Annotated in this window: 218 protein-coding genes and 3 pseudogenes (2 of these 221 cut by a window edge); 107 read left to right on the forward strand and 114 right to left on the reverse strand. The window is 69.4% G+C overall.

Translation table 11 applies throughout. The features are described from left to right. Positions 1-1094, reverse strand: partial view of an extracellular solute-binding protein gene (locus tag C6C15_RS00530; protein WP_234024189.1) — the 5' portion only. The gene continues 157 nt to the left of window position 1, outside the view; only the first 1094 of its 1251 coding nucleotides appear in the window; its start codon is at positions 1092-1094; its stop codon lies off the left edge, out of view. A gap of 276 nt (positions 1095-1370) precedes the next feature. Between C6C15_RS00530 and C6C15_RS00535 the strand changes: the two genes are divergently transcribed. From C6C15_RS00535 to C6C15_RS00555, 5 genes are read left to right on the forward strand one after another with little or no spacing between them, the layout of a single operon-like run. After that, positions 1371-2270, forward strand: coding sequence for an SIS domain-containing protein (locus C6C15_RS00535; RefSeq protein WP_105949000.1), 900 nt, complete (start codon positions 1371-1373; stop codon positions 2268-2270). A gap of 25 nt (positions 2271-2295) precedes the next feature. Continuing rightward, a complete protein-coding gene (locus C6C15_RS00540; protein WP_083370966.1) occupies positions 2296-3288 on the forward strand; it encodes an ROK family protein in 993 nt (330 codons plus the stop codon). Continuing rightward, positions 3285-4229 (forward strand): 1-phosphofructokinase family hexose kinase, encoded by a 945-nt coding sequence (locus C6C15_RS00545; RefSeq protein WP_105949001.1) that lies wholly within the window; start codon positions 3285-3287, stop codon positions 4227-4229. The genes C6C15_RS00540 and C6C15_RS00545 overlap by 4 nt, the downstream gene beginning before the upstream one ends. After that, a complete protein-coding gene (locus C6C15_RS00550) occupies positions 4226-5158 on the forward strand; it encodes a class II fructose-bisphosphate aldolase (protein WP_105949002.1) in 933 nt (310 codons plus the stop codon). The genes C6C15_RS00545 and C6C15_RS00550 overlap by 4 nt, the downstream gene beginning before the upstream one ends. After that, complete coding sequence (locus C6C15_RS00555; protein ID WP_060923604.1) at positions 5155-5931, forward strand: DeoR/GlpR family DNA-binding transcription regulator; 777 nt, start codon at positions 5155-5157, stop codon at positions 5929-5931. Before C6C15_RS00550 ends, C6C15_RS00555 begins: the two co-directional genes overlap by 4 nt. 257 nt (positions 5932-6188) lie before the next feature. Here the strand turns inward: C6C15_RS00555 and C6C15_RS00560 are convergent, their stop codons facing one another. From C6C15_RS00560 to C6C15_RS00575, 4 genes are read right to left on the reverse strand one after another with little or no spacing between them, the layout of a single operon-like run. Continuing rightward, positions 6189-8633, reverse strand: coding sequence for a CHAT domain-containing protein (locus C6C15_RS00560; RefSeq protein WP_105949003.1), 2445 nt, complete (start codon positions 8631-8633; stop codon positions 6189-6191). Between the two features lie 48 nt (positions 8634-8681). After that, positions 8682-10253 carry a S8 family peptidase gene (locus C6C15_RS00565; RefSeq protein ID WP_105949004.1) on the reverse strand — a complete coding sequence of 524 codons (1572 nt, stop codon included), beginning with the start codon at positions 10251-10253 and terminating at the stop codon, positions 8682-8684. A gap of 50 nt (positions 10254-10303) precedes the next feature. Next, positions 10304-10759 (reverse strand): hypothetical protein, encoded by a 456-nt coding sequence (locus tag C6C15_RS00570; protein ID WP_105949005.1) that lies wholly within the window; start codon positions 10757-10759, stop codon positions 10304-10306. Then, on the reverse strand, positions 10756-11379 hold the full coding sequence (locus tag C6C15_RS00575) for an RNA polymerase sigma factor (protein ID WP_234024190.1): 624 nt from the start codon (positions 11377-11379) through the stop codon (positions 10756-10758). Before C6C15_RS00575 ends, C6C15_RS00570 begins: the two co-directional genes overlap by 4 nt. Positions 11380-11498: 119 nt before the next feature. Here C6C15_RS00575 and C6C15_RS00580 point away from each other — a divergent pair, with 119 nt between their 5' ends. Beyond that, positions 11499-11717 carry an SCO4848 family membrane protein gene (locus C6C15_RS00580; RefSeq protein WP_105949007.1) on the forward strand — a complete coding sequence of 73 codons (219 nt, stop codon included), beginning with the start codon at positions 11499-11501 and terminating at the stop codon, positions 11715-11717. Positions 11718-11732: 15 nt separating this feature from the next. Here the strand turns inward: C6C15_RS00580 and C6C15_RS00585 are convergent, their stop codons facing one another. Then, positions 11733-13031, reverse strand: coding sequence for an MFS transporter (locus tag C6C15_RS00585; RefSeq protein WP_105949008.1), 1299 nt, complete (start codon positions 13029-13031; stop codon positions 11733-11735). 70 nt (positions 13032-13101) lie between these two features. Between C6C15_RS00585 and C6C15_RS00590 the strand changes: the two genes are divergently transcribed. Next, a complete protein-coding gene (locus C6C15_RS00590; RefSeq protein ID WP_060923262.1) occupies positions 13102-13692 on the forward strand; it encodes an ArsR/SmtB family transcription factor in 591 nt (196 codons plus the stop codon). Position 13693: 1 nt separating this feature from the next. On the opposite strand, the gene C6C15_RS00595 is transcribed toward C6C15_RS00590, so the two are convergent. From C6C15_RS00595 to C6C15_RS00610, 4 genes are all read right to left on the reverse strand, one after another. Next, the gene (locus tag C6C15_RS00595) at positions 13694-14812 is read right to left on the reverse strand and encodes an FUSC family protein (RefSeq protein WP_105949009.1); all 1119 of its coding nucleotides are present in this window, start codon (positions 14810-14812) and stop codon (positions 13694-13696) included. A 175-nt stretch (positions 14813-14987) separates the two neighbouring features. Next, positions 14988-15674, reverse strand: a complete 687-nt coding sequence (locus C6C15_RS00600) for a hypothetical protein (RefSeq protein WP_105949010.1) — start codon at positions 15672-15674, stop codon at positions 14988-14990. Next, positions 15674-16591: an ABC transporter ATP-binding protein gene (locus C6C15_RS00605; protein ID WP_062637529.1), complete on the reverse strand. Its 918-nt coding sequence runs from the start codon at positions 16589-16591 to the stop codon at positions 15674-15676. The genes C6C15_RS00600 and C6C15_RS00605 overlap by 1 nt, the downstream gene beginning before the upstream one ends. Beyond that, positions 16588-16977 (reverse strand): GntR family transcriptional regulator, encoded by a 390-nt coding sequence (locus C6C15_RS00610; RefSeq protein ID WP_060923259.1) that lies wholly within the window; start codon positions 16975-16977, stop codon positions 16588-16590. The genes C6C15_RS00605 and C6C15_RS00610 overlap by 4 nt, the downstream gene beginning before the upstream one ends. Positions 16978-17181: 204 nt before the next feature. On the opposite strand from C6C15_RS00610, the gene C6C15_RS00615 reads away from it, so the two are divergent. The 6 genes from C6C15_RS00615 to C6C15_RS00640 all read left to right on the forward strand — a co-directional run bounded on the left by C6C15_RS00615 (position 17182) and on the right by C6C15_RS00640 (position 24798). Continuing rightward, positions 17182-18375 carry a class I SAM-dependent methyltransferase gene (locus tag C6C15_RS00615; protein WP_105949011.1) on the forward strand — a complete coding sequence of 398 codons (1194 nt, stop codon included), beginning with the start codon at positions 17182-17184 and terminating at the stop codon, positions 18373-18375. Between the two features lie 331 nt (positions 18376-18706). Next, positions 18707-20098, forward strand: a complete 1392-nt coding sequence (locus C6C15_RS00620; protein WP_234024191.1) for a quaternary amine ABC transporter ATP-binding protein — start codon at positions 18707-18709, stop codon at positions 20096-20098. Continuing rightward, positions 20098-21057 carry an ABC transporter permease gene (locus C6C15_RS00625; RefSeq protein ID WP_060923286.1) on the forward strand — a complete coding sequence of 320 codons (960 nt, stop codon included), beginning with the start codon at positions 20098-20100 and terminating at the stop codon, positions 21055-21057. The genes C6C15_RS00620 and C6C15_RS00625 overlap by 1 nt, the downstream gene beginning before the upstream one ends. A 152-nt stretch (positions 21058-21209) precedes the next feature. Further along, positions 21210-22118: a glycine betaine ABC transporter substrate-binding protein gene (locus C6C15_RS00630; RefSeq protein WP_060923285.1), complete on the forward strand. Its 909-nt coding sequence runs from the start codon at positions 21210-21212 to the stop codon at positions 22116-22118. Positions 22119-22264: 146 nt separating this feature from the next. After that, positions 22265-23242, forward strand: a complete 978-nt coding sequence (gene bsh / locus C6C15_RS00635; RefSeq protein WP_105949012.1) for a choloylglycine hydrolase — start codon at positions 22265-22267, stop codon at positions 23240-23242. 56 nt (positions 23243-23298) lie between these two features. Then, positions 23299-24798, forward strand: coding sequence for a lipase maturation factor family protein (locus C6C15_RS00640; RefSeq protein WP_105950722.1), 1500 nt, complete (start codon positions 23299-23301; stop codon positions 24796-24798). A 135-nt stretch (positions 24799-24933) separates the two neighbouring features. On the opposite strand, the pseudogene C6C15_RS00645 reads toward C6C15_RS00640, so the two are convergent. The 6 genes and pseudogenes from C6C15_RS00645 to C6C15_RS00670 form a co-directional block, all read right to left on the reverse strand. Further along, positions 24934-25701 (reverse strand): annotated as a pseudogene (locus tag C6C15_RS00645) (ABC transporter permease). Then, positions 25698-26516, reverse strand: a complete 819-nt coding sequence (locus C6C15_RS00650; RefSeq protein WP_105949013.1) for an ABC transporter ATP-binding protein — start codon at positions 26514-26516, stop codon at positions 25698-25700. The pseudogene C6C15_RS00645 and the gene C6C15_RS00650 overlap by 4 nt, the downstream one beginning before the upstream one ends. Next, the gene (locus C6C15_RS00655) at positions 26513-26884 is read right to left on the reverse strand and encodes a DUF1048 domain-containing protein (protein WP_060923281.1); all 372 of its coding nucleotides are present in this window, start codon (positions 26882-26884) and stop codon (positions 26513-26515) included. Before C6C15_RS00655 ends, C6C15_RS00650 begins: the two co-directional genes overlap by 4 nt. A gap of 1 nt (position 26885) precedes the next feature. Continuing rightward, complete coding sequence (locus C6C15_RS00660; protein ID WP_060923280.1) at positions 26886-27227, reverse strand: PadR family transcriptional regulator; 342 nt, start codon at positions 27225-27227, stop codon at positions 26886-26888. A gap of 218 nt (positions 27228-27445) precedes the next feature. Further along, complete coding sequence (locus C6C15_RS00665; protein ID WP_105949014.1) at positions 27446-28084, reverse strand: response regulator transcription factor; 639 nt, start codon at positions 28082-28084, stop codon at positions 27446-27448. Then, positions 28072-29316, reverse strand: coding sequence for a sensor histidine kinase (locus tag C6C15_RS00670; RefSeq protein WP_234024192.1), 1245 nt, complete (start codon positions 29314-29316; stop codon positions 28072-28074). Before C6C15_RS00670 ends, C6C15_RS00665 begins: the two co-directional genes overlap by 13 nt. A 108-nt stretch (positions 29317-29424) precedes the next feature. Here C6C15_RS00670 and C6C15_RS00675 point away from each other — a divergent pair, with 108 nt between their 5' ends. The 3 genes from C6C15_RS00675 to C6C15_RS00685 all read left to right on the forward strand — a co-directional run bounded on the left by C6C15_RS00675 (position 29425) and on the right by C6C15_RS00685 (position 38134). After that, positions 29425-30192, forward strand: a complete 768-nt coding sequence (locus tag C6C15_RS00675) for an ABC transporter ATP-binding protein (protein ID WP_105949016.1) — start codon at positions 29425-29427, stop codon at positions 30190-30192. Beyond that, entirely contained in the window at positions 30192-32696 is a 2505-nt protein-coding gene (locus C6C15_RS00680; protein ID WP_158698489.1) for an ABC transporter permease, read from the forward strand. Before C6C15_RS00675 ends, C6C15_RS00680 begins: the two co-directional genes overlap by 1 nt. Before the next feature lie 239 nt (positions 32697-32935). Continuing rightward, positions 32936-38134 (forward strand): DUF7927 domain-containing protein, encoded by a 5199-nt coding sequence (locus C6C15_RS00685; protein WP_105949018.1) that lies wholly within the window; start codon positions 32936-32938, stop codon positions 38132-38134. A 52-nt stretch (positions 38135-38186) separates the two neighbouring features. Here the strand turns inward: C6C15_RS00685 and C6C15_RS00690 are convergent, their stop codons facing one another. Continuing rightward, a complete protein-coding gene (locus C6C15_RS00690) occupies positions 38187-40748 on the reverse strand; it encodes a LuxR C-terminal-related transcriptional regulator (RefSeq protein WP_234024193.1) in 2562 nt (853 codons plus the stop codon). A gap of 48 nt (positions 40749-40796) precedes the next feature. Here C6C15_RS00690 and C6C15_RS00695 point away from each other — a divergent pair, with 48 nt between their 5' ends. From C6C15_RS00695 to C6C15_RS00715, 5 genes are all read left to right on the forward strand, one after another. Continuing rightward, positions 40797-41351 carry an ECF transporter S component gene (locus C6C15_RS00695; protein WP_158698490.1) on the forward strand — a complete coding sequence of 185 codons (555 nt, stop codon included), beginning with the start codon at positions 40797-40799 and terminating at the stop codon, positions 41349-41351. A 44-nt stretch (positions 41352-41395) separates the two neighbouring features. Next, a complete protein-coding gene (locus C6C15_RS00700) occupies positions 41396-41785 on the forward strand; it encodes a DUF6153 family protein (protein WP_105949020.1) in 390 nt (129 codons plus the stop codon). A 66-nt stretch (positions 41786-41851) separates the two neighbouring features. Next, positions 41852-42445, forward strand: coding sequence for a DUF305 domain-containing protein (locus tag C6C15_RS00705; RefSeq protein WP_105949021.1), 594 nt, complete (start codon positions 41852-41854; stop codon positions 42443-42445). Between the two features lie 101 nt (positions 42446-42546). Next, complete coding sequence (locus tag C6C15_RS00710) at positions 42547-42810, forward strand: type II toxin-antitoxin system Phd/YefM family antitoxin (RefSeq protein ID WP_060923245.1); 264 nt, start codon at positions 42547-42549, stop codon at positions 42808-42810. Continuing rightward, positions 42807-43061: a type II toxin-antitoxin system RelE family toxin gene (locus tag C6C15_RS00715; protein WP_060923246.1), complete on the forward strand. Its 255-nt coding sequence runs from the start codon at positions 42807-42809 to the stop codon at positions 43059-43061. Before C6C15_RS00710 ends, C6C15_RS00715 begins: the two co-directional genes overlap by 4 nt. Here C6C15_RS00715 and C6C15_RS00720 read toward each other — a convergent pair. The 4 genes from C6C15_RS00720 to C6C15_RS00735 all read right to left on the reverse strand — a co-directional run bounded on the left by C6C15_RS00720 (position 43058) and on the right by C6C15_RS00735 (position 47321). Beyond that, positions 43058-44392 (reverse strand): threonine/serine ThrE exporter family protein, encoded by a 1335-nt coding sequence (locus tag C6C15_RS00720; RefSeq protein WP_105949022.1) that lies wholly within the window; start codon positions 44390-44392, stop codon positions 43058-43060. The genes C6C15_RS00715 and C6C15_RS00720 overlap by 4 nt on opposite strands. Before the next feature lies 1 nt (position 44393). After that, positions 44394-45749 carry an anaerobic C4-dicarboxylate transporter family protein gene (locus C6C15_RS00725; RefSeq protein ID WP_105949023.1) on the reverse strand — a complete coding sequence of 452 codons (1356 nt, stop codon included), beginning with the start codon at positions 45747-45749 and terminating at the stop codon, positions 44394-44396. Further along, on the reverse strand, positions 45746-46486 hold the full coding sequence (locus C6C15_RS00730; protein WP_105949024.1) for a peptidase E: 741 nt from the start codon (positions 46484-46486) through the stop codon (positions 45746-45748). The genes C6C15_RS00725 and C6C15_RS00730 overlap by 4 nt, the downstream gene beginning before the upstream one ends. Positions 46487-46583: 97 nt before the next feature. Further along, positions 46584-47321: an SGNH/GDSL hydrolase family protein gene (locus C6C15_RS00735; protein ID WP_231919555.1), complete on the reverse strand. Its 738-nt coding sequence runs from the start codon at positions 47319-47321 to the stop codon at positions 46584-46586. A 527-nt stretch (positions 47322-47848) separates the two neighbouring features. On the opposite strand from C6C15_RS00735, the gene C6C15_RS00740 reads away from it, so the two are divergent. The 9 genes from C6C15_RS00740 to C6C15_RS00780 all read left to right on the forward strand — a co-directional run bounded on the left by C6C15_RS00740 (position 47849) and on the right by C6C15_RS00780 (position 59107). Then, positions 47849-49447 carry a DUF5979 domain-containing protein gene (locus C6C15_RS00740; RefSeq protein ID WP_158698491.1) on the forward strand — a complete coding sequence of 533 codons (1599 nt, stop codon included), beginning with the start codon at positions 47849-47851 and terminating at the stop codon, positions 49445-49447. A 117-nt stretch (positions 49448-49564) separates the two neighbouring features. Further along, complete coding sequence (locus C6C15_RS00745; RefSeq protein ID WP_105949026.1) at positions 49565-50998, forward strand: sigma-70 family RNA polymerase sigma factor; 1434 nt, start codon at positions 49565-49567, stop codon at positions 50996-50998. Between the two features lie 103 nt (positions 50999-51101). Beyond that, positions 51102-53198 carry a DUF11 domain-containing protein gene (locus tag C6C15_RS00750; RefSeq protein WP_105949027.1) on the forward strand — a complete coding sequence of 699 codons (2097 nt, stop codon included), beginning with the start codon at positions 51102-51104 and terminating at the stop codon, positions 53196-53198. Between the two features lie 110 nt (positions 53199-53308). Then, entirely contained in the window at positions 53309-54406 is a 1098-nt protein-coding gene (wecB, locus tag C6C15_RS00755; protein ID WP_234024194.1) for a non-hydrolyzing UDP-N-acetylglucosamine 2-epimerase, read from the forward strand. Then, the gene (locus C6C15_RS00760; protein ID WP_060922758.1) at positions 54406-54630 is read left to right on the forward strand and encodes an LPXTG cell wall anchor domain-containing protein; all 225 of its coding nucleotides are present in this window, start codon (positions 54406-54408) and stop codon (positions 54628-54630) included. The genes wecB and C6C15_RS00760 overlap by 1 nt, the downstream gene beginning before the upstream one ends. After that, positions 54630-55988, forward strand: a complete 1359-nt coding sequence (locus C6C15_RS00765) for a glycosyltransferase family 2 protein (RefSeq protein ID WP_060922757.1) — start codon at positions 54630-54632, stop codon at positions 55986-55988. Before C6C15_RS00760 ends, C6C15_RS00765 begins: the two co-directional genes overlap by 1 nt. Next, entirely contained in the window at positions 55988-56581 is a 594-nt protein-coding gene (locus C6C15_RS00770; RefSeq protein ID WP_158698492.1) for an exosortase/archaeosortase family protein, read from the forward strand. The genes C6C15_RS00765 and C6C15_RS00770 overlap by 1 nt, the downstream gene beginning before the upstream one ends. Before the next feature lie 77 nt (positions 56582-56658). Continuing rightward, positions 56659-57330, forward strand: coding sequence for a hypothetical protein (locus C6C15_RS00775; RefSeq protein WP_105949030.1), 672 nt, complete (start codon positions 56659-56661; stop codon positions 57328-57330). A gap of 34 nt (positions 57331-57364) precedes the next feature. After that, the gene (locus tag C6C15_RS00780) at positions 57365-59107 is read left to right on the forward strand and encodes a DUF7927 domain-containing protein (RefSeq protein WP_105949031.1); all 1743 of its coding nucleotides are present in this window, start codon (positions 57365-57367) and stop codon (positions 59105-59107) included. 88 nt (positions 59108-59195) lie between these two features. Here the strand turns inward: C6C15_RS00780 and C6C15_RS00785 are convergent, their stop codons facing one another. Next, positions 59196-59723 (reverse strand): hypothetical protein, encoded by a 528-nt coding sequence (locus C6C15_RS00785; protein WP_060922753.1) that lies wholly within the window; start codon positions 59721-59723, stop codon positions 59196-59198. Between the two features lie 152 nt (positions 59724-59875). Here C6C15_RS00785 and C6C15_RS00790 point away from each other — a divergent pair, with 152 nt between their 5' ends. Beyond that, positions 59876-62059, forward strand: a complete 2184-nt coding sequence (locus C6C15_RS00790) for a S8 family peptidase (RefSeq protein ID WP_105949032.1) — start codon at positions 59876-59878, stop codon at positions 62057-62059. 69 nt (positions 62060-62128) lie between these two features. Here C6C15_RS00790 and corA read toward each other — a convergent pair whose 3' ends face one another. From corA to C6C15_RS00815, 5 genes are all read right to left on the reverse strand, one after another. Further along, positions 62129-63130 (reverse strand): magnesium/cobalt transporter CorA, encoded by a 1002-nt coding sequence (corA, locus tag C6C15_RS00795; protein ID WP_105949033.1) that lies wholly within the window; start codon positions 63128-63130, stop codon positions 62129-62131. Between the two features lie 292 nt (positions 63131-63422). Continuing rightward, positions 63423-64217: an SDR family NAD(P)-dependent oxidoreductase gene (locus C6C15_RS00800; protein ID WP_105949034.1), complete on the reverse strand. Its 795-nt coding sequence runs from the start codon at positions 64215-64217 to the stop codon at positions 63423-63425. 263 nt (positions 64218-64480) lie between these two features. After that, entirely contained in the window at positions 64481-65503 is a 1023-nt protein-coding gene (locus tag C6C15_RS00805) for a Gfo/Idh/MocA family protein (protein WP_105949035.1), read from the reverse strand. Continuing rightward, on the reverse strand, positions 65500-66519 hold the full coding sequence (locus C6C15_RS00810; RefSeq protein WP_060922749.1) for a Gfo/Idh/MocA family protein: 1020 nt from the start codon (positions 66517-66519) through the stop codon (positions 65500-65502). The genes C6C15_RS00805 and C6C15_RS00810 overlap by 4 nt, the downstream gene beginning before the upstream one ends. Continuing rightward, positions 66516-67685: an ROK family transcriptional regulator gene (locus tag C6C15_RS00815; protein ID WP_083370975.1), complete on the reverse strand. Its 1170-nt coding sequence runs from the start codon at positions 67683-67685 to the stop codon at positions 66516-66518. Before C6C15_RS00815 ends, C6C15_RS00810 begins: the two co-directional genes overlap by 4 nt. Before the next feature lie 186 nt (positions 67686-67871). Between C6C15_RS00815 and C6C15_RS00820 the strand changes: the two genes are divergently transcribed. From C6C15_RS00820 to C6C15_RS00855, 8 genes are all read left to right on the forward strand, one after another. Further along, a complete protein-coding gene (locus C6C15_RS00820; protein ID WP_060923534.1) occupies positions 67872-69113 on the forward strand; it encodes an ABC transporter substrate-binding protein in 1242 nt (413 codons plus the stop codon). Positions 69114-69180: 67 nt separating this feature from the next. Beyond that, entirely contained in the window at positions 69181-70086 is a 906-nt protein-coding gene (locus C6C15_RS00825; protein WP_060923533.1) for a carbohydrate ABC transporter permease, read from the forward strand. Then, positions 70083-70988, forward strand: a complete 906-nt coding sequence (locus tag C6C15_RS00830; protein ID WP_060923532.1) for a carbohydrate ABC transporter permease — start codon at positions 70083-70085, stop codon at positions 70986-70988. Before C6C15_RS00825 ends, C6C15_RS00830 begins: the two co-directional genes overlap by 4 nt. 21 nt (positions 70989-71009) lie before the next feature. Continuing rightward, on the forward strand, positions 71010-72044 hold the full coding sequence (locus tag C6C15_RS00835) for an NAD-dependent epimerase/dehydratase family protein (protein WP_060923531.1): 1035 nt from the start codon (positions 71010-71012) through the stop codon (positions 72042-72044). Then, positions 72044-73129 carry a dihydrodipicolinate synthase family protein gene (locus C6C15_RS00840; RefSeq protein ID WP_083370976.1) on the forward strand — a complete coding sequence of 362 codons (1086 nt, stop codon included), beginning with the start codon at positions 72044-72046 and terminating at the stop codon, positions 73127-73129. Before C6C15_RS00835 ends, C6C15_RS00840 begins: the two co-directional genes overlap by 1 nt. After that, positions 73126-74139 (forward strand): hydroxyacid dehydrogenase, encoded by a 1014-nt coding sequence (locus C6C15_RS00845; protein WP_083370977.1) that lies wholly within the window; start codon positions 73126-73128, stop codon positions 74137-74139. The genes C6C15_RS00840 and C6C15_RS00845 overlap by 4 nt, the downstream gene beginning before the upstream one ends. After that, entirely contained in the window at positions 74136-75062 is a 927-nt protein-coding gene (locus C6C15_RS00850) for a GNAT family N-acetyltransferase (RefSeq protein WP_105949036.1), read from the forward strand. Before C6C15_RS00845 ends, C6C15_RS00850 begins: the two co-directional genes overlap by 4 nt. Positions 75063-75166: 104 nt before the next feature. Then, the gene (locus tag C6C15_RS00855) at positions 75167-77320 is read left to right on the forward strand and encodes a peptidase C14 (protein ID WP_105949037.1); all 2154 of its coding nucleotides are present in this window, start codon (positions 75167-75169) and stop codon (positions 77318-77320) included. A gap of 56 nt (positions 77321-77376) precedes the next feature. Here the strand turns inward: C6C15_RS00855 and C6C15_RS00860 are convergent, their stop codons facing one another. From C6C15_RS00860 to C6C15_RS00870, 3 genes are read right to left on the reverse strand one after another with little or no spacing between them, the layout of a single operon-like run. Then, the gene (locus C6C15_RS00860) at positions 77377-78852 is read right to left on the reverse strand and encodes an APC family permease (protein ID WP_105949038.1); all 1476 of its coding nucleotides are present in this window, start codon (positions 78850-78852) and stop codon (positions 77377-77379) included. Positions 78853-78884: 32 nt separating this feature from the next. After that, positions 78885-79151, reverse strand: coding sequence for a hypothetical protein (locus C6C15_RS00865; RefSeq protein ID WP_025104144.1), 267 nt, complete (start codon positions 79149-79151; stop codon positions 78885-78887). A 25-nt stretch (positions 79152-79176) separates the two neighbouring features. After that, positions 79177-80091, reverse strand: a complete 915-nt coding sequence (locus C6C15_RS00870) for an NAD(P)/FAD-dependent oxidoreductase (protein WP_105949039.1) — start codon at positions 80089-80091, stop codon at positions 79177-79179. 77 nt (positions 80092-80168) lie between these two features. On the opposite strand from C6C15_RS00870, the gene C6C15_RS00875 reads away from it, so the two are divergent. Beyond that, entirely contained in the window at positions 80169-80756 is a 588-nt protein-coding gene (locus tag C6C15_RS00875; protein ID WP_234024195.1) for a helix-turn-helix domain-containing protein, read from the forward strand. 28 nt (positions 80757-80784) lie between these two features. Here C6C15_RS00875 and C6C15_RS00880 read toward each other — a convergent pair whose 3' ends face one another. Together C6C15_RS00880 and C6C15_RS00885 are read right to left on the reverse strand one after the other, a co-directional pair. Further along, positions 80785-81615, reverse strand: a complete 831-nt coding sequence (locus tag C6C15_RS00880) for an SDR family NAD(P)-dependent oxidoreductase (protein ID WP_105950724.1) — start codon at positions 81613-81615, stop codon at positions 80785-80787. A gap of 8 nt (positions 81616-81623) precedes the next feature. Further along, positions 81624-82274, reverse strand: a complete 651-nt coding sequence (locus tag C6C15_RS00885) for a GntR family transcriptional regulator (RefSeq protein WP_060922906.1) — start codon at positions 82272-82274, stop codon at positions 81624-81626. A 152-nt stretch (positions 82275-82426) separates the two neighbouring features. Here C6C15_RS00885 and C6C15_RS00890 point away from each other — a divergent pair, with 152 nt between their 5' ends. The 11 genes from C6C15_RS00890 to dinB all read left to right on the forward strand — a co-directional run bounded on the left by C6C15_RS00890 (position 82427) and on the right by dinB (position 96661). Continuing rightward, positions 82427-83809, forward strand: coding sequence for an MFS transporter (locus C6C15_RS00890; RefSeq protein ID WP_234024196.1), 1383 nt, complete (start codon positions 82427-82429; stop codon positions 83807-83809). A 109-nt stretch (positions 83810-83918) separates the two neighbouring features. Then, positions 83919-85454, forward strand: a complete 1536-nt coding sequence (locus C6C15_RS00895) for an ABC transporter substrate-binding protein (RefSeq protein WP_105949040.1) — start codon at positions 83919-83921, stop codon at positions 85452-85454. Position 85455: 1 nt separating this feature from the next. Next, a complete protein-coding gene (locus C6C15_RS00900; RefSeq protein WP_025104137.1) occupies positions 85456-86418 on the forward strand; it encodes an ABC transporter permease in 963 nt (320 codons plus the stop codon). After that, complete coding sequence (locus C6C15_RS00905; protein WP_199787677.1) at positions 86411-87259, forward strand: ABC transporter permease; 849 nt, start codon at positions 86411-86413, stop codon at positions 87257-87259. Before C6C15_RS00900 ends, C6C15_RS00905 begins: the two co-directional genes overlap by 8 nt. Further along, entirely contained in the window at positions 87256-89019 is a 1764-nt protein-coding gene (locus tag C6C15_RS00910) for a dipeptide ABC transporter ATP-binding protein (RefSeq protein ID WP_105949042.1), read from the forward strand. Before C6C15_RS00905 ends, C6C15_RS00910 begins: the two co-directional genes overlap by 4 nt. Then, positions 89016-91232 carry a peptidase C14 gene (locus C6C15_RS00915; RefSeq protein ID WP_234024197.1) on the forward strand — a complete coding sequence of 739 codons (2217 nt, stop codon included), beginning with the start codon at positions 89016-89018 and terminating at the stop codon, positions 91230-91232. The genes C6C15_RS00910 and C6C15_RS00915 overlap by 4 nt, the downstream gene beginning before the upstream one ends. Before the next feature lie 34 nt (positions 91233-91266). Continuing rightward, positions 91267-92655 carry a hypothetical protein gene (locus tag C6C15_RS00920; RefSeq protein WP_105949043.1) on the forward strand — a complete coding sequence of 463 codons (1389 nt, stop codon included), beginning with the start codon at positions 91267-91269 and terminating at the stop codon, positions 92653-92655. A 110-nt stretch (positions 92656-92765) separates the two neighbouring features. Continuing rightward, positions 92766-93524, forward strand: coding sequence for an SDR family NAD(P)-dependent oxidoreductase (locus C6C15_RS00925; RefSeq protein ID WP_105949044.1), 759 nt, complete (start codon positions 92766-92768; stop codon positions 93522-93524). Then, complete coding sequence (locus C6C15_RS00930; RefSeq protein ID WP_060921273.1) at positions 93521-94597, forward strand: enolase C-terminal domain-like protein; 1077 nt, start codon at positions 93521-93523, stop codon at positions 94595-94597. The genes C6C15_RS00925 and C6C15_RS00930 overlap by 4 nt, the downstream gene beginning before the upstream one ends. A 1-nt stretch (position 94598) precedes the next feature. Continuing rightward, positions 94599-95402, forward strand: a complete 804-nt coding sequence (locus tag C6C15_RS00935; RefSeq protein WP_060921274.1) for an SDR family NAD(P)-dependent oxidoreductase — start codon at positions 94599-94601, stop codon at positions 95400-95402. Between the two features lie 62 nt (positions 95403-95464). Continuing rightward, complete coding sequence (gene dinB, locus C6C15_RS00940) at positions 95465-96661, forward strand: DNA polymerase IV (RefSeq protein ID WP_105949045.1); 1197 nt, start codon at positions 95465-95467, stop codon at positions 96659-96661. 69 nt (positions 96662-96730) lie between these two features. Here the strand turns inward: dinB and C6C15_RS00945 are convergent, their stop codons facing one another. Beyond that, positions 96731-97081: a nuclear transport factor 2 family protein gene (locus C6C15_RS00945; RefSeq protein WP_062633303.1), complete on the reverse strand. Its 351-nt coding sequence runs from the start codon at positions 97079-97081 to the stop codon at positions 96731-96733. Next, complete coding sequence (locus C6C15_RS00950) at positions 97074-97823, reverse strand: SDR family NAD(P)-dependent oxidoreductase (RefSeq protein WP_105949046.1); 750 nt, start codon at positions 97821-97823, stop codon at positions 97074-97076. The genes C6C15_RS00945 and C6C15_RS00950 overlap by 8 nt, the downstream gene beginning before the upstream one ends. A 77-nt stretch (positions 97824-97900) precedes the next feature. Here C6C15_RS00950 and C6C15_RS00955 point away from each other — a divergent pair, with 77 nt between their 5' ends. Next, the gene (locus tag C6C15_RS00955) at positions 97901-98875 is read left to right on the forward strand and encodes a C-terminal binding protein (RefSeq protein ID WP_105949047.1); all 975 of its coding nucleotides are present in this window, start codon (positions 97901-97903) and stop codon (positions 98873-98875) included. A gap of 10 nt (positions 98876-98885) precedes the next feature. After that, positions 98886-99743 (forward strand): fumarylacetoacetate hydrolase family protein, encoded by an 858-nt coding sequence (locus C6C15_RS00960; protein ID WP_105949048.1) that lies wholly within the window; start codon positions 98886-98888, stop codon positions 99741-99743. Positions 99744-100009: 266 nt separating this feature from the next. Here C6C15_RS00960 and C6C15_RS00965 read toward each other — a convergent pair whose 3' ends face one another. Continuing rightward, positions 100010-100858, reverse strand: a complete 849-nt coding sequence (locus tag C6C15_RS00965; RefSeq protein WP_105949049.1) for an SMP-30/gluconolactonase/LRE family protein — start codon at positions 100856-100858, stop codon at positions 100010-100012. Then, positions 100855-101676: a hypothetical protein gene (locus C6C15_RS00970; RefSeq protein ID WP_105949050.1), complete on the reverse strand. Its 822-nt coding sequence runs from the start codon at positions 101674-101676 to the stop codon at positions 100855-100857. Before C6C15_RS00970 ends, C6C15_RS00965 begins: the two co-directional genes overlap by 4 nt. 65 nt (positions 101677-101741) lie before the next feature. Between C6C15_RS00970 and C6C15_RS00975 the strand changes: the two genes are divergently transcribed. Next, a complete protein-coding gene (locus C6C15_RS00975) occupies positions 101742-102590 on the forward strand; it encodes a Gfo/Idh/MocA family protein (protein WP_105949051.1) in 849 nt (282 codons plus the stop codon). Positions 102591-102691: 101 nt separating this feature from the next. On the opposite strand, the gene C6C15_RS00980 is transcribed toward C6C15_RS00975, so the two are convergent. The 3 genes from C6C15_RS00980 to C6C15_RS00990 form a co-directional block, all read right to left on the reverse strand. Continuing rightward, positions 102692-103129 carry a VOC family protein gene (locus C6C15_RS00980; RefSeq protein ID WP_105949052.1) on the reverse strand — a complete coding sequence of 146 codons (438 nt, stop codon included), beginning with the start codon at positions 103127-103129 and terminating at the stop codon, positions 102692-102694. 21 nt (positions 103130-103150) lie between these two features. Next, positions 103151-103495 (reverse strand): TraR/DksA family transcriptional regulator, encoded by a 345-nt coding sequence (locus C6C15_RS00985; RefSeq protein ID WP_105949053.1) that lies wholly within the window; start codon positions 103493-103495, stop codon positions 103151-103153. A gap of 245 nt (positions 103496-103740) precedes the next feature. After that, positions 103741-106278, reverse strand: a complete 2538-nt coding sequence (locus tag C6C15_RS00990) for an MMPL family transporter (RefSeq protein WP_105949054.1) — start codon at positions 106276-106278, stop codon at positions 103741-103743. Positions 106279-106346: 68 nt separating this feature from the next. On the opposite strand from C6C15_RS00990, the gene C6C15_RS00995 reads away from it, so the two are divergent. Next, entirely contained in the window at positions 106347-106919 is a 573-nt protein-coding gene (locus C6C15_RS00995; protein WP_105949055.1) for a TetR/AcrR family transcriptional regulator, read from the forward strand. 78 nt (positions 106920-106997) lie between these two features. On the opposite strand, the gene C6C15_RS17180 is transcribed toward C6C15_RS00995, so the two are convergent. The 5 genes from C6C15_RS17180 to C6C15_RS01015 form a co-directional block, all read right to left on the reverse strand. Beyond that, on the reverse strand, positions 106998-107141 hold the full coding sequence (locus C6C15_RS17180; RefSeq protein WP_017202962.1) for a hypothetical protein: 144 nt from the start codon (positions 107139-107141) through the stop codon (positions 106998-107000). Next, positions 107141-109468 (reverse strand): phosphoribosylformylglycinamidine synthase subunit PurL, encoded by a 2328-nt coding sequence (gene purL, locus C6C15_RS01000; RefSeq protein ID WP_025104105.1) that lies wholly within the window; start codon positions 109466-109468, stop codon positions 107141-107143. Before purL ends, C6C15_RS17180 begins: the two co-directional genes overlap by 1 nt. A gap of 109 nt (positions 109469-109577) precedes the next feature. Further along, positions 109578-109958 carry a PIN domain-containing protein gene (locus tag C6C15_RS01005; protein ID WP_105949056.1) on the reverse strand — a complete coding sequence of 127 codons (381 nt, stop codon included), beginning with the start codon at positions 109956-109958 and terminating at the stop codon, positions 109578-109580. Then, the gene (locus C6C15_RS01010) at positions 109955-110218 is read right to left on the reverse strand and encodes a type II toxin-antitoxin system Phd/YefM family antitoxin (protein ID WP_060921288.1); all 264 of its coding nucleotides are present in this window, start codon (positions 110216-110218) and stop codon (positions 109955-109957) included. Before C6C15_RS01010 ends, C6C15_RS01005 begins: the two co-directional genes overlap by 4 nt. A gap of 138 nt (positions 110219-110356) precedes the next feature. Then, the gene (locus C6C15_RS01015) at positions 110357-111307 is read right to left on the reverse strand and encodes a helix-turn-helix transcriptional regulator (protein WP_105949057.1); all 951 of its coding nucleotides are present in this window, start codon (positions 111305-111307) and stop codon (positions 110357-110359) included. 99 nt (positions 111308-111406) lie between these two features. Between C6C15_RS01015 and C6C15_RS01020 the strand changes: the two genes are divergently transcribed. From C6C15_RS01020 to C6C15_RS16945, 4 genes are all read left to right on the forward strand, one after another. After that, positions 111407-111847, forward strand: a complete 441-nt coding sequence (locus C6C15_RS01020) for a VOC family protein (protein ID WP_105949058.1) — start codon at positions 111407-111409, stop codon at positions 111845-111847. A gap of 174 nt (positions 111848-112021) precedes the next feature. Beyond that, positions 112022-112246: a DUF2188 domain-containing protein gene (locus tag C6C15_RS01025; protein WP_105949059.1), complete on the forward strand. Its 225-nt coding sequence runs from the start codon at positions 112022-112024 to the stop codon at positions 112244-112246. A 7-nt stretch (positions 112247-112253) separates the two neighbouring features. Beyond that, a complete protein-coding gene (locus C6C15_RS01030; RefSeq protein ID WP_105949060.1) occupies positions 112254-112976 on the forward strand; it encodes a 3-keto-5-aminohexanoate cleavage protein in 723 nt (240 codons plus the stop codon). A gap of 382 nt (positions 112977-113358) precedes the next feature. Next, a complete protein-coding gene (locus C6C15_RS16945) occupies positions 113359-113523 on the forward strand; it encodes a hypothetical protein (protein ID WP_158698493.1) in 165 nt (54 codons plus the stop codon). 385 nt (positions 113524-113908) lie between these two features. On the opposite strand, the gene C6C15_RS01035 is transcribed toward C6C15_RS16945, so the two are convergent. Both C6C15_RS01035 and C6C15_RS01040 read right to left on the reverse strand, forming a co-directional pair. Then, the gene (locus tag C6C15_RS01035) at positions 113909-114286 is read right to left on the reverse strand and encodes a VOC family protein (protein ID WP_105949061.1); all 378 of its coding nucleotides are present in this window, start codon (positions 114284-114286) and stop codon (positions 113909-113911) included. 58 nt (positions 114287-114344) lie between these two features. Continuing rightward, a complete protein-coding gene (locus C6C15_RS01040; protein ID WP_234024198.1) occupies positions 114345-115049 on the reverse strand; it encodes a helix-turn-helix transcriptional regulator in 705 nt (234 codons plus the stop codon). Positions 115050-115131: 82 nt separating this feature from the next. Here C6C15_RS01040 and C6C15_RS01045 point away from each other — a divergent pair, with 82 nt between their 5' ends. Together C6C15_RS01045 and C6C15_RS01050 are read left to right on the forward strand one after the other, a co-directional pair. Further along, positions 115132-116001, forward strand: a complete 870-nt coding sequence (locus C6C15_RS01045; protein WP_105949063.1) for an NAD(P)H-binding protein — start codon at positions 115132-115134, stop codon at positions 115999-116001. A gap of 43 nt (positions 116002-116044) precedes the next feature. After that, a complete protein-coding gene (locus tag C6C15_RS01050; protein ID WP_105949064.1) occupies positions 116045-116377 on the forward strand; it encodes a hypothetical protein in 333 nt (110 codons plus the stop codon). 61 nt (positions 116378-116438) lie between these two features. Here C6C15_RS01050 and C6C15_RS01055 read toward each other — a convergent pair whose 3' ends face one another. Further along, positions 116439-117440 (reverse strand): SDR family NAD(P)-dependent oxidoreductase, encoded by a 1002-nt coding sequence (locus tag C6C15_RS01055; RefSeq protein WP_105949065.1) that lies wholly within the window; start codon positions 117438-117440, stop codon positions 116439-116441. 75 nt (positions 117441-117515) lie between these two features. Between C6C15_RS01055 and C6C15_RS01060 the strand changes: the two genes are divergently transcribed. Together C6C15_RS01060 and C6C15_RS01065 are read left to right on the forward strand one after the other, a co-directional pair. Beyond that, positions 117516-118088: a TetR/AcrR family transcriptional regulator gene (locus C6C15_RS01060; RefSeq protein WP_234024199.1), complete on the forward strand. Its 573-nt coding sequence runs from the start codon at positions 117516-117518 to the stop codon at positions 118086-118088. A 196-nt stretch (positions 118089-118284) separates the two neighbouring features. Further along, positions 118285-118551, forward strand: a complete 267-nt coding sequence (locus C6C15_RS01065) for a hypothetical protein (RefSeq protein ID WP_105949067.1) — start codon at positions 118285-118287, stop codon at positions 118549-118551. Between the two features lie 20 nt (positions 118552-118571). Here C6C15_RS01065 and C6C15_RS01070 read toward each other — a convergent pair whose 3' ends face one another. From C6C15_RS01070 to C6C15_RS01100, 7 genes are all read right to left on the reverse strand, one after another. Continuing rightward, positions 118572-118757 carry a hypothetical protein gene (locus tag C6C15_RS01070; protein ID WP_105949068.1) on the reverse strand — a complete coding sequence of 62 codons (186 nt, stop codon included), beginning with the start codon at positions 118755-118757 and terminating at the stop codon, positions 118572-118574. 32 nt (positions 118758-118789) lie between these two features. Continuing rightward, positions 118790-118945: a DUF2599 domain-containing protein gene (locus C6C15_RS17460; protein WP_105949069.1), complete on the reverse strand. Its 156-nt coding sequence runs from the start codon at positions 118943-118945 to the stop codon at positions 118790-118792. Further along, positions 118942-120243 (reverse strand): RNA polymerase sigma factor, encoded by a 1302-nt coding sequence (locus C6C15_RS01080; RefSeq protein WP_199787678.1) that lies wholly within the window; start codon positions 120241-120243, stop codon positions 118942-118944. The genes C6C15_RS17460 and C6C15_RS01080 overlap by 4 nt, the downstream gene beginning before the upstream one ends. Next, positions 120240-120581 carry a YciI family protein gene (locus C6C15_RS01085; protein ID WP_105949070.1) on the reverse strand — a complete coding sequence of 114 codons (342 nt, stop codon included), beginning with the start codon at positions 120579-120581 and terminating at the stop codon, positions 120240-120242. Before C6C15_RS01085 ends, C6C15_RS01080 begins: the two co-directional genes overlap by 4 nt. Before the next feature lie 156 nt (positions 120582-120737). Next, a complete protein-coding gene (locus C6C15_RS01090; protein WP_105949071.1) occupies positions 120738-121571 on the reverse strand; it encodes a hypothetical protein in 834 nt (277 codons plus the stop codon). Between the two features lie 299 nt (positions 121572-121870). After that, positions 121871-122101 carry a hypothetical protein gene (locus C6C15_RS01095; RefSeq protein ID WP_060921304.1) on the reverse strand — a complete coding sequence of 77 codons (231 nt, stop codon included), beginning with the start codon at positions 122099-122101 and terminating at the stop codon, positions 121871-121873. Between the two features lie 10 nt (positions 122102-122111). Then, positions 122112-123161 carry a hypothetical protein gene (locus tag C6C15_RS01100; protein ID WP_158698494.1) on the reverse strand — a complete coding sequence of 350 codons (1050 nt, stop codon included), beginning with the start codon at positions 123159-123161 and terminating at the stop codon, positions 122112-122114. Between the two features lie 65 nt (positions 123162-123226). Here C6C15_RS01100 and C6C15_RS16950 point away from each other — a divergent pair, with 65 nt between their 5' ends. Beyond that, positions 123227-123400 (forward strand): hypothetical protein, encoded by a 174-nt coding sequence (locus C6C15_RS16950; protein ID WP_158698495.1) that lies wholly within the window; start codon positions 123227-123229, stop codon positions 123398-123400. Positions 123401-123412: 12 nt separating this feature from the next. Here the strand turns inward: C6C15_RS16950 and C6C15_RS01105 are convergent, their stop codons facing one another. Then, positions 123413-123931 (reverse strand): DUF4188 domain-containing protein, encoded by a 519-nt coding sequence (locus C6C15_RS01105; protein ID WP_105949073.1) that lies wholly within the window; start codon positions 123929-123931, stop codon positions 123413-123415. A gap of 70 nt (positions 123932-124001) precedes the next feature. Here C6C15_RS01105 and C6C15_RS01110 point away from each other — a divergent pair, with 70 nt between their 5' ends. Further along, positions 124002-124622, forward strand: a complete 621-nt coding sequence (locus C6C15_RS01110; protein ID WP_105949074.1) for a MerR family transcriptional regulator — start codon at positions 124002-124004, stop codon at positions 124620-124622. On the opposite strand, the gene C6C15_RS01115 is transcribed toward C6C15_RS01110, so the two are convergent. Together C6C15_RS01115 and C6C15_RS01120 are read right to left on the reverse strand one after the other, a co-directional pair. Next, a complete protein-coding gene (locus C6C15_RS01115) occupies positions 124612-126351 on the reverse strand; it encodes a DUF2075 domain-containing protein (RefSeq protein WP_105949075.1) in 1740 nt (579 codons plus the stop codon). The two genes, C6C15_RS01110 and C6C15_RS01115, sit on opposite strands and share 11 nt — an antisense overlap. Beyond that, positions 126348-126683 carry a nucleotide pyrophosphohydrolase gene (locus tag C6C15_RS01120; RefSeq protein ID WP_105949076.1) on the reverse strand — a complete coding sequence of 112 codons (336 nt, stop codon included), beginning with the start codon at positions 126681-126683 and terminating at the stop codon, positions 126348-126350. Before C6C15_RS01120 ends, C6C15_RS01115 begins: the two co-directional genes overlap by 4 nt. A gap of 294 nt (positions 126684-126977) precedes the next feature. Here C6C15_RS01120 and C6C15_RS01125 point away from each other — a divergent pair, with 294 nt between their 5' ends. Continuing rightward, positions 126978-128228, forward strand: coding sequence for a hypothetical protein (locus tag C6C15_RS01125; RefSeq protein WP_105949077.1), 1251 nt, complete (start codon positions 126978-126980; stop codon positions 128226-128228). A gap of 365 nt (positions 128229-128593) precedes the next feature. Beyond that, positions 128594-129613: a DUF4041 domain-containing protein gene (locus C6C15_RS01130; RefSeq protein ID WP_234024200.1), complete on the forward strand. Its 1020-nt coding sequence runs from the start codon at positions 128594-128596 to the stop codon at positions 129611-129613. A gap of 101 nt (positions 129614-129714) precedes the next feature. Here C6C15_RS01130 and C6C15_RS16955 read toward each other — a convergent pair whose 3' ends face one another. Together C6C15_RS16955 and C6C15_RS01135 are read right to left on the reverse strand one after the other, a co-directional pair. Next, positions 129715-130221, reverse strand: coding sequence for a hypothetical protein (locus C6C15_RS16955; RefSeq protein ID WP_158698496.1), 507 nt, complete (start codon positions 130219-130221; stop codon positions 129715-129717). Positions 130222-130302: 81 nt separating this feature from the next. Next, complete coding sequence (locus tag C6C15_RS01135; RefSeq protein WP_105949079.1) at positions 130303-131805, reverse strand: SulP family inorganic anion transporter; 1503 nt, start codon at positions 131803-131805, stop codon at positions 130303-130305. Between the two features lie 243 nt (positions 131806-132048). Here C6C15_RS01135 and C6C15_RS01140 point away from each other — a divergent pair, with 243 nt between their 5' ends. Beyond that, the gene (locus C6C15_RS01140) at positions 132049-132594 is read left to right on the forward strand and encodes a hypothetical protein (RefSeq protein WP_158698497.1); all 546 of its coding nucleotides are present in this window, start codon (positions 132049-132051) and stop codon (positions 132592-132594) included. A 78-nt stretch (positions 132595-132672) separates the two neighbouring features. Next, positions 132673-133185 (forward strand): hypothetical protein, encoded by a 513-nt coding sequence (locus C6C15_RS01145; protein ID WP_105949081.1) that lies wholly within the window; start codon positions 132673-132675, stop codon positions 133183-133185. Positions 133186-133189: 4 nt separating this feature from the next. On the opposite strand, the gene C6C15_RS01150 is transcribed toward C6C15_RS01145, so the two are convergent. Genes C6C15_RS01150 through C6C15_RS01170 form a run of 5 tightly spaced genes read right to left on the reverse strand, consistent with a single transcriptional unit; the run spans position 133190 to position 139125 of the window. Continuing rightward, positions 133190-134068 carry a metallophosphoesterase gene (locus C6C15_RS01150; protein WP_105949082.1) on the reverse strand — a complete coding sequence of 293 codons (879 nt, stop codon included), beginning with the start codon at positions 134066-134068 and terminating at the stop codon, positions 133190-133192. A 42-nt stretch (positions 134069-134110) separates the two neighbouring features. Further along, positions 134111-135133 carry a LacI family DNA-binding transcriptional regulator gene (locus C6C15_RS01155; protein WP_105949083.1) on the reverse strand — a complete coding sequence of 341 codons (1023 nt, stop codon included), beginning with the start codon at positions 135131-135133 and terminating at the stop codon, positions 134111-134113. Then, on the reverse strand, positions 135130-136989 hold the full coding sequence (locus C6C15_RS01160) for an ABC transporter permease (RefSeq protein ID WP_324970198.1): 1860 nt from the start codon (positions 136987-136989) through the stop codon (positions 135130-135132). Before C6C15_RS01160 ends, C6C15_RS01155 begins: the two co-directional genes overlap by 4 nt. 1 nt (position 136990) lies before the next feature. Next, positions 136991-138010 (reverse strand): ABC transporter ATP-binding protein, encoded by a 1020-nt coding sequence (locus tag C6C15_RS01165; protein WP_105949084.1) that lies wholly within the window; start codon positions 138008-138010, stop codon positions 136991-136993. Positions 138011-138045: 35 nt separating this feature from the next. Further along, positions 138046-139125 carry an extracellular solute-binding protein gene (locus C6C15_RS01170; protein ID WP_105949085.1) on the reverse strand — a complete coding sequence of 360 codons (1080 nt, stop codon included), beginning with the start codon at positions 139123-139125 and terminating at the stop codon, positions 138046-138048. Between the two features lie 266 nt (positions 139126-139391). Between C6C15_RS01170 and C6C15_RS01175 the strand changes: the two genes are divergently transcribed. Beyond that, on the forward strand, positions 139392-140735 hold the full coding sequence (locus C6C15_RS01175; RefSeq protein ID WP_234024201.1) for an HNH endonuclease signature motif containing protein: 1344 nt from the start codon (positions 139392-139394) through the stop codon (positions 140733-140735). Between the two features lie 85 nt (positions 140736-140820). On the opposite strand, the gene C6C15_RS01180 is transcribed toward C6C15_RS01175, so the two are convergent. The 3 genes from C6C15_RS01180 to C6C15_RS01190 all read right to left on the reverse strand — a co-directional run bounded on the left by C6C15_RS01180 (position 140821) and on the right by C6C15_RS01190 (position 144809). Then, complete coding sequence (locus tag C6C15_RS01180; RefSeq protein ID WP_158698498.1) at positions 140821-142422, reverse strand: glycosyltransferase family 2 protein; 1602 nt, start codon at positions 142420-142422, stop codon at positions 140821-140823. Positions 142423-142549: 127 nt separating this feature from the next. Then, the gene (locus tag C6C15_RS01185) at positions 142550-144052 is read right to left on the reverse strand and encodes a DUF4127 family protein (protein WP_158698499.1); all 1503 of its coding nucleotides are present in this window, start codon (positions 144050-144052) and stop codon (positions 142550-142552) included. Between the two features lie 40 nt (positions 144053-144092). Then, positions 144093-144809 carry a GntR family transcriptional regulator gene (locus C6C15_RS01190; protein ID WP_060921953.1) on the reverse strand — a complete coding sequence of 239 codons (717 nt, stop codon included), beginning with the start codon at positions 144807-144809 and terminating at the stop codon, positions 144093-144095. 127 nt (positions 144810-144936) lie between these two features. Between C6C15_RS01190 and C6C15_RS01195 the strand changes: the two genes are divergently transcribed. The 8 genes and pseudogenes from C6C15_RS01195 (at position 144937) to C6C15_RS01230 (ending at position 154206) form a co-directional block, all read left to right on the forward strand. Then, entirely contained in the window at positions 144937-146226 is a 1290-nt protein-coding gene (locus tag C6C15_RS01195) for an ABC transporter substrate-binding protein (protein ID WP_105949089.1), read from the forward strand. A gap of 10 nt (positions 146227-146236) precedes the next feature. Beyond that, positions 146237-147205 (forward strand): carbohydrate ABC transporter permease, encoded by a 969-nt coding sequence (locus tag C6C15_RS01200; RefSeq protein WP_199787679.1) that lies wholly within the window; start codon positions 146237-146239, stop codon positions 147203-147205. Further along, positions 147192-148058: a carbohydrate ABC transporter permease gene (locus C6C15_RS01205; protein WP_025104068.1), complete on the forward strand. Its 867-nt coding sequence runs from the start codon at positions 147192-147194 to the stop codon at positions 148056-148058. The genes C6C15_RS01200 and C6C15_RS01205 overlap by 14 nt, the downstream gene beginning before the upstream one ends. Continuing rightward, positions 148055-148738: an N-acetylmannosamine-6-phosphate 2-epimerase gene (locus tag C6C15_RS01210; protein WP_105949090.1), complete on the forward strand. Its 684-nt coding sequence runs from the start codon at positions 148055-148057 to the stop codon at positions 148736-148738. Before C6C15_RS01205 ends, C6C15_RS01210 begins: the two co-directional genes overlap by 4 nt. Continuing rightward, positions 148735-149646, forward strand: a complete 912-nt coding sequence (locus C6C15_RS01215; protein WP_082750029.1) for an ROK family protein — start codon at positions 148735-148737, stop codon at positions 149644-149646. The genes C6C15_RS01210 and C6C15_RS01215 overlap by 4 nt, the downstream gene beginning before the upstream one ends. Before the next feature lie 71 nt (positions 149647-149717). Beyond that, complete coding sequence (locus tag C6C15_RS01220) at positions 149718-150335, forward strand: PadR family transcriptional regulator (protein ID WP_082750032.1); 618 nt, start codon at positions 149718-149720, stop codon at positions 150333-150335. Positions 150336-150380: 45 nt separating this feature from the next. Next, a pseudogene (locus tag C6C15_RS01225) lies at positions 150381-152113 on the forward strand (ABC1 kinase family protein). 137 nt (positions 152114-152250) lie between these two features. After that, a complete protein-coding gene (locus tag C6C15_RS01230; protein WP_105949091.1) occupies positions 152251-154206 on the forward strand; it encodes a BCCT family transporter in 1956 nt (651 codons plus the stop codon). An 18-nt stretch (positions 154207-154224) separates the two neighbouring features. Here C6C15_RS01230 and C6C15_RS01235 read toward each other — a convergent pair whose 3' ends face one another. Next, entirely contained in the window at positions 154225-155808 is a 1584-nt protein-coding gene (locus C6C15_RS01235) for an SDR family oxidoreductase (RefSeq protein ID WP_105949092.1), read from the reverse strand. A 119-nt stretch (positions 155809-155927) separates the two neighbouring features. On the opposite strand from C6C15_RS01235, the gene C6C15_RS01240 reads away from it, so the two are divergent. Continuing rightward, positions 155928-157151 (forward strand): MFS transporter, encoded by a 1224-nt coding sequence (locus C6C15_RS01240; protein WP_234024252.1) that lies wholly within the window; start codon positions 155928-155930, stop codon positions 157149-157151. Here the strand turns inward: C6C15_RS01240 and C6C15_RS01245 are convergent. After that, positions 157148-157693 carry a MarR family winged helix-turn-helix transcriptional regulator gene (locus tag C6C15_RS01245; protein ID WP_060921947.1) on the reverse strand — a complete coding sequence of 182 codons (546 nt, stop codon included), beginning with the start codon at positions 157691-157693 and terminating at the stop codon, positions 157148-157150. The two genes, C6C15_RS01240 and C6C15_RS01245, sit on opposite strands and share 4 nt — an antisense overlap. Then, entirely contained in the window at positions 157690-157926 is a 237-nt protein-coding gene (locus tag C6C15_RS01250; protein ID WP_060921946.1) for a hypothetical protein, read from the reverse strand. Before C6C15_RS01250 ends, C6C15_RS01245 begins: the two co-directional genes overlap by 4 nt. Before the next feature lie 129 nt (positions 157927-158055). Between C6C15_RS01250 and C6C15_RS01255 the strand changes: the two genes are divergently transcribed. Together C6C15_RS01255 and C6C15_RS01260 are read left to right on the forward strand one after the other, a co-directional pair. Then, a complete protein-coding gene (locus C6C15_RS01255) occupies positions 158056-158502 on the forward strand; it encodes a MarR family winged helix-turn-helix transcriptional regulator (protein ID WP_105949093.1) in 447 nt (148 codons plus the stop codon). 69 nt (positions 158503-158571) lie between these two features. Next, complete coding sequence (locus C6C15_RS01260; protein ID WP_060921944.1) at positions 158572-158898, forward strand: DUF7882 family protein; 327 nt, start codon at positions 158572-158574, stop codon at positions 158896-158898. Between the two features lie 167 nt (positions 158899-159065). On the opposite strand, the gene C6C15_RS01265 is transcribed toward C6C15_RS01260, so the two are convergent. From C6C15_RS01265 to C6C15_RS01280, 4 genes are all read right to left on the reverse strand, one after another. Next, on the reverse strand, positions 159066-159818 hold the full coding sequence (locus C6C15_RS01265; RefSeq protein ID WP_062633228.1) for an SDR family NAD(P)-dependent oxidoreductase: 753 nt from the start codon (positions 159816-159818) through the stop codon (positions 159066-159068). 334 nt (positions 159819-160152) lie between these two features. Then, positions 160153-160956, reverse strand: coding sequence for a hypothetical protein (locus tag C6C15_RS01270; RefSeq protein WP_061016784.1), 804 nt, complete (start codon positions 160954-160956; stop codon positions 160153-160155). A gap of 72 nt (positions 160957-161028) precedes the next feature. Continuing rightward, the gene (locus C6C15_RS17395; RefSeq protein ID WP_079112065.1) at positions 161029-161748 is read right to left on the reverse strand and encodes an RES domain-containing protein; all 720 of its coding nucleotides are present in this window, start codon (positions 161746-161748) and stop codon (positions 161029-161031) included. Continuing rightward, a complete protein-coding gene (locus C6C15_RS01280; protein ID WP_061016786.1) occupies positions 161664-162437 on the reverse strand; it encodes a hypothetical protein in 774 nt (257 codons plus the stop codon). The genes C6C15_RS17395 and C6C15_RS01280 overlap by 85 nt, the downstream gene beginning before the upstream one ends. 312 nt (positions 162438-162749) lie before the next feature. On the opposite strand from C6C15_RS01280, the gene C6C15_RS01285 reads away from it, so the two are divergent. Further along, positions 162750-166451, forward strand: a complete 3702-nt coding sequence (locus tag C6C15_RS01285; protein ID WP_061016788.1) for a hypothetical protein — start codon at positions 162750-162752, stop codon at positions 166449-166451. A 46-nt stretch (positions 166452-166497) separates the two neighbouring features. Here the strand turns inward: C6C15_RS01285 and C6C15_RS01290 are convergent, their stop codons facing one another. Continuing rightward, positions 166498-167148 (reverse strand): hypothetical protein, encoded by a 651-nt coding sequence (locus tag C6C15_RS01290; protein ID WP_061016790.1) that lies wholly within the window; start codon positions 167146-167148, stop codon positions 166498-166500. Between the two features lie 264 nt (positions 167149-167412). Here C6C15_RS01290 and C6C15_RS01295 point away from each other — a divergent pair, with 264 nt between their 5' ends. The 3 genes from C6C15_RS01295 to C6C15_RS01305 all read left to right on the forward strand — a co-directional run bounded on the left by C6C15_RS01295 (position 167413) and on the right by C6C15_RS01305 (position 171513). Beyond that, entirely contained in the window at positions 167413-170163 is a 2751-nt protein-coding gene (locus tag C6C15_RS01295; protein ID WP_158698501.1) for an NACHT domain-containing protein, read from the forward strand. 76 nt (positions 170164-170239) lie between these two features. Continuing rightward, a complete protein-coding gene (locus tag C6C15_RS01300) occupies positions 170240-170557 on the forward strand; it encodes an ArsR/SmtB family transcription factor (protein ID WP_061016796.1) in 318 nt (105 codons plus the stop codon). Then, positions 170554-171513: an arsenate reductase/protein-tyrosine-phosphatase family protein gene (locus C6C15_RS01305; protein WP_231728787.1), complete on the forward strand. Its 960-nt coding sequence runs from the start codon at positions 170554-170556 to the stop codon at positions 171511-171513. The genes C6C15_RS01300 and C6C15_RS01305 overlap by 4 nt, the downstream gene beginning before the upstream one ends. Here C6C15_RS01305 and C6C15_RS01310 read toward each other — a convergent pair. The 5 genes from C6C15_RS01310 to C6C15_RS01330 form a co-directional block, all read right to left on the reverse strand. Next, positions 171495-172184, reverse strand: a complete 690-nt coding sequence (locus C6C15_RS01310; protein WP_061016798.1) for a winged helix-turn-helix domain-containing protein — start codon at positions 172182-172184, stop codon at positions 171495-171497. The genes C6C15_RS01305 and C6C15_RS01310 overlap by 19 nt on opposite strands. Beyond that, positions 172181-172954 (reverse strand): phosphate ABC transporter ATP-binding protein PstB, encoded by a 774-nt coding sequence (pstB, locus tag C6C15_RS01315; RefSeq protein WP_082738487.1) that lies wholly within the window; start codon positions 172952-172954, stop codon positions 172181-172183. Before pstB ends, C6C15_RS01310 begins: the two co-directional genes overlap by 4 nt. A 92-nt stretch (positions 172955-173046) precedes the next feature. Further along, complete coding sequence (pstA, locus tag C6C15_RS01320; RefSeq protein WP_061016800.1) at positions 173047-173961, reverse strand: phosphate ABC transporter permease PstA; 915 nt, start codon at positions 173959-173961, stop codon at positions 173047-173049. Next, positions 173961-174917: a phosphate ABC transporter permease subunit PstC gene (pstC, locus tag C6C15_RS01325; protein ID WP_017201968.1), complete on the reverse strand. Its 957-nt coding sequence runs from the start codon at positions 174915-174917 to the stop codon at positions 173961-173963. The genes pstA and pstC overlap by 1 nt, the downstream gene beginning before the upstream one ends. 14 nt (positions 174918-174931) lie before the next feature. Next, positions 174932-175912 (reverse strand): PstS family phosphate ABC transporter substrate-binding protein, encoded by a 981-nt coding sequence (locus tag C6C15_RS01330; protein WP_067122890.1) that lies wholly within the window; start codon positions 175910-175912, stop codon positions 174932-174934. Positions 175913-176063: 151 nt separating this feature from the next. Here C6C15_RS01330 and C6C15_RS01335 point away from each other — a divergent pair, with 151 nt between their 5' ends. Continuing rightward, positions 176064-177755: an FAD-dependent oxidoreductase gene (locus tag C6C15_RS01335; protein WP_442789449.1), complete on the forward strand. Its 1692-nt coding sequence runs from the start codon at positions 176064-176066 to the stop codon at positions 177753-177755. 62 nt (positions 177756-177817) lie between these two features. Here the strand turns inward: C6C15_RS01335 and C6C15_RS17280 are convergent. Together C6C15_RS17280 and C6C15_RS01345 are read right to left on the reverse strand one after the other, a co-directional pair. Next, a pseudogene (locus C6C15_RS17280) lies at positions 177818-178825 on the reverse strand (MFS transporter); the annotation flags it as partial. Then, entirely contained in the window at positions 178759-179103 is a 345-nt protein-coding gene (locus C6C15_RS01345) for an ArsR/SmtB family transcription factor (RefSeq protein ID WP_017201964.1), read from the reverse strand. The pseudogene C6C15_RS17280 and the gene C6C15_RS01345, both read right to left, overlap by 67 nt. A gap of 83 nt (positions 179104-179186) precedes the next feature. On the opposite strand from C6C15_RS01345, the gene C6C15_RS01350 reads away from it, so the two are divergent. Next, positions 179187-180485 carry an FAD-dependent oxidoreductase gene (locus tag C6C15_RS01350; protein ID WP_096713912.1) on the forward strand — a complete coding sequence of 433 codons (1299 nt, stop codon included), beginning with the start codon at positions 179187-179189 and terminating at the stop codon, positions 180483-180485. 61 nt (positions 180486-180546) lie between these two features. Next, on the forward strand, positions 180547-180705 hold the full coding sequence (locus C6C15_RS16960) for a hypothetical protein (protein ID WP_157560284.1): 159 nt from the start codon (positions 180547-180549) through the stop codon (positions 180703-180705). A 93-nt stretch (positions 180706-180798) separates the two neighbouring features. Here C6C15_RS16960 and C6C15_RS01355 read toward each other — a convergent pair whose 3' ends face one another. Beyond that, entirely contained in the window at positions 180799-181206 is a 408-nt protein-coding gene (locus tag C6C15_RS01355; RefSeq protein WP_067122899.1) for an arsenate-mycothiol transferase ArsC, read from the reverse strand. A 95-nt stretch (positions 181207-181301) separates the two neighbouring features. Here C6C15_RS01355 and trxB point away from each other — a divergent pair, with 95 nt between their 5' ends. From trxB to C6C15_RS01380, 5 genes are read left to right on the forward strand one after another with little or no spacing between them, the layout of a single operon-like run. Next, positions 181302-182276: a thioredoxin-disulfide reductase gene (trxB, locus tag C6C15_RS01360; protein WP_067122903.1), complete on the forward strand. Its 975-nt coding sequence runs from the start codon at positions 181302-181304 to the stop codon at positions 182274-182276. Next, positions 182273-182599, forward strand: a complete 327-nt coding sequence (gene trxA / locus C6C15_RS01365; RefSeq protein WP_067122905.1) for a thioredoxin — start codon at positions 182273-182275, stop codon at positions 182597-182599. The genes trxB and trxA overlap by 4 nt, the downstream gene beginning before the upstream one ends. Continuing rightward, positions 182596-183687 (forward strand): ACR3 family arsenite efflux transporter, encoded by a 1092-nt coding sequence (gene arsB, locus C6C15_RS01370; protein WP_105949095.1) that lies wholly within the window; start codon positions 182596-182598, stop codon positions 183685-183687. Before trxA ends, arsB begins: the two co-directional genes overlap by 4 nt. Before the next feature lie 2 nt (positions 183688-183689). Continuing rightward, positions 183690-184685: a metalloregulator ArsR/SmtB family transcription factor gene (locus C6C15_RS01375; RefSeq protein ID WP_067122911.1), complete on the forward strand. Its 996-nt coding sequence runs from the start codon at positions 183690-183692 to the stop codon at positions 184683-184685. 28 nt (positions 184686-184713) lie between these two features. Next, on the forward strand, positions 184714-185121 hold the full coding sequence (locus tag C6C15_RS01380; protein WP_017201945.1) for an arsenate reductase ArsC: 408 nt from the start codon (positions 184714-184716) through the stop codon (positions 185119-185121). A 192-nt stretch (positions 185122-185313) separates the two neighbouring features. On the opposite strand, the gene C6C15_RS16965 is transcribed toward C6C15_RS01380, so the two are convergent. From C6C15_RS16965 to C6C15_RS01465, 14 genes are all read right to left on the reverse strand, one after another. Next, positions 185314-187641, reverse strand: coding sequence for a zinc-ribbon domain-containing protein (locus C6C15_RS16965; RefSeq protein ID WP_158698502.1), 2328 nt, complete (start codon positions 187639-187641; stop codon positions 185314-185316). Next, complete coding sequence (locus tag C6C15_RS01405) at positions 187638-188681, reverse strand: TniB family NTP-binding protein (RefSeq protein ID WP_067121516.1); 1044 nt, start codon at positions 188679-188681, stop codon at positions 187638-187640. The genes C6C15_RS16965 and C6C15_RS01405 overlap by 4 nt, the downstream gene beginning before the upstream one ends. Then, the gene (locus tag C6C15_RS01410; RefSeq protein WP_096713911.1) at positions 188678-190714 is read right to left on the reverse strand and encodes a Mu transposase C-terminal domain-containing protein; all 2037 of its coding nucleotides are present in this window, start codon (positions 190712-190714) and stop codon (positions 188678-188680) included. The genes C6C15_RS01405 and C6C15_RS01410 overlap by 4 nt, the downstream gene beginning before the upstream one ends. After that, the gene (locus C6C15_RS01415; RefSeq protein WP_061016260.1) at positions 190707-191531 is read right to left on the reverse strand and encodes a TnsA-like heteromeric transposase endonuclease subunit; all 825 of its coding nucleotides are present in this window, start codon (positions 191529-191531) and stop codon (positions 190707-190709) included. Before C6C15_RS01415 ends, C6C15_RS01410 begins: the two co-directional genes overlap by 8 nt. Before the next feature lie 575 nt (positions 191532-192106). Continuing rightward, the gene (locus C6C15_RS01420) at positions 192107-192313 is read right to left on the reverse strand and encodes a hypothetical protein (protein ID WP_017201940.1); all 207 of its coding nucleotides are present in this window, start codon (positions 192311-192313) and stop codon (positions 192107-192109) included. Between the two features lie 189 nt (positions 192314-192502). Next, a complete protein-coding gene (locus C6C15_RS16970; protein WP_157547053.1) occupies positions 192503-192667 on the reverse strand; it encodes a hypothetical protein in 165 nt (54 codons plus the stop codon). Next, positions 192664-193473, reverse strand: coding sequence for an RNA polymerase sigma factor (locus C6C15_RS01425; protein WP_061016258.1), 810 nt, complete (start codon positions 193471-193473; stop codon positions 192664-192666). The genes C6C15_RS16970 and C6C15_RS01425 overlap by 4 nt, the downstream gene beginning before the upstream one ends. Positions 193474-193797: 324 nt before the next feature. After that, on the reverse strand, positions 193798-194052 hold the full coding sequence (locus tag C6C15_RS01430; protein WP_081859903.1) for a hypothetical protein: 255 nt from the start codon (positions 194050-194052) through the stop codon (positions 193798-193800). A 420-nt stretch (positions 194053-194472) separates the two neighbouring features. Next, on the reverse strand, positions 194473-195210 hold the full coding sequence (locus C6C15_RS01435; protein ID WP_363541620.1) for a F510_1955 family glycosylhydrolase: 738 nt from the start codon (positions 195208-195210) through the stop codon (positions 194473-194475). 252 nt (positions 195211-195462) lie between these two features. Next, on the reverse strand, positions 195463-196059 hold the full coding sequence (locus tag C6C15_RS01440) for a DUF305 domain-containing protein (protein ID WP_067120987.1): 597 nt from the start codon (positions 196057-196059) through the stop codon (positions 195463-195465). A gap of 85 nt (positions 196060-196144) precedes the next feature. Further along, entirely contained in the window at positions 196145-196579 is a 435-nt protein-coding gene (locus C6C15_RS01445) for a DUF6153 family protein (RefSeq protein ID WP_067121011.1), read from the reverse strand. 54 nt (positions 196580-196633) lie between these two features. Beyond that, positions 196634-198772 (reverse strand): heavy metal translocating P-type ATPase, encoded by a 2139-nt coding sequence (locus C6C15_RS01450; protein ID WP_426622463.1) that lies wholly within the window; start codon positions 198770-198772, stop codon positions 196634-196636. A 55-nt stretch (positions 198773-198827) separates the two neighbouring features. After that, positions 198828-199151: a heavy-metal-associated domain-containing protein gene (locus tag C6C15_RS01460; RefSeq protein ID WP_067120989.1), complete on the reverse strand. Its 324-nt coding sequence runs from the start codon at positions 199149-199151 to the stop codon at positions 198828-198830. A 30-nt stretch (positions 199152-199181) separates the two neighbouring features. Next, complete coding sequence (locus tag C6C15_RS01465) at positions 199182-199463, reverse strand: metal-sensitive transcriptional regulator (protein ID WP_053095982.1); 282 nt, start codon at positions 199461-199463, stop codon at positions 199182-199184. A gap of 215 nt (positions 199464-199678) precedes the next feature. Here C6C15_RS01465 and C6C15_RS01470 point away from each other — a divergent pair, with 215 nt between their 5' ends. The 6 genes from C6C15_RS01470 to C6C15_RS01495 all read left to right on the forward strand — a co-directional run bounded on the left by C6C15_RS01470 (position 199679) and on the right by C6C15_RS01495 (position 204336). After that, a complete protein-coding gene (locus C6C15_RS01470; protein ID WP_058631433.1) occupies positions 199679-200080 on the forward strand; it encodes a hypothetical protein in 402 nt (133 codons plus the stop codon). Continuing rightward, a complete protein-coding gene (locus C6C15_RS01475; protein ID WP_200838872.1) occupies positions 200077-200595 on the forward strand; it encodes a DUF305 domain-containing protein in 519 nt (172 codons plus the stop codon). Before C6C15_RS01470 ends, C6C15_RS01475 begins: the two co-directional genes overlap by 4 nt. Before the next feature lie 321 nt (positions 200596-200916). Continuing rightward, the gene (cmtR, locus tag C6C15_RS01480) at positions 200917-201276 is read left to right on the forward strand and encodes a Cd(II)/Pb(II)-sensing metalloregulatory transcriptional regulator CmtR (RefSeq protein ID WP_036275916.1); all 360 of its coding nucleotides are present in this window, start codon (positions 200917-200919) and stop codon (positions 201274-201276) included. Beyond that, complete coding sequence (locus tag C6C15_RS01485) at positions 201273-203198, forward strand: heavy metal translocating P-type ATPase (RefSeq protein ID WP_197491836.1); 1926 nt, start codon at positions 201273-201275, stop codon at positions 203196-203198. Before cmtR ends, C6C15_RS01485 begins: the two co-directional genes overlap by 4 nt. After that, the gene (locus C6C15_RS01490) at positions 203198-203806 is read left to right on the forward strand and encodes a cadmium resistance transporter (RefSeq protein ID WP_036275918.1); all 609 of its coding nucleotides are present in this window, start codon (positions 203198-203200) and stop codon (positions 203804-203806) included. The genes C6C15_RS01485 and C6C15_RS01490 overlap by 1 nt, the downstream gene beginning before the upstream one ends. Continuing rightward, positions 203803-204336, forward strand: a complete 534-nt coding sequence (locus C6C15_RS01495) for a signal peptidase II (RefSeq protein ID WP_029264099.1) — start codon at positions 203803-203805, stop codon at positions 204334-204336. Before C6C15_RS01490 ends, C6C15_RS01495 begins: the two co-directional genes overlap by 4 nt. A gap of 228 nt (positions 204337-204564) precedes the next feature. On the opposite strand, the gene C6C15_RS01500 is transcribed toward C6C15_RS01495, so the two are convergent. Continuing rightward, a complete protein-coding gene (locus C6C15_RS01500; RefSeq protein WP_029153956.1) occupies positions 204565-204876 on the reverse strand; it encodes a hypothetical protein in 312 nt (103 codons plus the stop codon). Between the two features lie 459 nt (positions 204877-205335). On the opposite strand from C6C15_RS01500, the gene C6C15_RS01505 reads away from it, so the two are divergent. The 3 genes from C6C15_RS01505 to C6C15_RS01515 all read left to right on the forward strand — a co-directional run bounded on the left by C6C15_RS01505 (position 205336) and on the right by C6C15_RS01515 (position 208170). Continuing rightward, positions 205336-205743: an ArsR/SmtB family transcription factor gene (locus C6C15_RS01505; protein ID WP_062633225.1), complete on the forward strand. Its 408-nt coding sequence runs from the start codon at positions 205336-205338 to the stop codon at positions 205741-205743. A gap of 1 nt (position 205744) precedes the next feature. After that, positions 205745-206722: an SRPBCC family protein gene (locus C6C15_RS01510; protein ID WP_105949096.1), complete on the forward strand. Its 978-nt coding sequence runs from the start codon at positions 205745-205747 to the stop codon at positions 206720-206722. A gap of 95 nt (positions 206723-206817) precedes the next feature. After that, positions 206818-208170: a flavin monoamine oxidase family protein gene (locus C6C15_RS01515; protein ID WP_083370980.1), complete on the forward strand. Its 1353-nt coding sequence runs from the start codon at positions 206818-206820 to the stop codon at positions 208168-208170. Here C6C15_RS01515 and C6C15_RS01520 read toward each other — a convergent pair. The 7 genes from C6C15_RS01520 to C6C15_RS01550 form a co-directional block, all read right to left on the reverse strand. After that, on the reverse strand, positions 208161-208859 hold the full coding sequence (locus tag C6C15_RS01520) for a Pr6Pr family membrane protein (protein ID WP_231919563.1): 699 nt from the start codon (positions 208857-208859) through the stop codon (positions 208161-208163). The genes C6C15_RS01515 and C6C15_RS01520 overlap by 10 nt on opposite strands. Positions 208860-208997: 138 nt before the next feature. After that, on the reverse strand, positions 208998-209384 hold the full coding sequence (locus C6C15_RS01525; protein WP_060923027.1) for a DoxX family protein: 387 nt from the start codon (positions 209382-209384) through the stop codon (positions 208998-209000). 28 nt (positions 209385-209412) lie between these two features. Continuing rightward, positions 209413-210171 carry a ribonuclease H family protein gene (locus C6C15_RS01530; protein WP_060923028.1) on the reverse strand — a complete coding sequence of 253 codons (759 nt, stop codon included), beginning with the start codon at positions 210169-210171 and terminating at the stop codon, positions 209413-209415. A gap of 103 nt (positions 210172-210274) precedes the next feature. Beyond that, positions 210275-210466: a hypothetical protein gene (locus tag C6C15_RS01535; protein ID WP_105949097.1), complete on the reverse strand. Its 192-nt coding sequence runs from the start codon at positions 210464-210466 to the stop codon at positions 210275-210277. Between the two features lie 103 nt (positions 210467-210569). Beyond that, positions 210570-210881: a protealysin inhibitor emfourin gene (locus C6C15_RS01540; protein ID WP_060923030.1), complete on the reverse strand. Its 312-nt coding sequence runs from the start codon at positions 210879-210881 to the stop codon at positions 210570-210572. Next, positions 210856-211926 (reverse strand): M4 family metallopeptidase, encoded by a 1071-nt coding sequence (locus tag C6C15_RS01545; RefSeq protein WP_105949098.1) that lies wholly within the window; start codon positions 211924-211926, stop codon positions 210856-210858. The genes C6C15_RS01540 and C6C15_RS01545 overlap by 26 nt, the downstream gene beginning before the upstream one ends. Before the next feature lie 94 nt (positions 211927-212020). After that, positions 212021-212221 carry a hypothetical protein gene (locus tag C6C15_RS01550; protein WP_060923032.1) on the reverse strand — a complete coding sequence of 67 codons (201 nt, stop codon included), beginning with the start codon at positions 212219-212221 and terminating at the stop codon, positions 212021-212023. A 107-nt stretch (positions 212222-212328) separates the two neighbouring features. Between C6C15_RS01550 and C6C15_RS01555 the strand changes: the two genes are divergently transcribed. Next, the gene (locus tag C6C15_RS01555; RefSeq protein WP_025104046.1) at positions 212329-213846 is read left to right on the forward strand and encodes an SDR family oxidoreductase; all 1518 of its coding nucleotides are present in this window, start codon (positions 212329-212331) and stop codon (positions 213844-213846) included. A gap of 70 nt (positions 213847-213916) precedes the next feature. Here C6C15_RS01555 and C6C15_RS01560 read toward each other — a convergent pair whose 3' ends face one another. Next, entirely contained in the window at positions 213917-215008 is a 1092-nt protein-coding gene (locus C6C15_RS01560; protein WP_199787680.1) for a sensor histidine kinase, read from the reverse strand. After that, on the reverse strand, positions 215001-215672 hold the full coding sequence (locus C6C15_RS01565) for a response regulator transcription factor (RefSeq protein ID WP_060923034.1): 672 nt from the start codon (positions 215670-215672) through the stop codon (positions 215001-215003). Before C6C15_RS01565 ends, C6C15_RS01560 begins: the two co-directional genes overlap by 8 nt. A gap of 87 nt (positions 215673-215759) precedes the next feature. Here C6C15_RS01565 and C6C15_RS01570 point away from each other — a divergent pair, with 87 nt between their 5' ends. The 4 genes from C6C15_RS01570 to C6C15_RS01585 are packed head-to-tail and all read left to right on the forward strand — an operon-like array spanning position 215760 to position 218922. After that, positions 215760-216425 carry a M15 family metallopeptidase gene (locus C6C15_RS01570; protein ID WP_105949099.1) on the forward strand — a complete coding sequence of 222 codons (666 nt, stop codon included), beginning with the start codon at positions 215760-215762 and terminating at the stop codon, positions 216423-216425. Then, the gene (gene alr, locus C6C15_RS01575; protein ID WP_105949100.1) at positions 216422-217543 is read left to right on the forward strand and encodes an alanine racemase; all 1122 of its coding nucleotides are present in this window, start codon (positions 216422-216424) and stop codon (positions 217541-217543) included. The genes C6C15_RS01570 and alr overlap by 4 nt, the downstream gene beginning before the upstream one ends. Continuing rightward, complete coding sequence (locus tag C6C15_RS01580; RefSeq protein ID WP_105949101.1) at positions 217540-218490, forward strand: D-alanine--D-alanine ligase family protein; 951 nt, start codon at positions 217540-217542, stop codon at positions 218488-218490. Before alr ends, C6C15_RS01580 begins: the two co-directional genes overlap by 4 nt. A gap of 42 nt (positions 218491-218532) precedes the next feature. Beyond that, positions 218533-218922, forward strand: coding sequence for a VOC family protein (locus C6C15_RS01585; RefSeq protein WP_025104040.1), 390 nt, complete (start codon positions 218533-218535; stop codon positions 218920-218922). A gap of 15 nt (positions 218923-218937) precedes the next feature. On the opposite strand, the gene C6C15_RS01590 is transcribed toward C6C15_RS01585, so the two are convergent. The 7 genes from C6C15_RS01590 to C6C15_RS01620 form a co-directional block, all read right to left on the reverse strand. Further along, positions 218938-221625 carry a DUF3516 domain-containing protein gene (locus C6C15_RS01590; RefSeq protein WP_105949102.1) on the reverse strand — a complete coding sequence of 896 codons (2688 nt, stop codon included), beginning with the start codon at positions 221623-221625 and terminating at the stop codon, positions 218938-218940. Positions 221626-221649: 24 nt separating this feature from the next. Beyond that, positions 221650-222150: a hypothetical protein gene (locus tag C6C15_RS16975; RefSeq protein WP_060923396.1), complete on the reverse strand. Its 501-nt coding sequence runs from the start codon at positions 222148-222150 to the stop codon at positions 221650-221652. Next, positions 222147-222710, reverse strand: coding sequence for a hypothetical protein (locus C6C15_RS01600; RefSeq protein ID WP_105949103.1), 564 nt, complete (start codon positions 222708-222710; stop codon positions 222147-222149). The genes C6C15_RS16975 and C6C15_RS01600 overlap by 4 nt, the downstream gene beginning before the upstream one ends. 68 nt (positions 222711-222778) lie before the next feature. Continuing rightward, on the reverse strand, positions 222779-223150 hold the full coding sequence (locus tag C6C15_RS01605) for a hypothetical protein (protein WP_105949104.1): 372 nt from the start codon (positions 223148-223150) through the stop codon (positions 222779-222781). A gap of 110 nt (positions 223151-223260) precedes the next feature. Next, entirely contained in the window at positions 223261-223974 is a 714-nt protein-coding gene (deoD, locus tag C6C15_RS01610; protein WP_105949105.1) for a purine-nucleoside phosphorylase, read from the reverse strand. Between the two features lie 13 nt (positions 223975-223987). Continuing rightward, on the reverse strand, positions 223988-224647 hold the full coding sequence (locus C6C15_RS01615; RefSeq protein WP_105949106.1) for a DNA alkylation repair protein: 660 nt from the start codon (positions 224645-224647) through the stop codon (positions 223988-223990). 106 nt (positions 224648-224753) lie between these two features. Further along, a protein-coding gene (locus C6C15_RS01620) for an FUSC family protein (RefSeq protein WP_060923400.1) crosses the window boundary here: on the reverse strand, positions 224754-225788 show its 3' portion. Its footprint extends 3 nt past the window's final position; 1035 of the gene's 1038 nt are visible here — the last part of the coding sequence; the start codon falls outside the window, past its right edge; the stop codon is at positions 224754-224756.

Below are 225788 nucleotides of genomic sequence, written 5' to 3' on the forward strand. Positions count from 1 at the left end.
GGCTTGAGGGCCTCCTCGCCGGACAGCTCCTCGGCGCCGGACTTCGTGACGGGGAGGAAGCCCTCCGCCTGCACCCACGGCACGTAGACCTCGGGCGAGTAGAAGTAGTCGAGGAACTTCGTGATCGCCTCCTGCTTGTCGCCGTCGTTCTCGAACGCCATGAGCTGGTCCATGACGCCGAGGGTGAACGGCGAGCCGTCCTTGGTCGGGATCGGCACGATCGAGTAGTCGAGGTCCGGGTTGTTGTCGGCGATCTGGCCGACCGTCGGCGGCAGGCCGACCTGCATGCCGATCTTGCCCTGGATGAAGATGTCCATCAGCGGGGAGCGCTGCGTGGAGCCGGGGTCGGCCTGGGTCGCCCCGGCGTCGATCATCTTCTTGATCTGCTCGGCGCCGACGAGGTTCTCCGGGGTGTCGATGGTGATCTCCGACGCGTCGCCGAAGGATCCACCGCCGCCCCAGAGCCACACGGCGGCCTCGGCCTGCGCCTCCTCCGAGCCGAGCGGCATGCCGTAGCCCGCGACACCGCCGCCGAGCCCGGACACCTTGGTCGCCGCGTCGAGCAGGGAGTCCCAGTCGGTCGGCGCCTCGACGCCTGCCTGGGACAGGAGGTCGTTGTTGACGAACAGGGCACGCGCGGAGGCGATCATCGGCAGGGCGTAGGCCGTGCCGTCGACCTCGGCGTTGGCGAGGAAGGAGTCCTGGAAGTCGGAGTAGACGTCGTCGGACACGACCTCCTCGACCGGGTAGAGCAGCTCGTCCTCGACGAAGCCCGCGAAGGGGCCGCCGTTGTAGATGTCGGGCGCCTCGCCCGCCTGGACCTTCGTGGAGATGACCTTCTCGAGGTTGTCCCACGACTGCACCTCGAGGTTGACCTTGATGTCGGGGTTGTCCTTCGTGAAACCGTCGATGACGTCTTCCCAGAGGCCCTTCGTGGCGTCGGAGTAGCTGGGGACGAGCAGGTCGAGCGTGCTGGCGTCGTCGCCGCCGCCGCTGTCTCCTCCCGATCCACCGAAACCGCAGGATGCGAGCGACAGCGTGGCGACGGCCGCGACCGCTGCGGCCCCGTATCGCCGTGACTTGTTCATGGGCATTGCATTCCTCACTGTGGGTGCTGCTCCAGCGGGCGGGATCCGCTCTCCGGAGAGGGGGGTGGTGCACAGTCGCAGAACACTCCACGCGACGGTGCGTGATGATCACGCCGCCGAGGTGGTCGCGATCGTCCGAGCGGGGGCTCGGGGGAACTCGTCCCGATTATTTGTCAGGCAAACAAACAAATCAAGATGTTGCTCTCTTGGGACGAAATACTATGATCGGATTAAGCCTGAAACAATCACAAGTACGCAACAACTCGTCCGAAAGGCCTCATCATGACCGATTCGCTGCCCGGCGCGCACATGCGCGAAGAGCTCCGCTCCCAGCCGCAGATGTGGGCCACCGCCGCCGAGCTCACCGCCGAGCAGGCGCTGCTGCCGGCTCGCGGGGCACGGGTCGCGGTCGTCGGCTGCGGCACCTCGTGGTTCATGGCCCAGTCGTACGCCGCGCTGCGCGAGTCGTCCGGTCACGGCGAGACCGATGCGTTCGCAGCGTCCGAGGCCTTCATCGACCGCGGGTACGACGCGGTCGTCGCCCTCACCCGTTCCGGCACCACGACCGAGGTGCTGGAGCTCGTCGACCGCATCAAGGGGCGCACCCGCACGATCGGCGTGATCGGCGACCCCGACTCCCCGCTCGTCGCGCTCGTCGACGACGCCGTGCTGCTGCCGTTCGCCGACGAGCAGTCGGTGGTGCAGACGCGCTTCGCCACGACCGCGCTCGCTCTCTTCCGGGCGTCGCTGGGCGAGGACCTCTCCGGGGCCATCGCCGACGCCACGGCCGTGCTCGCCGAGGAGGGCGACGACACCGAGCTGCGCGACGCCGAGCAGTACACGTTCCTCGGGCGGGGCTGGACGATCGGCCTGGCCCACGAGGCCGCCCTGAAGCTGCGCGAGTCGTCGCAGTCGTGGACCGAGGCGTACCCGTCGATGGACTACCGCCACGGTCCGATCGCCATCGCCGCGCCGGGCCGGGTGACGTGGCAGTTCGGAGAGGCACCGGAAGGACTGGCCGCGGAGGTGCGCGCCACGGGCGCCCGTTTCGAGCACCGCGCGATCGACCCGCTCGCCGACCTCGTGCGCTTGCACCGCACAGCCCTCGACCGTGCCGTGACCCGTGGGCTCGACCCCGACCAGCCGCGCAACCTCACGCGATCCGTCATCCTGGATGCATGACGCCAGCGATCCCCGGAGCCGAGCGATGACCCCGAACGACGCCGCGGACGCCATCCCCGACGTCGCGAGGGACGAGGCCGGCGAGAAGCTCGCCGCGGTGCGCACGCTCGGCGCCGGGTCGCCGGTCCTGGCCTTCGACGTCGGCGGGACGGACATCAAGTCGGCACTGTTCGACGCGGAAGGACGGGCGCTCGGCCTCCGCCGCACGCCGACTCCCACGGCCGACGGCGACCGCACCCCCGCGCTGCTCGACCGGCTGCAGGTGCTCGCCGCGCAGCTCCGCGACGAGCATCCCGACGTGGTGCCCCGCGCCGCCGGGCTCGTGGTGCCGGGGATCGTCGACGCCGCGGCAGGGATCGGCGTGTTCGCGAGCAACATGGGCTGGCGGGACGCGCCGCTGCGCGCGCTCGCCGCGGAGCGTCTCGGCCTCCCCGTCGCGTTCGACCACGACGTGCGTGCCGCGAGCTGGGCCGAGCACGAGCTGGGCGGCGCGCGGGCCTACGACGACGCGGTGATCCTCGTGATCGGCACCGGGATCGCCGGGGCCCTGCTCGTCGGCGGCCGCCCCTACACGGCCGGGGGCTATGCCGGCGAGATCGGGCACTCCCCGATCGCCGACGGACCGGTGTGCCCGTGCGGTGCCCGTGGCTGTCTGGAGGCCGTCGCCTCGGCGGGAGCCATCGCGCGCCGCTACCGGGAGGCGACGGGCACGGCGCCGGACGGCGCCAAGGACGTCATCGCCCGAGCGGCCGCCGGGGACCGGGTCGCCGCCGACATCTGGGACTCGGCGCTGGACGCGCTCACCCTGTCGCTCGCGCAGCTGACCGCTGTGGTCGCCCCCGAGGCCGTGGTGATCGGCGGCGGACTGTCGCGGGCGGGCGGCGCGCTCTTCGACGAGCTGCGGTCCCGCCTCGCCGCCCGCCTCAGCTTCCACCGCCTCCCCGCACTCGTCCCGGCCGAGCTGTCCGGCAATGCGGGACTGATCGGCGCCGCCCTTCGCGCCAGGGAGCTCGCATGATCCTCACCGTCACCCCGAACCCCGCGCTCGACCTCACGTGGCAGGTCGACCGTCTCGTCGCCGGCGGGACGCACCGCGCCGAGACCGGAGCGTCCCGCGCCGGCGGCAAGGGCCTCAACGTCGCCAGGGTCGCACACGCCGAGGGGGCGTCCGTCCTCGCGCTGACCACGGCCGGCGGTCCGGTCGGCGCGGAGTTCGCTGCGGAGCTCACGGCCAGCGGCGTGCCCCATGTGCTCGTGCCCGTCGCGGCCGACACGCGTCGCAGCATCGCCCTCGTCGACGAGGCCGCGGGCGACACCACGATCGTCAACGAGCGAGGGGTGAACCCCACCGATGCCGAGTGGGGCGGGCTTCTCGCGGAGATCGTCGACCGGCTTCCCGGCGCCGGGGTCCTCGTCGTCTCCGGGAGCCTCCCGCCGGGAGCGCCGGATTCGCTCGTGCCGATGCTCGTCGCGGTGGGTGCGGACGCCCGCGTCCCCGTGATCGTGGACACCTCCGGCCCGGCCCTCCTGCGCGCCGCCGACGCCGGCGCCGCCGTGCTCAAGCCCAACGCCGCCGAGCTCGCCGAGGCCACCGGGATCGACGACCCCGTCGAGGGCGCGCGGTCGCTGCTGGCCCGGGGCGCCGAGCTCGTGCTCCTGTCGCTCGGGGCCGACGGCATGCTCGCGGTCACCCCGACCGATCTCCTGCACGCCCGACTCGACGAGCCGCTCTCCGGCAACCCGACCGGCGCCGGAGACGCCGCGGTCGCGGCCTGCGCCGTGCTCACCGCGGAGGGCGAGCGCGACCCCGAGGTCATCCTCCGTCGCGCGACAGCGTGGTCGGCAGCCGCCGTCCTCATGCCGCTCGCCGGCGACATCTCCCCCCGCTGGCGCGCGCTCGAGGAACGGCTCCGTGTCTCCCGCCCCGGCCCCGCCTCCTTCCGGAAGGACCCTTCGTGACCCTCGTCTCCGCCCGGGAGCTCGTCTCCGCGGCTGCCACCGCCGGCACCGGCATCGGCGCGTTCAACGTCATCCATCTGGAGACCGCAGAGGGCCTCGTCCGAGCCTCCGCGCTCGCACAGCTCCCCGTGATCCTGCAGATCTCGCAGAACTGCGCCGACTACCACGGCGGTCTGGAGCCGATCGCCCTCGCGACGCTCGCCGCGGCACGACGCGCGGAGACCCCGGTGGCGGTGCACCTCGACCATGCGGAGCGACCGGAGCTCGTGGACGAAGCCGTGTCCCTCGGGTTCGGCTCGGTGATGTTCGACGGCGGCGCGCTGCCCTACGACGAGAACGTGGCGCTGACAGCCGAGGTCGCCGCCCGGGCCCGCGCGGCGGGGGTGTACGTGGAGGGCGAGCTCGGCGAGGTGGGCGGGAAGGACGGCGCCCACGCCCCCGGTGTCCGCACCGATCCGGGCGAGGCGCGGGCGTTCGTGGCCGCCACCGGTGTGGACGCCCTCGCCGTGGCCGTGGGGTCTTCGCACGCCATGACCGACCGCACCGCCTCCCTCGACCTCGACCTCATCGCCCGCCTGCGTGCGGCCCTGCGTGGTGCCGCCGCCGACGGGACGGATGTGCCCCTCGTGCTGCACGGCTCGTCCGGGGTGGCCGACGCCGTGATCGCCGATGCCGTGCGCGCCGGGATGACGAAGGTCAACGTCTCCACCCATCTCAACGGCTTCTTCACGCGGGCGGTCCGCGAGGTGCTCGCCGCCGACGAGCGTCTCGTCGACTCCCGCAAGTACCTCGCTCCCGCCCGCGCCGCCCTCGCGGACGAAGCCGCCCGGATGCTGCGACTGTTCGCCCTGCTGCCGTCGGAGAATCCCGCTCCGGTCGCAGAGGTTCCGGGCACGGCTGCGACCTCGACGCGAAACGACGACCGGTGAAGCGCGCGGCCCGACTGCACGCGATCCTCGACCTCCTCGCGGCGGACGGAGAGGTCACGGTGGAGGAGCTGGTGGAGCGGTTCGGGGCCTCCCCGGCCACCACCCGCCGCGACCTCGACTCCCTCGCCGAGCAGCGGCTGCTCACCCGCACGCACGGCGGTGCCGTGGCCCAGACCGTCGCCTACGAACTGCCCCTCCGCTACAAGAGCCATCTCCGCACGCACGAGAAGGAGAGCATCGCGCAGACCGCGGCGGGGCTCGTCACCCCCGGCATGGTGGTCGGGCTTTCCGGAGGCACGACGACCACGGCCATCGCGGCCGCGCTCGCCGCCCGCGAGGATCTGGCGGCGGAGGGCGGGATCACGGTGGTCACCAATGCCGTGAACATCGCCGCCCAGCTCGCGACCCGGCCGGAGATCAAGGTGGTCGTCACGGGCGGGGTCATCCACTCGCGCACCTACGAGCTCGTCGGCCCGTTCGTCGAGCAGCTGCTCCGCGGGGTGCGGCTGGACCTCGCGTTCATCGGCGTGAACGGGATGGACGCGGCAGCCGGGGCGACCACGCAGGACGAGCGCGAGGCGGCGGTGAACCGGATGATGGCGGAGCGCGCGCGGCGGGCCGTCGTCGTGACCGACGGCAGCAAGCTCGGGGCCGAGGCCTTCTCCACCGTCGGCGGGCCGGAGCTCTTCGCCACGGTCATCACCGATCGAGGAGCCGACCAGGCCGCTGTCGACGCGCTGCGTGCCGCGGGGTACTCCGTCCTCCTCGCCTGAGGCCCTCCGGCCGCACGCGGACGCCCCGAGGGCCTCGGCGTCCCCAGATCGCCGAGGCCCTGCGGGAGCATCGCGGCTGCATACCGCGACGCTCCCGGAGCAGATGGTGTCCGTCTCGTCTTCCCGCTCCCCAGTGGCGTTTCCCCAGAACCGACGGCGCCTCCCTCGTGCCTCTCCCTTCGAGGCCTTTCGCTCGACACCTTCCGAAGAACAGGAGAAGGCGGGTGCGATTCTGATACCTCGATCCGGGAAAAAAGTCAGAATCCGTTGCCGTGACACTGGAACGGGGCGGAAACCCCCGTCATGAGCGCGGCGCTCGCCAGGGCGTCGGCGGGGGACGCGCCGCCGGCGAGACCCTCGTGGACCGCGGTCAGGAGCTCGCACGCGTCGTCGTCCGGCACCGTGACGGGGGCCGCGATCACCGCCTCCGCGCCCGCGTGCAACCACACCCGCGTCATGCCCAGGGCCTCCTCGCCCCAGCGCACGGAGGAGCGACCCAGCTCGCACGCCGAGAGGATCACGGTCCGCGGCACCCGGGCGATGAGGTCGACGTCGTAGCCGAAGAGCACCCCGTCGGCGAGTTCGAACCCGGAGAACAGCGGATTGTCGACCGCGTGGCGTCCGTGCGCAGCGATATGGAGCACGTCGACGGAGGCCGCCAGCTCCGTGACGGCGGTCACGGTCGCGGTGGGGCCCTGCAGCGTCCGGGTCGTCCCTCGTCCCGCCCAGGATTCCGCTGCGCGCTGGACCTCTTCCGCGGCCCGCGCCACCCGTGGTCCCGCCGCGAACCCGACGCGCGGGGTCGAGGCGGCCGAAGCCTCCCCGTCGAGCCAGCGCGAGACCGAGGTCGCGAGGGTGAACGGCACTCCGTGCATGCCGGGGAGCATGGCCCACGGCACCCCGCCGAGGATGCCGGGAACGGTGATCGCGAACCGCGCGGCGCCCGCGGCGGCCCGGCGCATCGGCGCGAGCAGCTCCTCGTCGAGGACAGCGAGACGCGCCGTCAGAGCGCGCGCGGTCACCGGCCCCATCGCGCCGTCCCGGGTGAGAGCGGCCATGTCGAGGTCAGCGCGCAGGCCGTCGAGAGCGGCCCGCACTCGCGGCCAGGACAGGGCGACGAGGGTCGCGCCGTCCGGCTGCACCACCACCCCGTGCAGGTCGGCGCCGGTATAGACGTAGGCCAGGACTGCCGTGTCGGCCGGCAGGAGCGCGGAGGCCTCGGTCAGCGTCCGACGTTCCCGCATCGCCCCGGAGCCGGTGGCCGACCACTGCCGCTCCCGCACCCGGTCGCGGAGCGCGCGGACGGTGGGGTCGGTCGTCCAGTCCGCCCCCGCGAGGTCGGCGCGCAGCATCCGCAGCTCGGCGAGGTCGGCGGCGAGGGCGTCGTCGTGCGGCGGGCGGACCGGGGCGACCTGCTGACTGAGATGCCGGGCGCGCTCGGACCACTCGAAGAGCGTCGCCGGGTCGCGGCGGCGGACGGCGGCGGCGAGTCCCGTGAACACGAGGTCGCTGGCGTGCATGGCGACGGAGGCCTGCAGGTCGAGGGCGCCGAACGACCGCTGCCACGCCGACAGCAGGTCGAGCCCGGTGGCCGCGGCGCGCAGCGCCTCCCCGTCGCGACCGCGTCCGGCGGCGCGGGCCGCGCGCACCTCCTGCGCGCGGAGCCGCAGCGGCGTCGGGGCCGAGGCGGGGATGCGGGGGAGACGGCCGGTGCCGTCGCGGCGGGCGCTCAACCGTAGGGCCGTGGCCTCGGTGCGGAAGCCGCTCCGGTCGAGCTCCTGCGCCACCTGCTCCCACGCGGCGGCGTCGAGGGGGCGATCGGGCCGGATCCGCTGTCGCGCTTCCAGTTCCACCGCCGCGGCGCGGGCCGCCCAGCCGCTGCTGCCGAGGGAGGTGAAGCGGCGGGCTGCCGTCCTCGCGGCGCGCGCGGCGGCCCGGGGATCGTGCCGGACGAGGGAGCGGGCGAGGTGGAACTCCGCCTCGCCGCGGGCCTGGCGCATCCGCTGGGCGCCGAACTGCACGGCCACCTGGGCGAGCAGGGCCTCCGCCTCGGTCGTCAGCCCGGCGTCGCGGAGCACCTCGGCGCGGTCGAGGTCGCTGATGGCGGTGGCGAGGGCACTGGTGGCGGCGAACGTCGGCCGGGATTCGGCCATCAGGCGCAGCGCCGACACGAGGTCGCCGCCGAGGAGCGCGGCGTAACCGAGGTTGTGCGTGGCCTCGGCGAGGGAGTCCGGTTGGTCGTGCGCCTCGTAGATCCCGATCGCACGGCGGAGGTCGGCCATGCAGGTGTCCAGGTGATGGCGCTGCATCCGCACGACCGCCCGGTTCATCAGGCAGTTGGCGAGCGCGGGGGTATCGCTGCCGGTCGCGGCCAGGGCGTCGATCGCGGCGGTCAGGCTCGCCTCGGCCTCCTCCATCCGGCCCCCGTGCATGAGGAGGGCGCCGAGCTGCCCGCCGAGGAGGGCGATGGTCTCGGCCTGCAGCCCGTCCCTGGCCAGCGCCCCCCGGCACAGCGCCTCCGCCGCCGCGGGCTCGCCGGTCTGCGCGAGCACGTAGGCGGCCGTCCCGTCGATGCGGGCGCGGAGGTCGGCGTCGTCGGTGCGGGCGGCGGCCTTCTCCAGGTCCCGCCGGGCGCGGGTGAACTGCCGGGCGTTGGCCGCCTCGACGCCGCGTCGGTGGAGCGCGCTCGCGGACAGGGGCATCCGTCCAGGATGCCGTGCCGGAGCGGTCGTGCGGAAGGGTGCGAGGTGTCAGGACCTCTCGTGCGGCGTCGGCAGGGACTTCAGCACGGCGGCGACGGCCTTCCCGGCGACGGCGGGCTTCACCCCCGTGGCCGGGACGGCGCCGAGCTGGGCCGCGACCCGACCGGCGATGTACGGAGCGGCGAAGGAGGTGCCGCTCCACACCGCGAAGCCGCCGCGGTAGTCGTCCGGGTCGAGCGTCTCGCGCGGCAGCCCGTCTATGTCCGCGCGGGTCGCGGCCTGCGCGCCGCCGACGAAGGCGGGCGAGGTGCTGACCACGGCCGCGCCCGGGGCGTACACCTGCACCCAGGGGCCGACGTTCGAGAACAGGGCGACGGAGTGCGCCGACGGGTTCAGGGCGCCGACCGACACGTGCGGAGCGCCGTCGTCGGACGGCAGCCCGTTGTCGGCGCCGGGCCACGGCCACAGCGAGGCGGGGAACGAGGGCCGGTCGATCGCGTCGTTGCCGGCCGAGCAGACGACCACGCAGCCGAGCTCCCTGGCCTTCGCGAGCAGCTCGTACAGGGTCCTGCTGAAGAGCCCGTCGGTCGGGGTCTCGTGGTAGTAGCTGAGGGAGAGGTTGAGCACGTCGATCGGGAAGCCGGTCGTCGGGTCCTCGCGGTGCCGCCGCAGCAGTTCCACGACCTGCGCCACGGTCTCCAGGAGCGTGCTCTCGTCGACCACCCCGAGCGCGCCGGCGACGCGGATCGAGAGGATGTCGGCGTCCGGGGCGGCCTGACGCACGAGGCCCGCGATGAAGGTGCCGTGCCCGGCCACGGCGTCGATCTCGCCGTCGAGCTGCCCGTACAGGTCGGGGTAGCGTTCGGGGTCGGCGTCGTCCGTGAAGCCCACGGGGACGCCGTCGAGTTCGACGTGCCGGGTGACGATGTCGGACGGCAGCCAGGCGTGCTCGCCGCAGCCGGTGTCGAGGATCGCCACGACCGGTCGTCGTCCGCGCTTCGGAGCGGCTGCTCGAGCCGGAGCGGGACCGAGCCAGGTGACCGGCTGCCGCGCCCCGCGTCCGGGCTCCAGGTAGTCGTCGCTGCCGCCTCCGCCGGGAGCGGCACCGCGGACGGGGTTCGTCCGCGTGAACGGGTTCGTCCGGGTGAACGGGTTCGTCCGGGTGAACGGGTTGAGTCCGACCGGGTCGATCGAGAGCACGTGCTCCAGGCTGGTCCGCGGCATGGTCGAGCGCGACAGCCGGCGCGCGCGCTGCAAGACCCGCCAGGCGTCGGGTGCCACGGGGGACTCGCCCCTGGTCGGCTCATCCGGCGTGGTCAGGCGTGCCCGCAGGAACCCCGCGACACCCGGCACGAGCTCGCCGTTCCCGATCTCGCGCTCCGGCGACTCCACCTCCAGCCGCCAGCCGAAGGAGTCCGCGGCATCCCTCAGGGCGCGCAGCTCGCGGTCGTACGCCTCCTGCTCGTCCAGGGCGCGCGTGATGAGCAGCCTCTCGGGCAGGTACGCGGTGGGGAACGCCCGGATCCCGTCCACCGGTTCCGTGCTGGGGTCGAGGGCGGTGCCGCGGCGGATCGATCCCTCCGCGCGGTCCTGCCAGGTCCATCCCTGGGGCTGCTCCATCGGTCATCCTCTCCGTGGGCATCGCCGGCGACGGCGCCGGCGACGCGGGGTCACAACTCGAACTGCGGGGTCTCCAGGGTGCGGGTCTCGTCGCCGACCGTCGCGGTCAGGCGCACGCGGCTGAGCCCGGACGGCACCTCGTCGAACACGAATCGGCCGGTCTCCGCCGGGGTCGTGCGGCGCTCGCGCTCGCCCTGCAGCAACAGGATCTCCGCGGCGGCGGTGTCCACCCAGCCGTCGATCCGCCGTCGCCCGGACCCGGTCGTCGTGACGTGGAGGAGGATGCTCGTGCTGCCGTCGCTGAACTGCAGGGTGAGGGCGTCGGTCTCGCCGCGGACAGCGCCGAGCTGGCCTTCCACGAGCGTGAGCAGAGCGTACTCGCGGTTGAGCCCGTCCGCGGCGACCGCGGCGACCATCCGGTCGATGAGGCCGGCCGGGACGGGATCGACCTCTCTCCAGAGGCTGCGCAGACGGGCGAACAGCCGGGCGTCGTCCTCATCGCTCATGATCGTCCCTCCGTCCGGGTGGCCGGGGCGTCGAGGAGGTCGCGGAGCTTCGCGAGGCAGCGGCTGCGGGTCGGGCCGATGCTGCCGACCGGCATGGAGAGGTCGCGGGCGAGGCGCGCGTAGTCAGGACGGTCCTCGAAGGCGATCACCCGGAGCAGGCGCTGACAGCGCTCGGCGAGGCGGCGGACGGCGGCCCAGAGTCGGCGGTTCTCGTCGTCGAGCGCGGCGTGCTCCTCCGCGGACGCCTGCTCCGGAAGGAGGGCGTCCAGGTCGTCGGACTCCGCGGTGTCGACGCGACCGTTCGCCTTGCCGACCTTCCAGGCCTCGCGGCGGGCGGTCGTCGTCAGCCAGGCGGAGACGGCACGTGAGTCGACGATCGCGCCGTGGCCGCGCACGAGCTGGAGCCAGGTCGTCTGCACGACGTCTTCTGCGATAGTGCGTTCGAGGCCGTAGGCGCGCACGACGTGCCAGAGCACGGGCGTCATCAGCCGCACCAGGTCGTCCATCGAGCGGCCGTCGCCATCGCGCCACGCATCGAACAGGTCCGCGGCGCGTTCCCAGCGTGCGCGCCCGTCGTCGGATGCCGGATCGAAGGCGGCGCCGGGGGCACCGTCGATCATGAAGCCCATTGTGATCACACCTACCAGGAGCACGGCAAGGGCTCGGTGATACATGTCGCCGTCCAAGAATTCCGACGGCCGGATCCGTGGTGCGACGCCGCCCTCGCTAGCGTGGAGGGGTGATCGCTCTCGTCGTCGTGCTGTTCCTCAACGCCGGTTTCAACGTGCTGGTCTGGCCGCGGTTCTACAGCCGCGTCGCGAAGGACCCGCGTGCCAGGGACGAGAACGGCAAAGCCACCCCGTTCCTCCGCGTGCACGTCATCCTCATCGTGATCGCGCTGGTGCTGGCCGTGGCCTCCGCGGCGGCGGGGATCACCGTGCTCGCGGTCGCGCCCTAGCGCAGTGTCTCCACCTCAGTCCCCCTCGTACCGGGCGGCGTGCGCGGCCCAGCGAGACTCGACCGGGAGGCTGCGGAGGGCGCGGTTCCCGATCGCGAGGGCGGCGGCCACCACGCACAGGGCCGCGCAGATGAGGATGGTGCCCTGTCGTCCGAGCCCGGCCAGGCCGAAGCCGGCGATGAGCGGGGCGAGCGGCATCGCGCCCATCGCGAGGACCCCCATGGCGCTGTTCGCGCGTCCCAGCAGACGTGACGGCGTGGCCACCATGAAGTAGCCCATCATCCCGGCGTTCAGGGCGGGGACGAGGAGAACGGTGGCACCGAGGACGGCGGCGACGGTCCACGGTGCCGACGCGAACGACAGCACGACGGCGCCGAGGGCGACCACTGCGAGCCCGCCGATCGTAAGCATGCCCGCCGGGATCCTGGGCACGAGGAGGGGGGCGACGATCGCGCCGACGAGCATCACGGCACCGATGGCCGCGCTGACGGTTCCGATGAGGAGTTCGGAATGGCCCGCCTGCTGCAGCGCATAGACGGCCGTGGTGATCGCGGCGTTGAAGCCGAGGTTCACGATGGTCATGATGAGCATGACGCCGCCGAGGTCGGGACGGGACAGCAGCCAGCCGAAGCCCTCGCGGAACTCCCGCCAGGCGTTCGGGCGCGCGGGGGGCGCGCCGCCGTCGTCCTCGTCCAGAGCGCCGACGTCGGCGATGCCCGCGCGCCGGACCTGTCGCCCGAGGAGCCCGGCGGTCACGGCGGCGACGAGGTGGCACAGGGTCATGACCGCGCCGACGAGCCAGCCGCCTACGCCGAGCAGCAGCCCGCCCAGCGGGCCGCCGGCGAGCTGAAGGGCCGCATCGCGCCCCTGGTTCGCGGCCTGCGCGCGCCCCATCGCGTCGTCCGGGACGATCTCCTTCAGCGCGCTCTCGCCGGCGACGTCGAAGAGGCCGCTCCGCGCGGCCAGCAGCACGTCGATCACGAGGAGGGTCGCGAAGGTGAGGGCGCCGCCGAGGGCGAGCAGGGTGAAGGCCCCGGCCAGCACGATCCCCAGAATCGAGCCGACGAGCATGAGCACGATGCGCCGGTGCCGGTCCGCGATGATCCCGCCCACGAGGGTGAGCAGCACCCGCGCCACCATGCCCGCCCCCGCGATGATGCCGGCCTGTGCGGGGTCGTTCGTGATGACGAGCGCGAGGAGCGGGACCGCGAACCCGAAGAGCGCCGAGGCGAGCCCCTTGCTCGTGTCGCTCACGAGCCAGGTGAGGTAGCGCGTGTTCTGCCACAGGCGGTGCGGAGTGCTCGTCGTGCTCATGGCTCGACGATAGTTCCGCAAGAATAATTGCGCAACTGTTCGTGCGCATTTGCGTGACTAGGATCGGGGAATGGCTGACGACGCGGAGAAGACCTCTCGGGAGGACGCCGCCTTCATGACGTCGGCCATGCTCAAGGCCTACTCACACCCGCTACGCCGCCAGATCCTCCGCCTCATCGCGCGCCGCGGTTTCCTGCGCGCCGCGGACATCGCCGGCGCGCTCGACGTGCCGGCCAACAGCGCCAGCTTCCACCTGCGGGTGCTCGCCGAGGCGGGGCTCATCGAGGAGGCTCCGGAGCAGGCCAGAGACCGTCGCGACCGCGTGTGGACGGGACGCAAGGGCGCCCTCACCGTCGGCGGTCCGGAGAATCCGGTCGCGGACGAGGCGCTCGGCGATGCGGTGGTGGCCGCGCTCGCAGAGGACCACGTCGACCTGCTCCGCCGTGTGGTGGCCTGGACGCCCGAGTATGTGTCCGGTCGCACCGCCGACGTGCACGCGTCGTTCGTGCAGCGCACCATCCGACTGACCGAGGCCGAGTTCGACGACGTGATGCACAAGATCGATGACGTGCTCTCCGCCGCCGACGACGCGCACGACGACACCGACCCCGCGGGCCGTCACTGGCAGCTGGACATCGTCGTCGCCGACGACACCATCTGACTCACTCGTCTTCGTCGTCGAGGCGCTCGCCGCTGAGGATGAGGATGCGGCGGAGGTGCATCGCCGTCAGCACGCCCGGTCCCATCGAGCTGCGCACGTCGAACGTGCGGTCGTCGACCTTCTCCAGCAGCAGCCGGATCGCGCGCGCCGCCTCCGCGCGGCGGCGATGCGCCGCGCTCGAGGCGGGGTCGTCCTCCGCGATGACGTCGGCGACGGCGTGGCAGGCCGCCGACAACGGCTCGGGCAGGGCAGGATCCAGGGGCATGGCCGCCGGACGCTCCCAGATCGTGTCGGCCGTCGCGTCGGCGATGTCCCGGATGAGGTGCGCGATGCGGTCGAGGGTGGAGAGCTGCTCGTGGATGTGGGCGGTTCCCGCATGCCGGCGGCGCGCGCGCGGGTTGTAGCGGACGCTCTCGTCGGCTTCGGCCAGGGCGGCACGGAGGTCGGCGGTGGTCTCGGCGAGCGCTGCGGCATCGTCGGCCCACTGTGCGGTCTCCGGCGGCCAGGACTCCGAGACCGCGGAGCCGATGTCGTGGAGGTGCCCGGCGAGCTGTCGTCGGAACTCCTCCACCCGCGCCTCGGCCGATCCGATGAGCGGGGCGGGGGCGAAGAGGAGGTTCACCACCAGACCGATGACGATCCCGACCCCCATCTGGGCCAGGTAGCCGAGGGAGTAGTCGTCCGCGTTCTGACCGCCGATGATGAGCACGAACAGCGCCGCCATCGGGACGTACTCCTTGCCGACGCCGAACCAGCCGGTGCCGGAGACGAGGACGCCGAGTCCCACAACGAGCGGGATCGTCCACCACGTCGGCCCGACCGTGAGCACGATCACCGCGGCCAGACCGATGCCGGTGGCCAGACCGAACAGCGTCTGCAGGCTCGACCGCATGGACCCCATGAGCGTGGGGTACATGCTCACGAGCGCGCCCAGGGGTGCGTAATACGGGTACTCGTCGGTGACCCCCGGCATGTGCGGCGCGATCGTCCACGCGAGTCCGACGGCGAGCGCCGTCTTGACCACGAGGAGCAGACGGGCGGGGCGGACCGCCTCACGGACGGTGCGGGCGAGGTACGAGCGGCGCTCGCGGACGCGCAGGCGCGAAAGGTCGGGCGTCACGTCATCCTCTCCTCGCGGCGGTCGGGTGGTCCATCTCTGGCGAGGATAGGGCGGTAGGCGGCGCGCGGCCACCGGGTTGCCCCGCCTCGGGTCGCCGGGTAGAGGGCGGCCGAACGCGGATGCCGCGACCGCGCGGGGTGCGCGGCCGCGGCATCGGCGGATTCCGGTCGTCGCGTCAGGGCGTGGCCCGGCGGAACGCGAGGAAGGAGACGCCGCTGAGGACGGCGACGACCACGAGCCCCCAGAGGGCGAGGCCCACGGCGCCGAGGTCGAGGATGCCGAGCCACACGTCGCCCCACAGCTCGAGCCGCGTCACGAGGAACACGACCCCCACGAGGAGGAGCGCCAGGGCGACGCCCACGATGGTGAGCACCATCGGGCCCCAGCTCTTGTAGATGGTCGCGCCGGTGAACCCGACCACGAAGAAGAACAGGGCGAGGGTGAAGTAGACGATGAAGGCTCCGAGCGGTCCGGCCTCCCACAGCCACGGCAGGTGGAACACCCAGCCGTTCACGCCGTACCCGTTCGTGGCCAGCTCGATCGCGCCGCCGAGGAGGAACAGCAGACCGAGCAGCGCGCTGCCGAGGATCGCGGTCAGCAGGGTTCCGATGAAGAACTCGCGCCGGGTGACGCTCATGGCCTGGGAGAACGGGAAGGTCAGCGTCATGGCCGACAGCCCGATCGCGAAGAAGTACCACAGCGGTGCCTGGCCGCCTCCGCCGTACTTGGGGGCGTCGCCGGGGATCATCGCGTAGATGAGGACCGAGATCACCACTGCCGAGGCGAGGATGATCAGCGGCACCCAGACGAAGGTCTGCCGGTTGATGAGCTGCAGGCGGATGACGTTGAGTGTGCGTCGCATCAGCGGACTCCTTCCGTGGTGGCGTCGGCTCTGGTGCCGGTGCGGGTCTCCGCCTTCTGGGTGAGGCGGACGATGAGCTGCTGCAGCGAGACGGGGGCGAGGTCGAGGCCGGCGGCCCGCACCTCCGCGCGGTCGTCGGCGGTGAGCGCACCGAGCACGGTGACCGAGGCCACGCGACCGAGCTCGTCGCGGTGCAGCACCTCGCGATCGCCGACCCAGGCGTCGACCTTGGCGGCGTCGCCGACGACGGTCACGGCGCGGTCGCGGACGGCATCCGTGTCCTCGTTGAGGAGGATCTGGCCGTTGTCGATCACGATGACCTTCTCGATGAGGTTCGCGACCTCGTCGATCAGGTGCGAGGAGAGGATGATCGTGCGCGGGTGCTCCGCGTAGTCCTCCACGAGACGGTCGTAGAAGATCTGCCGGGCGACCGCGTCGAGTCCCAGATAGGGCTCGTCGAAGAACGTGATCTCGGCGCGGGAGGCCAGGCCGATGATCACGCCGACCGCGGAGAGCTGCCCGCGGGACAGCTTCTTGATGGTCTGCTTCATCGGCAGCTGGAACTCCGCGATGAGCTCGTCCGCGAGGCCCTGGTCCCAGTGCGGGAAGAACAGGCGGGCGGCGGCGAACGCGTGCCGCGGGGTCGCATCGTCCGGGTACTTCTGGCTCTCCCGGACGAAGCAGATCCGGCCGAGCACATGCGCGTTCTCGTACGGGTGCTCGCCGAACACCTTAACGGTGCCGGAGGATTCGAAGTTCTGGGCCGTGAGGATCGACATGAGTGTCGTCTTCCCGGCGCCGTTGCGGCCGAGCAGCCCGTAGATCGAGCCTCCCTCGAGGGCGAGCGACACGTTGTCGAGCGCCCGCTTCTCCTTGTAGCGCTTGGTGAGGTTCTGCACCTCGATGACGGCGGTCATGCGGGGTTCTTCCCTTCTGGGGTGGGGGCGGATGCGGCGCGCTGACGGAGCAGGTCCGCGAGGTCTTCCGCGCCGAGGCCCAGCGTGCGGGCCTCCGCGAGGAGCGGGTCGATGTAGCGGTCGGCGAAGGCCGCGCGGCGCTCGCCGAGGAGCAGGTCCCTGGCGCCTTCCGAGACGAACATGCCGATGCCTCGGCGCTTGTGTAGCACTCCCTTGTCGGTGAGCATGGCGACTCCCTTCGCGGCAGTGGCGGGGTTGATGCGGTAGAACGCGGCGAGCTCGTTCGTCGAAGGGGCCTGCGCCTCCTCGGCCAGCGAGCCGTCGAGGATGGAGTCCTCGATCTGCTCGGCGATCTGGAGGAAGAGCGGCTTGCCTTCTTCGATCACGAGTCCTCCGTGGTTGCTGGGTTACTTACTTGACTAAGTAACCACGGAACCAGCCACGGTGTCAACCCCTCTGGATGTGGACGGGCACAGCTTCGGAGATCTCCGTCGACATGCCGCCCGACGGTCGGTTCTGGCGGCGTGTCGGCCGTCAGCTCCGAACTTGTGCACGGGGAGGGGGTGAGGCCGGCCGCGTACAGTGGGCTGGTGCCGGAGTTCCCCTACAGTCGTCTGCGTCGCTGGCCCGACGTCGAGGCGGACAACCTCCAGGCCCACGATGCGACCGATCTGCTGCTGGTGGAACGGGCGCTCGCTCTCGACGTGCCGGGGTCCGAGACGGTCGTGATCGGCGACGAGTACGGCGCGATCACGCTGGCTCTCACGGCGGCTGGGCGGCGCGGGATCCGGGTGCACCAGGACCTCGCGACCGGACGCCGCGCGCTCGCCCGCAACGCCGAGGAGCTCGGGATCGGTGGGTTCACCCCGCACGAACTCGACGAGGGCCTGCTCGCCGGTGCACAACTGGTGCTGCTGCAGCTCCCGAAGGCCCTCGCCGAACTGGAGGAGATCGCGGATGCGGTCGCCCGGTGGGCTGCGCCTGACGTGGCGCTCGTCGCCGGCGGTCGAGTGAAGCACATGACTCTGGCGCAGAACGATGTCCTGGCGCGGAGCTTCGCCCACGTCCAGGCCCAGCGTGCGGAGCGGAAGTCGCGGCTGCTCGTCGCCACCGAACCCCTCCCGGTACCGGAGTCGCCGCCGTTCCCGGTCTCCGCGCGGCACGGCGACCTCGTCCTCGTGGCCCACGGCGGCGCCTTCGCCGGGTCCCGCCTCGATATCGGCACCCGGGTCCTGCTCGAGGTGCTCGGCCTGGGCGGTCCACAACTCAGGAGAACAGAGGTGACACGCGCCGAGAACGAGCGGAACGGCGGCGACAGCAGCCGTTCTTCCGGAGTTGTGAACGCCGGGCGCCGCGTCCTCGACCTCGGCTGCGGGACCGGCGCGCTCGCCGTGTCCTGGGCACTCGCCTCCCCGCGGGACCGGGTCGTCGCCACGGACCGCTCGGCCGCCGCCGTCGCCTCCGCCCGTGCCACCGCGTCGGCGAACGGGGTGGCCGATCGGGTCGAGGTCACCCACGACGACGCGGGCTCGGCGCTCGCCGCGGGGAGCTTCGACACGGTGCTCCTGAATCCGCCGTTCCACCTCGGTGCCAGCGTGCACACCGGCGCCGCGACCCGCCTGTTCGAAGCCGCCGCGCGTCTGCTCCGCCCCGGCGGCGAGCTGTTCACCGTGTACAACTCGAGCCTCGGCTATCGGGCCGAGCTGACCCGGCTCCTCGGCCCCACCGAGCAGCTCCGGCGCACCCCGAAGTTCACCGTGACGCGCACCGTCCGACGCCCGTGAACGCGGTGCGCCGAGATTGCTAGACGCTCGTACTATCCCCCGGTCAGCGCCGGAAACCCGGGCGGCTCCGTGGCGCAGGATTTGCCGCTGACCGGCCATTTCGTTACGTTGGTCTGCGGGCCTGACGGCCCATAGACCAGTCCGCGGTCACGTCCTTCCTTCGATGAGCTGTGCGGCGAAGAGGCGTGGGCGTACGGTCGATCCCCTCTGCGGCGGATCCGAAATCCGCCGCCTGTGCCGCCACAGCGAAGACGTCGAACGGCCTCGTGAGGATCACCCGGGCGTGACCGAAGCAGGCTCAGCCACCCGAAGGCCGAGCCGCAGGGGAAACGTGTCCGAAACAGCACTCGAAGCGCGCCATCTGTACAAGGTGTTCGGGAGGAATCCGAGCGCCGCCGTCCGCCGGCTGAAGGCCGGGGAGAGCCGTGCCGCCGTCGCCGACGCGGGGACCGCCGCCGTCATCGACGCCAGCTTCACCGTCAACCGCGGTGAGATCTTCGTCATCATGGGCCTGTCCGGATCGGGCAAGTCCACCATCATCCGCATGCTCAACGGGCTGCACGACATCACCGCCGGCACCGTCACCGTGGGGGGCGACCCCATCACCGGGATCCCGGCCGCCCGCCTGCGGGAGATCCGCCGCGACCGCATCTCGATGGTGTTCCAGCACTTCGCGCTGCTGCCGCACCGCACGGTCGCCGCGAACGTCGCCTACCCGCTCGAGCTCAAGGGCGTCGGCAAGGCCGAGCGCCAGGCCAAGGCCGAGGAGATCCTCGCTCTCGTCGGGCTCGAGGGCCAGGGCGACAAGCTGCCGTCCGAGCTGTCCGGCGGCATGCAGCAGCGCGTGGGCATCGCCCGCGCCCTCGCGGCCGACAGCGACATCCTGCTCATGGACGAGGCCTTCAGCGCGCTCGACCCGCTGATCCGCCGCGAGATGCAGGAGCAGCTCCTGGAGCTGCAGCAGAAGCTCCAGAAGACCATCGTCTTCATCACGCACGACCTCAACGAGGCCATGTTCCTCGGTGACCGCATCGCCGTCATGCGCGACGGCCGCATCGTGCAGATCGGCACGCCGGAGGACATCCTCATGGACCCGGCGAACGACTACGTCGAGCAGTTCGTGCAGGACGTCGACCGTGCCCGGGTGCTCACCGCCGCGAACGTCATGGAGCGTCCGCGCCCCGTCGTCGCCGAGTCGGCCGGTCCTCGCACCGCGCTCCGCCAGATGCGCGACGCCTACATGTCGGCGACCTACGTGGTCGGCAAGGACCGCCAGCTCGTCGGCGTCGTCACCGACCGCGACGCCGTGAAGCTCGTGCGACAGGGCGCCACGCGCCTCGACTCGATCATCAAGCCGGTGCTGCAGAGCGTGCGCGAGGACGACGTCCTCATGAACCTGTTCGTCCCGGCCGTCGAGTCGCCGCTGCCTCTCGCGGTGACGGATGCCGACGGCCGCCTCGCGGGCGTGATCCCGCGCGTCACGCTGCTCGCGGCGCTCGGTCCCGGGCCCGGAGCGACCGAGGAGATCCTGCTGCCGATGACCCCCATGCCCCAGGCCGAGATCGACGCCGTGCTCGACGACGGGTGGACGGCCGAGCCCGGCCCTTCGACGAGCTCAGGGACCCAGGGCGGGTTCGCCTCAGGGGTCCAGGGCGGGTTCGCCTCAGGGGCCCAGGGCGGGTTCGCCTCAGGGGCCCAGGTCGACACGGAGGAGGTGCGCTGATGGACGGTTTCCGCATCCCCGTGGGCGACTGGGTCGCCGCCGGCGTCGACTGGATCACCGCCAACCTCGACGGCCTGCTCGACGCGGTCTCGTTCGTGGTGAGCTTCCTCGTCGACGGCCTCACCCGCCTGCTCCTCACGCCGCACTTCGCGGTCATCATCGTGATCGCGGCGCTGATCGCCTGGCTCGTGCGCTCGTGGCAGCTCGCCATCGGCACGATCCTGTCGTTCGGGCTCATCGTCGCCATGGACCTCTGGGTCCCGGCGATGCAGACGCTCGCTCTGGTGCTCGTCGCCGCGGTCGTGGCCGTGCTGATCGCGGTGCCGCTCGGCATCTGGTCGGCGCGCAATGCGACCGTGCGCGCGACGCTCAAGCCGGTGCTCGACTTCATGCAGACCATGCCGGCCTTCGTGTACCTGATCCCGGCGATCGTGTTCTTCGGCATCGGTGTGGTGCCCGGACTCGTCGCCACCGTGATCTTCGCGCTGCCTCCCGGCGTGCGCCTGACCGAGCTGGGCATCCGCGGCGTCGACGCGGAGACCGTCGAGGCCGGCCACGCCTTCGGAGCGACGCCGGGGCAGATCCTCCGCGGCATTCAGCTCCCGCTCGCGATGCCGACCATCATGGCCGGCGTCAACCAGGTCATCATGCTCGCCCTGTCGATGGCGGTCATCGCCGGCATGGCCGGTGCCGACGGGCTCGGGAAGATGGTCGTCGAGGCGATCTCGACCATCAACATCCCCAAGGGTGTCGAGGCCGGACTGGGCGTCGTGCTCATCGCCGTGTTCCTCGACCGGGTGACCGCCGCTCTGGGTGCCCCCGGCGAGAATCGCTCCTCGCTCCTCGGCATGCTGAAGCGTCGCGGTTCGTCCCGGCCCTCCGCCCCCGTGGCGTCGGAGCCCGCAGCCTCCGCGCCCGCCGAGGAGGCTTCGACCGAATCCGAGCTCGCCCGCGCCTGAGCCCCCGCGTCCCCCACCCCCTTTCGTCCGGTGCGGGACGGAAAAGGGGCGCGGGGGCGCGGATCCCGGCACGGTTTCGATCCCGGCACAGCTGTCCCGCGGCCTCGTCCGCACCTCCTGAATCACATACGGAACGCAAGAGAGAGAGTCACATGAAGAAGAAGATCCTGACCATCACCGCCCTCGGGGCTGCCGCAGCGCTCACCCTCGCCGGATGCAGCGGCGACGGCGCCGGCGGCACGAGCGGTGGCGGCGACGGCGCCGACGACAAGGGCACCATCACCCTCGGGTTCCTGCCCTCCTGGACCGACGGCCTCAGCACCGCCTACCTCCTGCAGGACCAGCTCGAGAAGATCGGCTACACGGTCGAGATGAAGACGCTCACCGAGGCCGGCCCGCTCTACACCGGGCTCGCGCAGGGCGATGTCGACATCTACCCGTCGGCGTGGCCGGAACTCACCCACGCCTCGTACATGGACAAGTACGGCGACGACATCGAAGACCTCGGCAAGTACTACGAGAACGCCAAGCTGACCCTCGCGGTGCCGGAGTACTCCGAGCTCACCTCGATCGAGGACCTCGCGGGCAAGGGCGCCGACTTCGACGGCAAGATCTACGGCATCGAGCCGGGTGCGGGCCTGACCGCCCAGACCCAGAAGATGATGCCCGAGTACGGCCTCGACGGCGAGTACGAGCTCGTCACCTCGTCGACCGCGGCGATGCTCACCGAGCTGAAGACCGCGACCGACAAGAAGGAGGACATCGTCGTCACGCTGTGGCGTCCGTTCTGGGCCAACGACGCCTTCCCCGTGAAGGACCTCGAAGACCCGAAGGGCGCCATGGGCGAGGCCGAGGCCCTGCACTTCCTGGGTACCGCGGGCTTCGCGGACGAGTTCCCCGAGGCTGCCGAGCTGATCGAGAAGATCAAGCTCGACGACGAGCAGTACGGCGCGCTCGAAGACCTCGTGGTCAACGAGTACGGCGAGGGCAAGGAAGCCGACGCGGTCGACGCGTGGCTCGAGGAGTACGGCGACCAGTTCGACTGGACCGTCACCAGCTGACACCCGTCGCACGTCTCGAAGGAGGGTCTCCCGCGCCGGGAGGCCCTCCTTCGTCGCGGGTGACCCCACTTACATTCCGGTACGGGAGGTGGAAGCATGGCGCGAAACCGGCGGGTCGACCGGCCCGCGGATGGGGGGACACGACCATGTGCACAGGACTGAGTTTCACGACCGCCGACCACTACTTCGGGAGGAATCTCGATCTGGAGTTCTCGTACAACGAGACCGTGACCGTCACACCGCGGAACTTCCCGTTCCCGTTCCACCGGCTGCCGTCGTTGCCGACGCACCACGCGATCATCGGGATCGCCACGATCGCCGACGGCTACCCGCTCTACTACGACGCGGTCAACGAGAAGGGGCTCGGCATGGCGGGGCTCAACTTCCCGGACAACGCGCACTATCCGGCGGCGGGGTCGGGGGACACCGAGGTCACGCCGTTCGAGTTCATCCCCTGGGTCCTCGGACAGTTCGAGACGGTGGCCGAGGTGAAAGAGGCGCTGCGGTCGGTGAGTCTCGTCGACATCGACTTCAGCCCGGAGTTCCCGCTGTCGCCGCTGCACTGGATCATCGCCGACAAGAGCGCATCGATCACGGTCGAGAGCGTGCGCGGCGGCCTCAAGGTCTACGACAACCCGTGGGGCGTGCTCACGAACAACCCCACTTTCGACATCCAGAGCTTCCGGCTCAACGACTATCAGCACCTCTCGAAGCGGCAGCCGGAGAACACGTTCGCCTCGGACGTGCCGATGGACCTCTACAGTCGCGGCATGGGAGGGATCGGGCTGCCGGGCGACTTGTCGTCATCGTCGCGGTTCGTGAAGGCGGTGTTCACGCGCATGAACTCGGTGTGCGGGACGACGGAGTCGGAGTCCATCAGCCAGTTCTTCCAGATCCTCGGCTCTGTCGCCCAGCAGCGCGGGTGCGTGCAGGTCGGCGATGAGGAGAAGTACGAGATCACCATCTACTCGTCGTGCACCAACACCGCCACGGGCGTGTACTACTACACGACCTACGAGAACAGTCAGATCACCGGTGTGGACATGCACAAGGAGGATCTCGACGGTACGGACCTCGTCGCCTATCCGCTCGTGAAGGGGCAGCAGATCGCGATGCAGAACTGATCTCCGCTCCGCGCAACCCCCTCATCGGGAGGGCGGCCGCGGCGTAGCCTGTGGCCGTGGACGGGTTCGCGGCGGTCGACTTCGGGTTCGCCCGCGAGGCCCTGCAGCGGGGCATCGCGGCGCTGTACCTCGTGGCGTTCGTCTCGACGCTCAACCAGTTCCGTCCGCTCCTCGGTGAGCACGGGCTCCTGCCCGCGCCCGTGCTGCTGGACTGGGTGGCGCAGAAGCGCGAGCGCCGGAAGCTGCTGCACCCCACGCTCTTCACCCGCGTCCGCTACACCGACCGGCGCCTGGTCGCGCTGTGCGGGGCGGGGATCGTCATCGCCGCCCTGCTCATCGCCGGGGTGCCGCAGCTCGGACCGCCGTGGGTGCCGATGCTCGCCTTCCTCGCCCTGTGGTTCGGCTATATGTCGGTCGTGAGCATCGGGCAGACGTTCTATTCCTTCGGGTGGGAGATGCTGCTGCTGGAGGCGGGGTTCCTCGCGGCCTTCCTCGGCTCGAACGACCAGCCGCCGCCGACCGTGGTGATCGTGCTGTTCTGGTGGCTGCTGTTCCGGCTGGAGTTCGGTGCGGGGATGATCAAGATCCGCGGCGGACGCGAGTGGCGCGACCTCACCGCGATGACCTTCCACCACGAGACCCAGCCGATGCCCGGGCCGCTGAGCCGCCAGGCGCATCTGCTGCCGCGGTGGTTCCACAAGCTCGAGGTCGTCGGTAACCACGTCGCGCAGCTGGTCGTGCCGTTCTTCCTCTTCGCCCCGCTGCTGTCGCTGTGGCTCCCCGACCGCGCGTGGGTCCCTGAGCTTGTCGAAGGGGTCGCGTGGGTCGGCGCCGTCGCCGGCGGCATCGTGATCGCGACGCAGCTGTGGCTCGTGCTCACCGGGAACTTCGCGTGGCTGAACGGGGCGACGATCGTGCTCGGGTTCTCCGCGATCGGCCTCCCCGGCATCGGGACTCCGGAGCGGGCGCCGGAGACCTCGCTGCCGTGGACGGTGTCGGGTATGCCGCTGTGGTGGGTCGTGGTGACCTCGGCGGTCGGGGTGCTGTTCGTCGTGCTGAGCGTGCCCGCCGTGCGCAACCTCTTCGCGCGACGGCAGCTCATGAACGCGAGTTTTCACCGCTGGCAGCTCGCCAACGCCTACGGAGCCTTCGGCACGGTCACGCGGGAGCGGATCGAGATCGTCGTGGAGGGGTCGGACGACGAGGAGGGCCGGCACTGGCGCGAGTACGAGTTCCGCGGGAAGCCGGGGGACGTGCGGCGGATCCCGCGGCAGTTCGCCCCGTATCACCTGCGGCTCGACTGGCTGATGTGGTTCCTGCCGCTCGGCCACTCGCTGGACGACTGGTTCTCCGTGTTCCTCGTGCGGCTCCTGGAGGCGGATGCCCCGACGCTGCGGATGCTGCGCGTGGACCCCTTCGATGGCGAGCGGCCGCGGTGGGTGCGTGCCGTGTCGTACCGCTACCGCTTCACGACCCGCGCCGAGCACCGTGTCGACGGCGCCGTCTGGGTCCGGACCGGTCGGCGCGTGGTGCTCGGTCCGGTCGGTCTCCGCTGACTTCGAGTCGCCCACTGTGCGGCAAATCCCGGCGGAATGGAGCCATTCGGGCGATTCGGACGGCCGCCGAGCGCGGCGAAACGCCCCGGCCGGGGAGAGTCCCCGGTCGGAGCGTTCCGTCTCGCTTGACGTCGATCAGCTGACCTTCTTCCGGTACGAGATGATCGCGAACACGTAGGCGACCACGAGGATCCCGACGCACCAGGCGAGAGCGACCCAGATGTCGGACCCGACCGGCTCCCCCGCGAACAACGCCTGGATGGTGTCGACGATCGAGGTCACCGGCTGGTTCTCCGCGAACCACTGCACCGGTGCGGGCATGGTGTCGGTCGGCACGAACGCCGAGCTGATGAACGGCAGGAAGATCAGCGGATACGAGAAGGCGCTCGCGCCGTCGACCGTCTTCGCGTTCAGGCCCGCGATGATCGCCAACCAGGTGAGTGCCAGCGTGAACAGCATCAGGATGCCGATCACTCCGAGCCAGGCCCAGACGTTCGCCCCGGTGCGGAAGCCCATGAGGAAGCCGACCCCGAAGATGACCGCGAGGGTGATGGCGTTCGCGGTGAGCGACGTCAGCACGTGGGCCCACAGCACGCTCGACCGGGCGATCGGCATGGAGTGGAACCGCTCGAAGATGCCGCTCTGCATATCGGTGAACAGCCGGAACGCCGTGTAGGCGATGCCCGACGCGATCGCGATGAGCAGGATGCCCGGCAGCAGCTAGTTCACGTAGTTCTCGGCGCCGGTGCTCTGCTGGAGAGCGCCGCCGAAGACGTACACGAACAGGAGCATCAGGGCGATCGGGGTGACCGCGGTGGTGATGATCGTGTCGGGGCTGCGGAAGATGTGCCGCATGGAGCGGCCGGTGAGCGTCGCCGTGTCGGCGGCGAAGTGCGTGGTCATGCTGCATCTCCTCTCTGGACCTGGGTCCCTGAGCCAGCTTGGGTCCCTGAGCCTGTCGAAGGGCCCGAGGGGCCGATGAGGGTGAGGAAGATCTCCTCGAGGGTGGGCTGCTTCTCGACGTACTCGACCTTCGCGGGCGGAAGGAGCCGCTTCAGTCCGGCGAGCGTGTCGTTCGCGATGATGCGGCCCTCGTGCAGGATCGCGATGCGGTCGGCCAGCTGCTCCGCCTCATCGAGATACTGCGTGGTGAGCAGCACGGTCGTGCCGCCGCCCGCGAGCTCCTTCACGACGTCCCACACCTCGATGCGCGACTCGGGGTCGAGGCCCGTGGTCGGCTCGTCGAGGTAGATGACCTCGGGGTCGCCGACCAGGCTCATCGCGATGTCGAGCCGGCGCCGCATCCCTCCGGAGTACGTGCCGACCTTGCGGCCCCCGGCCTCGGCGAGCCGGAAGCGCGCGAGAAGCCGATCGGCCACGGCGCCGGCGTCGGGGAGATGCCGCAGCTTCGCGACCAGCACCAGGTTCTCGCGTCCGGTGAGGATCTCGTCGACCGCAGCGAACTGTCCGGTGAGGCTGATGCTCTCGCGCACTCCGACCGGGTTCGCCGCGACGTCGATGCCCTGCACCGTCGCCGTGCCCGCGTCGGCCGTGAGCAGCGTGGAGAGGATGCGCACCATGGTGGTCTTTCCCGCGCCGTTCGACCCGAGGAGGGCGAAGATCGATCCCCGCTCCACCTCGAAGTCGACGCCGCGCAGCACGTGCAGATCCTTGTACGACTTCTCGATGCCGTGCACCGAGAGGGCCGGCGTCGTCATGACTCGTCCTCCTTCTTCCTCGCCTCCGCGACCGCGTTGTTCAGCCGCGCGCGCTCCTTGTCGACCCACTGCGTGCCGCCGTAGGCCTCGGCGTAGTTCTCGGCGAACTCCACGGGGTCGTCGCCGATGATGTCGTCGATCGGGGTGCCGTCGATCGCGGCGCGCTCCCACAGGTCGGCGAGGTCGAGGAAGATCTGCACGAGGGTGTCCCCGTCGGTGATCCCCCCGTAATACATCGTGTAGCGGTGCTGGGCGTTGGCGACCGTGCGGTACGGCTCCGGCAGAGCCTCGATCCGCGCCTTCGCCTGCTTGTACTGCTTCTTCTGCTCGAGCGATCCGGTGAGCGCTTCGATCCATTTGGCGGCCATGTCAGTTCCCCTTGTCCGTGGTGTTCGTGTTGAGTCGTTCGATGTGCGTGCGGAGGAAGTCCCAGGTCGTCCAGAACTCCTCCAGCTCCTGTCGGCCCTGCGCATTGAGGGTGTACACCTTGCGGGGCGGGCCCTTCTCGCTCGGCACCTTCTCGACGTCCACGAGCTTCTTCTGCTCGATCCTGACCAGCAGGGCGTAGACGGTGCCTTCCGCGGTGTCGGTGAATCCGTGCTCCCGCAGGCGCGCGGTGATCTCGTACCCGTAGGCCGGCTGCTCGGCGAGGAGGGCCAGCACGATGCCCTCCAGGGTTCCCTTGAGCATCTCGGTCATCTGCTTGCCCATCGTCCCCTCCTCTCGTTCCTGTTTCTTCCGTTCGGTACTCAGTATTGCTGGGTACCGGTACAAAGTAACACTGAGTACCGGTACTTAGCAACACCGAATACTGAATCTTTTCGCCGGGACCCCGGGTACGCGGCGAGACCCCGGGCTGCAGACGCGAAAACCCCGGGGTGTCGACGACAACCCGGGGTCTCAGCGAAAGAGGGGAGGGAGCGGAAGCGTCAGCCGCGGAGATAGGCGAGGACGGCGAGGACCCGACGGTGGCCGCTGTCGCTGGCGGCCAGCCCGAGCTTGGCGAAGATGTTGCCGATGTGCTTGCTCACCGCGGTCTCCGTCACGAACAAGCGTGCGGCGATGGTGGTGTTGTCCAGGCCCTCGGCCATGAGCCCGAGCACCTCACGCTCCCGCGGAGTGAGGGTCTGCACGGGGTCGTCGGCGCGACGTCGGCTCATGAGCTGCGAGATGACCTCGGGGTCCATCACGGTCCCCCCGGCGGCCACCCGGCGCAGGGCGTCGACGAACGCGGCGACCTTGCCCACGCGCTCCTTCAACAGGTAGCCGAGGCCGTCCGCCCCCGCCGCGAGGAGCTCCCCCGCGTAACGGTCCTCCACATACGCCGAGAGCACGAGCACCGGGAAGCCGGGGCGGCGGGCTCTCGCCTCGGCCGCGGCCTTGAGCCCCTCGCTGGTGAAGGTCGGCGGCATCCGCACATCGACCACCGCCGCATCGGCCTCGTCGAGGAGGGCGAGGAACCCGTCCGCGTCCGGCACGGCGCCGATCACGTCGAAGCCCTCGCTGCGCAACAGGAGCGCGAGGCCCTCCCGCAGCAGGGTGTCGTCCTCCGCGATCACGATCCGCATGGCAGCTCCGTCCGCAGGATGGTGGGTCCCCCGGCGGGACTCGACAGGTCCATCGTGCCCTCGAACGCCTCCACCCGGCACCGGATCCCGGCGAGACCTCCGCCCGGACGCTCGATCGCGCCGCCGGCCCCGTCGTCCTCCACCGTGATGAGGAGCAGCTCGCCCTCCCGCTCCACGCGCACGGCGGCTCGCGTGGCGGCGCTGTACTTGTTCACGTTGGTCAGCGCCTCCGCGACCACGAAATACGACGCCGACTCGACCGCTGCCGGCACTCGGCCGATGTGCGCGGCGTCGAGCGTGCACGGCACGACGCTGCGCCCGGCGAGCGACGCGAGCGCCCCCTCGAGACCCAGTTCATCGAGGATCGGCGGATAGATGTCGTGCACCGTGCGCCGGAGGCCGGCGAGGGCATCGGCCGCGGCATCCTGCGCACGGTGCAACGGCTCGATCACATCGCCGCCGGTCTCCTGGGCGCGCTCCGCGATCCCCAGCATCATCACGACGTTCACCAGGCGGTTCTGGGCGCCGTCGTGCAGATCGCGCTCGATGCGACGGAGCTCGGCGGCGTGGGCGTCGAGCGCGGCCGCGCGGCTGCGCGTCAGCGCGTCGACGCGGGCGGCGAGGCGCGACTTCTGCGGCGTCGCGAGGAGCCTCGCCGAGACGAAGGCCACCAGTCGGGCGACCGCCGGCACGAGGAACAGCGCGCCCACCGCATAGGCGAGGGCGACGAGCGGCATGGTCCACGCGAGCTCCCACGACGTGACCGGGTACGGTGAGCCCACCGGGTCGTCGGCCGGGGCGAACTGCCAGTACCAGGTGACCGCGAGGCTGTTGACGGCGGACAGGGGCAGCGCGAGCGTCAGCAGCGACAGCCACATCACCGGGAAGGCGTGCACGGTGAGCCACAGCGCATCGCGAGCGGTGGAGCGGGAGAAGGCGAAGCGCAGACGCTCGTCGATCGTCGCACCGCGCGGCAGTGTGCGCCCGAGTGGCGGCAGATCCTCCCCGCGTCGTCGTCCGACCCGTCGCCGCGCGCGGTCGCTCCAGGCGTGCAGCACCTGCACGACCTGCGGAAGCAACAGCACTCCGCCCGTGATGAGCATGAGCGGCAGCAGCACGAGGATGACGCAGAACAGCGCGAGGGACACGACGGAGGCGCCGAGTTCGACGGCGAGGAACCGCGCATCGGGCAGCCATCCGCGCAGCCACCGGCGCATCCATCCGTCCTTCACCCTGCAAGTCTGCCCGAGCGTCCCGCCGCCCGCGGTAGAGCCAGCTCCACCATCGATGCGGGACCGTGCGGGATGGGGGCGGTCGCCCGGCCTTCCTACCGTCGAAGCATGACCTTCCTCTCCTCTCCGCCGCTCGTCGAAGCGGCTCCGGCCGAGGCCCTGCGCCTCAGCGGCCTCGTCAAGACCTACGGTTCCGGCAGCGCCCGGGTGACCGCCCTCCGCGGCATCGATCTCGCCATCGCGCGGGGTTCGTTCACCGCGATCATGGGGCCGTCCGGCTCGGGCAAGAGCACCCTGCTGCACAGTGCCGCAGGGCTCGACCGCCCGACCAGCGGCACGGTGCACCTCGGCGGCACCGAGATCTCCGCGCTCAAGCCCCGGCAGCTCACGGCCTTCCGCCGCGACCACGTGGGGTTCGTCTTCCAGGCCTACAACCTGCTTCCGGCGCTCAGCGTGGAGGACAACATCACCCTCCCGCTGCGCCTCGGACGGCAGGGCCTGGATCATCGCTGGCTGGAGACCCTGCTCGACGCGGTGGGCCTCACCGACCGCCGCCACCGCCGCCCCGCCGAGCTCTCCGGCGGACAGCAGCAGCGCGTCGCGATCGCCAGGGCGCTCATCACGCGACCGCACGTCGTGTTCGGCGACGAGCCCACCGGCCCCCTGGATTCCCGCACCGGGAAGCAGGTCCTCGATCTCCTCGCCCATACCGCGAAGGAACTGCACCAGACCGTCGTGGTCGTCACGCACGACCCGGTGGTGGCTTCGCACGCCGACCGGGTGATCTTCCTCGCCGACGGGGCGTTCGCCGGACATCTCGACGGCGGCAGCCCGCAGCAGATCACGGATCGCATGAGCACGCTGGGGGAGTGGTGATGTCCGCCTCGACCCTCGGGCTCGGGCGCATCGTCCGCGCCGACCTCCGTCACCATCGGCGCAGTCTGGCCGGGGTGTTCGTCGCCATCTTCGTCGCGAGCGCGCTCGTCACGGGGCTCGGCGTGCTCGTCGAGTCGGGCATCCGCGGCGGCCTCGCCCCGCAGCGCTACACGGCGGCCGAGGTCGTCGTCGGGGCCGTGCAGCAGGTCGACGTGCCGGAAGACCTGCCGGTACCGCTGCGCGAGCGCGCTCCCGTTCCCGCCGACGCCGCGCGGGAGATCGCCGCGCTGCCCGGAGTCGAGGCCGTGGTCGCCGACGTGACCGTCCCCCTGGCGCTCCGGGGCGGGACGACGGATGCCGTGTTCGAGGCGCACCCCTGGTCCGCGACGGCGCTCACCGGCTTCACGCTCGCAGAGGGCCGGGAACCCGCTGCCGGTGACGAGGCCGTGGTGCTCGCCGGTACCGGCCACGCCGTGGGCGACACCCTTAAGCTGGCCCACGGCGGCACCCCGGCGACCTTCATGGTCGTCGGCCTGGTGACGGCAGAGGCGCTGCCGGAGCGTGCGGTGCCGGTGTTCCTGACGGACGAGCGCATCCGCGACCTCGACCCGCACGGCGGCGCCCCGCAGGCGCTGGGCGTGTTCGTCGACGGGGACCCCGAACCGGTGGCGACCGCGATCCGCGAGGCGTTCCCGCAGCTGGTCGCCCGGACCGGAGACGCCCGCGGCGACGTGGAGTTCCTCGACTCGGCGGCGGCACGCACCCTGCTCGTCGCGATCGGCAGCGCCTTCGTGGGCACCTGCATCCTCGTCGCCCTCTTCATCGTCGCGGGGACGCTGTCGCTGTCGGTGCAGGCGCGTCGGCGCGAGTACGCGCTGCTCCGTGCCGTCGGGGCCACCTCGTCGCAGGTGCATTCCCTCATCGCCAGGGAGGTGCTCACGATCGCGGTCGTTGCCGCGCTGCTCGGGATCGCTCCGGGGTACCTGCTGTCCTCCGCGCTGCAGTCGGCGTTCGTCGCGGGCGGCGTGATCCCCGGCGACTTCGCCCTCGCGCTGAGCCCGTTCCCGGCACTGGCCGCCCTGGTGCTGGTGCTCGGTTCGGCCTGGGGTGCGGCGCGCATCGCCGCGCGGCGTCCTGCCCGCCTCGATCCCATCGAGGCGCTGCGCGAGTCGTCGACGGGTCCTGGTCCGATCGGCCTGCCCCGCGTCATCACCGGGATCGTCTTCGCCGCCGCCGGGGTCTCGATCTCCACCGTCCCTCTGACCGTCCGCGGAGACGCCGCCGTCGGTGCGTCGGCCGGTGCGGCGATCCTGCTCATCGTCGCTCTCGCGCTGCTGGGGCCGTGGCTCGTCGCCCTGTGCGTGCGCCTCGTCGGCCCCGTGCTGCGCCGCTCCTCGGCGGCTGGATTCCTCGCCGCCGCCCACACCACCGCGGGCAGCCGGCGCATGGCGGCCGCCGTCCTCCCGATCGCCCTCGGTATCGGGTTGGGTCTCGTGCAGATCGGCGGGCCGGCGATCGTCGCGGACGAGGCGGCGACCCAGGCGAGGGCCGGGGTCATCGCCGACCTGCGGGTGGCGGCCCCGGCCGGGCTCTCCCCCGACGTCGTCGGCGGGCTGCGCGGCAAGCCGGGGGTGACTGCCGCGACCGGCGTGGTCGTCAGCACCGCGGTGATCGACTCGCTCGACATCGAAGGCAAGGTCGAACGCACGGAGTACGTGCTGCAGGGTGTCGACCCGGCGACGGTGGACGGCCTGCTCGACCTGCGGGTGCGGGAAGGGCCTCTCGCCGCCCTCGACGGCGGTGCGACCGTCGCCGTCAGCGCCGATATGGCCCACACGCTCGGCCTCGACATCGGCGACCCGGTGACGGGCGCGCTCGGCGACGGCTCACCCCTGGAGGCGACCGTGGTCGGCATCTACCAACGAGGTCTCGGCTTCGGGGATCTCACCATGGCCGCCGACCACATCCGCGCGCACACCTCCGCAGGACTCGACTCGTTCGCGCTCGTGTCGGTGGACGGTTCGGGCGCGGCCGACGCCCTCGCCGCCGACGGTCTGCAGGTGGCCCCGGGGTCGGGGCAGAAGGCGAGCACGACCGGTGCCGTCTCGCAGCAGGGGTGGGTGAGCCTCATCGGCCTGCTGGTCATCCTCGGGTATATCGCGATCGCCGTCGTGAACACCCTCGTGATGGCGACGGGGGAGCGGTCCCGGGAGTTCGCCCTCCTGCAGCTCATCGGCGCCTCCCGGGGCCAGGTGCGCGCCACGATGCGCACCGAGGCGATCCTGATCGCGGGTCTCTCGATGGTCTTCGGCGTGCTGGTGGCGATCCCGCCGCTGATGGGCATGAGCTACGGCATCTCCGGGCAGCCGCTCCCGGCGATGCCGGTGCTCGGCTCCCTCGCGATCATCGGCGGCATGGGGGCGCTGGCCCTCGTCGCGCTGCGCGTCGCGACGGAGGCCGCGCTGCATCGTCGTCCGATCGAGGAGATCGGCTCCCGCGAGTAGCTCCGCGACCACCGGAGGGCGCATCGGGATCCCGGTGCGCCCTCCGGCGTGCGCCGGGGGTGAAAACGAGGGGTGAATTCCTCCGCTTCGGCCGGAGGGCTCCGCGGCGGACCGGCAGGCTGGCGGAGGCCCGGACCGAGTCCACCCTGCCCGAAAGGGTGCTCGGCGGTCGCCTGAGGGGGCGGGGGCTTCCGTGTGCGCGGATGCGTGCCGGAACGCGATGAATGGGGAGAGCAGTCATGGGATTCCGTGTTGCCCGCAAGGACCGCACGTCCGATGGCCTTCCGCCGGAGCGGCACAGCCGCTGGCGGGGCCGGACGAAGAGGCTGATCGGCGGTGCCGTGAGCACGGCGCTCGTCGCGTCGTCGATGATCGTCGTCGGCGGGGCGCTGACCGCCGCACCGGCCGCCGCGGCGGAGCCGTTCCTGTGCACGCCCGGAGCGGTGTACGTGCAGAGCGCCACCGAGGTGCGCGAGTTCGCCGTGAACGAGCAGGGCGGTGCCCCCGGCGACGGCGGCACGCTCGGCTCCATCAACCTCGGCGCGAACCACTCCAACAACGCCCTCGGGCTCTCCTCGACCGGGCGGTACGCCTACACGGTCACCAATGCCGCGGGAACCAAGACGCTGGCCAAGCACGACCGCGTCACCGACACGACCGCGCAGACGACGTTCACGCTGAACTCCTCGGTGCTGCGCGGTGCCGTGCACCCCGTGACCGGCGTCTACTACTTCGCCAGCGGCACGGTGAACGGCGCCATCAACCTCTACGCGTGGAACGAGAAGGTCACGCCGCAGGACTACGTGCAGGTCGGAACCCTCCGTCCGACCAGGGGCAGCAGCGCGTTCGGCGCCAACGGCGACATGGCCTTCAGCGCCTCCGGTCAGCTCGTGCTCGTCGCCGACAACTTCATCTACTCCTCCGACCTCCCGGCCACGCTCGAACCCAGCACCGCGACGATCGACGCCAAGCAGGTGCACGACATGGGCGCCGGCGTGCAGGGCAACGGCATCGCGTTCGGCAACCTCGGCCACATCTTCGTCTCGGTCTCCGGCGGCGGCAACCGCATCATCGAGGTCGACCTGCCCCGCGGGCAGACGGTCAACACGACCCAGCTCGGCACGTTCTCGCCGACCGACATGGCGAGCTGCACGTTCCCGAACACGCTGACGCTGAAGAAGGACCTCCCCGAGGGCCGCCACGCCGCGACCGATCAGTTCGGCCTCCGGGTGCAGTCGCCGGCCGGCTACCAGGTCGCGCAGACCGACGCCGTCACCCGCGGCGACCGCTCCGGTCTGCAGCCGGACTACGCCGGCCCCGTCTTCACGAACCAGGGGGACACCTTCCGGCTGTCCGAATCGGCGGCGGGCTCGACCGACCTCACGAGGTATGACGCCTCCCTCGTCTGCCGGCAGGTGAACGCGGACGGCTCGACCACCCCGGTGGCCGTCACTGCCGACGGACAGGTCACCCAGCCGGCCGGTCCGCTGGGCACCGACGTCACGTGCACGTACACGAACGTCCGCCTCGCGCCGGACCTCGCTCTCCGCAAGACCTCCGACCCCGCCGACGGCACAGCGGTGCAGGCCGGCCAGCGACTGACCTACACGGTGCAGGCCGAGAACACCGGCAACACCCGCCTCGACCCGGTCACCGTGACCGACGACCTGTCGGGTGTGCTCGCCAACGCCGAGTACCAGGGCGACGTGGCGACGGCGATCGACGGCGACCCGGTGTCGTCCGGCGCCGCCACCGTCACGGGCGACGACCTGGCCTGGACCGGCGCCCTCGAGCCCGGGCAGGTGCTCACGATCACCTACTCCGTCGTCGTCGACGGGGGCGTGGAGGGCGAGCGCATCGCCAACCGCGTCACCGCATCCGGCACCCCACCCGGGGGCCTGCCCCCGACGACCCCTCCGGCCGTCACCACCGAGCACCCGGTCGCCGGCTTCGAGGTCGCGAAGACCTCCGATCCCGCCGCAGGCACCGTGGTGGAGCCGGGCCAGACCATCGAGTACACCGTCACCGGCACGAACACCGGCGCGACCGTCCTCGACCCGGTGACCGTCACCGACGACCTCTCCGGCGTGCTCGCGAACGCCGCGTTCAACGACGACATCACGACCACGGTCGGCGGCACGACCGTGACCACGGGCGGTGCGACCCTGACCGGGAACGACCTCGCCTGGACCGGAACGCTCCAGCCCGGACAGACCGTGACTATCACGTACTCGGTGACCGTGGGCGACGACACCTCCGGCGAGATCCTGCGCAACAGCGTGACCGGATCGGGCACCCCGACCACCCCGAACCCGGGCGACCCGACCGGGCCGCAGGTTCCCGGTGAGCCGATCGTCCCGCCGACGGTCAGCACCGAGCACCCCGTGATCGGCTCCGGCTTCACGATCTCGAAGTCGGCCGACCCCGCCTCCGGCACGGCCGTGTCGGCGGGCGACACGATCACCTACACGATCACCGGCACCAACACGGGCGACACCGACCTCGATCCCGCGGAGATCGTCGACGACCTGTCGGGCGTGCTCGGCTCCGCCGGCTACAACGACGACGTCACGGCCGACCGCGGCTCCGTGCGGGTCGCCGACGCCACCCTCACCTGGACCGGGGCCATCCCGCGCGGGGAATCGGTCACGATCCGCTACACGGTGACGGTGGATGCGGGTGTCGAGAAGGCCCTGCTGCACAACGTCGTCACCGGATCGGCCACGCCGCAGATCCCGACCGACCCCGCCGACCCCTCCGGAGCGAAGACCCCGGGGACCCCGATCGTCCCGCCCGCGGCGGAGACGGAGCACCCCGTCGTCGACACCGGCTTCGAGGTCTCGAAGTCGGCCGACCCGGCCTCCGGCACCGCCGTCCGCGCGGGCGACACCCTCACCTACACGGTCTCGGGCGTCAACACCGGCAACACGGTCCTCGACCCCGCGACCATCGTCGACGACCTCTCGGCCGTCCTCGCGAACGCGGAGTACGGCGGCGACGCGAAGGCCTCGTCCGGATCCGTCGCGCTCTCCGGCACCACGCTCACCTGGACCGGAACGCTCGCTCCCGGCGACCGCGTCGACATCACCTACACGGTGACGGTGGACGAGGATGCGACCGGCGTGCTGCTCCGTAACACGGTGTCCGGTGAGGGCACCCCGCTGATCCCGACCGACCCGACCGACCCGGAGAGCCCGACCACGCCGGGCACCCCGGTCGAGACCCCGCCGGCGACGACGGAGCACCCCGTCGCGACGCCCGGGTTCACCGTCACCAAGACGGCCGACCCGGCGACGGGCACGCGCGTCGACCCCGGCAGCGTGATCACGTACACCGTGACCGGCCGCAACACGGGCGACACCGTCCTCGACCCGGTCGAGATCGGCGACGACCTGCGCGCGGCGCTGGCCCACGCGTCGTACAACGACGACGTGTCCGCCACCCGCGGCGACGTCCGCGTGGCCGACGGCGCCCTCTCGTGGAACGGCGTGCTGCGTCCCGGCCAGGACGTCGTGATCACCTACTCGGTGACCGTCGACGCCACCGCCGGCGGCGAGACCATCGCGAACACGGCCACCGGAGAGGCGACCCCGCTGATCCCCGCCGACCCGAGCGACCCCGAGAGTCCCACGACTCCCGGCACGCCGATCACGCCGCCGCCGTCGAGCACGGAGCACCCGGTGAACGAGCCCGGCTTCACGTTCGCCAAGACCGTCGACCCCGCCGCCGGTACCGCTGTCGACCCGGGTGACGTGCTCACCTACACGCTGACCGCGGTCAACACGGGCCAGACGGTGCTCGACCCGGTGACGATCACCGACGACCTGTCCGGTGTGCTGCCGTACGCGACGTTCAATGCGGACGCCGTGGCGAGCATCGCAGGTGCTGCTGCGGCTCCCGCGACCCTGGACGGCACCGAGCTGTCGTGGACGGGGGCGCTCGCGGTCGGCCAGACCGTGACCGTCACCTACTCCGTGACCGTGAGCGCCGACGGCGTCGGCACCGTGATCGAGAACGCGGCGTCCGCGACGGCGACCCCGCCGGGGGGATCGACGATCACCCCGCCGCCCGGTGTCACGACCAACCCGGTCAACGAGCCCGGATTCTCGGTCTCGAAGAGCGTCGACCCGGCTGCGGGCACGGCGGTCGACCCGGGCAGCGTCCTCACCTACACGGTGACCGGTGTGAACACGGGCGAGACGGCTCTCGACCCCGTCACCATCGCCGACGACCTCTCCGGTGTCCTGGCGCACGCGGAGTACAACGACGACGCGACCGCGACGATCGGCGGCACGGCGACGACCGCGCCGACGGTGGCCGAGGACCGCCTGTCCTGGACGGGTGCGCTGCAGGTCGGCGAGAGCGTCACGATCACGTACTCGGTGACCGTGCGCGCGGATGCCGGCGGCGCCGTCCTCGAGAACTCGGCCTCCGGCTCGGCGACCCCGCCGGGTGGGGTGCCGCCGATCGAGACGCCGCCGGCGACGACCGAGAACCCCGTCAACGAGCCCGGCTTCGAGCTGCGCAAGTTCGCCGATCCCGCCTCCGGCACCCGGGTCGACCCAGGCAGCGTCGTCACCTACACGGTGACCGGCGTGAACACGGGGGAGACGGCGCTGGCTCCGGTCCGCATCGTCGACGACCTGTCGGCCGTGCTCGCCCACGCCGCCTACAACGGCGACGCGACGGCGACCCTGAGCGACGGCACCACGTCTGCTCCCGTCGTCGCGGGCGACGAGCTCACCTGGGTCGGCGACCTCGCGGTCGGCCAGCGCGTCACGATCACCTACTCGGTGACCGTGCACGGCGACGCCGGCGGTGCGATCATCGCGAACACCGTCGAGGGCACGGCCACGCCTCCCGGCGGCGCCGAGCTGACCCCGCCGCCGGTGACGACGGAGAACCCCGTCGGCACCCCGGGCTTCACGTTCGTCAAGTCGTCCGACCCCGCATCCGGCTCCGCCGTCGCGACGGGCAGCGTCGTGACGTACACGCTCACCGGCACCAACACCGGCGAGACGGGTCTGGACGAGGTCGTCGTCACGGACGACCTGACCGGAGTGCTGCGGCATGCCGACCTCCGCGGCACGGCGACCGCCACGGTGGGTGACCGTGTGGTGGCCGCGCCGAAGATCGACGGCACGACGCTGCGCTGGACCGGCAGCCTCGCCGAGGGAGAGCGCGTCGTGATCACCTACACGGTGACCGTGCACGCCGACGCGGCGGGGGCGACGCTGCGGAACGTGGCCACCGCCTCGGCCACGCCTCCCGGCGGGGAGACGATCACCCCGCCGACGAGCACGACCGAGAACCGGGTGCTGACGCCGCTCGCCCTCACCGGCGGACAGCTGGCGCCGTGGATCCTCGGCCTCGCGATCGCCCTGCTGATCGGCGGCGCGGTGCTGCTGGTGGTGCGACGTCGCCGCATGCGGAGCTGACGGTTCCGAAGAAGGAGGCCCCGCCCGTCGTGTCCGACGGGCGGGGCTTTCGTCATCCCGGGAGGAGTCCGTGCCGGGCGGCCTGTTCGAGCGCCTCCGTGCGGTTGGCCGCGTCGAGCTTGCGGTAGATACTGCGGAGCTGCGTCTTCAGGGTGTTCGGCGAGACCCGCAGCTCCGCGGCGATCTCGGGCAGCGGTGCCCCGGTCGTGAGCGCGTGCAGCACCACCTGCTCTCGCGAGGAGAGCTTCGGGCGCGCCGCGAACGACGGCAACGCCGAGCGGGTGGGCAGCGGCGGGTCGCCGACCGGAGCCAGGTCGGCCCGGACGGCGGCGAAGTCCTCGGCGCCGAGCAGGGCCAGCGGAGTGCGCAGGTCCCGATCGGCGAGCTGGGCGTGCAGCGCCTCGGTCACAGCCTGCGCAGCGGCGGGGCTGACGCGGTGGAGCGCCGCACTGTGCACCGCGGCGGCCTCGGCGCGCTCGCGGGAGGTCGTCGGTTCGAGGCGCGTCGTGGCGAGCAGTCGCACCGCGTCCGGAGCGCGACCGTCGATCAGGGCGATCCTGGCCCGTTCCAGGAGGGTGCCGAACCGGTCCGTCCCGGCGTCGCGCTGCTTGACGCTGCGCGCGGCGCGGACGTCGCCGAGGGCGAGGTGCAGCAGGATCCGGGGGCGACTCAATGCCTGGCGTGCCGACGCCGCTCCGGCCTCGCGCCCGCGCATCCTCCCGAACGACTCCAGACGCTCCAGTCCGGCGGCGGCGTCGCCGTCGTGCAGTGCGATCCAGGCTTCCACGGTCGCCATCGTCGTCCAGTGCTCGCTCGTCGCCCGGTGCGGCTCGAAGGCGCGCACGTGCTGCTTGGCCGTGGCGAGGTCGCCCTCTTCCACGGCGAGCATCGCTTCCGCGACGCGGTAGAACGTGCCGCGGTACCCGTCCAGCAGGGCGGGGTCCCACGAGCCGTCCCGGATGATCTCGACGTAGTGCCGCGCCTCCGGGAGGTCGCCGTTGAGGGCGTGGATCCCGCTGAGCAGGCTCACGGCGTGGAAGGCGTTGCCTGTGCCCTGGGATGCGGCGAGGGCGGCGGCCTCGTCGAAGAGGGGGAGGGCCCGATCGCGGCGACCGCCGTAGTACAGCGAGATCCCGAGGTGCGTACACAGCAGCGGCATCTCGATCGCGTACTGCTGCCACTGCGACTCCGAGGTCTCCGTGTACAGCGCGAGCGCGCGGGCCGCGACCTGCCCGGCCCGCTCGGGCATCCCGACCACCCGCAGCGCCGCGCTCTCCGCGGTCCAGATGAACAGGCGCTCCGTCGGCGAGAGGGCGCTCCGCCGGGCGTTCGCGGCGGAGATCGCCATCCGCAGCAGCTGCAGGCCGCGCACCCGGCGGAGTCGGTTGGCGTTGAGGCAGATGCCCAGCAGCATCGCCACCAGCGGCTCCTGCTTGAGCCGCGCGAGGGGCAGGTCGCCCAGCAGCGCCACGACCCGGCGGCCGTCGTGATCCAGAAGGTGGCTCCAGCCCGACATGATGACGTGGGCGGCGAGGTGGAGGTCGTCCTCCTCCATCGCCAGGCGGAGCCCCTCGAAGGGGGCGTCGCGCCGCAGCGCACCCTCGATCGCGAGGCGCCGGAGCAGGCGGATCTCGGCCGGGAAGCGCTCCAGGAGGTCGCGGCGCAGAAGTGCGCGAGCCGGCGCGGCGATCGTGAAGGTCCGGCGCCCGGATTCCGTCGACCACCGCCCGAAGCCGAACGCCTCGGCCTCATCGAGGGCGGCGCCGATGTCGGGATCACTGCTGAGGGCCTGGGCCAACGGGAGATCGACGGTGTCCGTGATGCTGATCCGGATCAGGCCTTCGAGGACGCCGGCGCCGAACGTGCCCTCCTCCATGCGGCTGCGGAGGTAGTCGTCGACCGCCGCGGTCGCGACCTCCACGATCGTCGCGCCGTCGGGGACACGGCCGCGGAGGGCGACGGCGCGGATGACCGCCGCGAACCCCTCGGTCGCCTCCCGCACGGCGACGGCGGTGTCCCCGTCGACGCCGAGAGCGCGGCGGATCTCGTCCGTGTCGAACGCGAGGTCCTCCGGAGAGATCAGCGCGGTGTCGATCACCAGGCCGATGCCTTCGCTGTCGAACGGGCTGGGGCGGTTCGTGGCGACGATCAGGCGGACGTGCGGCGGGACGGCGACCGTGCGGCACAGGTCGAAGACCGCATCCCGGTCGAGCGCGGCGGCGTCGTCGAGCACGAGGATGAGAGGCTCCTGGTGATCGCACAGGTACTGGGCGACGGCCGGCCACCCCTCCCCGGTGTCCGAGGCACGATGGCCGCCGCCGACGACCTCCCCCGCGCCGCGCAGCACCCGCAGCAGGGCGGCGGCGAGGGCCGCGCTCGTCGCCAGCGCGGGCGTGGCCGTGAGCCATACGACGCGGTCGGGGGAGGTGAAGGCCCAGCCCACCAGGGCGGTGGTCTTCCCGGAGCCCGCGGCTCCGCGCAGCAGTGTGAGCGGAGCTCCGTCGTCCAGCGCGGCGTTCACCCGCGGACGTCCGATGACGTGCGCGGAAACCCGCGGCAACCTCTTGTCCCCTTGCGCGCCGAAAGCCGGCATCGTCCCTCCCCAGGTACGCATCCCCACCCCTACGATATCCAACCCGCCCACGGTTCTAGGCTCGGAGGGGTGAGTGGTCCGACAGCCCCCGTGTCCTCCCGCCGCGTGCCGACCAGCGCCCTCCTCGTGAGCGCCGCGCTCGGCGCGGTCCAGGCCCTCGTCTTCCTGGCCGTCGTGCCGATCACGAGCGTGCTCGCCGCCGCCTCCCCTCCCGCGTATGCCCTGGTCGCGGCCGTGCACACCGCACTGCCCTTCCTCGCGCGCGTCGTCACCCGCGTGCCGGGGATGGCGACGCTGGCCGCCTTCGTGACCGGTGTGCTGACGGTCGCGGTGTCGCCCATCGGGCTGCTCGGCGTAGTTCCGCTCGTCCTCGGCGGCGTGGTCCTCGACCTGGCGCTGCCGTTCCGGCGCGACGCCCCCGTCCGCCCGGCCCGTGTCCTGCTCGCCGGCGCCGTGACCGGTGCGGTGCTCTTCGTCGTCGCCCTCCCCGTCTTCTCCCCGGAGCACCTCGTTCCGCCGGTGCTCATCGGCACGCTGCTGGGGCGGGTGGTCGGCGAGCTCGCGGTGGCCGGTGTCGTCCTCGCCGTCCGCCGGCTGCTGCGGCGCGCCGGCGTCGCCCGCTGAGCCGGCATGCCGGTCGACATACCCCCACCGGGTACCATGGACACATGGTCGGTCGTCGCGCGTTCCAGGGAGCGATGCTCGCCGTCCTCCTCGTTGGCGGCGTCCTCCTCGGCCTTTTCGGCATGCACGCCCTCGACACCCACGGCACCCCGGGGGCGCACGCCGTCGCGGGGCACGCGGCCCCCGCGCACCCCGCAGCGTCGGCAGCGCACGAGGCGGGCGGAGCGGACGAGGCCGTCGTCCCGGGTGATCCTGTGCACGATGGCGGGGCGGCCTGCGTCCTCGCCCTGCTCGGCGGGCTCCTCCTGCTGCTGCGCCCCTCTCGCGCTCTCCTGACCGGACCCCTGCTCCGCGCTTTCCGCTCGCCCGTGGAGCCGGCCGCCGCCCCGCTTCGTCCTCCCTCACTCCACATCCTCTGCATCAGTCGGACCTGATCGGCGCCGATGCGCCCGGGCGCCGCGACCGCGGACGCCCTTCCGACAGACAGAGATGAGAGAGAAATGACCAATCGAACCACTGCCGCCGCCGTCCTCGTGCTGGCCGGGACCCTCGCCCTCGCCGGGTGCGCCTCGACCGCACCTGCCGGGCCGGCCGACCACTCCGGTATGGATCACACCACCTCGGACGCCCCGCTGACCGGAGCGAACGAGGCCGACGCGATGTTCGCGTCGATGATGGTCGTCCACCACGAGCAGGCCGTCGAGATGTCCGACATCGTGCTCGCGAAGGATGACGTCGATCCGCGGGTCGCCGACCTCGCCGAGCGGATCAAGGCCGCTCAGGGGCCCGAGATCGAGCAGTTGCAGGGCTGGCTCGACGACTGGGGTGCCGAGGCGGGCGACCCCGCCGACATGGATCACGGCGACGGCATGATGAGCGACGACGACCTCGCCGCGCTCGAGGCCGCCGCGGGCCCGGAGGCGTCCCGACTGTTCCTGGAGCAGATGATCGCGCATCACGAGGGCGCGGTCGAGATGGCCGAGGCGGAGGTCGCGGACGGCGAGAACGCCGACGCGGTCGCCCTCGCGCAGGACATCGTCGACGCGCAGACCGCCGAGATCGCGGAGATGAAGGAGATCCTCGCCACGCTCTGATCGGCGCCGGCCCCGCGTCGCGCAGGCGACGCGGGGCCCGTCGCCCGTGCGCGATCTGTCCATTCCGCGCTGTTCTGTACATTTCGCACTATCATGTACCCATGAGCGAGATCGCGATCACGGAGGCCAGGGCGCGGCTGGCGTCCATCATCGACGAGGCGCGTGAAGAGCCCGTCTACCTCACCCGACGAAACGTCCCGGTGGCCGCTGTCGTCGATGCCAGCCTGCTGGAGCGACTCCTCGAAGATGCGGAGGAACTGGCCGACATCCGCGCGGTCGATGCCGCCTGGGACGAGACCGCGCGGCTCCACGAGACGCCGATCCCCTGGGAAGAGGTGAAGCGGGACCTCGGGCTCGTGCCGTGACCTACGACGTCCAGGTCCTGCCGGTCGCCGTGCGGGCGATCCGCAAGCTCCCTCCCGAGGGGAGGCGACGTATCGAGGCCGTCATCGAGCTCCTCTCCGAAGACCCGCGGCCCCCCGCGGCCCGCAAGCTCACCGGCCGACCGGAGTGGCGGGTGCGGACGGGCGACTACCGGGTGCTCTACCGGATCGAGGACGGGATCCTGACGATCGTCGTCGTGCATGCCGGCCACCGTCGCGAGGTGTACCGCTAGCCGTCGCGGCGGCGCAGGCGGCGCAGCGGAGCAGAGAGGCGGTGCCAGAGGGTCGGCGCGGGCTCCTCGTCCTCGGTGGGAGGCGGGGCGACGGCGAACTGGACGAACTCCTCCGCGCCATGGTGCACGACGCGATAGAGCGCCGTGCCGATGAGCACGCCGAGCGCGATCGACATGACCGACACCAGGGCCGCGGTGAAGTCGGCGAGGCCGTTGTCGGTCGCCACCGCCTCGGTGAGCCCCACGAGCCCGGCGGCGCCGGGCACCAGCAGCCAGAACGCCGGGAGGAACGTGAGCTGCGAGGGGGCTCCGTGACGCAGCCCGGCGATCCAGAACACCACCGGGGTGACGGCGACCGCACCGACGAACCCGCCCACTGCCGGGTCGATGAACTCCGTTCCCGCCCACTGGCCGAGGTACGCGACGACCAGGGCGAGCAGCACCCACCCGAACGTGGACGGCGGGGAGGAGAAGTGCAGGTAGTTGCCGAGTGCGAACACGAGGATGCCGAGCAGCGGCACCCACCAGGGCAGATACGACGAGGAGGCGTCGAGGGCCTCGTACGAATCGCTCGAGACGCCCACCACGGCACCGGCGGCGAGGATGCCGAAGGCGAGGAGCGCGAGCTGCACGAAGCCGTAGATGAGGCGGGATGCACCGGAGATCATCTGCCCGGCCGCGAGCTCGACCGTCGCCGTGGTCAGCACACCACCGGGGAGGAAGGTGACCAGCGGGGCGATCAACAGCCGGATCGGGTCGCCGATCTCGATGACCTCCGCGAGGAGGAACACCGCAGCCGCGCACACGAAGGCCGCGGCGATGGGCATGACGAGCTGCAGAGTGGGGGAGCGCACGAGTTTGAGCAGGCCGATCCCGAATCCGAGCACGAAGGCGACGAGGGCGCCCTGCCAGGTCGGTGCGAGCAGGAGCGCCAGGCCGGTCGTGAGGATGGCGTGGCCGAGCGTCCGGGTGAACCAGCCGAGGCGCGGACGCATCGCCCCGATCTCGTTGAGCCGCCGGATGCCGTCCAGCGGGTCCACGTCGCCGGTCTTCGCCTGCGCGATGAGGTCGTACAGCGCGGCGATCTGATCGAAGCGGAACGAGGCGTTCGTGGCCGAGCGGAACGCGACCCGCTGCTCCTCCGCGTCCCCCGTCTCCACGATGATGATGGTGGGCAGGACGACGAAGTCGGCGCCGTCTCCGCCCGACGCCGTGGCGACCTCGGCGGTCGTGTCCCGGATGCGGTCGACGGACTCCGCCGACGCGTTCATCCCCTGCGCCAACCCCAGCAGGAACTGCCGCAGCGCCGAACGGTCGACGACGTCGGTCATGTCACCAGAACAGGAACGACAGCGCCACCCCGACGATGATGGCCGTGCCGACGTAGACGAGGTTCGGCAGCTGGAACGAGTGGTCGAGGACGAACTTGCCCATCTTCGTCGTCCCGGTCTGGTCGAACGCGACCGTGGCCACCTGGCTGCCGTTGGCGGGCAGCGTGTAGATGCCCATCGCCGCCGGCCACAGCCCCACCAGCAGAGAGGCGGGCAGCCCGATCGTGATGCCGATCGGGACGATCGCGTTCGTGGCGCTCGATTGGCTGGTCGTGAGCATGGCGACCGCGAACAGCGCCAGCGCGAACAGCAGGGCACCGAGGAAGGCGGACGAGCCGGAGACGACCGAGCCCAGCCCGTCGACGATGAGGGTCTGGTTCGCGGCGACGAACGTGTTCGCGAGCCAGGCGATGCCGAACAGGGCGATGGCGCCGACGATGCCCGCGGGGAAGGTGGACTGCTTCGGCACGTCGGCGGCCTTCACCTTGCAGAACACGAAGATCAGTGCGGCGATGATGCCCATGACGACCTCGATGATCACGGTGACGCTCAGGCGCAGCGGATCGCCGTCGTCGTCGGTGCCGATGACCGGACGGAGGTTCTCGAACAGGCCGAAGAACACGATCACCGCGACACCGGCGAGGAACAGCGAGGCCGACAGTACGGCGGTCGCCGGGAGCTTGTTCTCGTGCGCGTCGACCACGGGCGGCTTGATCTGTCCCTCCGCCAGGCGCCTCTGGTACTCCGGGTCGTCCTCGAGGTCCTTGCCGTGGCGCATCATGACCAGCGCGGCCACGAGCAGGCCCGCGATGGAGGCCGGCCACATGATGAGGAGCAGGCCGCCGAGGTCGACGCCCTGCGGCGCGAGCAGCACGACCATCGATGCGGTGGCGGCGGAGACCGGAGAGCAGAGGATGCCGACCTGCGAGGCGACGGCCGAGACCGACAGCGCCCGCTCCGGTCGGATCTTCTGCTGGTAGGAGACGTCGTAGATCACCGGCAGCAGCGGGTAGAAGATGTTGCCGGTGCCCGCGCCGACCGTGAAGAGGAACGACATCGCCGGTGCGAGGAAGACGACGGACTTCGGCCGTTTGCGGATGACCTTGGCGGCCACCGACACCATCCAGTCGATGCCGCCAGCGGCCTGCATGGTCGAGGCCGCGGTGATGACCGTGATGACGATGAACACGGCATCGACCGGGGCGTTGCCGGGGGCCTCCCCGAACACGAACACGAGCACCGCGACGCCGACGAGGCCCCACACGCCCAGGCCGATCCCGCTCGTGCGGGTGCCCATGAAGATCGCCAGGACGACGACGATGAGCTCCGCGACGAGGATCCAGACGCTGTCGTTCACGACGAGGGCCCCTTCACGATCGGCGCGGATCCGGCGAGGACCTGCACGGGCAGCTCGGTCTCGACGATCTTCCCGTCGACCGCCTGGACCTTCAGCGCCAGAGGGTTCTCGACCGGGCTGACCGCGGTGATGAACTCGCCGTTCTCGAAGTGGAGCGACTGCAGATTGCCCACCGCGTACCCGGTCGACAGCTCGCCGCTGAGGAGCGAGGCGTGGAAGAGGGGCCGGCGCTGGTCCTCGGCGTCGTAATGCGGACAGAAGCTGCCGTGCAGGAACCCGAGGCCCTCGGGGAGCACCTGCAGCGTGGGGCCGTAGCTGTCGGTCGTGCCGCCCTCGAACCAGCAGATGCCGCCTGCGCTGCCTCCGGTGAACACGACGTTCGAAGAGGGGTCCTCCCACATCTCGCGCATGACCACGTCGAGCCCCTGACGCTTCCAGACGTCGAGCATGTTGGCGGTGTTCCCCCCGCCGACGTGGATGACGTCGAAGCCCTTCACGAAGCCGGCGAGGTCGTCGACCGCGCGGTGGAACAGCGGCAGATGATGGGGCGCGCATCTGTCGGAGTCGTACGTGGAGTAGAAGCTCACGATGTAGGCGGTGTCGTCGCCGGTCGCGGTCCCGACGAAGAGGACCCGGGGACGCTCCTTGCCGGTGAGCTTCAGGATGTACTCGTGCGTCGGATCGTTCCGACGTTCCATCATGGCCTTGCCGGCCCCGGTTGCGACGACGTGCGACATGCCCCCACCTCACTGTCGGATGTGAATGCGCTCAACCTAGCGTCGCGCCGTCACCGCCGTCCAGAGCGGTCACCCTGGCCGGGTGAATCCGGGCCACTCAGCCGAAGACGCGGGCCGTGCCCACCATGCCTTCGAGGAGGGCGGTCGTGCGGGCGCGGGGGCCCTCCGGCGCGATGCCGAGCACGCGGGCGAGCTCGAGGGCGAGGGCGGCGTGGCCGACCGCGCTGGGGTGGAACGGATCGTTCATGAGGCCCCACGGCACGCCGCCGTTCCCCAGCTCCGCGAAGTGCGCGTGCTGGTCGACGAGGATCACGTCCTCCGCGGAAGCGACCCGGCGGACGGCCTCGGCGAAGTCGGCGATCCGCGCCCGCTCCGGAGCATTGCGGACGTCGATGGCGGGCGGCGTCTGGAGCACCGGGATGGCGCCGAGCCCGCGTACCCGGCGCACGAAGTCGTGCAGAGACGCGGCGTAGTCCTCCGGCGAGATGACCGGTCGTGGTCCGCCGTCGGAGGCGTCGTTGGTGCCGACCATGAGGGTCACGACATCCGGCTGCCAGCCCGCGACCCGACGCTCCCAGTCGTCGAGGATGTCGACGATCCGGTTGCCGCTGATCGCGGTGTTGAGGACGATGTCGCGGACGCGCTCGAGCTCGCCCCTGACCAGCTCGTGGAGGTGCTCCGGGTAGCTGCGCCCACCCTGGGTGTGAACCAGGCCGTGGGTGATCGAGTCGCCGGTGATGATCCAGTTCAACGGTGCGGGGTCGCGGAGGGCGGCGGCGAGGCGGCCCAGGTCGGCGGAGGCGGTGGCGGGGGAGGCGGAGGGGGCGATCGGCACGCCTCAGAGCTTATCCGTCGCCCGCGACCTGCTTCCTGACGGGGTGGCGTAATGCCCCGGCATCGTTCCCGTCCTGTTTCCCGAGGGGCGAGGCTGGGCATGTGAGCGCGGACGGGATCCGCGGCCCAGGACATCGTCGAATCCCCAACCCGACGATGTGGAGAAATCGAGTCCCTCGTGCGGCGGGCTGCTCCCCCGGCCCGCCGCACATCCCCGGTCTCGGGGGCGTTCCGTCGACCCATTCCGGAACGCCGATATACGCGCGGCTGCGAACACCTGTGATCCGCCGCATGAGGGGTACCGTCGTTCGCGGCCTGTTCGAGGGAGGGGAACCTTGCGGGCCGGGGGAGAGCTCGCGGCATCGCCGCGAGCAAGGGTGCGCCGCTCGCGTGCGGCGTGGAGACGCGCGCGGCGAGCGTCGTCGGGTTCCGCAATCCTGCGGAGCGCGCGTAGTACGCCGGGCTTCGACGTGTCTCATCTTCGACCGTGCCCACGTCGCGTGCGCGCGGCTGTCACCGGAGGAACACATGCTGACCCATTCGCCACCCGTCCGACCCCGCTCGGGGCGGAGGAGCCGCGTCGCCCGCCGCGTCGCCGCCCTCGCCGTGATCGTCGGAGGAATCGTCGGAGCCCTGCTCGCCCCCGTCGTCGCGACGGCGGCGCCGCCGTACACGACCAGCGCGACGGTGTCGTCGCTCGCCTTCACGGAGAAGGCCGTCGCGAGCGGTACGAAGGCCGAGCTCACCGGGAGCTGGTCTCTGCCGGACGACCCCGTGGCACCAGCCGGGTTCGTCGTCGATCTCCCCGAGGGTCTCCGCGAGCTGCCGGACGCGTTCCCGCTGCTCGACGACGATGGCCAGGAGGCCGGGAGCTGCGTCACGACCGCCGCCCAGCTCGTCTGCGACATCGACGGCACCTACCTGCAGGAGCACCCCGTCGGTCTCTCCGGCGGCTTCTCCTTCTGGGCGACCGTGACCACCGAGGTGACGGAGACCACCACGGTCACCTACGACTTCGGCGACGTCACGGCCGCCGTGGACGTGAAGCCGGACCCCTTCGCCTGCTCGACGGACTGCGACTTCCGCGGGCGGACCGACTTCAAGAGCGGGGAGTATCAGAACTCCTCCGACACCATCGCCTGGGACGTCGCCGTCGGTGCGGGAGCGAAGGGCATGGTCGCGGGTCAAGAGGTCGTCGTCACCGACATCATCGGTCCGGATCAGGAACTCCTGCGCGAATCCGCCGCCGGCGAGCGCTACCCGTCGCTCTGGGTGGCCACCGGCCTGGAGACGCTCCCCAGCGGTCTTGTCGTGCCGGGGCCGATCACCGAGGCCCCGGCCTCCGATTACACCGTCTCCGCGGACGGCACCACCGTGACCTTCACCGCCCGCGAGGGGGCCTTCTACAACGTGCACTATCTCTCGCGCGTGACCGACGACGGCGCGGCCGGCAGCTACCGCAACGCGGCCGAGATCCGGGTCGGCACCGAGACCTCGTCGACGGTCACGTCGGAGGTCACCCGCCACGGGGGCTCGGGGACGGGGAACGGCACGCGGGTCGGGCGGTTCACGGCGCTGAAGACCCTCGACGGTGAGGCGGCCGCGACCGAGCGGATCCCTGCCGAGACCCGGTATGTGCTGGAGTACGCGTATCCGGCGGGCCGGGGCTTCCCGGCGGGCTCCGGGGTGCTCACGCTCGAGGCGGGATCGCCGGTAACGAGCCCGGCGCTGCCGGTCGGTGCGGAGGTCACGGTCCGCGAGCGCACGCCCGAGTCGGTGGCCGGCATCGCCTGGGGCACTCCGACGATCAGTCCGGAGCGGTTCACCGTAGGGGACGAGACGGTCGCCGTGAGTGTGCAGAACCCGGTGTCCGTCGTGCCGCCGCCGCCGACGCCGACCACGCCGCCGACGCCGGGCACTCCGACCACGCCGCCGACGCCGGGCACTCCGACCACGCCCGGCACGCCGACCACGCCGACCACGCCGACCACGCCGGGAACTCCGGGCAAATCGCTGGCCTCGACCGGTGGGGAGATCGCGGTCACGGGTCTGGTCGCCGGGGTGCTGCTGCTGGGGATGGGGGGTGCACTGGCGGCCGCGCGACGCGCACGCCGCGGGAACCGCTGATCGCACGTGCCGTGCGGGGTGCGGCCGACGTCTGTCGGCCGCACCCCGCGTCGGCGCGAGAACGCACGGGCGAGGTCCGTCACCTCGCCGACTGATGCCCTGGGGGAAGGGAACACCATGAGCGACGAACGCAGAGACGAAGACAGAGAACGCGATGCCGACCTGCTGGGCCGCGTCCGCGGGGGGGACGAGCAGGCCTATGCGGAACTGTGGGAGCGGTACGCGCCCGCGGCCGCGGCTGTGGCGCGCAGCTACTGGTGGTCGGCCGATGCCGACGACCTCGTCGCGGAGTCGTTCACCCGCATCTACCAGGCGATCCAGGCAGGGAAGGGGCCGACGGCCGCGTTCAAGCCCTACCTGTTCGCCACCATGCGCAACCTCGCCATCAGCTGGGGCCGTGCCCGCCGCGAAGTGCCGATCGAGTACATCGAGGCGGTGGAGGATCCGAACAGCACCGACGCCGCCGCGGACGCCGACTTCGACGCCTCTCTCGTCTCCCAGGCCATCCTGGCCCTGCCGGAGCGCTGGCAGGACGTGCTGTGGTTCGGCGAGGTCGAGCACCTGTCGATGCACGAGATCGGCAAGCGCCTCGACATCAGCGAGCGCGCCGCCGCGGTCCTCGCCTTCCGGGCCAGAGAGGGGCTCCGGCAGGCCTGGATCACCGCGCACGTCGCCGCTCGTCCGCCGGCATCGCGAGAGTGCCAGTGGACGATGGGGAAGCTGGGCGCGCACGCCCGCCAGCGACTCACGCCTCGAGACACCGCCCGCGTGCACGCCCACCTCGACGAGTGCGCCGACTGCCGCGCGAAGGCCGACGAAGCCCGTCACGCCAGTTCGCGCATGTTGTCGGTCCTGTTCCCCGCCGGCATCGCCGTGGGGGCGGGCGCGCAGATCTGGCAGTCGTTGACCTCGGCGGGACTCTCCGCCAGCGCCGCACCGCTACCGCCGGCGATCGCTGCTCCGGTCGCGGGCATCGCCGCGGCGAAGGCCACCGTCGCCATCGTGACCGCGGTCGCCGCGACGACTCTGGCGGCGACCGTCGTCGCCACGGTCGTGGGCGGCACCGCGGTGGTCGCGACCCCCGCCGCCAGTCAGGTCGTGACGTGGAGCGTGCCCACCCCGACGGCATCGCCCTCGGCGGCCCCCGCCCCGGTGGCGACGCCTGCCGAGACGACGGAGCCTCCGGGGGAATCCGAGCCGCCGGCCCCGGCGGAGCCTCCGGCGGATCCGGATCCGGAGCCGTCGCCGGACCCGGTTCCCGAGGCGACCGTGCCGAGCCCGCCGGTCCTCATCTCCGTCCCGGGCCAGGTCTCACGCACCAAGCTCCTGTCTGTCACCGTGGCCTGCGAGGCCGGCGCCGACCTGACGGTGTCCGCGTACGGCGCCACGCTCGCGGCGGGTACCTGCGCGGCGAACGAACGGTGGCAGGCGAGCTTCGAGGTCGACGCCTACCCGGTCCCGGCCGGGACCGCGGTGACCTTGAGCTTCGCGCAGTCCAACATCGCCGGAGTCTCCGGGGCCGCGACGGCCGAGGTGGTCATCGTGGATTGATTTCGGAACCGCGCGTAATCACCCCTGCGCCTCGCTGTCCTGTAGGAGTCCGCCATCTCCGGATACCAGCGGATGAAGAGATCGAGATTGGAATCACATCGCCATGAGGAAACGATCGGGCGCCTTCGTGCTCGGACTGCTGCTCGCCCTCGGTGCCGTCGTCGCCGCGGCCCCCGCGACCGCCGCGTCGGGAGCGGCGACCATCGTCGACGCGAACACCGGCAGGTTCACGCTGCCGGACGGCACAGTCGCCACGGCGACACTGTCGGGCGGCTCGCGCATCTTCGGGGGCGAGGGCAAGACGCTGAGCTCCTGGAGTGGCACGGACGCGATGTACGCCGCCGGTGTCTCGGCGAAGGACCTCGCGACGCTCGACGTGCACTCGAAGGCGAACTGCGGCACGGCGTCGCGGTGCGGTGAGGGACAGCTCACGATCACGTTCGACCGCCCCGTCGACGATCCCGCCATCCACATCGCCGAGTTCGGCGCCGGGACCGGAGGTACCGGGCTCGGCGGGATCGCCATCGCGGATGGCATGCGCTTCGCCTCCGCGGACGGCGGCGCCACCCGCGCGGTCGTCTCCGACGGCGCGACCTTTGTGGACGGAGGCGACGGGTACGTCCGTGGCGACCTCCGCATCTCCTGCACCGCAGCCTCCCGCCCCGGAGGCTGCGGAAGCTTCACCGTCCCCGGCACCAAGATCACGCGCATCGTCTTCGACGTCGCCCGCTTCGCCCTCGGCGGCATGCAGACGACGGCGACCGACGGCTACGCGCTCGGGATCACGGCCACCGCCACACCGGACCCGAAGCTCGCCGGTCTCTCGATCGCGAAGGTCGTGGACAAGGCGGCCGCCGCGCCCGGCGAGACCCTCGACTACACCATCACCGTCCGGAACTCCGGCGAGGCGGACGCCCGGCAGGTGCCCGTGACCGACACCCTTCCCGCCGGGCTGCGTGATGTGACGGCCGATCAGGGCGGCGTCGTCGCGGACGGCACGGTCACGTGGACGATCGACGCCCTTCCTGCCGGCGGCACGAGCACCCTGCATGTTTTCGGGACGGTCGATCGCGCGGGTGCGGGCAGCACGCTCGTCAATCGCGCCGTGGTGAAGAATCCCGCCGATGCCCCGGCCGAGACGCCCGCACCCACGTCGGCGACGCCGTGTGCGGACGACGCGGGTGCCGCCTGCGCCGCCACGACGGTCGCCGCCCTGCCGGCGTTGTCGCTCGCGAAGACGGTCGACAAGCAGGTCGCCGGACACGATGAGGTGCTGACATACACCCTCGTCGTCGCCAACGCCGGCACGGGTCCGGCGGCCGACGTCCCGGTGACCGACCTCCTGCCGCCGGCCCTGACGGCGGTCTCGGCCGATCAGGGCGGCGTGGTCGCCGACGGCACCGTCCGCTGGACGCTGCCCGAGGTCCCCGCCGGGGGCGAGGTCGCGCTGCACGTGACCGGAACCACCCCGGGGGGCCTGGACGAGGCGCAGCTCCTCAACCGCGCCACCGTGCAGAACCCTGCGGATGCGCCCGCCGGAACCCCGGCGCCGACGGTGACCACCCCGTGCCCTGACGACCCGCAGCAGGCGTGCGCCCTGACCGCGGTGGCCGCGCTCGCCTCGCTCGAGATCGACAAGACGGTCGCGCAATCCGCGGCGGTCGCCGGATCCATCCTCGACTACACGATCACCGTGTCGAACGTCGGCCCCGGTACCGCGACCCAGATCCCCGTCGTCGACGATCTCCCGGACGGCGCACGGTTCATCGCCGCCTCGACCGGGGGTGTCGCCGTGCAGGACCGCGTGGGCTGGGTGGTGCCCGAGCTCGGGCCGGGGGAGTCCGCCACGATGACCCTGCGTGCCCAGCTGCCGCGCGACGCGGAGGGCACCATCGTCAACCGCGCCACCGTGGCCTACGACGAGTCGATGATCGCCGGTCTGCGGGCGGCAGCGGTCCAGGCCGGGATCGCCGTCCCGGATGACCTGTCCGGCCTTCCGGCGCTGCCGCCGCTGTCGGCGGCGCACGCCTGCGCGGACGACGCGCAGTGGTCGTGCGCAGCGACCGTCGTCCGTGCCCCTGCGGCCGCAGGGCTTGCCCAGACCGGCGGCACGCCGCTCTCCGTCCTCCCCGCGATCGCGCTGCTGGCAGGTGGGGCTCTGCTCCTCATCGTCTCCGCGCGTCGCGCGACCCACCGATAACCACTGATCGCGTCAGCCACGGGGGACCTCCCTCCGGGGGCTGATCGAGGTACCCAGAAATGCACTTCTCACAGTCCACTTCGTCCGTTCCGCTGCCGAAAGGCTCCGTCATGATCGTCTTCGGGACCCGTCCCGAGATCATCAAACTCGCCCCCCTCGTCCGGGAACTGGGAGACGCCGCCTTCGTCGTCCATACCGGTCAGCACTATGACCCGGGGATGTCCCGGGTGTTCCTCCGGGCCTGCGGGATCGAGCGGGTCGACCTCCAGCTGCACGTCGGAGGTCTCCCGCGGGCCGCTCAGATCGGGCGCGCCGCCGAGCAGATCGCCGAGGCCGTCACGCGCTTCGAGCCGCGGTACGTCGTGGTCCAGGGGGACACGAACGCGACGTTCGCCGCCGCTCTGGCCGCGAACGCCGCCGGAGTCCGCCTCGGGCACGTGGAGGCAGGACTCCGGGCGAACGATCGCCGGATGCCCGAGGAGCACAACAGGGTGATGGTCGACCACATCGCCGACGACCTGTTCGCGGCGACCGAGGCGAACCGCGCCAACCTCCTCGCCGAGGGCATCGACGATGCACGCATCCTGGTCACCGGCAACCCGGTGGTGGAGGCGGTGCGTGCGCAGCGCGCCGGGGCGGACGGCGATGCCGAGGTGCTCGCCGAGCTCGGACTGACTCGCGCCGGCTACGTCCTCGCGACCCTGCACCGCCAGGAGAACGTGGACACGCCGGAGAACCTCCTGGCCACGCTCCGTGCGTTCAATGCCATCGCGGCATCGGGGTGGCCCGTCGTGTTCCCGGTGCACCCACGCACCAGGGCGATGCTCACCACGCTGGACGTCACGCATCTCCTGGACGCGCTGATCGCCGAGGAGCCGCTTCCCTACGAGCGGTTCCTCGCGCTCGCCGCGCATGCCGCCCTGCTGGTCTCCGACTCCGGAGGTATCCAGGAGGAGGCGACGGTGATCGGGCGCCCCGTCCTCGTCGTCCGGGACTCGACCGAGCGCCCCGAGGCGCTGGGCTCCTTCACGCGGCTGGTCTCACCGCAGGAGCTCGCCGCTGCGGCCGCCACCCTGCTGGATGCGGTGGAGCCGACCCTCGCCCGACTCGCCACCGTGCCGTCGCCCTTCGGTGACGGCCAGGCCACTGCGCGCATCGCGGCGCATATCCGCTCCACCGTCGCCCCGCCCCGCACCGAGGAGTCCTGATGTACAGCAACGCCCTGACCACCCCGCTCGCCACGGTCGGCGCCCTTGCCGCCACCGGGCCGGAATCCATGACCACCGTGGTCATGGCGGCGGGGATCGCGGTGACCGTGGGGGCGGGACTGCTCCTGCGCACCCGCCTGCTGCGGCGATCGTCGCCGGCTCCTCGCCCGATCCGCCGATCCGTCGCGCCGGAAGAGGATCCCGTGCGGGGGAGGACTCCCTGATGTTCCCGGTGCTCAACGCGTTCACGGTCCTGCTCGGCGTCGCGTTCGTCACGTATGTCCTGTTCATCCTCATCCCCTATCTGCGCTATCCGAAGACCGTTCCCGGGGACCCCGCGCACTTCGAATGGCACTTCTTCATCCCGTGTCGGGACGAGGAAGCGGTCATCGACACCACCGTGTCGCGGGCGCGGCGGGACTTCCCCGGGGCCCACGTCTGGGTGATCGACGACGACAGCGAGGATGCCACGGCGGCGATCGTCACCCGCTGGGCCGACGCCGACGAGCACGTGCATCTCGTCCAGCGGCGGCGACCCCAGGCGCGGACCGGCAAGGGCGATGCCCTCAACGCCGCCTACCATCAGCTCCTCGGCTGGCTCCCCGCCGACGCCGACCATGATCGGATCGTCGTCGTCGTCATCGACGCGGACGGCGAGATGGAGCCCAACGCCCTCGAGATCTGCGCGGCCGACGACATCTTCGGCGACGAGAGCGTGGGGGCGGCGCAGATCGCGGTGTGGATGAAGAATCGCGACGACCCGAAGCCGTACCCGCACAGTGGTCGGTTCGCGAACATGTTCGCGCGGTTCCTGCTGCGGATGCAGGATCTCGAGTTCCGCACCACGATCGCCGCGATGCAGTCGCTGCGGGCCAAGACGGGGACGGTCGGGCTGGGAGGCAACGGGCAGTTCACCCGGCTCTCCGTGCTCGACGCAATCGGCGACACGTTCGGCGAACCGTGGCACGGCGCCCTGCTCGAGGACTACGAGCTGGGCGTGCACGTCGTGCTGGCGGGCTACCAGGTGCGCCACGTCTACGACACGCACGTGAACCAGGAGGCGCTTCCGTCGATCCGTCGCCTGCTCACGCAGCGCACCCGGTGGGCGCAGGGGAACATCCAGTGCGTCAAGTACATCCGCGAGGTGGTGAAGTCGCCGTACGTCGACAACGCCGGGGTCATCGAGACGGTGTACTACCTCGTGCTGCCGTTCCTCCAGATGCTCGGCGGACTCTCGTTCCTCATCCTCTTCGGGGCCCAGGTCGGGTACTGGGTGCAGCAGCCGGAGCTCTTCCAGGTCGCGCTCGGCGACACCCTCGGCGTCCTCGGACTGCTGTTCGCCTTCTCCGTCGCCCCGTTCGCCGTCTGGGGGTTCGTCTACAAGATCCGCTGCGAACCCCAGGCGAGCTGGCTGACGGCGCTGGGGTGGGGGCTCGGAGTGTGGCTCTACGTCTACTACATGTACATCTGCATCGCGCGGGCGTTCCTGCGCATCGTCCGGGGCAAGAACGGATGGGCCAAGACACGCCGCAATGCGGAGGCCCACGTCGTCGTCAACGGATCCGTCGCCGTGGAGGCCTGATGACCGCCGTCACCGAAACCCTGCCCGCCCTCCGCGCTCGCCGATTGGATCGGGTGTCGCCGCCGAACCGTGCCGCGCGCGTGGTCGTGGCGCTGCTGATGCTCGCCGCGGGGGGAGCGCTCCTGGCGGTCAACACCTCCTTCCGCGCCATCGAGGCGGTCGCCGCGACGTGGTTGCTCTCGCCGTTCGTCGAGGGACAGCGTGCAGCGATCGGCGAGCACTACCTCGTCTGGACCCCGACCGGAGACCTGATCGCCCTGCAGATCACGGTCGAGTGCACGGCGCTCCTGATCGGCCTCCCCCTCACCGTGGTCGCCGCGGTCATCCTCGCCTTCACCCGCGTGCGGTGGAGCCGGCTCTTCGGCGGGCTCGCGGCGATGTGGGGCATCGTCTTCGCGGTCAACATGCTGCGGCTCGTGCTGATCGGTTGGGCCACCCAGACCTGGGGTCTCGATCCCGGGTACAAGGTGAGCCATGTCTTCGTGGGGTCGCTCGTCGGCGTGCTCGGCTACGTCGTCGGACTCGTCGTCATGCTCCTGATCATCGGAGTCCGTGCCCCTCAGCGCCGGAATACTCGTCGTCCCCGGACGTAATCGACCGTCGCCCCCTCCGTCTCATTCGCGGCGAAGCACTCTGCTCGTCGTGTCCACATCAAGAAAGAGGCTTCATCATGAAGAGCATCCTCAAGACCGCGTGCAGCGCCGGTGTCGGCCTGCTGATCGTCGGGGGCTCGCTCCTCGGCGCGCAGGGGGCCATGGCCGCCGACGAGCCGGACTCCCCGAGCACCACGTCGAGCGGCGGGGTCTCCTCGGTCCGCAGCACGGAAGACGTCGACGGCCAGGCCTCGACCCGCGGCTACCTGGGTCGAGCCACCCAGACGGCTGCGACGGGCGTGACGCCGGGATCGGAGATCAAGGAGGGCGCCATCGTGCAGCTCGTCAACGACGAGCAGATCGACGGCGTCTACAAGGTGATCCTGCCCGTGCCGGCGCACACGACCTTCGCATCGGCGACCAGCGGCGGTCAGCTCGTCGGAGGCAACGTCGTCTGGACCTTCAACGTCACGCACGACGGAGGCACCAGCATCGTGACCCCGATGGCGACGTTCACCGTCGACGCCGACTACTGGGGTCCGCAGATCACCAACAGCGCCAAGGTGCTCTACACCGGCGGCGTCTTCACCGACGACCACCGCTTCACCTACAACTACGGCCACACCTTCGCCGAGCGTCCCCCGGTACCGGTGGCCGATCCGGCCGTCGGGCTGGCCGGAGCCGGTGTGATCGCCGTCGGAGCCGCGGGCGCGTTCGCGCTGCGCCGTCGTCCCTCGGCGAACCGGTGACGGGCGCCGGACAGAAACGGAGGACGAGAGACCTGTGAAGAAGACATCCTTTCTTCGGGGTGCGCTGACCGTGGGGGTGCTCACCGCTCTGGCGGCGGGCGCCCTCGCGGGTGCCCCCGCCGCCTCGGCGGCCGACGTCAACGGCTGGAGCGGATCGGGAGACACCCGTACCGCGTCGGCCGCCGGCGCGACCGCCCGCATCACGACCACCGACAAGGTGCAGATCAAGGGCTCCGGCGACGTCGTCAACCTCGCCACGGTCCGCGACGGCGGAGAGCTCGGCCTCAACGTCATCGGTCTCAACGAGGGGTTCCCCTGCAAGAACGGCATCGAGTGCGTCCGCGGGAACGTCGTGATCGACTTCGGCCAGCAGGTCACGAACCCGAAGATCACCCTCGCGAACCTCGGCGGCGACGTCTACTCCATCGGCGGCGTGGTGCAGTCGTCGGCGAAGTACACGCTGAAGACCTCCGGCGTGAGCCTGAGCGCCGTGAGCGGGAACCTCGATGTGACGTCGAACACGATCACCTCGACCTCCTTCGCCGCCAAGACCGGCACGGTCCAGGTCAACGGCACGGTCTCGAAGGTCGAGTTCCAGCTCAGCATGCGCTCGAAGGGCGCGTTCCTCGGGCTCGTGCCGACGTGGACGAAGGTGCCGAGCGACCTGCACAGCATCGACATCGACGTGGACAAGCCCACGGCGCCCGCGCTGACGGTGGACAAGGACGACCACCGCGACACGGCCGTGATCGGCGACCAGCTCTCGTACGACATCGTGGTGCGCAACACCGGCACCGGTGCGGCGAGCAACGTCGTCGTCAGCGATGACCTGCCGGCCGGGCTCACCGGGATCACCGCCGCGTACACCGCCGGCACGACCGGGACGGTCTCGGTCAGCGGGCAGCGCGTCCAGGGGACCATCCCGTCGCTCGCTCCCGGGGCGTCCTCGACGATCACCGTGAAGGCCACCGTCGGCGATGCGACGCCGATCGGGAACCTGCGCAACAACGCGTGCGCCGTGGCGACCTCCACGAACCAGGCGTGCGACTGGGACGACACCACCATCACCAAGAAGACGACGCCGGTGCTGACCATCAGCAAGGACGACGGCCAGGGTGATGTGACGCTCGGCCAGGACCTCACGTACGACATCGTCGTGCGGAACACCGGAGACGGCGCAGCCACGAACGTCGTGGTCAGCGACCCGCTCCCGGCCGGTCTCGACTTCGTCTCGGGCAGCGGCCCGTCGGGAGTGACGGTGAGCGCCTCCGGGCGCAACGTGACCGCCAACCTCGGCACGCTGGCGCCCGGGCAGTCGGTCACGCTGAAGGTGAACGCCAAGGTCAACCAGTCGGCTCCTCCCGGGGCGCTGACCAACCAGGCCTGCGCGGTCGCCGGGAACGCGGCGAACGTCTGCGCGACCGACACCGACACCGTCAAGCGCGAGTTCTTCCAGTACACGTTCAACTCGAACCCGACCGACCCGACGCCGGGTCAGGCCGTGACGTATCGGATGGAGTTCGGCAACAACGGCAATGTCGACTCGGCGAACGCGGAGATCGCGTACACGCTGGCCGGCATCCTCGACGATTCCAGCTGGAACCCGTCGAGCGTGACGGCCAACCGCGGCACCGTCACCGTGAGCGGCGACAGCATCGACTGGAAGGGACCCCTCGCCTCCGGTGAGACGGTCGTGATCACCTTCACCGGTGTCTGGAACGGGAACGGCGACGGCTTCGCCTTCCCGAACGTCACCTACTACGGCAGCGCGCGCTAGCCGGCACTCAGGCGGACGCGCGGGTGCAGGCCCCTCTTCTGGGGGTGGCCTGTGCTCGCGCGTTCGCCTGTTTCCGCGTGTGAGTGAGTCAGTCGCGGTCGGCGCGACTGATGAGGTCCATCAGCTCGTCGAGCGTGTCGACGTCGATGACCTCGGTGCCGTCGGGCTCGCGCACCTCGATGCCGTCGACCTCGAGCTCCTCATCGAGCTGCACCAGGATGCGCGACTCCGGGAACTGCTTGGGGGCGACGAACGCCAGCAGCACGGCGTCCGCGAACACGACCACCGACGTGGCCTCGAGGTCGTCCCGCAGGTCGATCTGTTCGACGACGGGCTCGTCCTGCACCGCGTCCTCGATGTCGAGCGCGACCTCCTCGACGATCGCCCGCCAGCGCTTCTCGCTCATCGAGAGCACGCGCGCGATGGCCGCGACGAGCTCGTCCGGATCCAGGTCCTCCGCGGTCTCGTCGCCCTCCAGCTCGGGGTCGACGTTCACGTTCACGACGGTGCCGGCGGCATCCAGGCTCGCCCGGCCGTAGACGAGACCGTTCTCGGACACGGGGTCTTCGAGCAGACCGCTCTCGACGATGCGGGACAGGAGGAGATCGAGCGCCATGCTTCCAGTCTCGCGCATCTCGCCCGCCGTGGGCCCTGGTTCTTCCGCGACCGGAATCTCGGACGCGCGTAATCGATCCGCCCCCTCCGCCTCTTGTTCACCGGACCATCCCGACTCGACGGCCCCCGGCCGCATTCGAAAGGCAGGCTGCTGTGACCCGTCCCCTCTCCCGTTGCATCGGCGTCGCGCTCGCCGTCGGCGCCGTTCTCGCCTTGGCGATCCCGTCATCCGCGCTTCCGGCGGCGGCGGCGGAGGTCGCCCCCGACGCCCCCGCCCTGAACTGGGTCGTGAACACCGCCCCCGGTGCGGCGAGCGACGAGACGCTGCGCGCGGCCATCGCCGACGCGGGAGGGACGCTGCTGATCTCATACCCGGAGATCGGGGTCACCGTCGTCCGGGCGCCCGAGGGGGAGTTCGCGGCGCAGCTCCGCGCTCAGCCGTGGGTGCAGTCCGTCGGCCCCACCCGCACGTCGACCACGCCGGATCGCCTTCCCGAGCCGGCGGTATCGGCAGCCGGGGTCACCGAGGAGCCGGAGGCCATGCCCGCCGAGGGCACCGCGTGGGACACCGTCGCCGTCGGCGCGACGACCCCGGGCGGCGCAGGCGTGGTCGTGGGGGTCGCGGACAACGGCATCGACGCCGGGCATCCCGACCTCGCCGACCGCATCGACCCCGCGCTCTCCGTCGGGTGCGGGGTCAACGGCGTCCCGGACACCCGGCCTGCCGCGTGGCAGCCGGGCGCGGGGCTCGTCGGTGCCCACGGGACCCATGTGGCAGGGAGCATCGCCGGCGCCGCGAACGGCTTCGGCGTCCGCGGCATCGCCCCGGATGCGCGAGTCGCCGCCATCAAGGTCGACAACCAGACCGGGCACATCTACCCCGAAGCCAGCATCTGCGCGACGATGTGGGCGGTCCGACACGACATCCCCGTCGTGAACCACAGCTACTACGTCGACCCCTGGTACGTCTGGTGCGCCGGCGAGGAAACGCAGTCCGCCGCGCTGGAAGCCCTCCGCCGCACGTACGCCTATGCGCACGAGCAGGGCGTCGTCAACGTCGCCGCCGTGGGGAACGAGAGCCAGGACCTCGCCACCATGACCACCGACGTCCTCAGCCCGGACGACGGGGCCCCGGAGCCGCGTGCCGTCGACTCCTCCTGCCTGAAGGCCCCGGCCGGACTGCCGGACGTGATCTCCGTCGCCGCCGCCGATCAGGACGAGACCAGCGGCGCCGTCGTCATGGCCGGATTCTCCAACTACGGCGCAGGCAAGGTGACCGTCACCGCCCCGGGAGTCGTCTGGTCCGCGGTGACCCGCCAGGACGACGGCTCGATCTACGCCCTGTTCCCCGGTACGTCCATGGCCTCGCCGCACGTCGCGGGGCTCGCCGCTCGCATGCTCGCCGCCGACCCGACGCTCACTCCCGACGACGTCACGCGTCGCATCAGGGCCACGGCCGACGGCGTCGCCGACGAGGGACCGGATCGGGTGGGCGCCGGACTCATGGATGCCGACATCGGTACCTCCGTCCCCGCTGTCGGGGTCTACTCCCGCGTGGCGCTCACCGGGCAGCCCTTCCGGGTGACCGGGAGCGGGCATCCGCCGCGGAGCACCGTGGAGCTCCGCGTGGGCACCGCCACCATGCCGGTGCAGACCGATGCGCAGGGACGGTTCGCGACCGTGTTCCCCGTCCCCGCGGATGCTCCGGCCGGGCCGAGCACCCTGATCGCCGGCGAGGCCAGGGCTCCCATCGTCATCCGCACCTCCCCGGCCACGCCGACCATCCTCACCCCGAAGGCCGGGGCCACGATCACCGCGACCACGACGACCATCTCGGGTACCGGCGTCCCGGGCTCCCGGGTCCGCGTGGACGTGCGCGACGGAGAACTGACGCCGTTCCTGCGGTTCGTGACCGTGCGCGACGACGGCACCTGGACCGTGGACGCACCGCTGACGCAGGGGACGTATGAGGTCGTTGCCAGGACGATCGTCGGCGGCGACACCTCGGCCCTCACGGCGCCCGTGCGGTTCTCGGTGCACACGAAGTCGGCGATCGGCTACTCGGTCGAGCTCTCCCCGCAGCCCGGGGCCACGCACGACACGCTCATCCTCCTCGACCTCGCCAACGCCGGGGCGGCGGGCGGACGGGCGGTCGTCGACATCGATCTGACGGCTTTCGGGGACGTCGAGGTCCCGGTGCCGACGGTGGGCGAGGTCGAGCGGACGGCCCGCGGGCTGCGATGGACCCTCACGCTGGAATCCGCGGAGAAGGCCCAGCTGCAGATCCCCGCGACCTCCGGCGACGAGCCGGCCTTCCCCGTGATCGCTGTTCGATGAGACAGGCGGGCACGCCGGTTCAGGCGCTTTCCGGAAGCGATGGCCTGAACCGGCGTGACGGCCTGCGTGTCAGAGCCACCTCTTGTACTTGAACACCCCATAGAGCCCGACCGCGAACGCGGCCATCGCCCCGATCGCCATCGGATACCCGAACGCCCAGTGCAGCTCGGGCATCACGTCGAAGTTCATGCCGTAGACCGTGCCGACGAGCGTGGGCGCGAAGATGATGGCCGCCCACGAGGAGATCTTCTTGATCTCGTCGTTCTGGGCGAGCCCCGCCTCCGAGTGCCGCCGGGCGACCAGCGCCGACTGCACCGTCAGGGCGTTCTCCAGGATCGCGCGGAACGAGTCGACCCGCTCGTTCACGCGGATCGTGTGGTCGAGCACGTCGCGGAGGGAGCGCTGCAGCTCCTCGTCGATCCGGTACTTCTCCGATCCGCGGCGCAGCCACTCCAGCATGCTGCTCAGCGGGTGCACCGCGCGCTGGAAGTTGATGACCTCGCGGGAGAGCTCGTAGATGCGGCGGGAGAGGGCGTCGTCGTCGCTGTCGCCGAAGAGCTGGTCCTCGATCTCGTCGATGTCGTTCTCCAGGCCCGCCACGACGGGCTCGTACTCGTCCACGACCTCGTCGAGGATCGCGTAGAAGACCGCCTCCGGTCCCATCGCGAGCAGCTCCGGGTTGGCCTCCATCCGGCGGCGGACCGCGGCGAGGTTCGGCGACTCCGCGTGGCGGATCGTCACCACGAAGTCGGGGCCGATGAACAGGTGCAGCTCACCGAACTCGATCGACTCCTCCTTGTCGCGGTAGCGGGCGGGGCGCAGCACGGCGAAGAGCGTGTCGCCGTAGCGCTCCACCTTGGAGCGCTGATGCCCCGAGAGCGCATCCTCGACGGCGAGCGGATGCAGATCGAACTCGCGGGCGACGGACGCGACCTCTTCCGGACTCGGTCGGTACAGGCCGATCCACGCGATCCCGCCGGCGGCGTCCAGCATCCGGTAGGTCTCGTCCAGGTTCTTCGGGGTCTCCACGCGACGTCCGTGGACGTACACGCCGTTGTCGATGAGCGTCATGATGCGGCTCCGTTCTCGCGGGCGCACGGAGACGCTTGTCTCGCGTGCGGATTCGTCAGGGGGCGGGAGACGCCGCCGATGACTGCGAGGCGAGAGGCACGGACGCGGAGCAGGAGCTCAACGCGTGGGTGCCGGGAAGCGCGACGCAGCGAGGGCGGCGTCGTTACTATCGTCGGACATCGCCATCACCGCCTTTCCGTGCTTCTCCGGGGCCAGCTTACTCCTCCGTTTCGAATCGCCCGAATGGCCCCATTCCGGCCGCAGATGCCGCCAAGTGCGCGATTCGAAGGGGTCAGGGGACGATCGCGTCGATGTAGCCGCCATCGACCCGGACGGCGGCACCCGTCGTCGCCGAGGCGAGCGGGGACGCGAGGTACGCGACCATGTTCGCGATCTCCTCCGGTTCGATGAGCCGCTGCAGCAGGGACTGGGGGCGGTGCACGCGCATGAACTCGCGCTGGGCCTCCTCCCACGGCAGCTGCGGATCCACGAGCGAGTAGACGAAGTCCTCCACGCCGCCGGTGTGGGTCGGGCCCGCGAGCACCGAGTTCACCGTCACACCCGTGCCGGCTGCCTCCTTCGCGAACCCCCGGGAGACGGCGAGCAGCGCGGTCTTCGACATCCCGTAGTGGATCATCTCCGCCGGGATCACGACCGCGGAGTCGCTGGCGATGTCGAGCACCCGACCCCAGCCGCGCTCCGTCATGCCGGGCAGGGTCGCGCGGATGAGCCGGACGGCGGCGAGCACGTTCACCTCGAAGTACCGGCGCCACTCGTCGTCGGAGATGTCGAGCGCGGGGGTGGCCCCGAAGATGCCGAGGTTGTTGACGAGGATGTCGACGTCTCCGGTGGCGGCGAGCACGCGGGCGGCGCCGTCCTCCGTGGTGACGTCGCCCGGCGCGGCGACGAGGTTCCGGTCCGGGTTCTCCTCCTGCAGCGCGGCGATGACCGACGACACGGTCTCGGGGTTCCGGCCGTTGACGGCGACCCGAGCTCCCGCATCGGCCAGAGTCGTGGCGATGGCGAGTCCGATGCCCTGGGTGGAACCCGTGACGAGGGCGGTCTTCCCGGCGAGGTCGATGCGCATGATGTCTCCTCCGTGTCGCTGCGGCGTGGGGTACAACGCCCGCCGCGCCGGTTTCATGCCCGCCCGCTCTCCGCCACGGGAAGGGCGGGAGTGGGACATGCCGTCTCCGTGCGGGACGGGAAACGGGCCGGGGACGGGAGTGGAAGGCGCGGTTTTGATCCCGCACGGCGGGACGAGGCACGTGCGGGACGGGAAACGGGCCTGGGGGGACGGGAGTGGGAGCGATTTTGATCCCGCGAGGTGGGCGGGGTGCGGGCGGGGGGCTAGAGGGGGATGGGGGTGCCGGCGCGGGAAGCGGACTCCTGCGCGGCCTTCACGATCTCGACGGTGCGGATGCCGACTCCGGCGTCGGGCTGGGGCTGACGGCCCGCACGCACGGCCTGCACGAACTCCTGGAGCAGCAGGGCGTCGAGGTCGGCCCCGACCGGGGTCCAGGTCTCGCCGTGGGCATCGTGTCCGGCCACGCCCTTCGCGAAGGGGCTCACGGTCACGGTCCCGCGCTCGGCCACGACCTCGAGGGTGAGGCCGCCCCAGGTCGGCGAGCTCAGCGGCCAGCTCCACGAGCAGTCGATCGTGGCGATCACCCCGCTCGGGTACTGGATCGTCACGAGGCCCCCGGTCTCGACCGCGAGGTCCCGCTCCCCGTGCAGGATGCTGTTCGACACCGCGCGGACGGTCTGCGCCCGTTCGCCCAGGAGATCGTCGAGGAGGTCGGCGCAATGCACCACGTGGTCGACCAGGGCACCGCCGCCGGCGAGCGCGGGATCGGTGAACCAGGCCCGGTCCTGCGGGAGCTTGCCGTTGTTGATGCCGGTGACGCCGAGGATCTTCCCGAGGCGTCCGCTGCGCAGCTCGGCGACGGCGTCGCGCACCGCGGGGGAGAAGCGCACCGGGTACGCCACCATGAGCAGCACGCCCGCCCGGTCGCACGCGTCGCGCATCGCGATCGCGTCCTCGACCGTCGTCGCCAGCGGCTTCTCGCACAGCACGTGCACGCCGGCCGCGGCGGCCTGCTCGACGAGGGCGCGGTGACGGGAGTTCTCGGCGGCCACCACGACTGCGTCCGGGCCCCAGGCGAAGGCCTCGTCGTAGGTCTCGACGTACGCGACCCCGAGCTCCGCGGCCAGGGCGGCACCGCGCGGAGCGTCGTCCGGGGCGGAGGCGCCGTCGGGGTCGGCGGCGATCAGCTCGATACCGGGCAGCTGCTGCAGCGCGTGCACGTAGCTGAGGGCGTGCGTGTGCGCGAAGGACAGCACGGCGATCCGCAGCGGGCGGGGAGCGGTCATCGGGTGGCCTCCTCGGCGACGGCGACGGCGGGGGACGAAGCGGGGAGGGCGACCGGGGCTCCGGAGGCGATCGAGGCGTAGGCGGCCTCGGCGACCGCGACCGCCTGGATGCCGTCCTCCGGGGTGACGGCGGCATCGCGTCCCTCCGCGATGGCGGCCACGAAGTCGGCGATCTCCGCGTAGTACGGACTCTCCTCGGGTGACATCGGCGGGAGGTAGTCGGTCGCGCCCTCGACGAGCACGGCGTCGGTGCGCAGCGTGTGGTCCTCGGCGCTGTCGTAGCGCAGGCGCCCCTCGGATCCGGCGACCTCGACGCTGGTGCGGAACGGCATGCCGGGCTGCACCCAGCTCGCGTGCACGTGGCTGATGACCCCGTTGCGGTGGGTGAGCACGACATGCGCCGTGACCGGGGCCGGAACGCGGTCGTCGACCGTCGGCGGGTTCTGCACCGCGTAGACGCTGTCGACCGGCCCGGCGAACCACAGCGCCTGATCGATGTCGTGGATCATGAGGTCGCGGATGACGCCGCCGCCCGCCCGCTCCGAGAAGAACCAGGGGGCCTGGGGTGCGGCGCCGAGGCGACGGAAGCGCTGCACGGCAGGGGTGCCGATCTGCCCGGCGTCGATGCCGGCCTTGATCCGGGCGTACTCCCCCATGTAGCGCACGACGTGGGCGGGGAACAGCCGTACTCCCGCGGCGGCTGCGGCGGCGGTCACCTCGGCGGCGGCCTCCGCGGTCGCGGCGAGCGGCTTCTCGCAGATCACGTCGATCCCCCGGGCGATGGCCCGAAGGGCGAAGTCGGCGTGGGTGCTGCTCGGCGTGACGATGTCGACGACGTCGACCTGCTCCAGGAGCGCGTCGACGTCCGCCACGACCTCGAACCCGTATTCCGCGGCGATCTCCTCCGCGCCCTCCTTCGAGGTGACGAAGCCCTGCACGCCGAGCGCCCGCCAGGCGTCGGCGTGCACGCGGGAGATCCCGCCCGCGCCGATGAGTCCGACCTTCAACGTGCTCACTGCTTCTCCTCGGGGTCGACGCCGGCCGCGGGGTCGTGCGGCAGGGGGGTGATCGGTGGGGCGGGCATGTCCTCGATGCCGTAGATGTCGCCCGGATGCCGCTGGAACGCGTGCACGACGGCGCCGTGGGCGGCTGCTTCCGCACCCAGCCGTGCCTCCGCGACGGGCACCTGGAACGGCAGTCCGAGGTGGCCGGGCAGGGCGGCGCGCAGGGGGTCGAGCAGCTGCTCGTGCGCGGCCGAGAGTCCACCGCCGATCACCACCATGGCGGGGTCGACCGTCATGATCAGCGTCGCGATCCCGTGGGCGAGTTCGTCGATGAAGCCGTCGAGCTCTTGCCGGGCGGCCTGCTCCCCGCTGCGCGCCAGGGCGAACACCTCGGCGGCGGTCGGGGCGGTGCGCCACGAGATTTGCCCGGTCTCGGTGTTCAGGCCCCGGAACGCGAGGCGGCCGATGTCTCCCGCCGCGTTGTGGATGCCGCGCCGCGGACGGCCGCCGAGGATGAGGCCCATGGCGATGCGGTTGCCGACCGACAGGTAGATGACATCGTCGACGAGCTGCGCGACGCCGAGGTGATGTTCCGCAACGGCCGCGAGCCGCACACCGTTGTCGACCGCCACGGGGCAGCCGAACGCCTGGCGCAACTGCGAGCCGATGTCGATACCGGACCACTCCGGGATGACGACCGAGGTGGTGACCCGTCCGTCGTCGTCGACGATGCCGGGCAGGGAGACGCCGATCGCCCGCAGACCGGTCCGCGGCAGCGAGAGCGGGGCGAGAGTGCCCCGGACGTCGTCGATCACGGCGGCGAGCTTGGCCGGGCCGTCGGGCTGCTCCGCGACGCCGGGGAACGCCCGCTGGGCGATGACCACCCCCGCGAGGTCCGCGACGACGACCCGCACGCTCGCGACGCCGATGTCCACGCCCACCACCACACCGGCGGCGGCGTGGAAGGAGTAGCGGCGGGCCGGGCGCCCCGCGCCGCCGCCGTTCTGCGCCGGGGCGTCGACGAGGAGTCCGGAGTCGGAGAGCACCGCCACGGCGTTCTCGACGGAGGTGCGGGAGACCTCGAGCGACCGGGAGAGGTCGCTGACGGTCGCCGGTCCGGCATCGCGCAGCCGGAGTGCGGACCGCGCCACGATCGAGAGCGGACTGGTCGCGCCCATCGGGTCCCTCCTTCGTCTCCGCCGTTGGTGCGATCAAATTAGCACACCCGATTCTCAGATCGGGGATTGTTGTTCACGGCCGAGAAACACGGCGGAAACAAGGCTCTGAGAACTTATGCTTGACGAATTATCCAAAGCCAATGTCATAATGAACCGTACTCAGCACGGTTTACGCAAAGGAGCACCATGCGCGTCAGCAAGATCACCGGCGTCGTCGCGGGAGTCGCGGCCGCCACCCTGTTGGCCGGATGTTCGGCCGGCGGAGGCAACACCGCAGAGGGCGAGCAGGACATCACGGTCTGGCTCTACCCCGTCATCGCCGACGAGGCGGTGCACAAGGACTTCTGGGACTCGACCATCGAGGCGTTCGAGAAGGAGAACGAGAACGTCAACGTGAAGTACGAAATCTTCCCGTGGGCGAACCGTGACGAGGCCCTGCAGACGGCGATCGCCGCCGGCAAGGGACCGGACGTCGTCTACCTCATCCCCGACCAGCTCGCGGCGTACCAGAAGTCGATCGCCCCGCTGAACGACCTGCTCAGCGAGGAGCGCCAGGGCGACCTGCTCCCCAACGTCAAGGAGTCGGTCACGCTCGGCGGCGACATCCTCGGTGCCCCGATCCTCACCAGCGCGCAGCCGCTGATCTGCAACGCGGCCGCGTTCGAGGGCGCCGGGGTGACCGAGTACCCGGAGACGTGGGACGACATCGCCGAGATGGCTCCGGCGTTCATCGACAAGGGCATGTACGCCCTCAACTACCCGGCGTCGGCCGAGAACACCCTCAACCTCACCTACTACCCGCTGCTCTGGCAGGCCGGCGGCGAGGTCTACACCGAGGACGGCGAGGTCGGCTTCGACAGCAAGGCCGGCGAAGAGGCGCTCACCTTCCTGACCGACCTGGCCGAGGAGGGCGCGCTCGACCCGGAGGCCCTCACCACCAACGTCCCGCTGGAGCAGACCGCCATCGCCCAGGGCAAGGTCGCCTGCACCTGGAACAACGCCGTGACCGAGGTCGCGCCGTTCTGGGGCGAGGAGAACGTCAAGGTCCTCGCGCCGCTGACCGATGAGGAGTCCGTGGCCTACGGCACCGTCGGCTCGCTGTCCGTGCTCAAGGGCTCGAAGGCCCCCGAGGCCGCAGCCGCGTTCGCCGAGTTCGCGACCGGCGCCGACGTCGTCGAGCCGTACCTCAAGGCCGCCGGCTACTTCTCCGCGCTCAGCACCACCGAGCCGCTGTACGCCGACGACCCGCTCCTCGGCGAGGTCGAGAAGTACGTCCCCGACACCACGGTGGGCGAGCTCGACGCCAGCTCCCGTGCGCTCATGGGCGTGCTCTCGCCGGAGATCCAGGCCGCCCTGCTGGGCCAGAAGTCCCCGGCCGACGCCCTGAAGGACGCCGCGGCCGCCGCAGCCCCGCTGCTGCAGAAGTGACACCCGGGGGCGTGCGGGTACCCGCCGCACGCCCCCTCTCTCCCGCCCCCCACGTGAGGAATCGACAATGACGACGGCCACCACGGCGCCGAAGCCCGCAGGACGGGTCGCCCGGGTGCTCGCCCGACGGGAAGCGCGCGTCGCGTTCCTGTTCGTGCTCCCCGCCTTCCTGCTGTTCATCGCCTTCCGCTTCGGCCCGAGCATCGCGGGTGTGGCGCTGAGCTTCTTCGACTACGACATCTCCGGCGAGATCGCCTGGCGCGGCCTCGACCACTTCCAGCGCCTCGTCGCTGACCCGCTGTTCTGGCGGGCGCTGGGGACCACTCTCATCTACACGGTCTTCGCGGTGCCGATCGCGCTCGTGCTGTCGACGATCATGGCCCTCGGCGTGCGCCGCGCCTTCCGCGGCGCCCGGTTCTTCCGCTCGATCTTCTTCCTCCCCGTCATCACCTCGCTCGTGCTGGCCGGCTCGATCTTCGTCTGGATCTTCTCCGCCAACGGCCCGTGGTCCGCGCTGATGGCCCCGCTCGGTCTCGGCGGCTCCTGGCTCGGCAGCACCGTGCTCGTGATCCCCGCGATCGTCGTCGTGGGCGTCTGGTCCCGGTTCGGCTACGGGATGATGATCCTCATCGCCGCCCTGCAGGACGTGCCGCGCGAGCTGGAGGAGGCGGCGCTGGTCGACGGCGCGAACGCCTGGCAGCGCTTCCGGTGGATCATCCTCCCGCACCTGCGCCCGACCTTCTTCTTCCTCGCGGTGATCGAGACGACGGCCGCCTTCCAGGTCTTCGACGTCATCTACGTGATGACCCAGGGCGGGCCGGCGAACGCGAGCTACTCGCTCGTCTACATGCTCTACGACCAGGGCTTCCGCTACTTCGACTACGGCTACGCGGCCGCGGTGGGCGTCGCCCTGTTCGTCATGACCCTCGTGGTCGCCCTCATCCAGCGCCTCGTGATCGGAAAGCAGAAATGACCGCCCTCCTGCAGCCGCCGACGCAGACGACGCCGCCCGCGACGCGTCCCGCCGCGCGGAAACGCCGCTCGTTCCGCGCGCTCGAGCCGACCGGCTGGGGCATCGCGGTCCGCTGGATCTGGCTGAGCCTCGCCGGCATCCTCAGCTTCTTCCCCTTCTACGCCATGGTCGTGCTGAGCCTGAAGCCGGGCATGCTCGTCGAGCTCCCCGGCTCGCTGCTCCCCTGGAACGACATCTCGTTCGAGGCGTACGAGCAGGTGCTCGCCGGGCAGAACATCCTCGTCTGGCTGTTCAACACGCTCGTCTACTCGCTCGTGTCGGTCGTGGCGGTGCTGTTCCTCTCCGCGCTCGCCGGGTACGCCTTCGCCAAGAAGCGCTTCCGCGGCAAGGAGGTCATGTTCTGGTCGTTCCTGGCGATGGTCATGGTGCCGTTCCACGTGACGCTGATCCCGACGTTCATCCTCATGGCGAACCTCGGCGGCATCGACACCTACTGGGGCCTCATCCTGCCGACGCTCGCGAACGCGCAGGCGGTCTTCCTCATGCGCCAGTTCATCCAGGGCCTTCCCGACGAGCTGTTCGAGGCGGCCCGCATCGACGGCGCCGGCGAGTTCCGCATCTTCCTGCGGATCGTGCTGCCGCTGTGCAAGCCGATCCTCGCGACGCTCGGGATCTTCGTCTTCCTCTGGCACTGGAACGACTTCCTCTGGCCGCTCATCATCGCCAAGTCCAACTCGATGTTCACCCTCACCGTGGGCATCTCGTCGCTGCAGCAGCAGGATGTGCCGCTCAGCACCATGCTCGCCGGCTCCGTCGTGGCGCTGCTGCCGATCTTCCTCGCGTACCTCATCGCTCAGCGGTACGTGCAGGAGGGCGTCACCGGCACCGGGATCAAGGGCTGAGAAGAAGGGAACCGCACGACAATGACGCAGTACGCATTCGCCTCCGAGGCCGAGCTCGAGGAGGCGCTGGCCACCCCGAGCGACGGGCTCGTGGCCGACCTCGCCCAGGGTTCCGGAGACCTCGTGATCCTCGGCGCCGGCGGCAAGATGGGACCGACCCTGGCGATGCTCGCCCGGCGCGGCCTGGACGCCGCCGGACGCACCGACGACGCGGTGTACGCGGTCTCCCGCTTCGGCGACGCCGCCATCCGCGAGCGCCTGGAGGCCGCGGGGGTCCGCGTCGTGCCGTTCGACCTCATCGAGAACGACGACCTCGCCGGTCTTCCCGACGCCCCGAACGTGGTGTTCATGGTGGGCGCGAAGTTCGGTGCCGCGACCAACGCCTCCTGGGCGTGGGAGGTCAACGCGGCCCTTCCCGACCGCATCGCCCGCCGGTACCGCGACAGCGCGATCTCGGTGCTCTCCACCGGGAACGTGTACCCGTTCGTCCCTGCCGCCTCGGGCGGTGCCGCCGAGGAGACCACGCCCGCGCCGATCGGCGAGTACGCGCAGTCCTGCCTCGGACGGGAGCGCGTCTTCGAGTTCGGGGCGCAGGAGCGCGGCACCAAGGTCGCGATCATCCGCCTGAACTACGCCGTCGACCTCCGCTACGGGGTGCTCGCCGACATCGGCAGCGCCGTGCACGCGGGCGAGCCGGTCTCGGTCGCCACCGCCAACGTCAACGTGATCTGGCAGGGCTACGCGAACGAGGTCGTGCTGCGCAGCCTGGTGTATGCCTCCACCGACCCCTTCGTGATCAACCTCACCGGTCCGGAGCTGCTCAGCGTCTCCTCGATCGCCCACCGCTTCGGCGAACTGTTCGAGCGGGAGGTCGAGATCGTGGACGAGCCGCAGCCGACCGCGCTGCTCAGCGATGCGCGCCGCTGCATGGCACTGTTCGGCTACCCGTCCGTCTCCGCCGAGGAGCTCATCCGCATGCAGGCCGGCTGGATCCGCGACGGACTGCCGATGATCGCCAAGCCCACCAAGTGGGCCGTACGGGACGGGAAGTTCTGATGACCGACCCCGCTGCGCGGACGGCGACCGTGCCGTCGCTGCGCCCTGAGGCCGCCGCGACCCTCGCCCGCGGGGCCGTGATCCCGGCCCATCCGCTCGCCCTCACCGCCGCGCGCACGCTCGACGAGCGGCGGCAGCGGGCGCTCTCCCGTTACTACCTCGACGCCGGGGCCGGCGGCCTCGCCGTCGGCGTGCACACGACGCAGTTCGAGATCCGCGACCCGGAGCACGCGCTCTTCGAGCCGGTGCTCGCGCTGGCCGCGGAGGAGATGGACGCCCGCGACGATGCGACCCTCGTGCGCATCGCCGGCGTGGCGGGCGACACGGCCCAGGCGGTCGCCGAAGCGGAGCTCGCCCGCTCCCTCGGCTACGACGCCGTGCTGGTGAGTCCCCGCGTCGCGGGTGCGGACGAGCGTGCCCTGCTCGACCGCGCCCGCGCCGTCGGCGAGGTGCTGCCGCTGGTCGGCTTCTACCTGCAGACCGCGATCGGCGGACCCGTGCTCGACCGCGAGTTCTGGCGGGAGTTCGCCGCGATCCCCTCCGTCGTCGCGGTGAAGGCCGCTCCCTTCGACCGCTATCGCACGCTGGAGCTCGTACGGGGCGTGGCCGCCTCGGGCCGCGCCGACGAGATCGCGCTGTACACGGGCAACGACGACGCGATCGTCGCCGACCTGCTCTCCGAGTTCCACGTGGACTCCCCGTCCGGGCGGCGCACCCTCCGGTTCGTCGGCGGGCTGCTCGGCCAGTGGGCGGTCGGCACGCACGCGGCGGTCGCGCTGCTGGAGCGGGTGCATCGCGCCCTGGCGGGAGACGCGGAGGCCTACCGTGAGGTGGGACGCCGTGCCTCGGACATGGTGGACGTGAACCAGGCCGTGTTCGACCCGGGCAACGACTTCCACGGCGTCATCGCCGGGGTGCACGAGATGCTCCGCCAGCAGGGGCTTCTCGAAGGCATCTGGTGCCTCGACCCGGCCGAGGGCCTCTCGCCGGGACAGGCGGAGGAGATCGCCCGCGTCCGGCAGGCGTATCCGGAGCTCAACGACGACGCGTTCATCGCCGAGAACCTCGAGGCCTGGCTGCGATGACCGCCGGCACGGGCGCTCCGAGCGTGGTCGCGGTCGTCTCCGCCGAGCTGTTCGCGGAGTTCTTCTCGCCCGAGGACGCGGCGCGCTTGGAGGCCGTCGCGGCGCGGCTCGGCGGGACGTTCGTGCGGGTGGACCGGCTCGCGGACGCGGTGCTCGACGAGGCGCGCGTCGTGGTGACGAGCTGGGGCGTGGGTCCTTTCGACCACGCGGTGCTCGCCACCCTTCCGAAGCTGGAGCTCGTCGCGCACACCGGGGCCACGATCAAGCCCTTCGCGACCGACGAGCTGTTCGACCGCGGCGTGCGGGTGACGCAGGCCGGGGCGGGGATGGCCCGGTCGGTGGCGGAGGTGTCGCTGACCTTCACGCTCGCGCTGCTGCACCGGGTGCCCGAGATGCACGACGCGCTGCGCGCCGGGAGCGGCTGGTGGGACGCGGAGGCCGTCGGGGTGCAGCACGAGATCCTCGGCGCGCCCATCGCGGTCATCGGCGCCTCCCGGACCGGGCGGGCGTACCTCGAGCTCCTCCGGGCGCTCGGCGCACAGCCGCTGCTCGTCGACCCGACCCTGGAGGCCGCGGAGGCGGCGTCCCTCGGGGCGGAGCTCGTGACGCTCGACGAGGCGCTCCGTCGCGCGCAGATCGTCGCGGTGCATGCCCCGACCCTGCCCGAGACGCATCACCTGATCGGTGCACGCGAACTCGCCCTGATGCCGGACGGCGCGGGCCTGGTGAACACGGCGCGCTCCTGGCTCGTCGACGAGGCCGCCCTGCTCGCCGAGCTCCGGCGCGGCCGGTTGAGCGCCGCGATCGACGTGTTCGACGAGGAGCCCCTCCCCGCGGAGAGTCCCTTCCGCTCGGCACCGCGCGTGCTGCTCACTCCGCACCGCGCGGCCGGGACCAGGGAGGGCCGACTGCGGCAGGGGCGGATCGTCGCCGACGAGCTCGACGCCTTCGCTGCGGGGCGGCCGCTCGCACACGCCGTCGACCGCGCCCAGCTCTCCTCGATGGCATGAGCGCCGTAGTCGTGCGGTCGGCGCGGGCGGAGGACCAGCCCGCCCTCGCGGCACTGTGGGCGGCCGCCTTCACACCGCCCCTCGCGCCGGACCAGTGGCTCGTGGACGACGAGCGGCTGAGCCACACGCTCGTCGCGGAAGACGACGAGGGCGTGTGCGGGTCGATCTTCGGACTGCCGAAGCGCCTGCGGGAATCGGACGGCGGTGTGGCGCGGGTGCACGCGATCGGCAGTGTGGCGGTCGCCGAGCGGGCTCGCGGTCGGGGCCTGGCCCGCCGGCTCGTGGCCGCCACCCTGGACGCGGCGGGTGACGCCGACTGGGCCCTGCTGTTCACCGGAACCCCCGACGTGTACCGGTCGAGCGGCTTCACGACCTTCTCGATGCCCCGTGCTTTCGCCGGGCCGTGGGCGGCGTCGGGGACGGCCCCGGAGTCCGCCTCGGTCGCGCGCGAGTGCGTAGGACTCGGTGTCCTCGGCCCGCTGCGCGAGGTCTACGAGCGCTCCCGCACCGGTGTGGTCGTGCTCGCTCCGGTGCGCGGCGACCGCGACTGGACGATGGCGGAGGTGCGGCTGCGTGGCACCACGCTGTATCGGCTCGCCGAGGCGGAGGCGACGGTCGGCTACGCGGTGGCGGAGGTGCGCGACGGCATCGGGCTGCTGCACGAGAGCGCGACCGATCCCACCGTGGCCGATCCGGCCGCGGTGCGGCACACCCTGCTGGAGGCCGTGGCCGCGGACTGGGCCGCGGCGGGCGTCCGCACCTGCGAGCTGGCCGTCCCCGCGCTCGCCGCGGAGGAGGCCGCCGTCCGGGCGTTCGCTCCCGCGGCCGTGCGGCAGGACGACCGCACCGGGATGATCCGCCCGCTTCGCCGCCAGGCCCGGGTGGACGGCATCCGCCACTTCACGGCGGGCGACTACTTCTGAGCATCCGCTCGGAGAGCGCTGGGGATCGGGGACTGATCGGTGACCGCGATCCGGCCGAGGGCCGGACGCCTGACCGCGGCGAGGACGCCGCAAGGAGGATGAGCATGACCCAGCTGGACACCACCACCGAGACCGCGGCGATGCGCAGTCGACGGATGCTGCTCGCCGGTTTCGGCGCCGCCGCCCTGGGCGGGGTCGCCGCGATCGGCGCGCCCGCCGCGGCCCAGGCCGCGGGACCCGCCGTGCCGCAGGAGTCGTCGGGCTCGAAGAACGTCGCGCACGGAGGCGTCGCCACCGCCCTCGCGACGCGCAAAGGCAAGGAGGGCGACCTCGTGCGCACGAGCGGCTACGCGACCCCCGGCGACGGCGGCGACGGGCTCTACCGCTTCGTGAAGAAGGACGCCCCCGCGGCCAACGGCGGGACGGTGCTCGCGGGTCCCAAGGGCGGCGCCTGGGTGCTCGTGCACGACGGCACGGTCGACTTCCGGAAGTTCGGCATCATGGACGCCTCCGCGCCCGCGGACGACGCGCTCGATGCGATGGTGGGCGACGCCCGGGTGCGACGCGTGGAGGCGCACACCGACCTCAACTTCGTCCGCCGCCACAAGTTCTCCCGGTCGAACATCGCCTTCGACTTCGGGAACCACCTGATGACGACCGAGGGTATCGAGAACGCCGGGAAGGACGACCCCTTCGCGGCCGTCATGTTCTTCCGCGGCGAGGTGACCGACGCGGTGCAGGAGGCGAAGCTCGGCGAGGACGTGCCCGACCTCGCCGACATCTTCCCCGTCGCCGACTCGTCGTTCTTCACGGTCGGAGAGTGGTACGCCGCCGAGGTCAACGCGCTGTCGGGCCGCTGGGAGCGCGAGCTGCAGCGGCTGGTGCAGGTGACCCAGATCGTCGACGGTCGGCACATCCGCGTGAACTACAAGAACGGCTGGCCGCTCGGCAAGGACCGCACGATGACCTGGCGGCACGTGAAGCCGGTGCAGGACGTGACGGTGTCGAACCTGAAGTTCCTCGGCAAGGGGACGGACGAGTACACGGGGTCGCACCCGCTGGCCTTCGAGTACGCGGTGCGCTGCGACGTCGACCACATCGACGGCACGGCGACCTTCTGGCCGCTGATCCAGCGCCGGTGGAACACGTACTTCACCACGGAGAGCTGCACGCTGAAGAACCCGACCTCCGTCACCTGGGGCGGCGCCGGCTACCTGACGCAGCAGATCTACTGCCTGTACGGCTACGTCGCCAACTGCCACACCGCGAACGCCCGGCACCTCAACGACTTCACCGCGAGCGCTTACTGCCTCGTGGAGAACTGCCACGGCGACGGCGACGACCAGGGTCCGTTCGTCACCCACGGCCAGTACGAGCACGACCTCACCTACACGGGCAACTCCGGCCTCATGACGTTCGCCAACTCGGGCGCCGCGTGGGGCTCGGCCGCCAAGCGCATCACCGTCCGCAAGCACGTCTGCTCATGGTTCGTCGCGCGGGTGCGTATCACCGACCTGACGCTGGAGGACGTGCAGGTGATCGGCAAGCCCTCGCTGTCCGGTTCAGGAATGCTGTGGATCAACGCGGACGGCGCGCAACTGCGGGGCTGCACCGCGTCGGACACGCTCATCATCACCCAGGCGTCCGATAACTCCGCCCGCCCGACGGTGATCGCCGACTCGCACTTCACGTTCGTCGCTCCGGGCGAGCTCACCAACGCGACGGTGAAGACGCCGGTGACCTTCGTCGACACGGTGCTCGACCGCGTGGGCGGCATGAAGATCAACGGACCGGGTGCGGTCACCTTCCGTGGCTCGACCCTCACCGCGGCGGACGACGCCGCCCCCATCGCCTCCGCGACGGGCAAGCTGCGGATCGAAGGCTCGACGCTCCGCAACGCCCGCATCGCGGCGGCATCGAAGGACCGTCAGGTCGTCGAGATCGCGGGCTCCGAGGTGTCGGCGAAGGGTGGGACGACGGTGTCGCGGTCGGGCGCGGGCGAGCTGCACCTGACGCTCGCCGACAGCACCTTCCGGGCGGAGGGGGCGACCACGCACGTCGCCGTGACGAGCGGCGCGACCCACTACCGCGCGGTCGGCAACCGCTTCGAGGGCGGCGCCCTGGAGCTCCGCGACGACGCCTTCGGCGCCGGGTCGACGCTGCTGCACACCGGCAACGTGGAGGCCGGGGTCACCCGCACGGCGTTCCCCGGCGAGGGCGACCGCGTCGTCGACACCGCCAACCTCGTCGTCGGCTGATCCTCCCGGGCACGACTTCGGAGCTGCGGCGCGACCCGCCGCCTCCCCGGCCCCGCCTACGGCGTGTCGCCGGGGGTCTCCGAAGTCGTGCCCGGGCGGTGCCGGGGGCTGTCCGGGTTCAGGAGCGAGTGCCGGCGGCTGTAGGCGAAGTACACGACGAGTCCGATCACGAGCCAGACCCCGAACCGGAGCCACGTCTCGGGGTGGAGCTGCGAGATGAGGAAGAGCGAGAAGCCCACGCCGACGATCGGGACCACGGGCATGAGCGGCAGCCGGAACGTCCGCGGCGCCTCCGGCTTGGTGTAACGGAACACGATCACGGCGATGCAGACGACGACGAAGGCGGCGAGGATGCCGATGTTCGTGAGGTCGGCGACGGCGCGGATGGGGAACACCCCCGCGAAGAACGCCGCGCCCAGCCCCGCGATCCAGGTGACCCGCTGCGGGACGCCGCGGCGGTCGACCCGCGCGAACCAGCCGGGGAGCAGTCCGTCGCGGCTCATGCTGAACCACACCCGGGTGGCGCCGAGCAGGAACGTGAGCATGACGGTGAGGATCGACACGACGGCGAACACCGAGATGACGGAGGCGACGACCGGGAGCCCCGCACCCGTGAACGCCGAGGCGAAGCCCGCCTTCGGATCGATGTCCTGGTAGTTCTGCATGCCCGTGAGCACGAGCGTCGCGGCGACGTAGAGCACCATGGCGATCACGAGGGACAGGATGATCGCCTTCGGCATGTGCCGACGCCCGTCCTTCGCCTCCTCGGCGGCCGTGCTCATCGCGTCGTAGCCGAACACCGCGAAGAACACCGTCGCGGCACCGGTGAAGACGGGGCCGAAGCCGTTCGGCAGGAAGGGGTCGTAGTTGGCGGGGTCGATGAAGAAGACGCCGAGGACGACGATGAACACCACGAGGAGGATCTTGATGGCCACGGCGACGAGTTCGAAGCGGCCGAACGTGCGGGTGCCGCGGCTCAGCAGGAACGTCACGAACAGGCAGATGAGGATGGCCGGGATGTTGACCACACCCCCTGGCTGGTCGGCGGTCTCCGTGATCGCGGTCGGCAGCTCCAGCCCGAATCCGGAGAGGAATGCGTCCAGATAGCCGGAGATGCCGATCGCGACGACGGCGACGATGGCGACGTACTCCAGGAGCAGGTCCCAGCCGATGAACCAGCCGACGAGTTCGCCGAGCGCGACGTAGCCGTAGCTGTAGGCGGAACCGGCCCGCGGGATCATGCCGGCGAACTCCGCGTACGACAGCGCGGCCGCTGCCGACGCAAGCCCGGCGATGAGGAAGGAGAGGACGACGGCGGGGCCCACGGCGGGAGTCGTCGCATCGCCGTGGGCGACGAGTCCGGCGAGCGAGAAGATCCCGACGCCGACGATGCCGCCCACGCCGATCGCGGTGAGCTGCCAGAGCCCGAGCGTCCGGAACAGACCGCTCCCGCCCGACTCCTCCGTCATGTCGCTGACGGGCTTGCGGCGCCACACGGACGTCGTGGAACGGGGTCGATCTGTCCGGGGCATCGTCGCCTTCTCTCGTCAGGAACGGTAGAACGTTACCTTCGCCGGCGCGCCGTCACAAGACCGTGGATCCGGCGGCGGACGCGGTGCAGCAGCGGCATCTCCAGGTAGATCACGAGGGGGACGGCGATGGTGACGAGCACCAGCGTGCGCACGACGATCGGGAGTCCGGAAAGGGGGGCGGCGAGGACGAGGTTCAAGACCGTGAGGGTCGGGAAGACGGCGATCCAGATCATCAGCGCGAGCTGGTGCTGCGTGGGCGGGGGAACGGGGGTCGCCGTCGGGGCGGGTGCTGTGGACATGGCTGTGTTCCTTCTCTCTCGGGGGTCAGGCGCCGCGGTGGGTCGCGAGCTGGGCGGCGAGGTCGTCGTCGGTGAGGTCGGCGTTGAGGGCGATCGCGGCGGCGGAGCCCTGTCCGGCCGCGGTGATGAGCTGCGCACGCGGATCGGCGACGTTCCCGGCGACGGAGACCCCTGGCACGCTCGTGCGCCCGCCGGCATCGTGCCGGACCCACCCGTTCTCGTCGGTCTCGCAGCCGAGAGCGTGGAGGAGGGCGTCGTGAGCGCGCATCTCGGGGCGGACGAACACCGCGGCGCGCTCGACGTGCGTGCCGTCGCTCAGCTCCACGCTCTCGAGGCGGTCGGCCTCGACGATGAGGCGGGAGACCTCCCCCGGATGCACCCGGACGCCGCGCGCGTCGAGACGTTCCTGCTCGTCGTCCGTGAGTGGCCGGGTGTGGGGGAAGTAGACGACGTCGGCGGACCACTGGGCGATGAGGAGCGCGTGGGCGACCGACGCAGCCGTGCCGCCGATCACCCCGAGAGCGCGATCCCGCACCTCGTAGCCGTGGCAGTACGGGCAGTGCAGTACGTCTCGCCCCCAGCGCTCCCGCAGATGCGGGATGTCGGGGATCTCGTCGCGCAGGCCCGTGGTGACCAGCACCCGCCGGGCCTCCAGCCGTCGCCCGTCGTCGAGGGTGGCCGTGAAGCCCGGGGACAGCTCGGCGACGCGTCCGTCGATGATCGTGCCTCCGTAGCCCGCGACCTCGTCGCGTCCGCTCGCGAGCAGCGCAGCGGGCGCGGCGCCGTCCCGGGAGAGGAAGCCGCGCAGATGCGCCGCGGGGGCGTTGCGGGGCTCCCCCGCATCGACGATCGCGACCGTGCGTCGAGCGCGGAGCAGGACCAGGGCGGCGCTGAGGCCGGCGGCACCGCCGCCGACGATGAGCACATCGAATCTCTTCATGCCACGAGAGTCGCCCCGGAGGTGCCGGGGCGGCAAACTTCTTTGCTGCTCCTGGGAAATGCGGCCAGACTGAGGACGTGCAGGGGGACGAGATCGACGCGACGCTCGACGGCGTGGGCCCGCGGTTGCGGTGGCTCCGGAAGCAGCGGGGGATGACGCTGACCGACCTGGCCGACGCCACGGGGATCTCCACGAGCACGCTCTCGCGGTTGGAGACCGGGCAACGCCGACCGAGCCTCGAGCTTCTCCTCCCGCTCGCCCGCGCCCACCGGGTGCCGTTGGACGACCTCGTCGGGGCGCCCGACGTCGGCGATCCGCGCGTGCGATTGAAGCCGCGCCGCGTGCACGGCCGGATCGTCGTGCCGCTGACCCCGCACGCCGGCCCGGTCCAGGCCTGGAAGATCCTCATCCCGGGGAGCCAGGTGACTCCGCGTCCCCGGGCGCACGAGGGGCGCGAATGGCTCTACGTGCTCAGCGGCACCATGCGGTTGATCCTCGGCGCGCGCGATCTGCGCATGGCAGCCGGAGAGGTCGCCGAATTCGACACGCACGTGCCGCACTGGTTCGGGAGCGCGGACGGGGAGCCCGCCGAGGTGCTCAGCCTGTTCGGCCGACAGGGCGAACGCGTCCACGCGGGCGAGTCGGGCGCGCAGCCCGAGGGATGACGGCGGACGTCCCGAGCCTCCGCGGGGATCAGCCGACGAGCGCGGCGCTGCGCCGCCAGAGGGCCTCGGCGAGAGCGGGGTCGTGCACCTGCGGGTTCACGCGGGTGCTGAGGACGCGCTCGTCGTAGTAGGCCCCGGAGATCCAGGTCTCGCCCGGCGTGCCTTCGAGGAACCACCGCAGCGTCGCGCCGCCGCGGTCGCTGCCGATGAGGACGAGGCGGCGCAGCGGGGTGCGGTAGACGAGGCGCATGATGCTCGACGACTCGGCGGCGAAGTTCGTCGCCACGGTGCCGGGGTGGAAGGCCACCGCGCTGAGCCCCTGCGCATGGAACTTCTCGTGCAGGCTCTTCGCCATCAGGACGTTGGCGAGCTTGGCATCGCCGTAGGCCTTGTTCGGGGAGTACCGGCGGGTGTTGTCGAGATCGTCGACGTCGAGATGCCCGAAGAGGCGATGGGCGACGCTGGAGGTGTTCACGACCGCGCCGCGGGCGGCGAGCAGCTGCGGGAGCAGGAGGTTCGTCAGCAGGAACGGGGCGAGGTGGTTCACCTGCATGGTCTTCTCGTGCCCGTCGACCGTGGGGGTGCGGTCGCCGAAGATGCCGCCGGCGTTGTTGGCCAGCACGTCGATGCCCTCTGCGCCCACGGCGTCCGCGAGCTGCGCGGCGAGCGCGCGCACGTCGTCGAGGCGCGCGAAGTCGGCGGTGAACCACTCCGCGCCGGTCTCCTCCGCCACGGCCCGCATCTTGTCGGGCGAGCGGCCCACGAGGAGCAGCCGGTGCGGGGACCCGGCGAGCTGGCGGGCGGCGGCGGCGCCGATCCCGTCCGAGGCTCCGGTCAGCACGATGGTGCGTGCGGCCACGGCGGCGCTCACTCGGCCGACGGCGTGATGCGGCGGACGGCCCTGGTCACGTGCTCGGCGATCACCGCGCGCGCCTGCTCCGGATCGCCGGTCGCGATGGCGTCGACGATCTGCTGGTGGCTGCGCACGTGCTCCTCCTGCTCGGCGGGGTCGAGGGCGGAGTTGGCCGCCTGGATGAACCCGGCGATCCGGCCACGGAGCTGGGCGCTGAGCTCGTCGAGGAACCGGTGCTCGGCGAGGTCGGCGAGGGTCTCGTGGAAGAGGCGGTCCTGGCGCAGGACCTCGGCCACATCGCCCGGCGCCGCGGCCGCCATGGCCTGGATGATGGCCTCCAGCCGTGCCGCCGACTCGTCGTTCCACCGCTCCTGGACCCGGATCGCCATGAACTGCTCCAGCACGATCCGCAGGCTCGAGATCTCCTCCAGGTCCTGCGCGCTGAGCTGGGCGACGCGGGCGCCGCGGCGGGGCTCGCGGGTGATGAGGCGCTCCTCGGCGAGCCGGGTCAGGGCCTCGCGCACGGGGATGTGGCTGACGCCGAGACGGTCGGCGAGCTTGCGCTCCACGAGGCGCTCGCCGGGGGCGAGCTCTCCGGAGTGGATCGCCGCCCGCAGCTCGTCCGTGACCTGCTCGGCGATGTTCTGATCCGACACGCTGCGCATCCGGGGCCCTTCTCGATCTCGCGCGGCCCGGTGCTCGTCGAGCGGGGGCTCCTTCGCTCGGTCGATGCTATGGCATGAGGCCGGGACTGGACAGGAACCGCGCGGTGCTAGATGCTATAGCAAAACCCGAAACCGATGACGAAGGAGTTGTCATGTCCGGCAGAGAGACCCTCGCGCAGGCGCGCGGCGCGGAGGATGCGGTGGGAGCCGCCGCCATGAAGAAGGCGATCTGGAGGCTGGGGCCGTTCCTCGGACTGCTCTACCTCGTCGCCTACATCGACCGGAACAACGCGGGCTTCGCGAAGCTGGAGATGACCGCCGCCCTCCAGATCACCGAGGCCGCCTTCGGCTTCGCGGCGGGCATCTTCTTCATCGGCTACCTGCTGTTCGAGGTGCCGAGCAACCTGCTCCTGGAGAAGTTCGGCGCCCGCAAGTGGATCGCCCGCATCATGATCTCGTGGGGCATCGTCGCCGCGCTGACCGCCTTCGTGCAGGACGCGACGCAGTTCGCGATCGCGCGCTTCATCCTCGGTATCGCGGAGGCTGGGTTCTTCCCCGGCGTGCTGCTCTACCTCACGTTGTGGTTCCCGCGGCAGTACCGCACGCAGGTGCTCGCCGTCTTCGTGCTCTCGAACCCGATCGCCAACGCGGTCGCCGCGCCGCTGTCCGGCTGGATGCTGGAGCTGCACGGGCTGTGGGGCCTGGACGGCTGGCAGCTCGTCTTCCTGCTGCAGGGCATCCCGGCCGTGCTGCTCGCGTTCGTCGTGTTCTTCTGGCTCCCCGACCGCCCGCAGGACGCGCGCTGGCTGACCCCCGCCGAGCAGCGCTGGATCACCGACACGCTCGCCGCCGAGACCCAGGCGACCGAGCAGCGGCACGGACGCCTGCGTCTGGGGGAGGTCTTCCGCAACGGCCGCCTGTGGACGCTCATCGTGCTCTTCTTCGGCGTCGTGTTCGGTGCCTACGGGCTGGGCATGTGGCTGCCGACGATCGTGAAGAGCATGGGCGACTTCTCGAACGCGACCACAGGGTGGCTCGTGGCGCTGCCGAACCTGTGCGCCGCCCTCGTGATGCTGCCGTGGGAGCGCGCCGCCCGGAAGCAGGGCAACATCCCGCTGCAGATCGGCATCACGCTCAGCATCACCGCCCTGTCGCTCATCGGCGGTCGCGGCCCAGGGCACGCCGGTGCTCGCGCTCGCAGCGCTGTGCGTCGGGATGTCGGCGCTCTTCTCGACCACCCCGCTGTTCTGGAGCCTGCCGCCCATGGTGCTCACCGGCACGGCGGCCGCGGCCGGCCTCGCGTTCATCAACTCGGTCGGCAACCTCGCCGGCTTCGCGGGACCCTACGCGATCGGCTGGATCAGCGAGACCACGGGCTCGGCGGTGTGGGGCCTGCTCCTCATCTCGGGGCTCACGCTGCTCGGGGCGACGATCGCCTTCGTGCTCAGCCGCCGCGCGGACTTCACGACGGCGCCCGCGCTCGCCGTCGAGGCGTCCAGCGCCCGACGGTGACCGGTCCGGGCCGGCGGTCGTGACGAGAACGTGACCCCGCCGGCCCGGTTCGCTCTAGACGACCCTGCGCTTTTGCTACATGCTATAGCGCAACACCCTTACCCGAAGCACCACCCGACCTTGGAGGCACCCATGTCGCGTCGTCGTGTTCGGCTCGGCGGAGCAGCGATGCTGCTGACCGCCGCGCTCATCACCGCTGGTTGCAGCACCTCATCCACCCCCGACGGCCAGGCGCAGGAGGGCGGTACCCTCACCGTCGCCGCCGCGCAGGGCATCCCGCAGCTCAATCCCGCCATCCGCACGTTCGCGTGGGAGGAGGTGCTGTTCCCGCTGCTGTGGAACGGCCTCACCAAGACCGACGAGTCCGGCGAGATCGTCGGCGACCTCGCCGAGAGCTGGGAGGCATCCGCCGACCAGAAGACCTGGACGTTCACCCTCCGCGACGGCGTGACGTTCTCGAACGGCGAGGACTTCACCGCCGACGACGCGGTGGCCGCGTTCGACTACTACCTGGACCCGGAGACTGCGACGCAGGAGAAGAACAAGATCTCGATGGTCACCGACGTCACCGCGCCGGACGAGAAGACCGTCGTGGTGACGCTGTCCGAGCCCATCGCGACCTTCCCCGCGGGCATCGTCTGGGTGAAGATGATCGACGTCGACGCGCTCGACACCATCGACAAGGAGCCCATCGGCACCGGTCCGTACGTCGTGGACGCCTTCACTCCGGACGACAGCCTCACGCTCGTCCCCAACCCCGAGTACTTCGGCGAGGCCCCGGCGCTCGACGAGATCACGATCGTGAAGGCCGCCGAGTCCACCGCCGCCGTCACCGGTCTGCGTTCCGGCGACATCGACGTGCTGTGGTCCGTGCCACAGGGCGACGTGGCGGGTCTGGAGGGCGGCGACATCGCCCTGGTGAAGCCCGAGAACCCGAGCCAGTGGCCGTCGTGGGAGATCGACACGACGTCGCCGCCCTTCGACGACGTGCGCGCCCGGCAGGCCCTCGCGTACGCGACCGACCGCGAGGCCATCCTCGACGCCGCCTACTACGGCCAGGGCACGGTCTCGCCGACGAACAACGCGCTCGGCGAGGTGAACCCGTGGTTCGGCGGCCAGCTGACCGACTACTCCTACGACCTGGACAAGGCGAAGGAGCTGTTCGCCGAGGCCGGGGTGACCGAGGGCAGCACGCTCACCTGGTGGGGCGTGGCCGGACAGTACCCCGAGTGGAACACGAGCGGCGAGATCCTGCAGGCGAGCCTGAAGGAGATCGGCATCACGTTGAAGATCGACAACAACGACATCGGCACCTGGGTCGACGCGTTCTACCCCGCGGGCAAGAGCTACCCCGGGTACATCGTGCCGAACTTCCAGTCCACCCCGCCCGAGCCGGCCTACTCGCTGAACTTCTACCTGGAGGGGCGGTGCGAGTGCAACTGGGTCGACCCCGACTTCCAGACGGCGTTCGCCGACGCCGTGGCCGAGCCGGACGAGACCGCGCGGGCCGACAAGTGGGGCACCGTGCAGACCATCATCAACGAGCAGGTGCCGCTCATCGTGCCCCTGCAGTCGACGGTCGTCACCGCCACCAGCACGGCGGTCGACGGCGTGTGGGTCGAGGGCGGCGGACAGCTGCACCTCGAGGGCGCGCAGCTGAAGGGCTGACATGGTCCTCTCCGTCCTCCGGCGGGTGGCGATCAGCATCGCGATGCTGATCGCCACCTCGCTCCTCGTCTTCGTCGTGCTCCGGCTGCTGCCGGGCGACCCCGTCATCACCCGCCTCGGCTCGACGCCGGGCGTGGATGCCGAGACCATCGCCCGGCTCCGGGAGGAGGCCGGCCTCGACGCCCCCGTCATCGAGCAGTACCTGCGCTGGATCGGCGGCGTCTTCACGGGCGACTTCGGTCAGTCCTACTTCAACCAGTACTCGGTGACGGAGCTCATCGCCCAGCGTCTTCCCGCGACGCTGGAGCTCACCCTCATCGGCGTGCTCCTGGCCGTGCTCATCGCCACCCCGGCCGCCGTGTTCGCCTCGCTGCGTCCGCTCGGCGTGGTCGACCGGGTGCTCACCGCGATCTCGACCGCGGGCATGGCCCTTCCGCAGTTCCTCATCGGCATCGTGCTCATCGTCGTGTTCGCCGTGCAGCTCAAGGTGCTGCCGGCCCGCGGCTACACGCCGTTCGCGGAAGACCCCGCCGAGAACCTCGTGCGCATGATCCTCCCCGGCCTCACCCTCGCCTTCGCGGCGGCGCCGCTGCTTATGCGGTTCCTCCGGGCCTCGATGGTCGAGGTGCTGGACGCCCCCTACATCCGCACCGCGAAGGGCAAGGGACAATCGGCGAGCGGCGTCGTCCTCGGCCACGCGCTCCGCAACGCCCTGATCCCCGGGCTCACCATGCTCGGCCTGATCGTCGGCTACACCCTGGGCGGCGTGGTGATCGTGGAGTACGTGTTCGGCGTCCCCGGGCTCGGCTCGCTCGCGATCGACGCGGTCTTCAAGCGGGACTACGCGGTGCTGCAGTCGGTCGTGCTGCTGATCTCCGCGATGTTCATCCTCACCACGCTCATCGTCGACCTCCTCTACGGGGTGCTCGATCCGCGTCTTCGTGCAAGGAGCAGCCGTGGCTGACACCCTCACCCTCGCGCTGCGCTCCGCGCGCCCCCGCCGACGGGTCGCCGTCGCCTCCTGGATCCCGCTGGGGCTGCTGGCGATCATCGTCCTCGCCTGCGTGCTCGCCCCGCTCCTGGCCCCGTACGACCCCGCGGCACAGTCGTCCGACCGGTTCGCCGGACCCTCGGCGGCGCACCTCTTCGGGACCGACGAGCTGGGCCGCGACCTCTTCAGCCGCGTGCTCTACGGCGGCCAGCTCACCGTGTTCATCGCCGGGGGCGCGACGCTCGTGGCCATGGTCCTCGGCATCGCCTGGGGAATGGCGGCGGCGTTCGCGCGCGGCTGGGTCGATGAGATCCTCATGCGTCTCGCCGACACGGTCATGGCGATCCCGCAGATCCTCTTCGCGCTCGTCTTCATCTCCGCGTTCGGCGCCGACCCCGTCAAGCTCGCCGTCATCATCGGGGTGCTCCTCACGCCGACCACCGCGCGGCTCGTGCGGTCGTCGGTGCTCAGCGAACTGCAGGAGGACTACTTCACGGCCGCGGTGGCGTTCGGCTCGACCCGGCGCCGGCTGCTCTTCGCCGAGGTGCTCCCGAACGCCAAGGGGCCGATCATCGTGCAGGCGGCCATCAACGCCGCCAACGCGATCCTCCTGGAGGCGTCGATGAGCTTCGTCGGGCTCGGCATCGCGCCGCCCGAGGCCACCTGGGGCACGCTCGTGCAGCAGGGCTACCAGAAGATGTACCAGTCCATCGGGTACGTGCTGTTCCCCGCCCTGTTCATCTTCGTCACCATCTGGCTGCTCAACGTGCTCGCCGACCAGTTCGGCGGCGATCGGAAGGGGAAGGGCCGATGACCGACCTCACGCCTGTCCTGCAGGTGCAGGACCTCACCGTCTCCTACGGCGACGTCATGCCCGTCCAGGGCATCACGTTCGCGGTGCGCCCCGGTGAGCGCATCGGCCTCGTCGGCGAATCCGGCTCCGGCAAGTCGCTCACGGCGCTGTCGATCATGCGGCTGAACGACGGGGCGACCCTGGGCGGCAGCATCCGGTTGCGCGATCGCGAACTGCTCACGCTCAGCCCGCGGGAGATGACCCGCGTGCGCGGCGGCGAGATCGCGATGGTCTACCAGGACCCGATGTCGTCGCTGAACCCGGTCCGCACGATCGGGCACCAGCTCGTCGAGGCGATCCGGCTGCACGACCGGGTCTCGGCGGCGGCCGCCCGCGCGCGGGCCGTCGAGCTGCTGACCGAGGTCGGGGTGCCGCTCCCTGAGGAGCGTCTCGGCCAGTACCCACACGAGTTCTCCGGCGGGATGCGGCAGCGCGTCATGATCGCGATGGCCATGTCGTCTCGACCCGCCGTGCTCATCGCGGACGAGCCGACCACGGCCCTCGACGTCACGACGCAGTCCCGGATCATCGACCTCCTCGACCGGCTCGCGGAGGACCACGGGACCGCGGTCGTGCTCATCACGCACGACCTCGGCGTCGCCGCCGGGTTCTGCGAGCGCATCCACGTGATGCGGCACGGGCGCGTGGTCGAGGAGGGCCCGGTCGACCGCATCTACGCCGCCCCCGAGCACCCGTACACGCAGGCGCTGCTCGGCGCGGTCGTCGACCTCACGGTGGACGTGCAGCAGCCCATCCGCACCGCCGCGGAGGTGCTCGAACGCGGGACGGAGCCGCTCGCCGAAGCCGGGTCGATCAGCGCGGTGGATCGGGCGCGGGAGTCCGGTGACGTCCTGGTGGACGTGCAGGGCGTGTCGAAGGTGTTCACGCTCGGCTCCGGACGCCGGGTGACCGCGGTCGACGACGTGTCGTTCCAGATCCGGCGCGGCGAGACGGTCGGGCTCGTCGGCGAGTCGGGCTCCGGCAAGTCGACCGTGTCGAAGGCCGTGCTCGCGCTCGGAGGCATCGACGGAGGGTCGGTCGTCTTCGACGGGCAGCGCCCGCACGACCTCCGCGGCGAGGAGCTGCGGCGCCTGCGCAAGCGCATGCAGATGGTGTTCCAGGACCCGTTCTCGGCGCTGAACCGGCGGCAGACCGTCGCGCAGATCATCGAGGCGCCGCTACGCGCCCACGGCATCGGCACCCGGGTATCCCGCGCCGAGAAGGTGCGCGGGACCATGCACCGCGTGCGCCTGGACGAGGAGTTCGCGCACCGGCTGCCGCGCTCGATGTCCGGCGGGCAGTGCCAGCGCGTGTCCATCGCCCGGTCGCTCGTGCTCGAGCCGGAGTTCCTCGTGCTCGACGAATCGGTGTCGGCGCTCGACGTGTCGATCCAGGCGCAGGTGCTCAATCTGCTCCGGGAGCTGCAGGCCGAGCTCGGCCTCACCTACCTCTTCATCAGCCACGACCTGGCGGTGATCCGGTACATGTCCTCGACGGTCGCCGTGATGCAGCAGGGCCGCATCGTCGAGATCGGCGCGCGCGACGCGCTCTTCGCGAATCCGCAGCACGAGTACACGCGCGGGCTCATGGCGGCGATCCCCGTCGCCGACCCGGTCCTCGAGCGCCGACGGCGTGCGGAGGCCGCGGCGCTCTGGCAGGCCCAGGGTGGGCAGACGGGTGCGGTCCCCGCGACGACCGCAGGACGAGGAGGACGACGATGACCATCACGGATCAGGGGACGGGGGCCGCGGCGGACACCGCGGGTGCCGGCGCGGCGGTGCGGTCCACCGGCCGTCGCGCGCTCATGGCCGGGCTCGGCGCGGTCGCGCTCGGCACGGCGGGCGCGCTCGCGAGCACGGCGCCGGCGCAGGCCGCCCCGGTCGCCGCCGGCGCCAAGGACGTCACGCGAGCGGAGTCCGTCGCCGACCTCGGCCGCCTCCGGGCCCGCGACGGCGAGGTGGCGATCGTCGCCGGGTACCGGAAGCCGGGCGACGCCGGGCTGCTCGTGTACGTGGGCAGCGAGAGCGCGAAGACCGCGCCCAACGGCGGCACCGTGATCGCGGGGAAGCACGACACCCGCTGGGTCCTGCAGCACAACGGCACCGTCGACTTCCGGGTCTTCGGCATCACGGGACCGGAGAAGCCGGCGGATGATGCGCTCGCGGCGATGGTGAACGATCCCCGCATCCGCCGGATCGAGGCGAGCACGGATCTCCTGTTCCGGCGACGACACCGCTTCACCCGGTCGCACGTCGAGATCGACTTCGGCGGACACCTCATCGCGACCGACGGCATCGAGAAGAACACGCACGACAACCCGTTCGGCGCCGTGATGTTCTTCACCGGGGTGTCGAAGGACGTCACGGTCGAGCACGCGCTGGCCGAGGCCTGGCCGGAGCTGACCGACGCCGTCGCCGTGCCGGATGCCTCCCGGTTCCCCGTCGACTCCTGGTGGGCGGTGCAGTGCGATCCCGTCGCCGGAGGAGGTGCGGACGAGCGCGAGCTGCAGCGGTTCGTGCAGGTGACGCAGCAGATCGACGGCACCCACATCCGCATCGACTACCTCAACGGCTGGCCGCTGGACAAGGGGCGGAAGCTCATCTGGCGGCAGATGGAACCGGTCGCGGGCGTCCGGATCGCGAACATGCGGTTCCTGGGGGCCGGTCCCTTCGACGGTCCCACCGACGGCTCCTTCCCCGACTCCCGCGAGCTCACCGGCTCCCACCCGATCGCCTTCGAGTACGCGATCCACTGCGACGTCGCCGATGTGCACGCGAGCCGCACCTGGTGGCCCGTGATCATGCGGCGGTGGAACACGCACTTCACGACGGAGCGCTGCTCGGTGGAGAACCCGCCGACCGTGTTCTACGGCGGCGCCGGCTACCTCACGCAGCAGATCTACAGCCTCTACGGACGGGTCAGCGACTGCACGTCGTCGAACGCCCGGCACCTGAACGACCTCACCGCCAGCGCCTACTGCATCGTCGAGAACTGCCACGGCGACGGCGACGATCAGGGCGGCAACCCCTTCACCACGCACGGCCAGTACGAGCACGACCTCACCTTCATCGGCAACTCCGGGCTCATGGACATCGCCAACTCCGGGGCGCAGTGGGGCACCGCCGCGAAGCGCATCACGGTGCGCGACCACGTCTGCTCCTGGTTCGTCGCCGGGACCAAGATCAGCGATCTGACGCTGGAGAACGTGCGGGTCATCGGCCGCTCGACCTTCGATCCGCAGGCGACGATGACCATCAACGCCGACGGTGCCCAGGTGCGCGGGTGCACCGCCGGACTCCTGGCGATCGGACAGCGGTCGCAGCGCTCGTCGCGGCCGACCGTGATCGCGGACTCCACCTTCGCGCTGCCGAAGGACCAGGTGCTCGTGCAGACCCCGGTCACGGCTCCCGTGCGCTTCGTGGACTGCACGATCACCGGGATCGACGGGGTCAAGGCGCGAGGGTCTGGGCCGGTCGAGTTCGTGGACTGCCGCCTCAGCGGCCCGGCGGCGGGTGCGCCCTTCGAGCTCGGTGCCTCCCGCGTCACCATCCGCGGCGGGTCCGTGCGCGACGTGCGCCTGACCGCGACCGCGGTGCGGGATCAGCTCGTCGCTCTGGACGGCGTCGAGCTGTCCACGGAGCGGACGGACGGCGCGCTGCTGAGCAGGGCCGCCGGTGCCGGCCTCGTCACCTGGCGGGTGAGCGGCGTGACCTCGACCGTGCCGAAGGGCGCGGCGCACCTCGACATCGGCACGGGCGTCAATCACGCCCGCGTCACCGGCAGCCAGTTCGCCGGGGGACGAGTGCGGCTGGCGGACGGATTCGCCGAGCCGTCGACGCTGCTGTACAGCGACACCGTCGAGCGCGGCGTCGAGACCGCGCTCCCGGAGGCCGGACCGCGCGTCGTCATCGCGGACGTGCTGACGAGCGCGTGACGGACGGCATCATGGACATCAGGGAGGACCACGCGTGAATCACACGGCAGCCGCGACGCACCTCGGAGACCGCATCCGCATCCCCCGCACGCGGGCGCGCATCGGCGTCGCCCGGCGCGACATCACCCCGCCCGTCGGCATCCGCGCCAAGAACTGGGGCCCGGCCGACTGGGAGCGGTCCGAGGGGGCGCACCGGCCGTTCGCGCTGACCGCGCTCGCCGTGGTGGCCGCGGACGAGCGGCCCCGGGTGCTGCTCGCCGTGGACGGCACGTGGTGGCGCCGGGTCGCGGACGAGCAGGGCGTGCGCGGGGCCATCCTCGACGGTCTGCGCCTCGCGCCCGATCAACTCATGCTCTCGCTCTCGCACACCCACGCGGGGGCCGTGCTCTGTGCCGCGGATGCGCATCTCCCGGGCGGGGAGCTCATCCCCGGGTACCTGGAGGCGCTTGCTGCCGCGGGCATCGCCGCCGGGCGTGAGGCGCTGGAGGCCGCGCGACCGGGGCTCATCGAGTGGACCACGGGCACCTGCACCCTCGCGGCGGAGCGTGAGCTCGACCTCGACGGCCGCGCGCTCGTCGGCTACAACCCGCAGGGCACCGCCGACGACACGGTGACGATCGGCCGGATCAGCATCGACGGGGAGGTGCGGGCGACGCTGGTGAACTACGCCTGCCATCCGACGACCCTGGCCTGGCAGCACCGGGAGGTGTCCCCGGACTACGTCGGCGCGATGCGCGAGATCGTGGAGGCCGCGACCGGCGCACCGTGCCTGTTCGTGCAGGGGGCCTCGGGCGAGCTGGCCCCGCGGGAGCAGTACACCGGCGACGTCGCGGTGGCCGACCGGCACGGACGCTCACTCGGGCACGCGGTGCTCGCGGCGCTGGACGGGCTTCCGGTGCCGGGCGAGGAGCTGACGCTGGATGGTGTCGTGGAGTCGGGGGCTCCGCTCGCGATCTGGACCGGGACTCCCGCGGACGGCGGCGACGGGACGGCGGGAGTCCTCTCGGCGGTCGAGCTGCCGCTGCGCGACCTGCCCACCCTGGACGAGCTCGCGGAGGAGTGGAAGGACATCGACCCCCGGTCCCGGGAGGAGCGCCTCGGACGGGCGCGGAACCTCCGTGACGGCTACATCGAGGGGCCGACCGTGTCGCACCCCGTGTGGGCGTGGCGGCTCGGAGACGCCGTGATCGTGGGGCATCCGGGCGAGGCGTACTCGCGGCTGCAGACGACTCTGCGGGAGCGGTTCCCGGAGACGCCGATCGTGGTGATGAACCTCACGAACGGCCCGGGGTTCGTGTATCTCCCGACCCGCGCAGCCTACGACCGCGGCGCCTATCAGTCCTGGCAGACCCCCTTGGCTCCCGGCGCCCTGGAGCTCCTGGAGTCCCACGCTGTGTCGGTCGTGGCCGGGTTGCTGGGGTAACTCCGCCTTCGAATCGCCCACTTTGCTCCATTTCCGGCCGAAATCGAACCAGTTGCGCGATTCGAACGGGATAGAGTTGCTATAGCAAATCCCCGAGGTAGAGGAGAGACATGACCGCGCGCCCCGTCGCCATCGTCACCGGAGGCTCGGCCGGCATCGGCTGGGAGATCGGACAGCGGCTCTCCGCAGATGGGTACCTCGTCGTCGCGACGGATCGCGTCCCCGGGCTCACCGCGGGCGAGAACCCCGCCGGGATCCGGTGGCTGGAGCTCGATGTCACCGACCATGCCGCCGTCGACCGGGTCTTCGGCGAGATCGAGGCGGAGCTCGGGCCCATCGAGGTGCTCGTGAACAACGCCGGGATCCAGCGTCATCGTGGGATCGAAGACCTCACGTGGGACGAGTGGTCCGCGGTCGTGGACGTGAACCTGCACGGGGTGTTCTCGGCGCTCCAAGCTGCCGGGAAGCGCATGCTCGACCGGGGTGAGGGCCGTATCGTCAACATCTCCTCCATCTCCTCGCGAGGCTCCGCGGGGCGGGCGCCGTATGCCACGACCAAGGCCGCCGTCATCGGACTCACTTCGACGGCCGGAGCCGAGTGGGCGGCGCGCGGTGTCCGTGTCAACGCTGTCGCCCCGGGCTACGTCGACACCGGGGTGTTCCGGCAGGGCGTCGAGCAGGGGACACTGAGCCTCGACACGATCCTGTCCCGCATCCCCGCGAAGCGCCTGGCCGACGCGAGTGAGATCGCCGCGGCCGTGAGCTTCCTCGTGTCCGACCAGTCGCGCTACATGAACGGGCAGACGCTGTACGTCGACGGCGGCTTCATGGTGGACTACGGCGTGCCCCTCGCGAAGAAGCCCGAATGACCGCCGTCGCCCGGATCGACACGGCCACCGCGGTCCTGCCCCTTCCGGCACCGCTGCAGCTCGGTGCGATGACGGTCACGCGGCGGGAGTACTCCGCGGTGCAGGTGACGGCGGACGACGGCACCACCGGGGTCGCCTACTGCCTGTCGCGCGAGGCCCCGATGGCGGAGATCGTCGACCGCCTGGTGGCCCCGCACGCGGTGGGGCTCGACGCCGACGACCCGGCGGCCGCGTGGGACCGGATGCTCCGCGGCAGCGCGATCGTCGGACGGGTGGGGCTCGTGCGGCGGGCGATCGGCCTCGTCGACATCGCCCTGTGGGACATCGCGGCCCGTCGAGCCGGCGTGCCGCTGTGGGCCCTGCTCGGCACGGGCGACGCCCCGCGGGAGGGGATGCTCGTCGCCGCGTATCCGTCTCCGCAGCGCACGCCGCGGGAGGTCGCCGATGAGGTGCTCGCGCAGGCGGACGGCTGGGCGCAGGTGAAGATCTCGCGCATTCCCGATCCGGCATACATGCGCGAACTGCTCGCGATCCTCGGCGCCGAGCTGCCGACGTCGACCGGACTCGTCGTGGACGTGGGCTTCGGCTGGCCCGACGCGGAGGCCGCCGTGGCGGAGGTGGCGCAGTGGGGCGAGCCGCGCCTGGCCTGGCTGGAGGATCCGCTGCTCCCCGAGGACGCGGCCGGTGTCGCCCGCATCCGGCGGGAGACCGGACTGCCGGTGGCGGTGGGCGACGAGGTGACCGACCCCGCCGTGCTGCGGGCCCTGGTAGAAGTGGGAGAGGTCGACGCGCTGCGCGTCGACGTCGTCGCGATCGGCGGCATCACTCCCGCGCGCGAGCTCATCGCCTGGGCGACGGAGCGCGGTGTCCCCGTGTCCGGACACGTCTATCCCGAGGTCACGGCGCACCTCGGCATCCAGGTGGAGACCTTCGCCCGCGGGGTGAATCCCTACGACCCCGCACCCTCGTTCGTCACGGGCGGGCCGCGGTTCGCCGGCACCGTCACGCCCCCCACGGCTCCGGGGCTCGGCTTCGGCCTCGATCCCGCCGTCTTCCGATTCGAGAGGGACTGACATGACACCTTCCCCGCGCAGCGTCGTGGTCACCGGCAGCGGCAAGGGCATCGGCCGCGCGGTGGCCGAGCGGCTCACCGCCGACGGCTGGATCGTGGTCGGGCTCGAACGCTCGCCCGGCTCCGGGACTGTGGAGGAGGGCATCGTCGCCGAGGTCGTGCTCGGCGACGCCGCCGATCGGAGCGCCCACGAGCGTGCCGCCGCCGCGGCGCGCGCCAGGGCTCCGCTGGCGGGCTGGGTCAACAACGCGGGCATCACGAAGCGCACGCCGCTGCACGAGCTCGACGAGACGGTCGTGCGGGAGATCGTCGACATCAACGGCTTCGGCTACCTCTGGGGGTGCTCGGCGGCGGTCACAGCGTTCCTCGATCAGGGCGTGGCCGGGGCGATCGTGAACATCGGCTCGATCCACGGGCGGTCGAGCTTCGTCGATCACGCCGCGTACGAGTTCACGAAGGGCGGCATCGACGCCCTGAGTCGCAGTGTCGCGGTGACATATGGCGGAGTGGGCATACGGGCGAACACCGTCGCGCCGGGCGGCGTGCGCACCCCGCATCTGGAGGCGCAGATCGCCCGGGCGGCCGACCCTGCGGCGGAGGAGCGCCTGCTCGCGGAGGGTCCGCCGATGGGACGCATCGCCCGTGCGGAGGAGGTCGCCGCGGTGACGGCGTTCCTGCTCTCCGACGAGGCCCCCTACCTCTCCGGGCAGTCCATCGCGGTCGACGGAGCCTGGACGGCGTCGTTCGGCGACATCACGCTCGACCCCGCGCTGCGGAAGCGTTTCGAGGCGCCCCCGGCCTCCTGAACACCGGCCACGCCGATGTCCCTGGTCCGTGCGACGATCCGCTTCGTCGACGGGAGAACGGGATGCGCGGGGAAGCGACGGTTCTGCACGCCGATCTCGATGCGTTCTACGCCTCGGTCGAGCAGCGTGATGCGCCGGAGCTCCGCGGGCGTCCGGTGATCGTCGGCGGCGGGGTCGTGCTGGCCGCGAGCTACGAGGCGAAGGCGCGAGGCATCCGCACGGCGATGGGCGGCCGGCAGGCGCGGGAGCTGTGCCCCGACGCCGTCGTCGTGCCGCCGCGGATGGAGGCCTACTCCGCGGCCAGCAAAGACGTCTTCCGCATCTTCCGCGACACCACCCCGCTCGTGGAAGGGCTCTCCATCGACGAGGCGTTCCTCGAGGTCGGCGGGCTGCGACGCATCGCCGGCACTCCCGAGGCCATCGCCGTCCGGCTGCGGGAGCGGGTGCGCGCCGAGGCGGGCCTGGCGATCTCGGTCGGCGTCGCCCGCACGAAGTTCCTCGCGAAGGTCGCGAGTGCGGTGAGCAAGCCCGACGGACTCCTCGTCGTCGAGCCCGATCGGGAGGAGGAGTTCCTGCTGCCGCTCCCTGTCGAGCGGCTGTGGGGCGTCGGCGCGGTGACGGCGGAGAAGCTGCACCGTTACGGCATCCGCACGGTCGGACAGCTCGCGGAGCTCGAGGCGGCGACCGCGGAGCGCATGCTCGGAAAGGCCACCGGAGCGCACGTCCATGCTCTCGCCCGCCTGCGGGACCCCCGACCCGTGGACACGACCAGGCGCCGGGGATCGATCGGGTCGCAGCGGGCGCTCGGCGTCCGTCCGCGGTCGCCGGAGGAGCTCGACGTCATCCTCACCCAGATCGTCGACCGGCTCGCGCGGCGGCTCCGCGACGGCGAGCGCGTGTGCCGAACGGTGGTGCTGCGGCTGCGCTTCGGCGACTTCGCGAAGGCCACCCGTTCCCGGTCGCTGCGAGCGCCGACCGACCGCACCGCGCTGCTGCTCGCCGTCGCCCGCACGCTCCTCGCTGCGGCGCACCCCGAGATCAGCGGTCGGGGCATCACGCTGCTCGGTCTCTCGCTCACCCAGCTCGACGCGGCGGACAGCGTCCCGCCCGAGCTGCCGATCGACTGGGGCGACGAGTCTCGCCTCGACACCGTGCTCGACGCGCTCCGCGACCGCTACGGCTCCGCCTCGGTCTCGCGCGCCGCCCACCTCGGCCGCGACCCCGGTTGGTCGTCTCCGGTCCTCCCGGAGCACCACTGACCCCTTTCGAATCGCCTGAATGGTCCCATTTCGGCCGGAAATACAGCCAATCGGGCGATTCGAAGCGGGTCAGGCCTTGAGCATCGACGCCCGCGAGATCACGCCGTCGACCACGTCGAAGGTCGCGATGGTCTCCGTCGCGACGCCGGCGTTGATCACCCGCTCCTGCGCGACGACCCAGCGGGAGCCGAACAGGACGCTCGTGTCGATCACGCAGGAGAGCTCCGGGTTCTGCAGCCGCGGCTCGTAGAAGGCACGGATCGCAGCCGACCCGACGAGGGGTTCAGGTGCAACCCCGGTGACCACGGCGTCGTCGGCATAGGTCGCGACGAAGGCGTCGAGGTCGTGGGCGTTGAAGGCGTCGAGCTGCGCCTGCACGGTGTCGAGGGCAGAACGGTCCTGGGCGGTGCGGTCAGTCAATGCGAACTCCTCCGTTGACGTCGTAGGTGGCTCCGGTGATGAAGCGGGCCCGCTCCGAGGCGAGCGACGCGATGATCCAGGCGACGTCCTCCGGCTGACCGAACGCGCCGAGGGGGATGCCCGACTCGAGCTTGGCGCGGCCCTCGCCCTGAAGCTGATCCGTGATCGCGCTGGCGACCGGGCCGGGCGTGACGGCGTTGACGCGGATGCCCTCGGCGGCGAGGTGCCGGGCGAAGCTGCGGGTGATCGCGAGGATCGCCCCCTTGCTGGCCGCGTAGTGGATGCCCGTCTGCAGCGCGCCGACCTGCCCGGCGATCGAGGCGATGTTGATGACGGAGCGGTCGCCGTCGGCGGCCCGGAGCAGGGGGAGCGCCGCGCGGGTGAGCAGGAAAGTGCCGCGGGCGTTCGTCTCGAGGACGAAGTCCCACTCCTCGATGTCGATCTCGGGGTAGGGGGTGTAGGGGCAGACGCCGCCGTTGTTGACGAGGACGTGCAGGTCGTCCCACGCTGCCGTGATCTCGGCGATGAGCGCGGCGATGGAGTCGGGGTCGCGGAGGTCGAGGCGCGACACGTGGACGTCCGGGGAGCCCGCCGCGCGGCACTCCTCCGCCACGCGGACGGCTTCGGCCTCCCGTCCGGCGTAGGTGATCCAGAGGGCGACGCCCTCGCGGGCGAGTTCGAGGGCGGCGGCGGTTCCGATGCCGGAACTGGCGCCCGTGACGAGTGCGCGGCGAACAGTCATGACTAAACGCTATAGCAAGAATGGGCTCCCAGGACAGCGCTGTACGAGAAGTTGCTAGATGCTATAGCATCGCATGCATGACCGCGCCGCTCATCCTCGTCACCGACTGCGACCTCCCGGGAACCGTCCTCGAAGACACCCTCCGCGCCGCCGGCCTCCGTGCCGAGCGGGCCGCCTCCGGGAGCCCGGACGACATCGCCACCGCCGGCGCCGACGCCGAGGCGCTGGTCGTGCAGTGGGCGCGCATCGACGGCGCCCTCATGGACCGGCTGCCGAACCTCCGTTTCATCAGCCGAGTCGGCATCGGCTACGACATGATCGACGTCGAGGCCGCGACGGCCCGCGGCATCGCCGTCGCGAACACGCCGAGCTACTGCATCGAAGAGGTCGCCGCGCACACCGTCGCGATGATCATGACCCAGGCCCGCGGCCTCTCCGCCTACGACCGCGCCGTGCGGGAGGGCGTCTGGAAGGCGGTCGACGCCCGCCCGCTCGCCGTGCGGCCGTCCTCCACCACCGTGTCGGTGCTCGGCTTCGGGCGCATCGGATCGATCGTCGCCCGCGGGTGCCGGGCGCTCGGCTTCCGCGTGCTGGTGGCCGACCCGTATGCCTCCGACGACGCCGTGCGCGACGCGGGCTGTGAGCCCGTGGACATCCCGTCGGCGATCGCCCGCGCCGACATCCTCACCCTGCACGTGCCGCTGACGGACGAGACCCGCCATCTGATCGACGCCGCGGCCCTGGCGACGATGAAGCGGGACGCCGTGATCGTGAACACCTGCCGGGGGCCGCTCATCGACGAGGACGCCCTGGCCGCGGCGCTCCGCGACGGCCGGCTCGCCGGTGCCGCTCTCGACGTCTTCGCGGAGGAGCCGCTCCCCGCGGCGTCCCCGCTGCGCGCGCTCGACACCGTGCTGCTCTCGCCGCACGCCGCCTGGTACTCCCCGGAGGCCCTGGCGGATCTTCCCGTGCACGCCGCCGAGAACGTGATCCGCTCGCTCGCGGGCGAGGCCGTGCCCATCGTCAACCCGGCCTTCGCCGCCGCGCGCTGAGAGGACTCCCATGGAACTGCTGCGACTCGGCGCGATCGGCCAGGAGCGTCCATACGTCCGCGATGACGAGGGCGTTGTGCGCGATCTCAGCTCCCTGACCCGCGACATCGACGGCGCCTTCCTCGCCGCGGACGGCATCGCCCGCGTGCGGGCGGCGCTCGCGGACGGCTCCCTGCCGCAGGTGGAGACCACGGGACTGCGCGTCGGCGCCCCCGTGGCGCGGCCGACCGCGGTGATCTGCATCGGCCAGAACTACGCGGCGCACGCGGCGGAGTCCGGCGCCGAGCCGCCCGCACACCCGGTGGTGTTCTTCAAGCACCCGAACACGGTCGTGGGTCCGGACGATGTCGTGCTCCTGCCGCCGGGCGCGGAGAAGGTCGACTGGGAGGTCGAGCTCGCGGTCGTCATCGGCCGCACAGCGCGGTACCTGCCCTCCGTCGAGGCCGCGCGCGACGTGATCGCCGGCTACACCATCTCGAACGACGTGTCCGAGCGCGCGTATCAACTCGAGGTCTCCGGCGGACAGTGGTCGAAGGGGAAGTGCTCCGAGACGTTCAACCCCCTCGGCCCGGCACTGGTCCCCGCGGACGAGGTCGATCCTCAGGCGCTGCGCCTCCGATCCTTCGTGAACGGCGAGCCGCGGCAGGACTCCTCCACCGCCGACATGATCTTCCCCGTGCTGCAGCTGGTGCACGAGCTCAGCCATTACCTCGTGCTCGAACCCGGCGATGTCATCAACACCGGCACCCCGCAGGGTGTCGCGCTGTCCGGACGCTTCCCCTACCTGCAGGACGGCGACGAGATGACCATCGAGATCGAACGGCTCGGCCGCCAGCACCAGCGCACGGAGCGGGTCCGTCTCGGGTGAGGCCTGTGCCCGGGGCACGGTTCCTTTCGCTGAGTGCAACCGTGTCCCGGGTAGAGCCCTCACCCACCGCTGGCGCCTGCGCGGGCTCAGGCATCCGCGCGGGCTCAGGCGGCTGGAGGGAGAGGTGCCTGCTTTCGCGCGACAGCCTGTTGCCGCAAGCCCCCGGCGGCTCAGGCATCCACGTGAACTCAGGCATCCGCGCGGGCTCAGGCGGCTGGACGGGAAAGGTGCCTGATGCCGCGCGAGCGCCTGAACCCGCGCCGGGGTCAGCCGGCGAAGGGGAGGACCGGGAGGCCGTGCACCCCGGGGCGCACCGCGAACACCGAGCCCGCGGCGGTGCCGTGATCGGACGGCAGGCCCTGTGCGGAGGTCGTGATGAAGAGCGTGCCGAGGTCGTCGCCCCCGAACGTGCAGGCACTGACCTGCGGCACCGGCAGCACGATGTCCTCGCGCACGGCCCCGGACGGCTCGAACCCGCGCACGCGGCCCCCGCCCCACAGCGCGACCCAGACGCTGCCGTCCGCGGCGACCGTGAGGCCGTCGGGCACGCCGTCGTCTTCGGGGATGTGGGCGAACACCCGGCGTCCGCGGAGGTCGCCCTCGGTCACGTCGAACACGTCGATCCGGCCGGTGTCGGTGTCCACGTAGTAGACGCGGCGGCCGTCCGGGGAGTAGCTGACACCGTTGGACGAGGTCACGCGGGGGAGCACCGTGGTCACGTCGAGGGCGGCGTCGATGCGGAGCACGGTCCCGGCACCCGCGGTGGAGTCCGTGGACATCGATCCGGCCAGGAGTCGTCCTCGCGGGTCGCAGCAGCCGTCGTTCATGCGTACCGCGTCGTCGTCGAGCAGCGTCGCGACGGGACGGGCCTCCGCATCGGGACCGTCGGCGAGGTACAGGGTGCGTGCCCCGACCGCCACGAAGCCCCCGGCCGTCCGCGGCCGGAAGAACGCGAGGTACTCGTCGTCGATGTGCTGGCGGACGATCTCGTCGCCGCGGAGGGTGAGCAGATCGCCCGCGTCTCCGTCGACCCAGCGCAGGCCGCCCCACCCGGGCCACCAGACCGGGGCCTCGGCGTGGACGGCGACCGGTCCGGTCACGTTCTCGGGGGTCATGCGCCCTCCGCCGTCCGCCGCGGGTCGGTCACGGGGAGCGGCTCCGGAACGGGGTCGGCATGATCCGCCGCTGCGGCCGGCGCGGACGGAAGCTCCTTCGCGACCTGCTTCTCGAGCACGGTCACGGCCTCGTCGGAGAGCAGGATGAGGCCGTCGAGCTCCTCGCGCACCCGCTTGTAGGCGATGTTCCGCTCGGACTGCGTCGCCGACTCGTCCACGGCGACCTTGAGGAGCTGCTGCGCGCGGTCGAGGCGCTTGCGCTCGGCCTCGGTGAACGTCGAGTCGCGCAGGCGCCGGGCGTCCTTCTCCGCGATCTCGAACGCGACCGCGTAGTCGCCGACGGCCTGCAGGTACTCCGCGATCTGCTGCTCCGTGAGCTTCGCGTCGGCGGAGGCCGGACGCAGCGCGTCCGCGGTCTTCTTCGCGCGGAGGAAGGCGGCCGTCAGCGGCTGGCGGCCGTCGCTCATGGCGGGGAACGCGATGAGCTTGGCGACGTCGAGCTCGTAGTCCAGCCAGCGCGCGGTGATCTCGTCGTGCTCGGCGAAGAGGCGGGCGAGCAGGTCGTCGGGCGCCACCGACGCCGTCGTGTCGACGACAGTGGGACCGCCGTGCTTCGCCTGCCGGGCGGCCGCGCGCGCCTCGATCTCGGCGGTCTTGACCTGCGCCTTCATGCGCAGGGCCTCCAGCCGGCGCTCGTGCCGACGCTTGGAGCCGCGCTCCCAGGCCTTGGCGACTCCGCCGGCCATGCCCATGATCGGGAAGACGAGCCACCAGTAGTCACCCGCGAAGTTCCAGAAGCCCCGGATGAACTCGTCCATGATGGGTTCAGCCTACTGCGCGACGGCGGGTCGCCGGGGGCCCGCACGAGAGGGAGGGCGGCCGCATGAAGAGCGTCGGCATCGTCGGGATCGAGAACAGCCACGCCACGGAGATCGTCCGCTTCCTGAACGTCGAGGCCATGGACGTGCCCGTGCGGATCACGGCCCTCGTGGCAGGGGAGCCGGAACGCACGCGGGAGCTGGCGGCGCTCGGCGGCATCGAACGTGTCGTCGACGAGGCGGGCGAGCTCCTCGGCACAGTGGACGCGCTCATCGTGACCGCCCGCAACGGTGCCGATCACCGCGCGCTCGCCGTCCCCTTCCTGGAAGCCGGGGTGCCGGTCTGGGTCGACAAGCCGCTCGCGGCGACCGTCGCCGATGCTGACGCGATCCTCGCCGCCGCGCAGCGTGGCCGGGTGCCCGTCACCTCGTCGTCCACGCTCCGCTGGCTCGCGGACACCGCGGAACTCGTGGCGGAGGCGGCCCGCATCGGGGAGGTCCAGGCGGTCACCGTCACGGGGCCGGCCGATCCGGACAGCCCGTACAGCGGCATTTTCTTCTACGGCATCCACCTCGCCGATCTCGCCCAGGTTCTGCGGCCCGGCATCGCGGAGGATGTCGAGGTGCGGTCCCTGCCCGCGGGTGTCGTCGCCCGCTACCGGGTCGGCGGGGTGCCCGTCACGCTGGAGTTCGTGCGACCGGAGGGCGACCGTCAGGTGCCGTTCCGGGCGACCGTCGTCGGCCGCCGGGGCATCGCGAGCCGGGAGATCCCGATCGGCCCCGGCTACGTGCAGCCCGGCGTCCGTGCCTTCGCTCGGATGCTGGAGACCGGCGAGCCGCCGGTTCCCGCGCCCGAGATGCGCGCCCCGATCGCCGTGCTCGAGATGGTCGCCGAGGCTCTCGCCTCCCGCTGACCCGGGCACAGGTTCGGAGATCGGATCCGGCACGCCGTCCACAGGTCCCGTGCGGCGGCGTGTCGCCTGCGGTCTCCGAAGTCGTGCCCCGGGGGTCGGAATCAGGCCTTCGTGAGGTCCTGCGCGAGCATGAGGATGATCCCGCTGGGGCCGCGGAGGTAGGTGAGCCGGTAGATGTCCCGGTAGTTCGCGACGCCGCGCAGGGGATGGAATCCGTGCCGGGCGGCGATGGCGAGGGAGGCATCGATGTCGTCGACGGAGAAGGCGATCCGGTGCATGCCGATCTCGTTCGGCCGCGTCGGCTCCGTCTCGATCGCCTCGGGGTGGATGTACTCGAACAGCTCGATCTGCCCGTGCCCGTCCGGGGTCTGCAGCACGGCGATCCGCGCATGGTTCCCGTCGAGCCCGACCGCGGTGGACGCCCACTCGCCGCTGACCTCGTCCCGTCCGACCACGGAGAGCCCCAGGTCGGTGAAGAAGGCGATGGTGGCGTCGAGGTCGCGCACGGCGATCCCGATGTTCTCGAAGGCGATGGCCATGCCCGCGATGCTACTCCGGCGTCAGCGACCCAGCTTCCCGGCGCAGGCCACGCAGTACTCCGCGAACGGCCGTACCTCCAGGCGCTCCGGCGGGATGGGCCGCCCGCAGTGCGCGCACATGCCGTAGGTCCCTGCGTCCATCCGCATCAGCGCCTCGTCCACCTGGCGGAGCTCCGCCTGCGCCGCCTCGGCGAGCCCCGACAGCCGGGACCACTCCGACGAGAGCGTCACCCCCTCCGGGTCGTGTTCGTCATCGTCGTTCGAGCCCTCGCGGTCGTGCATGAGCTCAGCGAGCGTCGCCGCCGTCGCCGTGACGCGGGTTTCGGCCTCGGCGCGGCGCTCTTCCAACAGCGCACGCAGATCCATCCGCCCACTCTAGGCCCGCCCTGCGACACTCGCGTCGTCGCCGGACCAGGCATCCCCGCGAGATCAGGCGACATCGGCAGCAGGTGCCTGAACTCCCGCGCCCGCCTGTCCTCTCCGGACAGCCTGCCCCCGCGATCGCTCGCGCAGGATCAGGCGCCCGCGCGGCATCAGGCGACACCGGTGACAGGTGCCTGAACCGGCGTGACTGCCTGTCCTCCCGGACTGCCTGAACCCGCGAACGCGGTTCAGCCGCGACGGGTGCGCGGCGCCTCCACGGTGGGCACGGAGTCGGTGTGCACGCTGGGGTGATCCCGCTCCAGCGCCGCGCCCTCCATGTCGACGTTCGGGATGATGCGGTCGAGCCACTTCGGCAGCCACCAGGCCGAGCGTCCGAGCAGGTGCATGAGCGCGGGCATCAGCAGCATCCGCACCACGAATGCATCGAGCAGCACGCCGAACGCGAGACCGAACCCGATGGACCGGATGATGGTCGACTCCGAGAACACGAACCCGCCGAACACCGACACCATGATGAGCGCGGCCGCGATGACCACCGAGCGCCCGGCCCGGAAGCCCTGGGCCACGGCATCGCGCGCGGAGGCACCGTGCACGTAGGCCTCCCGCATCCCCGACGCGAGGAAGAGCTGGTAGTCCATCGCGAGTCCGAACAGGATGCCGACGAGGATCACCGGCAGGAAGCTCAGGATCGGACCGGTGCTGTGCAATCCGATGAGGTCGGCGCCCCACCCCCACTGGAACACCGCGACGATGAGCCCGTACGTCGCGAACAGCGACAGCACGAACCCTCCCGTGGCGATGAGCGGCACGAGCAGCGAGCGGAACACGACGATCATGATGAGCAGCGACAGGCCCACGACGACCACGAGGTACAGCGGGAGCACGCTCGCCAGCGCCTCGGAGATGTCGATGTTGGTGGCAGCCTGACCGGCGACGCCGAGGGTGATCCCGCCGTCGATCTCGGGGAGACCCCGCAGATCCTGCACGAGCTTCTCGGTGGAGACGCTGTTCGGGCCTTCGGCGGGCAGCACCTGGAAGGCGAGGAGCGTGTTGTCGTCCGACGTGGCGATGGGGGCCACCGCGACCACGTCGTCCTGCTCGGCGATCTTCTCCGCGACGGTCACCTGCGTGGCCAGCAGGTCGTCGTCGCTCACGGCGTCGTCGAGGGTGGCGGTGACCAGGAGCGGCCCGTTCGCGCCCTCGCCGAACTGCTCGTCGACGGTCTGGAACGCGCGGTAGCTGGTGGAGTCGGCGGGTTCGCTCGACCCGTCGGGGAGGCCGAGGCGCATCGACATGGCGGGGATCGCGATCACGAGCAGCGCGACGACGCTGACGAGCGCGGTGACGACCGCGCGCAGCGTCGACATCCGGCGCACGGGCTTCCCGGCCGCGTGCTCCTGGCCGATCGTCGCCCGCGCCTTACGGCCGAGCAGGCGGGTGCCGACGAGGCCGAGGATCGCCGGGGCGAGGGTCACGGCCACGAGCACGGCGACGGCGACGCAGACGGCGCCCACCGTGCCCATGAGGCCGAGGAACGGCACGCCCGTCACGTTGAGGGCGAGGAGCGCGACGATGACGGTGGTCCCCGCGAACACCACCGCGGTCCCGGAGGTGCCGGTGGCCAGACCGATGGACTCGCGCACGGGCGACCCGGCCAGCAGCTGCTTGCGGTGCCGGTTCACGATGAAGAGGGAGTAGTCGATGCCGACCGCGAGCCCCAGCATCACGCCGAGGACGGGAGTGACCGAGGCCATGTCGACGACGCCGGAGAACGCCAGGGACGCCGTGACGCCCACCCCGACGCCGACCACGGCGGTGACGATGGGCAGGGCCGCACCGATCAGCGAACCCAGCATCACGATGAGCACGACGGCGGCGAACGCGAGACCGATGGCCTCGCCGACGCCGAAGATCTCCGGCACGCCCTGGGCGATGTCGGTGCCGAAGTCGACGGTCACACCGTCGATCTCCTCGTCCTGGAAGTGGGCGATGGTGCTCTGCTTGGTCTCCTCGGCGAGTTCCAGGCGCGGGTCGACGAAGGAGACGTTGACGATGGCCGTGGAGCCGTCCTCCGAGACGACGCCGATGCCGTCCGCGAGGTCGAGGAGGGTTGTACCGAGCTCCAGCTGCTCCGCGTTGTCGGCGAGCTCGTCGCGGTTCGCGTCGATGGTGGCCTGCTGGGCCTCGAGCTGCGCGAGCTGGGCGTTCAGCTCTGCGAGCTGCGCGTCGAGCGCGGCGGTCTGCTCGGGCGGCGCGCCGGCGGCCTCGGCCTGAGCCCGCGCGCCTTCGAGCTGGGTGATCCCGGCGTCGAGCTGTGCCCGGCCATCGTCGAGCTGGGCCTGGCCGGCGTCGAGCTGGGCCTGCCCGTTCTCGAGCTGGGTCCGGCCGTCGGTCAGCTCCTTCGCCTGCTCATCCTGCTGCCGCTGGGCGTCGAACGGGTCGACGACGGAGGCGACGCCGTCGAGGTCTTCCGCGCTCGCGGCGAGGTCGGAGATCGCCTGCTTCTGCTCGTCGGTGAAGGGCTCGCCGTCGTCCGTCCGATAGACGACCGTCCCGGTGCCGCCGGCGGTGTCCGGCAGCTTGTCGGCGAGCTGATCGGTGACCTCGCCGGAGGCGGTGCCCGGGATGTCGAAGCTGTTGCTCAGCGTGCCGCCGAAGGTGAGGAAGGCGCCGACGCCGAGCCCGAGGATGACCACCCAGGAGACGATCACCGTCCACGCCCTGCGCGCAGCGAAAGAACCCAGACGGAACAGCAGTGAAGCCACGTGATCTCCTTCAGACGAAAAGAGCATACGGCACGTCTCGTCTAGAGATCTGTGGCTATCCTGAACGCATGGTGAACGAGCATCGCAGCGGCCCTGTGCGCAGCACGGCGGCCCGCGAGGCGATCCTCGACGCGACGGCCCGGCTCTTCCACAATCAGGGGTACGACCGGCTCACGATCGAGGGCATCGCCAAGGAGGCCAAGGTCGGCAAGCAGACCATCTACCGCTGGTGGCCGTCGCGGGGTGCGCTCATCGGGGAGTGCCTGGCCGAGGGACGCCTCATCCCCGTGGACTTCGTCGTGCCCGACACCGGAGACCTCTCCGCCGACGTGGAGACCTGGCTGCGCAGCGTGCTCTCCATTCTCGAGAAGCCGCAGGGCGGCGTGCTGCTGCGGTCGCTCGTGGCCGCGGCCACGGAGGATGCGTCGGTCGGCGCTCACCTCGGCGAGAGCCTCGGGGTGGAGAAGTACCTGTCGGAGCGTCTCCGCGGCGGCATCCGCGACGGTCAGCTGCCGGCGGACGCCCCGGTCGAGCAGCTCGGTCGCGCCATCCTCGGGGCCATCATCGTGGAGTCCCTCGGCCGCGAGGCCCACGATCCGGGTTCCGTCGTCGCCCTGACCCGCTACCTCTTCGCGCGCTGAGGTCGCGGGTCCGCACGAGGTCGCACGGATTCCTGGAATCCCTGCGACCCGGGTGCGAATCTGCGACGCGGGCCCGGATCAGCCGAGGAGCAGGGTGAGGACGGTCGCGCCGCCGCCACCGAGGATCAGCGCCACGATGACCGTCCACGCGATGATGCGGATGCGCCGGTTGCGCTTCTCGCCGAGGTCGCCGTAGTCCTCGCTGAGGCCGTCGCCGCTCATCAGGCCACCGGCTCCGTGACGGTCGGACCGAAGTACGACGGCAGCGTGGCCTGCGAGCGCTCGCGGAGCTCGGCGGCCGAGACGGTGAAGACGTCCTGCACCTCGAGCTGCGGCTCGCTGTCCGTGACGCCGATGCGGGCGACCGGGTAGCCGCGGCCCTCGCAGAGTCCGCGGAACTTCACGTCGTCCTCGCGGGGGACGGTCACGATCACGCGGCCGGTCGACTCGGAGAACAGGGCCGTCGCGGCGTCCACGCCGTCGCGCTCGATGATCTCGTTGAGCCAGACCCGGGCGCCGACGCCGAAGCGCATGACGCCCTCGGCCAGGGCCTGCGCGAGACCACCTTCGGAGAGGTCGTGCGCCGAGGAGATGAGCCACTCGTCCCGGGCGGCGGCGAGCAGTCCGGCGAGGCGCTTCTCGCCCGCGAGGTCGACCTTCGGCGGGCGGCCGCCGAGGTGCTGGTGCACGACCTCGGCCCACGCGGAGCCGGAGAGCTCGGTCGACGTGGTGCCGAGCAGGTAGATGTTCTGCCCCTCGTCCTGCCATCCGGACGGGATGCGGCGGGAGACGTCGTCGATGATGCCGAGCACGCCGACGAGCGGGGTCGGGTGGATCGGCACATCGCCGGTCTGGTTGTAGAACGAGACGTTGCCGCCGGTGACCGGAGTGCCCAGTTCGTAGCAGCCGTCTGCGAGGCCGTCGACGGTCTGCCCGAACTGCCACATGACCTCGGGGTTCTCGGGAGAACCGAAGTTGAGGCAGTCGGTGATCGCGGTCGGCACGGCACCGGTCACGGCGACGTTGCGGTACGCCTCGGCGAGGGCGAGCTGCGCGCCGGCGTACGGGTCGAGCTGGCAGTAGCGGCCGTTGGCGTCCGTCGCGACGGAGAAGCCGAGGCCGGACTCCTCGTCCACGCGGATCATGCCGGCGTCGTCGGGGAAGCTCAGGGCCGTGTTGCCGAGCACGTAGTAGTCGTACTGGTTCGTGATCCAGCTCGTGTCGGCGAGGTTCGGGGAGGCGACGAGGGCGAGGAACTGCTCGCGCAGCGTCTCGGCATCGTTCGCGCGAGGCAGGTTCTCGGCGGCGTCCGCCTGTAGGGCGTCGATCCACGTCGGGTAGGCGACCGGACGGTCGTAGACGGGACCGTCGACCGCGACGGTCGAGGGGTCGACGTCGACGATGCGCTCGCCCTGCCAGTCGATGATGAGGCGTCCGTCGCCGGTGACCTCGCCGAGCACGGAGGTCTCGACCTCCCACTTGTTCACGACGGCCAGGAAGGCGTCGAGCTTCTCAGGGGCGACGATCGCCATCATGCGCTCCTGCGACTCCGACATGAGGATCTCTTCGGCCGTCAGCGTGGGGTCGCGCAGCAGCACGTTGTCGAGCGAGACGTGCATGCCGCTGTTGCCGTTGGCCGCGAGCTCGCTGGTCGCGCAGGAGATGCCGGCGGCACCGAGGTCCTGGATGGCCTCGACGAGCTCGCCGCGGTAGAGCTCCAGACAGCACTCGATGAGCACCTTCTCGGCGAACGGGTCGCCCACCTGCACCGCGGGGCGCTTGGTGGGGCCGCCGTCGGCGAACGTGTCGGAGGCCAGGATGCTCGCGCCGCCGATGCCGTCGCCGCCGGTGCGGGCACCGAACAGGACGACCTTGTTGCCGACGCCGGTGGCGTTCGCGAGCTTGAGGTCTTCGTGGCGCAGCACGCCCACCGCGAGCGCGTTCACGAGCGGGTTGGCCTGGTAGACGCTGTCGAAGACCGTCTCGCCGCCGATGTTCGGAAGACCGAGGCAGTTGCCGTAGAAGCTGATGCCGCTGGTCACGCCGTGCACGACGCGGGCGGTGTCCGGGTGGTCGATCGCACCGAAGCGCAGCGCATCCATGACGGCGACGGGGCGGGCGCCCATCGAGATGATGTCGCGGACGATGCCGCCGACGCCGGTGGCCGCACCCTGGAACGGCTCGATGAACGACGGGTGGTTGTGCGACTCGGCCTTGAAGGTGACGGCCCAGCCCTCGCCGACGTCGACGACGCCCGCGTTCTGGCCCATGCCGACCATCAGGCGTTCCTTCATCTCGTCGGAGACCTTCTGGCCGAAGCGGCGCAGGTAGTTCTTGCTCGACTTGTAGGAGCAGTGCTCCGACCACATCACCGAGTACATCGCCAGCTCGCCCGAGGTGGGGCGGCGGCCGAGGATCTCCTTGATGCGCGCGTACTCGTCGTCCTTGAGCCCGAGGGCGCCGTACGGCTGCTCCTTCTCGGGCGTTGCGATCGCGTTCTCGACGGAGTCGGGGACGTGCTGGGGGGAAGGTGCAGGGGCGGTGGTCACGCGCACTCCAAAGGAAGGGGCCGGCGGGGCGTGTTCAGTCTACCGGCGCGGTCGGGGCCGTTCTCTCGTGCGTGCTGTCGCACGGCGTCGGGGTGGGAAGGCGGCGGCCTCATGGCAGCTCGGCGAGGCTCAGGCCCTGTGCGCGTGCGGCGGCCGCCAGCTCACGGTCGAAGGTGAGGAGCGCCGTGACCACGTCGCCGAGTTCGAGCGCGGCGGCGAGGTGGAGAGCATCCAGAGTGCGGAGCCCTGAGCCTGCCCGGATGGCCGAGGTCAGCGTCTCGTCGTCGAGGGAGACGAGCGCGACGCGGTCGAGGAGGTCGACGACGGCCTCGCGGTCGAGGGAGCGGCGGTCGGCGAGCGCGTGCAGCTCCACGGCGAGGAGGCGCGAGGAGACGAACTCGCTGCCGTTCGCGAAAGCGCGGACGACCGCTTCCGACCCCTCTTCCTCGATGAGTGCCTTGGCAGCCGCTGAGGTGTCGAGGTAGATCACGACCGGTCGGCCCGAAGCTCGTCGAGGATCTCCGTCACGGACAGCGAGTCCGGCACGGGGGCGCGGCGGAGCGGACCGCTCGCGCGGGGCAGCGTCACCCGCCCGTTGGCGATCATGCGCGTCCATGCCGTCTCGGCGGGCGGCGACAGCTCGGCGATCGGGCGCCCGCGGTCTGTCACGGTCAGGTGTTCGCCGGCGGTGACGCGCGCCAGCACCCGCGCGGTCTGCTGATTCAGTTCGGTCTTCGACACGGTGCCCATCTCCTCAGGGTAGATCCAAAGTAGTAGAACTACTAGTTCTCCGATTCGTGGGTCCAGTGAACCATCGCTCGGCGACATTGCGAGGCCGCACGGACGGATCTCCCCGGAGGCTCTGGATAACTTTCCTGAAGGGCGGCGTCAGGAGGAGGGGTGCGCTGCCGCGAACCGCTGCGCCAGCATCCCCGCCGCTTCGCGCAGCGCCTCGGGCCCGACCACCGTGAACGGCGCATCGAACCGGGCCACCGCGGCGAGCACACCCGTCCACGACCAGGAGCCGACCGTGACTCGGCACGACTCGTCCGACAGCGGCACCACGGCGCCGTCTCCGATCCACGGCGCCACGTCCCGCGTAGGCAGGGCGATGTCCACCACGCCCGTGCACGGCCAGCGGTCTTCGGTCGTCGAGCCCTTGGCGCGGGCGGCGAGGAAGATCTGCGCATCCGCAGCGGGCAGAGGTCGCGGCGTGAAGGAGGGGCCGGTCGGCGTCCGGGGCCGCAGTCGATCGAGGCGATACGTGCGCCAGTCGGCCGCGTCCAGGTCCCAGGCCAGCAGGTACCAGCGGCCCTCGCGCGCCACGACGGCATGGGGCTCGGTGCGCCGCGGCGGGCGGTCCCGCTCGGAGCCATAGTCGAAGCGGAGCACCTTCCGCTCACGCACCGCCGCGCTCGCCGCCTCCAGCACGGCCGGGTCGGCGCGGACCTCTGCCGGCGCTCCGTCGAAGCGGATCCCGTCGATGTGGTGGCGCAGGCGCGAGGGCATGACCTGACGGACGGTCGCGAGAGCGCGCTGAGCGGCCTCGGTGACCTCGACCCCGGTCGCGCTCGCACTCTGGAGGGCGACGGCGATGGCCACGGCCTGCTCGTCGTCGAACAGGAGCGGCGGCATATCCGACCCCGCTTCGAGGCGATAGCCGCCGTACGGGCCCTTGCTCGATTCGATGCGGTAGCCGAGCGTGCGCAGCCGATCGACGTCGCGGCGCACCGTGCGCGGTGTGACGCCGAGGCGGTCGGCGAGCTCCCCGCCCGGCCAGTCCCGTGTCGCCTGCAGCAGGGACAGCAGCGCGAGCATCCGCGACGAGCTTCCGGTCATGGCTCCATTCTGCGGCGGAAAGAGGACAGAAACAGACCTCTACTGCTGTGACCGTGGAATCACACGGTCCGATCGGCGGACCGGGACACGGAGGACACCATGACTCTCACGACCACCACCCACCTCAATTTCCGCGGTACGGCTCGACAGGCACTCGACTTCTACCGCTCGGTCTTCGGCGGCGAGGTGACCGCAGCGACCTACGGACAGTTCGGGATGCCGGACGGGGTCCCCGGGTTCGACAAGCTCGTGTTCGGGCAGCTCGACGGGCCCGTGCGGCTGATGGCGTACGACGTCCCGGGCGCGGACGACGCCGCGGCGACTGCCGGGAGCACCCGCCGCGAGAACGGGATGACGATCACGGACCGCTCCTTCTTCCAGTCGCTGCGAGCGGACTCCCTGGAGGAGCTGCAGCCCGTGTGGGACGCCCTCGCCGAGGGGGCGACCGTGATCGAGCCTCTCGCCGCCTCCGCGTGGTCCGCCGGTTTCGGCATGCTCACCGACCGCTTCGGCGTGACCTGGGTCCTCGACGTCGCCTGACCGCGTCGGACGCCCGACCCGGCCCCGTGCGGCCGACCCGGCCCCTTGCGCCCGTCCGCAACGGGCCGGGATGCACGGAACGGGGTGGGTCACCGCCCGTGGGCGACATGACATGTCAAGGGCCTCTTCGTCGTCGGTCGCCTGACGTAGAAAGGAGGAGACGAAAGGCAGGGCATGGCCGCAGGAGACATCGAGACGTTCTCGCGCAACGGCATCTGGTTCAACCGGATCCAGGGCGAGTCGCACACGCTGGGCAGCTTCGAGTCGATGGAGGAGGCGGTGAAGGTCGGCCGTGGCGCGGCGACAGCGCGTCAGGTGCAGCATTTCGTGCGCACCGAGGAGGGGCCGTCCGACGACGTGGCCCCGAATGAGGCCCACCCGCGCGACCTCATGTGGTGAGTCGCGGATGATCCTGCAGGCCTGCGTGAACGGTGCCAGGGACGTTGCGGAGCATCCGTGGCTGAGCGCCGACGAGACGGTGGTGGCCCAGGACGCCGCGGCGGCCGTGGATGCTGGTGCCGCAGAGATCCACGTGCATGCGAAGGACGCCGCCGGCCGCGACTCCCTGGCGCCCGAGGATGTGCGGCGGTGGCTCGGAGCCGTCCGTGCCGCGGCGCCGGGAGTGCTCGTGGGAGTGACGACCGGCGCCTGGGCCGAACCGGACGTGTCGAGGCGCCTCGAGGCGATCGAGGGCTGGACGGAACTCCCCGACTACGCCTCCGTGAACTGGCACGAGGCCGGGGCGGACGAGGTGGCGGCGGCGCTGCATCGACGGGGGATCGGCGTGGAAGCGGGTATCTGGGACGCGGCAGGGCTCGAGGCCTGGCGGGTCTCCCCGGTCCGTGGGGTCTGCCTGCGCGTCCTGGTCGAGCTTCCCGCGGAGGCCGCCGACGTCGTCCGTCCGCACGCCGAAGGACTCATCGCCCACGTGGCGCGCGAGGAGCCCGACCTGCCGATCCTGCTGCACGGTGAGGAGCTGTCGGCCTGGCCCGCCCTCGACCTCGCCGGGGAGCTCGACCTCGACACGCGGATCGGCCTGGAGGACACGCTCCTCCTGCCGGACGGCACCGACGCCCCGAGCAACGCCGCCCTCGTCCGCGCCGCCCGCGCCCGCCTCCCCCGCGCCTAGCTCCGCCGCACCGTGGCACCCGTGCGGGTGCAGAAACGTCCCTCTCTCCGCGGATTCAGGTCCCTTTTCGCACTCCACATCTCAGGCCCGCTCGTGCGAGTGCAGAACCGGGCCTCACCGCGCAGACTCCCGCCCGTTTTCGCATTCCCCAGCGCCGGCCGCACACGCCCTGCCGCGGATGCGAAACCGCTCCTCCCGTGGCGCGCTTCGGTCCGCTCTCGCACTCCGCGCCGCGGGGGCTGATCCCGGCCCTTGAACGCGAGTGCAGAACCGCACCTCCCGTCGCCGGTTCCGGGGCGTTCTCGCACTCGACTTCGGAAGGGGGCGGTCCGAACCGTGTCAGGGTTTTCCCGAGGAGTACGAGCGCCCCTACGCTGGAGCGATGTTCGCCGGTGCCTCCGTCTACTTCCTGCTCGTCTACGTGGTCGTCCCGCTCCTCGCGCTGCTGCTCCTGTGGCTGATCATTTACTCGGCGGTCCGGGCGGCACTGACTGCGCACCGCCGCGCCCTCGCCGCGGAGCGCACCACCGCGCCGGACACCCCCTGATCCTGCGCTTCCAGCGCTCTCGTGCCCGCATGACTCGCCCCTGACGTCGGGTGCAGGTGCAGAACCGCTCCTCCCGCCACCCGGCTCCGGCACGTTTCTGCGCTTCCCTGCACGGGTGCCCGTCCGGGACACCGGTGCGGGTGCCGAAACGTCCCTGGTCTTGCCACTAGCGGAACGTTTCCGCACTCCCCAGCGGGTGCGCCACTCCGCCTCAGTGCGAGTGCAGAAACGTCCCTGGCCTCGCCCGCTCCGGAACGTCTTCGCACTCGCAACGTCATGCGCGCCGCGCAGGACCCGGTGCGGGTGCAGAAACGTCCATAGTTCCGCCTGTCACGGAACGTTTTCGCACTCCGCACCCGCAGGAGGCCGCACGAACGCCCCGGACTCACCCCGCACTCCACCCGCCCCAGTCGGGACGGTCGACGATGCAGAAGCGGTTCCCCTCGGGGTCTTGCATGATGATGTAGTCGGCGTCGTCCGGGCGGCCGTCCCAGTGCACCTCCCGTGCTCCGAGCCCGGCGAGGCGCTGCACCTCGGCAGCCTGGTCCTCCGCGTAGATGTCGAGGTGGATGCGCGGCGGCAGCACACGCTCCGAGTGGTGCGCGTCGAGCGCGATGCAGGGCGCGTCGGCGTCGCGGGGTTTGAGTATGACCCAGTCGTCCTCCGCGGGGTCCCGTTCGACGTAGTCGAGGGCGGCCTTCCAGAAGGCGGTCTGGGCCGGGAGGTCGTCCACGCGGATCACGATCGACACGATCTTCAACATGCGGCGAGGGTACGGCGAGGGAGGGTGTCCGCGGAGGGGCTTGCGCCGCCGCGGGGGATCAGCTTCCGGACCGGCCGAAGTCGCTCGTGAGCCACTCCTCGACCGACGCGAACGGGAACTCCCGCGCCGCGAACACCCCCGGCAGCGCCCGCACCTCGCGTATCCGGTCGAGCCGGAACAGCCGCCAGTCGTCGCGATCGATGTCGAAGCCGACCACGTACCACCGCCCTCCGCGGAGGACGTGGCGATGCGGCGCGATCACCCGCTCCGAAGCGCGGTCATGCTGGTCGGTGTAGCTGAATGCGATGCGCGCCCCCTGGGCGACTGCGTCCGCGAGTGTCCCGACCGCAGCCCACGCCGCGGGCGCCGGCTCTGCGCGGAGGATCTGCGTGGACAGCGCCGTCGCCGCGGCCCGTCGTCGGAGGCCCGGCGGGAGGACCTGCTCGATCTTCCCGCGGGCGACGGCGGCGGCCGGGTCTTCCGGGCTCCACGCTTCGAGGACGAGCAGCCCGGTGATGATCGCGGTGACGTCGTCGGCGTCCAGGAGCAGCGGCGGGATGCGCGTCCCCGGTCGCAGGCGATAGACGGCGCCGGGACCGGGGCGGGAGTGGACGTCGTAGCCGAGGTCGCGCAGGCGCTGCACATCGCGGCGGACCGTCCGCGGGCTCACCGTGAGACGGGCGGCGAGGTCGGGCACGCTCCACTCGCCGCCGGTCTGCAGCAGAGACAGCAGATGGAGGGTGCGGTGCGAGGGGGCGTCCACGGCTCCATCATCGCTTGAGATGCGGCCGGAATCAGGCCGTATCCGTCCGTAGCGTGGAGCGACACCGACCGAGAGGACCCTCATGCGCATCGCTGTCGCCACTCCCAACGGCCACGTCGGGCACCACCTCACGCGGATGCTGATCCGCGCCGGCGTCCGCCCCCTGCTGCTCGCCCGGAACCCGGAGGGCATCGCCGCCGACCTGCGCCCCTACGTCGACGTCGCGCGGGCCGACTCGCACGATCCCGAGGAGGTCGTCGCCGCGACGCGGAACGTCGATGCTCTGTACTGGGTGGATCCGTCGGTGTTCTCCGACGACCCGCTCGCCGACTACGCCCGTGCGACCGAGGCCCTGGTCCGGGCTGTGCGGGCGAACGGCGTCCGGCGGGTGGTGTTCCAGAGCAGCGTCGGCGCGGAGAAGCGGCACGGCGTCGGCGAGATCGACGGCCTGGCCGCCACGGAGGTCGCGCTCGACGCCCTCGACATCGACGTGACGCATCTGCGCTGCGGCTACTTCTTCACCAACCTGTTGCTCGACGTCGAGTCGCTGCGGGCAGGGACGCTCGCCACCGTGCTGCCGCTGGACTTCCGGATGCCCTGGGTGGCGCCGCGCGACATCGCGGAGGTCGCCGCCCTCACGCTGCTGAACGGGGAGTGGAGGGGGCGGCGGGTGCAGGCCGTGCATGGACCCGCGGACCTGGGCTGGAGCGAGGTCGCCGCGATCCTGACGCGCGAGCTCGCGCGAGAGGTGACCGTGCAGCGCATCGACGACGAGGAGATGCGCCAGGGGCTCCGCGCCGCCGGGATGCCGGAGGCGATGGCCGAGGCCGTGCTCGGGATGTCGACCGGGCTCCGCGACGGCTTCGTGGCCGAGCAGGCGCGGTCCGTCCTCTCGACGACGCCGACGACTCTCGAAGCGTGGGTGCGCGAGGAGCTCCTCGGGGTGGTGTGACCGGCATCCTGCCGGAACCGGTCCCGTCCGATATGGTGCGGCCATGGAGACCACATCCGAGGTGATGCACGAGACCGATGACGACGCACGGTCAGGGACCGCGCCAGAGGCGGAGCAGGCCGAGCGCGCGGAGCGGCGCCGGCTGGCCGCGAACCGGTTCGGATGGATCGTCGCGTGGGGTGTGTCCGTCGTCGCCCTGATCGTCGGCATCAGCCTCACGGGAGTCGGGACGGTCAAGCACATCGTCGAGTACAGCGACAGCTACGACGTCTTCACGCGCGAGGTCTGGCCCGCGGGTCTTGTGCTCCTGGGCGTGGGTGCACTCGGCGTCATCGCCACCGCCCTCGCCACCACGGTCCTCACGCAGAGGCGCTGACCCAGACGGAGAACGCCCCCGCCGTTCGGGTCGGCGGGGGCGTCGGTTCCGGGGAGTCGCGTTACTGCACGGACCAGCCTCCGTCGGAGGCGAGGATCGCGCCGTTGATGTTCACGGCGTCATCCGAGAGCAGGAAGGTGATCGACGCGGCCAGGTGCTCGGCGGTCGCGACGGTCGGGATGGCCTGCTGGAACGGGGCGAGGCGGCCGGAGCCGTACTCGGACATGTTCGGGGGCATCGGGATGCCGGTGGCGACGCCGCCGGGGGCGACGGAGTTCACGCGGATGCCCTTCGGCCCGTACATGAAGGCGGCGGACTTGGTGACCCCGATGATGCCGTGCTTGCTGGCCGTGTAGGCGTTGCCCGAGGCGTTGCCGCGCAGGCCCGCTTCGCTCGAGACGTTGAGGATCGCGCCGCGACCGGCGGCTTCCATCACGGGGATGACCGCACGCATGAGCTTGAACGGCGCGGTGAGGTTGATCGCGATGACGCGGTCCCACACCGCGTCCGGGGTCTCACCCGCGGGGGAGAAGTCGTCGTTGATGCCGGCGACGTTCGCGAGCCCGTCGATGCGGTCGCCCGCCGCGGCGAGGACGGCGTCGATCGCGTCCTGCTTGGTGAGGTCGCCCGCGACCGTGACGATGTCGGCATCCGCGAGTTCGGCCTTGAGGGCGTCGAGCTTCTCGGCGGCGATGTCGCTGGCGATCACGCGTCCGCCTTCCCGGGCGATGCGGGAAGCGGTGGCCTTGCCGATGCCGGAGGCGGCGCCCGTGACGATGACGGTCTTGCCCGCGAAGCGGCCCGCCGTGACCTTCTCGGTCCAGCCCTCGGAGGCGTTGTCCTCGGGGATCTCGCCGTTGTTCGCGGCGCGGACGAGGTCGTCGACGACCGACTGCGGGAGCTGGCCCTGACTCATGGCGACGAGCTGCTGCAGGGGGAGTCCGAGCACGGGGGTGAGGAGTTCGGGGTCGGCACCCGTCTGCTCGAAGAGGCCCCGGATGAGCGGGCCGCCGGTGGGGTCGTTCATCCAGTCGCCGATGGTGGAGTGTGCGGTGAGGGCCATGCTCTTTCTCCTTGCTCGGGTTTCGCAACGGTGCGTCTACTTATGTCCCAGTGTACGCCTCTGTACGCTCGAAAGGTGCCCCGTCCTCGCAGTGAAAAGGCCCGCCAGTCCGTGCTGGAGGCGATGCGTCGTGCGCTCGCCGCAGACGGGTACGAGGCCGTGACGATCGAGGGTCTCGCGGCTGAGGCGGAGGTGTCGAAGCAGACGATCTACCGGTGGTGGCCGTCGAAGGCCGCGATCCTCGGCGAGGCGCTGCTCGAAGGGGCGGTCCCTGGTTCGGATGTTGTCGTACCGATGACGGATGACCTCGGCGCGGACCTGCGTGCGTGGTTCACGGCGGTGTCCGCGGGACTGGCCCGGCCTGAGGGCGTCTCGCTGGCGCGGGCGCTCATCGAGGTGACGGCGGCCGACCCGGAGCTGGGGCTGGTGTTGAACGAGCGGCTGGCGGCGCCGATCCGGGAGTGGGTGGCTGAGCGGGTGGCGCGCGGACGGGCGGACGGAGACGTGCGGGCCGACGTGGATGCCTCCGCGGTCGCCGACGAGTTCATCGCGATCGCCTCGTACTCCGCGCTGATCGGGCAGCCGTTGAGTGCGGAGCGGGTGGAGGAGACGGTGGTGCGCTTGCTGCGGGGGATCGCGGCGCGCTGAGTGTTGCGCTGGATTGCTGTGCGGCGCGACGGTCGCGGTTCTGCATGCTGCACTCGTCGGATACCCCGAGTCGAGAATATCGCTTGTGACCTCATATGTATGGTTTCATGTGTCGCATGACACAGCGAACGCGATCCCGCGGCATCGTGTCGGGGCCGGCGGGCGTGTGGTGGCCGTGGGTGAGGAACTGCTAGAGGTGGACATCATGCTTTTTGTCGCGGTGGGCGCGGCTCTTCTCCTCTGGGGGGCGTTGGTGGGGCGGGTCGGCAGGAAGCTCGGCACTCTTCTCGCCATCGTTCCCGTTCTGGTGTGGTTCGGGGTCCTTGCGTGGTTCGGCTCGTCGGGCAACCTCGACAGCTCGGCCGGAGATGCGCTACCGGTGTACCTCGTGATCGGGCTCCTTGCCTTTACGATCGGCGTCAACCTCACCGATCGCTCCATGTCCGGTAGCGGGGCCGAGTGAGCAGAGCTGTAGACCCTTGGTCACTCTTTTCGGAGGAGGATGCTTCCGAAGCCGCGGAGCATGAGGCATGCGCCGAGCAGGCCGGTCAGAGCAGCAGGTGCGACGTTCCCAGTCGTGTGCTCCGCGTCTGAGATGTAGCCGTCAGCAATCGCCATGACGATGGCGAGGATGATGACGCCGGCACCGACGAATCCCATGCTGACCATTGCTCGTCTCGTTTGTTGCTTCACAATCGCTCCTACGGGTTGCATCCTGCGGCCAAGACGTCGCTGTAACTTGCGTCAGGTCGCCACGCGTCGAGGTTCCATGGCGCCTTGAACGAGGCGATGTCGGCGTGGCACCGAAGCTGGCTATAGAACTCGTTGCCCTCGTACGAGGGAGGGGCGCAGGTCACGTCGACGCCGAGGCGATGTCGTCCGCGTGCTGGGAGTAAGACCGTCGCTCGCGTTCCGTCGGAGCGGCACGCGCGGCAGCGCGAAACGCGGAGCTCGCTTCTTCGACGCGCTTGAGGCGCTGCAGGAGATCTCCCCGAACCGCTGAGTAGAGGTGGTGTCCTCCCAGCGAGCTTTCGAGCGCCTCCGTCAGTGCGAGGGCTTCGGCCGGTCGTCCCGCGTTCGCGACGGCGACCGCACGGTTCAGGCGGACGAACGGCGACGCATCCACCTGTTCCAGCACCCCGTAGATGTCGGCGATGCGGGCGTGGTCGATCTCGGTCCCCGGGGCGGGGCGGACGTATTCGGCCGCGACGGTGGCGCGGATGAGGTGTCGTCCGCCGTGGATGCCCGCCCGTGCCGCCTCCTCTACGGCGTTGTCGAGAAGCCGTAGCCCTTCGTCGATCTCGGAGACATCCCACAGTTCGCGATCCTGTTCATCGAACGGCACGGACAGGCCGTCGGGCGTCGTGCGTGCCGCGCGGCGGGAGTGCTGAAGGAGCAGGAGGGCGAGAAGGCCCGTGAACTCGAGTCGAGCCGGGGAGTCCGCGGGGAGCAGCTGCCGGCACAGCCGAGCAAGTCGAATGGCCTCGGCGCCGGGGTCGGGCTGGAGCGTCGGATCGGAGTAGCCGATGGTGAACAGGGCGGACAGGACCTCGCAGACGCTCGCGCTTCGACTGTCGAGCTGCGCGGCATCCGGAACGCGGTACGGGATGTTCGCGTGCGCGATCTTGGCTCGAGCCCGCACGAGTCTCTTCTCCATCGTTGCGGGTGCGACCGCGAAGATGCCGGCGAGCTGTTCGATCGACACGTTCAGGACGGTGCGGAGCGTCAGCGCCGCGCGGGCCTCCAAGGTCAGTGCGGGGTGGCAGGCGGTGAAGATCAGCTTCAGCCTCTCGTCCCCGTGCGGGAACGCGTCGTCGTGGCCGTCTGCTTCCGGGGCGATGTCGGCGCCACCGTGCGGCTCGTGCTCCAGTCGAGCCACCGCCCGACGCTCGGCGTCAGCGTGACGGACGAGGTCGATCGCGCGGCGGCGTGCGACGGTCGTGACCCAGGCGGCGGGGTTCGCCGGAACCCCGCCGCCTGGCCACCGTTCGACTGCTCGAGCCAGAGCGTCCTGCACGGCGTCTTCGGCGAGAGTCCAGTCGTGGACTGTGCCGATCACGCTCGCGACCACACGGCCGTACTCGATCGATGCCACGTGCCGCACGGCGGCCATGGCATCCGGAAGCGTGCCCGGCGGCTCCTCCGGTGTGGTCACATCGTCGACCCGAGCGGCCAGACGGGACGCACTTCCACCAGGCCGAACCGGGCCATCGGGTGTGCGGCGGCGATCTCGATCGCGGCGTCGAGGTCGTCGGCGTCGATCACGTCGAACCCGGCGATCCATTCGCGGCTCTCGGTGAACGGTCCGTCGGCCACGATCCGATCGCCGGCTCGGACGCGCACGGTCGTGGCGTCTTCGACAGGCCGCAGACGGTCACCCAAGACGTACGAGCCGCTGTCCTGCAGCGACGCCACCCAATCCCCGGCGTTGTCCTCGGCCTCGACATAGGGCTCAGCGGTCGGGTCGGTGCAGATGAAAAGTACGTAGCGCATGTGTTCTCCTCAAGGTCTTTCTACATCCAATTACTCAGACGACGGATGACCACCAGCCCGCAGGACACCGGTCCGGAAAATGGCGGATCGCGCCCAAGGCACTGAAATCCGGCTCCGGGGCGGGGCTGAACACCCTGGTTCCCTCCTCGTGATGCGTCAACGACTCCGAATGCGCTGCAGGTCCGCATCGGTGACATCCTGAAAGCCGATCGACACGGGCGCGAGGCGAGTGGTGCGTGCCTTGCCGCTGTCGTCCGTGTAGTCGATGGACGGGCTCATGATGCGGAAGTCGAAGTCTCCTTCGCACGCGAGTTCCGCTGTGACGCTGTGCGACCGGGCGTCCAATGAGACCTCGTCTGGGCGGACATCTGGTGAGCCCGGGTCGAAGCGCTGGACCGACGCCACCGCCTCAGGAACGGGGAAGTCGGCCGTTGTGCACCTCGGCATCCCGACCACATCCGCACCGGCGTCTGCGGAGGCGAAATCGTCGGCCGGCGCGCCCCTCAGTGACCAGCTGCCGACAGGCACCTGGGTGATCGTCGGAGAGCCCGCGAAGACGAGGCCGACCGTGCGGAACGACAGCCCGGCGGCGGCAACGTCGACAGTGAAGGTGACGTTCCCGAGTATGACCCCGTTGGTGCCGTCTCCACGGATGACGGTGAAGTCGCCCGGCGGGATCGACAACTCGTCCGAAAGCACGATGCCGGTGAGGTCGGTCCAGATCGCGTCGTCGGGCGCGGCCACGAAGATCAGGTTGATCGGATAGGTCGCGTTGGTCGGCTGGACGATAGTCGCGGATGTCCGTGCGAAGGAGGCGGTCGACGGTGTCGTTTCCTCGGGAGAGCAGGATGTCAGGATCGCGACGAGGCTCAGTGTGAAGATGCTCCACAGGCTGAGCGTGGCCACGAGGTTCTGACGGCGTTGCGAGACCACCGAGAACCTCAAGCGGTCGACTCCGAGCGGCTCATCAACGAAGATCCGGGCGCCCACGTCGCTCCTGCTCGACATCGTGACGAGAGTTGTGCCGAAGTTGGCGGTAGGCCGCTCTTCCTATGAAGTACATGGCGTACCCCACGCCGCCGACGACGACGAACCAGAGAAGGATGACGGTGACCGCGAAGACGTTTCCGAACATTGGGGTTCCTTCGTGCCGCAGCGCTGGCGGCGCTCGATAGGTGGAGACGGATGTGCCACTTACGCGGATCCCGGTAGATCCCTTTGTGGCTGCCCAGGCCAAGTTGGCGGTGCGGCGGCAGCGTCGCGCTCTCGTACAGCAGCCCGGCCGTGGCTCACGGCGCGGGGCCGGGCGGCGTGCCATCCTGGCGCGCGTCGTGGTATCGCTTCATCATCGCGCCGAACCACACCGCGGCGCCCGTCGCCGCAGTCGCTTCGAGCGCGGGAGCGAGCTGGGGCACGGAGTTCGCTCCCACGAGCACCGCAAGAAACCAGCCCCATACGCACAGGGTCGCGATGAGATGGCTTCGAGGGCGTGTGATCGTTGAGAACCACGTGGGCTTCATCGTCTGTTCCTCACCGGCAAGGTCCGCCGCGGTAGGTATCGACCCACCAGACGAGACCGGGGACGACATAGGGCTGGGTCGCCGTCACCTGCACACACTTCTTCGGTCGGGACTTCTCAGCGATGCCGGCGTTCCACACCAGTGATCCCGCGGCGAGGAGGCAGACGGGTGCCATGGTCCCGCACGCGAGCCCTCCGAGTGCGCCAAGGCCTTTGTCATAGAGGATGGCCGTCTCCGCTCGGTTGAATCGCATGCGGTATTGGAAGAAGTTGGGGCGGTCGAACGTCGGGTCCGCGACGATCGGATACGTATAGTTGCCGCTGCGGTGCTCGACGACCTGAACCAGCGTCGATCCGGAGGCCTTGTACCGTGTCGGCACGTCGATACCAGCCGCATCCCGTGCCCAGGGCGTCGCGACGTCGGCGACGATCCTCTCAATCGGGGTGGTCACGCCCGTGTCCGGGTCGGTGACCTCTTCCGTCGTATACGCGATCGCACTCCCGTCCTGCTGGATCTCGACCGTCACCCCTCCGCCGAAGTCGTACTCGAAGCGTTCGGTCTGCGAGGCGTCGCTGATGATCGTGCTCGCGCGAATCTTCTCCTTGCCGGCGATGACGTTGATCGATGGCGTGTTCGCGTCGCCGAGGTAGGTCACTGACCCGTCCTCTCCGCCGGTCGCGTCATCAAGGTGGCCAGCGCCGGGAAGCGACACGGACATCGTTTCCTCACCGTCGGGCAAGAGGACGGAAATCCCGTCGTCCGGTGCCGCGGCAATCGTGGCCTTTCCGCCGCCGTCGAGGGTGGCCACGATCTGCTCGGAACTCTCGGTCGTTTGGGCAGCGATGATGGGCACGGGCGCGACCTCCGTGACCAGCGCGACGATCTCCTCGGTCGCGAGGTCAGTTCCGTCCGCACCGGTATCCGCGGAGGCGGCCGGGACGGCTGCGAGGGATGATGAGCCGACGATCGCAGCGGTGAGCAGGCTGGCGAGTCTGAGGTGTTTGCGCACGTTCTCTCCGATCAGATCAATTGCCCGCCTGTGACTAATTGAAGACCTCATACGACGACGTATGCAATATATTCGAGGGACCTGCCCAGGAGCATGCGGAGCGCTAGGATCCAGGCATGGATGCGTCGCTCTTCAGCTGGACCGGGTTCGCCATCACCGCAGCGGTCGCGGTCGTGATCCTCGTGCTCGCGTTCCTGCTCGTGCGCGCGGTATCGCGAGTGATCGCGCGGCGCCGGAGCCGTGCCCGGGGGCGCGTGCCATCCGCACCTCGACGCCCGTCCGGAAGCTGAGAGCGATCCCCCTCACGCTGTCGGCCCATGTGCGGGTGCTGTCGTCGGGGCCACTGTCCGTCCGTCCGTGAACCGCGCCTGCGCACGGTCGTGGCGACGCGGTACGGGCACGAGTTCCGTCGCGGCTGCGAGGCCCATGCGCTTCGTCGAGACGTACACGCTCTCGGCGGTGTCGACGAGGAACGTCTCGTGCCACACGCCGACCGCTCCCGGAGCCTTGCGGGCGGCGCGGTTGAAGGCGGTCCAGGCCGGACGGTGCTGCTGGTCCGGGTTCGACGCATAGGCGTACAGCTTGTCGACGGACGACCAGAACTGCACGACGTAGGGCCCGCCCGACCCGAGGAGGAGCTGGTAGCCGAGCAGCCCGGAGTCGGGCTCGGTGCTGAGCTCGCGGAGCATGCGCGGCATGGCGACGAACGCGGGCAGCCACAGGTCGGGGCGCCACCACCGGTTGATCTGCATCCCGATGTGGAACACGACGAGCTCGCCCTCGTGGCGGTGGGTCATGCGGCCCGTGATGACTTTCGACATGGCGACTCCTCGATTAGATAGCAATGCTATCCATAATGGATAGCGCTACTATCGAAGTCAAGAGGTGGCCATGAGGATTTCCGAACTGTCAGCGCAGACCGGCGTGACCGTGCCGACGATCAAGTACTACCTACGCGAGGGGCTGCTGCCCGAGGGCGAGCGCACGTCCGCGACGCAGGCCGTCTACGGCGAGAAGCACGTGGAGCGGCTGCGCGTCATCCGGGCGCTGCTCGATGCAGGGGTGAGCGTCGCCGAGACGCGGCGGGTGGTCGCGGCGCTGGATGACCCGCCCGCGAACCCGCACGAGCTGCTGGGGACCGCGCACGCCGCGATCACCCCGCCAGCCGATGACTCGTTGGACCTCGCCGGCGCCGAGGCGCTCGCCGCCCGGCTCGGGTGGAAGCCGGGGATGTGCGACCCCGCGGTGCTGAACGCGGTCGCTCGAGCGTTGCAGGGGCTGGAGCGCGTCGGGTTCACAGTGCCGGAGGCGGTGATGGCGGAGTACCTAGCGAGCGCGCGGCGGATCGCGGATGCGGAGATCGCGGGGATGCCGGAGGAGTCTGCGGAGGCGGCGGTGCGGTACGTGGTGCTGGGGTCAGTGCTGGTGGAGCCGCTGTTGTTGGCGTTGCGGCGGGTGGCGCAGCAGGTGAGCTCGCGAGAGCGGTTCAGCCGGCCCGAACTCAACGGGTAAGCGCGGCGGCGAGACGCTCCCGAAGCGCCGGATCACACACGTAGACGTAGGTTCCACGCATCCCTCGAGTCAACAGCACCCCGTAGATGTTTCGAATGAACGTCAGCAGGTCATCGTCCCCAAACGTATCCTTCAGATGACCGGTGTTCTCCTTGCCCTTCTTGTCGCGATAGCTCTCCCGATCGGCGACGATCCGACCCGTCGCGGGGTCCAGGCGAAGGTCTGGCCCAATGATGACGCCGGCGTAGTTGAGGTCATACCCCTGCACGGTGTGGATCGAGCCGACCTCTTCGAGTGAGTCCTTTGAGTTGATCCAGTCTTTATCCGTGCCGTTCCACCGCAGTCGCTCGCCATCGAGTTCAATGTCGAAGGCCTCCGGGTGATTCCGCGACACCCAATCCCATGCATAGCCGGCCACAAGTCGGGAAAGTCCCACCTCAGCATCTTTCTGGCGGATGGCTTCGCGCATCTCTCCAAGGTCGTCGAAGAGGCGGAGTTCGTAGTCGCCGAGATCTGGAAGCGACGGCTGTTCGCTCCGAAGAACGGCGCGAACAAACTCCACATAATCGGCGCCAGCCTGTACCCGCATCTGGGTGGTCAGACGGAAGAACCGATGCTCGTCCTTCGCTTGAGACACCTCTGCGCTAAGCGTTGTCGGGGAAAGGTCATGGGGCCGCACGCTCTGCTCGCCGTCGACGAGCAGGAGCTGATGCTTGCTCCGGGCCTTGATCCAGTCGAGCTGGGTGTATCGAGGATCGTCGCTCCCGAACAGCGCCTCGTTGATTTCGCGGAACTTCTTGTTTTGCACGCCCGATGCTTGGTTGGCCCGCTGCCCGAGACGATGGGTCTCATCGACAAGCACGAGGTCGTATGGCTGATCCGATTCACCCAGCTGGAACGGCGACATCACCATCGAAGCGTCGAGCTTGGGCGTCCTCTTGAAGACCTTCTTCACCGACATCCGCAGAGACTGTTGAGGGATCACGAGGGCCATTCGAAGTGTCCTCAGCAGATCGCGATTCTCCGGGACGAAGAACTCCGAGAACATCGAGTCCGGCTCGATGCCGTCCTGGTCTCGGTAGTCACGGATATCGGCGAGCAGCTTCATGAGAAAGATCGCGATGATCGTCTTTCCCGTTCCGGGGTTGCCCTGCACAACGAGGGTCGATCGAGCGCCCGGGTCCTGGAGATCTTCGAGAAGCCCCTCCAGGATGTCCATGATCGCGATGCCCTGGTCCTCGGTGAGAGCTTTGAACGGCGACAGCTTGAAGAGGTCCGAGTTCTCGATCTGTGGGATGCTCCGAGAGAAAAGTCCCTCTGCTCGCAATGCCTCAAACACGTCACGGAAGGACTCGCGGTAGATATCGCGGTCGTAGTACTGCGCGTCAGTCAGGCCGTCGTTGCCATTGAGGAGGCGATAACGTCCGTCGCCCGAGAACCACCGAATGAGATGCGATTCAAGGTCGAGGCACACTGACTTGTTGAACCTGTGGTTTACGACGACGCGAATCGACTTGAGGGACTCGTTCCGTTTTGACCCAGAGAGATGTTGACGCATCCGCGTGGCCGCACTCACGGTCTCACCGACGTAGAGTCCGGGCGAACTGCGGCGGGCGTCCCCCTCGATCACGTACACCACCGGCCAGTTTGTGTGCCGGGCGTCGTCACGCGCCCACGTATCAACAGCGTCACGACGGAACGGGAGGCGCTGGATGCTGAACTCCGTCACTCCGCCGCCTCGGAGAGCTTGGTGTACTTCGTCATGCGGCCCTTGGCGAGCTCGACGGGGTACTTCGCCTTCGTAGACTCCAGCTTCTTCAGGACGATCTCATCGAGGTCGACGCCGATCTTGTTCGCGAGATGGATGCAGTACGTGATGACATCCGCGAGCTCTTCTTCGACGTGTTCTTGGTCGAAGTCAGGAGACCATTGGAAGCACTCGAGGAGCTCACCGGCCTCGATCGCGATGCTCTTGGCGAGGTTCTCTGGCGAGTGGAACTGGTCCCAGTCTCGTTCCGCGACGAAAGCACGAAGGGCGGCGAGAGTCTGCGGCGACGGCATGATGCGACGCTAGCAGGGTCGGGGTAGGAGCCCCGAGGACACCGCCTGTTTAGCTTGCTTTCGGAAGCGTAACGAGGGGGAGCAGCTTTATTGAGGTCGGATTTCTGCGTGCCGCCGGGTAGGTACACGGCGCTGGGATGGTAGCGGAAGTGCGCCGCCGAGTTGTCGCGGGTGGAGTCAAGTAAGCCCCGTCATGTTCGAAGCGCGAAGGTGCTGCGTGCGCCCGTGCCGCAGAACAGCCGAGCGTCGGCGGTCGCCACATCGCTAGAATGCGGGAGGATTCGAGGGGGAAACATGGCACGTCGTAGAGGGTTCTTCGCTGAGGTGCAGCACCAGGCAAAACTGTCAGAGCAGCGTCAGCGGGCGGCGCAACGCCAGCATGATCAAGCCGTGCGGCAGGCGACCGCTGCGCAACGCGCGGCCGAGCGGGCGCAGCTCGCTGCAGAGCGCGCTTCAGAACAAGACAGGAAGCGTCTTGAGCGAGAGGCTGCGCAGGCCTACGCAGCTGCCCGCCTGGCCGAGGCGGAAGATATGACGGCCGACCTCCACGCACGGCTGGCGGAGCTGGATGGATTGCTCGCCGCCACTCTCGCGGTCGATGACTTCGTTAACCTCGAGTCGCTGCGTGTCGTCGCGCAGCATCCGCCGTTCCATCGCCCGGAGCTCCAGTATCCTCTCCCGCCGCCGGCTCCGATTCCTGATCCTCCGCTCCCCGTAAAGCGGGAGCCCGAGGTCACCAAGGGGTTGTTTGGCCGCAAGCAAAAGCAAGAGCAGGCCGCGGCAGCCGCTGAGGCTCAGTACGCCGCCGACTACTGGGCATGGAAGGCAATCTCCGATGCGCTCCCGGCGCAGCGTGCGGCCGCACAGTCGCAGTACGAAGAGGCGGAACGAAAGCGCCAGGCGGAACTGTCGGCGGCTGTCGAGCAGTACAAGCAGGAGTCTGCCGAGCGGGAGCGCGAAGCTGCGGAGCAGAACGAAGAGCTTGATCAATTGATTGCGGGGTTGGCGTACGGAACCGTTGACGCGGTCCAGGAGTACATCTCAATCGTGCTCGCGAACTCGGTGTATCCCGAGTGGCTCACCGTCTCCCACAGCGCGAGTTTCGAGCCGAGCGACGCTGAACTCAGAATACGGGTGATCGTCCCGGGACCCGAGATCGTGCCCGGCGCGAAGCACTACAAGTACGTCAAGGCTTCGGACGAGATTGCGCCGGTCGCGGCGTCCCAAAAGGAGATGAAGGACCGATACGCGTTGTTGGTGAACAACATCGCGTTGAGATCCATCCACGAGGTTTTCGAAGCAGACCGTCGTTCGCTGATTCAATCGATCAGTCTCGAACTCGGCACGGACACGATTAGTCCGGCAACAGGGCAGCCCGTTTACGTGCCGTTCGTCGCAGTTGCGGCGAGCCGAGAAGAGTTCGAGAAGCTCGACCTGTCTGCGGTTGTTCCGCTCGCAACGCTCGAGCACCTCGGAGCCGCGGTATCGAAGAACCCGTATGGCTTGACGCCGATAACGGCCGGCGGCGTGCGGCGCGCGCGATGACTGAGCGGGGCCGAGTGTTTAATCCACCGCCGGGGTGGCCGAAGCCGCCTGCTGGATGGACTCCTCCCGCGGGGTGGACTCCTGATCCGTCTTGGCCAGAACCACCCGCGGACTGGCAGCTCTGGTTGTCGGACACTCTCGTGCCTCAGGCACCGACCGCAGCTGCGGTCCGCGCGCCCGATGTCGCTGAAGTAGAGCCCGCTCGGACTCGTGCTGAAGCGGGAGCAAGCGCCCATCGATCCATGCCAAATAGCTCCAGTCTCCCAGCGGCTCCGGCAGATACGGAGGCGGGTCGGCTTGCGTACCTTGAAGCGGAGAATGCTTCGCTTCGCGCTCAGATCAATGAATCAACAGCTCGTGAGTACGTGGAACTTGACGATGCTCGCGTTCTCCAGGACGTCGGTATCTACCGCTACCATCACCCGCTCGAGTCGGCTGCCGCCTACCAAGACGAACTTCGTGATCTCGAGCGCGTTGTGGCCGAGGTCATCAGTTCGGGGCGCGCGATTGTGCGCTCCGAACTCTTTACCTTGAATAACTCGCTCTCGCAGGGGCGCCGCATGACTGATGACCTCGCGAAGCTCATGCTTAGGGCGTATAACGCTGAGGCCGACAATGCCATCCGCACCCTACGCGCTGGCAACGTCGTGACGGCAATGAAGCGGCTGGATGCCTCTAGACGAGCTATCGCGAAACTTGGGCGACTGATGGAGATGCACATCAGTGAGGAGTTTCATGACTTACGAGTGCGAGAGATCGAGCTGACCGCCGATTGGCTGATCAAGAAGCAGCAGGAACGTGAAGCTGAGCGCGAGGAGCGCGCGCGGCTTCGCGAAGAGAAACAGGTCGAGCGCGAACTTGCTGAGGAACGGGCGCGCCTTGACAAGGAACGACTACACCTCGTCAATACGCTCGCAGCGCTGCAACAGGCCGGAGGCACTGACGAGGCCCTTGTTGAGCGCCTGGCGGCGATTGATGAAGCGATTGTTCAAAATGACTTCCGTGCGGCGAATATCCGTGCCGGCTATGTCTATGTCATTTCTAATCAAGGTGCGTTCGGCAAGAATGTCGTGAAGATCGGGCTGACTCGACGGCTCGAACCGCGCGAGCGAATCTTCGAGCTGGGCGGGGCGTCCGTCCCTTTTCGGTTCGACACGCATGCGCTGTTCTTCTCCGAAGATGCTGTCACGCTCGAGGCGGACTTGCACCGGCACTTCGCTGACCGAGCGGTTAACCGAGCGAATGCGCGCAAGGAGTTCTTTTTTGCCTCGCCATCGGAGGTGCGCGAGGTCCTGTTGAGTAAAGTCGGAAACATCCTTGAGTTTAATGAGGACGCCGAGGCCACCGAGTACCGGCAATCGGTGGGGTTATGGCCAGCAATCTGAGTTCGCCGCCTATGTAGTTTTTACACCAATGGTTCGGATCTTGACCGGGAGCGTTAGCCGCTAGACCGGGTTTTGGACCTCGGATGCCGTTGCTGAGTTTTTTAGCGCCCGCGAGAAGGCCGTCCGTCAAGAGTGCGGGCAGAGTCGTGCGTTTGATCTTCGCCATCGAATCTCCAAACGATGGTAATTGTTCGTATAGCGAGCGAATGCCGCGCCCGTGCGTAGAACTCCAGCAGCTCTCCTGCGCGGAACTTTTGGGGGAGGGCCTCGTGCACCTGCAACAGTGGCTGTGCTGCTTCCGGCTTGGCGTCTATGCGGTCGACAACGATTGTCCTTTCAGATGTGTTCCGGATGGCCCAGAGATCCCCCAACCCGAGCCTGGGTACGCCCCACGCCTTCGGTCGGTGTGCCTGGGCGACGATCTCTTGGGCGCTAGCGATGCGCTGCCATGCGGCGTTTGACTGCTCGGCGAGCGAAGCCGCGTCGACGCTGGAGCGCTTGGCTTCATCCCGCGCCCGCCTGGCGTCAATGGCCTGCCAAATAGCTACGACAGCACCCGCTATGGCAGCCACGCCCCCGATAAGGCCGATTACATCATTGATTTTCATGCCGCGAGCCTAAGCGCAATCGATCATGCCCCGATTCCGAGTGCCGCAGCATCGGGTCGTACTTCGTGTGTCCGCTTACGCCTATCCGAACGCACCGGTCGAGCGCCCGCGCATCCGCGAACTACTCTCATTCATCCCGACGATCTCCACCGTCTTCCCCAGGCCCGCGTACTTCGTCTCGATCGCATCCAACGCCGCAACGGTCGACGCATCCCACACGTGCGACCCGAACAGATCCACCACAACCCGATCCGGATCCTCGGTATACGAGAACAACGTCGTCAGGTCATTGCTCGACGCGAAGAACAACTCCCCCTCCACGACATACGTCACCACATCGTCCCCCGGCCCCGGAACTCGACGAACCGAAACGAAGTGCGCCACCCGCCGCACGAACAGCACCGACGCGACCAGCACCCCGCCGACAACCCCGACAGCCAGGTTGTGCGTCACCAGGACCAACGAAACGGTCGCCACCATCACGAACGTCTCACTCTTCGGCATCCGCTTCAGCGTCGACGGCCGCACGCTGTGCCAGTCGAACGCCCCGATCGCGACCATGATCATCACCGCCACGAGCGCCGCCATCGGAATCGTCCCGACGAAGTCTCCGAACACCACGACCAGCAGGAACAGAAAGATCCCGGCGCAGAACGTGGAGATACGGGTCCTCGCGCCTGACGCCTTCACGTTGATCATCGTCTGACCGATCACCGCGCACCCACCCATGCCGCCGAACATCCCGGACAGCACGTTGGCGACGCCCTGCCCCCACGACTCGCGCGTCTTGTTCGAGTGGGTGTCGGTGATCTCGTCGACGAGCTTCGCGGTGAGCAGCGACTCCATCAGCCCGACGAGCGCGACCCCGAGCGCGAACGGCGCGATGATCGTGAACGTCTCCCACGTCAGCGGGACGTTCGGGATGAACAGCGACGGCAGACTCCGCGGCAGCTCACCCTGATCGCCCACGGTCGGCACCGTGATCCCGAAGGCGAGCACCACACCCGTCACGATGATCACCGACACGAGCGGCGCCGGCACGATCTTGGTGATCTTCGGCATCACGAGCATCACGACGATGCCGAGCGCCACCAGCGGATACACCAGCCACGGCACGTCGATGAGCTGCGGGAACTGCGAGCTGAACACGAAGATCGCGAGCGCGTTCACGAACCCGACCATCACGCTGCGGGGGATGAATCGCATGAGCTTCGCCACGCCGAGCACTCCGAGGACCACCTGGAAGATCCCGGCGAGGATGACCGTCGCGATGAAGTAGTCGAGCCCGTACGTCGGCGCGACGGGAGCGATCACGAGCGCCACGGCTCCCGTCGCCGCGGTCACCATCGTCGGTCGCCCGCCGAGGAACGCGATCGACACCGCCATGATGAACGACGAGAACAGCCCGACCTTCGGGTCCACCCCCGCGATCACCGAGAACGCGATCGCTTCCGGGACGAGCGCGAGTCCGACGACGAGCCCGGCCAGCACCTCCCGAGTCAGCAGTCGCGGGTTCTTCAGCGCATCGAGCACCGAGGGGTGGGCGCGATAGCGGGCGCGGTCGTCGACCGTCGTTGCAGTCATGGAGCTCCAGGGGAAGGCGCCTCAGAGAGGAGGCAGACGTTCCAGCCTACGTCTGACGTGCCGCGTCTTGAGTAGTCGAGCCGATCGACTCGCGGATTGTCGGGCGTCTCGTCTCGTCTGGGGGTGTGGCGTCTCTACTCATGTGCGCGTCGACGACCCTGAGATATCGCTCCGATGCAAGCCCTCCGCGCCACCGTCGCTAGCCTCGAAACGGGCGGCTACGTAATCGGAGGAGCGTTCAGCATGCAGTGGGGTTGGAATCCGGACTCGTTCGCGGCGATGATGACGGTGCTCGCGGCAGTGGCCGCGTTCTTCGCGGGCTGGGCCGCTTGGCGCGCGTACAGGCTCGAGCGTGCCCGCGAGGATCGCGCGTCAGCGGCGATGAGACGTCAGCAGGCCGAAATGGTCTCCGCGTGGACCGTGATCCAGCAGGGGGAGGACGGCGAGAGCTACGTCGAGCTCCGGGTCCAGAATCTCGGTTCCGCGCCGGTGTACGAGGTGACGCTCGGCATACAGCTCGGCAGCGTCTGCTCCTACGCAGCGAAGACGCGAGTGGTTCCGCCGAGCGGGCGGAACCCGATGGAGGTCCGGCTCACCGAGCGGGGGCTCGAGCGCTGGCTCACCTGGGCCAAGGGCCCCGCGCGGAAGCTCGCGCCGTATGTGGAGCTCACGTTCTGCGACTCGGCGGGAGCGTGGTGGTTCCGCGATACGCGAGGTGCCCTGGTCGAGATCGATTCCGAGCGCAAGTACCTCTACGACGAGTCCAAGACGAGAGTGCTCACGGCGTAGGAGCCGCTACCCGCTCCCCTTCCACCCACCCTCCACATCCGCCAGGATGAACACGACCGCCCCGAGAGGAGCCCCCGCATGTCGTCGCTCGCCCCCTCCACCTCCCCGGACACGGCATCCGCCGCGCTCCCCGGCGCCGTGGTCATCGCCGCGATCCGCCGCGTCCTCCTCTGGTCGCTGATCACCGCATTCCTCTACCCCGTGTTCATGGCCGCCAGCAAAGGCATCTGCCCCGGCGGCGTCGACGCGAACGGCGGGTTCATCGATTCGGCGGGCCAGCCGGTCGACGAGGCTCCGCAGTGCATCCAGCTCACGCTCGCGCCGAGCCCCCTCGTCTACATCGCCATCGCCGTCATCCTGCTGCTCGCGCTCGGTCGCGTGATGAAGGCGACCGACGAGCGCGCGGCGCTGCGGACCCTGGAGTGGGCGCAGTACGGCGTCGGGCTGCTCGTGGTGGTCGCGATCATCGTCTCGCACGTGTGGTTCGCGCTGATCCCGATCGAGCAGTTCACCGGCGACTCCTGGACCGTGTTCAGCCCGTTCCCGTTCGGCTCGATCGACGTCGAGGTGACGCCGATGACCACCTCGTGACGGCTTAGTCCCGCCAGTCGATCCCGACGCCGGCGATCCGTCGCCCGGCCTCGTCGGCAGCGACCGGCTCCCCGACGTCCGCCCCGCGTTCGAGCGAGACGGCGGAGTGCACGATGGTGTCGGCGTAAACGTGCACGAGGTTGTAGCCCTGCGCGGCGTCCTGTCCGCGGGTGGCACCCACGGGCTGTGCGAGGTCCTGCCCGTACGCGCTCGACGAGGCGACGGCGACGGGGATCCCGGCGAAGGTGCCGAACGACGGATGGTGCACGTGCCCGGACAGGATGCCCCGCACGTCAGACCCCCGCAGCACCGCGGCCAACGCGTCCTGATCCCGCAGCTCGACCGTCACGGCGAGGTCGAGCACCGTCGGCAGGGGCGGATGGTGGATGAGCAGCAGCGTGCCCTGCGGTGCCGCCGTCGACAGCTCTCCCTCCAGCCGATCCAGCTGCGACGACGGCACCTCCCCCCAATGCGCGCCGGGCACCGTCGAATCGACGACGATGACGCGCATCCCCCCGAACCACCGCACCTCGACGATCGGCTCGTCACCCGCCCCCGCGAGTCCGAGCTCCGATCGCATGGCGCGGCGGTCGTCATGGTTGCCGGCCGCCCACACGACCTCGCAGCCGAGCGCATCGGCGGCGGGCGTCACGAGCTCGAGCAGTCGCCGGTAGGCGGCGGCATCGCCCCGGTCCGTCAGGTCTCCCGTGAATAGCAGCGCGTCGGGATGGAGACCCGAGGCGACGAGGCGGTCGAGCATCTCCGCCAGGTTCGCGTCGGCGTCGGCCCCGCTGCCGTACAGCGGCGACCGTTCACCCGGCAGGTGCGTGTCGGAGATGTGCACGAAGGTGTGCGACGGGCGAGGGTGTTCGGTGAGGATCATGTCTCTTCCTGGTCGGCGGACGGAGGCAGGTCGGGGCAGATGTCAGACGGCGGCGGCCGTGGAGCCGGGGACGAGTGCTCCCGTGAACGAGCGGCGCACGAGCGTCTCCGGCTCGTCCGCGGTGAGCAGCTGCTGCATGGTCTCGACGGCGGCCGCCGCCACCGCCTCCACGGGGATCCGCAGCGTGGTGAGCCCGAGCAGATCGGCGCCGGGCAGGATGCCGTCGCACCCGGTCACGCTCACGTCCTCCGGCACGCGGAGCTCGGCCGCGCGGGCGGCGCGCATGACGGCGAGCTGCCGGTAGTCCGAGGCGCACATGACGGCGGTCGCCCCTGCGCGCACGGCGGCGAGGGCCTCGTCGACGCCGTCATCGGGACGCGCGCCGGCCGAGATCATCGTCACGGCGACGCCGGCCCCCGTCAGCACTTCCTGCATCGCGAGCGCGCGCAGGTGCTCCGGGTACGACGCGTCGGGGCTTCCGGCGAGCACGACGACGGTCCGATGCCCGAGCGCGACGATGTGCTCCGCGAGCAGGCGCCCGTGCCCCTCGTCGTCGTAGTGGGCGGTGTGGATGCGGCCCGCCGACTCCACGCGCCCGGCGCGCAGGATCGGCACCTGGTCGGCGAACGGCTCGAGCTGCGCCGCGGAGATGCCGCCGGTCGCGACGATGAGTCCTGCGACGCGCATGCCGAGCAGCCGGTGCAGCGCATTCACCTGCTTGGCGCCCTGCTCGTCGGCACCGATCGTGACGGTCACGAGGTCGAGGCCGCGCTGATGCGCCTCCTCCTGCAACCGGGAGAAGAGCAGACCGTACGCGGGGTTGCTTGCATCGCGCAGCATGAGGCCGACGGTGCCGGTGCGTCCGGCGGCGAGCTCGGCGGCCATCGTGTTGCGCACGTACCCGAGCCGCTCGGCCGCCTCCAGGATGCGCTCCTGCGTCTCCGGCGCGAACCGCCCCTCGCCCTTCAGTGCCCTGGTCGCCGTCGCGCGGGACACCCCGGCCGCCGCGGCGACGTCGCTGATCGTGACCCGCAGGGCGGGCGTCCCGGCATCCGCCCCGCTCATGCGCGCTGCTTCCGTCGGCGGGGCGCTCCGGCGCGCGAACCTCGTCCATACACGAGATACATGGTGACACCCATGATGATCATGAGCAGCACGGTGTAGACGAACGTGATGGGCATCGCGTCGAGGTTGTTCTCCCCGCGCGTGCTCTCCTGGATCGCGACCCCGAGCGGCTTGTACAGCGGGTGGTAGAGGAAGATCGCGGCGTCGTAGTCGTCGAGCAGGCTGTTGAAGTTCAGCGCCGTGATCGCGGCCGCGGTCGGCAGCACGAGGGGGATGAGCACGCGCCGGAAGGTGGTCAGCGAGCGGGCGCCGAGGATGCGCGAGGCGTCTTCCAGGGAGTCCGGCACGGACGCGAACCCGGCCTTGAGCAGCCGCAGCGTGAACGGGATCTTCACGCAGATGTACGCGACGAGCAGCAGCACCGGCGTTCCCGTGAGCACCATGTTGCCGACGAGGGGCTGCGGGGCGTCGAACGCCATCACGAAGGCCAGCGCGATCAGCACGATCGGCAGGATCCACGGGATGTGCAGCACGTACTCGATGGCCGTGGTGAGCAGATTGCGGTGCTTCTGCATCATCCGCGCGACGAACAGCAGCCCGCCCACCACGATGACCGCGGCGAGGGCGCTGTAGACGACGCTCACGATGAACGGGCGGAGGGCCGCCGCGCTGGAGAACACGGTGATGTAGTTGTCGAGCGTGAAGCTGTCGAGCGTGATGGATCCGGCGAGGATGCTCCGCGCGTCCACGAACGAGAAGATCACGATGAGCACGACCGGGATGAGGTAGATCACCCAGAGCAAGTAGGCGACCACGTGCACGACCGCGTTCGCGAACGGGTTGCGGATGCGCTGCTTCTGGATCGGCGTCGCCACCTTCGCCACCGAGAAGTACACACCGGACTTCTCGGCGCGGTTCATGATCGCGAGCAGGATGATCGTCGCGACGCCGAGCACGATCGCCAGCAGCGCCGCGATGTCGCGGGTGATCGGGCTCCGCGACAGGTCGATGATAAGGGGTGCGACGGTCTGGAAGTCCGGCCCGCCGAGCACGAGCGGCGCGGTCAGGGCCCCGAGACCGATGAGGAACGTCAGCACCGTGACCGCGAAGAGCATCGGCTTCATGACCGGCAGCACGATGCGCCGCAGGATCGTCCAGGTTGAGGCACCCATGAGCTTCGCGGCCTCGATCGACGCGTAGTCCACCTTGCCGAGCGACGAGGACAGGAACAGCATGTGGTTCGTCGTCGTCGCGAACGTCATCACGAACACGACCGCGAAGTAGCCGGAGAACCAGTCCCGGTTCATGTCCGGCCAGATGTTCACCATCAGGTTCGTGACGAAGCCGAATTTCCCGTAGATGAAGTTGTAGCCGGCGGCGAGCACGATGCCGCCGTAGATCAGGGTGGTGGCGTAGCCGAGCCAGAGGAGTTTCGCGCCGCGCACCTGGAAGTACTGCGTCACCAGCACGATGAACACCCCGACGACGTTGACCGTGACGGACAGCGTGATCGCGAGGAGGAAGCTGTTGCCGAGCGTCTTCAGCGCGCGCTCGCTGCCGAGGAGCTTCTCGACGGCGCGGATGCTGAACTGGCCGTCCGGGAAGAAGGTCGCGGCGAGCAGCTCGGCGTTCGGCAGCACGAGGAAGGCGGCGGCGAACCAGATCACGACGATGCCGGTCACCCAGGCGAGCGGCGAGCGGAGCATCGCGCGCACGCTGCCGGGCCGTCCGTGGCGGAGACGGGGCTTCGTCGCGGTGCCCGCCTCGGCGGCCTCGGTGGTCAGGGCGCCGGGGGCGTCGGTCATGGCCGCGGACGGCGGCGGCACCGGGCGGGAGTCGTTCTGCGGAGCGCTCATGTCACGCCGCCGGGTACTGCAGGATCCACCGCGGGTCGACGTCGATGCGCACGGCGTCGCCGACGTCCCAGCGGTGCGCGCTCGCCGCGGCCGGCACGCTCACCCGGAGCGTCCCGTCAGCCGCCGACACCGTGTAGACGCTGTGGCTGCCGTGGTACGTGCGCTCCGCGACGGTACCGTCGAGCGACGCCGTGCCGCCGGCGGTGGCCGCGGACGGCGATGCCAGGTGCAGCTTCTCCGGCCGCACGTAGCTCTCCGCCGTGGCGTCGAGGTCCGCGCCGATCGCGACGAGCTGCGCGGGGGTGAGCCGGTTGTTCTCGCCGATGAACCGGCAGACGAACGGCGTGGCGCTGCGGTCGTAGATCTCCTCCGGGGTGCCCACCTGCTGCAGCGTCCCGGCGTCGAGCACGGCGATGCGGTCGCTGAGGGTGAGCGCCTCCTCCTGATCGTGCGTGACGTACACGGTGGTCACGCCGACCTCGTGCTGCAGCTCCTTGAGCTGCTCGCGCAGCTGCACGCGGAGCTTGGCGTCGAGGTTCGACAACGGCTCGTCGAGCAGCAGGATGCTGGGGGTGAGGGCGAGCGCCCGGGCGATGGCGACGCGCTGCTGCTGGCCGCCGGACAGCTCCGCCACGTTCTTGTCGAGCTGCGACGCGGCGAGCCCGGTGCGATCGGCGACCTCGTCCACGCGTCGCCGCTGCTCGGCCTTCGACACCTTCTGCACCGAGAGGCCGAACGCGATGTTCTCCCGCACATTCATGCTCGGGAACAGCGCGTAGTTCTGGAACACCATCCCCACGCCGCGCTTCTCGCTGGGCACGCGGGTCACGTCACGACCGGCGATGTGGATGCGCCCGCCGGTCGGCTGGATGAACCCCGCGAGCGTGCGCAGGGCGGTGGTCTTGCCGCATCCGGACGGACCCAGGAGGGTGAAGAACTCACCCTCCTGGATCTCCAGATCGAGGTGCGAGACCGCACGGTGGTCGCCGAACACGACCTCGACGTCGTCGAAACGGATCATCGTCTTCTCTCTCTGCCGGTGCGGGACTGCGCGGGTCAGCCGATGTACTCGAGCGTGACCTTCTCGACCCAGGCGCCGAGGTTCTCGCTCACGAAGCCGAAGTCGATGTCCTGACGGTCGAGCGTGCCCATGAGCTCGACGACCTCGGGGTTGGCCTTCTCGACCGCGCCCTCGTTCACCGGCATGGCGTTGAACTCCGCGGCGAACTCGCCCTGCACCTCGGCGCTGCCGAACCAGTCGATGAACTCCTGCGCCTTGTCCTCGTTGTCCGTGCCGTTGATCTGCGCGATCTGCTCGGTCACGTAGGGGACGCCGTACTCGGGGACGATCATGCCGGTGCTGGTGCCGTACTCCTCGTCGCGGGCGGAGATGCCGCTCGACGGCAGCACGCCGTAGTCCACCTCGTCGCGGGTGATGCGGGCGTAGAGGTCGGTGCCCTCCACGGCGGGGGAGCCGTTGGCGTAGTACGACTTCACCAGGTCCCAGCCCTCGTCGCTCACGCCGAGGTCGCCGTCCTCGTCGAGGTGACGGGTGAGCATGCTGGCGAGCACGAGCTGCGGGGTGGCCTGGCCGAGCGCGGGGTTGACCTCGTAGCGGCCGGCGTACTCCTCGTCGGTGTACAGGTCGTCGGGGTCGGTGGGCGCGTCGCTGATGCGGTTCTCGTCGTAGACCGTGACGATCGCCTGCTCCACGAGCGGCCAGAACGCGCCGTCCTTCGGGTCGCCGGCGTCCGCGGGCACCTCGCCGCTCCAGCTCGGCTCGTAGGCCGTGATGGCCTCTTCCGTCTTGAGCTGCTCGAAGAACATGTTGTTCAGGCCGAAGACCACGTCGCCGACGGGGTTGTTCTTCTCCGCGATGATGCGGTTCGTCAGGTCGGCGCCGCCAAGGCCCACGATCTCGATGTCGATGCCCGCGTCGGCCGCCTTCTCGGTGATCCACTCACTGCGGCCGTCGCTGTTCGAGTTCGTGTAGACGATGAGGGTGTCCCCGGAGCCGCTGTCGCTGCCGCCGCCGTCCGCGTCTCCGTCGCCGCCCGCCGTGCATCCGGTGAGCGCGATCGCCGCTGCGGCCGTCAATCCGATGAGCGCCCAGCGCCTCTGCTGCCTGTCGGCCATGTTCGTCCCTTTCTCGCCTTCGAGGTGTGTCGATGCGACACTACCGGTTCTTGTGGTGAAGGCACAAAGATTGTCTGGTTTCGTGAGCGCGGTCGCGCGTCCGCACTCAAGATAGGCGCGCGGCGTGAACGCGAGGATGCGATGAGGTGAACGGGTGGGGGCCCTGCGTCGGACCTGGGGCGAGGTGCCCTGTCGGCCGGGGCGAAATACCGGCATCTATTAGAACAAAGCTTCGAAAGTCGGGCGCTTCGGAGATAAAATGAAGCATGTCGAAAATGTCCGGGTTGCGCGAGGCGATGGAGCGTCTCGACCAGGCGTGGGACTCTGCGGGTGATGCGCCTGAGCTCTCCCGCGCGCAGCTCGTCGACGTCGCCGACGCGATCGGGCTTCTGCGGCGCCGGCTCGACGCGATGCACGTCGACGTGGCCGCCGGCATCGCTCGGGAGTCGCGCGCGGAGCTCGGAGCCGACAGCCTGGCGAAGCAACGCGGGTACCGCACGGCGGCGAAGCTCATCGCCGCGATGACAGGCATCTCGACGGGGGAGGCACAGCGTCTGGTGAAGGTCGGAGAGGCGACCGCCCCGCGAAGCGATCTGCTCGGCGCGCCGCTGCCCGCCCGGTACCCGCTCCTCCGGGAAGCGCTCGCGTCGGGTGCCCTCGGAGCGCCGGCGGCGACACTCCTCGTCGCTTTGCTGGACCGCTGCCGCGTGGCTGCGGGAGCGGAACGCATCGCCGAGGCGGAGCGCGTGCTGGTCGCCACAGCCGAGGGGCTCGAGCTCGATGCGGTGCGCAAACTCGTCCTCCGCGCCGAAGCGTGGCTCGACCCCGACGGCGTGGCGCCGCGGGCGGAGGAGCAGCGCGCTCGGCGCGGACTGCGCATCTTCGAACGGGACGGCATGGTGCACCTGCACGCGCAGCTCGATGCCGAGACCGCGGCGCCGGTCGTCACCGCGATCCGCGGGCACGTGTCCGCCGTGTTCGCCGCCCGCCTCGACGCCCCTGATGCGGGGTCGCCGGACGCCGACCGGCGCTCGGTCGCGATGATCCAGGCCGATGCGCTGGCCCTCTTCTGCGGGCATGTGCTCGGGTGTGACGGTGATCGGGTGCCGCTCGCGGGGGCGACGGTGATCGTCCGGGTATCGCTGGACGATCTGCAGGCGGGAGCCGGGTCGGCGACGATCGACGGGCTCGACCAGGTGATCGACATCGGCGCCGCGCGGCGGATGGCGGCCAGCGGCGGCGTCATCCCCTGCGTGCTCGGCGGGGCGAGCGAGGTTCTGGACTGGGGTCGCGAGAAGCGCCTCTTCACACGAGCCCAACGCCTGGCGCTCGCCGAGCGGGATGGCGGGTGCGCCATGTGCGGGCTCCCGCCGGGGATGACGAAGGCTCATCACCTCCGCTGGTGGCAGCGCGACCGAGGTCCGACCGATCTCTCGAACGGGATCCTGCTCTGCGAGACCTGTCACCACCGCATCCACGACAACGGGTGGGAGATCGTCATCGAGGGCTCCGGTGTGACCGGCCGGCCGTGGTTTCTTCCGCCGCGGTGGGTCGACCCGGAGCGCACGCCGCGGCTGGGCGGACGGGCGCGCTTCGATGTCGCGGCCTGAGTGGATAGCGGCTGTTCGCGCACGGTGTCGCGATGGCGCGCACCGGCTCCTGGTGGCCGGCGCGCCTGAATGCCGGATCGCGCTGTCAGCGGCGAAGTCGGGAGCGGACGCGGCGGGCGGCACGCGCGAGGGCGTCGCGCCAGGCGCCGCCCGGCCACTCGCGGCGCAGCCGCAGGCTGCCGTCCTCGTTACGCACGAGTTCGACCCGACGGCCCGCGAGAAGCGGCGACCTTCCGAGGTGTGCCGTCACGTCGGGAGCCGCTGTCAGCGGAGCGGTGAACATCCAGCCGGCGTAGCGCACGGCGACGGTGAGGTCGGCTTCGCGAGCGCCGTCCTCACGGAACACCTTCATCGGGTCCAGGGCGATCGGCACCGTGTCGAGACGCTTCGGGCGCCGGCCGCCGATCTTGCGCTCCGAGCCGGCCGTCGACTCCGCGGGTCGGCCGGGCGTCGGCGTATCGCGCGCGACCAGGTCGACCCGGTCCGCGCGACGTTCCTTGCGGGCGTTGAGAAGCCCGGAGGGGAGATCCTCGGTCGTCGACAGCGGCAGGGACACCAGTCGGTCGGCGGAACCGACGGTCTCGAACACGAACGCTTCCTCGCCGTCCCGGAGCAGACGGACGCGCACGGTGAGCTGCAGGCCGCCGCGCGACCAGCGCGCCGCCGTCACGGTGGCGGTGCAGGTCGTGTCCGCCTCGAAGGCAGCGAAGGCGAGCAGGTCGTCGCGGCGATCGGCGCGCAGCAGAGCGGCCCGGATGCGCTGCGGGAACGACAGCCCCGCGTCCACGCCGGGTCCGAAGCGGCGCTGCGCGAGCGGCACCACCACGTCTAGCAGACGGTCGCGATACTCCGCCGGGTACTTCACCATCCGTCGCCCGGCGACCCGGTTGAGGATCTTGCCGCGGAACCAGTGCCGCAGCAGTCGATCCCGCACCTTCCCCGGTTCGGTGTTCGCCTCGACCACGTCGAGCACGGTCTCCAGATGCGGGAAGTACGACTCCGGTTCGATCCGGGACGAGCTCGCGCTCCCCGGCTCCTTCACCCACGCGTAGCAGGGCTCGCTCGCGAGCACCGAGATCGTGTCGGCGGCGAAGTACGCCTGCATCACGAAGAGATGGTCCTCGAGTCGCACCTTCCCGTCAGGGAAGCGGATGCCGTTCTCCCGCAGGAACGCCGTCCGGAACATCTTGTGCGGCGTCAGCATCTCCAGGATCGGGTCTTCCCCGAGCACGGCGTTCGGGATGTCGCGCTGGAAGATCTTGGCGGGCAGCTTGCGTCCGATGCCCACCTCCTTGCCGACCACGACATCGGAGCCGTTCTCGTCCGCGTAATCGCACAGCCGCTCCAGTGCGCGCGGGTAGAGCCAGTCGTCCTGATCGACGAACTGCACGTACGTGCCCCTGGCCTCTTCGACGCCGCGGTTGCGCGGAGTGCCCGGCCACCCGGAGTGCGGCAGCGAAAGCACGCGCACGTGGGGGCGATCCTTCGCGATGCTCTCGAGCCGCGCGGCCGTCTCCTCCCCGGAGCCGTCGTCGCAGAGCAGGACCTCGAACGCCTCCCGATCCAGCGTCTGGGCGTCGAGAGACGCGATGAGGTCGTCGAACGACGCCTTCGGCCGGAACACCGGCACCACCACGCTCACCCGCACGCGGCCGCCGGCCGCCTCGTCCCCGGTCGCACTGCTCATGGACGTCATCCCCCTGTGATCGTGGCCGGCCCGAATCTCCCCCGCCGGAGGTTCCAGCCAACCATCCCTTCCTGTGGAGTGCGGCAGGCTCGCGGCGGTCTCGGGTGTATGCCGACGCCGCGGAGGATCAGTGCAGGGTGAGACCGATCTCGAACGAGCGCCGCCAGGGGAGGGTCAGCTCCACGATTCGCACGTCATCGGCGGGCAGCATCGACTCCAGGAGGGCCGTCAGCTCCGCACGGATGACGCGCTCGGCCGTCGCGACCTGCGAATCCTCGGTCATCGGGTAGATGTCGGGGAAGAGCGACGGGCCCGCATCGGTGCGCACCACGGCCTGGTAGGCGAAATCGTCGAGCAGCCGCGTGAGCAGGGCGATCCGCGCGGCGCGCTCGTCGAAGGAGCCGGCGGCCCTGCCCACCACTGCGGCGGCGGCCACTGCGACGACACTGCCGAGCGTGTTCCCGGCGGTGTTCCACCCGCCGAAGGCCTCCAGGCGCCCGAGCAGTCCGGCCTCGGCCAGCGCGCGTACGAGCGCCTCGTCCGCGCCGTTCGGGTAGCGCACGTCGGCCAGGGCCACGTGCTCCCCGGCGTCCAGACGCTCCCGCACGAGTGCGACCGTCCCCGCGACGGCCTCGGCGTCGACGACCTCCGGCCGCCCGCGGAACATGTCGTGCCGGTCGGGGTCCGGGGCGTGCAGCACGAGGGTGACATCGCCTCCTGCGGCGACCTCCTCGGCGCCGGCTGCGCGGATCTGCCGGCTCGCCGACGCCGCGAGCGACATGTTCTCGTAGGGCGGGATGCGCTCCATGCCGGCGGCGTCCGCGCAGACCACCGAGAACGAGGCGGTCACCCCGGCGTTCGCCGCGAGGGCCCGGGCGACGAGCGCGGCCCCGACCTCGTCGGCCCCCGGGTACATCAGCACGCGCCGGCCCGACGGCAGCATCCGCATCCAGTGCCGGAGCCAGACCTGCTCCGCGCTGCCCGCCGCGAACGGAGCGGTGTCGTCGGCGGTGATCGCCAGGAAGTCGAGGGTCTCGTCCTCCACGAGGCCGAGCGTGGAGAGGTTCATGATGTGGTTGCGCAGCCGCCGAGACGAGTAGTCGGAGACCACATCGGCCGGCACCGGGGTCAGTTCGTCGAGCGGCAGCACCTCGGTCTCGCCGAGCAGCCGGTGCGCGTCGCCGCCGAGCGCGTGGATCTCCTTGCCGTGCTCCGTCCAGTAGGTCGGCTCCTCGGCCGCGGAGTAGGAGTTGCTCGCCCGGGTCACCAGCGACACCGCCGAGATCGGCAGGTCGGGCCGCATCCGCCGCACCTCGCGCAGCACGTCCAGGCGCGCCAGCACGTCGCGGGTGGTGTCGTGACTCGTGCGGCTCGCGATGAGTCCCCCGTAGAGCAGCATGTCCACCGACACCACCAGGTGCACGGTCGCCGGATCCGCGGCACGCTCGCGCAGCCAGGCACCCAGCCCGTCGGCATCGCCCGCGGTCCGGTAGGAGGGGAGGATCCCGGCGGGCGGAACGTCGAGGGTCACGCCCGCGACGGCCGCGACGTCTCCCGGGAGCTTGACGTTCACCGGGCGGTCGTCGAGGGGCAGCAGCGCGATGCGCGGGCGGAGGATCGGGTCGGACACGAGGAGCCTTTCGTCGGTGAAGGGGGTCGCAGATCGGGGATCAGGGGCGGGCGATGGAGACGAGGTACGAGTAGCGGTCGCCGCGATACACCGACTCGGCGTACTCGATCGGGCGGCTGCGGGCGTCATAGGTCGTGCGCTTCACGAGGAAGGCGGGGGAGAACGGCGGCGTCTGCAGGGCGGCCGCCTGCTCCTCGTCGAGGACGACCGCGTGGATCTCCTGGTCGGCGCGCACGGCGGTGATGCCGAACCGGGTGCGCAGGTCGTCGTAGAGCGAGTCGCCCACGATGCCGTCCTCCAGACCCGGCACGGTGTCGGCCGCGATCGAGCACACCTCCAGGCAGATCGGGATGTCGTCGGCGGTCCGGACGCGGCGGATCCGCACGACGGGGGACTGCGGGCTGAGGTTCAGGGCGTATCCGGCGGTCTGCCCGGCCGCCGCGGTGCCGACGTCGACGGAGAGGGAGCCCGGTCGCATGTTCCGGGCGAGCATGTCCTCCGAGAACGAGGTCAGCTCGAAGGCCTTGCTGATCCGCGAGGCGCTCACGAAGGTGCCCGCCCCCTGCAGCCGGTACACCAGGCCGTCCCGTTCGAGCTCGTCGAGGGCGCGACGCACCGTCTGCCGGTTCACCTCGAGCGACTCCGCGAGCTCGCGCTCCGTGGGCAGCTTCTCGTGGGGTGCGAGCCCCTGGTCGATGACCTTCTCCAGATGCCGGCGCACGCGTTCGTGCTTCGTGACGCCCTCGATCGCCGCCATGGTTCCCCCTCGTTTGGACTAACCCAATCTTGACGATCACCCGGGATTGTGTCAATGTCTCCTCTCAGCGGTTCTTAATTGGTCTATTCCAATCCTTTGCACGGTCAACGATGAGCGGAGAATCCCCATGCACGTGAAGCACAACATGCGCCGACGCGTCCTGGTCGCCGGGGCGGTAGGCACGGCGACGATCGTCGCCCTGAGCGGCTGCGCCGGCGGCAGCGGTGATGCGGACGGCCCCACCGAGATCACGTTCTCGTACCTGTGGGGAGGGGAGGAGGCGAAGGCGCTGGAGGCGATCATCGCCGACTTCAACGCCAGTCAGGACGACATCGTCGTCACGGGCGTCTCCAGCCCCGACACCCAGAAGCAGCTCACGTCGATGTCGTCGTCGAACGGCTCCTTCGACATCTCCGACAACTTCGGCAACACCGTCGGCGCCTGGGCTTCGAAGGGCATCCTCGCACCGCTCGACGAGGCGATCGCCGCCGAGGACATCGATGTCGACGACTTCGTCCCCAGCGCCATGGAGCAGATGACCTACGACGGCAAGATCTACTCGCTGCCGATCGCCATCCACAGCTTCCAGCTCCTCTACAACCCGCAGCTTCTGGAGGAGGCCGGGGTCACCCCGCCGACCACGATGGACGAGCTCGCCGCCGCCATCCCGAAGCTCACCAAGAAGGACGCGTCGGGCAAGATCACGCAGCTCGGACTCGGCTCGGCGAACGACAGCACCACCCTCACGACCCTCGGCTACGCGTTCGGCGGGAGCTGGGACGGCGAAGACGGCCCGACCCCCGCGGAAGACGGGAACATCGAGGCCCTGCAGTGGTATCAGGACAACGTGATCGAGCCGGTCGGTGCCGACGCCATGGCCACGTTCGTGTCCGGACAGGGCGAGTACCTCTCCGCGCAGGACCCGTTCTTCAGCGGCCAGGTCGCCATGATCATCGACGGCGAGTGGCGGTCGGCCAGCGCCGCCAAGATCGCCCCCGAGTTCGAGTGGGGCGTGACCGCGATCCCCGCCGCCTCGCCCGACCTGGAGAACAGCACGCAGGTCACCGCGAGCACCCTCTTCATCCCCGCGAACTCGAAGCACAAGGAGGAGGCGGCCACCTTCCTCGCCTACCTCGTGAGCGACGAGCCCATGGAGAAGTTCGCCGTCGCCCTCGGCAACCTCCCCGGCCGCTCCTCCCTCGCGGGCAGCGCCGCGTTCGACGAGCTGCAGGACTTCGGCGTCTGGGCGGAGGCCGCGTCCTCCCCGAACGCGAAGTCCCTGGCGAGCCGTCCGTACAGCGCCGAGTATGCGACCGACCTCGCGACCGCGTTCGACGAGGTCGTGCGACTGACCGCCACCCCGGAGGAGGCGATCGCGACCGTCGAGGAGCGCATGGCCTCCTACGCCTCGAAGTGAGTCGGTTCTCGTGACCACGGCAACAGCACCCCGGGTCCGGCAGGAGAACGCTCCTGCCGGACCCGGCGCTCCCGTCCGGCGGCGCCGCAGCCGCCGGACCACGCTGATCGGCCTGGCTTTCGCGTCGCCGTTCATCGTCGGCTTCCTGTTCCTTTTCGCCTATCCGATCGCAGCGTCGGCGTACTACAGCTTCACCGACTTCAACCTGTTCCAGGCGCCGGAGTGGGTGGGGCTGGACAACTACACCCAGATGTTCGCCGACGGGGTCTTCTGGAAGTCGCTCGCCAACACAGCCGTGCTCACCGTCTTCGGCGTGCCGCTCGCGATCGGCATCGCGCTCGCCGGCGCGCACCTGCTGAACACGCCCGTGCGGGGCCAGCCGCTCTATCGCGCGCTCGTGTATCTCCCGTCGATCGTGCCGGTCGTCGTCGGCGGCTACCTGTGGCGCTGGCTGCTGAACGCCCAGTACGGCTTCATCAACTACTTCCTGTCGTGGTTCGGCATCGAGGGGCCGGCCTGGCTGCAGCAGCCGGAGTGGACAAAGCCCGCCATCATCCTCATGTCGTTGTGGACCGTCAGCGGCACCATGATCATCTACCTCGCCGCCCTGCAGGAGGTGCCGAAGGAGCTGTACGAGGCGGCCGAGCTCGACGGCGCGGGGGCGTGGCGCCGCTTCACGAACGTCACCTGGCCCACGGTCTCCCCGGTCACCCTGTTCCAGGTGATCGTGAGCATCATCGGGTTCCTGCAGATCTTCACGCAGCCCTACATCCTGTCGCAGGAGCGCCTCAACCAGGCGGGCTCGGGGCCGGGGCAGTCGATGCTCTCCTACGCGATGTACCTGTACCAGAACGCCTTCGTGTTCCTGAAGATGGGCTACGCCTCCGCCATGGCGTGGACTCTGTTCATCATCACGCTCGCCGTGAGCCTCATCGTGCTCGCGACCTCGAGGAAGTGGGTCCACGATGGTGCACGCTGACATCTCCGCACCGGTGCGCCGGCCCCGCCGCACCCGGCGCACGCTCCGCCGCGTCCGGCAGCAGATCGCGGTGACGCTGCTCGCGCTGCTGTTCCTGTTCCCGCTGCTGGTGATGCTGTCGACCGCGTTCAAGACACCAGGCGACGTCTTCTCCTCCCCGCCCACCCTGCTGCCCGCCGAGTGGACGACGGCCAACTTCGCCGAGGCGTTCGCGCAGATCCCGGTGTGGCGCTACCTCGCCAACACGCTCTTCGTCTCGGGCATGAGCATCCTCGGCACGGTCATCTCCTGCCCCCTCGTCGCCTACGCGCTGGCGAAGGTGAAGTGGCGCGGCGCCCGACCGCTCCTGATCCTCGTGCTCGCCACGATGATGCTGCCGCCGCAGGTCACGCTGATCCCGCTGTTCCTCGTGTGGAACGGGCTGGAGGCGACGAACACCTACCTCCCGCTCATCGTCCCCGCGTTCCTGGGCACGCCGTTCTTCATCTTCATGATCCGGCAGTTCCTCCTCGCGGTGCCGGACGAGCTCATCGAGGCCGCCCGCCTGGACGGTGCCTCCGAGTTCCGCACTTACGCGACGATCGTGCTCCCGCTGGCGCGCCCGGCCATCGTGACCGCCGCGATCTTCCAGTTCGTCTGGGCGTGGACCGACTTCCTCAATCCCCTCATCTACCTCAACGACCAGTCGACGTACACGCTGTCCATCGGTCTGTACGCCTTCTTCGGGGAGAACGACGTGGCCTGGGGGCCGCTCATGGCCGCGTGCGTGATGTTCACCCTCCCGGCCGTGGCGATCTTCCTCCTCGGCCAGAAGTTCTTCATCGGCGGTGCCAGTGCAGGAGCCCTCAAGTGACCCATGAATCCCTCGCCCTCCTCCGCGGCCGGCTCGTCGCCTCGGTCCAGGCCTCCGCGGGAGCCCCCGCGAGAGACACCCCCGTCATCGGCGCGCTCGCCGAGTCGGCGCTGCTCGGCGGTGCGAGCGGCTTGCGGCTCAACGGGCCGGAGGACATCCGTCGGGTGCGACCGGTGACCGATGCGCCGATCATCGGGCTCCACAAGGTCTGGAACGGCGTCCGCAACGTCATCACCCCGGAACGCGCGCTCGCCGCGGGGCTGGCGGAGGCCGGGGCCGACATCATCGCGGTGGACGCCACGACGGAGCAGTTCGGCACGGACTTCCGGCTCATCGGGGAGATCGCCGCGGCGACGGGGCGACCGGTGATGGCCGACGTGTCGACGGTCGCGGAGGGCGAGCGGGCCTGGGCGGCGGGGGCGGCGGTCGTCGGCACGACGCTGTCCGGCTACACCCCGCACTCGCCGCGTCAGGACGACCCTGACCTCGACCTTGTGGCCGCGCTCGTCGCCGCGGGGATCCCGACCATCGCCGAGGGTCGCTACCAGACCCCTGCGCAGGTGCGCGCGGCCTTTGACGCCGGGGCCTTTGCAGTCGTCGTCGGCGGAGCGATCACCGATCCGATCGCCCTCACGCGTCGGTTCGTCGCCGCGACGCCGGCCGCCCGGGAGCGCGTGTGATCGTCGGGGTCGACATCGGCGGGACGAAGATCGCCGTCGCCGGGTTCCGTGCGGAGCCGGGCGGGGCGCGCCGTCGCGCCACCGCCGTGCACACCCTGCCGACGCCGGCTCGGGAGGGTGGCGAGGCCATCGTGCGGGCGGTCGTCGATGCGATCGATGTGATCCGCGGCGGGAAGCAGCTCGCGGCGGTCGGCGTGGGCACTGCGGGCGTGGTGGATCAGGACGGCGGCATCACCTCCGCCACCGATGCGATCAGCGGCTGGGCGGGCTTCCCGCTGCGTGCGACGCTCATCCGAGCCCTCGATGCCCCGGTGGTCGTCGTCAACGACGTGCACGCGGCGGCGGTCGCGGAGGCCACGGCAGGGGCGGGTCGGGGAGCGCGTGGTCTGCTGATGGTCACGGTCGGCACCGGCATCGGGGGAGCCGTCGTCCTCCCGGACGGTCTCCGCGCGGGTGTGACCGGCACGGCGGGATCGGTCGGGCACACCGAGCTCGCCCTCCCGCCAGGACTGGCCGGTCGTCGATGCGGCTGCGGAGGGGTCGGGCACGTCGAGGCCGTGGCCTCCGGTCCGGCGTTGGAGCAGACGTACCTCGAGCGCACCGGCACGGCGCGCACGCTGCGGGACGTGGATGCGGCCGCTCGTGCCGGGGAGCCGGTCGCCGAAGAGGTGATCGCGGAGGGGGCGGCGTTCCTCGGGCGCGCGCTGGCCGGGGCGCAGGCGCTTTTGGACGTGGAGGTCGTCGCCGTCGGCGGCGGCGTGGCGGCCATCGGGGAGCGGTATCTCGCCGGGGTCGCCCGCGCCTACCGCGAGGCGGCGATGCCGGGCCCGTCGACGGCCCGGGTGCGATCCGCGGAGCTCGGGGTCGATGCGACCGTCACCGGGGCTGCGGTGCTGGCACGGGTCTGAGTCCGGATTCCCACCCCACATTCAGCGTTAACGATATATCGTTGAGTATCGTTCACGACTGGGAGGTCATCATGAACAACGCATTCCCCTCCACCCCGTTCGGCGGCAACGGCAGCAACGGCGGCGACTTCGCCGGCGGCCTCGGCAACCTCTTCGGTGGCTCGCAGGGTCCGGCCGGAGCACTGTTCGAAGCGATGGACCAGCTCCGCAAGTCGTTCGAGTCGCGTCCCTCCGGCGGGTCCCGCATGGCCCGCGGCGACGTGCGCGCCGCCGTGCTCTCGCTCCTCACCGAGCGACCGATGCACGGCTACCAGATCATCAACGAGATCGCCGAGCGCAGCGGCGGTACCTGGAAGCCCAGTGCCGGCTCCGTCTACCCGACGCTTCAGCTCCTCGCCGACGAGGGCCTGATCGAGGCCGAGGAGCAGAACGGCCGCAAGACCTACGCCCTCACCGAGGCCGGCCGGGCCGTCGCCGCGGAGAGCACCGAGACCCCGCCGTGGGTGCCGTCCTCCGACAAGGACCGCAGTCGTGACGCCCGGTACAGCGCTCTGCCGAAGGCGGGAGTCGATCTCGCCGCCGCGGCCGCGCAGGTCGGGCGCAGCGGCTCCCCGGAGCAGGTGCAGCAGGCCATCGAGGTGCTCGACGAGGCCCGCCGTAGGCTGTACACGATCCTCGCCCAGGACTGACCGCGTCGTGCGGCGTCCGGCGCGGAACGGCGGAAGGATGACGCGATGACGGCAGCGGCGGCACAGGGTCCTCACCGAGCCCGGTACCGCCGCATCCTGTCGTTCGCGAGCCGTGAGTTCCTGAAGATCTGGTGGTTCGAGCTCGTGCTTCCGCGGTTCGGGCTGTCGTCCGTCGCGGAGCGCACGCGCGCCCGCCGCATGCAGCGGTTCGCGCGGCGGTTCCACACGCTCGCGGTCGAACTCGGTGGGCTCATGATCAAGGTCGGGCAGTTCATGTCCTCGCGCCTCGATGTGCTCCCGCCCGAGATCACGGCCGAGCTGGAGGGGCTGCAGGACGAGGTTCCTGCCGTGCCCACCCCGCAGATCCGGGCGCTCGCGGAGGCCGAGCTGGGCATGCCGCTCGAGCGGGTGTACACCTGGTTCGACGACACCCCGGTCGCGGCCGCGTCCCTCGGCCAGGTGCACCGGGCGCGGCTGTCGGCGCTCGATGCGGAGGACACCGGGCTCGACGAGGCCGTGGTCAAGGTGCAGCGCCCGGGCATCGACGAGATCGTCGCCGTCGACCTCGCTGCCCTCCGCCGGGTCGCGCGGTGGCTGACCCGGGTCCGGATCGTCGCCGACCGCGTGGACGCCCCCGCCCTCGTGGAGGAGTTCGCCGTCACGAGCCTCGAGGAGATCGACTACCTCCACGAAGCCCGCAGCGCCGAGCGGTTCCGTGAGAACTTCGCCGACGACCCCGCGTTGCCGCCCCCGAGATCGTCTGGGAGCGCACGACCCGCCGGGTCCTGACGCTGTCCGACGTGACCGCGATCAAGATCAACGACACCGCGGCGCTCCGGGCGGCCGGCATCGACCCCTCCGCGGTCGCCGATGCCTTCGCTGAGGTGATGTTCGACCAGGTCTTCACGCACCGGTTCGTGCACGCCGACCCGCACCCCGGCAACATCTTCGTCACGCCCGTCCCTTCGATGGGCTCAGGGACCCAAGAGGGCTCAGGGACCCAAGGAGGCTCAGGGGCCCAGGGCGGCTTCCGGCTCACGTTCATCGACTTCGGCATGATGGCCGAGGTCTCCGACAACCTCCGCCAGGGGCTGCGGACCCTCCTCATCGCGGTGACAGCGCGGGACAGTCGCGGCCTCGTCCGTGCCGCGAAGGAGATCGGCGTACTCCTCCCCACGGCCGACACGGGCGAGCTGGAGCGGGCGCTGACCGCCCTCTTCGCGCGCTTCGGCGGCATGGGGTTCGCGGAGCTGAGCCGGGTGGACCCGCGGGAGTTCACCGACTTCGCCGAGGAGTTCGGCGACATGGTGCGGCGGCTTCCGCTGCAGCTCCCCGAGGACATGCTGCTCCTCATCCGGGCCGTGTCCCTCACGTCCGGCATGTGTAGCGGCCTGAACCCGGCATTCAACGTGTGGGACGCGGCCGAGCCGTACGCCGCGCGGCTCCTCCGCGACGAGTCCGGAAACCTCATGCAGGACATGGCGGAGCAGGCCATGGCGAACGCGGCCACGACCTGGCGGCTCCCGAAGCGCATCGACGACATCATCACCCGCGTCGACGACGGAAACGTCTCCTTCGACACCTCGCGTCTGGAGCGCCGCCTCGACCGGCTGGAGGGCATCGCACGGCGGATCGCCTCCGGCGTGCTGTTCGCCGCGATGCTCGTCGGCGGGGCGCTGCTCGTCGGTCCGCTCCCGCCATTGGGTATCACCCTGCTGTGGGTCTCGGTGCTGCCGCTCCTCGGCGCCCTCTTCCTGGGCCGCCGCCGCCCCCGCTGACTCCCGCCGAACCCCGCCTGAACCCCGCCCGACGGCCCCGCCAGAACAGGCGAACGCGCGGAATCAGGCGCTCCCAACCAGGAGCGCCTGATCTCCCGCGTCCGCCTGAGGCCCCGCAGGTGGAAAGATGGTCTCTCATGGACACGCCTGAGAAGCCCACCGAACGCTCCGCAGGATCGACCCGTCCGCGCACTGACGCCGTCGTGACCGGGACGCACCGCCAAGCCGCGAAGGCCTCCGAGACCGCGCGCAAGATCGTCCGCGACATCACGACGGTCCCGCCGCGCAGCGTGCACCCGGCGCTCGTGCCCGGTGTCTCGGTCGAGGAGACGGGGCGCACCTACCGCACCGACCCGCTCGTCTTCGGCGTCGCCGCCGCGTTCGCCCTCGCCTTCATCGCGTGGGGCGTGTTCGCGGGGGACAACCTCGCCGGCACCACGAGCACGGTCCTCGCCTGGGTCGTGGAGTACTTCGGCTTCTTCTTCACGACCATCGCCACGATCATCCTCGTGTTCATGCTGTTCGTCGGCTTCAGCAAGTACGGGCGCATCCCGCTCGGCCGCGACGACGAGGAGCCCGAGTTCTCGATGTTCTCGTGGATCTCCATGCTCTTCGCGGCGGGCATGGGCATCGGCCTGGTGTTCTGGGGCGCCGCCGAGCCGCTGACGTTCTTCGAGAACCCGCCGCCAGGCACCGTCGAGGCGAACACCCTCGAGGCCATGCACACCGCGCAGACCCAGGTGCTGTACCACTGGGGTCCGCAGGCCTGGGCGTTCTACGCGCTCGTCGGCGGAGCCATCGCGTACGGCGCCTACCGCCGCGGCCGCACGCCGCTGATCTCCTCGATCTTCGCCCCACTGCTGGGCGAGAACCGCACCACGGGCCCGGTCGGCCGCACGATCGACATCTTCTCCATCATCGTGACGCTGTTCGGCACGGCCGCCTCCCTCGGTCTCGGGGCGCTGCAGATCGGGCACGGCGTCGAGATCGTGAGCGGAGCCGGACCCCTCGGCAACGGCATCCTCATCGCGGTCATCGCGGTGCTCACGGCCTGCTTCATCGCGTCCGCCGTCTCCGGTGTCTCCAAGGGCATCCGCGCGCTGTCGAACATCAACGCCGTGGTCGCCATCCTGCTGGCGTTCTTCGTGTTCTTCGTCGGCCCGACGCTGCTGATCCTCAACGTCATCCCGTCGGTCGCGGTCCAGTTCCTCGGCGACCTGCCCACCATGATCGGCCGCTCCGCCTCGCAGGGTGAAGCCGCGCAGGCCTTCCTGTCGAGCTGGACGATCTTCTACTGGGCGTGGTGGATCTCGTGGTCGCCCTTCGTCGGGATGTTCATCGCGAAGATCTCTCGCGGCCGCACGCTCCGTCAGTTCGTGTCGGTCGTCATCGTGGTGCCGTCCGCGATCTCGCTCGTGTGGTTCGCGATCTTCGGCACCACGGCCATCCAGCAGCAGATGGACGGCGCGGGTCTCGTCGTCGACCCGCCGGAGGAGGTGCTGTTCGGGGTGCTGGAGAACCTGCCGTTCCCGCTCGTCACCAGCATCATCCTGATCATCCTCATCGCGATCTTCTTCATCACGGGCGCCGACTCCGCCTCGCTCGTCATGGGCACGCTGTCCCAGCAGGGCCGCCCGGAGCCATCGCGCTGGGTCGCCGTCGTCTGGGGTGTGCTCGTCGGGGTGATCGCGGCGGTGCTGCTCGTCAGCGGCGCCGAGGGGAGCGGCCTGCAGTCGCTGCAGAACGCGACGATCATCGCGGCGCTGCCGTTCGCGATCATCATGACGTTCATGATGATCGCGTTCATGAAGGATCTGCGGCGGGATCCCCTGATCCTCCGCGACCGGTATGCCCGCGCCGCCGTCCGCCACAGCGTCATGGCCGGGCTCGAGGAGTACGGCGACGACTTCGCGCTCGTGCCCGTCGAGTACGACCACTCCGAGGACGACCTCGCCTGGATCGATGAGGACACCGTCGACGACACCCTCGCCGAGGTGTACGAGGCCGCGACCGAGGCGATCGACATCATCCCGCCGGCCGAGGTGGACGCCGCCGTCGATGCGGCGATGGACGCCCCTGCCGACAAGGACTGAACGCGGGAGCTCAGGCGCTCACGCCGGGTCAGGCACGTCCTCACGCAGGACGCCTGAACCGGCGTGGTCGCCTGTCTCGGCAGCCGCGGTGATCCGCGCGGCCATGCCGGAGAAGATGAGCCCGTGGAAGGGCAGCACCGCGAGCCAGTACAGCCGGCCGAGGAGCCCGCGGGGGAAGAACACGGCGCGCTGCTCGTAGCGGGCGCCGTCGCCGTCGGGCACCGCGCGCAGTTCGAGCCACGCCTCGCCCGGCACCTTCATCTCGGCGCGGAGGCGCAGCAGATGCCCCTCCTCGGTCTGCTCGACCGCCTCGACGCGCCAGAAGTCGATCGCATCCCCGACTCGGGCGGCGGTGCGGCTGCGGCGTCCGCGGCGGAGCCCCACACCGCCCACCACGCGGTCCATGAGTCCCCGGACCGCCCAGAGCAGCGGCGACGAGTACCACCCGTTCTCTCCGCCGATCCCGAGGATGACGCGCCACAGCTCCGCGACGGACGCGCGGGTCGCGACGGAGCGCTTGTCCGTGAAGACGGTGCGTCCGGCCCAGTCCGGGTCGCTCGGCAGCGGGTCGCTCGGGGCTCCGGTCACCTCGGCGTCCTGCCAGCTCGTCTCCACGGCGTCCGCGTCCACCCGGCCGAGGGCCAGCGCCACGGACCGGCGATACGGCGTGAGCCCGCCCTCGGGGCGCGGGATGAGTGCGTCGACGGCGTGGTCCTTCATGATGCACTCGTTCTGCAGCGACGCGACGAGCGGCCGGGCGATGGAGCGCGGCACCGGCGTGACGAGGTTCACCCAGTGCGAGGCGAGTTCCGGGGTCAGCACCGGAAGGGCCGCGATGGCGCGCTGCCGCAGCCCGGCCTCCACCGCGTACCCGTTCATCATCTGGCCGTAGCGCAGCACATCCGGTCCGCCGATGTCGACCGCGCGGTTCACCTGATCGTCGACCCGTGCCGCCCCGAGCAGGTAGTGCAGCACGTCGCGGACGGCGATGGGCTGGATGCGGTAGCGCACCCACTTCGGCGCCGGCATGTACGGCAGCACGTCGGTGAGGTGCCGGATCATCTCGAAGGACGCCGAACCGGAGCCGATCACCACGCCCGCCTGCAGGACGAGCGTGGGCACCCCGGACTCCAGGAAGATCTCGCCGACGTGGACCCGGGAGCGGAGGTGCGGGGAGAGCTTCACGTCGTCCGGGTGCAGGCCGCCGAGGTAGACGATCCGCCGCACCCCGGCCCGGGCGGCGGCCGTGGCGACGGTGGTCGCGGCGCGCTCGTCGCTCTCCTCGAAGCCCTTCCCGGCCGACATGGAGTGGATGAGGTAGTACACGACGTCGACGTCGTCCATCGCGGAGGCGACGGCGTGCTCGTCGTCGGCGGACCCCTCGAAGATCTCGCACTCCTCGCCCCAGCCGAAGGAGGCGGCGCGGGCGGCGTCCCGCGCGAGGACCCGGACCCGGTAGCCGGCGTTCAGCAGGCGCGGGGTCAGGCGGCCGCCGATGTAGCCGGTGGCACCGAGCACGAGGGCGCGGGGTGCGGAGCCGTCGTCGCGGGGGACCGCCCGCAGGGCGTCCTCGCGACCGGTGGGCTGGGTGAGCTCGCTCATGCTCCGAGGGTAGATCCCGGGGCCGACATGCGGTACGGGCTTGCGCCCGCAGCATCGGCGCCTCCGGGTGACGTCGCGAGCACCCCCGGCGACAGGGTACGGTCGTATCCGTGACCTCAATCGAATCGATTCGACGAGCGCCCGCGGACCGCGCCACCCGTCGTGCGCGTCTCGCCGTCTCGGCGCTGTTCCTCACGAACGGCGCCCTGTTCGCGAACATCCTCCCGCGGTACCCGGAGATCAAAGCCGCCCTCGGCCTCGACAACCTCGGCTACGGTCTCGCGCTCGCCGCCTTCCCTGCCGGGGCGATCGCGGCCGGACTCCTGGCAGCCACGCTGATCCGTCGCTTCGGGTCGGCGCGCGTCGCCGTCATCGGCACCGTCCTCACGAGCCTCGGCCTGCTGTCGGCGGCGCTCTCCCCGACCGGCGTCCTCTTCGCGATCGCCCTCTTCGTCGGCGGCGCCTCCGATGCCATCACCGATGTCGCGCAGAACGCCCACGGCCTGCGCGTGCAGCGGCGGTACGGGCGCTCGATCATCAACTCCTTCCACGCCATCTGGTCCATCGGCGCGGTGCTCGGCGGAGTGATGGCCGCGGGCGCGATCGCCCTGCAGCTCCCGCTCGCCGTCCACCTGGGGATCTCGACCGCGGTGTTCGCGACGGTCGCCCTCGTCGCCCTCCGCTTCTGCCTGCCCGGCCGCGACGACGAGGCCGACGAGGAGGCGGTGGCGGAACCCGAGGAGATCGCCTCCGCGGTCCGTCGCGGCGTTCCGGCGCGGACGGTGCTGGCCGTGATCGCCCTGACCCTCATCGCGATGGCCGGAGCCATCGCCGAAGACGCGGGCAACTCGTGGGCCACCCTCTACCTCGGTGACTCCCTGGGAGCGGCGGCCGCGGTCGCACCGCTCGGGTTCATCGCCCTCGTCGGCGCGCAGTTCGTCGGGCGTCTGCTCGGCGATCCGATGACCGATCGCTTCGGGCAGCGCTGGGTGGCGCGGGTCGGCGGCCTCATCGCCGCCGTCGGGATGACGCTCGCGCTGCTCTTCCCGACCGTGCCCGGCACGATTCTCGGGTTCGCGGCCGTCGGCTTCGGGATCGCCACCCTCATCCCCGCCGCGATGCACGCCGCCGACGAGCTCCCGGGGCTGCGGCCCGGGGTCGGGCTCACCGTGGTGTCCTGGCTGCTGCGGCTCGGCTTCCTGCTGTCGCCGCCGTTCGTCGGGTGGCTGGCGGAGACGCAGAGTCTCCGCGCGGGGCTCGTGGTCGCGCCTGTCGCGGCGCTCGTGGCGGTGCTGCTCGCGGGCTTCCTGGACGCCCGGCGCCCGCGGAACGGGTCGGACTAGGCCGGCTCCTCCACGAGATCGGCGCCGCCGTGCGCGGCGTCGGCGTCCGCGGCCTCCTGGATCGCGGCGGTCATCCCCACGAGGAACCGCATGACGACGACGCGCTCCTCGTCGGAGAGGTCGTCCACGAGGGACAGCATGCGCCGGTGCATCGCACCCAGCGTCGCGCGCACCTCGTCGTCGCTGCTCACGGTGGGCACGACGATGCCGGCGCGGCGGTCGGTCGGGTGCGGTTCGCGGCGGGCGTGCCCGCCCTTCTCCAGCCGGTCGATGAGCGTCGTCGTCGACGCGGTGGAGATGTCGAGCATGCGCGCCAGATCGATGGGCCGCACGATGCGCCCGGCCTTCTGCTCGCGCAGCAGGAACCGGAGGGCGACGAGGTCTGTCTCGTTCATCCCCATGGACGCGCGCGTGCGGGCGCGCATCGCCGTCTCGGCGCTGCGGTACCGCCGCAGCATGTTGAGCACGTCGACCGTGGTGGCGCGCTCGCTGTCGGGGTACCAGTACCCGGAGGCGTGGAACTCGCCGGTGCTGTCGGTCACGCGACCTCTCCTTCGTCGCTGGAACCGGCCTCCCGCTCGAGCATCTCCATCGCGCCGGTCTCGACCTCGGCCGGGACGATGCGCAGGAGCCCGCCGGTGATCGCGTCGGTCTCGGCGCCGATGATCTGCTCGATCCGGCGTCGCGAGACGGAGGGGAAGAGTTCCTCCAGGCGTGCGAGCAGATCGGCGTAGCGGATGTACGACGCCTCCTCGAGGCTCAGTGGCTCGGGCATGGCATCCTTTCGGGGGCAGGGTTCCATCATCGCACCTCCGGAAGTCCCTGGTCTCCCGCGAATATCGCTAGTCAGCCTTACTTTCAGACTGTCGAGGTACCATGGAGAGCGGGGAAGGAGGATCTCTGCATGGGAAACGTGAGCACCGACGTCTCGACCTCAGCGCTCGCGCGCGATGTCGACGACTTCCGTCGCGCCGACGCGCAGTTGAACCGCCGTCTCGCGGCTCGGCGCGAACCCAACGATACCGACCGCGCCGCGATGCACTTCATCAGCACCGCGCCCGTCGAGAAGCCCGTCACTCCCCGCGACCTGGCCACCTACCTCGGTATCAGCACGGCCGCCGTCACGAGCGTCGTCCGGCGGATGTCGGAGCGGGGACAGATCGTCGTCGCCCCGCACCCCCTGGATGCCCGGTCCAAAGTCCTCCGCCCGTCCCTGCGAGATCTGCACGGCCAGGGTGACGAGCTGGCGCAGCGCGTGGCCGCCGTCGAGGGCGAGTTCACGGCGGAGGAGGCGGCTGTGATCTCCCGCTTCCTGCGCCGCCTGACCGATGAGCTCGGCGATCTTCCCTGATCGATTTGATTTAACTAGTTAAACTAGTAAACTATCCTCGTCCAGGTTTTCTGCCACGAGGAGAAGAACATGGGAACCCTCACCTACGCGAACCTCGCCGAGCCGATCGAGATCGACGACGAGCTGCTCGCCCACCTTCGCGCCGCCACCGTCACCAAGCTGCGGCGCAACGAGCCGTTCGCGCTCACGGTGCAGACCGGCGCCGACCGCACCGAGACGCTGTGGATCCACGCGTCCATCCCGATCCGCTTCGTCGTCGAGACGTCGGTCACCCTGCAGCGACCGTTGCTGGCCCGTCTCATGCAGGCCGCGGGCTCGACCGGCGGACTCGACCTCACAGACCCCGAGCTCGCGCTCGATGCGGTATCGCGCGAACTGCACGCGATGTCCGCCTGATAACGGAGGGGTGCAGACCTGCCTCACCGCCTCGGGATCCTCTTCAAGGGCTCTCGGATCCCGGGCGGTGATGGCTACGGCGAGAACGGAGCGGGGGCTCTCGATCGCCGACCGCGGCATCCGGCCGCCGGGATTCGGGTTCCCGGCAGCCGGATGCCGTTTCTTCGTCAGAGGGCGGTGTAGCCGCCGTCGACGAGGTGGTAGCTGCCGGTGATGAAGCTCGCGGCGTCGCTCGCGAGGAACACCACGAGGTTCGCGACCTCCTCGGCCTGGCCGAGGCGCCCGATCGGGTGCTTGGACACGAGGAAGTCCTTCGCCTCGTCGCCCATGTTCGCCAGGAGCGGGGTGTCGATGAACCCGGGGCCGACCGAGTTCACGCGGACGCCCTGCGCCGAGTACTCGAGAGCGGCGGTCTTCGTCATGCCGACGACGCCGTGCTTGGCGGTGACGTAGGCGGGGGAGCCCGCGAAGCCGACGCTGCCGAGGATCGAGGCGATGTTCACGACCGAGCCGCCGCCGTTGGCGAGGATCGACGGGATCTGCGCCTTCATGTTGCGGAATACGGCGTTGAGGTTGATGGCGATCACCTTGTCCCACGCGTCTTCCTCGTAGTCCGCGGTGGGCGCCGTCGCGCCGCCGATGCCGGCGTTGTTGACGCCGATGCGGAGCGGGGCGAGCGAGTTGGCGAGCTCGACCGACGAGGCGATCCAGGCCGGGTCGGTCGCGTCGCCGACCGACGCCTCCGCGGTGCCGCCGGCGGCGCGGATCTCCTCGACGACCGCGTTCGCGTGCTCCGCGTTCAGGTCGTTGACCACCACCGCCGCGCCGTTCTGCGCCAGCAGCAGGGCGACCGCGCGGCCGATGCCGCTGCCCGCTCCTGTCACGATCGCCGAGCGGTTCGAGACGTCGTACTGAGCCACTTTCGGGCTCCTTCCCGGGCGGGCGCGGTGCCGGGAGATCTTCTCGGACGGTCCGTCCTTCCCTCCAGCCTACGCCCGTAATACCGGTGTGGATTCATGTGAATGGAAATGCTCGGCCGCCTGGCTACGCTGTGGGAACCGTCTGTCCCGGGGAAAATGTCAGAATCGCGATGAAATCGGACTAAGTCCGATGTAAAGCGCTAAGTTCACTGCCTCACGAAGGGGCTGATCCGATCATACGGATCGGGTCGGACATCTCGCCTCACGGAGTTCTGAATCCCCATGGCGCGCATCTCGGCGACCCAGCGTTCCCCGTCGGCCAAGCAGGACAGCTCTAGCGTCGAAGCTCGTAACCCTGTTCGTTTAGTAGGTTGATTGCGATCTCGAGCAGCGTCCCAATGAACTCGATGAGGTCTGCAATCAGCTCCTCGTCTGGTTCGTACAGAGCCCCGCCCATCTGAGGCGTAGATGGGGGCGTCTCGATCGCGTGGCGCAGAGTGGTGATGAACTGCCCGTGCGCGTGGGCCGAGGTTATCGCCCAATAGTTGAAGGTCTGCAATGTGGGGCCCGGAACGCGACTCGCTATCTTCCTTGTGATCGAGGAGGGATCGATCAATGGTGCGCTGAGAACGTCTTCCGGATCGGATCCGAGGTTGCTCGCCGTGGTCCTGAGAAAACGTCCGAGTGCTGCTATTCCCTGTTCGGTCTTGTCATCCGGCGTTCGCGCTTTGCGCAGAGCGTTGGTCAGCTTCAGCCCGTGCCTGTGCTCGATACGAGCAATCTCAAGTGCCCTGCGGACTCTAGAAGGGGAATCGGTACCATCCAGAATCCAGATCACCTCCACGAGCCCCTCCAACACAGGACGGAACAAGGTGTAGTCAGCCTGCATATGAAGGAGCAACACGTCCTCTTCGGGGCTGGCGGCAAGCTCCGCCCAGGCGGATACGTGGTCTGCAACGGTGAGGACGAGCCCGGAGACTATGGCATGAGGGATGACGATGTTTCCTGCGAGGGCTTGATCTTCCTCCGCCATCGACCCCTTTCGAACCGTGGGCACTCCACTCTTGATCGCCGCCGCGAAGTCCCGGAATCCTTCGACAGCACCGCTGAGAGTCTGCAAGGTGGAACGCTGTGTCATAGCACTGAGCGTACGGGGGGATCGAGCGTCATCTGATAATCCGAGATCGCAGATTGCCGTCCTGGGGTGGTTCTACTTCTTGACGCGGTAGCCGAGTCTCTTCACGGCTTTCGCGAGGTACACGTTCGCACTGGAGGAGTCCAGTCGGGTGTGCACCAACGGCAACTGCGGGAACGAGTCCTCGGCAGGCGAGAACAGCGTCACCATCGGGCCGAAGTCGATCGATGACACGTGGTAGAGCCCGTCGATGCTCGACCCAAGTTGGTCATGGATCGCATTCGCCCAGTTCCGTGTGTATCGCTTAGGCCCCATCTGGATCGAAGAGGTCGTCCCGTTGATTACAGGCCAGTTGCTGGTGAGATCCAGTAACCGAAGCTCACGCGTCGGACGCCAAGCCGCGAGGGTGTTTCCACGAACGCGCCGATTGATTAGTCGGCCCTTCTGAAAAACCTCGCCGAGAGCTGTCGTAGATCCAGCAGCTGCGTACATCACGCCATAATCAGCATGATGCTGCTGTGGCTCGGGATGCGGGTCAAAGCGCATGGTTCTGATCGGCCCGAAGTGCCGCAGCTCATCCCACGCCTGCGGGTGAGGACCTCTTGTAGCGAAGACCCGCCAGAGGATCCCATCGAATGATCTCAGGTGCTCACGAGCGTCGAGTGTGAGCGGCGCCGGGGGTGTTGCGGGGACTTTCGCGTTCGACGGGCTCACGTGATGTCGGCGTCTTCGAGGATGTCCACTACGGGTGCAGGATCCTTCGCGGCAGCCAGCCACTCGATCGGCGTCATCCATTCCTGGGGGTCGACAGACTCATCGCTCGACCGCAAGTCGTCTTGAGGTGTAGTCATGAAGCCTTCGACGTCGGCCGGATCCCAGTCGGACGGGATCGCTCGGACGAGCAGGGGAAGGTGGGGGATCGTCGAGACCTTTTCGCCGGGAATGAACTGCCATCGAGGGTAGAGGCGGATCCTTCCCGCCCGGAAGCCGTACAGGGTGTTCTTGCTCTGGCGGTGACGCACACTGGAGGCATCGATGCCGAGGAGCGCTGCGACTTCGGATGCGGTGTAGGTGTTGGTTAGGGCGCGCACGTGAGTCTCGCGTTCGAGTTTGGCGAGCCCACCGCTGGTGACGAATGCGGCTGCCTCGGCGAACTCCTCCGGAGTGAAATCGCCGGACTCGATCAGGAAGTCGGCTTGCTGCTCTGTGAGGCCCAGCTCGGTCGATTGACGGTCGGTCATGGCATCGGCGAGCTCGTCGATGAGTGCGTTGAACACGGATACGTCGACGTTTGACGTCTTCGCCACCTGTGCAAGGCGCTCAACACCGGCTTGTACGTCGGTCTTTTCTGGGGCCTTGGTCGCCACGACGAGCTTCGGTTTCCCGTCGAGGAATCGACCTGTCGCGGTGCCGCGGTTCACAGTCGTCTCGCGGGCGGCGACGCGAGCTGAGGAGGCACGGGTGCGACTCTTCTTCACAGCCATCTTGCCTCCTCGTGGCGGCATCTAGTTAGTGCGTACACGCATTATCTTACGCGCGCTTTTGCGTGTATGCATCCCCGTGTGGTGCCGAAGGTGAGAGCGGTCAAGCGCTCCTGGACCGGGAGCAGCGGCGTTGTAGGGGGCATGTCGTGCGCCTTCAAGGCGGCTCCCCAACTCTTGCCACCTTCCTGCCCGGCGCAACGCTTTCAACGCGTAGCAATCAACGAGGATGTCGTTGGCCTACGCTTGAATGCTTGCGTGGGGAAGAGCAAAAACACTCGTAGAAACAAGCGGCCTCGATCTCAACGGTCGGCGGTGAGCACCGTGCAACGGGAGCCAGACGCACTCGAACTGGCCTTGTCAGCGTACGATCCGGACGAGCTCTGGACGTTGATTTTCGCCGCCGCCACGTCCCCGGGCAACAGGCATCGGTCGGTGACATTGGGAAGCAGCTTCGCGGCTGCGCTACGAGCCTCCGCCGCTCCGGCGCCGGACGAGTACCAACCGCTGCCGTCGATCCAAGCACTGTCCGATCTAGCGGCTACCACCTATGGGATCGGACTGGAGCGTGAAGATTTTATCGCCACCGACCCCACCCGAACTGTCTTCCTCGCCGTCGGCGCTGAGCCGCTGCGCGCGGTGCCTGGCCTCACCGAACGGCCGGTCGCCGACCTCACGCGTGCGCTCAGAATGGCGGAAGCGGTAGACGGTCGCCTCCACCGGCGATTTCGATTCGGTATCGCGAACGTGGTGAACGTGGCGATGAGGTACGGCGATTTCTGCGTGCGCCACCTTGCGGACGCATGGGTACCAGCCCCGGACCTGGAGCTCAACGATGAGGTCTCATTGCCGGACGTTGAGTATGAAGCGACGCGGGCCTTCCTCAACCTGGATCCCCTCGACCACATCGAACTCGGTGAGGCTGACAAAAGGGCGTTGGAATGGATGACGAACTCCGCAAGTAGGGCCGCGTTCGACGTGGAGAGTCTCTCCAGTCCGTTCGAAAGGTTCCTTCGCTTTGCTGACACGGCGGGTGGACACCGATGGGTGCCGCCACTCTTCATCCCGGAGATCATGGCTCATGCCGCCCGAGAGCTGGTGTCTGCGCTCGACCGAGACAGCCAAGCACGAAAGGCCCTCCGGAGCTCTTGCCTGAACCAGATCCGTCAAGCCCTGTGGCGTTTCTCCCACCAGTTGATCGAACCCCCGCCCTCCAGCGAAGGCGCCGCCATCCCGCTTCGAGGGATTGACGTTCAGTGGTTGGTACCAGTGAATCCGTCCACTTTCATCGCCGTCTCGGTCATCTACGTCCCCGACCTGGGGGCCTCGCCGCCGCCATACATCGGCTCAGTGGAGCTGGCGAAACAGGTGAGGGCGCAATCCGGCCCTGTGCCGGTGCGGATGGCGGGCGGGCGACGCGGAACCATCAAGTCGGGCGCGGAGGTCATCCCGTTGACGGTGTTCGCGGCGCCCGGTCACATCGCTGTGCCGCAGGCGGTCGGCGAGGCAAAACTCGCGCTTGAAGACCTGACATGGATTGCGGAAACTGCCACGTCCGACGATGATCTTTACGCATTCGCGCGGGATCTGAGCGCTCCCGATTTCCCTGAGAGCTTCGGGTGGGAGGCGATCAACTACTGGGAGCCGTGGAAAGCTAATGGCAAGTCTTTTTTCAAGGGTGGTGTGGTACCCAATGCCGTCTACTTTGAAGCGCACGCGGGCGAGGCCGAGTGGGATCGAGCGGTAGAGCTATCGGATCTCGAAGTGGCGCTCATCGGGGTTGGGCTTCCACCGATTCGAGACCTCCGAGCGGCAGAAGTCGCCCCGGGGCCCGTCGCAAACGTCGCGATAATCGCAGGCGACCCCACGTATGACGCCACCCGAGGTGTCAACACCGCGCCGAGTGTTGACGGGTGGTCGCTCGCTCTCACCGAACCCCCCGTTGCCGTGGCACGGGGGGTTCTAGAGGCAGCATCTACCGACCACCGACGGTTCGTCTTCGACTTATGCGGCGGGCTAATCTACGGCTTCGCTGCGCTTGGTGATCGATGGCGTTCCGCGCACCAGGCGATCGATGTGCCCGGATACGTCCTCTACCTCCACGTATCGGAAGCAGTCCCGGGTGAATCGTCCGGCGTGGTCACGCCGTATCTCGACCCGCATGTGCGTGCCATCGACGAACCGGTCAACGTTTTGTGGCGCATCGATGTCGAGGGCTTCGCCGACTCAGCGAATGGAGATCCGCAGGCGGCGAATCTCCTAACAGCGGACGCAGTGTTCGATCTGCTCCGCGCGGGAGGCATGGATGTCGACACCGCAGCGGCGCTCCGCGACCAGTGGCGCACAGCGAAACCCTTTCTCATCTTGGAGATGAAGCAGGCACGGACCACTCTCAATCACCTGCCTGATCCGTGGCGTCTACGACCCTCTGACGAAAGCCGTATGGTTGCGGCGTTGGGGCGACGACTCCACGATGCCGGCGTTCAACCTGGCGAGTACCGAGCGGATGATGCGAATCGACTTATCCGCGAACATCTTGCGCCCCTTGCTCTCGAAACCCTGACTGAAGGAATCAAGAGCCACGATGGGAGCGAGGTGGTGCTGACGGGTATGGAGCAACTGGCGAGGGTGATGGACAGCGCCATTCATCAGCAAGACGATCTATCCCGAGTCGCAGCGAATCTCTCGACCGAATGGGATCCGCTCACCCGCACGGCCGAACTCTCGGCGGAGACACTTCAGCTTCGTCAATGTAACGAGATCGTGGTGGAAGCCGCCCTGCGCATCCTGGACAAGCCGGCGGCGACGAAGCCGATCACTCCTCAGGCATGGAGCGGTCTCCTTGCCGCCGCAGATGCGTACCTCACCGCGACCACATTGAGCGAGCGGATGTATCACCAAGTCGCGCCCGCAGTCATCACCCTCAGCCCGATGTACGAGCTGACCGTGGACGACGATCCGCATCCCGACGCATCGGCGTGGGGCCTACGAAACGACGAACTGACCCGTGCAGCTGCGGGCATTCGGCTGCACGGCACGCAAGACGACGACTCGCTGCAACAGGCGAACGAAGAAGACCACGTCGAAGATGCGTTCCAGCAGGCATGGGGAGCGACGTCGCAGGACATGTTCTCCACCCTCGCCGCGCTCGCAAAGTGGGAGACGTTTGAGCCAGGCAGGACGACTGCCCACGTCACCGTGGCCGAGGCCACAGTGTGGGTCTGTGATGCGCTGGGCTCGGGCGCGGATGAGTCGCAAAGATCGCGTGTCGAAGCTGCCATCGAGATGCTCACGAGCACGGCCGTCCAGATGCAAGCCGTGGAGTGGAAGCCCTGGCAAACGCGCACTCGGCGCCATCGGCTCCTCGTGCAACCGCTGGTGCAAGATTCGGATGGACGACTCATTGTCAGCCCCCAGTACCTGCTGACCTCCTTTCAGGTCTACTACCGCCACCTCCTCCAAGGGGTTCTTCCCTGGGCGGGAGACGTTCCTCAGCCTGTCAGCAACGCGCTTGCGGACCGCCGTGCGCGCCGCAATATTCGGTTCGAGAGATTCCTTCAGAACCGGCTAGAGGAACTCGGCTACACCACGGTCGCCCGCGTGAAACCCAACGACCACGCGCGGCTCGGCGTGCCGACTCTCACCACCGAGGTCGACCTCGTGTGCGGACGCCCTGGCGATAGCACCATCTGGTTGATCGAGGCGAAGGACCCTGCGTCGGTGCATGGATTCGCTGAGACGGCGCGACAACTGCGCACCTTCTTCCGCGACCAGGTAGGAGACCGCGGGACCAAGCCCAGCTACACAACTCAGCTCGCCCGCAAGGAGAGCGAACTAGCGCCCCACGTCGCGAGCATTGCGACGCGTCTCGGGATCGGCGACCCCCCTGACGGCGAGGAGTTTCACCTAAGCACCCTCTTCGTAACCCGAAACCTCACTCCGGCAAGCTACGTCGACGAGCAGTTTCAGGTTGAGACGGCGACGGAGTTTCTCGCAGCTCGAGGCCACACACATTAGACGACGTGTGAGCGGTGCGCGCTACGCCGTTGCGTTGCCACGAGCTCTATCGCCACTTCTGACCTTCGATAATCCGGGCCAGAGCTGCTACGTCGCCGCCACGCCTGAACCATTCCACAGGGCTGTGCTGACCGTCGGTGACCATGGTCGACTGCGGCGTCGCCATCAGAGCAGATACCGACATCCATCCCTTGTCTTTTACGATGTCGATGATCTCGGTTAGGTGCGGTAGGAGTTTCCCCGGCGAGGAGAGGCTGAACTGCCACGACGGAAAACGCCGGGACTGTGCAACATCGACCATGTACAACTCGCCGCGGTCGGCGGCAGCAAAGAGCGACTCTTCGTCCATATGCAAGAAGCCAGCGGCTGCGGAAGCAGATACGGTCTGGAGCACGCTCGTCAGAAGAGTGCTCGCTACACTCGCGAGAAGACCCCCGCGAGCAACTTCGATCGATGTCGCCTCGAGCGACTCTGGCGTGAACGCCTTGGACTGGATGAGATAGCTGACCTCCTGCGGAGTCAGCTCTTCCTGATCCGCGATCGGTCGCTCTGCGCGGAGCTGGTCAGTCAGCGCTCGAACGATGAAGTCCCCGTCCGCGTTCAACCGGCCGACGGCGTCGACGAACGCCGCGATCGCATCGGTGGATGGCTGTGCCTGCCAAGGGCGGGTTCGTGGCTGGCCTTTGGTTTCATCCATGTGCGACAGCGTAGATGAGCCTCCGCTGGAAGGGGAGGTCTCCCGGGGAATCGACGGCGCGCATCCCATAGAGCCGATGACAGTCGGCGAGATCGCAGACGTCGTCTGCTGGGCCCGGGCGCGCCTGCGGGTCTGGTTGGGGCGCGTTCGCTCGCTACCCAAGAGAACCCCGACGCTATCGAACGCCTCTGCTTGCTTGGTTCAACCGGATGGGAGAACAGCACTGGTGCAGAATGTCACTGGAGCGCCTGTTCGGCGTCGACGTTGACCCGGAAGGACTTCGTGGGCCACTACAACCTCAACCGAATGGGCTGGCAGCAATTCGAGCACATGCTCCAGGCGCTCGCGAAGGCTGAGTTGGGCAATGGTGTCAGGCCGTTTGGTTCAGGTAGGGACGCGCAGCGCGACGCTACGTTCGACGGCCGCGTCGACTTCCCGGTCGGGGCGGGCGCGAAATGGGATGGCTACGGCGTCATTCAAATGAAGTACAACGAGAAACCGGTCTCAACGACGGCTGACTGGCGGTGGTTCCTTGACGAGGTCCGCTCCGAGCTGCGTGGCTGGCTCGTAAAGAAGAGGGTCGGCGAGAAGACGCCGGAGTACCTGCTTTTCTCCACCAACGTCGTGCTGACCGGGACGAAAGACACTGGCGGTCGTGACCAGTTCGACCAGCTTCTTGCCGCCAACGCAGAAGACTTGGGGCTGCGTGGATGGTACGTGTGGGACTACGACGAGATTCGCGTCATGCTCGACACCCACACGTCTATTCGACAGCGATACCTAGAGCAGATCGTCACCGGCGACTCTCTTGCGCAAGTCGCCGAATTGCTCCCCGAGAAGACGGCTCTCGAGGCGGATCGGCTCGCTGGGCACGCCGTCGCCGAGCTGATCAACCGGCAATGGGTTCGAACGGGCGATGCGGGGTACAACGATGCGTCGAAAGTGACACTCGCGGACATTGCAATCGATCTGCCCTTCACGGCGGGCGTGACCGCGGACGCGGAAGGCCAGTCGCGGAGGATGACCGCCGCCGAGACGGTGCGCATCGGCGACCTCCACCTGTCAACCACCGCCGGCCGTGGGCCCCATGGGGTGGTCATCGTCGGAGGCCCGGGTCAGGGCAAGAGCACGATCGCCCAAGTGATCGCCCACACGTATCGTGTCGCCTTCCTCGCTGACACGAACGTCAAGGAGTACGGCGAGAGGGCTAAGCGCGCCTTCGATGGCCTCGACACACGGCTCAGGAAGGCGGGTATCCCGAACCCGCAGAAACGTCGATGGCCGTTCGTGATCGAACTGGCGAAGGCGGGGGCCGTGATCGCATCCTCCCCGTCGACGTTTTCGTTGCTCACCTACATCGCCGATTCCATACTGATTCGGGGGAAGAAGTCGGACCCGAGTGCGTTGCTGGACTGGTTGCGCACCTGGCCGTCATGCCTCGTGCTCGACGGCCTTGATGAGGTGCCTGACGCGAAGATCCGCAGCCGGCTCATCGAGGCGGTCACAGCGCTGGTGAGCGAGCTGAGCTCGGAGAAGGCGGACGTGCTCTTCGTCGCCACAACACGCCCACAGGGGTATCGACGGGAGTTCGACGACGCGTTTCCCTGCACGCAGATCACCCTGTCTGAACTCACCGAGACGGAAGCGATCAGCTACTCGGAAGCTCTCACCGCGTTGCGGGCAGCCAATGATCCAGACCTCGCTGAGCAGGTTGCACAAAGGCTCATCACGGCGGTCCACGAACGAGTCACGCAACGACTGATGACCACACCGTTGCAGGTGACGATCATGACGGCTCTCGCTGAAGAGGCAGTCGACCTTCCGACGGATCGATTCGAGCTGTTCGACCGGTACTATCGCGTCGTCTACGACCGTGAACTGGCGAAAAGCGAAGCCTTCACGGAACTGAAGTCGCTGCGCCCCCACATCGACCATCTTCACGAGCAGGCCGGGCTCAAGTTGCAGGCACGAACTGAGCGACCAGGGAACTCGGACGCTGTCCTCACGAAATCCGAGATCTCGCGTATTCTTCGCCACCGGCTCAGCTCGGCCGGATTCGAAGAGAGTGAATCGGAGTCGATCGCGACGACCCTCCTCAAACTTTCGACGGAACGACTGGTCATGCTCGTCTCTCCGAAGACATCGAAGTACGAGTTCGAAGTGCGATCGTTGCAGGAATATATGGCGGCTCGCGCGATCACCGATGGTGACGAACAGGTCGTCTTGCAGAACCTGCGCGAACTCGTTCCATCGAGTCACTGGCGCAACACGTGGCTGCTCGCGGCGGGACGCCTGCTGAAGCGTCGAGAGCACCTCATCGATGACGTCATCGACATCGTCGTTCGATACGACATTCAATCTGCCGAGTCGCCGATCACAGCCCTCGGCGCGAGCCTCGCTGGCGACCTCTACCTAGACAACTTCGGGATCGAGTTCCCGGCGACACGACGCAAACTCCTCAGCGCCGCTGTGAACCAGTTCGCAGATCTCGCTGATGGCATGCCGGCCGGCGTTGCGAACCTTCTGGCGACTGCGTTGGAACAAAGCGAGCGAGAGCACGCCATCGTGCTTGATGCCCTGCACGAGCTCAGCCGCGAGAACCCGTCCAACCTTGCCACCCGCGCATTGAGCGACAATCGCACCGGTATGTCAGATCTCGCCAAGCAGGCACGAACGACGTTGACCGAGGGTCGGAAGTACATTAGACCCGAACCCGGACCGATCCACGCTGATGCGGCGATCCTCGCACGTGCTCTCGCCCGGGCATCCAACCCAGGCGCGGAGGTCCTACTCCTTGTCGAGCAACTGCAGACGCCTGGTGCTGTCTGGCGGGGACGTTCGCTCGGAGTCTCGGTCGACATGCTGATTGCCCTTGAGAGAGACGCCGCTCGCCCCGCCCTTGCAGCTGCCGCGAAGAGCTTGTCTCAGAGCAGCCCGGCAAGCGCCGCCCTCAGTATCGAGCTCCTCCGGTTGCACGCCGCGTCGAAGCTTCGAGGCGACACGTTCGCAAAGTAGTCACACCGCCGTCGCGCACGACTCAAGCACAAGCACAGCTGAGAAGCACGCAACGTTCGGCAACTAGAATCATGCCGTGACCGCTCAGCCTGCACCGAAGCCTCGGCTCGGAGGTGCGCTCGAGCGCGGTGCGGCCGAGGAACTTGCCCGCACGCTGCGAGCTGTCGCCGACCCGACTCGCCTGCAGATCTTGAGCATCATTCTGGGATCCGCGGACGAACGTGCGACTGTCGGGCAGCTGGCGGACATGCTCGGTTTGCGGCAACCAACGGTGACGCACCACGTCCGGATACTCCTTGATGACGGGTTCGTCACGAGGGTGCAGGATGGCAAGCTCGGATGGATCTCCGTCCATCCCGAGCGTCGTGCCGCGGTCGAAGATTTTCTCCGATGAGCGAGAAGCACACGCACCGTGTCGGGCGACCACTCGACGAGCAGGCGGCTCGGGATCGCGCGGTGCAGGTCGCAGTACTCGGTAACCCCGAGACCCTGCGCACCCTGAGCGCCTTGGCATCCGGTATGCACGAATCTGACCTTGCCGGCGAACTCGGTATCGATTCCACCGGTGTCGATCAAGCGCTCAGGTCATTGCAGATGGCCGGTCTCATCCGGCGCGAGAAGAGCGATGCATGGATGCCAACGATCGACGCGTGGGTGCGTTTCGGACGTCTGCTCAGCAGCGATTCTCTGACAGCGGGATCCCCAGAGAATCCCGTGATGGCGCTTCCTCGTGCGGTTGGCACCGTGGTTGAAGACCTCGCGTATCGCTTCAGTTCTACGTTCAGTCGAGAAACGGTCGCAGGATACGTCGCTCAAAGCTATCGGCTGCTGAGCCAACGGACGCGGGTCCGTGAGCACCTGTTGACGATGACGGCGCGGTACGCCGCGGACCGCCTAGACGCTCTCGCCACGGCCCAAGGCCTGGTACTACGGGACACCCCGGAGGTGCTATTCGTCTGCGTGCAGAACGCTGGGAGGTCGCAGATGGCGGGGGCGTTCTTGCGGCATTTCGCGGGCGGACGTGTTCACGTGCGCACCGCCGGGTCTGCTCCATCGGACACAGCGCATCCTCGCGTGGCTGCGGCGCTGAGCGAAGTCGGGGTTGAGCTGTGGGGCGAGTTCCCCAAACCGCTCACGGATGAAGTCGTGCGTGCGGCGGACTACGTCATCACGATGGGGTGCGGCGACTCGTGCCCGATTTTCCCCGGGCGACGCTACATGGAATGGGATCTCGCCGATCCGCTCGAGCTCGATGATGTCGGTCTTCGCGCCGTGCGTGATGAGGTCCGCTCACGGGTTCTTGACCTTCTTCAGGAACTGGGCATCGAGGCTCAGGAGGCGAGCCGGTAGCCGGCGACGCGGACAGTTTCGATCAGCGCCTGTGCTGGTGCGAAGGCGGCCAGTCGCGAGCGGAGTTTTGTCATTGCTACCCGCACTGAGGCGTGGGGATCTTCGAGGTCGGATCCGAAGGAAAGTGCTAGAGCGTCGATGCTCACACTGTCTGGGTAGGCGCGGATGATCTGATGCAGCAGCTCGAATTCTCGTGCGGGTAGCAGCAGCGCGTGATCTTGCCAGCGCAGGCTTCTGTGCGAGACGTCGAGCGTCAATTCCCCGATACGCAGTGTGCGATCTGGAGGGGCGGATCGTGGATGCAGCCGTGACACTTCGCGCAGTCGGTCCGGGGTGACGGGGAGTCGGACGGTACCGCGCACTCCGGCACTCATCGCCGCTGCGATTGTCGCGGTTTCCGTCGCATCGGAGATACCCAGGAATAGGGCACCGTCGCACACGGGACCCGCGATCTGGATGATCGCGGCGAGCTTCTCGAATGGTTCTCCGCTGCCGAGGACGAGGGATGCGTGATGGTCGTGCGCGAGGTCAGCGAGCGCTTCGACGACTTCTGCGTGGACGGTAACGGGGACTCCCGCATGGCGGAACTCGGCAAAGCTCCCGCGCAGTACGTCGGGTCCGCGTCCGTGGAGCACGAACCGCGGGTTCCCATCCCTGCCGGTGTCGGTCATCCGAATCGTCCGCTGATGTAGTCCTCGGTCCGCTGGTCTTGTGGCTGTTCGAAGATGTTGCGGGTGAGGTCGTATTCGACGAGCACGCCGGTGCGGTCACCGGTGCTCTCGTCGGCGAGGGCGGTGAAGAATGCGGTGCGATCGGCCACGCGCGCTGCCTGCTGCATGTTGTGGGTGACGATGATGATCGTGTAGTCCTTGCGAAGCTCGTGCATGAGGTCTTCGATCCGAGACGTGGCGATCGGGTCAAGGGCGGAGCAGGGCTCGTCCATCAGGATCACGTCGGGTTGTACAGCGATCGTCCGCGCGATGCACAGGCGCTGCTGTTGACCGCCGGAGAGGCCGAACGCGGATTGCTTGAGCTTGTCCTTCACTTCGCCCCAGAGGGCGGAGCGGGTCAGTGCCTCTTCGACGAGGTCGTCCATGTTGTCGACTTTCATCCCGGTGACCCTAGGGCCGTAGGCGATGTTGTCGTAGATCGATTTCGGGAACGGGTTGGGCTTTTGGAACACCATGCCGATCCGCCGACGGACCTCGATCGGATCCACGGCTTTGGCGTAGATGTCCTCGTCTTGGAAGAGGACGGTGCCTTCCACGCGGGCACCGTCGACGAGGTCGTTCATGCGGTTCAGGGAGCGCAGCAGCGTTGATTTTCCGCATCCGGAGGGGCCGATGAGCGCGGTGATCTCGTTACGCCCGAACTCGAGGTTGACGCCGGTCACGGCCCGGAACTCGCCGTAGTACACGTTGACGTCTTCGCAGCGGATCAGGCCACTGGGGGTGGCGGCGAGCCGTCGTGTTTCGGCGGCATGGAAGTTCGTGTGCGTCGCTGTCGCGGCGCTGCCTGTGGGAGTGCTCATGGTTACCACCGTTTCTGGAACTTGTTGCGGATGAAGATCGCGAGCGCGTTCATCAGGATGAGGACGGCGAGCAGCAGGATGCTGGTGGCGCCGGCGAGTTCGTGGAAGCCTTCTTGCGGGCGGCCGGTCCAGTTGAAGATCTGGATCGGCAGCGTGGTGTAGCCGCTGAGGAGCCCGTTCGGGTCGAAGGTGATGTACACCAGCGCGCCGAGCACGAGCAGCGGGGCGGCCTCCCCGAGTGCGCGGGAGAGCGCGAGGATGGAGCCGGTTGCGATCCCGGGAACGGATGCGGGGAGCACTTGTCTCCACGTGGTCTGCCATTGTGTGGCGCCGAGTGCGAGAGATCCGTCGCGAATCTCTCGCGGGACCGCGCGCAGTGCTTCTCTGGTCGCGATGATGATCACCGGCAGGATGAGCAGTGTCAGGGCGAACGCCCCGCCGATGACGATGTTCTTGTTGGTGACGCCGAGCATCGAGAGGAACGCGAGCGCGAGGAGCCCGTACACGATCGAGGGCACTGCGGCGAGGTTCTGCACGTTGAGTTCGATGAACCGGTTGAACCACCGCTTCCGGTCGGCGAACTCTTCCAGGTGCACGGCGGCGGCGATCCCGAGCGGGAGTGTCATCACGGCGGTCGCACCGATCGCCCACACGGATCCGAGGATGGCGGGCCGGGCTCCGGCCTCGTCGGGGTCGGCGGAGGGGAAGTTGAACAGCAGCGCCGTGGAGAGCTTGTTCTGCCCGGTGAGGAAGATCGTGATCAGAAGGGTGATGAGCACCGCGAACGCGACGAACAGGGAGAGCCACAACAGCAGCAGGAACGCCAGTGCGCTCGGGCGCATCTCACCGTTGCGGCCGGTCGCGATGGGGGCCGAAGCGCGCAACGGCTGCGTCGCGGTCGTCGAGGTGGGGGACATCAGTAGGCCTCCCGGAAGCGGCGGACGAAACGGATGCTGATGAAGTTGATCAGCAAGGTGATGAGGAACAGCAGCAGCCCGACCGCGAACAGGGTGTTGTATTCGAGGCTCCCGACCCGGGAGTCGCCGAGCGCGGCGTTGGCGATGAATCCCGTCATCGTCTGCCCCTGATCGAGCGGGTTGGTGACGAGTTGCGCTTGGTTGCCGGCGGCGATGGCGACGATCATGGTTTCGCCGACCGCTCGGGAGATGCCCAGTACGACGGCCGCGACGATCCCGGACAGGGCGGCGGGGAACACGACGCGGAGGGTGGTCTGCATCCGGTTCGCCCCGAGCGCGGCGCTGCCCTGGCGGAGCGCCTGCGGGACAGCGGACATGGCGTCTTCTGCGATCGACGCGATCGTCGGGATGATCATCACACCCATGACGAGGCCCGCCGCGAGAACACTGAACGCCCCGGTTGGAAGGTGAAGCCAGTCCCGCAGGACGGTGCCTTGCACGAACTGCAGGGCGAAGAACCCATACACGACCGTGGGGATGCCCGCGAGGATCTCGAGCAACGGTTTGAGAACCTTGCGGACGCGGGGGCGGGCGTACTCGGCGAGCAGCGTTGCAGCCCCGAGCCCGAACGGCACCGCCACGAGCAGCGCGATGAGCGTGGTCCACAAGGTCGCGGTGACCAGAGGCAGCACGCCGAACGACGCGTCCGCGAAGCGTGGCGCCCACCGGGTGCCGAACAGGAACTCCAGGACCGGGACCTCGGCGAAGAAGCTCAGCGACGGGATAAGCAGCGCGATGAGGATCCCCACCGTCGTCACGACGGTGACGGCTGCAGCCAGGCGCAGGGCGAGCTTGATGAGGAACTCGCCGGGGCGGCGGCGGCCGGCGAAACTGCTGGCGGGGGCAGGGGCCCGGCCAGAAGCCGGACCCCCACGCCGTTCAATGATGGCGGTCATGGAGCGTGCGGTGCTCAGCCGAGCGAGGCGAGCTCGTCGGTGGCGGTGGTGACCTGGTCCTCGGTCAACGGCACGAACAGTGCACGCTCAGCGATCTCCGCGGAGTTGGCGACGTAGAAGTCGATGAACGACTTCACCTGCTCCTTGTCGACGTACGAGGCGTTGTTCACGTAGATGAACAGGGGGCGACCCAGCGGGGTGTAGGTGCCGTCCTGCACGGTCTCGGTGCTCGGCATCACGCCGTCGACGGCGACTGCCTTCACGACACCTTCGTTCTCTTCGACGTAGCTGAGGCCGAGGAACCCGATCGCGCTGACGTCTCCCGCAACGCCCTGGATGGTGATGTTGTCATCTTCGGAGGGGCTGTAGTCGGTGCGGATCGCACCGTCTTCGCCGTTGATCTCCTCGGTGAAGTAGTCGAACGTGCCCGAGTCGGTGCCGGCGCCGAAGAGCGTGATGGCCTGGTCGGGGAAGCTGGGATCGACCTGGTTCCAGTTCGTGATCTTGCCCTCCGCCTCCGGCCCCCAGATCAGGTTGAGCTGCTCAACGGTCAAGTCCTCCGCCCAGTCATTCTCCGGGTTCACGATGACTGACAGGCCGTCGTTGGCGGCGACGATCTCGGTGTACTTGATGCCGGCGGCCTCGCAGTCCGCAGCTTCCTCGTCCTTGATCGGACGCGACGCGTTGGACACATCCGTCTCGCCGGCGCAGAACGTCTTGAAGCCACCACCGGTACCCGACGTCGCGACCGAGACGTTCACGCCGCTCTCCTCATCGCGGAACAGGTCAGCGGCGGCCTCAGTCAGCGGGGCGACGGTCGACGAACCGTCGGTGTTCACCGAACCGGTCAGTCCGCCCCCGCTCGCGCCGGATCCAGAGGTGTCACCACCGGAGGGCTGCCCGCCGCACCCGCTCAGGGCTAGTGCCCCGACCAGGACCAATGCGGTGGACGCGAAGATCTTTGCTGTGGACTTTCGCACGTGTGCTTCCTTCATCTCAGGTATTCGAGGGATGAAGCAGCCGAGTCGCCGCTTCACATAGATGCTTGTCTATCCGACGTAGTTATAGAAGGCTATCTATATGAACGTGAGGTGAACGGCGACGAAAGGGTTCGTTGATCTTCCCGCCCGGGTGTCGGATCGTGCCGTGATCGACGCGATGATCAGGTGCGCGGATGTCGCGCGTCGTCAAGGCTTCGCGGGCGGCGAGATCTCGACAGAAAGGACTCACATGCACCTGGTCGTGATCGGAGGAAGCGACGCGGGAATCTCCGCGGCGCTCCGTGCCCGAGAGGTGGACGAATCCGCTGATGTGACGGTCGTCGTTGCCGATGCGTACCCGAACTTCTCCATCTGCGGCATCCCTTATTACTTCTCGCGGGAGGTGCAACCGTGGCAGTCCCTCGCACATCGCACGCTCGCCGATCTGGAAGCGGCCGGCCTCCAGGTGCGCACCAACACGCTCGCGACAGGCATCAGCGTCGACGCCCGCACCCTCGCGGTGCGGACCAGCGATGGAGCGGGGTCCGCCATTCCTTACGATGCGCTCGTCGTCGGGACGGGTGCATCCGCGTCGACGGCGGGTATCCACGGGACCGACCGGCTCGGGCCTGCGGACGGTGTGCATACGCTCCACACGATGGGTGACACCTTCGCTCTTGAGAGCTACATCGATGAGCATCAACCGTCGACGGCGATCATCATCGGCGCGGGGTACGTCGGCCTCGAGATGGCCGAAGCGCTCACCATCCGCGGACTCCAGGTCACGCAGCTGCAACGCGGACCCCAGGTGCTCTCCACCCTCGACACGGAGCTCGGAGCGCTCGTGCGCGACGAGCTCCACCGCAATGGCGTCACGGTGGAAACGGGCATGCAGGTGCACGATATCGGTCGCGACAGTGGGCTCCTTGCGGTCCAGGGCACCCGCGACGGTGCCCCGTTCGTGCGTCGCGCCGAGCTGGTCCTCGTCGTGGTGGGTGTGCGCCCCAATGTGGAGCTCCTCACCGGAATCGGGGCACGAACCGGAGCCGGCGGCGCCGTCATCGTGGACGAACGGATGCAGACAGGGATTCCGCAGATCTGGGCGGGCGGGGACGGTGTGATCACCCGTCATCGCCTTCTCGGCGACACGTATCTTCCGCTCGGCACGACCGCGCACAAACAAGGGCGCGTCGCGGGCGCGAACGCGGTCGGCGCCGATGCGCGATTCCACGGCAGCCTGGGAACCCAGGTCGTGAAGGTGTTCGACCTGGTAGCTGCACGCACGGGCCTTCGCGATCACGAAGCCGAGACCGCGGGGCATCGGCCGCACAGCCACACCGTCACTGCCGACGACCACAAGCGCTACTACCCAGGCGCCACCCCGATCCATATCCGTGTGACCGGAGACCTTGAATCGGGGCGTCTCCTCGGCGCGCAACTGGTCGGATCGCGCAGCGCCGAGATCTCCAAGCGCGTCGATACATTCGCGACCGCACTGCACCACAGCATGTCCGTAGATGCGATCAGCGACCTCGACCTGTCTTATACCCCGCCGCTCGGCTCCCCCTGGGATGCGGTGCAGATCGCTACCCAAGCGTGGAGCACGTCAACCCGCGCAGCGGGATCGACGATCCCCGCCCACGCCGATACGTCGCGCAGTTTGGAGGCGGACGGCATCGACGGGCGGAGAGATCAGGTGAAGCGGGCGAAGGTGAGTGACAGCCCGGCGAACCCCACAGCAACCCACGCCATGGCGGAGTACGACCCCGTCGCCACCGCGATGAGTGGGCCGAGCGCGGGACCGACCGCACCGATCGCCGTGATCGGTGCGGCGAAGACACCATTGATCGAGCCGTAGTTCCGGGTGCCCCACCGGTCAGCGACGGCAGAGCCCTGCACAAGCGTCTGTGCACCGCGCACGGCTCCGACCCCCACGCCGATACTGATGAGCAGCCACGGCGGGCCGGGCACGATCGCGATCAGAGCAAGCCCGATGGCGCTCAGCCCTGCCGTCGCCGCCAACGCCACCCAGGGTGCGGCGGTGTGTGGGACGGCGACATACAGCAGTCGGCCGATCACCTGGCCGGCGCCGAGCAGCCCCAGCGCCCATGCGGCGAGCTCGTACGTCATCCCCTTCTCAGTGAACAGCGGAATGATTGCGAGTGTGACGCTGAACAGCGCCGCCGCCAGGGTGAGCATCGACGCCTCGAGCATCCAGAAGCGTCGCGTGCGCACCACGCTCGCCACCGTGTGGTGATCGGCCGATGCACCATGAATGACGGGTGGCCAGGACGACTCGAGGAAGAACCAATGCAACGGTGTGGTCGTCACCACGAGGACGACGGCGAGGACAAGAAACACCGACCGCCAATCCATCATCGACAGCAACATGGCGACGAGGGGAGCAAAGACGGTCGACGCCAATCCTCCCGCGAGGGTGAGGATCGTCATTGCACCCCGGCGGCGGTCTCCGTACCGGCGAGCAATCACCGTGAACGCGGCCTGGTACAACACCGCGGCCTGCGCGGTCCCCGCCACGATCCACCCCGCCGTGAACACGACAAGATCCGGCGCGGCCGCCACGATGACCAGCCCACCCGCACCGACGATGCTTCCCACGGTCATGATCATCCGAGGCCCACGCTCGTCGAGCCAGCGCCCGACAACGACGCCCGCGATCGCCGAAGCAACGAGTCCACCCGAGAACGACAATGTGACCAGCACCACGGGCCACCCTGTCTCGTCCGCGATCGCGGGCGAGGCGACGATCAACGCGTAGAACAAAATGCCCCAGCTGATGACCTGACCCAGCGACAGCGCGACAAGCCGACCCCCGAACCGGGAGCCCGCGGCCCGAGCGGTCACACCGAACGAAGAGTGTCCGCGGCGGCGTCCAGCGCCCCGTCGGTGATCGCGAAGTACGCCCACTTCCCTCGCTGCTCGCGGGTGACGAGCCCCGCGTCGGCGAGCAGCTTCATGTGGTGCGACACCGTGCCCTGCGACAGTCCGACCGGAGCGGTGAGGTCGCAGATGCACGCCTCCCCACCGTCACCGGCGGCAATCAGCGACAACAGGCGCACCCGTGTCGGATCCCCGAGCGCTTTGAAGACCCGTGCGACGCGCTCCGCGTCCTCGACCGTGATCGCTGCTGTCACCCGAGGGGCGCAGCAGGACGTCGAGGTGTCGAGGGTGGCAGGAAGACTCATGACACCAGTATCGCACGCATTGACAAACTTCGATAGGAGGAGCAGCCTATTCATATTGAAGTTTTTCGATTTGAGGAGATGTGATGAACGAGCTTCCCGTCGTAGTCATCGGCGCCGGCCCCCAAGGGCTTGCTGCGGCCGCCCACCTGACGGAGCGAGGCATCGCCGTGACGGTCGTTGAGCGAGGCGATGGACCAGCTGCTGCGGTGTCCGAGTGGGGACATGTGCGCCTGTTCTCCAGCTGGCCGGAACTCACCGACACGGCCGCGCGGCGTCTGCTGGAGCCGACCGGGTGGACCGCACCGCACTCGGGTTACCCCACGGGAGCCGAATGGGTCGCCGGCTACCTGGACCCGCTCGCCCGCGTCCTCGGTGACCGCGTCATCTACTCGACCACCGTCACCGGTGTCGCCCGCAAAGGCCGGGACCTGATGGTCGACAGCGGCCGCAAGGGGCAGCCGTTCATCGTGCACACCCGGGACACGCAGGGGGCAGAAGGTCGGATCTCCGCGCGCGCCGTCATCGACGCCAGCGGCACATGGGCGCTCCCGAACCCTGCCGGGGCGGACGGGCTGCCCGCGCTCGGCGAGCGGGCCGCGGCCGCACGGATCTCATACCGCATCCCGGAGGATGTCTCCGCGTGTGCGGGGCAGCACCTGGTCGTGATCGGTGCCGGGCACTCCGCGGTGCATGCCGTCCTCCGGCTGAGCGAGTTGGCGCGCACGACCCCAGGCACCCGGGTGACGTGGCTGCTGCGTCGCGGCACGACGGGCAACGTCTTCGGTGGTGGAGCGGGCGATGAATTGCCCGAGCGTGCAGCTCTGGGCACTCGAGCGCGCAAGGTGATCGAAGCCGGTGTTGTCGACGTGGTGACGGGCTTCCGCGTCGCCGAGTTCCACGACGAGGCGGCGGGGCTGCGCATCGTCGCGGAGAACGGCAAGGAGGTCGACGGGGTGTCCCGGGTGTTCGCGCTGACCGGGTTCCGTCCCGATGTGAGCATCCTGTCGGAGATGCGCATCGATCTGGATGCGTCGCTGGAGGCGGTCGCCGGGATCGCGGAGGAGATCAACCCGAACGTCCACTCCTGCGGATCGATCGGCGCCACCGGGGCCCGCGACCTCACCCAGCCGGAGCCAGACTTCTTCATCGTCGGCGCAAAAAGCTACGGCCGCGCCCCTACCTTCCTCGCTCTCACCGGGTTCGAGCAAGTCCGCAGCGTCGCCGCGCACCTCGCGGGCGATCATGCAGGAGCCGAGCGCAACGAGCTCATCCTTCCCGACACCGGCGTCTGCGGCGGATCCGGAGACTTCGACGGGGCCGGAAGCAGTTGCTGCGCGGCGCCGGTCATCCAGCTCGAGCCCACCCGCGTCGCCGTCGGCTGACCGGCAGCTCGAGCCACCACCCAGCGCCCCGCGGGGCGCAATCAACCCAAGGAGTACTCACATGGCCAACCAGCTGATCGAGAAGAACGTCACGATCGAAGACCCCCGCGACGGCACCCCGCTCGCCGTCACCATCCAACTCGAGCTCGACCTGTCCGACTGCGCCTGCGCACCCCGCACGCCGTCGCTGGGCAACCCGGTCGGATACGGCTCCAAGTAGTCGACCCAACACCGGAAGAGGGAGCCCGTCCGTGATGGACGGGCTCCCTACGTGCATACTCGTTACAAGACGGGGTGCTGACCCCGCCGGCGGTCATTCCAGCAGTCGGGCTGCCAAGGCGTGCACGTTCTGGTCGACAGCGTCACGGAGTTCTCGCACGGCGTCGCTGTCCACGGACCAGTCCGCAGGATCAGGGAACTCCCACTGCACGACCTCACCGGAGACTGGCCCGGGTAGTTCCAAGCCCGGCTTCATCAGTACCACCACATCGGCGCTCGCGAGGTCGTCCGGGGTGACGGCGCGCGGCACTGCCGCTGAGGTGTCGATGCCGAGCTCGTCGAGAGACGCGGCGACCGCGGGGTTGATCGCGGCAGCGGGGTGTACGCCGGCGCTGTCTGCGATCAGTCGATCGCCAGCATGCCGGGCCAGCAGGTGCGCGCCCAGCTGTGAGCGTCCGGCGTTGTGTGTGCAGATGAACAGCACGGTCTGAGGGTCTGTCACGTCATCCTTCTCTCCTCCGGCGGGCCGCTCGCCCGCCGGACCGTTGGCGTGACACCAGGCTTGCACGTTGTATCGATAAGTGTCAATATAGACACATGTCGATTCAAGAGGTTGAGCTGATCATCATTGGATCCGGGCCCGCCGGCTATACGGCTGCGGTGTATGCGGCGCGGGCGGGCCTTGCCCCGGTCGTGCTGGCCGGTTCCGTCACCGCGGGCGGTGCGCTCATGACGACCACCGAGGTGGAGAACTTCCCCGGTTTCGTCGATGGTGTCCAGGGTCCGGAGTTGATGGAGTCGATGCGCGCGCAGGCCGAGCGCTTCGGCGCCCGCATCCTTCTCGACGACGCTGTCTCGGTCGACCTGGCAGGGCCGGTGAAGACGGTGCGCACCGGATCGGGCGACACCTACCTGGCGCGTGCGGTGATCCTCACCATGGGGTCGGCCTACCGCAAGATCGGACTGGCCGATGAAGAGCGTCTCACCGGTCACGGGGTCTCCTGGTGTGCGACCTGCGACGGCTTCTTCTTCCGCGACCAGGAGATCGTCGTGGTCGGCGGTGGCGATTCGGCGATGGAGGAAGCGCTGTTCCTCACCCGGTTCGCGTCGAAGGTCACCGTGGTGCACCGTCGCGACACGTTCCGCGCCTCACAGATCATGGCGCAGCGGGTGCTCGAGCACCCGAAGATCGACGTCGCCTGGAACAGCGAAGTAGCCGGCATCCTCGGGACGGACAAGGTCGAGGCGGTCACGCTGCGCGACACGGTCTCCGGAGTGGAACGCGAACTCTCCGTGACAGGGGTCTTCGTCGCCATCGGGCACGACCCGCGCTCCGAGCTCGTCGCAGGCTCCGTCGACACGGACGCTGACGGGTATGTGCGGGTCGCCCACCCGTCCACCCGCACCACCCTCGACGGCGTCTTCGCCGCCGGCGACCTGGTCGACCACACCTACCGGCAGGCCATCACCGCAGCCGGCACGGGTTGCGCGGCCGCCCAGGACGCCCAGCACTACCTCGCGGCCCTCACGGACACCGCGCCCGCATTCGACGCCCAGGAGGTCCTCGCATGAGTGTCCCGATCGTGGTCACCGACGCCACATTCCAGAACGACGTCACCGACTCCGAGATCCCCGTCGTGGTGGACATCTGGGCCACCTGGTGCGGTCCGTGCAAGCAGATCGCCCCACTTCTGGACCAGCTCGCCGTCGAGTACGACGGCCGGGTCAAGATCGTCAAGCTCGACGCCGACCAGAACCCGGCCACGGTGACCGCCATCGGCGTCACCTCGATCCCCACGCTGGTCTTCTACAACCAGGGTGCGCGCGTTGACATGCTCATCGGCGCCCACGCCAAGCCCGCAATCGCAGAGAAGATGGAGGCGCTCCTCGCATGAGCTCCGCAACCGCACCCACCCCCACAACGACCACCCGCCGCCTGTCGACCCTCGACCGCTGGTTGCCGCTGTGGATCGGACTGGCCATGGTCGCCGGAATCCTCGTCGGCCGCTTCATCCCTGGCGTCTCCGAGCTCCTCGCCCACATCGAAGTCGGCGGCATCTCCGTGCCGATCGCGCTCGGCCTGCTGGTGATGATGTACCCCGTCCTCGCGAAGGTCCGCTACGACAAAGTCGCCGCCGTCACCGGCGACAAGAAGCTCCTCATCTCCTCGCTCGCACTGAACTGGGTCGTCGGACCGGCACTGATGTTCGCCCTCGCCTGGGCGTTCCTTCCCGATCTCCCCGAGTACCGCACCGGCCTCATCATGGTGGGCCTGGCCCGGTGCATCGCGATGGTCGTCATCTGGAACGATCTCGCCTGCGGTGACCGAGAAGCCGCCGCCGTCCTCGTCGCCATCAACTCCGTGTTCCAGGTCATCGCCTTCTCCCTCCTCGGGTGGTTCTACCTCACTGTGCTCCCCGGATGGCTTGGACTGGACTCGCAGGGACTGGAGATCTCGATCTGGCAGATCGCACTCAACGTGCTCGTCTTCCTCGGAATCCCCCTGATCGCCGGTTTCGCGTCCCGCCTGATCGGGGAGCGTGCGAAGGGCCGCGACTGGTACGAGGACACGTTCCTTCCGAAGATCGGACCGTGGGCGCTGTACGGCCTGCTGTTCACGATCGTGCTGCTGTTCGCCCTGCAGGGTGAGCAGGTCACCAACCGGCCGTGGGATGTGGCCCGCATCGCCCTGCCGCTGTTGGCGTACTTCGCCGTGATGTGGTTCATCGGACTGTTCACCGGGAAGGCGCTCGGGCTCGGATACGCCCGATCCTCCACTCTGGCGTTCACGGCCGCGGGCAACAACTTTGAACTCGCCATCGCCGTCGCCATCGGCACCTTCGGGGCCGCCTCCGGTCAGGCCCTCGCCGGCGTCGTCGGCCCACTGATCGAGGTCCCCGTGCTCGTCGGACTCGTCTACGTCTCCCTGTGGGCGGCCCGGCGCTGGTTCCACACCAACCCGTACACCGCTGAAAGGATGTAGCCATGAACGTCACGCTGACGACCACCGGCGACACCTGCAGTCCCGTCGCCACCCACGCGATCGGCGTCGACGCCGCCACTTCGGTTGCGGCGACGCTGAAAGCGCTGTCCGACCCGCTCAGACTGCGCATGCTGTCCGCCATCGCCTCCGACCCCCGCGGAGAGTCGTGTGTGTGCGACCTGGCCGAACTCGCCGACGTCTCCCAGCCCACCGTCTCGCACCATCTGAAAGTCCTCAAAGACGTGGATGTCCTCGTCTCCGAGCGGCGCGGCACCTGGGTCTGGTACCGCATCAACCCGAACCGCCGCGGCGCGGTCACCGCACTCCTGGACTCGTTCGCGCCCGCGACCGTGAGTGAGCCGTGGAGCGTTGAGCGCACGGACGCAAACACACGACCCGACTTCGACGCGCGCGTGACTCATCTTGCTGACGAGCTCGCCGACGAGATCCCGGAGATCGACGCCGACGTGGTGCTCACCATCGTCCGCGAGTCGTACACGTCCCTTGCCCGCACTGCTCGCGTCACCTCTGCATTGATCCCCTTGACCGAGAGGTTCGCCCGGCAGCGCCTCGCTGACCTCACCAGGGACCGCGACGCCTCCGTCCCGCAGGTGCTGTTCGTGTGCGTTGCGAACGCCGGACGCTCCCAGCTCGCCGCAGCACTCGTGAATCAGATCAGCGGCGGTAAGGTCGTTGCACGTTCCGCAGGGTCGAATCCCGCGGACGTCATCCACCCCCACGTCCGATCGCTGCTCACGGACATCGAAGGTGACATTGCCGCTGACCGGTATCCCAAGCCGCTCACCGACGACGCGGTGCGTGCGGCAGATGTGGTTGTCACGATGGGCTGCGGGGACGTCTGCCCGATCATCCCCGGCGTTCGGTACGACGACTGGGCGGTGGGTGACCCCGCTCTCGCGTCTCGCGAAGGCGTCGAAGCGATCCGTGACGATATCGCCGCACGCGTCCATGTTCTCGTGGACGACCTTCTCCTCTAACCCCTCTACCGCCCATTCAGGAGCAAACATGACTGACACCACCGTTAAGCCTTCCGTCCTCTTCGTCTGCGTTCACAACGCCGGACGGTCGCAGATGGCGGCCGGGTTCCTTCGCGAGATCGCTGGCGACCGTATCGAAGTTCGCTCGGCCGGGTCCATGCCTGCGGATCAGATCAACCCCACCGCCGTCGACGCGATGCAGGAACTTGGTATCGACATCACCGCCGAGCAGCCCAAGGTCCTCACCACCGAGGCGGTGCAGGCCTCTGACGTCGTGATCACCATGGGGTGTGGCGACGCGTGCCCGTTCTTCCCCGGAAAGCGCTACGAAGACTGGAAGCTCGACGACCCCGCTGGTCAGGGCATCGACGCCGTGCGGCCCATCCGCGACGATATCCGTGGCCGCATCGAACAGCTGGTGAGCGAGCTCCTCTGAGAAGTCCACGGGCTCGACAATCCGCGACGCTGACGTGAGTGGCGAGTCGGCAGTGCGATCTTGGTCAGGCCTTCATCGCTTCTCGACTCGCTCGCGTTTGGGCGAGCAGCGAACACGTGAGCCTCTGACCTTCGTGCTCGAAGGGTTCAGGGTCGCCAACCGCAAGCTCGATGGCGTTGGCACCTAGAGTCGCTATTTCCGGCAGTCGGGGCAGCGGGCGTGAGGCCTGCGGGTTCTGGTCTGAACTCTCGATGGCCACGTATACCCGCAGGCACAGTGCCAGGTGACTTTTCTCCCCGATCCGACAGTGACCTCGGTGGGTGAGAGGGCGTTAGAGGCATCCCACTGCGCTGCGAGATCGGGTCGCAGGGTTGCAAGGTCAGTCTCCCCTGGGATGGGTAGCTTTCCTGCGCAGTACGGGCAGCCGCAGCCGGACGTCCGGTTTTTGACTGTCGCGGGCCACGAGTGATTGCGGTGGCAGATCCACGACACTTTCACGTGGGAGGAGACCGTGACCTGATTTGGGGAGCAGTCGTTGCTGGGATCCCACTGTGCGGCGATGTCGGGCCGCAGTGTCGCGAGGTCAGTGGCTCCCGGGATAGCGACCCGGCCGGAGCATGAGGGGCACCCCGAGCCCGCGTGTCGGTTGGCGACGGTCGCTGGCCACGTGTGATTCTCAGCGCAGCGCCACTGGGCTTCATAGGAGCTACTGACGGTCACTTCGGAGGGTGTTCGGTCGTTCGCCCCCGCTTTGTGGTCCCATTCCGAAGCCAGATGAGGGTCGAGAGTTCCTAAGTCGTTGAATCCCGCGAGGACGACGCGATTCGCGCAGACGGGGCATCCCGTCTTGTCCTTCGTGCGACCCCAGACGGGAAGCTCCCACGTGTGACTCAGCGCGCAACGCCATACTGCGGGGTAATCCGAACCCGCGGTGACCTCGCTCGGAGTCTTGGAGTTCGCGCGGTCCCATTGTTCGGCGAGTTGAGGGTGGGTGGTGGCGAGGTCGTTGAAACCGGCGAGGGTGCGTTGATTGGAGCAGTACGGGCACCCGTGTCCTGAGCAACGGTCGCCGACAGCCGCGTCCCAGCTGTGGTCGCAGGGGCCGTGCCACCAGACGACGCGGTCGGATCCGGGGGTGACTGTCTCCGGGGTGATGGAGCTGTCGTTGAGTTCGTGATCCCACTCTGCTGCGAGGCCGGGGTGAAGGGTGGCTAAATCTGTTTCACCCGGTATCGCCCGGCTACCGCTGCAATAGGGGCATCTGCTTTCTTGCGTGGTGCGGGAGCGCACCTGGGCGGGCCAGGTGTGCTCGTGAGCAGTACACCTCCAGTTGATTTTCCGGGCGGAGGTGGCGCTCACGTGATGGGGGTCCCCACGGTTGGCTCCTGGGGTGGTGTCCCATTCCGCGGCGATGTCTGGCCGCAGGGTGCCGAGGTCGGTGTGTCCCGGCCAGAAGTCCATGCCGATGCAATATTCGCAGTTGGTCTCGGCAGAGCCTCGCACGTGGGGGCTTGCTTCCCAGGAGTGCCCCTCCTCGCACAACCACCAGGCTTTGTGGGAGACGTCGACTCCGGACCAGGGGTCGCGGGTGGGCGGGTTGCGATCCCAGTCCCATTCGGAGATGGCTTTCGGGTGGCGGAGGATCCACAGCGGGTAGTTGGCGGTGGTGTCGAGGATGCGGGGGACGTCGACGGTGTCGAGGGCGGCTTCCAGGGGGCGGAATTTCGTGGGGATGGTGTGGCGGCGGAGGGGGCGGAGCCAGAGAATCACGCGTTCGACGAGGATGTCGCTGTTGGTGAGGCCCAACGTTGCGGTGATGTCGAGTCGTAGATCTGCCGCCGACTGAGTGCGCCATCGTGCGGAGTGTGCACGATTGGACAGGATCTGCAGGACGCGCACCGTCGCGCGGTACAGATGTGCGCGGCGATCGATCTCGCGTACCGCGCTCATCAAGGACGGATTCTGCCCGGTCTCTGCGTTCTGGGCGGAGAGCGTGTCGTTGTCGCGCACCATGGCCCACACTTGACCGTGCAGTTGCGTGGTGACCCGACCAGTGGCGACGAGTCGACGGAAAGAGAGTTCCGCGTTCCGAAGCGTGGGATCGAAGGGAACGATCACCTGGGTATCGGGTTCGGTTCCGGGACCGACCCACACCATCTGCCCCGGGTGTCGGAGACAGAAGTTCTCCCGATCGTGGGGAATCTGCTCGACCGTCTCCCCGGCACTGCATAGGCGGCACAGGAAGCGCTGCGGGTAGGCCCGTGTGGAGTCCGGTTGCGCTAGACCTTTCATGCGGAGGTAATGACCGGCTGGGCGCCCCGCCGTCGCCTCGACCGTCCGAGCGGCCGCTTCGTCGTCAATCCAGACGCGGTGGATGTTCGGTTGCGCTCGGCTGGTCAGTGCCCTTTCGGCGAAGTCGAACGGTACTCCTGCGGCGCGGCATTGCCGCTGCGCGTAGGAGCGTGGCGTCTCAAGATGATGCCACTTGGGTCGTTTCGCCCACGCCTGCGTGCTGATCATGCGGCGTCCACCAGGTCGTCCAGGGTGACGTTGTGTGTGTTGAGCGTGGTGCGCCGGAGAGTATCGAGAACCCCGAAGAGTCGCTCGCGGGTTACGGTCTCCGAGGTGCGCGATTCGTCGCGCAAGATGGACGCGACGAGGCGGTCCACGATCATCGCGAGAACGGCGAGTTTCCCGTCGGCGGCGTGGACTAGCGTGCCGGCGTTGCGGGTGAGAAGGCCGTGGGCGTGCCCGCATAGCGGTAGGAAGCTGTCGAAGGTGGCGACCCATTTGATCCATTGTTCGAAGTCCTCTTGGACGGCGGGGTCGATCTTGTCGAGTGTGACGAAGTCGCAGCGTGCGCTGACTTGCAGGCCGTCGCCCGTCTTGAATGCTTGGTCGAGATTGATTCCAACCAGGACGACGGTCGCACAGGACTCGTTCTGGAGGGCTTTAATGACACTGGAGGGTTCAGTCCCGCCGAGCTTGTGCGCTTCGTCGATCACGAGCAGCTTCGTGCCGTGACGGTGGAGGGCTTCGACGGCAAGCTTCCGCAGCCTGTCGGTGGCGATCTGTTTGGGGAGAACGATGGTGGGGGCGAGAAACTCCACGATCTGGGCAAGGAGAGCTTTCCCGGTCGAGTGTTCGGTCATCTCCACCCAGACGACCGGTGCGTCTCCGTCTCTGAGGTAGTCGGGGTGTTGGGCTGCGTGTCTTCGTTCTACGGATCGAGCCAACAGGAGAGCGAGCTCTGTCTTGCCGGAGAACATCGGCGCGGATATCATCAGCCCGCGCCGCGAGTTCTTCAGCCGAGGGTTGATCCGGATGAGGTCCTCCAGAATGCGAGCGCAGACCGTTTGCTCGCGTGTCTTCACCCTCAGCGTCAGTCGGAGAAAGTCTTCGCGAGCTTGGTCGTATAGCTCTCGTGCTTCACTGTCCAGATCTGTGTACTGACGGAAGGTGATCTTCGGCGGGGATGCGGGCTCGGCGTCGAATGCTTCTCGAAGCCCTGCAAGGCTGGTCTTGCGGTCATGGTGGAGGACGAGTGGGGTGATCTTCATGAATCAAGCTCCTCTGCTTGGGCGAGATGTATGTCGGGGGATGTCCAATCGATGGTGCTGATGTCGATGGGTTTGGCCCATTGCCGTAGTGGGATCGGTGTCGTTGTCGCGGGGCCTGGTTCACGTTGCGCTTCGACCTTGAGGCGCTGTTGCTCTCGCTTGTGCTGGGTGCGTTTCCGTTTGTCTCCTCGTTCGCGACTTTCGACGCGGTCGATCCACTCGCGGCGGCGGTCTGGATCGTCGACTGCGGCGTCGGGGTATCGCGCAAGGAGTTTCATGTCGATCTCGGCGACCATCGGTGCTGTCTTCTCCCGTAGAGCGATGTCCCAGCACTCGATCCACACACCGGTTTCTGGGTGACGCACCCAGACGGCATTGGCGTTGTAAGGGTCGAAGCTCACTGGGAATTTCCTGGCTTTCGCTGATCCCGGTTCAGCGCCCGTGAGGGAGCGATTGCGGAGATCTTCCAGGTGGGGTGAGTCATAGCGGCGATTGTGGAGTTCGATCCCTGCGCGACCGATCATGCGCCGTTCCGTGGGCAAGAGCGCGAGGTACTCCTCAACTCCGAAGGGCACGGGGACGCCGGGTCCTACAGCGAACAGTTCGGTGTACATCTGATTCGGGGTGAAGATGCGCCCCGGGGAGCTCGTCGACTTCAAGCCACGGTGGGGCCTGTTCAGGTAGATGTTCGTTATCCAGCTGTCGAGGATGAGGCGAAGCGAATCCAGGGTGAGGGTGGGGTCGTCTTTGGCGGCCCGATGGGCGACGGAGTTCCCCACGAAACCGGCCAGCCATGCGGCGAAGTCTGTCGAGAGGGTGCCGAAGTTGCGTTCAACGTGTGGTTTTACCGTCGGCGTTCTGGAGGGGGCAAGTTCCCTGTGGATTCCGTACGCACTGCAGGCATCTCTGAACGTGCGGGACCGAAAATCTGCTCCACCATCGATAGTGATCGATCGCGGGAAGATCCATGGGACGGCCAGAGAATCGTCGGTGAGGAAGGGGTTCACCTGCTTCATCAGGTCGGACGGCAACGTGGCTGACCCTGCGAGGGTGGCTGCTCCTGAACCAGGTACGGCTTTGCGACCGATGACAGCCCGGGCGAGCAGGAGCGCATGGTCGAATCCGCCGGGGCTGTCCGCGTGAATCGCCCAAGCGAGCGGTACCCGGCTTGCGACATCGAGAAGCACGGTGAGTGTCGGCCGGAACTCGCTGTTCTCATCCCAGACGAGAACGTCGAGTTTCGTTGAATCGATCTCGCATCGCTCCCCAAGTTGATAGGCAGCCCCGGAGTAGTACTGACGCTTGGGGCTGTTGTCGGTGTTTCGCCGGGTGGTCGCTTTGTCGAAGCTGTAACGGCCGGCAGCCCGCTCGTTGATGTAGCCCTGGAGGGTGCGAGCCTTGATCTCACATAAAGGATCGCCGGGGTAGGTGGTCTCGAGCGCTCGCCTCACCAAGACAGCGCACCGGCGTTTGCTGCTCGTCGACTTGTCCGTCTGACGATCGAGGAATCGATCGATGATCGTCACCAGCCGTGGATCTGCCCGGCTGATGGCGAGTCGCTGCTCGCCCTTGCGATGCATGCGGGCATTCAGTCCGGCTGCACCGCCTTGCTGGTACGTCTTCCACAGGAGGTGAAAGGTGCTGCGCGCTCGCCCAAGTGAAGTGCCTTTTAGCTCGAGCAGCTTCGCGTCAACACGTGCGTTCTGAGTTGTCAGTGCAGGGTCATATTGTGCCCGAGGAGCGGAGGCCAACGGATCCATCGGCTTGCCAGTGAACGCCTCAAGGAGATGGGCTTCCATATCGCATACGTCGGTCGGCCATGCATCCCCGTCCGGCCGAAGAGATACGATGCGATCCCGTTGGGCTGTTCCGGCCTGGAGCAGGAACTCGTCTACGGACATGATCAGGTGTCGATCGGGTGCGCTCTCAGATCGGAGCTTCACCTCTAGGCCAGGGATGATGTGGACCCAGACCCAGCTCTCGCCGTCAATGTCGAAAGTGTCTCCGAGCTTCAGCTTCTTCTCGTCAGACACCGATCGCGTCCGTTCTCTCCCGATGGGCGGTAGTCAGTAGCGTGTTGCTGTTGAAGACCGCCGACAGATCGAGCTCGAGCAGCCTGCGCCAGGCGAGGTTGTCAATCCAAGCGCAAGCAAGAGGTGGGCAATCTGGTGATGCCAGCTCGCATAACTCCCGGCGAGTCTTGCCGAGAGTTGCCGCCTCGAGGATCCGGTCCTTGACGGCAGCAGGCGGCCTGCAGCGGTCATGACGCGACGCCGACAACCATTCGACCACGCGGGTCGCATGAAGGCTGTGGCCGGAAAGCACCTGATATTGCCAGCCGAGCGTTGCCGACACTCGCGCCGTCTCATCGAACTGCAGTTGCGCATACTCGTCGATGAGTTCCTCTGGCCTCACGTCCCGAACGGCATAAGAGCCGTCCGACATCTGCAACAGGAAATCCGGCACATGCCAATGACCGGCCATCGGCGAGCGGACGCCGAACACCACGCCAAACGGCTGCGACCACACCCTTTCGGCCTGTCCGCCATAATCGAGCCACATCAACTCGTCGCGCTCGAACTGAGACTCACACCACACGTGGCTGCGGGTGCGACTCCAGAAGTACTCAGATCCTGTGAAGAAGTGGCTGGCGCCCTTCGATACTCGAACCTTCATGGGGTCGATGACAGACCAATCCAAACGGCCGAGACTTCGGTCGACCGGTGCGAACGAGGTGTTGTTCGCATAGCCAGTCTCCGAACGATGATCACGCGGCACCCAGTGCAGCTCCGACTCTTTCGAGAACCGTCGACGAGCGATCATCCGTGCGATCTCAGCTGGCTTCATCATCACTCCCGGAGGGAGGCGGAGTGCCGGTAGGCACATCTTCGTCGCCTGCGCCCAGGATCAGCCCGGTCGGCTTCGACGGGCTTCCGACACACCGGCGCGGACCGGATATCGTTCGATCTGATCTCGAGTGGCCCGACGTGAAGCGAGAACCGCATCGTTGGTCGCCCGATGTCACTCGGGACTCCACCGGCTTCCGTCGCAAGGTCTAGGCAACGCAAGGCCAGACTTGAACGAACGAGGGGAAAGCTCCCCCACTAGCCTTCGGGTGAACAGTACTCGCCGCCGGCTTCCGGTGAACATTGCCGGCTCCGGCGCTGCGGCAGACATTGAGATGCCGGTCGGCGTTGCCGTCCCGGGCGCTCACGCCTTGGCGTCCGCGGAGACCGTTGCGGACCCCGACCTCGTGAGACTGACCATCCCGCTCCCCCAGTGCAGGACCCGTCCCGCACGAGATGCTCGACGGGAACCTCGTCATCGACAAGGTGAACTACTGACCGCCACCGACGGGGTTCTGGAGGCCCTCGACTTACACAACGAGGGCCTGCACGTGTGCACGTGCAGGCCCTCAGGTTCGATTAGACGCGCTGGCTGATCGTGCCGCCCGGGTTGCGGTTGGCGGTCGATTCGGTGACGAACCGGCCCGACGACGCGGAGCGGTGCACCGTGGTCGAGTTGCTCGTGCCGGAACCGACACGTTCGGTGGTGGTCTTTCCGGGCCAGCGGGCCGCAGCGGCCTTGGAGACGAAACGACCGGTGGATGCAGAGCGACGAACGGTTCCCATGGGAACTCCTTCACTGATTGGTGCCGGGGTGCCATGAGATGGAGCGCCGCTAGTCTGCGGCTGCCAACTCCGGTACAGTCAGTGCTCTGGATGAGACCTGACCTTCTCAGGGCTTGTGAGCCGTCCCGTTACCGCGGGGCGGCTCTTTTCCGTTGTGATCCCGACATCTCGGTATATGTCCGCCGCTGGTCACTTCCCCTCGCGGCCTCTCAACTGCTTCGATTGAGTCTTGCCCGTCATCGATCGCGAGACGAGCGACTGCGCTTTGTTGGCGGAAACGGTTCGGCGTGCCGCCTTCGCGTTCTGGGTCCCGAAGGACGAGCGCTCGATCTTGCCTCGAAATTCACTGCTCATGCGGACTCCCGGTTCTGTCGTACTTGCTGACGTGCGCGCGCGATCGCCGACTCCACCGCTTTCGCGGTCATGCCAAGCTTCTCGCCGATCTCCGCGTGCGTGAAGCCATGCGTCACGTTCAGATAAAAGGCTGAGCGGACACGCTCGTCCTTGATGCTCCCGAATGCACGACGCAGCTCGTCCTTGATGTGCGCCGCCTCGCTCGCGTCGGGAGCAGCCGACGTCGACGGACCCTCCTCGAAGTCGTCGGCCCAGGCCGCCGCGGGCGGCGGAGCCTGCGGCTCCGCATATGAACGCAGCTCTTCTCGACGCCAACGCTTGTAGACGTTGCTGAACTGCAGAAGGCACTGGCCCACGAAGAACGTGCGCAGGGAAGCTCCCTTGGCGGGGTCCCACTTGCCCGGGACGAGCACCTTGTCTCGGAACGCGGTGAGGGCGAGCACGATCGTCTCATCCGCCAGGCTCTCGGCCTCTTCGATCATCGAGCCCGGGCGGGGCTCAGGCTCCAGTGCGCCGAAGCCTTTTCGCTTCACCTCGCCACGAATCTGCCCTTTGTAGATCCACCCGCGGATGACAGCCCACCCGTACTTCGCGATCTCATTCGCGAACAGATCGTAGTTCCGGCCACGGTATCCGCTGGCCTGGAGTGCGGTCGCGAGTTCGCGGTCTCCAGCGAGCCGGTCGAAACGTTCCTCGGCGCGATCGCGGTCTGCCTCGGCCAGCCAGGCCTGATCCGTTGCCCACGCGATGAGAGTAGGAACGCGATCGGGGGACGAATGCCCTTCGGGCTCGTCGTTACCGGTCATAGCGTTCCCTCACGATCCTGGTCAGCTCATAGTCACCACGATCCCTCATATGTCCGACATTGCAGACTTCCCCTCGCCTCTCGCAAGAAAATGTTGAGCAACCTCACGGTTCGGTGCCGCCCGCCGTACACGATCGTTTGCGGCGTGGTTTCGCATTCGGTTCTACTGGTGGTGCCGCAAGCGAGGCCTCGGACCCATCTCCGCTTTCCAAAATCTCCCGCTGAAGACGCGAGTGAGCACAGCAGGAGGGAGCGTGCAGCAGACGACCCGCCGAAAACGATCGTTTCCGGCGAGTTCGCGTCGCCCGTCATCGTGCGCCCGCCGTTAACGTTCGCCGGTATCTGCTTTCGGCAGACGTTTCCGGCGTTCAGGTAGCGGGTCTCGCTCGTCGTCCGCCGATGCGAGTTGGCGAGGATGGTTTCGTTCCGCGCGGAGTTGCTGCTCGATCTTGGCGTGTGCTTTTCGTTCGTTGCGGTCGGCTCTGATGATGGACCGCAGGACGAACCAGAATGCTGCGACGACGGCGATCGTGGGGATGACGGACCAAAAGGCGTTGGTCCAGTAGTCATTGAGATTCATCCGCGCCTCCCGGGGGTTCACGCAGCACGAGCGCCAGTCCGACGATCGCGAGGATGAACGCTGTTTCGTAGCTTCCGAGCGTGTATGCCCAGAGTGACCGTTGGTCTGGAACGGTTGTGTCGATGAGGAGATGAGTTGCGATCAGTGCGACGGCGGCCAGGAGAAGGAAGGCCCCGATACGTACGAGGCGATCGTGACGCCGCTGTGGGGACATGTGGCTGGTGCGCGTGGGAACGTGTGCTCGTGGACGGTGCCGAGCTGGGTGCAGGTGGCGGGTCATCTGAATATGGCTCCGATGAGGTAGAAGCTCGCAAGGGCGAGAAGCAGGGCGAGGACTGTGGCGCACGCGATGAAGACGGATATGCGTCGGAAGGGATTGCGGCGGGGGACCATGGGTGGCCGTTCTGGTGGTGGCGTTCTCTACCGGGCGGGGGCGAGGATGGTTGTGTCGTCGGCTGTGATCTGGACGATGCCGCGGTCGTCGACAACGATGAAGCGTTCGTCATCGATCGCGGTGAAGGCCTGAGCGGCCCCTTGAAGCGCGTCGAGGCGTTGCCATGTTCCTTCGGTGTTCTGTGACCAGAGGGCGCCATCGGTTCCGACTCCTGCGAGCGAGCCATTGGGTTTGGCGTCGAGTGTGTAGAGCAGCGGGGCGTCGGCGACGGGGGTGAAGGTGGCGCCGTTGTCGGTGCTGAGGAGCAGTCCTTCTTCCGCGGCGGCGTAGAGACCGTCGCCGGTGGCGGCGAGGTCTGCCGCGGCAAGTGTTGCGCCGCGGGTCCATTCGAGACCGTCGTCAGTGCTGATGAGCAGATCGACGCCATCGGAGGCGATCCCGTAGAGAGTGCCGTCTGGTCCGGCGGTGAGGACATGGAAGTCCGTACTGCCAGTGAGGGCGATCGGTGACCACGATTCGCCGAAGTCGTCACTACGAATGACACCTAGGTTCGGGGAGCCGAGCTCTGCGGGTGTCTGTGTGCCCGGGTGACCGGATGCGAAGAGGGCGTCGTCGAGGACGGTGAAGCCCATCGCGTCGAAGTCGTGGCCTCCGATGGGGCCGGTGATCGCACCCTCGGGCGTGAGGGTGAAGAGTCCTCCGTGGGTGGCTATGAAGAGGTCCTCACCGCGGGGGTCAGCGGCAACACCGTGAATGTGTTGGATAACGGGGGGGGACCGCGTTGGTGCCGGAGGCCTGCGGCACGGCGCAGCCGGTGAGGGCGACGGCTGCGAGAGCGATCGCGAAAGCGGGTAGGGGCGAGTGGCGGTTCATGAGACTCCGACGTGAAGAAATGCATGCAGGTGCGCGAGCGGTACGCGAATGAGAGTCGCGACATGGCACCAGCGCGGTGGCGTGGGTTACTGCGAGAAGGCCAGTTCGGGGGTGCGGGCGAGCGCCGCACCCCCGAAGGTAGATCAGAGTGTGTCGAGGAGGTCTTTCATCGTGGCGATCTCCGTGGTCTGCGCCTCGATGATCGTCTCGGCCAGAGCGATCGCGTCGCTGTTCTGGCCGTTGTCGACCTCTTCTTGGGCCATCTCGACGGCACCCTCGTGGTGCTGAATCATCTGCTCGAGGAACAGGCGGCTGGCGTCCGCACCGGTGGCGTCCTCGAGAGCCTGCATGTCCTCTTCGGACATCATGCCGCCGCCGTGATCCATTCCCTCCATGTCGGAAGTGTCAGCGCCCCACTCTTCGAGCCACTGGTCCATCTTCTGGATTTCGGGCTCCTGCGCGGCCTTGATCTCTTCCGCAAGGGCGACGACACGTTCGTCGACGCCCTCCTTGCTGAGAAGCATGTCGGACATGTCGATGGCCTGGGCGTGGTGCTCCTTCATCATGCTGGCGAACATGATGTCGGCGTCATTGGCGTCCGCGGAGGCCGGGGCGGAGCTGCTGCTTTCGTGGTTCATACCGGGCATGTCGCCGCCGCCCGAGGTGTTACCGGCGCAGCCGGCGAGTCCAAGCACTGCGGCGAGGGTGAGTGCGGCGGTCGCCGCAAAACGGGTCTTCATGATGGGTTCTCCAAAAGTCGATGAGGGTGCCCAGCGAGAGAGGCTGGGCAAGGGCGTTACCCGCAGAAGGCGGGCGCGCCTGCCATCACGTGCGACTGATGCAGAGAACGGTGAGAGACGGAGGCCGCAGCGGATGCAGCGCATCCCGGAGGTGTAGGCGGGACACGGGCGTTCCCAGGGAGTGCGCGACGGCTCGCCACCAGGCGGACGGCCGGGCGAGCAGCACGACGACAATGAGGAGCGCGAGAACGCAGGCCATCCACGCCATGCCGTGATCGTCAGAACACGTGGCGCACCCCGCCTCGACCACCGCTGCGGCGTCGCCTGAGGCGTGCGCGGGGTGAGCGTCGGCATGCGCGGGTGCGACGGCGATGGTCTCACTGTGCCCGGAGGGCATGGTGTGCGTGTTCATCGAGTGCATCGCCAGAAGCCCGAAGATCACGGAAAAGGCGACGGCGACGACGGTCAGGAGGGTGCGGGTGAGGGTGCGCTGGTCTTGCACGCGCCGTGCGATCGTCATCAACACTGTCCCACCTCCCTTTCTTCCAGGGTACGTCGCCGCCGCCCCTGACGCCTACTTGTCGACGACGGCGTCCGGGCTGAGGTTCAGCCGTCGCAGCAACTGCGCATTCAGCGCGACAACGATCGTGGACAGTGACATCAGCACCGCACCGACGGACATCGGCAACACGAATCCGACGGGGGCGAGCACACCGGCCGCGAGGGGGACGGAGAGCAGGTTGTACCCGGCGGCCCACCAGAGGTTCTGTTTCATCTTCCGGTAACTCGCCCGCGACAGCTCAATCACGGAGATCACCGATCGAGGGTCGTCGCTGGCGAGGATGACACCCGCTGAGGCAATCGCGACGTCCGTTCCGGCACCGATCGCAATCCCCACGTCCGCCTGGGCGAGGGCGGGGGCGTCGTTCACGCCGTCACCGACCATCGCGACCTTGCGGCCTTCGTGTTGCAGTTCTTTCACCTTGGAGGCCTTGTCCTCCGGACGGACCCCGGCGAAGTACCGGTCGATACCCAGCTCGCCGGCGACGGACGCGGCGACCGCATCGGCGTCACCGGTGATCATCACCACCTGCACGCCCCGTTCGTGGAGCGCATCGACCGCGTGACGCGACTCGGACCGGATCTCATCCGCCAGGCGCAGCGCGCCCGTCACCTGACCGTCAACGAGCACGTGGAGGATGATCGCACCCTCACCGCGCCACTCGTCGGCAACCGGCAGCTCAACGGCGTGTTCTTGCTCGAGCATGTACGGGCCGCCGACCTGCACGACGTGTCCGTCGACACGGGCACGCACCCCCACGGCGGGGGAGGATTCAAAATCGGTCGATCGCGGAACGGTGAGGTTCTTCTCTTTCGCTGCGTTGACGATCGCACGGGCGAGGGGGTGCTCGGAGTCCGCTTCCGCGGCCGCCGCCCACGCGAGCAGCTGATCGGCGTCGGCCCCTGTGACGGGATCGATCGCGGTCACGGCGGGGGTGCCCTTGGTGAGCGTGCCGGTCTTGTCGAACAGGATCGTGTCGACGGTGCGCATGCTCTCCAGGGCGAGACGATCCTTGATCAGCACACCTCCACGGGCGGCGCGTTCGGTCGCTATCGACACGACCAGTGGGATCGCGAGACCCAGCGCGTGCGGGCAGGCGATGACCAGCACGGTGATGGTGCGGATCACGGCTGCCTCGGGCTGGCCGACGAGAGTCCACACAATCGCGGTGATCGCGGCAGCGCCGAGCGCGAACCAGAACAGCCACCCCGCTGCCTTATCCGCGAGTCGTTGCGCCCGCGACGATGAACTCTGCGCCTCCGTGACCAGTTTCTGGATGCCCGCGAGTGCGGTGTCTTCACCAATGGCGGTGATCTCTACCCGCACCCCGGAATCGGTGGCTACGGTTCCAGCGATTACCGGGTCACCATCGCTGCGGCGCACCGGCCGAGACTCTCCGGTGATCATCGACTCGTCCATGCTGGCCGAACCCTGCACGATCCGCCCATCCGCGGGGACCCGCCCGCCCGGACGCACCACCACCACGTCTCCGACCTGCAGATCAGCCGGTGCGACGGTGACAGTGGTGTCTCCGTCGACCTTCTCCGCCTCGTCGGGCAGCAATGCGGCGAGGGAATCCAACGCCGACGTCGTCTGGGCGAGGGAACGCATCTCGATCCAGTGGCCGAGCAGCATGATCACGATCAGCAGCGCCAGCTCCCACCAGAAATCCAGCTCGTGGTGCAGCAGCCCGATGCTCGCCCCCCAGGAGGCGAGGAACGCCACGGTGATCGCGAGGGCGATCAGCAGCATCATCCCCGGTTTGCGGGCACGAAGTTCACCGACCGCACCGGTCAGGAACGGGGCACCGCCCCACACGTACATCACCGTTCCGAGAGCCGGTGACACCCACGCGACCCACGCCGCGTCCGGCAGCGGGTACCCCAGGATCATCGAGAACATCGTCGAGAATCCGACCACCGGCACGGCGAGGAGCAGCATGATCCAGAACAGGCGCCGGAACTGCCCCACATGATCCCCGTGGCCGCCATGCCCGCCGTGACCGGCGTGATCTTCGTGGCCGCCGTGCCCGGTGTCTTCGTGCGGTGCAGCGTGATCGTGGCTCATCGCCCCATGGTCGTGCTCCGTCGTTGCCGCCGCCGTGTGGTTGCGGTGCGCGGTGTGATCGGTGTGTTCGTCGTGCTGGCTCATCGGAGACTCCTTGCTCAGGTGCGCCCGGGGTAAGCCGGACGCCGAAAGATGCAACTCAGGGCTGGCTGGTCGCGAGAGCGTAGCCGGCCTCCTCCACCGCAGCCTTCACAGCGGCGGGGTCAACCGGGGCGGTGCTGCGGATGGTCACCCGGGAGGTGCCACCCGCGTTGAGATCCACGGTGACGGACTCGACACCGTCGACAGCGCCCAGCTCCTCACTGACGCTCGATGCGCAATGCGAGCATGTCATCCCGTCGACGAGCACCTCCGATGTGACCGCAGAATCGTCGTGGACGGCTGTCTCTGTGTTCGATGGGGCAGCGCAGCATGCGCAACCAGCGTTCGCATCCGTCAGTCTCAGCTCGATGCGATCAGTCATGGTGTTCTCCTTTACTAAACAGACGTGTGGTCATGAACGAACCAGGCGGGCGATGGCTTCGTTGGCCTCACGAACCTTCTCCGCTGCGAAGTCGCCACCCTCAGCACTTGCCTGAGCGACGCAGTGACTCAGATGATCGCTCAGCAACGACAACGCCACCGTCTCCAGGGCCTTCGTCGCCGCAGAGACCTGCGTAAGGATGTCGATGCAGTACTTGTCCTCATCAACCATCCGGGAGATCCCCCGCACCTGGCCTTCGACGCGATTCAACCGCTTGCGCAGGTCGTCCTTGCTTCCGTCGTACCCGTTCATGCCTCGAGCATACCCCCTGGGGGTATGTAACTCAATGTTTTCGCTTCTATTCCCGCTAGGCGAACGTGGTCGCCGACTCTGTTCAGCTCACAGGCTGATCTGCGCAGCGCGGCGGCTTATCAATACCGGGTTACCAGACCCCAGCGGGGTATTCAAGGGCCTCAGTGCGCGGGCGATGCGAGCGTACTTTCGTGGCTCACGAAAGGAGTTCTCTCATGACCGTCACCGAAGAAATGCTCAGCACGTATCCGAAAGATCTGGGCGGAATTGATCAGAAGAAGCTCGTCGACTGCATCGACGCGTGTCTCGCGTGCGCGCAAGCCTGCACCGCATGTGCCGACGCTTGCCTCAGCGAGGACATGGTTGCTGACCTAATCAAGTGCATTCGCGCGAACCAGGACTGTGCAGACCTTTGCATAACCACCGCCCGGATCCTCTCCCGTCGCACCGGGCACGACGCCAGCGTCACCCGTGCCGCGCTCGAAGCTTGCCGAGCGGCGTGCCTGAGCTGTGCTAACGAATGTGAACAGCACACCATGCACGAACACTGCACGATCTGCGCTGAGGCATGCCGACGCTGCGAACAGGCGTGCGTTGCACTGCTGGAGTCGCTATGACAAGCCAGCACGCCGACAACGGTTCACGCCCGCCGGCCGGCCACTCCCAGGGGAAGAATCAGGGCGGGATGTCGAGCTACCTTAAGCTCGCCGTCTCGCTATCGCTCAGCTTCGTTGTGATGTACTTCCTCACGTTTGCGATGATCAACGTCCTGGACGATCTCTTCCTCAACATCAGCAACCTCTACATGGCACTGATGATGGTCTTCCCCATGGGCATCATCATGGTCATCGTCATGTGGAAGATGTTCCCGAACAAGGCCGCGAACATCAGCTTGCTCGTAGGTTTCGCCGCGCTTTTCCTTGTCGCCTTCTTCATGGGACGCTCGGAAGCGTTCGTCGGTAACGACCAGTTCCTCCGTTCCATGATCCCGCATCACTCTCGAGCGATTCTGGTGTGTGAGCAATCAGACATCAGCGACCCGGAGATCCAAGATCTCTGTGAGCAGATCATCTCGTCACAGCAGGAAGAGATCGACCAGATGAATGAGATTCTCGACCGTCTCGACGATTAGTGGGGCGTCGGCACCACCCTTGCGACGAGTGGACCGGCTACCGCGCTCATGACGAGCGGACCGGATCACCGCCGTCGACAGGGTCCGGGTCGACCAGGCAACCTTACGCCTCAGCCTTACGCGAGAGCTGCCGAAAACGATCGTTTGCGGCGCGGTGAGTGAAGGCACACCAGATCGAATGCCAGAAACGTGCGCCGTAAGCGGGTTTCGGTAGGCGTATTCGGTGGGGTGTGAGCCGGATGTACTTACACCCAGGCCCCAGAGATGTCGCCTGGGGTGAAGCCGTTCCAATAGGTCATCAATCACTGTATAGTTCAGTGTGTGCTGACTATTTCCTCACGCCTCGATGTCATGAACCGGCTCGGCCGGGCCATGGCCGATCCCACGCGTTCCCGAATCCTAATGTCTCTGCTCGGTGGACCGAGCTACCCGGCTGTGCTCTCTCGTGAGCTGGAGCTGACGCGTTCGAACGTGTCGAACCATCTCACCTGCCTGCGTGACTGCGGGATTGTCGTTGCCGAGCCGGAGGGTCGCCAGACTCGTTACGAGATCGCCGACCCGCATCTTACGGCTGCGCTCGTCGCGCTCGTGGACGTGACGCTGGCGGTCGATGAGCACGCGCCGTGCGTGGACTCTGCGTGCACGGTGGCTGGCTGCTGTGGGACGGGGGCGGACGCGTGAGCGCGGCGTGTGGCTGCGAGCACGAGCCTGCCCAGCCTGCCACTGCGGCGGAGGATGAGACCGAAGAGGTTGTGCGGCCCTGGTGGAGGGACCGTGGGATTATGGTGCCGGTCTTCTCCGGTGTCGCATTCCTGGCCGGTCTGATCCTTGAATGGTCCGGCCTCGAGATCCCGGCGCTGGTGTTGTTCTGGGCCGGTCTGCTCCTCGGTGCGTCGACGTTCACGCCCGGCGCGATCCGGAAACTGTTCAAGGGCAAGCTCGGTATCGGGCTGCTGATGACGATCAGCGCGATCGGCGCGGTCATCCTCGGCTACGTGGAGGAGGCTGCGGCTCTGGCGTTCTTGTACTCGATTGCTGAGGCGCTCGAGGACAAGGCGATGGACCGTGCCCGGGGCGGGCTGAGGGCGCTGCTGAAGCTCGTGCCGGAGACAGCGACCGTGCTGCAGAACGGCGTCTCTGCGCAGGTGCCCGCGAGAGAGCTGACGGTCGGCCAGGTCATGGTGGTCCGTCCCGGCGAGCGGATCGCAACCGACGGGATCGTCCGTTCTGGCCGCTCCAGCCTGGACACCTCGGCGATCACCGGGGAGTCGATCCCCGTCGAGGTCGAGCCCGGCGATGCGGTGTCGGCCGGTGCGATCAACAGCGCCGGCGCGCTGGAGGTCGAAACGACCGCTGCGGGCACCGACAACTCGCTCACCACGATCGTGGAGCTGGTCGAGAAGGCGCAGACCGAGAAGGGCGAGCGTGCACGTCTCGCGGACAGGATCGCCCGCCCGCTCGTACCCGGCGTTCTGATCCTCGCAGCGCTCGTCGCGATCATCGGGTCGCTGCTGGGCGATCCAGAGGTGTGGATCACCCGCGCGCTTGTCGTGCTGGTCGCCGCTTCTCCGTGTGCGCTGGCGATCTCGGTGCCGCTGACGGTCGTCGCCGCGATCGGCGCAGCAAGCAAGTTCGGCGTGATCATCAAGTCCGGCGCCGTCTTCGAGCGCTTCGGCACGGTCCGCCACGTCGCGGTCGACAAGACCGGCACACTCACCCGCAACGAACCGGCAGTCACCGCCGTCCTCACCGCGAACGGCGTGACCGAGACACAGGCGCTGGCCTGGGCGGCCGCACTGGAGCAGCACAGCACGCATCCCCTTGCCTCTGCGATCACCGCAGCGGCCCCGGGCACACCGGCAGCTGCAGATGTGACCGAGCAGGCCGGGCACGGCATCGACGGCACTGTCGGCGGATCGAGAATCACCGTCGGCAGTCCTCGCTGGCTGGACGCGGGCGACCTCGGGAAGCAGGTCGCGGAGTTGGAGGAGCAGGGCATGACCGTCGTGATCGTCCACCGCGATGGAACCCCCGTCGCCGCGATCGGCGTCCGCGACGAACTGCGCCCTGAAGTCCCCGAGGTAGTCCGGACGCTCACCAACCAAGGCGTCGGCGTGACGATGCTCACCGGAGACAACGCCCGCACCGCTCGTGCACTGGCCGCGCAGGCCGGGATCAGCAACGTGCGCGCGGAACTGCGTCCCGAGGATAAGGCAACCGCGATCGGCGAGCTGTCAAAGGCGGGGCCGGTCGCGATGATCGGCGACGGAATCAACGACGCACCGGCCCTCGCTGGCGCAGACATCGGTATCGCGATGGGCGCCACCGGCTCCGACGCGGCAATCGAATCCGCCGACGTGGCCTTCACCGGCCATGATCTGCGCCTCATCCCGCGAGCGTTCGATCACGCCCGCCGCGGTCGACGGATCATCAACCAGAACATCATCCTGTCGCTGCTGATCATCACTGCACTGCTCCCGCTCGCGCTCTTCGGCGTCCTGGGGCTCGCGGCCGTCGTCCTGGTCCACGAGGTCGCGGAGGTCATCGTGATCCTCAACGGTCTGCGCGCCGCACGCACCCGCACGCCACGACTGGAAAGCTGATGCTCGCAACTATCGGTTCAGCGATCGGCCTGTTCGCGGCAACCAACATCGACGACATTGTCGTGCTCACCGTGCTGTTCCTGGCTTCCAGTCGAGGGAAGCCCCGGCCGTGGCAGATCGTCGCGGGCCAGTATCTCGGGTTCATCACCCTCGTCGTGATCAGCGTGATCGCCGCTCTCGGTCTCACCATCGTTCCGGACGAATGGGTCGGTTTCCTGGGTCTGATCCCGCTCGGCATCGGCATCTGGACGCTCATTCGCGGCCTGCGCCGTAACAGCGATGACGATGATGACGACTCCAAGATCACCGCGGTCGGACTATGGGGCGTCGCAGGGATCACGATCGCCAACGGGGCCGACAACATCTCCCTCTACACGCCGATCTTCCGCACCAGCGCCCCCAGCGACGTCGCGATCATGATCGTCGTATTCCTGATCCTCGTCGCGGTCTGGTGCGCGGCCGGCCGGCTGATCGGCACCAACAAGGCTGTTACCGAGGGGCTGGAGCGCGTCGAGCACTGGCTCGTACCGGCCGTGTTCATCGGCCTGGGCCTGTTCATCCTGATCGAATCTGGGGTCATCGTCCGTCTGATCGAGGTGCTCGCATGACCTCCTCCCAGTCAGAGGCTCATCCGCCCGCTGCGCGCAAGCTGTCGTCGACCCGGCGGCGGCAGCTCACTGGTGGAGCGCTCTTGATCGCCGTGGTCGTCGTGCTGATCGATCAGGGAACCAAGGTGTGGGCCGAAGCGACCCTCACCGACCGTGAGCGCATCCCGCTGATCGGTGACCTGCTGGGTTTGCAGCTCGCCTATAACCCCGGAGCGGCATTCTCCTTCGGGGAAGGCTTCACCTGGGTGTTCGCGCTGCTCGCTGTCGCCGCCACGGTCACAGCGATCGTGTTCGCGTTCCGAGTGCAACGCGTGAGATGGGCGATCGTCATCGGCGCGCTCGGCGGCGCTTCCGCCTCACACGCAGGCGACCGCCTTTTCCGGGACCCCGGATTCGCCCGTGGTCACGTCGTGGACTTCCTCGCCTACGGAAACTGGTTCATCGGCAACATCGCCGACATCGTAATCTTCGCCGCAGCGATCACCGGAGCAGTTTTCATGATCCGCGCCGGGGATGAGAGCACCGAGTGAGATCCGTTGTGCGGTGGTGGGACACCCATCAACTCGCCCTCTACATCGGCGCGATCGCCGTGGGCAGCCGTTGAGTGAGTTCACGCTTAGGCAGGCGGGCGGTCGCGATGTAGGCGCAGAGCCACCCACCAGCCGCATCGTCGACAGATGAAAGCGCGATCGTCTCCGAGTGCGTGCAGCTTCTTGCGTGGCAGATGTCGCCCGCAGCACGTGCACGCAACGTCCTCGTCAGTCGCCATGAGCGGAGAGCGCCTCTCGAATCTGTTCAACCGTTGGCATCCCGGCCAGCCCAGCAGGGGTGCTGTAAATACGGCAGGCGAGGTCATTGCTTCGCCCCGACCCCGGAAAGAGATCGTTGCCATCCAGGGTGATCGTGGGGGAGCCCGCGAACGAGACTGCGCCCGCGTCCTCCTCCGTCCGGATGAGTCGGTAGTGAACCTCCGATTCGTCGTGGCCTGTTTCTCGTAGCGCCTCAGAAACACGACGGCCAGCCTCAACCCAGCTGGGGCAACCGGCGATATAAAGCAGCTCAATCTCCACGACTCAATCATCCTCGACTTCGCTGTTGATGTCGTGCCCGGGCTACCACCGAAAACGATCGTTTGCGGCCGGGCACCCGTGGTGGTGCTGGGGAAGTGCGACACGCCGAGCGTCGCCCCGCCGTAACCCCCTGCCGAAACGTTAGGGCGCCGAAACGGGTGGTGTATGGGTTTCGGCGCAGGTTCTGCCGACCGCCAACCATCCGTATTCGGGGTCTGGATGTGCGCGCGTTTTGACCGTCGTCCTGCATGAGTCGGCCTGACGATCTGACTTTCCTCGCGACCGCAGCTGGCTTCATTGCCACTCCGAAGGGAGGCGGCCCCCAGCACTCTGCTTTAGATCGGACTCAGTCCGGCTCAGCCTCGGGTAGTCCGATGTAAAGCATCTAGTCCGATCTAAAGCCGCAAGTCACAGAAAAACTCTTGACACGCCCGCGACGCGGGTCTAACGTACAACCAAATGGTTGCACAAACGGAGTTGAGCGAAGCGGAGGTCGACCGTGTGTTCCACGCACTGGCGACGTCGACCCGGCGGGACATCCTGCGCCGGACGATCGAGCGGGAGCAGTCCGTCTCGACCCTCGCCTCCGAGTACGAGATGTCGTTCGCCGCGGTCCAGAAGCACGTGGCCGTGCTCGAGGCGGCGAACCTCATCGTCAAGCGCGCCGAGGGACGCGAGCGGCTCGTCCGCGCGAACCCCGAGATGATCGCCCGCGCCAGGGCGCTCCTCGCCCGATACGAAGAGCTGTGGCGGTCGCGCATCGCCCGGCTCGACGATCTCCTGGCCGAGCCCTCCCCGCCCGCGGGAAAGAGACCGGCCTCCACCGACCCCACCAGCAGTCAACGCACCGAATCGCAAGGAGACTGACATGCCTGTCACGGACATCATCACGGATGCCGAGAACCTCACCATGACCGTCGTCGCCGACCTCGCCGCGCCCGTCGAGCGCGTCTGGGCCGCCTACACCGACCCGCAGCAGCTCGAGCGGTTCTGGGGTCCTCCCGGCTGGCCGGCCACCTTCACCCGGTGGGACCACACCGTCGGCGGGCGAGCCGTCTACACGATGAACGGTCCCCGCGGGGAGAAGGCCTCCGGCACGTGGGAGTTCCTGGAAATCGACGCGCCGCGCAGCTTCACGGTGCTCGACTCGTTCGCCGACGAGGAGGGCACGCCGGATGCGAACCTCCCCTCCATGCGCATGACCTTCACGTTCGAGCCGACGGCCGAGGGCACACGCATGGTCAACACGAGCCACTTCACGTCTGCCGAGGCGCTCGAGCAGGTCGTCGCGATGGGCGCCGTTGAGGGCACCCGGATGGCCATGGCCCAGCTCGACGCCGTGTTGCAGGACCTCCGCGACTACGCGCAGGGCAAGGGCACCCGGGTGGAGCTGCTGGACGACACGCACGTGCGCATCACCCGGCTCGTCGAGGGTCCGCGCGAGCTGGTGTGGCGCGCCCACTTCGAGCCCGACCTCATCCGCCAGTGGATGCTCGGCCCGGACGGGTGGGAGATGACCGAGTGCGTGTCGGCGGCCGAGGTCGGCCAGTCGTACCGGAACTCCTGGGCGCCCGTGGGCGACACGGAGGGTGAGCCGTTCGGATTCGAGGGGGAGGCGCTGCTGATCGACGCCCCGAAGCGTGCCGTCACCACCGAGCGGATGCAGGGCATGCCGACCGAGACGCTCAACGATCTCAACCTCTACGAGGAGGACGGCGCGACCCTCGTCACGGTGCTCATCGAGTACCCGGACAAGGAGACGCGGGACATGATCCTCGCCACCGGCATGGCCGACGGCATGGAGGCCTCGTTCGCGCGACTGGAGCGGGAGCTGCTGTCCGTCTGACACGCAGGCGCTCGCGCCGGAACAGGCGGTTCTCATCGAGAGCCGCCTGCTCCGGCGCTTCTGCCTGTGCGAAAGCGGGATAAAGTGGCGGCACGATGAGGATCACGCGCCGTACCCTGCTCCTCGGCGCCGGAGCCGGTGCCGTCTCGGTGCTTCTCGCCTCCTGCACTCCGGAGCCGGAACCGACGCCGACCCCCACCCGCACGCGCGAACCGGAGCCGCCGCCCGGCGTCCCCGCCCCGAGCGGGAGCGTCCGCAGCACCTGGACCACCGACCCCTTCGCCCGGGGCGCCGCGAGCTTCACTCCCGTGGGGGTGCTCGCCGCGACCCGTGCGGCGCTCGCGCAGCCTGTCGACGACCGGCTCTTCTTCGCCGGTGAGGCGACCGACGACGAGGCGCCGGGTACCGTCCGGGGAGCCCTCCGCTCGGGCCGCCGTGCCGCGCGGGAGCTCATCGTCGCCGCCGAGGACGGCGAGCGGGTGGCCGTGATCGGCGCCGGGATCGCCGGGGCGACCGCGGCCGCGCAGCTCGCGGAGGACGGCCTGCAGGTGACGGTCTTCGAAGCGCGCGACCGCGTCGGCGGCCGGATCCTCTCCCGCGCGGAGGACGACTGGCCGGTTCCGGTGCAGCTCGGCGCGTGGCTGTTCGGCGACGCCGACGCGGAGCTTCTCGAGACGATCGACGAGGGGGACATGGACCTCGTCGACCTCGACGGGGCGCGGTGGCGCTCGGCCGAGGGCGATGTCGACCCCGTGGACCCGCAGCCGGTGGAGGCCGCGGTGACCACGGCGCAGTCCGCCCCGCAGGACTCCTCGGTGGCGGACGCCCTCGCGGCAGCCGGCATCGACCCGGAGGATCCCGCGACCGCTGCGCTCCTGGCGCTCCTCGCCGCACGGACGGGCGCGGACGCCGCCGACCTGTCGAGCTGGTTCGCCCCGCCGCTCCCCGACGCGGCGCTGCAGGGGGTCGGCGACGACCTGACCCCGTTCATCGAGAGTGCCCTGGACGGGGTGAAGGTGGGCCTCAGCTCGCCGGTCACCCGTCTCGCGTGGGACGACACCGGGGTGAGTGTGCGCCTCGGCACCGGGGAGGCCCTCTCCTTCGACCGGGTGCTGCTGACGGTGCCGCTCGGGGTGCTGCAGGAGCAGGCCCTCGAGTTCGACCCGCCGCTGCCGTTCGACAACCGCGGCGCCGTGTCCGCGCTCGGCATGGGCGCCATCGAGACGGTGTGGCTGCGATGGGACGAGCCGTTCTGGGACGGTGACGAGGCGATCTGGCACGCGGTGGGCGACGACATCGCGATCCCCACGTGGATCAACCTCCGCCCCTCGACCGGCGAGAACGTGCTCGTCGGGATCGTGGGCGGTGCGGCGGCGCGGGACTTCGCGGAGCTCGGGGAGGCCGAGGCCGTCGAGGCGGCGCTCGCATCGCTGGCGCTCTACGCCTGAACCGTCTCGCGTGCGGCCTCGACCGGGGCGCGGTCCTCGGGAGGGGGCTCGGCAGGAGCGCGGTCCCACGGGTCCGGCAGGCGGCTGATGAGCACGAGCGCGGTCGCCACGGCGGCGAAGACGGCCAGCGCGATCGCGCAGGAGACGGTGAACTCGACGGGGCCGCTCACCTGCCGCGGGTCGAGGAAGTAGTACGGGTACCAGCCGATCAGTGGCCCGCGGATGAGCGTCGCGACGCCCCACAGCACCGGATAGGCGAGGGTCACCGGGATCACGCGCCACGGCACCGCCCGATGCCCCGGGGCCAGGGCCCAGGCCGCGACGGTCACCGCGGGCAGCCAGAAGTGCAGCACCTGATCCGACCACGGGACGTCGATGCGGATCCCCCGGACGCCGGCCTGCCAGACGAGGATCGCGAACACGAGTCCCGCCGTGATGGTCCAGGTGAGCACGAGGGCGAGCGCCACCGTGAGCCACCGCGGATCGCGGGCTCTGCGCAGCGCGAGGACTCCGGCCACGGTGAGGAGGACGACGAAGGCGATGTTCGACTGGTTCGTCAGGTACGCGAAGAAGTTCTGGCTCGCGATGGTGTTCGACGCGAGTCCCCACGCGAGGCGGTGGATCAGCGCGACGAGGCAGACGGCGGCGGCGGTGAGCCGGAGCAGGCCGAAGACGGTGCGCTTGTTCACCGTCGCCTCGTCCTTTCCGCCATCCGCCGAGTCTACGGAGCCGATCCGGGGGACGCCGCATCAGGCCGTCGCGCGGGTTCAGGCGCGGGTGGGCGTGGGGGCCTGTTCTCGCGCGAAGGCCTGCTGTGGCGGAGGGAGTCAGCGGCGCGGGGCGCGCGTCGACCACAGGGCCAGCGCGATGAGCGCCGGCTGGAAGAACAGACGCACGAAGCGCTTCATATCGGTGTCGAGTCCGAAGCCGTCCCGGTGATGCATCCACTGCGCCACGTTGCCCGGGAAGACCGCCGCGAAGAAGAGCGCGGCGACGGTGCCGACCGTGCGACGGCGGCGTCGGGCGAAGAGGAGAGCGGAGCCGAGCGCGACCTCCGCGACGCCGGACGCGAGCACCGTGGTGTCGGGATCGAGCGGCAACGATTCCGGCACCTGCGCCTGGAACTCCTCGCGGGCGAACGTGAGGTGGGAGACGCCGGCGAACACGAGCGAGACGCCGAGGAAGATCCGGCCGATGGTGCGGGGAGTCGACATGCTGCGAGTGTACGCCTCGCGGTCTCCGTCAGATCAGGCGGCGGAGTGCTTCTTCGAGGGTGATGCCCTGCGCGTCGGCGCGGTCCCGGAGGCGGGCGTGCTCGTCGGGCGACAGCGGGAGCTGGAGCACGATGGGGTCGTCCTGCGCGAGGTCGAGTCCGTCGAGGAGGTCGGAGGTCTCGGCCCACAGCGGCGCGGCGAACTCCGCCTCGGCGACGGGTGTCGAGGTGCGGGATGGGGCTGCAGTCGAGGAGGATGCCGGGGCTTCGGCGGCGGCAGCGGCGACCGGGGCGGAGGCGGCGACGGCGGCTCCGGCATCGGTCGCGCGGGTGAACCCGGGGCCTCGACGCGGCTCCTGCTTCTGCTGGTAGGCCTTGGCGGCGGCGTTCGCGCGCTCGTCGGCGGCTTCGTTCAGCGGGTGCCCGGCGTGGCCCTTGACCCAGGAGAACTCGACGTCGCGACCGCGCAGCGCCTCGTCGATCCCCTCGAGGAGGTCGCGGTTCAGCACGGGCCCGCCGTCGGACTTCCGCCACCCGCGGCGCTTCCAGCCGGGCATCCACTTCGTCACGGAGTCGATCACGTAGCGGCTGTCACACTCGATCAGCAGCTTCTCGTCGGTGCCGGCCGTCGCCCGGAGCAGTTCGAGGACGGCGCGGAGCTCGCCCTGGTTGTTCGTGCCGTGCGGGGAGCCGCCGGCCGCCCAGTTCGCGTCGTCGATGTACCAGGCCCAGCCGTTCGGGCCGGGGTTGCCCAGGGCGGAGCCGTCTGCGGCGGCGGTGATGGTCATCCGTCCACCGTATCGCTGGCCGCGGACGCACTTTCGCGCCGCGGTCGCACGGATTCCCGCGGAACCTGCGACGGGAGTGCGAAACAGCGACGCCGCGCGGGTGTCAGTCCTCGGGGGCGGGTGGGGCGACGGGGAACACGATGGAGCTCACCGAGGACGGGGTGTCGAGGCCGAGGGTCAGCGGGTCGACCGTCGGCGCGGCGTCGAGCGTGTCTGCGGCCGAGGTCTCGAGAGGTTCAGAGGGGAGTCCCCACTGCTTCTCTTCTTCCTCCGGTCGCTGCTGGAAGAGTCCCATGTCTCCATTGTCGCCCCCGGGCGGCGCGAGGTCGCGGTTTCGCACCGAGGTCGCAGGGATCCGGCGGCATCCTGCGACGGGAGCGCGAATCTCCGACCGCGGCTCACGCGTCGCGAGCGGCCTCCCGCACGGCATCGACGAGGGTGCGCCACGGACCGTCCACGGCGGAGTCGGGCAGCTCGCGCTCCCGGCGCTCGGACGGGGTGCGGGCGCGGATGCTCCACACGAAGCGGTCCGCCCCGGGCTCCGTGTCGACGTCGTCGTCCCAGGGGCAGCTGTCGATGAGGCCGATCCATTCCTCGGCGTCCGGCGGCTCGGCCTCCACACGCCACTGGCGACGGATGCCGGCGAGACCTCCCGAGCGCACGACGGCGATGACGACGGGGGCGTCAGGCGGAGTCGGATCCTCGGTCATCCTCATAGACTCCCACGGTCGTCCACGCGCGTCGAGCGGCGGCGACCGTCTCCTGATCGACCGTGGCTGCCGCGGCGACCGTGGCGTCGGCGAACTCGGTGAAGTTCGCGGTGCTCGACAGCCCGCCGGTGAGTGCCCGGTACCAGACTGTTCCGGCGCGCTCCCAGGCGTTGCCGCCGAGGTCGAGGGCGAAGAGGGCGAAGGCGCGGTTCGGGATGCCGGAGTTGATGTGCACGCCCCCGTTGTCCTCGGTGGTGCGCACGAATCCGCTCATGTGGTCGGGCTGCGGGTCTTTCCCGAGTTCATCGTCGTCATAGGCCGTGCCCGGCGCGATCATTGAGCGGAGAGCTGAGCCCTCCACCGCATCCGTGAAGATCTCCGCCCCGATGAGCCAGCTCGCCTGGTCGGCGGACTGACCCAGGGAGTATTGCTCGGTGAGGGCGCCGAACACGTCGGCCACGGACTCGTTGAGTGCGCCCGGCTGGCCCTGGTACTCCAGGTTCGCCGTGTGCTGCACGACACCGTGGGCGAGCTCATGTCCGATCACGGTGAGCGAGCCCGTGAAGTGCTGGAACACCTCGCCGTCGCCGTCGCCGAACACCATGCGCTCGCCGTCCCAGAAGGCGTTGTCGTAGTCGACGCCGTAGTGGACGGTCGCGTCGAGAGGAGCGCCGGCGTCGTCGAGCGAGTTGCGGCCGAACGCGGAGAGCAGCATCTCGAACGTCGCGCCCAGGCCGTCGAACGCCTCGTTGACCGCGGTGTCGGCGACGGGCTCATCGTCTTCCGTGCGGACCACGGCCCCCGGAAGCTGCTGTGTGTTGCCGGCGTCGCTGATCGTGCGGTTCGGCGCATCGGAGAGCTGCGCGACGAGGTCGCCGTTCTCGTCGATGGAGAGGTCGATGCGGGCGCGGAACGGCGGGCGCCCCGCGGTGAGCGTCTGTCGGGCGGCGGCGGCGGCCTTCGGGAACCGACCCGACTCCGCCAGCCGGGCGAGCAGGTAGGAGGGGACGACGCCGGGATGCGGGAAGGATTCTGCGCTGCTCATGCGTCGACCCTACGCCGGGGCGCGGACACAGCAGGAGACCCGCCGCCGTTCTGCGATGAGGGCGGGAGCGATGTCGGTGGTGGCCGAGCGCGTACTAGTCGGCGGATTCGCCGCGGGAGGCGCCCGGTCGGCGTCGTGCCCCGATGACGAGCAGCACGATTCCCAGCAACGCCAGCAGGACGTTCACACCGAGGTACACGGCGCCGTCGGCGCCACCCGCCCGGACGACCGAGAAGGATGCGACCGTCCCGACGACGGCGAGAGCGAGGCACACGAAACCGATGATCCTCAGCATGCCGGCCCTCCTCATCGCATCCCTCCGTCCGGACACAGCGTAGCCGCGAGGCGCCCGGCACCCCACACAGCAGGAGACCCCCAGGACGGTCGCGTAAAATCGGCCTAATGACCGACGCGCCCGACGCCACCCCCGACCTGGGCCCCGGCATCGACCCCGACGACCTCGCCACGACGCTGCGCGTCCTCGCCGAGCTGCACACGATCGACAACGAGCACCCCGACTTCGTGGCCGTGCGCCACGCGACCGCGGCCATGTTCAAGGCGGTCAAGCGCGTGCGGCGCAAGGAGATCCGGGATGCGATCGCCGAGGCGGACAAGGCCGTCGTCGCCCGCACCGCCACCGGCGCCCCCGACCGCATCGACGACGAGACGCGCGGGCACGACCTCGCGTCCCGTGTGATCGACGCCCCCATCGCCGGCGAGCTCCTCAAGCCGCGCAACTGCTACATCTGCAAGCAGCCGTACACGCTCGTCGACGCGTTCTACCACCAGCTCTGCCCGGACTGCGCCCGCTTCAGCCACGGCAAGCGCACCGCCCGCACCGACCTCACCGGCAAGCGCGCCCTGCTCACGGGCGGCCGCGCGAAGATCGGCATGCACATCGCGCTGCGCCTCCTCCGCGACGGCGCGCACACCACGATCACCACCCGGTTCCCGCGTGACGCCGTGCGCCGGTTCTCGGCCCTGCCGGATGCGGGCGACTGGCTGCACCGGCTGCGCGTGGTCGGCATCGACCTCCGCGACCCCGCCCAGGTGATCGGGCTCGCCGACTCCGTCGCCGCGCAGGGCCCGCTCGACATCCTCATCAACAACGCCGCCCAGACGGTCCGCCGCTCACCGGGGGCGTACTCGCTGCTCGCCGACGCGGAGCTCCAGCCGCTGCCGGACGGCCCGCTGCCGGAGATGGAGACCTTCGGGCACACCGTCGACCCGCACCCGCAGGCGCTGCAGGCCTCGGTCGACGCGCATCCGCTGCTGTCGGTCGCGGCGCTCGGCGGCACGGTCGCGGAGCAGGGGGGACAGGCCCTTACGGCCGAAGACCTCGCGAGGCTCGCGATGGCCCCCGGCTCCTCCTCGCTCGAGAAGCACGCGGATGGCACGGCGATCGATGCGGGCGGCCTCGTGCCGGACGTGAACCGCGTCAACAGCTGGGTGCAGTCGGTGGATCAGGTCGACCCGCTGGAGATGCTCGAGGTGCAGCTCGCCAACACGACCGCGCCGTTCCTGCTCATCAGCAGGCTGCGGGCGTCGATGGCCGCGTCGTCGTCGCGCCGGAAGTACGTCGTGAACGTCTCCGCCATGGAGGGGCAGTTCTCCCGCCGCTACAAGGGGCCTGGGCACCCGCACACGAACATGGCGAAGGCCGCGCTCAACATGCTGACCCGCACGAGCGCGGGGGAGATGTTGGAGAAGGACGGCATCCTCATGACCGCCGTCGACACCGGCTGGATCACCGACGAGCGCCCGCACTACACGAAGGTGCGCCTCGCGGAGGAGGGCTTCCATGCCCCGCTCGACCTGGTCGACGGCGCCGCCCGGGTGTACGACCCCATCGTGCGCGGCGAGGCCGGCGAGGACATCCACGGCGTCTTCCTCAAGGACTACGAGCCCAGCCCCTGGTGACGCCCGTTCGAATCGCCTGAATGGTTCCATCCGGAGCCGAAAAAGGGCCAATCGGGCGATTCGAAAGCCGTCAGCCGGGGTAGGGGTGAGGGAACCAGACCGTCACGATGAGGCCTCCGCCGGTGCGGGGTGTGAGCACGAGGGTGCCGCCGTGGGTCTGCGTGATGCGCTGCACGATCGCGAGGCCGAGACCCACCCCGGCGTGCTCCGGCCCGCGCGTGCGCTCGGTGCCGCGCTGGAAGGGCTCGACGAGCGTCGCGACCTGGGAGGCGTGCAGCTCCGCACCGGTGTTCTCCACGACGAGGGCCACCGCGTGCGGAAGGGAATGCGTGCGCACCGCGACGGAGCCGCCGCCGTCGCTGCGGTTGTGGACGATCGCGTTGGCGACGAGGTTCATGACGAGCTGCGGCAGCAGGGCGGAGGAGCCCAGCACGGTCGCCGGCACGCCGGACACCTCGACCTCGACCCCGCGGCGGTCGGCGAGCGGGAGGAGAGCCTCGACGGACTCCTCGGCCAGGAGCGACAGGTCGACGAGCGTCCGTGGGAAGGTGCGCTGATCCGCCCTGCTCAGCAGCAGCAGCGCCTCGGTGAGGTCGATCGCGCGCGTGTTGACCTCGTGGAGCCGGTCGATCAGGGCGTCGACGTCGCGGTCGGGATCGGTGCGGGCCACGTCGAGGAGCGTCTGCGAGATGGCCAAGGGCGTCCGCAGCTCGTGCGAGGCGTTCGCGGCGAAGCGCTGCTGCTCGGCGACGTGTGCCTCGAGCTGCTCGAGCATCGTGTCGAAGACGTCGGCGAGGTCGCGGAACTCGTCGCTCGGACCCTCCATGCGGATCCGGTGCGACAGGGAGCCCTGCGCCGCGAGCCGTGCGGCGTCGCCGATGCGGTCGAGCGGCGCCAGCATCCGCCCGGCGAGCAGCCACCCGCCGCCGAGGCCGATCGCGAGCAGCGCGACCATCACCATCGCCGCGACCGGCACGAACGCCCGGATCAGATCCGAGCGGTTGGGGACGAAGAACTCGACGACGGGGATCTGCACATCCGGGACGTACCGCAGGAGGTAGAGCGCCACGGCCCCGAGCAGCAGGAGGCCGGACACGACGACGATGCCCGCGTAGCTCAGCGTCAGCTTGAGGCGGACGCTCAGCCCCCGTCGCCTACGCATCCGCGTCGGCTCCGATCCGGTAGCCGACGCCGGGCACCGTGAGGATCAGCCACGGCTCGCCGAGGCGCTTGCGCAGCGAGGAGACGGTGATGCGGACGGCGTTCGTGAATGGGTCGGCGTTCTCGTCCCACGCCCGCTCCAGCAGCTCCTCGGCGCTGACCACCCCGCCCTCGGCGTCGACGAGCACCTCCAGCACGGCGAACTGCTTGCGGGTGAGGGCGACGTACCGGCCGTCGCGGTAGACCTCGCGGCGGAACGGGTCGAGGCGCAGCCCGGCGATCTCCAGCACCGGTGGCCGCGCGCGCTGTCGGCGGCGGTCGAGGGCACGCAGCCGCAGCACCAGCTCCCGCAGCTCGAACGGCTTGGTGAGGTAGTCGTCGGCGCCGAGCTCGAACCCGGAGGCCTTGTCGTCGAGGCGGTCGGCGGCCGTGAGCATGAGGATGGGGATGCCGCTGCCCGAGGCGACGATCCACCGCGCGATGTCGTCGCCGGACGGGCCTGGCACGTCGCGGTCGAGGATCGCGATGTCGTACGCGTTGATGCCCAGGAGTTCGAGCGCGGTGTCGCCGTCGCCGGCGATGTCAGCCGCGATCGCCTCCAGTCGCAGCCCGTCGCGGACCGCCTCGGCGAGGTAGGGCTCGTCCTCGACGATCAGCACACGCATGGCAGTGATCCTACGCAGTGCGGCATATCGCCGGTGTATGGAAAAGGCCATACGCCGTGGCAACCGCGTGCTCTCTTCACTGGAAGCATGAACGACCTCCGCACCCCCCGAGCCGTCCGTGCCCGGCGCCGTCGGCGGATCGCCACCACGGCGTCCGTGCTGGCGCTCGCCGTGGTCGGCGCCGTCGCCGTGCAGCAGTCGCTGTCGGCCGCGTTCGCCGAGACCGCCCCGCACGTCGCCGGCCCCGCCCCTTCCTCCTATCCGCACCCGCCGACCGGATCGGTGCTCGCCCCGAGCGAGGCCGACGGCGTGATCCGCGACGGCGATCAGCCCACGGTGTTCGACGTCGACAGGGTCGCCGTCGGCAATCTCGACCCCGCCCTGCTCGACGCCCTCCAGCGCGCCGCCTCCGATGCGGAGGCCGACGGGGTGACGTTCCTCGTGAACAGCGGATGGCGTTCGGCGGCCCTGCAGGAGCAGCTGCTTCGCGACGCGATCGACGACTACGGCTCGCAAGAGGAGGCGCGCCGCTGGGTGGCGACCGCGGAGACCTCGGCGCACGTCTCCGGCGACGCCGTCGACCTCGGTCCCCTGCCCACTCTCGACTGGCTCACACAGCGCGGATGGCGCTACGGCCTCTGCCAGACCTACGGCAACGAATCCTGGCACTACGAGCTGCGACCGGAGGCCGTCGAGGACGGCTGCCCCGCACAGTACGCCGACCCCACCGAAGACCCGAGGATGCAGCGATGACGGCCGTGCTCGCGGAGGGGATGACCCTGTCCCGCCTCCACGCACCGACACTGTCCACCCTCCCGGACGCCGTGACCGAGAACCTCCGCCGTGTGCGGGAGGCCGCCGCGGTACCCGTCATGGCCGTGGTCAAGGCCGACGCGTACGGCCATGGAATAGTGGCCGTGGCGACCGCCGCCGTGGCCGCGGGGGCCGAGTGGCTCGGGGTCACCGACGTCGCCGAGGGGGTCGTGCTGCGCGAGGCCGGACTGCGCGTGCCCATCCTCGCCTGGCTGCACCCCGCGGGCATCGACGCGCCGCTCGCGGCCGCCGCCGGGGTCGACGTGGCTGTGGGCTCCGTCGAGGAGCTTCGTCAGCTCGCGGCCGATGCCACAGCTTCCGTGCGGGTGCATCTGCATCTCGACACCGGGATGGCGCGCGGAGGGTGTCCCGTGGAGGACTGGGATGCGCTGCTGCGCACGGCGCGGGCGGCCCGTGGCCGGATCGAGGTCGTCGGGGTGATGGGACACCTCCCGCACGCCGACAGCGCGGATCCGCGGGCGAATGCGGCCGCGGTGCTGCGGATGCGCCAGGGGAGGGACGCGGTCCTGCGCGCCGGCTTCGGACCGCTGCTCGTGCATCTCGCGGCGACCTCGGGCGCCCTGACCGATCCGGCGACGCACTTCGACATGGTGCGGGTGGGGGCCGCCCTCGTGGGGATCGACCCGTCCGAGACGGTCTCTCTGGTCGGGGCCTCGCGTTTCACCGCGCCCGTGGTGCACAGCGCCGCCGTGCCTGCCGGCACGGTGGTGGGCTACGGCGGGACGCACACGACGGCGGCGGCCACGCACCTGAGCGTGGTGGGCGTCGGATACGCCGACGGCGTCCCGCGGGAGATCGCGTCGGGCGCGGGGGTGGAGATCGGAGGGGAACGGCATCCGATCGTCGGCCGGGTGTCGATGGATCAGATCGTCGTCGACACCGGGGGGAGGGCGTTCCCCCGGGGAGCAGTCGCGACGGTGTTCGGGCCGGACGGCGGCGCGGTGCCGTCGGTGCAGGAGTGGGCGCGGTGGGCGGGCACCATCCCGCACACCATCGTCACGGGCATCGGCCCGCGGGTGAAGAGGAGCGTGGCATGACGATGAAGGTCCTGGTCATCGGAGGGGGACAGAATCCCGAGCACGAGGTGTCGCTCGCCTCGGCGGCAGCGGTCGCCGCGGCGCTGCGGTTGGGGGGACACACCGTCACGACCGTGACGATCGACCGCGACGGCGTGTGGCGGGCCGACGGCATCCCGCCCGGCGTGAGTCCGGCGGCGTCGTTGCAGCAGGCCCTGCCGCTGCTCGCGGCGAGCGACGTCGTGTTCCCTGCGGTGCACGGTGCGCTCGGGGAGGACGGCGCCCTCGCGGCGTTGTGTGCGCTCGCCGGGGTGCCGGCCGTCGGCTCCGCGCTGGGGGCGGGGGCGATCGGCATGGACAAATGGGCCACGAAGCTCGTGGCCCAGGCCGTCGGGCTGCGCACCGCCCGAGGGCGGCTGGTCGCCGCGGAGGACATCGGCGACGTGGAGTTCGAGGGCGCCGTCGTGGTCAAGCCGGTCACGGCCGGCTCGAGCCACGGCGTGAGCCTGGTGACGGAGGAGGGCGACCTGCTCACGGCGCTGCGGGGGGCGGCGCGTTTCGACCGGCGGATCCTGGTCGAGGAGGTCGTGCACGCGCGGGAGATCGACGTCGCCGTGCTGCGGGAGAAGGGCGGGGTGCGGTGGGCCGCCCCGCCCCTGGAGATCCACGCGCCCGGGCTCTTCGACACCGCGACGAAGTACGACGGCACGGCCCGCTTCACGGTTCCCGCGCAGCTCGATGCGGCCGCCACGACAGCGCTCAAACGCGCCGCGATCGCGATGTTCGACGCGCTGGGGTGCGACGGGGTCGCCCGCATGGACTTCTTCCTCACGGACGAAGGTCCGGTGCTCAACGAGGTCAACACGATGCCCGGTCTGACCGCCGCCTCCCAGGTGCCGCGGATGTTCGCGGCGGCCGGAGTGGACTACGTCGACCTCGTGGACCGGCTCGTCCGAGCGGCCGTGTGAGAAGGGGTCGACATCTGTGAGGGAGAGGCGGATGCTGGGGGCATGGCAGCCTTCACAGCGGAGAACGCGTTCAGCGGTTTCAGCGTCGACGACATCGACGCGGCGAGAGAGTTCTACGGCACGACCCTCGGGCTCGACGTCGAGGTCAACGCGATGGGGTTCCTCGATCTGCGCCTCCCCCGCGGCGGGTCGGTCCTCGTCTACGCGAAGCCGAACCACACCCCGGCGAGCTTCACGATCCTGAACTTCCCGGTGGCGGACGTCGATGCCGCCGTCGAGGAGCTCAACGAGCGCGGGGTGCAGACCAAGATCTACGGCGACGACGAGTTCCCGTCGGACTCCCGCGGCATCGTCAGGGGGAACGGGCAGGGCCCCGACATCGCGTGGTTCCGCGACCCGGCGGGCAACGTGCTCGCCGTCATGCAGGCTTGACGGGGCCCGCCTCGCTCACAGCCGGTCGACCGCCGTCACCGTGACGACCGCCTCGCCCGCCTCGTCGGACGCGGCGAGGTCGACGGTGGCGCTGATGCCCCAGTCGTGGTCGCCGGCCGGGTCGTCGATGATCTGCCGTGCCGTCCACGCGGTCGGACCCTCGGTGAGCAGCAGCATGCGGGAGCTGCGGGCGTCCGGTCCGGTGCCGATGTCGTCGTGCTCGGCGAAGTACGCGTCCAGCGCGTCGGACCAGGCGGCGGCGCCGAACGTCGGGTCGAGCTCGGCCAGGGCGTCCACGTCCTCCCGGGCGGCGAGCTGCACCCGCCGGAAGAGCTCGTTGCGGACGAGCGTGCGGAAGGCGCGGGTGTTGCTCGTGAGGCGCTTCGGTGCGGGCGGGACGATCGGCTCATCGGTCTCGCCGCGGGCGGCGGTCCCGGCGGTCAGCTCGCTCCATTCGTCGAGCAGGCTGGAGTCGATCTGGCGCACGAGCTCGCCGAGCCAGGCGATGAGGTCGTGGAGGTCCTCGTCCTTCCGCTCCTCGGGGATCGTCTGGGAGGCGGCGCGATACGCGTCCGACAGGTACCGCAGCACGACGCCCTCGGAGCGGGCGATCTTGTAGAACGCGACGTACTCGCCGAACGACATGGCCCGCTCGTACATGTCGCGGACGACGGACTTCGGGTGCAGCGCGAAGTCCCGGATCCACGGCTGCGCCGCGCTGAAGGTCTCGAAGGCCGCGTCGAGAAGCTCCTCCAGGGGCTTCGGGTAGGTGATCGCCTCGAGGAGCTCCATGCGCTCGTCGTACTCGATGCCCTCGCGCTTCATCGCAGCGACCGCCTCGCCCCGCGCGAGGAACTCCTGCTGGCTGAGCACGGCGCGCGGATCGTCGAGCGTCGCCTCCACGATCGAGATCATGTCCAGCGCGTACGACCCCGTCCCCACCCCCTGGTCCCCCGAGCCCGCCTGGGTCCCTGAGCCTGTCGAAGTCTGGGTCCCTGAGCCTGTCGAAGTCTGGGTCCCTGAGCCTGTCGAAGTCTGGGTCCCTGAGCCTGTCGAAGGCTGGGTCCCTGAGCCTGTCGAAGTCTGGGTCCCTGAGCCTGTCGAAGGGTCCAGCAGATCGAACGCCGCGAGGGCGAACGGGGAGAGCGGCTGGTTGAGCGCGAAGTTGGGTTGCAGGTCGACGGTGAGCCGGACGCCCTTCGGTGCTCCGGGCACGCCCGTGTCGAACGTCTCCACGACGCCCGATTCCCGGAGCGTGCGGAAGATCGCGAGGGCGCGGAGCGCGAGCGCGCGCTGACGGGCGCGCGGCTCGTGGTTGTCGAAGACGAGCCGGCGGACGTTGGCGAACACATCCCCGCCCCGGGCGATCACGTTGAGCAGCATCGCGCTGGTGACCTGCATGTGCGAGGTCAGGGTCTCCGGCGTCGCGTCGATGAGCTTCCGGAACGACGGCTCGCCCCACGACACGAAGCCGTCGGGGGCCTTCTTGCGGATGATCTTCCGCTTCTTCTTCGGGTCGTCGCCGGCCTTGCGGATCGCGGCGAGGTTCTCGGTCTCGTGCTCCGGGGCCTGAGCGACGACGGTACCAGCGGTGTCATAGCCCGCGCGTCCGGCCCGGCCCGCGATCTGGTGGAACTCCCGCGCGTTGAGCTGGCGCATCCGCGTGCCGTCGAACTTCGTCAGCGCGGTGAGGAGCACGGTCCGGATGGGGACGTTGATGCCCACGCCCAGGGTGTCGGTGCCGCAGATGACCCGGAGGAGACCGCGCTGGGCGAGCTGCTCCACGAGTCGGCGATACTTCGGCAGCATGCCGGCGTGGTGCACGCCGATGCCGGCCCGGAGGAAGCGCGAGAGCGTCTTGCCGAACGCCGTCGTGAAGCGGAAGCCGCCGATGAGGGCGGCGATCTCGTCGCGCTGCTCACGCGTGGCGACCTTCGTGCTCGACAGGGCCTGCGCCCGCTCCATGGCCGCCGCCTGCGAGAAGTGCACGATGTAGATCGGTGCCTGCCCCGTGTTGAGCAGGTCGTCGATGGTCTCGTGGATGGGCGTCGTCTCGTAGAAGAAGTGCAGGGGGACCGGGCGCTCGACCCCCGTGACCGAGGCGGTCTCCCGTCCGGTGCGGCGCGTCAGGTCGGCGGCGAGGGTGGTGACGTCGCCGAGGGTGGCCGACATCAGCACGAACTGCGCCTGCGGGAGCTCGAGGAGCGGCACCTGCCAGGCCCAGCCGCGGTCGGGGTCGCCGTAGAAGTGGAACTCGTCCATGACCACGAGGCCCACATCGGCGGCGTCGCCCTGGCGCAGGGCCAGGTTCGCGAGGATCTCCGCGGTGCAGCAGATGATGGGGGCGTCCGCGTTCACGGCGGAGTCTCCCGTGACCATCCCCACGTTCTCGGCGCCGAACACCTCCGCCAGCGCGAAGAACTTCTCGCTCACGAGGGCCTTGATCGGTGCCGTGTAGTAGCTGCGGCGTCCGCCGACCATCGCCGCGAAGTGGGCGCCGACCGCGACGAGCGACTTCCCGGTGCCCGTCGGCGTGGACAGGATGACGTTCGCACCCGAGACGATCTCGATGAGCGCCTCGTCCTGCGCGGGGTAGAGGCGGATGCCGGTCGACTCCGCCCACTCCACGAAGGTCAGGTACACCGCATCGGCGTCCGCCGCGTCGGGAACGAGCGAGGGTTCGAGCCGCGGCGTGGGATTCATGGTGCTTCGATCATCCCATCTGCGTCATGTCGCCGATCCCGTGACCCCGAGCGCGGTGAGCAGCTCGTACGCCGTGGAGCGCGCGTGCACGATCACGGTCCCGAGCTGCGACGACGACGCCGACACCGACAGCAGGAGCTGGCCGTAGGGTGCGAGGATGAAGCTGAGCAGCGCCATCTGGTTCTCGCCGATGGACAGCGACACGATGGCCGACAGCGTCGGCTCCGTCCCTCCCGCGATGATCTCGGCCTCGGCCCGCGCGACCCCGAACAGCGAGCCGTTCATCGCCGCGAGCTGCTCGCCGCCGTCGGGGTCGACGCCGAGGGAGGCGATGTGGAGGCCGTCCGCAGTGCCGAGGACCGCGGTCGTCAGCTCCGGGAAGCGCTCCTCCAACTGCTGCAGACGGGTCTGGGCCGACGGGCCGACGATCCGCGACCACAGCGCCCAGTTGCCGGCGACGTCGGGGTGCATGCGGGACGGATCGGGCGTCGCGGCGGCGTCCTGCCGCCCGGCGGGTCCGGTCATGGCTTCTCCTCCGGAAGATCGAGAGCGGCACCGGCGACGCGCATCACGCTGTCGCGGTCGCGCGCGTCGGCCGCGAGGACGCGGGAGACGGGGATGCCGTGTCGAGCGAGCACGGGGGCGAGGGCGCGGCGGATGTCGCCGATCGCTCGTGCGGCGGTGTGGCTGACGGCGATCGCGACGCGATGCTCCTCGCCCGCGAACACGCCGAGCCACTCCTCGGCGTCGGCGACGAGGGTGTCGCGGTCGCCGCGCAGCCAGAGCAGCACCCGGGTGCCAGGGATCGAGACGCGCTGTCGCGCCGAGGCGAACCGCTGCTGTCCCGGGATGCCGATGAGCGCGATGGAGACCTCCGGCGTCGGCCGCCACGTCCCGTAGTCGAGCCCGACGGTCGTCGTGGTCTTGCCGTCACCACTCGCGAGCGACATCGGCACGTCGGTGTCCACCGGCGGGACGTCGCTCAGGGCGCGGACCGCGGTCGTCTTGCCCGCGCCCACCGGTCCGGCGAAGATCACCCGGTACCGCTGAGGCAGGTCGGTCCGTCGCCGACGCGGGCGCCTCATCGTCCGCTCCACGGGACCGCTCTTCCGCTGTCGCCCTCTCCCGAGGCCGCTCCGCACGGCCCCATGGATCACGCGCCGAGGGCGGCGACCCGGCGGTTCACCGAGGAGCGCAGCAGGGCGAGGTTCGTGGCCTGGCGATCGGCGGCCAGGTAGATGAACAGGTCGTCGTCGAGCATCTTGAGCAGGTGCAGCTGCGTGTTCAGCGTCAGCAGCATGTCCTCGAGCTCGCCCTCGATGCCGAGGGCGTCGATCGTGCGCTTCTTGTTCTTCACGATCTCGCTTTTGAACGCGCTCGCGACCTCGAGGTCGAAATCCGGTCGGACGGAGCTCGAGGCGAGCGGCAGCCCCGATTCGAGGTCGACGATCGACGCCCCGATGAATCCGTTGATGTCGCGTTCGATGTCCGCCAGCAGCGCATTGAGCTGATCTTGCGTGGCCATGGTTCTCCCCAGTCGTCTCCGTCGCGCGCAGCAGCGACCGCCCTGTGCGGTCGTCCCCAGCGCCGCGCGACCTGTGAAGTGTATAACGTTACTCGGCGAGCGGGCCAGTCTCAGACCGAGGTCGCCGCGCGGAGGGCGATGCGGACCATGTCGCCGAACGTCTGCTCGCGCTCCTGGGCCGTGGTCTCCTCACCCGTGACGATGTGGTCGCTGACCGTGCAGATCGCGAGGGCGCGGCGCCCGTGGAAGGCGGCGAGCGTGTAGAGCCCCGCCGCCTCCATCTCGACGCCGAGGATGCCGTGCTGCACGAAGGGGGCGGTGAGCTCCGGACGGGTGCTGTAGAACTGATCGCTCGAGAACAGCGGCCCCACGTGAACCGTGGATGAGAGGGGCTCCGTCTCGCTCGCCTCCACCGCCGCGCGCAGCAGGGCGAAGTCGGCGAGCGGAGCGTAGTCGAGGCCGTGGAAGCGCACGCGGTTGATGCCGGAGTCGGTGCTCGCGCCGTTCGCGATGATGATGTCGCGCACCGCGAGCCTCTCGGTCAGCGCGCCGCAGGATCTCACGCGGACGATCGTCTGCACGTCGTACTCGGTGAACAGCTCCGTCGCGTAGATCGCCATCGACGGCTGCCCCATGCCCGAGCCCTGGACGGAGACCCGATGCCCCTCCCAGGTGCCGGTGAAGCCCAGCATCCCTCGCGTCTCGGAGTACAGCTCGGCGTCGTCGAGGAAGGTCTCGGCGATCCACCTCGCCCGCAGCGGGTCGCCGGGGAACAGCACGATGGGGGCGATCTGACCGGGTTCCGCGGCGATGTGGGTGCTCATCCGCTCAGCGTACTCAGCCCTCGCGACGGCGGACGATCTCCCCGATCCAGAGGGGCGCGAAGGGTGAGGTGCAGCCAGGGGCCGTGGGGTAGTCGGCCAGGACCTGGAGCCGCTCGCCGATGTCCACCGCCCGTGCACGCAGGTCCGGATGGAAGATGCCGATGTTCGCGAGGGTCTCGTTCATCGCCCACTGCAGGCGCGGCGGGGCCTGCTGCAGGTCGCGCTCGATGAGGTCGAGCAGGTGCGGCAGGTCGAGGCCGTCGGCGTCCTTCGTCACCCGGACCGTCGTGAGCGACCACGCGGCCGCGGCGACGGTGGGATCGGCATCGTCGAACCAGCGCCGGCGCAGCTCCTCGGCGAGGGGTGACTTCTTGAGCACGTAGTTCACGAACCAGTCGTTCACCTTGGGCGGACGGGTCTCGCGCAGCATCGTGTCGAGCTCGTCGGCGGTGAAGTCGGCCGGGCGGCACACGAGCAGGGCCAGGAGCCGGGCGGACGTCTCGCCCGTCGCCCACAGTTCGCGCGCGAGGGCCTGATCGGTCTTGATGCGCTTCGCGAGGGCGCGCATCCGGCTCAGGTTGATGCCGTGGTCGTCGCCGCGCTTCTCGTTCGCCGCGCGCTGCTTGGGGTCTTCCAGCGCCGCGAGCTCCGCCAGCGCCTCCTCCACTGTCATCCCGCCAGGGTAACCCCCGTCGACCCACCCCTTTCGGTGCGTCCCGGCCCGTTGCGGACGCACTTACGGGGCCGGGTGGCGCGGAAGGGGGTGGGTCGGCGGGATGTCAGTCCTCGTCGAGGAGTTCGCCGCGGATGCGACGGAGGTCTTCCATGAGGGAGCCGATGAGGATCCAGTGCTGTGAGGACGGCGGACGGATCACGAGCGGAGCCGTCAGGGCCGGGATGGCGGAGGTCAGCGGCTCGGGCTCCGCGGAGGGAGCCGTGGTCTGCACCGCGAGGCGCACATCGTGCCCGGCGCGGCGGAGCTGCTCGGCGATCGCGGCGACCGCGGGCTCTTCCCCGAGCCGGTCGTCGTAGTGATCGAAGTAGGCGCGGGTCATGCCGATGGTCTGCGTGACGATGGGCGAGAGCCGGTCGAGCAGCGCCTTCAGCTCCTGCAGGTCGGCGCGATGGGTCGAACGCCGCGGATTCAGCGTGAGCGACTCCTCCCCGGCGGCGATGGCGGTGGCCGCGGCATCCTTCATGGGCCGCAGCAGCCGCACCTCGACCATGAGCTCCTGCAGCCGCGCCGGCGTCTGCGGGGCGGGCAGGGCGTCCGCCAGGCGGTCGAGGCTCGCGGCGAGCTCCCGCCCGAGCAAGCCCACGTTCCGTCGGGCCGGCTCGACGAGCACCGGGGGCACGATCAGCGCGTTCACGACGATGCCGATCACCACCCCGATCAGGGTCTCCACGATCCGGGCGACCGCGTACTCCGGGCTCGACGACCCGAGCGCCAGCACGAGCATCGCCGAGATCGCGACCTGGTTGCCGGTGCCGGGGGATGCCCGGAAGATCCACGCGACGAGCATCGCGACGACGATCGCCAGCAGCACGATCCAGCTCGGCGAGCCGAGGAGCAGGCCGAGACCGACCGCGATGACGACCCCGACGATCACGCCGATGCTGCGCTCGAGCGCCTTCGACAGCGACTGGTTGACGCTGGGCTGCACGACCAGGAGCGCGGCGATCGCGGCGAACACCGGCAGCTGCCCGGGGAAGACCCAGCCCGCGATCAGCCACGCGGCGATGGTCGCCGCGGCCGACTTCACCACCTGCAGCAGGGGGGAGCGCTGGGAGGCGCGGATCGCGGCGGGGATGCG

Origin of the sequence: Microbacterium sp. str. 'China' (assembly GCF_002993305.1) — a bacterium.
Lineage (GTDB): Bacteria > Actinomycetota > Actinomycetes > Actinomycetales > Microbacteriaceae > Microbacterium > Microbacterium paraoxydans.

Bases quoted from the DNA above. Each gene is read 5' to 3' on its own strand.
- C6C15_RS00535 (WP_105949000.1), top strand. From the start codon at position 1,371: ATGACCGATTCGCTGCCCGGCGCGCACATGCGCGAAGAGCTCCGCTCC.
- C6C15_RS00540 (WP_083370966.1), top strand. From the start codon at position 2,296: ATGACCCCGAACGACGCCGCGGACGCCATCCCCGACGTCGCGAGGGAC.
- C6C15_RS00545 (WP_105949001.1), top strand. From the start codon at position 3,285: ATGATCCTCACCGTCACCCCGAACCCCGCGCTCGACCTCACGTGGCAG.
- C6C15_RS00560 (WP_105949003.1), bottom strand. From the start codon at position 8,633: ATGCCCCTGTCCGCGAGCGCGCTCCACCGACGCGGCGTCGAGGCGGCC.
- C6C15_RS00565 (WP_105949004.1), bottom strand. From the start codon at position 10,253: ATGGAGCAGCCCCAGGGATGGACCTGGCAGGACCGCGCGGAGGGATCG.
- C6C15_RS00570 (WP_105949005.1), bottom strand. From the start codon at position 10,759: ATGAGCGATGAGGACGACGCCCGGCTGTTCGCCCGTCTGCGCAGCCTC.
- C6C15_RS00575 (WP_234024190.1), bottom strand. From the start codon at position 11,379: ATGATCGACGGTGCCCCCGGCGCCGCCTTCGATCCGGCATCCGACGAC.
- C6C15_RS00585 (WP_105949008.1), bottom strand. From the start codon at position 13,031: ATGAGCACGACGAGCACTCCGCACCGCCTGTGGCAGAACACGCGCTAC.
- C6C15_RS00590 (WP_060923262.1), top strand. From the start codon at position 13,102: ATGGCTGACGACGCGGAGAAGACCTCTCGGGAGGACGCCGCCTTCATG.
- C6C15_RS00600 (WP_105949010.1), bottom strand. From the start codon at position 15,674: ATGCGACGCACACTCAACGTCATCCGCCTGCAGCTCATCAACCGGCAG.
- C6C15_RS00605 (WP_062637529.1), bottom strand. From the start codon at position 16,591: ATGACCGCCGTCATCGAGGTGCAGAACCTCACCAAGCGCTACAAGGAG.
- C6C15_RS00625 (WP_060923286.1), top strand. From the start codon at position 20,098: ATGGACGGTTTCCGCATCCCCGTGGGCGACTGGGTCGCCGCCGGCGTC.
- C6C15_RS00630 (WP_060923285.1), top strand. From the start codon at position 21,210: ATGAAGAAGAAGATCCTGACCATCACCGCCCTCGGGGCTGCCGCAGCG.
- bsh (WP_105949012.1), top strand. From the start codon at position 22,265: ATGTGCACAGGACTGAGTTTCACGACCGCCGACCACTACTTCGGGAGG.
- C6C15_RS00650 (WP_105949013.1), bottom strand. From the start codon at position 26,516: ATGACGACGCCGGCCCTCTCGGTGCACGGCATCGAGAAGTCGTACAAG.
- C6C15_RS00655 (WP_060923281.1), bottom strand. From the start codon at position 26,884: ATGGCCGCCAAATGGATCGAAGCGCTCACCGGATCGCTCGAGCAGAAG.
- C6C15_RS00660 (WP_060923280.1), bottom strand. From the start codon at position 27,227: ATGGGCAAGCAGATGACCGAGATGCTCAAGGGAACCCTGGAGGGCATC.
- C6C15_RS00665 (WP_105949014.1), bottom strand. From the start codon at position 28,084: ATGCGGATCGTGATCGCGGAGGACGACACCCTGCTGCGGGAGGGCCTC.
- C6C15_RS00675 (WP_105949016.1), top strand. From the start codon at position 29,425: ATGACCTTCCTCTCCTCTCCGCCGCTCGTCGAAGCGGCTCCGGCCGAG.
- C6C15_RS00680 (WP_158698489.1), top strand. From the start codon at position 30,192: ATGTCCGCCTCGACCCTCGGGCTCGGGCGCATCGTCCGCGCCGACCTC.
- C6C15_RS00685 (WP_105949018.1), top strand. From the start codon at position 32,936: ATGGGATTCCGTGTTGCCCGCAAGGACCGCACGTCCGATGGCCTTCCG.
- C6C15_RS00690 (WP_234024193.1), bottom strand. From the start codon at position 40,748: ATGCGTACCTGGGGAGGGACGATGCCGGCTTTCGGCGCGCAAGGGGAC.
- C6C15_RS00700 (WP_105949020.1), top strand. From the start codon at position 41,396: ATGGTCGGTCGTCGCGCGTTCCAGGGAGCGATGCTCGCCGTCCTCCTC.
- C6C15_RS00705 (WP_105949021.1), top strand. From the start codon at position 41,852: ATGACCAATCGAACCACTGCCGCCGCCGTCCTCGTGCTGGCCGGGACC.
- C6C15_RS00710 (WP_060923245.1), top strand. From the start codon at position 42,547: ATGAGCGAGATCGCGATCACGGAGGCCAGGGCGCGGCTGGCGTCCATC.
- C6C15_RS00720 (WP_105949022.1), bottom strand. From the start codon at position 44,392: ATGACCGACGTCGTCGACCGTTCGGCGCTGCGGCAGTTCCTGCTGGGG.
- C6C15_RS00730 (WP_105949024.1), bottom strand. From the start codon at position 46,486: ATGTCGCACGTCGTCGCAACCGGGGCCGGCAAGGCCATGATGGAACGT.
- C6C15_RS00740 (WP_158698491.1), top strand. From the start codon at position 47,849: ATGCTGACCCATTCGCCACCCGTCCGACCCCGCTCGGGGCGGAGGAGC.
- C6C15_RS00745 (WP_105949026.1), top strand. From the start codon at position 49,565: ATGAGCGACGAACGCAGAGACGAAGACAGAGAACGCGATGCCGACCTG.
- C6C15_RS00750 (WP_105949027.1), top strand. From the start codon at position 51,102: ATGAGGAAACGATCGGGCGCCTTCGTGCTCGGACTGCTGCTCGCCCTC.
- wecB (WP_234024194.1), top strand. From the start codon at position 53,309: ATGATCGTCTTCGGGACCCGTCCCGAGATCATCAAACTCGCCCCCCTC.
- C6C15_RS00760 (WP_060922758.1), top strand. From the start codon at position 54,406: ATGTACAGCAACGCCCTGACCACCCCGCTCGCCACGGTCGGCGCCCTT.
- C6C15_RS00765 (WP_060922757.1), top strand. From the start codon at position 54,630: ATGTTCCCGGTGCTCAACGCGTTCACGGTCCTGCTCGGCGTCGCGTTC.
- C6C15_RS00770 (WP_158698492.1), top strand. From the start codon at position 55,988: ATGACCGCCGTCACCGAAACCCTGCCCGCCCTCCGCGCTCGCCGATTG.
- C6C15_RS00775 (WP_105949030.1), top strand. From the start codon at position 56,659: ATGAAGAGCATCCTCAAGACCGCGTGCAGCGCCGGTGTCGGCCTGCTG.
- C6C15_RS00785 (WP_060922753.1), bottom strand. From the start codon at position 59,723: ATGGCGCTCGATCTCCTCCTGTCCCGCATCGTCGAGAGCGGTCTGCTC.
- corA (WP_105949033.1), bottom strand. From the start codon at position 63,130: ATGACGCTCATCGACAACGGCGTGTACGTCCACGGACGTCGCGTGGAG.
- C6C15_RS00800 (WP_105949034.1), bottom strand. From the start codon at position 64,217: ATGCGCATCGACCTCGCCGGGAAGACCGCCCTCGTCACGGGTTCCACC.
- C6C15_RS00805 (WP_105949035.1), bottom strand. From the start codon at position 65,503: ATGACCGCTCCCCGCCCGCTGCGGATCGCCGTGCTGTCCTTCGCGCAC.
- C6C15_RS00815 (WP_083370975.1), bottom strand. From the start codon at position 67,685: ATGGGCGCGACCAGTCCGCTCTCGATCGTGGCGCGGTCCGCACTCCGG.
- C6C15_RS00820 (WP_060923534.1), top strand. From the start codon at position 67,872: ATGCGCGTCAGCAAGATCACCGGCGTCGTCGCGGGAGTCGCGGCCGCC.
- C6C15_RS00825 (WP_060923533.1), top strand. From the start codon at position 69,181: ATGACGACGGCCACCACGGCGCCGAAGCCCGCAGGACGGGTCGCCCGG.
- C6C15_RS00830 (WP_060923532.1), top strand. From the start codon at position 70,083: ATGACCGCCCTCCTGCAGCCGCCGACGCAGACGACGCCGCCCGCGACG.
- C6C15_RS00835 (WP_060923531.1), top strand. From the start codon at position 71,010: ATGACGCAGTACGCATTCGCCTCCGAGGCCGAGCTCGAGGAGGCGCTG.
- C6C15_RS00840 (WP_083370976.1), top strand. From the start codon at position 72,044: ATGACCGACCCCGCTGCGCGGACGGCGACCGTGCCGTCGCTGCGCCCT.
- C6C15_RS00845 (WP_083370977.1), top strand. From the start codon at position 73,126: ATGACCGCCGGCACGGGCGCTCCGAGCGTGGTCGCGGTCGTCTCCGCC.
- C6C15_RS00850 (WP_105949036.1), top strand. From the start codon at position 74,136: ATGAGCGCCGTAGTCGTGCGGTCGGCGCGGGCGGAGGACCAGCCCGCC.
- C6C15_RS00855 (WP_105949037.1), top strand. From the start codon at position 75,167: ATGACCCAGCTGGACACCACCACCGAGACCGCGGCGATGCGCAGTCGA.
- C6C15_RS00860 (WP_105949038.1), bottom strand. From the start codon at position 78,852: ATGCCCCGGACAGATCGACCCCGTTCCACGACGTCCGTGTGGCGCCGC.
- C6C15_RS00865 (WP_025104144.1), bottom strand. From the start codon at position 79,151: ATGTCCACAGCACCCGCCCCGACGGCGACCCCCGTTCCCCCGCCCACG.
- C6C15_RS00870 (WP_105949039.1), bottom strand. From the start codon at position 80,091: ATGAAGAGATTCGATGTGCTCATCGTCGGCGGCGGTGCCGCCGGCCTC.
- C6C15_RS00885 (WP_060922906.1), bottom strand. From the start codon at position 82,274: ATGCGCAGCGTGTCGGATCAGAACATCGCCGAGCAGGTCACGGACGAG.
- C6C15_RS00890 (WP_234024196.1), top strand. From the start codon at position 82,427: ATGTCCGGCAGAGAGACCCTCGCGCAGGCGCGCGGCGCGGAGGATGCG.
- C6C15_RS00895 (WP_105949040.1), top strand. From the start codon at position 83,919: ATGTCGCGTCGTCGTGTTCGGCTCGGCGGAGCAGCGATGCTGCTGACC.
- C6C15_RS00900 (WP_025104137.1), top strand. From the start codon at position 85,456: ATGGTCCTCTCCGTCCTCCGGCGGGTGGCGATCAGCATCGCGATGCTG.
- C6C15_RS00910 (WP_105949042.1), top strand. From the start codon at position 87,256: ATGACCGACCTCACGCCTGTCCTGCAGGTGCAGGACCTCACCGTCTCC.
- C6C15_RS00915 (WP_234024197.1), top strand. From the start codon at position 89,016: ATGACCATCACGGATCAGGGGACGGGGGCCGCGGCGGACACCGCGGGT.
- C6C15_RS00925 (WP_105949044.1), top strand. From the start codon at position 92,766: ATGACCGCGCGCCCCGTCGCCATCGTCACCGGAGGCTCGGCCGGCATC.
- C6C15_RS00930 (WP_060921273.1), top strand. From the start codon at position 93,521: ATGACCGCCGTCGCCCGGATCGACACGGCCACCGCGGTCCTGCCCCTT.
- C6C15_RS00935 (WP_060921274.1), top strand. From the start codon at position 94,599: ATGACACCTTCCCCGCGCAGCGTCGTGGTCACCGGCAGCGGCAAGGGC.
- dinB (WP_105949045.1), top strand. From the start codon at position 95,465: ATGCGCGGGGAAGCGACGGTTCTGCACGCCGATCTCGATGCGTTCTAC.
- C6C15_RS00950 (WP_105949046.1), bottom strand. From the start codon at position 97,823: ATGACTGTTCGCCGCGCACTCGTCACGGGCGCCAGTTCCGGCATCGGA.
- C6C15_RS00955 (WP_105949047.1), top strand. From the start codon at position 97,901: ATGACCGCGCCGCTCATCCTCGTCACCGACTGCGACCTCCCGGGAACC.
- C6C15_RS00960 (WP_105949048.1), top strand. From the start codon at position 98,886: ATGGAACTGCTGCGACTCGGCGCGATCGGCCAGGAGCGTCCATACGTC.
- C6C15_RS00965 (WP_105949049.1), bottom strand. From the start codon at position 100,858: ATGACCCCCGAGAACGTGACCGGACCGGTCGCCGTCCACGCCGAGGCC.
- C6C15_RS00970 (WP_105949050.1), bottom strand. From the start codon at position 101,676: ATGGACGAGTTCATCCGGGGCTTCTGGAACTTCGCGGGTGACTACTGG.
- C6C15_RS00975 (WP_105949051.1), top strand. From the start codon at position 101,742: ATGAAGAGCGTCGGCATCGTCGGGATCGAGAACAGCCACGCCACGGAG.
- C6C15_RS00980 (WP_105949052.1), bottom strand. From the start codon at position 103,129: ATGGCCATCGCCTTCGAGAACATCGGGATCGCCGTGCGCGACCTCGAC.
- C6C15_RS00985 (WP_105949053.1), bottom strand. From the start codon at position 103,495: ATGGATCTGCGTGCGCTGTTGGAAGAGCGCCGCGCCGAGGCCGAAACC.
- C6C15_RS00995 (WP_105949055.1), top strand. From the start codon at position 106,347: ATGGTGAACGAGCATCGCAGCGGCCCTGTGCGCAGCACGGCGGCCCGC.
- C6C15_RS17180 (WP_017202962.1), bottom strand. From the start codon at position 107,141: ATGAGCGGCGACGGCCTCAGCGAGGACTACGGCGACCTCGGCGAGAAG.
- C6C15_RS01010 (WP_060921288.1), bottom strand. From the start codon at position 110,218: ATGGGCACCGTGTCGAAGACCGAACTGAATCAGCAGACCGCGCGGGTG.
- C6C15_RS01015 (WP_105949057.1), bottom strand. From the start codon at position 111,307: ATGACCGGAAGCTCGTCGCGGATGCTCGCGCTGCTGTCCCTGCTGCAG.
- C6C15_RS01020 (WP_105949058.1), top strand. From the start codon at position 111,407: ATGACTCTCACGACCACCACCCACCTCAATTTCCGCGGTACGGCTCGA.
- C6C15_RS01025 (WP_105949059.1), top strand. From the start codon at position 112,022: ATGGCCGCAGGAGACATCGAGACGTTCTCGCGCAACGGCATCTGGTTC.
- C6C15_RS01030 (WP_105949060.1), top strand. From the start codon at position 112,254: ATGATCCTGCAGGCCTGCGTGAACGGTGCCAGGGACGTTGCGGAGCAT.
- C6C15_RS16945 (WP_158698493.1), top strand. From the start codon at position 113,359: ATGTTCGCCGGTGCCTCCGTCTACTTCCTGCTCGTCTACGTGGTCGTC.
- C6C15_RS01035 (WP_105949061.1), bottom strand. From the start codon at position 114,286: ATGTTGAAGATCGTGTCGATCGTGATCCGCGTGGACGACCTCCCGGCC.
- C6C15_RS01045 (WP_105949063.1), top strand. From the start codon at position 115,132: ATGCGCATCGCTGTCGCCACTCCCAACGGCCACGTCGGGCACCACCTC.
- C6C15_RS01050 (WP_105949064.1), top strand. From the start codon at position 116,045: ATGGAGACCACATCCGAGGTGATGCACGAGACCGATGACGACGCACGG.
- C6C15_RS01055 (WP_105949065.1), bottom strand. From the start codon at position 117,440: ATGGCCCTCACCGCACACTCCACCATCGGCGACTGGATGAACGACCCC.
- C6C15_RS01070 (WP_105949068.1), bottom strand. From the start codon at position 118,757: ATGGTCAGCATGGGATTCGTCGGTGCCGGCGTCATCATCCTCGCCATC.
- C6C15_RS01085 (WP_105949070.1), bottom strand. From the start codon at position 120,581: ATGCGCTACGTACTTTTCATCTGCACCGACCCGACCGCTGAGCCCTAT.
- C6C15_RS01095 (WP_060921304.1), bottom strand. From the start codon at position 122,101: ATGAAGCCCACGTGGTTCTCAACGATCACACGCCCTCGAAGCCATCTC.
- C6C15_RS01100 (WP_158698494.1), bottom strand. From the start codon at position 123,161: ATGAGGTCTTCAATTAGTCACAGGCGGGCAATTGATCTGATCGGAGAG.
- C6C15_RS16950 (WP_158698495.1), top strand. From the start codon at position 123,227: ATGGATGCGTCGCTCTTCAGCTGGACCGGGTTCGCCATCACCGCAGCG.
- C6C15_RS01105 (WP_105949073.1), bottom strand. From the start codon at position 123,931: ATGTCGAAAGTCATCACGGGCCGCATGACCCACCGCCACGAGGGCGAG.
- C6C15_RS01110 (WP_105949074.1), top strand. From the start codon at position 124,002: ATGAGGATTTCCGAACTGTCAGCGCAGACCGGCGTGACCGTGCCGACG.
- C6C15_RS01120 (WP_105949076.1), bottom strand. From the start codon at position 126,683: ATGCCGTCGCCGCAGACTCTCGCCGCCCTTCGTGCTTTCGTCGCGGAA.
- C6C15_RS01125 (WP_105949077.1), top strand. From the start codon at position 126,978: ATGGCACGTCGTAGAGGGTTCTTCGCTGAGGTGCAGCACCAGGCAAAA.
- C6C15_RS16955 (WP_158698496.1), bottom strand. From the start codon at position 130,221: ATGAAAATCAATGATGTAATCGGCCTTATCGGGGGCGTGGCTGCCATA.
- C6C15_RS01135 (WP_105949079.1), bottom strand. From the start codon at position 131,805: ATGACTGCAACGACGGTCGACGACCGCGCCCGCTATCGCGCCCACCCC.
- C6C15_RS01140 (WP_158698497.1), top strand. From the start codon at position 132,049: ATGCAGTGGGGTTGGAATCCGGACTCGTTCGCGGCGATGATGACGGTG.
- C6C15_RS01145 (WP_105949081.1), top strand. From the start codon at position 132,673: ATGTCGTCGCTCGCCCCCTCCACCTCCCCGGACACGGCATCCGCCGCG.
- C6C15_RS01150 (WP_105949082.1), bottom strand. From the start codon at position 134,068: ATGATCCTCACCGAACACCCTCGCCCGTCGCACACCTTCGTGCACATC.
- C6C15_RS01155 (WP_105949083.1), bottom strand. From the start codon at position 135,133: ATGAGCGGGGCGGATGCCGGGACGCCCGCCCTGCGGGTCACGATCAGC.
- C6C15_RS01160 (WP_324970198.1), bottom strand. From the start codon at position 136,989: ATGAGCGCTCCGCAGAACGACTCCCGCCCGGTGCCGCCGCCGTCCGCG.
- C6C15_RS01165 (WP_105949084.1), bottom strand. From the start codon at position 138,010: ATGATCCGTTTCGACGACGTCGAGGTCGTGTTCGGCGACCACCGTGCG.
- C6C15_RS01170 (WP_105949085.1), bottom strand. From the start codon at position 139,125: ATGGCCGACAGGCAGCAGAGGCGCTGGGCGCTCATCGGATTGACGGCC.
- C6C15_RS01175 (WP_234024201.1), top strand. From the start codon at position 139,392: ATGTCGAAAATGTCCGGGTTGCGCGAGGCGATGGAGCGTCTCGACCAG.
- C6C15_RS01180 (WP_158698498.1), bottom strand. From the start codon at position 142,422: ATGAGCAGTGCGACCGGGGACGAGGCGGCCGGCGGCCGCGTGCGGGTG.
- C6C15_RS01190 (WP_060921953.1), bottom strand. From the start codon at position 144,809: ATGGCGGCGATCGAGGGCGTCACGAAGCACGAACGCGTGCGCCGGCAT.
- C6C15_RS01195 (WP_105949089.1), top strand. From the start codon at position 144,937: ATGCACGTGAAGCACAACATGCGCCGACGCGTCCTGGTCGCCGGGGCG.
- C6C15_RS01205 (WP_025104068.1), top strand. From the start codon at position 147,192: ATGGTGCACGCTGACATCTCCGCACCGGTGCGCCGGCCCCGCCGCACC.
- C6C15_RS01220 (WP_082750032.1), top strand. From the start codon at position 149,718: ATGAACAACGCATTCCCCTCCACCCCGTTCGGCGGCAACGGCAGCAAC.
- C6C15_RS01230 (WP_105949091.1), top strand. From the start codon at position 152,251: ATGGACACGCCTGAGAAGCCCACCGAACGCTCCGCAGGATCGACCCGT.
- C6C15_RS01235 (WP_105949092.1), bottom strand. From the start codon at position 155,808: ATGAGCGAGCTCACCCAGCCCACCGGTCGCGAGGACGCCCTGCGGGCG.
- C6C15_RS01250 (WP_060921946.1), bottom strand. From the start codon at position 157,926: ATGCCCGAGCCACTGAGCCTCGAGGAGGCGTCGTACATCCGCTACGCC.
- C6C15_RS01255 (WP_105949093.1), top strand. From the start codon at position 158,056: ATGGGAAACGTGAGCACCGACGTCTCGACCTCAGCGCTCGCGCGCGAT.
- C6C15_RS01260 (WP_060921944.1), top strand. From the start codon at position 158,572: ATGGGAACCCTCACCTACGCGAACCTCGCCGAGCCGATCGAGATCGAC.
- C6C15_RS01270 (WP_061016784.1), bottom strand. From the start codon at position 160,956: ATGACACAGCGTTCCACCTTGCAGACTCTCAGCGGTGCTGTCGAAGGA.
- C6C15_RS17395 (WP_079112065.1), bottom strand. From the start codon at position 161,748: ATGGATGACGCCGATCGAGTGGCTGGCTGCCGCGAAGGATCCTGCACC.
- C6C15_RS01280 (WP_061016786.1), bottom strand. From the start codon at position 162,437: ATGGCTGTGAAGAAGAGTCGCACCCGTGCCTCCTCAGCTCGCGTCGCC.
- C6C15_RS01290 (WP_061016790.1), bottom strand. From the start codon at position 167,148: ATGGATGAAACCAAAGGCCAGCCACGAACCCGCCCTTGGCAGGCACAG.
- C6C15_RS01305 (WP_231728787.1), top strand. From the start codon at position 170,554: ATGAGCGAGAAGCACACGCACCGTGTCGGGCGACCACTCGACGAGCAG.
- C6C15_RS01310 (WP_061016798.1), bottom strand. From the start codon at position 172,184: ATGACCGACACCGGCAGGGATGGGAACCCGCGGTTCGTGCTCCACGGA.
- pstA (WP_061016800.1), bottom strand. From the start codon at position 173,961: ATGTCCCCCACCTCGACGACCGCGACGCAGCCGTTGCGCGCTTCGGCC.
- pstC (WP_017201968.1), bottom strand. From the start codon at position 174,917: ATGACCGCCATCATTGAACGGCGTGGGGGTCCGGCTTCTGGCCGGGCC.
- C6C15_RS01330 (WP_067122890.1), bottom strand. From the start codon at position 175,912: ATGAAGGAAGCACACGTGCGAAAGTCCACAGCAAAGATCTTCGCGTCC.
- C6C15_RS01345 (WP_017201964.1), bottom strand. From the start codon at position 179,103: ATGAGTCTTCCTGCCACCCTCGACACCTCGACGTCCTGCTGCGCCCCT.
- C6C15_RS01350 (WP_096713912.1), top strand. From the start codon at position 179,187: ATGAACGAGCTTCCCGTCGTAGTCATCGGCGCCGGCCCCCAAGGGCTT.
- C6C15_RS16960 (WP_157560284.1), top strand. From the start codon at position 180,547: ATGGCCAACCAGCTGATCGAGAAGAACGTCACGATCGAAGACCCCCGC.
- trxB (WP_067122903.1), top strand. From the start codon at position 181,302: ATGTCGATTCAAGAGGTTGAGCTGATCATCATTGGATCCGGGCCCGCC.
- trxA (WP_067122905.1), top strand. From the start codon at position 182,273: ATGAGTGTCCCGATCGTGGTCACCGACGCCACATTCCAGAACGACGTC.
- arsB (WP_105949095.1), top strand. From the start codon at position 182,596: ATGAGCTCCGCAACCGCACCCACCCCCACAACGACCACCCGCCGCCTG.
- C6C15_RS01375 (WP_067122911.1), top strand. From the start codon at position 183,690: ATGAACGTCACGCTGACGACCACCGGCGACACCTGCAGTCCCGTCGCC.
- C6C15_RS01380 (WP_017201945.1), top strand. From the start codon at position 184,714: ATGACTGACACCACCGTTAAGCCTTCCGTCCTCTTCGTCTGCGTTCAC.
- C6C15_RS16965 (WP_158698502.1), bottom strand. From the start codon at position 187,641: ATGATCAGCACGCAGGCGTGGGCGAAACGACCCAAGTGGCATCATCTT.
- C6C15_RS01405 (WP_067121516.1), bottom strand. From the start codon at position 188,681: ATGAAGATCACCCCACTCGTCCTCCACCATGACCGCAAGACCAGCCTT.
- C6C15_RS01415 (WP_061016260.1), bottom strand. From the start codon at position 191,531: ATGATGAAGCCAGCTGAGATCGCACGGATGATCGCTCGTCGACGGTTC.
- C6C15_RS01420 (WP_017201940.1), bottom strand. From the start codon at position 192,313: ATGGGAACCGTTCGTCGCTCTGCATCCACCGGTCGTTTCGTCTCCAAG.
- C6C15_RS16970 (WP_157547053.1), bottom strand. From the start codon at position 192,667: ATGAGCAGTGAATTTCGAGGCAAGATCGAGCGCTCGTCCTTCGGGACC.
- C6C15_RS01425 (WP_061016258.1), bottom strand. From the start codon at position 193,473: ATGACCGGTAACGACGAGCCCGAAGGGCATTCGTCCCCCGATCGCGTT.
- C6C15_RS01430 (WP_081859903.1), bottom strand. From the start codon at position 194,052: ATGAATCTCAATGACTACTGGACCAACGCCTTTTGGTCCGTCATCCCC.
- C6C15_RS01440 (WP_067120987.1), bottom strand. From the start codon at position 196,059: ATGAAGACCCGTTTTGCGGCGACCGCCGCACTCACCCTCGCCGCAGTG.
- C6C15_RS01445 (WP_067121011.1), bottom strand. From the start codon at position 196,579: ATGACGATCGCACGGCGCGTGCAAGACCAGCGCACCCTCACCCGCACC.
- C6C15_RS01450 (WP_426622463.1), bottom strand. From the start codon at position 198,772: ATGAGCCAGCACGACGAACACACCGATCACACCGCGCACCGCAACCAC.
- C6C15_RS01460 (WP_067120989.1), bottom strand. From the start codon at position 199,151: ATGACTGATCGCATCGAGCTGAGACTGACGGATGCGAACGCTGGTTGC.
- C6C15_RS01465 (WP_053095982.1), bottom strand. From the start codon at position 199,463: ATGAACGGGTACGACGGAAGCAAGGACGACCTGCGCAAGCGGTTGAAT.
- C6C15_RS01470 (WP_058631433.1), top strand. From the start codon at position 199,679: ATGACCGTCACCGAAGAAATGCTCAGCACGTATCCGAAAGATCTGGGC.
- C6C15_RS01475 (WP_200838872.1), top strand. From the start codon at position 200,077: ATGACAAGCCAGCACGCCGACAACGGTTCACGCCCGCCGGCCGGCCAC.
- C6C15_RS01490 (WP_036275918.1), top strand. From the start codon at position 203,198: ATGCTCGCAACTATCGGTTCAGCGATCGGCCTGTTCGCGGCAACCAAC.
- C6C15_RS01495 (WP_029264099.1), top strand. From the start codon at position 203,803: ATGACCTCCTCCCAGTCAGAGGCTCATCCGCCCGCTGCGCGCAAGCTG.
- C6C15_RS01505 (WP_062633225.1), top strand. From the start codon at position 205,336: ATGGTTGCACAAACGGAGTTGAGCGAAGCGGAGGTCGACCGTGTGTTC.
- C6C15_RS01510 (WP_105949096.1), top strand. From the start codon at position 205,745: ATGCCTGTCACGGACATCATCACGGATGCCGAGAACCTCACCATGACC.
- C6C15_RS01515 (WP_083370980.1), top strand. From the start codon at position 206,818: ATGAGGATCACGCGCCGTACCCTGCTCCTCGGCGCCGGAGCCGGTGCC.
- C6C15_RS01525 (WP_060923027.1), bottom strand. From the start codon at position 209,384: ATGTCGACTCCCCGCACCATCGGCCGGATCTTCCTCGGCGTCTCGCTC.
- C6C15_RS01530 (WP_060923028.1), bottom strand. From the start codon at position 210,171: ATGACCATCACCGCCGCCGCAGACGGCTCCGCCCTGGGCAACCCCGGC.
- C6C15_RS01535 (WP_105949097.1), bottom strand. From the start codon at position 210,466: ATGGGACTCTTCCAGCAGCGACCGGAGGAAGAAGAGAAGCAGTGGGGA.
- C6C15_RS01540 (WP_060923030.1), bottom strand. From the start codon at position 210,881: ATGACCGAGGATCCGACTCCGCCTGACGCCCCCGTCGTCATCGCCGTC.
- C6C15_RS01545 (WP_105949098.1), bottom strand. From the start codon at position 211,926: ATGAGCAGCGCAGAATCCTTCCCGCATCCCGGCGTCGTCCCCTCCTAC.
- C6C15_RS01550 (WP_060923032.1), bottom strand. From the start codon at position 212,221: ATGCTGAGGATCATCGGTTTCGTGTGCCTCGCTCTCGCCGTCGTCGGG.
- C6C15_RS01555 (WP_025104046.1), top strand. From the start codon at position 212,329: ATGACCGACGCGCCCGACGCCACCCCCGACCTGGGCCCCGGCATCGAC.
- C6C15_RS01560 (WP_199787680.1), bottom strand. From the start codon at position 215,008: ATGCGTAGGCGACGGGGGCTGAGCGTCCGCCTCAAGCTGACGCTGAGC.
- C6C15_RS01565 (WP_060923034.1), bottom strand. From the start codon at position 215,672: ATGCGTGTGCTGATCGTCGAGGACGAGCCCTACCTCGCCGAGGCGGTC.
- C6C15_RS01570 (WP_105949099.1), top strand. From the start codon at position 215,760: ATGAACGACCTCCGCACCCCCCGAGCCGTCCGTGCCCGGCGCCGTCGG.
- alr (WP_105949100.1), top strand. From the start codon at position 216,422: ATGACGGCCGTGCTCGCGGAGGGGATGACCCTGTCCCGCCTCCACGCA.
- C6C15_RS01580 (WP_105949101.1), top strand. From the start codon at position 217,540: ATGACGATGAAGGTCCTGGTCATCGGAGGGGGACAGAATCCCGAGCAC.
- C6C15_RS01585 (WP_025104040.1), top strand. From the start codon at position 218,533: ATGGCAGCCTTCACAGCGGAGAACGCGTTCAGCGGTTTCAGCGTCGAC.
- C6C15_RS01590 (WP_105949102.1), bottom strand. From the start codon at position 221,625: ATGAATCCCACGCCGCGGCTCGAACCCTCGCTCGTTCCCGACGCGGCG.
- C6C15_RS16975 (WP_060923396.1), bottom strand. From the start codon at position 222,150: ATGACCGGACCCGCCGGGCGGCAGGACGCCGCCGCGACGCCCGATCCG.
- C6C15_RS01600 (WP_105949103.1), bottom strand. From the start codon at position 222,710: ATGAGGCGCCCGCGTCGGCGACGGACCGACCTGCCTCAGCGGTACCGG.
- C6C15_RS01605 (WP_105949104.1), bottom strand. From the start codon at position 223,150: ATGGCCACGCAAGATCAGCTCAATGCGCTGCTGGCGGACATCGAACGC.
- deoD (WP_105949105.1), bottom strand. From the start codon at position 223,974: ATGAGCACCCACATCGCCGCGGAACCCGGTCAGATCGCCCCCATCGTG.
- C6C15_RS01615 (WP_105949106.1), bottom strand. From the start codon at position 224,647: ATGACAGTGGAGGAGGCGCTGGCGGAGCTCGCGGCGCTGGAAGACCCC.